Annotated in this window: 208 protein-coding genes, 3 pseudogenes and 1 riboswitch (2 of these 212 only partly in view); of the genes and pseudogenes, 117 read left to right on the top strand and 94 right to left on the bottom strand. The window is 72.5% G+C overall.

All coding sequences use genetic code 11. From position 1 onward, the window contains the following. Positions 1-528, top strand: partial view of an alpha/beta hydrolase gene (locus ACNHYB_RS11115; RefSeq protein WP_418275409.1) — the 3' portion only. 318 nt of this gene lie to the left of the window's left edge; the window shows 528 of its 846 coding nt (coding positions 319-846); its start codon lies off the left edge, out of view; the stop codon is at positions 526-528. 153 nt (positions 529-681) lie between these two features. Here the strand turns inward: ACNHYB_RS11115 and ACNHYB_RS11110 are convergent, their stop codons facing one another. Both ACNHYB_RS11110 and chrA read right to left on the bottom strand, forming a co-directional pair. Then, entirely contained in the window at positions 682-1,947 is a 1,266-nt protein-coding gene (locus tag ACNHYB_RS11110; protein ID WP_418275408.1) for an alkaline phosphatase family protein, read from the bottom strand. A 41-nt stretch (positions 1,948-1,988) separates the two neighbouring features. Then, on the bottom strand, positions 1,989-3,152 hold the full coding sequence (gene chrA, locus ACNHYB_RS11105) for a chromate efflux transporter (RefSeq protein WP_418278031.1): 1,164 nt from the start codon (positions 3,150-3,152) through the stop codon (positions 1,989-1,991). A 179-nt stretch (positions 3,153-3,331) separates the two neighbouring features. On the opposite strand from chrA, the gene ACNHYB_RS11100 reads away from it, so the two are divergent. From ACNHYB_RS11100 to ACNHYB_RS11090, 3 genes are read left to right on the top strand one after another with little or no spacing between them, the layout of a single operon-like run. After that, the gene (locus tag ACNHYB_RS11100; RefSeq protein WP_418275407.1) at positions 3,332-3,964 is read left to right on the top strand and encodes an NAD(P)-dependent oxidoreductase; all 633 of its coding nucleotides are present in this window, start codon (positions 3,332-3,334) and stop codon (positions 3,962-3,964) included. Further along, on the top strand, positions 3,961-4,419 hold the full coding sequence (locus tag ACNHYB_RS11095) for a MarR family winged helix-turn-helix transcriptional regulator (protein WP_418275406.1): 459 nt from the start codon (positions 3,961-3,963) through the stop codon (positions 4,417-4,419). The genes ACNHYB_RS11100 and ACNHYB_RS11095 overlap by 4 nt, the downstream gene beginning before the upstream one ends. Then, positions 4,416-5,273 (top strand): SDR family oxidoreductase, encoded by an 858-nt coding sequence (locus ACNHYB_RS11090; RefSeq protein WP_418275405.1) that lies wholly within the window; start codon positions 4,416-4,418, stop codon positions 5,271-5,273. Before ACNHYB_RS11095 ends, ACNHYB_RS11090 begins: the two co-directional genes overlap by 4 nt. A gap of 125 nt (positions 5,274-5,398) precedes the next feature. On the opposite strand, the gene ACNHYB_RS11085 is transcribed toward ACNHYB_RS11090, so the two are convergent. Then, positions 5,399-6,796: a polysaccharide deacetylase family protein gene (locus ACNHYB_RS11085; RefSeq protein ID WP_418275404.1), complete on the bottom strand. Its 1,398-nt coding sequence runs from the start codon at positions 6,794-6,796 to the stop codon at positions 5,399-5,401. 166 nt (positions 6,797-6,962) lie between these two features. Here ACNHYB_RS11085 and ACNHYB_RS11080 point away from each other — a divergent pair, with 166 nt between their 5' ends. Beyond that, positions 6,963-8,015, top strand: a complete 1,053-nt coding sequence (locus ACNHYB_RS11080; protein WP_418275403.1) for an alpha/beta hydrolase — start codon at positions 6,963-6,965, stop codon at positions 8,013-8,015. Between the two features lie 7 nt (positions 8,016-8,022). Here the strand turns inward: ACNHYB_RS11080 and ACNHYB_RS11075 are convergent, their stop codons facing one another. After that, positions 8,023-8,718: a GPR1/FUN34/YaaH family transporter gene (locus ACNHYB_RS11075; RefSeq protein ID WP_418275402.1), complete on the bottom strand. Its 696-nt coding sequence runs from the start codon at positions 8,716-8,718 to the stop codon at positions 8,023-8,025. 96 nt (positions 8,719-8,814) lie between these two features. On the opposite strand from ACNHYB_RS11075, the gene ACNHYB_RS11070 reads away from it, so the two are divergent. The 3 genes from ACNHYB_RS11070 (at position 8,815) to ACNHYB_RS11060 (ending at position 11,449) form a co-directional block, all read left to right on the top strand. Beyond that, complete coding sequence (locus ACNHYB_RS11070) at positions 8,815-9,936, top strand: RDD family protein (protein ID WP_418275401.1); 1,122 nt, start codon at positions 8,815-8,817, stop codon at positions 9,934-9,936. Positions 9,937-10,043: 107 nt separating this feature from the next. After that, positions 10,044-10,736 (top strand): phosphatase PAP2 family protein, encoded by a 693-nt coding sequence (locus tag ACNHYB_RS11065; protein WP_418275400.1) that lies wholly within the window; start codon positions 10,044-10,046, stop codon positions 10,734-10,736. Beyond that, the gene (locus ACNHYB_RS11060) at positions 10,733-11,449 is read left to right on the top strand and encodes a phosphatase PAP2 family protein (protein WP_418275399.1); all 717 of its coding nucleotides are present in this window, start codon (positions 10,733-10,735) and stop codon (positions 11,447-11,449) included. The genes ACNHYB_RS11065 and ACNHYB_RS11060 overlap by 4 nt, the downstream gene beginning before the upstream one ends. A gap of 15 nt (positions 11,450-11,464) precedes the next feature. On the opposite strand, the gene ACNHYB_RS11055 is transcribed toward ACNHYB_RS11060, so the two are convergent. Next, entirely contained in the window at positions 11,465-11,677 is a 213-nt protein-coding gene (locus ACNHYB_RS11055) for a PspC domain-containing protein (RefSeq protein WP_418275398.1), read from the bottom strand. A gap of 117 nt (positions 11,678-11,794) precedes the next feature. Next, the gene (locus ACNHYB_RS11050; RefSeq protein WP_418275397.1) at positions 11,795-12,511 is read right to left on the bottom strand and encodes a DedA family protein; all 717 of its coding nucleotides are present in this window, start codon (positions 12,509-12,511) and stop codon (positions 11,795-11,797) included. Between the two features lie 171 nt (positions 12,512-12,682). Here ACNHYB_RS11050 and ACNHYB_RS11045 point away from each other — a divergent pair, with 171 nt between their 5' ends. The 4 genes from ACNHYB_RS11045 to ACNHYB_RS11030 all read left to right on the top strand — a co-directional run bounded on the left by ACNHYB_RS11045 (position 12,683) and on the right by ACNHYB_RS11030 (position 14,555). Then, positions 12,683-13,336 (top strand): GyrI-like domain-containing protein, encoded by a 654-nt coding sequence (locus ACNHYB_RS11045; protein WP_418275396.1) that lies wholly within the window; start codon positions 12,683-12,685, stop codon positions 13,334-13,336. Between the two features lie 114 nt (positions 13,337-13,450). Further along, positions 13,451-13,517, top strand: a riboswitch (guanidine-III (ykkC-III) riboswitch). Between the two features lie 16 nt (positions 13,518-13,533). Further along, positions 13,534-13,848 carry a DMT family transporter gene (locus ACNHYB_RS11040; protein WP_418275395.1) on the top strand — a complete coding sequence of 105 codons (315 nt, stop codon included), beginning with the start codon at positions 13,534-13,536 and terminating at the stop codon, positions 13,846-13,848. A 2-nt stretch (positions 13,849-13,850) separates the two neighbouring features. Next, a complete protein-coding gene (locus ACNHYB_RS11035; protein WP_418275394.1) occupies positions 13,851-14,225 on the top strand; it encodes a DMT family transporter in 375 nt (124 codons plus the stop codon). A gap of 9 nt (positions 14,226-14,234) precedes the next feature. Beyond that, positions 14,235-14,555, top strand: coding sequence for a DUF4235 domain-containing protein (locus tag ACNHYB_RS11030; RefSeq protein ID WP_418275393.1), 321 nt, complete (start codon positions 14,235-14,237; stop codon positions 14,553-14,555). A gap of 33 nt (positions 14,556-14,588) precedes the next feature. On the opposite strand, the gene ACNHYB_RS11025 is transcribed toward ACNHYB_RS11030, so the two are convergent. The 3 genes from ACNHYB_RS11025 to arfB all read right to left on the bottom strand — a co-directional run bounded on the left by ACNHYB_RS11025 (position 14,589) and on the right by arfB (position 16,388). Then, positions 14,589-14,849 (bottom strand): hypothetical protein, encoded by a 261-nt coding sequence (locus ACNHYB_RS11025; protein ID WP_418275392.1) that lies wholly within the window; start codon positions 14,847-14,849, stop codon positions 14,589-14,591. 79 nt (positions 14,850-14,928) lie between these two features. Beyond that, positions 14,929-15,852, bottom strand: coding sequence for a GNAT family N-acetyltransferase (locus ACNHYB_RS11020; protein WP_418275391.1), 924 nt, complete (start codon positions 15,850-15,852; stop codon positions 14,929-14,931). Positions 15,853-15,941: 89 nt separating this feature from the next. After that, positions 15,942-16,388, bottom strand: coding sequence for an alternative ribosome rescue aminoacyl-tRNA hydrolase ArfB (arfB, locus tag ACNHYB_RS11015; protein WP_418275390.1), 447 nt, complete (start codon positions 16,386-16,388; stop codon positions 15,942-15,944). A gap of 229 nt (positions 16,389-16,617) precedes the next feature. Here arfB and ACNHYB_RS11010 point away from each other — a divergent pair, with 229 nt between their 5' ends. Together ACNHYB_RS11010 and glmS are read left to right on the top strand one after the other, a co-directional pair. Beyond that, positions 16,618-16,878 (top strand): hypothetical protein, encoded by a 261-nt coding sequence (locus ACNHYB_RS11010; protein ID WP_418275389.1) that lies wholly within the window; start codon positions 16,618-16,620, stop codon positions 16,876-16,878. A 76-nt stretch (positions 16,879-16,954) separates the two neighbouring features. Then, positions 16,955-18,793, top strand: coding sequence for a glutamine--fructose-6-phosphate transaminase (isomerizing) (glmS, locus tag ACNHYB_RS11005; protein ID WP_418275388.1), 1,839 nt, complete (start codon positions 16,955-16,957; stop codon positions 18,791-18,793). Between the two features lie 23 nt (positions 18,794-18,816). Here glmS and ACNHYB_RS11000 read toward each other — a convergent pair whose 3' ends face one another. The 6 genes from ACNHYB_RS11000 to ACNHYB_RS10975 all read right to left on the bottom strand — a co-directional run bounded on the left by ACNHYB_RS11000 (position 18,817) and on the right by ACNHYB_RS10975 (position 23,760). After that, positions 18,817-19,836: an NADP-dependent oxidoreductase gene (locus tag ACNHYB_RS11000; protein WP_418275387.1), complete on the bottom strand. Its 1,020-nt coding sequence runs from the start codon at positions 19,834-19,836 to the stop codon at positions 18,817-18,819. A 352-nt stretch (positions 19,837-20,188) separates the two neighbouring features. Further along, positions 20,189-20,572 (bottom strand): DUF1304 domain-containing protein, encoded by a 384-nt coding sequence (locus tag ACNHYB_RS10995; protein ID WP_418275386.1) that lies wholly within the window; start codon positions 20,570-20,572, stop codon positions 20,189-20,191. A gap of 80 nt (positions 20,573-20,652) precedes the next feature. Continuing rightward, entirely contained in the window at positions 20,653-21,705 is a 1,053-nt protein-coding gene (locus ACNHYB_RS10990; RefSeq protein ID WP_418275385.1) for a sulfate/molybdate ABC transporter ATP-binding protein, read from the bottom strand. After that, positions 21,702-22,523: an ABC transporter permease gene (locus ACNHYB_RS10985; RefSeq protein ID WP_418275384.1), complete on the bottom strand. Its 822-nt coding sequence runs from the start codon at positions 22,521-22,523 to the stop codon at positions 21,702-21,704. Before ACNHYB_RS10985 ends, ACNHYB_RS10990 begins: the two co-directional genes overlap by 4 nt. A 20-nt stretch (positions 22,524-22,543) precedes the next feature. Continuing rightward, a complete protein-coding gene (modA, locus tag ACNHYB_RS10980; RefSeq protein WP_418275383.1) occupies positions 22,544-23,359 on the bottom strand; it encodes a molybdate ABC transporter substrate-binding protein in 816 nt (271 codons plus the stop codon). Next, a complete protein-coding gene (locus ACNHYB_RS10975) occupies positions 23,356-23,760 on the bottom strand; it encodes a TOBE domain-containing protein (RefSeq protein WP_418275382.1) in 405 nt (134 codons plus the stop codon). The genes modA and ACNHYB_RS10975 overlap by 4 nt, the downstream gene beginning before the upstream one ends. Positions 23,761-23,875: 115 nt before the next feature. On the opposite strand from ACNHYB_RS10975, the gene ACNHYB_RS10970 reads away from it, so the two are divergent. From ACNHYB_RS10970 to ACNHYB_RS10960, 3 genes and pseudogenes are all read left to right on the top strand, one after another. Next, the gene (locus ACNHYB_RS10970; RefSeq protein WP_418275381.1) at positions 23,876-24,511 is read left to right on the top strand and encodes a TetR/AcrR family transcriptional regulator; all 636 of its coding nucleotides are present in this window, start codon (positions 23,876-23,878) and stop codon (positions 24,509-24,511) included. Next, on the top strand, positions 24,508-25,794 hold the full coding sequence (locus tag ACNHYB_RS10965) for an MFS transporter (protein ID WP_418275380.1): 1,287 nt from the start codon (positions 24,508-24,510) through the stop codon (positions 25,792-25,794). The genes ACNHYB_RS10970 and ACNHYB_RS10965 overlap by 4 nt, the downstream gene beginning before the upstream one ends. Then, positions 25,791-26,779 (top strand): annotated as a pseudogene (locus ACNHYB_RS10960) (adenosine deaminase). The gene ACNHYB_RS10965 and the pseudogene ACNHYB_RS10960 overlap by 4 nt, the downstream one beginning before the upstream one ends. A 50-nt stretch (positions 26,780-26,829) precedes the next feature. Here ACNHYB_RS10960 and ACNHYB_RS10955 read toward each other — a convergent pair. From ACNHYB_RS10955 to ACNHYB_RS10935, 5 genes are all read right to left on the bottom strand, one after another. Further along, positions 26,830-27,597, bottom strand: coding sequence for a polysaccharide lyase family 7 protein (locus tag ACNHYB_RS10955; protein ID WP_418275379.1), 768 nt, complete (start codon positions 27,595-27,597; stop codon positions 26,830-26,832). 444 nt (positions 27,598-28,041) lie between these two features. Beyond that, positions 28,042-29,988, bottom strand: a complete 1,947-nt coding sequence (locus ACNHYB_RS10950) for a right-handed parallel beta-helix repeat-containing protein (protein WP_418275378.1) — start codon at positions 29,986-29,988, stop codon at positions 28,042-28,044. Between the two features lie 252 nt (positions 29,989-30,240). Continuing rightward, the gene (locus ACNHYB_RS10945; RefSeq protein ID WP_418275377.1) at positions 30,241-30,699 is read right to left on the bottom strand and encodes a nitroreductase/quinone reductase family protein; all 459 of its coding nucleotides are present in this window, start codon (positions 30,697-30,699) and stop codon (positions 30,241-30,243) included. 83 nt (positions 30,700-30,782) lie between these two features. Next, positions 30,783-32,426, bottom strand: a complete 1,644-nt coding sequence (locus ACNHYB_RS10940; RefSeq protein ID WP_418275376.1) for a polysaccharide lyase family 7 protein — start codon at positions 32,424-32,426, stop codon at positions 30,783-30,785. A 449-nt stretch (positions 32,427-32,875) separates the two neighbouring features. Beyond that, entirely contained in the window at positions 32,876-33,439 is a 564-nt protein-coding gene (locus ACNHYB_RS10935) for a carboxymuconolactone decarboxylase family protein (RefSeq protein ID WP_418275375.1), read from the bottom strand. A 121-nt stretch (positions 33,440-33,560) separates the two neighbouring features. On the opposite strand from ACNHYB_RS10935, the gene ACNHYB_RS10930 reads away from it, so the two are divergent. Next, positions 33,561-34,166, top strand: a complete 606-nt coding sequence (locus ACNHYB_RS10930) for a TetR/AcrR family transcriptional regulator (protein ID WP_418275374.1) — start codon at positions 33,561-33,563, stop codon at positions 34,164-34,166. A gap of 67 nt (positions 34,167-34,233) precedes the next feature. On the opposite strand, the gene ACNHYB_RS10925 is transcribed toward ACNHYB_RS10930, so the two are convergent. Genes ACNHYB_RS10925 through ACNHYB_RS10915 form a run of 3 tightly spaced genes read right to left on the bottom strand, consistent with a single transcriptional unit; the run spans position 34,234 to position 37,165 of the window. Next, on the bottom strand, positions 34,234-35,190 hold the full coding sequence (locus ACNHYB_RS10925) for a sugar kinase (RefSeq protein WP_418275373.1): 957 nt from the start codon (positions 35,188-35,190) through the stop codon (positions 34,234-34,236). Then, positions 35,187-36,044 carry a fumarylacetoacetate hydrolase family protein gene (locus ACNHYB_RS10920; RefSeq protein WP_418275372.1) on the bottom strand — a complete coding sequence of 286 codons (858 nt, stop codon included), beginning with the start codon at positions 36,042-36,044 and terminating at the stop codon, positions 35,187-35,189. The genes ACNHYB_RS10925 and ACNHYB_RS10920 overlap by 4 nt, the downstream gene beginning before the upstream one ends. After that, positions 36,041-37,165, bottom strand: a complete 1,125-nt coding sequence (locus tag ACNHYB_RS10915) for a LacI family DNA-binding transcriptional regulator (protein ID WP_418275371.1) — start codon at positions 37,163-37,165, stop codon at positions 36,041-36,043. The genes ACNHYB_RS10920 and ACNHYB_RS10915 overlap by 4 nt, the downstream gene beginning before the upstream one ends. Before the next feature lie 245 nt (positions 37,166-37,410). Here ACNHYB_RS10915 and ACNHYB_RS10910 point away from each other — a divergent pair, with 245 nt between their 5' ends. The 9 genes from ACNHYB_RS10910 (at position 37,411) to ACNHYB_RS10870 (ending at position 47,447) form a co-directional block, all read left to right on the top strand. Next, positions 37,411-38,715: an ABC transporter substrate-binding protein gene (locus ACNHYB_RS10910; RefSeq protein ID WP_418275370.1), complete on the top strand. Its 1,305-nt coding sequence runs from the start codon at positions 37,411-37,413 to the stop codon at positions 38,713-38,715. A gap of 65 nt (positions 38,716-38,780) precedes the next feature. Further along, positions 38,781-39,722, top strand: coding sequence for a carbohydrate ABC transporter permease (locus tag ACNHYB_RS10905; protein WP_418275369.1), 942 nt, complete (start codon positions 38,781-38,783; stop codon positions 39,720-39,722). After that, complete coding sequence (locus tag ACNHYB_RS10900; protein WP_418275368.1) at positions 39,722-40,663, top strand: carbohydrate ABC transporter permease; 942 nt, start codon at positions 39,722-39,724, stop codon at positions 40,661-40,663. The genes ACNHYB_RS10905 and ACNHYB_RS10900 overlap by 1 nt, the downstream gene beginning before the upstream one ends. 32 nt (positions 40,664-40,695) lie before the next feature. Continuing rightward, complete coding sequence (gene fabG / locus ACNHYB_RS10895) at positions 40,696-41,460, top strand: 3-oxoacyl-ACP reductase FabG (protein ID WP_418275367.1); 765 nt, start codon at positions 40,696-40,698, stop codon at positions 41,458-41,460. Then, positions 41,457-43,238 (top strand): heparinase II/III domain-containing protein, encoded by a 1,782-nt coding sequence (locus tag ACNHYB_RS10890; RefSeq protein WP_418275366.1) that lies wholly within the window; start codon positions 41,457-41,459, stop codon positions 43,236-43,238. The genes fabG and ACNHYB_RS10890 overlap by 4 nt, the downstream gene beginning before the upstream one ends. After that, positions 43,235-45,220, top strand: coding sequence for a DUF4962 domain-containing protein (locus tag ACNHYB_RS10885; protein ID WP_418275365.1), 1,986 nt, complete (start codon positions 43,235-43,237; stop codon positions 45,218-45,220). Before ACNHYB_RS10890 ends, ACNHYB_RS10885 begins: the two co-directional genes overlap by 4 nt. Beyond that, a complete protein-coding gene (locus ACNHYB_RS10880; RefSeq protein WP_418275364.1) occupies positions 45,217-45,870 on the top strand; it encodes a hypothetical protein in 654 nt (217 codons plus the stop codon). Before ACNHYB_RS10885 ends, ACNHYB_RS10880 begins: the two co-directional genes overlap by 4 nt. Beyond that, positions 45,867-47,063 (top strand): MFS transporter, encoded by a 1,197-nt coding sequence (locus ACNHYB_RS10875; RefSeq protein WP_418275363.1) that lies wholly within the window; start codon positions 45,867-45,869, stop codon positions 47,061-47,063. Before ACNHYB_RS10880 ends, ACNHYB_RS10875 begins: the two co-directional genes overlap by 4 nt. A gap of 72 nt (positions 47,064-47,135) precedes the next feature. Then, positions 47,136-47,447 carry a DUF5808 domain-containing protein gene (locus tag ACNHYB_RS10870; RefSeq protein WP_418275362.1) on the top strand — a complete coding sequence of 104 codons (312 nt, stop codon included), beginning with the start codon at positions 47,136-47,138 and terminating at the stop codon, positions 47,445-47,447. A gap of 19 nt (positions 47,448-47,466) precedes the next feature. Here ACNHYB_RS10870 and ACNHYB_RS10865 read toward each other — a convergent pair whose 3' ends face one another. The 3 genes from ACNHYB_RS10865 to ACNHYB_RS10855 are packed head-to-tail and all read right to left on the bottom strand — an operon-like array spanning position 47,467 to position 49,655. Then, on the bottom strand, positions 47,467-47,631 hold the full coding sequence (locus tag ACNHYB_RS10865) for a hypothetical protein (RefSeq protein WP_418275361.1): 165 nt from the start codon (positions 47,629-47,631) through the stop codon (positions 47,467-47,469). A 24-nt stretch (positions 47,632-47,655) separates the two neighbouring features. Further along, positions 47,656-47,934, bottom strand: a complete 279-nt coding sequence (locus ACNHYB_RS10860; RefSeq protein WP_418275360.1) for a metal-sensitive transcriptional regulator — start codon at positions 47,932-47,934, stop codon at positions 47,656-47,658. Between the two features lie 23 nt (positions 47,935-47,957). Beyond that, positions 47,958-49,655, bottom strand: coding sequence for an FAD-dependent oxidoreductase (locus ACNHYB_RS10855; RefSeq protein ID WP_418275359.1), 1,698 nt, complete (start codon positions 49,653-49,655; stop codon positions 47,958-47,960). Positions 49,656-49,781: 126 nt separating this feature from the next. Here ACNHYB_RS10855 and ACNHYB_RS10850 point away from each other — a divergent pair, with 126 nt between their 5' ends. Further along, positions 49,782-51,431 (top strand): MFS transporter, encoded by a 1,650-nt coding sequence (locus ACNHYB_RS10850; RefSeq protein ID WP_418275358.1) that lies wholly within the window; start codon positions 49,782-49,784, stop codon positions 51,429-51,431. Positions 51,432-51,459: 28 nt separating this feature from the next. On the opposite strand, the gene ACNHYB_RS10845 is transcribed toward ACNHYB_RS10850, so the two are convergent. Together ACNHYB_RS10845 and ACNHYB_RS10840 are read right to left on the bottom strand one after the other, a co-directional pair. Continuing rightward, positions 51,460-52,287: an aldo/keto reductase gene (locus ACNHYB_RS10845; protein WP_418275357.1), complete on the bottom strand. Its 828-nt coding sequence runs from the start codon at positions 52,285-52,287 to the stop codon at positions 51,460-51,462. 79 nt (positions 52,288-52,366) lie between these two features. Continuing rightward, on the bottom strand, positions 52,367-53,194 hold the full coding sequence (locus tag ACNHYB_RS10840; protein ID WP_418275356.1) for an aldo/keto reductase: 828 nt from the start codon (positions 53,192-53,194) through the stop codon (positions 52,367-52,369). Between the two features lie 74 nt (positions 53,195-53,268). Between ACNHYB_RS10840 and ACNHYB_RS10835 the strand changes: the two genes are divergently transcribed. After that, complete coding sequence (locus ACNHYB_RS10835) at positions 53,269-53,922, top strand: LysE family translocator (RefSeq protein WP_418275355.1); 654 nt, start codon at positions 53,269-53,271, stop codon at positions 53,920-53,922. A gap of 15 nt (positions 53,923-53,937) precedes the next feature. Here the strand turns inward: ACNHYB_RS10835 and ACNHYB_RS10830 are convergent, their stop codons facing one another. The 6 genes from ACNHYB_RS10830 to ACNHYB_RS10805 form a co-directional block, all read right to left on the bottom strand. Further along, a complete protein-coding gene (locus tag ACNHYB_RS10830; protein WP_418275354.1) occupies positions 53,938-54,711 on the bottom strand; it encodes a thioesterase family protein in 774 nt (257 codons plus the stop codon). Between the two features lie 61 nt (positions 54,712-54,772). Beyond that, positions 54,773-56,902: an alpha-galactosidase gene (locus tag ACNHYB_RS10825; RefSeq protein ID WP_418275353.1), complete on the bottom strand. Its 2,130-nt coding sequence runs from the start codon at positions 56,900-56,902 to the stop codon at positions 54,773-54,775. 10 nt (positions 56,903-56,912) lie between these two features. Beyond that, positions 56,913-58,250, bottom strand: a complete 1,338-nt coding sequence (locus tag ACNHYB_RS10820) for an ABC transporter substrate-binding protein (RefSeq protein ID WP_418275352.1) — start codon at positions 58,248-58,250, stop codon at positions 56,913-56,915. 39 nt (positions 58,251-58,289) lie between these two features. Beyond that, positions 58,290-59,192 carry a carbohydrate ABC transporter permease gene (locus tag ACNHYB_RS10815; RefSeq protein WP_418275351.1) on the bottom strand — a complete coding sequence of 301 codons (903 nt, stop codon included), beginning with the start codon at positions 59,190-59,192 and terminating at the stop codon, positions 58,290-58,292. After that, positions 59,189-60,115 (bottom strand): carbohydrate ABC transporter permease, encoded by a 927-nt coding sequence (locus ACNHYB_RS10810; protein ID WP_418275350.1) that lies wholly within the window; start codon positions 60,113-60,115, stop codon positions 59,189-59,191. Before ACNHYB_RS10810 ends, ACNHYB_RS10815 begins: the two co-directional genes overlap by 4 nt. Beyond that, entirely contained in the window at positions 60,112-62,157 is a 2,046-nt protein-coding gene (locus ACNHYB_RS10805) for a beta-galactosidase (RefSeq protein ID WP_418275349.1), read from the bottom strand. Before ACNHYB_RS10805 ends, ACNHYB_RS10810 begins: the two co-directional genes overlap by 4 nt. 118 nt (positions 62,158-62,275) lie before the next feature. Between ACNHYB_RS10805 and ACNHYB_RS10800 the strand changes: the two genes are divergently transcribed. Then, positions 62,276-63,286 (top strand): LacI family DNA-binding transcriptional regulator, encoded by a 1,011-nt coding sequence (locus tag ACNHYB_RS10800; RefSeq protein WP_418275348.1) that lies wholly within the window; start codon positions 62,276-62,278, stop codon positions 63,284-63,286. Between the two features lie 247 nt (positions 63,287-63,533). After that, entirely contained in the window at positions 63,534-64,508 is a 975-nt protein-coding gene (locus ACNHYB_RS10795; RefSeq protein WP_418275347.1) for a bile acid:sodium symporter family protein, read from the top strand. 65 nt (positions 64,509-64,573) lie between these two features. On the opposite strand, the gene ACNHYB_RS10790 is transcribed toward ACNHYB_RS10795, so the two are convergent. Further along, positions 64,574-65,623: a LacI family DNA-binding transcriptional regulator gene (locus ACNHYB_RS10790; protein WP_418275346.1), complete on the bottom strand. Its 1,050-nt coding sequence runs from the start codon at positions 65,621-65,623 to the stop codon at positions 64,574-64,576. A 161-nt stretch (positions 65,624-65,784) separates the two neighbouring features. Between ACNHYB_RS10790 and ACNHYB_RS10785 the strand changes: the two genes are divergently transcribed. The 6 genes from ACNHYB_RS10785 to ACNHYB_RS10760 all read left to right on the top strand — a co-directional run bounded on the left by ACNHYB_RS10785 (position 65,785) and on the right by ACNHYB_RS10760 (position 75,046). Next, the gene (locus tag ACNHYB_RS10785) at positions 65,785-67,038 is read left to right on the top strand and encodes an amino acid ABC transporter substrate-binding protein (RefSeq protein ID WP_418275345.1); all 1,254 of its coding nucleotides are present in this window, start codon (positions 65,785-65,787) and stop codon (positions 67,036-67,038) included. Positions 67,039-67,042: 4 nt separating this feature from the next. Continuing rightward, positions 67,043-67,927, top strand: a complete 885-nt coding sequence (locus ACNHYB_RS10780; protein WP_418275344.1) for a branched-chain amino acid ABC transporter permease — start codon at positions 67,043-67,045, stop codon at positions 67,925-67,927. Positions 67,928-67,946: 19 nt separating this feature from the next. Beyond that, the gene (locus tag ACNHYB_RS10775; RefSeq protein ID WP_418275343.1) at positions 67,947-69,122 is read left to right on the top strand and encodes a branched-chain amino acid ABC transporter permease; all 1,176 of its coding nucleotides are present in this window, start codon (positions 67,947-67,949) and stop codon (positions 69,120-69,122) included. Next, entirely contained in the window at positions 69,119-69,874 is a 756-nt protein-coding gene (locus ACNHYB_RS10770) for an ABC transporter ATP-binding protein (protein ID WP_418275342.1), read from the top strand. Before ACNHYB_RS10775 ends, ACNHYB_RS10770 begins: the two co-directional genes overlap by 4 nt. Next, complete coding sequence (locus ACNHYB_RS10765; protein WP_418275341.1) at positions 69,864-70,634, top strand: ABC transporter ATP-binding protein; 771 nt, start codon at positions 69,864-69,866, stop codon at positions 70,632-70,634. The genes ACNHYB_RS10770 and ACNHYB_RS10765 overlap by 11 nt, the downstream gene beginning before the upstream one ends. A 209-nt stretch (positions 70,635-70,843) precedes the next feature. Beyond that, positions 70,844-75,046, top strand: a complete 4,203-nt coding sequence (locus tag ACNHYB_RS10760; protein WP_418275340.1) for a PQQ-dependent sugar dehydrogenase — start codon at positions 70,844-70,846, stop codon at positions 75,044-75,046. A gap of 58 nt (positions 75,047-75,104) precedes the next feature. Here ACNHYB_RS10760 and ACNHYB_RS10755 read toward each other — a convergent pair whose 3' ends face one another. Continuing rightward, the gene (locus ACNHYB_RS10755) at positions 75,105-75,233 is read right to left on the bottom strand and encodes a hypothetical protein (protein ID WP_418275339.1); all 129 of its coding nucleotides are present in this window, start codon (positions 75,231-75,233) and stop codon (positions 75,105-75,107) included. 221 nt (positions 75,234-75,454) lie between these two features. Between ACNHYB_RS10755 and ACNHYB_RS10750 the strand changes: the two genes are divergently transcribed. Further along, complete coding sequence (locus ACNHYB_RS10750) at positions 75,455-75,775, top strand: STAS domain-containing protein (RefSeq protein ID WP_418275338.1); 321 nt, start codon at positions 75,455-75,457, stop codon at positions 75,773-75,775. A gap of 15 nt (positions 75,776-75,790) precedes the next feature. Further along, entirely contained in the window at positions 75,791-76,231 is a 441-nt protein-coding gene (locus ACNHYB_RS10745; protein ID WP_418275337.1) for an ATP-binding protein, read from the top strand. Between the two features lie 11 nt (positions 76,232-76,242). Here ACNHYB_RS10745 and ACNHYB_RS10740 read toward each other — a convergent pair whose 3' ends face one another. Then, the gene (locus ACNHYB_RS10740; RefSeq protein ID WP_418275336.1) at positions 76,243-78,498 is read right to left on the bottom strand and encodes a SpoIIE family protein phosphatase; all 2,256 of its coding nucleotides are present in this window, start codon (positions 78,496-78,498) and stop codon (positions 76,243-76,245) included. Between the two features lie 289 nt (positions 78,499-78,787). Between ACNHYB_RS10740 and ACNHYB_RS10735 the strand changes: the two genes are divergently transcribed. After that, positions 78,788-80,380 carry a catalase gene (locus ACNHYB_RS10735; RefSeq protein ID WP_418275335.1) on the top strand — a complete coding sequence of 531 codons (1,593 nt, stop codon included), beginning with the start codon at positions 78,788-78,790 and terminating at the stop codon, positions 80,378-80,380. Between the two features lie 28 nt (positions 80,381-80,408). Beyond that, positions 80,409-80,534: a hypothetical protein gene (locus ACNHYB_RS10730; RefSeq protein WP_418275334.1), complete on the top strand. Its 126-nt coding sequence runs from the start codon at positions 80,409-80,411 to the stop codon at positions 80,532-80,534. Positions 80,535-80,537: 3 nt separating this feature from the next. On the opposite strand, the gene ACNHYB_RS10725 is transcribed toward ACNHYB_RS10730, so the two are convergent. Continuing rightward, positions 80,538-80,906, bottom strand: coding sequence for a GTP-binding protein (locus ACNHYB_RS10725; protein ID WP_418275333.1), 369 nt, complete (start codon positions 80,904-80,906; stop codon positions 80,538-80,540). Here ACNHYB_RS10725 and ACNHYB_RS10720 point away from each other — a divergent pair. From ACNHYB_RS10720 to ACNHYB_RS10710, 3 genes are all read left to right on the top strand, one after another. Next, a complete protein-coding gene (locus ACNHYB_RS10720) occupies positions 80,889-81,167 on the top strand; it encodes a type B 50S ribosomal protein L31 (RefSeq protein ID WP_418275332.1) in 279 nt (92 codons plus the stop codon). The genes ACNHYB_RS10725 and ACNHYB_RS10720 overlap by 18 nt on opposite strands. A 134-nt stretch (positions 81,168-81,301) precedes the next feature. After that, the gene (locus tag ACNHYB_RS10715; RefSeq protein ID WP_418275331.1) at positions 81,302-82,930 is read left to right on the top strand and encodes an Ig-like domain repeat protein; all 1,629 of its coding nucleotides are present in this window, start codon (positions 81,302-81,304) and stop codon (positions 82,928-82,930) included. 306 nt (positions 82,931-83,236) lie between these two features. Further along, positions 83,237-84,799 carry an L-lactate permease gene (locus ACNHYB_RS10710; RefSeq protein WP_418275330.1) on the top strand — a complete coding sequence of 521 codons (1,563 nt, stop codon included), beginning with the start codon at positions 83,237-83,239 and terminating at the stop codon, positions 84,797-84,799. A gap of 15 nt (positions 84,800-84,814) precedes the next feature. Here the strand turns inward: ACNHYB_RS10710 and ACNHYB_RS10705 are convergent, their stop codons facing one another. Beyond that, positions 84,815-85,438 (bottom strand): vitamin K epoxide reductase family protein, encoded by a 624-nt coding sequence (locus ACNHYB_RS10705; RefSeq protein WP_418275329.1) that lies wholly within the window; start codon positions 85,436-85,438, stop codon positions 84,815-84,817. Between the two features lie 148 nt (positions 85,439-85,586). On the opposite strand from ACNHYB_RS10705, the gene ACNHYB_RS10700 reads away from it, so the two are divergent. The 3 genes from ACNHYB_RS10700 to ACNHYB_RS10690 all read left to right on the top strand — a co-directional run bounded on the left by ACNHYB_RS10700 (position 85,587) and on the right by ACNHYB_RS10690 (position 88,265). After that, positions 85,587-86,057, top strand: coding sequence for a DUF2255 family protein (locus tag ACNHYB_RS10700; protein ID WP_418275328.1), 471 nt, complete (start codon positions 85,587-85,589; stop codon positions 86,055-86,057). Positions 86,058-86,140: 83 nt separating this feature from the next. Continuing rightward, entirely contained in the window at positions 86,141-86,914 is a 774-nt protein-coding gene (locus ACNHYB_RS10695) for a DUF4396 domain-containing protein (RefSeq protein WP_418275327.1), read from the top strand. A gap of 73 nt (positions 86,915-86,987) precedes the next feature. Next, complete coding sequence (locus ACNHYB_RS10690; RefSeq protein WP_418275326.1) at positions 86,988-88,265, top strand: arginine deiminase; 1,278 nt, start codon at positions 86,988-86,990, stop codon at positions 88,263-88,265. A gap of 99 nt (positions 88,266-88,364) precedes the next feature. Here ACNHYB_RS10690 and nhaA read toward each other — a convergent pair whose 3' ends face one another. Next, positions 88,365-90,269 carry a Na+/H+ antiporter NhaA gene (gene nhaA / locus ACNHYB_RS10685; RefSeq protein WP_418278030.1) on the bottom strand — a complete coding sequence of 635 codons (1,905 nt, stop codon included), beginning with the start codon at positions 90,267-90,269 and terminating at the stop codon, positions 88,365-88,367. A gap of 215 nt (positions 90,270-90,484) precedes the next feature. Between nhaA and ACNHYB_RS10680 the strand changes: the two genes are divergently transcribed. Together ACNHYB_RS10680 and ACNHYB_RS10675 are read left to right on the top strand one after the other, a co-directional pair. After that, the gene (locus tag ACNHYB_RS10680) at positions 90,485-94,237 is read left to right on the top strand and encodes a hypothetical protein (protein ID WP_418275325.1); all 3,753 of its coding nucleotides are present in this window, start codon (positions 90,485-90,487) and stop codon (positions 94,235-94,237) included. A gap of 206 nt (positions 94,238-94,443) precedes the next feature. Then, positions 94,444-94,947, top strand: coding sequence for an FBP domain-containing protein (locus ACNHYB_RS10675; RefSeq protein ID WP_418275324.1), 504 nt, complete (start codon positions 94,444-94,446; stop codon positions 94,945-94,947). 6 nt (positions 94,948-94,953) lie between these two features. Here the strand turns inward: ACNHYB_RS10675 and ACNHYB_RS10670 are convergent, their stop codons facing one another. After that, entirely contained in the window at positions 94,954-95,790 is an 837-nt protein-coding gene (locus ACNHYB_RS10670) for a Cof-type HAD-IIB family hydrolase (RefSeq protein ID WP_418275323.1), read from the bottom strand. A gap of 105 nt (positions 95,791-95,895) precedes the next feature. On the opposite strand from ACNHYB_RS10670, the gene ACNHYB_RS10665 reads away from it, so the two are divergent. The 5 genes from ACNHYB_RS10665 to ACNHYB_RS10645 all read left to right on the top strand — a co-directional run bounded on the left by ACNHYB_RS10665 (position 95,896) and on the right by ACNHYB_RS10645 (position 102,276). Beyond that, a complete protein-coding gene (locus ACNHYB_RS10665; RefSeq protein ID WP_418275322.1) occupies positions 95,896-98,364 on the top strand; it encodes a beta-L-arabinofuranosidase domain-containing protein in 2,469 nt (822 codons plus the stop codon). Between the two features lie 9 nt (positions 98,365-98,373). Beyond that, on the top strand, positions 98,374-99,033 hold the full coding sequence (locus tag ACNHYB_RS10660) for a pentapeptide repeat-containing protein (RefSeq protein WP_418275321.1): 660 nt from the start codon (positions 98,374-98,376) through the stop codon (positions 99,031-99,033). Between the two features lie 249 nt (positions 99,034-99,282). Then, positions 99,283-99,960 carry a response regulator transcription factor gene (locus tag ACNHYB_RS10655; RefSeq protein WP_418275320.1) on the top strand — a complete coding sequence of 226 codons (678 nt, stop codon included), beginning with the start codon at positions 99,283-99,285 and terminating at the stop codon, positions 99,958-99,960. A gap of 16 nt (positions 99,961-99,976) precedes the next feature. Continuing rightward, entirely contained in the window at positions 99,977-101,317 is a 1,341-nt protein-coding gene (locus ACNHYB_RS10650) for an ATP-binding protein (RefSeq protein ID WP_418275319.1), read from the top strand. Next, entirely contained in the window at positions 101,314-102,276 is a 963-nt protein-coding gene (locus ACNHYB_RS10645; RefSeq protein WP_418275318.1) for a TAXI family TRAP transporter solute-binding subunit, read from the top strand. Before ACNHYB_RS10650 ends, ACNHYB_RS10645 begins: the two co-directional genes overlap by 4 nt. A 9-nt stretch (positions 102,277-102,285) precedes the next feature. On the opposite strand, the gene galE is transcribed toward ACNHYB_RS10645, so the two are convergent. Beyond that, a complete protein-coding gene (gene galE, locus ACNHYB_RS10640) occupies positions 102,286-103,383 on the bottom strand; it encodes a UDP-glucose 4-epimerase GalE (RefSeq protein WP_418275317.1) in 1,098 nt (365 codons plus the stop codon). A 120-nt stretch (positions 103,384-103,503) separates the two neighbouring features. Here galE and ACNHYB_RS10635 point away from each other — a divergent pair, with 120 nt between their 5' ends. Together ACNHYB_RS10635 and ACNHYB_RS10630 are read left to right on the top strand one after the other, a co-directional pair. Beyond that, on the top strand, positions 103,504-103,938 hold the full coding sequence (locus ACNHYB_RS10635; protein WP_418275315.1) for a hypothetical protein: 435 nt from the start codon (positions 103,504-103,506) through the stop codon (positions 103,936-103,938). Between the two features lie 53 nt (positions 103,939-103,991). Further along, positions 103,992-105,002, top strand: coding sequence for a LacI family DNA-binding transcriptional regulator (locus tag ACNHYB_RS10630; RefSeq protein WP_418275314.1), 1,011 nt, complete (start codon positions 103,992-103,994; stop codon positions 105,000-105,002). A gap of 22 nt (positions 105,003-105,024) precedes the next feature. Here ACNHYB_RS10630 and ACNHYB_RS10625 read toward each other — a convergent pair whose 3' ends face one another. The 4 genes from ACNHYB_RS10625 to ACNHYB_RS10610 all read right to left on the bottom strand — a co-directional run bounded on the left by ACNHYB_RS10625 (position 105,025) and on the right by ACNHYB_RS10610 (position 109,019). Continuing rightward, positions 105,025-105,945, bottom strand: a complete 921-nt coding sequence (locus ACNHYB_RS10625; protein ID WP_418275313.1) for a cation diffusion facilitator family transporter — start codon at positions 105,943-105,945, stop codon at positions 105,025-105,027. Between the two features lie 264 nt (positions 105,946-106,209). Continuing rightward, positions 106,210-107,343 (bottom strand): sigma factor-like helix-turn-helix DNA-binding protein, encoded by a 1,134-nt coding sequence (locus tag ACNHYB_RS10620; protein WP_418275312.1) that lies wholly within the window; start codon positions 107,341-107,343, stop codon positions 106,210-106,212. 104 nt (positions 107,344-107,447) lie between these two features. Beyond that, on the bottom strand, positions 107,448-108,047 hold the full coding sequence (locus ACNHYB_RS10615) for a TetR family transcriptional regulator (protein ID WP_418275311.1): 600 nt from the start codon (positions 108,045-108,047) through the stop codon (positions 107,448-107,450). A 189-nt stretch (positions 108,048-108,236) separates the two neighbouring features. After that, complete coding sequence (locus tag ACNHYB_RS10610; protein ID WP_418275310.1) at positions 108,237-109,019, bottom strand: hypothetical protein; 783 nt, start codon at positions 109,017-109,019, stop codon at positions 108,237-108,239. Positions 109,020-109,200: 181 nt separating this feature from the next. Here ACNHYB_RS10610 and ACNHYB_RS10605 point away from each other — a divergent pair. The 6 genes and pseudogenes from ACNHYB_RS10605 to ACNHYB_RS10580 all read left to right on the top strand — a co-directional run bounded on the left by ACNHYB_RS10605 (position 109,201) and on the right by ACNHYB_RS10580 (position 115,290). Continuing rightward, positions 109,201-110,450 (top strand): annotated as a pseudogene (locus ACNHYB_RS10605) (D-arabinono-1,4-lactone oxidase). 165 nt (positions 110,451-110,615) lie between these two features. After that, positions 110,616-112,190, top strand: coding sequence for a sodium-dependent transporter (locus ACNHYB_RS10600; protein ID WP_418275309.1), 1,575 nt, complete (start codon positions 110,616-110,618; stop codon positions 112,188-112,190). After that, positions 112,187-112,354, top strand: coding sequence for a methionine/alanine import family NSS transporter small subunit (locus ACNHYB_RS10595; protein WP_418275308.1), 168 nt, complete (start codon positions 112,187-112,189; stop codon positions 112,352-112,354). The genes ACNHYB_RS10600 and ACNHYB_RS10595 overlap by 4 nt, the downstream gene beginning before the upstream one ends. Positions 112,355-112,551: 197 nt before the next feature. After that, complete coding sequence (locus ACNHYB_RS10590; RefSeq protein WP_418275307.1) at positions 112,552-113,478, top strand: transporter substrate-binding domain-containing protein; 927 nt, start codon at positions 112,552-112,554, stop codon at positions 113,476-113,478. A gap of 1 nt (position 113,479) precedes the next feature. After that, positions 113,480-114,475, top strand: a complete 996-nt coding sequence (locus ACNHYB_RS10585; RefSeq protein ID WP_418275306.1) for an amino acid ABC transporter permease — start codon at positions 113,480-113,482, stop codon at positions 114,473-114,475. Positions 114,476-114,522: 47 nt separating this feature from the next. Then, entirely contained in the window at positions 114,523-115,290 is a 768-nt protein-coding gene (locus ACNHYB_RS10580; protein ID WP_418278029.1) for an amino acid ABC transporter ATP-binding protein, read from the top strand. A 105-nt stretch (positions 115,291-115,395) separates the two neighbouring features. On the opposite strand, the gene ACNHYB_RS10575 is transcribed toward ACNHYB_RS10580, so the two are convergent. Next, positions 115,396-116,142, bottom strand: coding sequence for a hypothetical protein (locus ACNHYB_RS10575; protein WP_418275305.1), 747 nt, complete (start codon positions 116,140-116,142; stop codon positions 115,396-115,398). A gap of 159 nt (positions 116,143-116,301) precedes the next feature. On the opposite strand from ACNHYB_RS10575, the gene ACNHYB_RS10570 reads away from it, so the two are divergent. The 3 genes from ACNHYB_RS10570 (at position 116,302) to ACNHYB_RS10560 (ending at position 118,315) form a co-directional block, all read left to right on the top strand. Beyond that, complete coding sequence (locus tag ACNHYB_RS10570) at positions 116,302-116,835, top strand: RNA polymerase sigma factor (protein WP_418275304.1); 534 nt, start codon at positions 116,302-116,304, stop codon at positions 116,833-116,835. Beyond that, the gene (locus ACNHYB_RS10565; RefSeq protein WP_418275302.1) at positions 116,835-117,614 is read left to right on the top strand and encodes a hypothetical protein; all 780 of its coding nucleotides are present in this window, start codon (positions 116,835-116,837) and stop codon (positions 117,612-117,614) included. The genes ACNHYB_RS10570 and ACNHYB_RS10565 overlap by 1 nt, the downstream gene beginning before the upstream one ends. A 185-nt stretch (positions 117,615-117,799) precedes the next feature. Further along, a complete protein-coding gene (locus ACNHYB_RS10560) occupies positions 117,800-118,315 on the top strand; it encodes a hypothetical protein (protein ID WP_418275301.1) in 516 nt (171 codons plus the stop codon). A 66-nt stretch (positions 118,316-118,381) separates the two neighbouring features. Here the strand turns inward: ACNHYB_RS10560 and ACNHYB_RS10555 are convergent, their stop codons facing one another. Continuing rightward, the gene (locus ACNHYB_RS10555) at positions 118,382-119,506 is read right to left on the bottom strand and encodes an excalibur calcium-binding domain-containing protein (RefSeq protein ID WP_418275300.1); all 1,125 of its coding nucleotides are present in this window, start codon (positions 119,504-119,506) and stop codon (positions 118,382-118,384) included. An 86-nt stretch (positions 119,507-119,592) separates the two neighbouring features. Between ACNHYB_RS10555 and ACNHYB_RS10550 the strand changes: the two genes are divergently transcribed. Then, positions 119,593-123,363, top strand: coding sequence for a TM0106 family RecB-like putative nuclease (locus ACNHYB_RS10550; RefSeq protein WP_418275299.1), 3,771 nt, complete (start codon positions 119,593-119,595; stop codon positions 123,361-123,363). A gap of 7 nt (positions 123,364-123,370) precedes the next feature. On the opposite strand, the gene ACNHYB_RS10545 is transcribed toward ACNHYB_RS10550, so the two are convergent. Together ACNHYB_RS10545 and ACNHYB_RS10540 are read right to left on the bottom strand one after the other, a co-directional pair. After that, positions 123,371-124,204 (bottom strand): hypothetical protein, encoded by an 834-nt coding sequence (locus ACNHYB_RS10545; RefSeq protein WP_418275298.1) that lies wholly within the window; start codon positions 124,202-124,204, stop codon positions 123,371-123,373. Between the two features lie 163 nt (positions 124,205-124,367). Continuing rightward, a complete protein-coding gene (locus ACNHYB_RS10540) occupies positions 124,368-124,571 on the bottom strand; it encodes a cold-shock protein (RefSeq protein WP_068203301.1) in 204 nt (67 codons plus the stop codon). Between the two features lie 737 nt (positions 124,572-125,308). Between ACNHYB_RS10540 and ACNHYB_RS10535 the strand changes: the two genes are divergently transcribed. After that, positions 125,309-126,595, top strand: coding sequence for an ABC transporter substrate-binding protein (locus ACNHYB_RS10535; protein ID WP_418275297.1), 1,287 nt, complete (start codon positions 125,309-125,311; stop codon positions 126,593-126,595). Positions 126,596-127,039: 444 nt separating this feature from the next. On the opposite strand, the gene ACNHYB_RS10530 is transcribed toward ACNHYB_RS10535, so the two are convergent. From ACNHYB_RS10530 to ACNHYB_RS10515, 4 genes are read right to left on the bottom strand one after another with little or no spacing between them, the layout of a single operon-like run. Beyond that, a complete protein-coding gene (locus ACNHYB_RS10530; protein ID WP_418275296.1) occupies positions 127,040-127,924 on the bottom strand; it encodes an ABC transporter ATP-binding protein in 885 nt (294 codons plus the stop codon). Further along, positions 127,921-128,850, bottom strand: a complete 930-nt coding sequence (locus ACNHYB_RS10525; RefSeq protein WP_418275295.1) for an ABC transporter ATP-binding protein — start codon at positions 128,848-128,850, stop codon at positions 127,921-127,923. Before ACNHYB_RS10525 ends, ACNHYB_RS10530 begins: the two co-directional genes overlap by 4 nt. Continuing rightward, a complete protein-coding gene (locus ACNHYB_RS10520; RefSeq protein ID WP_418275294.1) occupies positions 128,840-129,841 on the bottom strand; it encodes a branched-chain amino acid ABC transporter permease in 1,002 nt (333 codons plus the stop codon). Before ACNHYB_RS10520 ends, ACNHYB_RS10525 begins: the two co-directional genes overlap by 11 nt. Positions 129,842-129,854: 13 nt before the next feature. Then, on the bottom strand, positions 129,855-131,294 hold the full coding sequence (locus ACNHYB_RS10515) for a branched-chain amino acid ABC transporter permease (RefSeq protein WP_418275293.1): 1,440 nt from the start codon (positions 131,292-131,294) through the stop codon (positions 129,855-129,857). A gap of 481 nt (positions 131,295-131,775) precedes the next feature. Here ACNHYB_RS10515 and ACNHYB_RS10510 point away from each other — a divergent pair, with 481 nt between their 5' ends. Beyond that, a complete protein-coding gene (locus tag ACNHYB_RS10510; protein WP_418278028.1) occupies positions 131,776-133,935 on the top strand; it encodes a S9 family peptidase in 2,160 nt (719 codons plus the stop codon). A 15-nt stretch (positions 133,936-133,950) separates the two neighbouring features. Here ACNHYB_RS10510 and ACNHYB_RS10505 read toward each other — a convergent pair whose 3' ends face one another. Together ACNHYB_RS10505 and ACNHYB_RS10500 are read right to left on the bottom strand one after the other, a co-directional pair. Continuing rightward, the gene (locus ACNHYB_RS10505) at positions 133,951-134,874 is read right to left on the bottom strand and encodes a hypothetical protein (RefSeq protein WP_418275292.1); all 924 of its coding nucleotides are present in this window, start codon (positions 134,872-134,874) and stop codon (positions 133,951-133,953) included. A 1-nt stretch (position 134,875) separates the two neighbouring features. Continuing rightward, on the bottom strand, positions 134,876-135,904 hold the full coding sequence (locus tag ACNHYB_RS10500) for an SPFH domain-containing protein (RefSeq protein WP_418275291.1): 1,029 nt from the start codon (positions 135,902-135,904) through the stop codon (positions 134,876-134,878). Positions 135,905-136,011: 107 nt separating this feature from the next. Between ACNHYB_RS10500 and ACNHYB_RS10495 the strand changes: the two genes are divergently transcribed. The 3 genes from ACNHYB_RS10495 (at position 136,012) to ACNHYB_RS10485 (ending at position 138,488) form a co-directional block, all read left to right on the top strand. After that, entirely contained in the window at positions 136,012-136,827 is an 816-nt protein-coding gene (locus tag ACNHYB_RS10495; protein WP_418275290.1) for an NUDIX hydrolase, read from the top strand. A gap of 132 nt (positions 136,828-136,959) precedes the next feature. Next, complete coding sequence (locus ACNHYB_RS10490) at positions 136,960-138,216, top strand: inorganic phosphate transporter (RefSeq protein ID WP_418275289.1); 1,257 nt, start codon at positions 136,960-136,962, stop codon at positions 138,214-138,216. Further along, on the top strand, positions 138,213-138,488 hold the full coding sequence (locus tag ACNHYB_RS10485; protein WP_418275288.1) for a hypothetical protein: 276 nt from the start codon (positions 138,213-138,215) through the stop codon (positions 138,486-138,488). The genes ACNHYB_RS10490 and ACNHYB_RS10485 overlap by 4 nt, the downstream gene beginning before the upstream one ends. 24 nt (positions 138,489-138,512) lie before the next feature. On the opposite strand, the gene ACNHYB_RS10480 is transcribed toward ACNHYB_RS10485, so the two are convergent. Then, positions 138,513-139,865: a sensor histidine kinase gene (locus ACNHYB_RS10480; RefSeq protein WP_418275287.1), complete on the bottom strand. Its 1,353-nt coding sequence runs from the start codon at positions 139,863-139,865 to the stop codon at positions 138,513-138,515. A gap of 63 nt (positions 139,866-139,928) precedes the next feature. Here ACNHYB_RS10480 and ACNHYB_RS10475 point away from each other — a divergent pair, with 63 nt between their 5' ends. Further along, positions 139,929-140,402, top strand: a complete 474-nt coding sequence (locus ACNHYB_RS10475) for a nitroreductase family deazaflavin-dependent oxidoreductase (RefSeq protein WP_418275286.1) — start codon at positions 139,929-139,931, stop codon at positions 140,400-140,402. Positions 140,403-140,437: 35 nt separating this feature from the next. Here the strand turns inward: ACNHYB_RS10475 and ACNHYB_RS10470 are convergent, their stop codons facing one another. From ACNHYB_RS10470 to ACNHYB_RS10455, 4 genes are all read right to left on the bottom strand, one after another. Continuing rightward, positions 140,438-141,304 carry a hypothetical protein gene (locus tag ACNHYB_RS10470; protein WP_418275285.1) on the bottom strand — a complete coding sequence of 289 codons (867 nt, stop codon included), beginning with the start codon at positions 141,302-141,304 and terminating at the stop codon, positions 140,438-140,440. Then, positions 141,301-143,367: a hypothetical protein gene (locus ACNHYB_RS10465; protein ID WP_418275284.1), complete on the bottom strand. Its 2,067-nt coding sequence runs from the start codon at positions 143,365-143,367 to the stop codon at positions 141,301-141,303. Before ACNHYB_RS10465 ends, ACNHYB_RS10470 begins: the two co-directional genes overlap by 4 nt. Continuing rightward, positions 143,364-143,681, bottom strand: a complete 318-nt coding sequence (locus ACNHYB_RS10460; protein WP_418275283.1) for a hypothetical protein — start codon at positions 143,679-143,681, stop codon at positions 143,364-143,366. The genes ACNHYB_RS10465 and ACNHYB_RS10460 overlap by 4 nt, the downstream gene beginning before the upstream one ends. Before the next feature lie 85 nt (positions 143,682-143,766). Further along, positions 143,767-144,378 (bottom strand): hypothetical protein, encoded by a 612-nt coding sequence (locus tag ACNHYB_RS10455; RefSeq protein WP_418275282.1) that lies wholly within the window; start codon positions 144,376-144,378, stop codon positions 143,767-143,769. Between the two features lie 254 nt (positions 144,379-144,632). On the opposite strand from ACNHYB_RS10455, the gene ACNHYB_RS10450 reads away from it, so the two are divergent. From ACNHYB_RS10450 to ACNHYB_RS10440, 3 genes are all read left to right on the top strand, one after another. Next, entirely contained in the window at positions 144,633-145,127 is a 495-nt protein-coding gene (locus ACNHYB_RS10450; protein ID WP_418275281.1) for a hypothetical protein, read from the top strand. Between the two features lie 44 nt (positions 145,128-145,171). Continuing rightward, positions 145,172-146,047, top strand: coding sequence for an alpha/beta fold hydrolase (locus ACNHYB_RS10445; protein ID WP_418275280.1), 876 nt, complete (start codon positions 145,172-145,174; stop codon positions 146,045-146,047). Between the two features lie 183 nt (positions 146,048-146,230). Next, positions 146,231-147,061 (top strand): ribokinase, encoded by an 831-nt coding sequence (locus ACNHYB_RS10440; RefSeq protein WP_418275279.1) that lies wholly within the window; start codon positions 146,231-146,233, stop codon positions 147,059-147,061. A 54-nt stretch (positions 147,062-147,115) separates the two neighbouring features. Here the strand turns inward: ACNHYB_RS10440 and ACNHYB_RS10435 are convergent, their stop codons facing one another. Beyond that, complete coding sequence (locus tag ACNHYB_RS10435; protein ID WP_418275278.1) at positions 147,116-147,784, bottom strand: PepSY domain-containing protein; 669 nt, start codon at positions 147,782-147,784, stop codon at positions 147,116-147,118. Beyond that, on the bottom strand, positions 147,781-149,202 hold the full coding sequence (locus ACNHYB_RS10430) for an NAD(P)-binding protein (protein WP_418275277.1): 1,422 nt from the start codon (positions 149,200-149,202) through the stop codon (positions 147,781-147,783). Before ACNHYB_RS10430 ends, ACNHYB_RS10435 begins: the two co-directional genes overlap by 4 nt. 192 nt (positions 149,203-149,394) lie before the next feature. Between ACNHYB_RS10430 and ACNHYB_RS10425 the strand changes: the two genes are divergently transcribed. The 3 genes from ACNHYB_RS10425 to ACNHYB_RS10415 are packed head-to-tail and all read left to right on the top strand — an operon-like array spanning position 149,395 to position 151,149. After that, positions 149,395-149,865: a DUF402 domain-containing protein gene (locus ACNHYB_RS10425; RefSeq protein WP_418275276.1), complete on the top strand. Its 471-nt coding sequence runs from the start codon at positions 149,395-149,397 to the stop codon at positions 149,863-149,865. Between the two features lie 56 nt (positions 149,866-149,921). Next, positions 149,922-150,680 (top strand): MerR family transcriptional regulator, encoded by a 759-nt coding sequence (locus ACNHYB_RS10420; RefSeq protein WP_418275275.1) that lies wholly within the window; start codon positions 149,922-149,924, stop codon positions 150,678-150,680. Between the two features lie 43 nt (positions 150,681-150,723). Next, on the top strand, positions 150,724-151,149 hold the full coding sequence (locus ACNHYB_RS10415) for a hypothetical protein (RefSeq protein WP_418275274.1): 426 nt from the start codon (positions 150,724-150,726) through the stop codon (positions 151,147-151,149). 70 nt (positions 151,150-151,219) lie between these two features. On the opposite strand, the gene ACNHYB_RS10410 is transcribed toward ACNHYB_RS10415, so the two are convergent. The 4 genes from ACNHYB_RS10410 to ACNHYB_RS10395 form a co-directional block, all read right to left on the bottom strand. Further along, complete coding sequence (locus ACNHYB_RS10410) at positions 151,220-152,272, bottom strand: hypothetical protein (protein WP_418275273.1); 1,053 nt, start codon at positions 152,270-152,272, stop codon at positions 151,220-151,222. A gap of 289 nt (positions 152,273-152,561) precedes the next feature. Further along, complete coding sequence (locus ACNHYB_RS10405; RefSeq protein ID WP_418275272.1) at positions 152,562-153,353, bottom strand: amino acid ABC transporter ATP-binding protein; 792 nt, start codon at positions 153,351-153,353, stop codon at positions 152,562-152,564. Continuing rightward, positions 153,346-153,999 carry an amino acid ABC transporter permease gene (locus ACNHYB_RS10400; protein ID WP_418275271.1) on the bottom strand — a complete coding sequence of 218 codons (654 nt, stop codon included), beginning with the start codon at positions 153,997-153,999 and terminating at the stop codon, positions 153,346-153,348. Before ACNHYB_RS10400 ends, ACNHYB_RS10405 begins: the two co-directional genes overlap by 8 nt. A gap of 24 nt (positions 154,000-154,023) precedes the next feature. Next, positions 154,024-154,824, bottom strand: coding sequence for an amino acid ABC transporter substrate-binding protein (locus tag ACNHYB_RS10395; protein WP_418275270.1), 801 nt, complete (start codon positions 154,822-154,824; stop codon positions 154,024-154,026). A gap of 193 nt (positions 154,825-155,017) precedes the next feature. On the opposite strand from ACNHYB_RS10395, the gene ACNHYB_RS10390 reads away from it, so the two are divergent. The 3 genes from ACNHYB_RS10390 to ACNHYB_RS10380 are packed head-to-tail and all read left to right on the top strand — an operon-like array spanning position 155,018 to position 157,446. Next, a complete protein-coding gene (locus ACNHYB_RS10390; RefSeq protein ID WP_418275269.1) occupies positions 155,018-155,500 on the top strand; it encodes a heme-degrading domain-containing protein in 483 nt (160 codons plus the stop codon). Positions 155,501-155,529: 29 nt separating this feature from the next. Beyond that, entirely contained in the window at positions 155,530-157,095 is a 1,566-nt protein-coding gene (locus ACNHYB_RS10385; protein WP_418275268.1) for an amidohydrolase, read from the top strand. Between the two features lie 18 nt (positions 157,096-157,113). Next, a complete protein-coding gene (locus ACNHYB_RS10380; RefSeq protein ID WP_418275267.1) occupies positions 157,114-157,446 on the top strand; it encodes a TraR/DksA family transcriptional regulator in 333 nt (110 codons plus the stop codon). A 58-nt stretch (positions 157,447-157,504) separates the two neighbouring features. Here the strand turns inward: ACNHYB_RS10380 and ACNHYB_RS10375 are convergent, their stop codons facing one another. From ACNHYB_RS10375 to ACNHYB_RS10330, 10 genes are all read right to left on the bottom strand, one after another. Further along, on the bottom strand, positions 157,505-158,170 hold the full coding sequence (locus ACNHYB_RS10375; protein ID WP_418275266.1) for a TetR/AcrR family transcriptional regulator: 666 nt from the start codon (positions 158,168-158,170) through the stop codon (positions 157,505-157,507). Further along, on the bottom strand, positions 158,167-159,054 hold the full coding sequence (locus ACNHYB_RS10370) for a tyrosine-protein phosphatase (protein WP_418275265.1): 888 nt from the start codon (positions 159,052-159,054) through the stop codon (positions 158,167-158,169). Before ACNHYB_RS10370 ends, ACNHYB_RS10375 begins: the two co-directional genes overlap by 4 nt. Then, positions 159,051-159,944, bottom strand: coding sequence for a phosphonate ABC transporter, permease protein PhnE (phnE, locus tag ACNHYB_RS10365; protein ID WP_418275264.1), 894 nt, complete (start codon positions 159,942-159,944; stop codon positions 159,051-159,053). Before phnE ends, ACNHYB_RS10370 begins: the two co-directional genes overlap by 4 nt. Beyond that, complete coding sequence (locus ACNHYB_RS10360) at positions 159,931-160,755, bottom strand: phosphonate ABC transporter ATP-binding protein (RefSeq protein ID WP_418275263.1); 825 nt, start codon at positions 160,753-160,755, stop codon at positions 159,931-159,933. The genes phnE and ACNHYB_RS10360 overlap by 14 nt, the downstream gene beginning before the upstream one ends. 3 nt (positions 160,756-160,758) lie before the next feature. Beyond that, positions 160,759-161,688, bottom strand: a complete 930-nt coding sequence (gene phnD / locus ACNHYB_RS10355) for a phosphate/phosphite/phosphonate ABC transporter substrate-binding protein (protein ID WP_418275262.1) — start codon at positions 161,686-161,688, stop codon at positions 160,759-160,761. 246 nt (positions 161,689-161,934) lie between these two features. Continuing rightward, positions 161,935-162,444 (bottom strand): hypothetical protein, encoded by a 510-nt coding sequence (locus tag ACNHYB_RS10350; RefSeq protein ID WP_418275261.1) that lies wholly within the window; start codon positions 162,442-162,444, stop codon positions 161,935-161,937. Between the two features lie 19 nt (positions 162,445-162,463). After that, entirely contained in the window at positions 162,464-162,730 is a 267-nt protein-coding gene (locus ACNHYB_RS10345) for a hypothetical protein (RefSeq protein WP_418275260.1), read from the bottom strand. Then, positions 162,711-164,237, bottom strand: a complete 1,527-nt coding sequence (locus ACNHYB_RS10340) for a hypothetical protein (protein ID WP_418275259.1) — start codon at positions 164,235-164,237, stop codon at positions 162,711-162,713. Before ACNHYB_RS10340 ends, ACNHYB_RS10345 begins: the two co-directional genes overlap by 20 nt. Continuing rightward, positions 164,237-164,956: an ATP-binding cassette domain-containing protein gene (locus ACNHYB_RS10335; protein WP_418275258.1), complete on the bottom strand. Its 720-nt coding sequence runs from the start codon at positions 164,954-164,956 to the stop codon at positions 164,237-164,239. Before ACNHYB_RS10335 ends, ACNHYB_RS10340 begins: the two co-directional genes overlap by 1 nt. 132 nt (positions 164,957-165,088) lie before the next feature. Further along, complete coding sequence (locus tag ACNHYB_RS10330) at positions 165,089-165,358, bottom strand: hypothetical protein (RefSeq protein ID WP_418275257.1); 270 nt, start codon at positions 165,356-165,358, stop codon at positions 165,089-165,091. Positions 165,359-165,830: 472 nt separating this feature from the next. On the opposite strand from ACNHYB_RS10330, the gene ACNHYB_RS10325 reads away from it, so the two are divergent. Both ACNHYB_RS10325 and ACNHYB_RS10320 read left to right on the top strand, forming a co-directional pair. Beyond that, the gene (locus ACNHYB_RS10325; RefSeq protein WP_418275256.1) at positions 165,831-166,172 is read left to right on the top strand and encodes a response regulator transcription factor; all 342 of its coding nucleotides are present in this window, start codon (positions 165,831-165,833) and stop codon (positions 166,170-166,172) included. Between the two features lie 103 nt (positions 166,173-166,275). Then, on the top strand, positions 166,276-166,890 hold the full coding sequence (locus ACNHYB_RS10320) for a uridine kinase (RefSeq protein ID WP_418275255.1): 615 nt from the start codon (positions 166,276-166,278) through the stop codon (positions 166,888-166,890). Between the two features lie 57 nt (positions 166,891-166,947). Here ACNHYB_RS10320 and ACNHYB_RS10315 read toward each other — a convergent pair whose 3' ends face one another. Beyond that, a complete protein-coding gene (locus ACNHYB_RS10315) occupies positions 166,948-167,685 on the bottom strand; it encodes a VOC family protein (protein ID WP_418278027.1) in 738 nt (245 codons plus the stop codon). A gap of 165 nt (positions 167,686-167,850) precedes the next feature. On the opposite strand from ACNHYB_RS10315, the gene ACNHYB_RS10310 reads away from it, so the two are divergent. After that, on the top strand, positions 167,851-169,248 hold the full coding sequence (locus tag ACNHYB_RS10310) for a class-II fumarase/aspartase family protein (protein ID WP_418275254.1): 1,398 nt from the start codon (positions 167,851-167,853) through the stop codon (positions 169,246-169,248). 403 nt (positions 169,249-169,651) lie between these two features. On the opposite strand, the gene ACNHYB_RS10305 is transcribed toward ACNHYB_RS10310, so the two are convergent. Then, the gene (locus ACNHYB_RS10305) at positions 169,652-169,861 is read right to left on the bottom strand and encodes a hypothetical protein (protein WP_418275253.1); all 210 of its coding nucleotides are present in this window, start codon (positions 169,859-169,861) and stop codon (positions 169,652-169,654) included. 159 nt (positions 169,862-170,020) lie between these two features. On the opposite strand from ACNHYB_RS10305, the gene ACNHYB_RS10300 reads away from it, so the two are divergent. Genes ACNHYB_RS10300 through ACNHYB_RS10285 form a run of 4 tightly spaced genes read left to right on the top strand, consistent with a single transcriptional unit; the run spans position 170,021 to position 173,618 of the window. After that, positions 170,021-170,923 (top strand): amidohydrolase family protein, encoded by a 903-nt coding sequence (locus ACNHYB_RS10300; protein WP_418275252.1) that lies wholly within the window; start codon positions 170,021-170,023, stop codon positions 170,921-170,923. Beyond that, entirely contained in the window at positions 170,920-171,696 is a 777-nt protein-coding gene (locus ACNHYB_RS10295; RefSeq protein WP_418275251.1) for an SDR family NAD(P)-dependent oxidoreductase, read from the top strand. The genes ACNHYB_RS10300 and ACNHYB_RS10295 overlap by 4 nt, the downstream gene beginning before the upstream one ends. Before the next feature lie 20 nt (positions 171,697-171,716). Further along, complete coding sequence (locus tag ACNHYB_RS10290; RefSeq protein ID WP_418275250.1) at positions 171,717-172,727, top strand: aldo/keto reductase; 1,011 nt, start codon at positions 171,717-171,719, stop codon at positions 172,725-172,727. A 42-nt stretch (positions 172,728-172,769) separates the two neighbouring features. After that, positions 172,770-173,618: a fumarylacetoacetate hydrolase family protein gene (locus ACNHYB_RS10285; RefSeq protein ID WP_418275249.1), complete on the top strand. Its 849-nt coding sequence runs from the start codon at positions 172,770-172,772 to the stop codon at positions 173,616-173,618. A gap of 55 nt (positions 173,619-173,673) precedes the next feature. Here ACNHYB_RS10285 and ACNHYB_RS10280 read toward each other — a convergent pair whose 3' ends face one another. Together ACNHYB_RS10280 and ACNHYB_RS10275 are read right to left on the bottom strand one after the other, a co-directional pair. Then, a complete protein-coding gene (locus ACNHYB_RS10280; protein WP_418275248.1) occupies positions 173,674-174,372 on the bottom strand; it encodes a FadR/GntR family transcriptional regulator in 699 nt (232 codons plus the stop codon). Between the two features lie 14 nt (positions 174,373-174,386). Continuing rightward, entirely contained in the window at positions 174,387-175,721 is a 1,335-nt protein-coding gene (locus tag ACNHYB_RS10275) for an enolase C-terminal domain-like protein (protein WP_418275247.1), read from the bottom strand. A gap of 223 nt (positions 175,722-175,944) precedes the next feature. Here ACNHYB_RS10275 and ACNHYB_RS10270 point away from each other — a divergent pair, with 223 nt between their 5' ends. From ACNHYB_RS10270 to ACNHYB_RS10245, 6 genes are all read left to right on the top strand, one after another. Continuing rightward, positions 175,945-176,373, top strand: a complete 429-nt coding sequence (locus tag ACNHYB_RS10270) for a glycoside hydrolase N-terminal domain-containing protein (RefSeq protein WP_418275246.1) — start codon at positions 175,945-175,947, stop codon at positions 176,371-176,373. 256 nt (positions 176,374-176,629) lie between these two features. Continuing rightward, positions 176,630-178,171, top strand: coding sequence for a sugar ABC transporter ATP-binding protein (locus ACNHYB_RS10265; protein WP_418275245.1), 1,542 nt, complete (start codon positions 176,630-176,632; stop codon positions 178,169-178,171). After that, entirely contained in the window at positions 178,168-179,193 is a 1,026-nt protein-coding gene (locus tag ACNHYB_RS10260; RefSeq protein ID WP_418275244.1) for an ABC transporter permease, read from the top strand. The genes ACNHYB_RS10265 and ACNHYB_RS10260 overlap by 4 nt, the downstream gene beginning before the upstream one ends. A gap of 55 nt (positions 179,194-179,248) precedes the next feature. Further along, on the top strand, positions 179,249-180,244 hold the full coding sequence (locus tag ACNHYB_RS10255) for an ABC transporter substrate-binding protein (RefSeq protein WP_418275243.1): 996 nt from the start codon (positions 179,249-179,251) through the stop codon (positions 180,242-180,244). A gap of 680 nt (positions 180,245-180,924) precedes the next feature. Beyond that, positions 180,925-184,572, top strand: coding sequence for a glycosyl hydrolase family 95 catalytic domain-containing protein (locus ACNHYB_RS10250; protein ID WP_418275242.1), 3,648 nt, complete (start codon positions 180,925-180,927; stop codon positions 184,570-184,572). Between the two features lie 213 nt (positions 184,573-184,785). Further along, a complete protein-coding gene (locus ACNHYB_RS10245; RefSeq protein WP_418275241.1) occupies positions 184,786-188,223 on the top strand; it encodes a hypothetical protein in 3,438 nt (1,145 codons plus the stop codon). A 299-nt stretch (positions 188,224-188,522) separates the two neighbouring features. On the opposite strand, the gene ACNHYB_RS10240 is transcribed toward ACNHYB_RS10245, so the two are convergent. Next, positions 188,523-189,224 carry a GH39 family glycosyl hydrolase gene (locus tag ACNHYB_RS10240; RefSeq protein WP_418275240.1) on the bottom strand — a complete coding sequence of 234 codons (702 nt, stop codon included), beginning with the start codon at positions 189,222-189,224 and terminating at the stop codon, positions 188,523-188,525. A 170-nt stretch (positions 189,225-189,394) separates the two neighbouring features. Here ACNHYB_RS10240 and ACNHYB_RS10235 point away from each other — a divergent pair, with 170 nt between their 5' ends. The 3 genes from ACNHYB_RS10235 to ACNHYB_RS10225 are packed head-to-tail and all read left to right on the top strand — an operon-like array spanning position 189,395 to position 190,897. Next, a complete protein-coding gene (locus tag ACNHYB_RS10235) occupies positions 189,395-189,784 on the top strand; it encodes a sulfatase-like hydrolase/transferase (RefSeq protein ID WP_418275239.1) in 390 nt (129 codons plus the stop codon). Positions 189,785-189,786: 2 nt separating this feature from the next. Further along, positions 189,787-190,518 (top strand): FadR/GntR family transcriptional regulator, encoded by a 732-nt coding sequence (locus ACNHYB_RS10230; protein ID WP_418275238.1) that lies wholly within the window; start codon positions 189,787-189,789, stop codon positions 190,516-190,518. After that, positions 190,511-190,897 carry an L-rhamnose mutarotase gene (locus ACNHYB_RS10225; protein ID WP_418275237.1) on the top strand — a complete coding sequence of 129 codons (387 nt, stop codon included), beginning with the start codon at positions 190,511-190,513 and terminating at the stop codon, positions 190,895-190,897. Before ACNHYB_RS10230 ends, ACNHYB_RS10225 begins: the two co-directional genes overlap by 8 nt. Positions 190,898-191,181: 284 nt before the next feature. Here ACNHYB_RS10225 and ACNHYB_RS10220 read toward each other — a convergent pair. Beyond that, positions 191,182-191,670, bottom strand: a pseudogene (locus tag ACNHYB_RS10220) (sulfatase-like hydrolase/transferase); the annotation flags it as partial. A gap of 75 nt (positions 191,671-191,745) precedes the next feature. On the opposite strand from ACNHYB_RS10220, the gene ACNHYB_RS10215 reads away from it, so the two are divergent. The 7 genes from ACNHYB_RS10215 (at position 191,746) to idi (ending at position 200,020) form a co-directional block, all read left to right on the top strand. After that, positions 191,746-192,471 (top strand): TetR family transcriptional regulator, encoded by a 726-nt coding sequence (locus tag ACNHYB_RS10215; RefSeq protein ID WP_418275236.1) that lies wholly within the window; start codon positions 191,746-191,748, stop codon positions 192,469-192,471. Continuing rightward, positions 192,468-193,451: an ATP-binding cassette domain-containing protein gene (locus tag ACNHYB_RS10210; RefSeq protein WP_418275235.1), complete on the top strand. Its 984-nt coding sequence runs from the start codon at positions 192,468-192,470 to the stop codon at positions 193,449-193,451. The genes ACNHYB_RS10215 and ACNHYB_RS10210 overlap by 4 nt, the downstream gene beginning before the upstream one ends. Then, positions 193,448-195,112 carry an ABC transporter permease gene (locus ACNHYB_RS10205; protein ID WP_418275234.1) on the top strand — a complete coding sequence of 555 codons (1,665 nt, stop codon included), beginning with the start codon at positions 193,448-193,450 and terminating at the stop codon, positions 195,110-195,112. Before ACNHYB_RS10210 ends, ACNHYB_RS10205 begins: the two co-directional genes overlap by 4 nt. A gap of 41 nt (positions 195,113-195,153) precedes the next feature. After that, on the top strand, positions 195,154-196,641 hold the full coding sequence (locus ACNHYB_RS10200) for an amino acid permease (RefSeq protein WP_418275233.1): 1,488 nt from the start codon (positions 195,154-195,156) through the stop codon (positions 196,639-196,641). A gap of 5 nt (positions 196,642-196,646) precedes the next feature. After that, positions 196,647-197,312: an MOSC domain-containing protein gene (locus tag ACNHYB_RS10195; protein ID WP_418275232.1), complete on the top strand. Its 666-nt coding sequence runs from the start codon at positions 196,647-196,649 to the stop codon at positions 197,310-197,312. Between the two features lie 517 nt (positions 197,313-197,829). Further along, complete coding sequence (locus ACNHYB_RS10190) at positions 197,830-199,383, top strand: HNH endonuclease (protein WP_418275231.1); 1,554 nt, start codon at positions 197,830-197,832, stop codon at positions 199,381-199,383. Between the two features lie 46 nt (positions 199,384-199,429). Continuing rightward, positions 199,430-200,020, top strand: a complete 591-nt coding sequence (gene idi / locus ACNHYB_RS10185; protein ID WP_418275230.1) for an isopentenyl-diphosphate Delta-isomerase — start codon at positions 199,430-199,432, stop codon at positions 200,018-200,020. A gap of 84 nt (positions 200,021-200,104) precedes the next feature. On the opposite strand, the gene ACNHYB_RS10180 is transcribed toward idi, so the two are convergent. Next, complete coding sequence (locus tag ACNHYB_RS10180) at positions 200,105-200,635, bottom strand: PH domain-containing protein (protein WP_418275229.1); 531 nt, start codon at positions 200,633-200,635, stop codon at positions 200,105-200,107. A gap of 89 nt (positions 200,636-200,724) precedes the next feature. Next, on the bottom strand, positions 200,725-201,375 hold the full coding sequence (locus ACNHYB_RS10175; protein ID WP_418275228.1) for a histidine phosphatase family protein: 651 nt from the start codon (positions 201,373-201,375) through the stop codon (positions 200,725-200,727). Between the two features lie 111 nt (positions 201,376-201,486). On the opposite strand from ACNHYB_RS10175, the gene ACNHYB_RS10170 reads away from it, so the two are divergent. Together ACNHYB_RS10170 and ACNHYB_RS10165 are read left to right on the top strand one after the other, a co-directional pair. Beyond that, on the top strand, positions 201,487-201,957 hold the full coding sequence (locus ACNHYB_RS10170) for an NfeD family protein (protein ID WP_418275227.1): 471 nt from the start codon (positions 201,487-201,489) through the stop codon (positions 201,955-201,957). A gap of 39 nt (positions 201,958-201,996) precedes the next feature. Then, positions 201,997-203,478, top strand: coding sequence for a flotillin family protein (locus tag ACNHYB_RS10165; protein WP_418275226.1), 1,482 nt, complete (start codon positions 201,997-201,999; stop codon positions 203,476-203,478). Between the two features lie 162 nt (positions 203,479-203,640). Here the strand turns inward: ACNHYB_RS10165 and ACNHYB_RS10160 are convergent, their stop codons facing one another. Continuing rightward, positions 203,641-204,222, bottom strand: coding sequence for an RNase H family protein (locus tag ACNHYB_RS10160; RefSeq protein WP_418275225.1), 582 nt, complete (start codon positions 204,220-204,222; stop codon positions 203,641-203,643). A 188-nt stretch (positions 204,223-204,410) separates the two neighbouring features. On the opposite strand from ACNHYB_RS10160, the gene ACNHYB_RS10155 reads away from it, so the two are divergent. The 3 genes from ACNHYB_RS10155 to ACNHYB_RS10145 all read left to right on the top strand — a co-directional run bounded on the left by ACNHYB_RS10155 (position 204,411) and on the right by ACNHYB_RS10145 (position 206,469). Further along, on the top strand, positions 204,411-205,577 hold the full coding sequence (locus tag ACNHYB_RS10155; protein WP_418275224.1) for a VIT1/CCC1 transporter family protein: 1,167 nt from the start codon (positions 204,411-204,413) through the stop codon (positions 205,575-205,577). A gap of 138 nt (positions 205,578-205,715) precedes the next feature. Beyond that, positions 205,716-206,030 (top strand): GNAT family N-acetyltransferase, encoded by a 315-nt coding sequence (locus tag ACNHYB_RS10150; protein ID WP_418275223.1) that lies wholly within the window; start codon positions 205,716-205,718, stop codon positions 206,028-206,030. A 136-nt stretch (positions 206,031-206,166) separates the two neighbouring features. Next, on the top strand, positions 206,167-206,469 hold the full coding sequence (locus tag ACNHYB_RS10145) for a GNAT family N-acetyltransferase (protein WP_418275222.1): 303 nt from the start codon (positions 206,167-206,169) through the stop codon (positions 206,467-206,469). A gap of 22 nt (positions 206,470-206,491) precedes the next feature. On the opposite strand, the gene pgm is transcribed toward ACNHYB_RS10145, so the two are convergent. Next, the gene (pgm, locus tag ACNHYB_RS10140) at positions 206,492-208,174 is read right to left on the bottom strand and encodes a phosphoglucomutase (alpha-D-glucose-1,6-bisphosphate-dependent) (protein ID WP_418275221.1); all 1,683 of its coding nucleotides are present in this window, start codon (positions 208,172-208,174) and stop codon (positions 206,492-206,494) included. A 126-nt stretch (positions 208,175-208,300) separates the two neighbouring features. Between pgm and ACNHYB_RS10135 the strand changes: the two genes are divergently transcribed. After that, entirely contained in the window at positions 208,301-209,137 is an 837-nt protein-coding gene (locus tag ACNHYB_RS10135; RefSeq protein WP_418275220.1) for a peptidoglycan-binding domain-containing protein, read from the top strand. Here the strand turns inward: ACNHYB_RS10135 and ACNHYB_RS10130 are convergent. After that, positions 209,115-210,713, bottom strand: a complete 1,599-nt coding sequence (locus ACNHYB_RS10130) for a Na+/H+ antiporter NhaC family protein (RefSeq protein ID WP_418275219.1) — start codon at positions 210,711-210,713, stop codon at positions 209,115-209,117. The genes ACNHYB_RS10135 and ACNHYB_RS10130 overlap by 23 nt on opposite strands. Before the next feature lie 172 nt (positions 210,714-210,885). Here ACNHYB_RS10130 and ACNHYB_RS10125 point away from each other — a divergent pair, with 172 nt between their 5' ends. Next, on the top strand, positions 210,886-212,097 hold the full coding sequence (locus ACNHYB_RS10125) for an SH3 domain-containing protein (RefSeq protein WP_418275218.1): 1,212 nt from the start codon (positions 210,886-210,888) through the stop codon (positions 212,095-212,097). Between the two features lie 82 nt (positions 212,098-212,179). Here the strand turns inward: ACNHYB_RS10125 and ACNHYB_RS10120 are convergent, their stop codons facing one another. Next, the gene (locus ACNHYB_RS10120; RefSeq protein WP_418275217.1) at positions 212,180-213,832 is read right to left on the bottom strand and encodes a glycoside hydrolase family 10 protein; all 1,653 of its coding nucleotides are present in this window, start codon (positions 213,830-213,832) and stop codon (positions 212,180-212,182) included. Positions 213,833-213,969: 137 nt separating this feature from the next. Then, complete coding sequence (purB, locus tag ACNHYB_RS10115) at positions 213,970-215,487, bottom strand: adenylosuccinate lyase (protein WP_418275216.1); 1,518 nt, start codon at positions 215,485-215,487, stop codon at positions 213,970-213,972. 149 nt (positions 215,488-215,636) lie between these two features. Between purB and ACNHYB_RS10110 the strand changes: the two genes are divergently transcribed. Then, positions 215,637-215,915, top strand: a complete 279-nt coding sequence (locus ACNHYB_RS10110; protein ID WP_418275215.1) for a hypothetical protein — start codon at positions 215,637-215,639, stop codon at positions 215,913-215,915. Continuing rightward, positions 215,912-217,516 (top strand): hypothetical protein, encoded by a 1,605-nt coding sequence (locus tag ACNHYB_RS10105; protein WP_418275214.1) that lies wholly within the window; start codon positions 215,912-215,914, stop codon positions 217,514-217,516. The genes ACNHYB_RS10110 and ACNHYB_RS10105 overlap by 4 nt, the downstream gene beginning before the upstream one ends. A gap of 1 nt (position 217,517) precedes the next feature. Here ACNHYB_RS10105 and ACNHYB_RS10100 read toward each other — a convergent pair whose 3' ends face one another. Further along, the gene (locus ACNHYB_RS10100; RefSeq protein ID WP_418275213.1) at positions 217,518-217,910 is read right to left on the bottom strand and encodes a phage holin family protein; all 393 of its coding nucleotides are present in this window, start codon (positions 217,908-217,910) and stop codon (positions 217,518-217,520) included. Between the two features lie 104 nt (positions 217,911-218,014). Here ACNHYB_RS10100 and hisC point away from each other — a divergent pair, with 104 nt between their 5' ends. After that, complete coding sequence (hisC, locus tag ACNHYB_RS10095; protein ID WP_418275212.1) at positions 218,015-219,118, top strand: histidinol-phosphate transaminase; 1,104 nt, start codon at positions 218,015-218,017, stop codon at positions 219,116-219,118. Beyond that, positions 219,115-219,351, top strand: coding sequence for a hypothetical protein (locus ACNHYB_RS10090; protein WP_418275211.1), 237 nt, complete (start codon positions 219,115-219,117; stop codon positions 219,349-219,351). Before hisC ends, ACNHYB_RS10090 begins: the two co-directional genes overlap by 4 nt. 7 nt (positions 219,352-219,358) lie before the next feature. Here ACNHYB_RS10090 and ACNHYB_RS10085 read toward each other — a convergent pair whose 3' ends face one another. From ACNHYB_RS10085 to soxR, 3 genes are all read right to left on the bottom strand, one after another. Continuing rightward, the gene (locus ACNHYB_RS10085; protein ID WP_418275210.1) at positions 219,359-221,098 is read right to left on the bottom strand and encodes a pyruvate dehydrogenase; all 1,740 of its coding nucleotides are present in this window, start codon (positions 221,096-221,098) and stop codon (positions 219,359-219,361) included. A 156-nt stretch (positions 221,099-221,254) separates the two neighbouring features. Further along, entirely contained in the window at positions 221,255-221,935 is a 681-nt protein-coding gene (locus ACNHYB_RS10080) for an SDR family oxidoreductase (RefSeq protein ID WP_418275209.1), read from the bottom strand. Positions 221,936-222,134: 199 nt separating this feature from the next. Further along, positions 222,135-222,605 (bottom strand): redox-sensitive transcriptional activator SoxR, encoded by a 471-nt coding sequence (gene soxR / locus ACNHYB_RS10075; protein ID WP_418275208.1) that lies wholly within the window; start codon positions 222,603-222,605, stop codon positions 222,135-222,137. Between the two features lie 54 nt (positions 222,606-222,659). Here soxR and ACNHYB_RS10070 point away from each other — a divergent pair, with 54 nt between their 5' ends. Together ACNHYB_RS10070 and ACNHYB_RS10065 are read left to right on the top strand one after the other, a co-directional pair. Beyond that, the gene (locus ACNHYB_RS10070) at positions 222,660-223,361 is read left to right on the top strand and encodes a thiamine pyrophosphate-dependent enzyme (RefSeq protein WP_418275207.1); all 702 of its coding nucleotides are present in this window, start codon (positions 222,660-222,662) and stop codon (positions 223,359-223,361) included. Beyond that, positions 223,358-223,806, top strand: partial view of a transketolase family protein gene (locus ACNHYB_RS10065; RefSeq protein ID WP_418275206.1) — the 5' end (the start) only. The gene runs 526 nt beyond the window's last position; the window shows 449 of its 975 coding nt (coding positions 1-449); the start codon lies at positions 223,358-223,360; its stop codon lies off the right edge, out of view. Before ACNHYB_RS10070 ends, ACNHYB_RS10065 begins: the two co-directional genes overlap by 4 nt.

The raw sequence follows: 223,806 nt of genomic DNA, 5'->3' as shown, positions 1-223,806 counted from the left end.
CTGGGCGCCGCCGGCGTGGTGATCGACTCCGCCCCGACCGAGGGGGTGCGCGTGAACCCGCTGTCGCAGGCGCGGTCGCTGTTCCCGGCGCTGAAGAATCCGGCGAACCGTCATCGCGCGGTCGCGTTCACCCCTGAGGAGTTCCACTACGCGTTCACGAACACGCTGTCCGCCGAGGAGTCCCTGGCAGTGTGGGAGCGGTACGCGATCGGCGCGCCCGGGTACTGGGTGTGGGAGTACGGCCTGTTCGCGAACTTCAAGCCCGGCCACCAGGACACGTGGGTGGACTACGCCACCGAGCGGGCCCCGTTGCTGTTCATCGCCGGCGAGCTCGACCACATCATGCCGCCGTCGGTGAACCGCTCCAACGCGAAGCACTGGGAGAGGTCGCCGTCACTCACGGAGTTCGTCGAGTTCCCCGGCCGGGACCACTGGACGTGCGCGGCGCCGGGCTGGGAGCAGGTCGCCGACCACGCGCTCACCTGGGCGCTGGAGCACGCGTCGAGCCCGGAGCCGGCCTCGGCCTGACCCGGGGGCTGGCGCCGGGCCCTCCGCGGCAGGGCTGCGACGTGGCTGTTTGCCACTCTCTTCGCCGGGGGCGCGGGGCTGGTCATGCTCGTGACGCGGGCCAGGGATGCTGGGGCTGACGCACCCGGCGCGGGCGTCGGCATCTGCAGGGTTTCAATCGTCCAGGTCCAGGTCCAGGTCCAGGTCCAGGTCCAGGTCCAGGTCCAGCGCCTCGGCCAGCACGCGCCCCTGGACGCCCGACGGCGGCGTGATGCCGAGCAGCGCGGCGATCGTCGGGGCGACGTCGACGTGCCGCGGGGACGACGGCGGCACGCCCGGGCGCACGCCCGCTCCGGCGAGCAGGAACGCGACGTCGAGCTCCGCGGTGGTGCCGTGCCGTCCCCGGGGGCGGCGCGGCACGAACCAGGGACCTGACCTGCCGGGCGTCCAGCCCGGCTGCGGCTCGACGACCAGCTCGCCCAGGCGCGGGCTCATGCGGCGATCGGCCTGTTCGGCCCGGCCCCAGACGGCCCGGACCTGGGGGAGTGCGGCGACGGCGTCGTGGATGCGGGGGAGGGCTGCCGGGTCGGTGCGCGCGGTGCCGAGCAGGTGCAGGCTCGCCACGCCGCCGACGACGATCGCGACGTCGGTGCGCCGGTGGGGTGTGCGGCCGGGCCGCAGGATCTCGGCCCGGTACCCGGCGCGGGCGAGGCGTCGTCGCAGCGGGCCGGCGAACCCGCGGTCGAACGCCGTCATCCCGTGGTCGCCGAGCAGCAGGAACGCGGTGCGGTCCGCGACGCCCACCTCCTCGGTGGTGGCGACGAGGCGTCCGAGCTGCGTGTCGATCTCCTGCAGGGCGGCCGGGATCCGCGGGTGGTCGGGGCCGCCCGCGTGCCCGAGGGCGTCGAGCACGTCGCTGTACACGGCGAGGAACCGGGGCGGTGCGGGTACGGTCACGGTGCGCCCGCCGCTGCGCACCGGCTCGCCGCGCAGGATCGCGACGGCGTCGTCGAAGCGCCGTGTACAACTGCCGCCCGGCTGGGTGTACAGGGCGTCGGGGTCGCCGAACCGGGTGCCGTGGTCCTGCACGATCGGCCACTGGACGGATGCCACCGTCCCGCCCGCGTCCCGTACGGACTCGGCGATCGTGGGGACGGCGAGGGCTCGCTGCTGGCCCTGCGCGGACCCGGCCGCCGGGTCGTGGAAGTACGCGGTGTTCAGGTGGGTGTCCGGCCACGCGCCCGTCGCGACCGACGACCACGACGGGTTGGTGACGCTCGGCAGCACCCCGGTGCCCGTCGTGAGGCTGCCCCGCGCCGCCAGGGCGTCCAGGTGGGGCAGGGGCAGGTCGGCGTGCGCGGCGAGGTATCCCGCGCCGAACCCGTCCAGCGCGACGAGCACCACGTGGTCGGCGGGCGGGGTGCGCGGTCCGGTGTCCATGCCCTCATGCTCGCCGAGGTGCGTGCCCGCGCCAGTCGGGATCAGAGGACCCCGAGCAGCACCCCACCGGCCGCCCCGACCAGCACGACTCCCCACGGCGGGGTGCGCCATGCCGTCAGCAGCACGAAGCACAGCAGCGCGAGACCGAAGGTCGCGCCGTCCGTCACCGCGGTGACGAACACGGGATCGTAGAGCGCCGCGGCCAGCACGCCGACGACGGCGGCGTTCGCGCCCCGCAGCCCGGACTGCGCCGCGGGCCGGGTCCGCACCGCGGCCCAGAACGGCAGCACCCCGACGAGCACGAGGAATCCCGGCAGGAAGACCGCCACCAGCGCCACCAGCGCACCGAGCAGACCGGCCGCGCCCGGCAGGGCGAGGGCGCCGAGGTAGGCGGCGAAGGCGAACAGCGGCCCGGGCAGCGCCTGCGCCGCGCCGTACCCGGCGAGGAACTGCTCCGCGCTCACCCATCCGCCGCCCACGGCCTCCGCCTGCAGCAGCGGCAGCACCACGTGCCCGCCACCGAACACCAGGGCGCCTGCCCGGTACACGCCGTCGGCGACGTCCAGCAGGCGGCTGCCGGTGAGCCCGGCGGCCAGGGGCAGCGCGACGAGCAGCCCGGTGAACAGCGCGAGCGCGAGCGCGCCGGTGCGCCGCGAGACCGTGATCCCCAGGGAGGGCGGCGGGGACGCGTCGTCGGACCGGCACCACAGCAGTCCGGCGAGGGCGCCGAGCACGATGGCGGACACCTGCGCCACGGGGCCGGGGACCAGCAGGACCAGCAGCGCGGCCGCGACGGCGATCGAGGCCCGCCGGGCGTCCGGCGTCAGCGTGCGCGCCATGCCCTGCACCGCGTGGGCGACCACCGCGACGGCCACCACCTTCAGGCCCGTGACGACGCCCGCACCCACCGTCGTCTGGACGGCTGCCGCGCCGTAGGCGAACGCGACCATGAGCAGCGCCGACGGCAGCGTGAACGCCACCCAGGCGGCCAGCGCCCCGCGCGAGCCCGCCCGGCCGAGACCCAGCGCGAACCCCACCTGGCTCGACGCCGGGCCGGGGAGGAACTGGCCGAGCGCGACCAGCTCGCCGTACGTGCGCTCGTCGACCCACCGCCGTCGGGCCACCAGGTCGTCGCGGAAGAACCCGAGGTGGGCCACGGGGCCGCCGAACGACGTCACCCCGAGGCGCAGGAACGCGCGGAACACCTCGCCCGGCGTGCCCGGGCCGGACGTCCCGGGACCGTCGGGCCGGCCGGGGGCGTGCGGCGGGGAGGGGACGTCGGGCGGGGGCGCGGCGCTCACACCGTGCATCGTGCCATCCCGCCGCCGCCGGGGCCGACAGGGAGGAGCGACGTCAGATGGTTTAGCTGCTAAAGTAGATGACCATGACGACGATCGCACTCCTCGGCGGCACCGGCAAGACCGGCCGTCGCGTCCTCGACCGCGCCCTCGCCCAGGGCCACCACGTGCAGGCGCTGGTCCGCGACCCCGCCAAGGTGACGTCGTCGTCGGACCACCTCACGGTGATCCGCGGCGACGTGCTCGACCCCGCGCCCGTCGCCGCCACCGTCGCCGGCGCCGACGTCGTCCTCAGCCTTTTCGGTCAGGGCAAGGGATCACCGCGCACCCTGCAGACCGACGGCACCCGCCACGTCGTCCAGGCCATGCAGGCCGCCGGCGTGCAGCGCGTCGTCACCCTGTCCGGCGGCGGCCTGCACGACGACGGCGACCGCCCCGGGCCGGCCGACAAGATCATCCGGTTCCTGCTCAAGACGCTGTCCGGACACGTCCTCGCCGACGCCGAAGGACACCTCGCGGTGCTCCGCGACTCCGGGCTCGACTGGACCGTGGTGCGCGGCCCCCGCCTGACCGAAGCACCCGGCACCGGGACCTACCGGGTCGGGCAGGTCGGCGTCGGGACGGGGACGCAGATCAGCCGCGACGACCTCGCGGACTTCGTCCTCACCCAGGTCGACGACCGCACGTTCATCCACCGGATGCCGTTCGTCAGCGCATGACCGGCACCGGCAGGCCACAGCTCGTCGCCGCCGTGCTCGAGTCCGTCGTGGGGCTGAGCCGCGAGCTCGCCTCGGCGCGCCGCTCACCCTTCGGCGACCAGCAGCTCAGCAGCTCCCAGCTCGACGCGCTGTTCCTGCTCGCCCACGCGCCGACGCCGCTCACCCCGGGTGCGCTCGCGGACCGGCTGGGCGTGACCCGCGGCGCCGTCACCCAGCTCGTCGACGGCCTGCGCTCGCTCGGGCTGGTCGACCAGGTGCCCCACCCCACCGACGCGCGATCCCGCCTCCTGGTCCTCACCCCGGACGCACGGGAGAAGGTCGCGGACTTCGAGTCCGCGACGGTGCGGCGCCTCGAGCCGCGCTTCGCAGCCCTCAGCACCGACGACCTCGACCAGCTCGCGCGCCTCCTGGGGCGCGCCACCGGCGACCCCACCCGACCCGAGGAGACACGATGAGCGCAGTCCTGGTCACCGGAGCCACCGGAACCGTCGGTTCCGCCGTCGTGCAGCACCTGCTCGAACGCGACCAGGACGTCGTGGCAGGCGTGCGGGCCGACGCCGACGCCGCGCGACTGCCCGACGGCGCCCGGCCGCGCCGGTTCGAGTTCGGCGCCCCGACCCACGAGCTGGAGGCGGCGTTCGACGGCGTCGACCGGCTCTTCCTGATGCGGCCGCCCCCCGTCGAGGACGTCGCCACCTACCTGTTCCCGGTGATCGACGCCGCCCGACGCCGCGGCGTGCACCAGATCGTCTTCCTGTCGCTGCAGGGGGTGCAGGCCAACCGCAGGGCCCCGCACCACGCCGTCGAGGCGTACCTGCGGCAGACCGGGGCACCGTTCACCTCGCTGCGGCCCAACTTCTTCATGCAGAACCTGTCAGGCACGTACGTCGACCAGATCCGGGACCACGACGAGATCTTCGTCCCCGCCGGGCGCTCGCACACGGCGTTCATCGATGCGCGGGACATCGGCCGCGTCGCCGCGACGGTCATGATCGAGCCCGGGCACGTCGGCGAGGCGTACACCCTGTCGGGGGAGCAGTCGCTCACCTACCGGCAGGTCGCGCAGACCCTGTCCGACGTGCTCGGGCGGACCATCACCTACCGGCGGCCCAGCGAGCAGGAGTACCTCGCGCGCCTCGTCGCCGAGGGATACCCCGCCGACTACGTCGCCGTGCAGAAGATGCTCTACCGGATCGTGCGCTACAACGTCTCGGCGCTGCCGAACCGCGCCGTGCGGCGACTCACCGGGCGTCCGGCGACGACGTTCCGGGAGTTCGCCGTCGACCACCGCGCCGTCTGGGAACGCTGACGCGGCCCCGGGGTGCGCGTGGGCGCGGGCATGGGCATCTGCGCGGCAGTCTGTGTTCAAAGCGGCAGCTGCGACTGCCGAAGAGATCGCAGAGTGCCGAGTAGATCAGGGACTGCCGCGTGCGCTCACCGGTCGACGAGCAGGTCGGCCGTGACCAGCACGTAGTCCTCCTCGCGCAGGTCACGGATGATCTTGCCGACGGCGTCCACGGTGGTCGGGTGGATGTCGTGCATCAGCACGATGCTGCCGTCGGTGACGCGGTCCATGACGTCGTCGTGGACCCGTTCGGCGTCCTTGGTGCGCCAGTCGTCGGAGTCGAGTGTCCACAGCATGACGTCGAGCCCGTTGCGGGTGGCGATGCCCCGGACCCGGTCGTCGACGTCGCCGTAGGGCGGGCGCAGCAGGAACGGCCGGAACCCGGTGGCGTCCGTGATCGCGTCGGTGGTGCTGCGCAGCTCGTCGCGGACGTCGGCGTCGTCGAGCGTCGTGAGCTGCGGGTGGTTCCACGAGTGGTTGGCCACCAGGTGCCCGGCCTCGACGACGTCGCGTGCGATCCCGGGGTTCTTCTCCACGTTGCTGCCCACCATGAAGAACGTCGCCGGTGCGTCGCGACGGTCCAGGATCTTCAGCAGCCGTTCGGTGTCGGCGACGGGGCCGTCGTCGAACGTCAGGGCGACGCACCTGTCCACCGAGCAGTCGACGCCGTCCGCCTTCGCGGCCGCCTGACGGGCCGTGACGATCCGGTCCAGGCGATCCGTCCACAGGGCGTCGGTGGCGTCCAGCAGGGACTGCGGCAGCGGTCCGGCCTCGTCGGGGTCGACGGCGTCCACCCCGGCGTCGAGGATCGCCTCCGCCCGCTCGGCCGCGGCACGCAGGGAGTCGCGTGCGGCGGCGTCGACGTCCTCGCCCTCCAGGTCGGTCAGCGCGTCGCGCGCCGCGGCGACGGCGGGCTCCAGCGCGTCGTAGGCCCACTGCCTGCGGGCTTCGACGACGGCGTCCGTCGCCTCGACGACGTCGGCGGCCGCGGCGTCCAGGTCGGCCGGAGCCGGGTCGGACGCCTCCACGAGCTCCACCTCGACGGCGGGCAGCGTCTCGGAGCGCAGCGGGTTCGGGCGGCTCACGGCCGCGACGGTGGACGTCGTCGCCGGATAGGAGACGGGCGCGTCCCGCAGGGCCTCGGCGTGTTCCAGGGCCTCCGCGAGAGTCTGCCGGACGGCGTCGTCGGCGACCTGCCCGTCGCTCTCGTCGAGCACCGGGGTGCCGGCCTCGACCGCGGTCGCCAGGTCGTCGTGGCTGGCGGTGTACGCCTCCTCCGCCTCGGCACGCGAGCCCTGCGCCTGTTCGGCCTGGGCGGCGACGTCGGCCTCGTACCGCGCGACCGTGTCCTCCCACGCACGATGCTCCAGCACACCGGCGACGACGCCTCCCGCGACGAGCAGCACCACCAGCGCCCCGAGCCACCACCAGCCGCGGTGCCGACGACGTGGCGTCGGAGGTGCGGGGGTGCTCGGCGTGGTGCTCACCCTCCGATCCTGCGACGCCACGGGCGCTGTGGCGAACCGGCGGGCCGGCGGCGCACCGGCGGGCGCGGTGGTCGGGGGGCGCGGTGGTCGGGCGGCGCGGCGTGCGGGTGACGTCGCGCCCGGTGCGCAGGTGTGAGGATGGCCCGCAGCAGGCAAGGAGAGCACGATGAGCGACGCCGCGACCAGCCCCGACCCGACGAGCCCCGACCCGACGAGCCCCGACCCGACGAGCCCCGACTCGACGACGTCGCGCCCCGGGCCCAGCGGCTCGACCGCCCCGACCGCCCGGACGACGTGGGCGCTGCGCGTCGTGGCGGTCGCCGGTCCGGTGGTCGTGGCGTGGGTGTGCCTCACCGCGTGGGGCGCGGTGGTGCACGGCCATCCGCTCTACGCCGTCCTGCTCGCGCTCACGGTGGTGGGCTGCGGGCTCGGTCTGTGGTGCAGCACCCGCCCGCGGGCCGCGCGCTCGCGCCGGCGCCGGGTCGCCGGCGTCGCTCTGGTGGTCGTCGCGACCGGGTGGGTCGCGGCGATGGCGTGGCTGCGCCCGTTCACCGCGGTCGAACCGGCGCTGACCGCGATGACGTCGGACGCCGACGTGACCGTCACCGAGTCCGCCACGCGGATCGTGCTCGAACCGGTGGGCGACGCCGGCGGGACGGCGGTGTTCTTCCAGCCGGGTGCCAAGGTCGAGGCGCGGGCGTACGCCGCGGTCCTGCGCCCGCTGGCCGAGGCCGGGCACACCGTCGTCGTCGCCAAGCAACCCGTGGGCATCGCGTTCCTCGCGACCGGGGCGTTCGACGCCGCGCGGGACGCGTACCCGGGGCCGGAGCGCTGGGTGGTCGGCGGGCACTCCCTCGGCGGTGTGGTGGCCTCGTCCGAGGCGGACGACGCGGACTCCGAGGTGGTCGCGCCCGTGGTGGGGCTGCTGCTGTACGCGTCCTACCCGGCGGGCGACGTGTCCACCACCCTCACCGCGCAGGTGGAGTCGATCTCGGCCACGCAGGACGGGCTGTCCACGCCCGCGAAGATCGACGCCGCTCGTGCGGACCTCCCGGCGGGCACGGGGTACACGGTGATCGACGGGGCGGTGCACGCCTTCTTCGCCGACTACGGCCCGCAGCCCGGCGACGGCACGCCGACGATCACGCACGACGACGCCCGCCGGCAGATCTCGCAGGCCTCGGTGCGGTTCGTCGACGGCCTGGACGCGTCCGCGTAGGGGACGCTCAGAGCTGCTGGCGCACGCCGGCCGCGCGGGCGATGCCCGTGACCTGCTCCTCCATGTCGTCACGCAGGGGCTTGAGGCCGTCGCCGCGCCGCAGCACGGGCAGCTGCAGCGGGTGGTCCACCTCTTCGAGCACGAACCCGAGGGCGGCGTACAGGGCCAGCAGCGCGAGGACGACGCCGAGGATCCCGGCGGTGGTCTCCCAGCCGCCCGAGCCGGTGATCTCCGCGATCCCGGTGACGGCGAACCGCACGCCGGAGCCGACCATGACCACCGCGGCGAGGACCTTGCCGTGCGCGGCCGTCGCCGGGATCAGCAGGGCGATCCCGGCGGTGACCAGCAGCACGCCCAGGGCAGGGCTGGACGTGCCCGGCGGGGAGGTCAGCGTCGCGACGGCGAGCATGGCCCACACCCCGGACACGAGCGCCATCCCGGTGCCCGCGATGGGGTCGCGGGCACCGAACCCGACGATCGCCGCGAAGAGCTGCAGCGGCACGGTGAGGACGAGCACCGCCAGGGCGACGGTGGACTCCTCGGCGGTGCCGACGACGCCGAGCTGGAGGCTGCTGAAGCCCACCGTGCCCATCGCCAGCGCCATGAAGCCGAGCGGGAGCGGGTTGCCGGTCGGGCGCAGCACGATCCGTGTCAGCCGGAGCTGTTCGCTGCGGCCGGGACGGTCGTCGGATGAGGTGTCCATCCCGCCACACAACAGCACCGGCGCACGATCGACAACAGCGTTGCGGCGCCCTCGAGGTCCTGGACACCGCGGCGGTGCCGCTGGGAGCATCGGGCCATGACGACGAGCGCGGGCGCCGCCGGTCCACCCGCGTCGGACGTCACGCCGTCGCCCCCGACCTCGTCACGGCGCATGCCGTCCCCCTTCACCGAGGGACGTCCTCGGGCGTCGTGGTGGCTGCGGGTCCTGGCGGTGCTGCTGGACTCCGGGATCGTGGCGCTGGTCGTCTGGTGCGCCACCGGTGCCGGGAGCGGTCTGGCCACCCTGCCGCTGCTCGGCACGGACGGATCGGCGTTCTCCCAGGACGTGCAGCGGTGGACGGCCGGATCGCTCCTGGTGCTGGGGTTGCTGCAGGCGTACACCGGGATGACGCCGGGCAAGCGGGTCGCAGGGATCGCGGTCGTCGACGCCGGGTCCCACCGCCCGATCGGGCTGCTGGGGACGGTGCTGCGCTGGCTGGCCCACTTCCTCGACGCGGTGTTCATGATCGGCTACCTGCGTGCCGGCGTGCACCCCGAGGGCCGCACGTTCGCGGACTCGCTGCTCGGCACCGTCGTCGTGGGGTCCACGCGCCCGGAACCTCACCGGTGGGTCGCAGTCCTGCAGCGCACATCCCCGTCGGGCGCGCCCCGCCCCCGGTGGCCGCGCCGCCTCACGGGCGGCCTCGCGCTGGTGCTCTGCGCGGCCGGGGCGGCCGCCTGGCTCGTCCAGGGATCCGTGGGCGCGACGGGCGCCGTCGCCTCGACGTCGTGCCGCAGCACCGGACCGCTCGACGCGGACGCCGTCGTGGAGACGTGGGCGTCCGTGGAGCACCGGTCGCGCCTCGGCATCGAGCGCGAGACCGACCGGAGCTGGTCCGTGGCGGCCGGGTGGAGCACCGGCCAGGGACTGCCCGACGACGGCACCACGGCGGAGGACCTGGAGCCGACCGTGAAGGTGACCTCGCCCGACGGAACGGCGTACTCGTCGGTCGACGAGTACGGGTTCGACGCGGGCGGGTACTGGCTGTCGCGCGACATCCCGGACGCCGTCGGGACCGTCACGGGGCTGGACGTCCCGCAGGACCCCGAGGGCTGGACCGTCGAGGTGATGCTGACCGACGTCGACGGCGCCATCCTCGCCGAGTGCTCCGCACCCCTTCCCGCCGCCCCGGCGCCCGACCCCGGATCCGTCCCCTGATCTGCCGTCCCCTGATCTGCCGTCCACCGATCCGGTGACCCGTGGCGATCGCCACGAAACGCCGTCTCGCCGCGCGCCCGTGCCCGGCTCGCGCTAGCGTGCCGGAAATGTCCAGACGCCCGCCGCGCACCCCCAGCCGCACCCGAGCCCTCACCCGGGCCCTCGTGTGGGGCCTGGTCGGGTTCGTGCCGTTCCTGGTGCTGGCCTGGCTCGTGCGCACCAACACCGCCCTGCACGACGCCGACCAGCGCGTCGTCGAGTCCGCCACCGCCGTCACCCGGGCCCACCCGGGGCTGGAGACGTTCTTCCTCACGTGGTCGGCCGTCACCCAACCGGGCTTCGTCGTCCTCGCGGGGGCGCTGCTCGCCCTGTGGACGTGGCGCCGCCACGGCATGACCGCCCGCTCCCTGTGGGCCGTGGCCACGCTGCTGGTGTCCTGGGGGCTCACGCAGGTGGCGAAGCTCGCCGTCGGGCGCGTCCGCCCGCTCGTCGAGGACGGGTTCGTCGACGCCCCCGGCTACAGCTTCCCGTCCGGGCACGTGACGTCCGCGGCCACGGCCGCCGTCACGCTCACGATCCTGGTGTGGCCGCTGCTGGCCGCGCGCGGACGCGTGCTCGTCGTCGTCGCGGCCACGCTGTTCGTGCTGATCACCGCCGCCGACCGGATCTTCCTCGGCGTGCACTTCCCGACCGACGTCGTCGCCGGGATCCTGCTCGGGACGGTCGTCTCCACGGCGTCCTACCTGGGCTACCGCGGGTGGGACCCCACCACCGGCACCACTGAACCGGAGGCCCGATGAACACGTTCGTCCATCGCTACGAGATCGACCAGGACGCACCCACGGGCAAGCAGGCCCTGCGCGACCTCGCGGTGCGGGCGCTCGCCCCCGCGCTGGCGCTGTGGTGCCTGATCGTCGGGATCGGGTTCCTCATCGTCGAACCGCTGGGCGACCTGCCCGCCGGCGACGGCCTCGAGGGCTGGTTCGCCGACCACCGCACCCCCACGATGAACACCGTCACCGAGTGGGTCGGCCACCTGGGGATGACGGAGGTCGTCATCGGTTCGACGATCCTGACCGTGCTCTACCTGTGGTGGCGCACCCGGCAGTGGTGGTTCGCCGTCGTGCCTGCGATCGCCGTGTCCCTGCAGGCCCTGATCTTCCTCACGTCGTCGCTGGTGGTGGGGCGCGAACGCCCCGACGTGGAGAAGCTCGACGACGCCCCGCCCACGTCGAGCTTCCCCAGCGGGCACACCGGTGCCGCCACCGCCCTGTGGTTCACGCTCGCGATGCTCGCGCAGCGGATCGAGAACCGTGCCCTGCGGTCCGTGGTGACGGTGCTGTGCCTGCTCGTGCCGTTCGCGGTGGGCACCTCACGCCTCTACCGCGGCATGCACGGGCCGGCCGACGTCGTGGTGGGCATCTTCAACGGTGCCGTCTGCGTCGTGCTGGCCTGGGCCTACCTGCGCCGCGACACCCGCCAGGGCGTCGCCCGCCTGAAGCGCAAGGGCTGACACGCTGGGCCGGCGTCAGGCGAGAGCCCGGCGCTGGTCCGGCATGAGGATCCAGAGCACGACGTAGGCCAGGACCTGCGGGCCGGGGATCAGCACGGACAGCGCGGTCAGGACCCGCACGGTGGTGCGGCTCCAGCCGAGGTGGTCCGCGATCCCGGCGCACACGCCACCGATGACGCGGCCCTGGCTCGGACGGAGAAGCTTGCGGTGCTGGGTCGTGGTGCTCATGCCTCGAACCTAGGCACGGACGGGCCCGGCCGGTATCCGGCAGACCCCCGACCCGACCCTGGTCGTCCCCCGAAGAGGCCGCCGCCCGTCGGGGCCGGTCCTACCGGGCCGCCGTCCCTACTGTGCCGAGTCCTGGGCCGGGTCCTGCCGCAGCGGGCCCCGCCGGCGCTCGCGGCGCCGTCGTCGCAGACGGACGACGACGAACCACAGCACCAGCAGCGCGCACCCGACCAGCACGGCGTTCGACAGGATGCCGCTCCACTGCTCGAGCACGGGCTTGATCGCCGGACCGAACGCGAACCCGAGGCCGACCCAGATCGCGTTCCACACCCCGGATCCGAGGGTCGTGTACAGCGTGAACGACCAGAACGGCATCCGTTCGATGCCCGCAGGGATGGAGACGAAGCTGCGCACCAGCGGGACGCAGCGGCCCAGGAGCACGGCGACGCGTCCCCACCGGGTGAAGAACGCCTCGGCCTTGTCGAAGTCGTCGCCGTCCATGAGCGGGATGCGTTCCACGAGCGCACGGGTGCGGTCGCGGCCGAGCAGCCGTCCGAGGTACCACCAGAGCCACGCGCCGACGACGGCGCCGAGCGTCGCCGCGACGATCGCCCACCACGCGCTCATCCGGCCCTCGTAGGCGAGGAACCCGGCGGCGGGCAGCACGGCCTCCGACGGGATCGGCGGGATGAAGGTCTCCAGGAGCACCGCGATGCCGACGCCCACCTCGCCGAGCGACTCCATCAGGCTGAGCACCCAGCCGATGAACCCGTCGTACCCCTCCTGGGGATGGGTCTCGGTCGCCAGTGCTGCGGTGATGGCCGTGAAGGTCATGGGTCTCCGGTCTCGTCGGTCGGTTCAAGCATCACATGGGTGCGCCCGCGCCCGGCCGCCGCTTCGCTCGGCAGTTCGAGCTTCGTTCGGCAGTTCGAACTGCCGAACGAAGCTCGAACTGCCGAACGAGTTCACCCCGGTGGTGGCGGCCGCGACGGATAGCCTCGACCCATGGCCGCCGACGCCCACCCCAAGGTCGACCTCAAGACGCTGCACCGCGCGTCGTACACCGCCCCGCGCGGGCGGTTCGTGGAGGTCGACGTCCCCACCCTGACCTACCTCGCCGTCGACGGTGAGGGCGACCCGAACACCTCGCCCGCCTACACCACCGCGGTCGAGGCGCTGTTCGGGCTGTCGTACGCGGTGAAGTTCGCAGCCCGGGCGCGGCTCGGCCGGGACCACGTCGTCGCACCGCTGGAAGGGCTGTGGACGGCGGACGACCCCGGCACGTTCGTGCGGCGCGAGAAGGACGCCTGGCGGTGGACGATGCTGATCCTCCAGCCGGACTGGGTCGACGCCGACCTCGTCGACGACGTCGCCCGGCAGGTCCGCACCACCAAGGACCTGCCGGGGCTCGACCGGGTGGAACGCCGCACGCTCACCGAGGGGCGCTGCGTGCAGACGCTGCACGTCGGGTCGTACGACGACGAGGGGCCGGTCCTGGCCGAGCTGCACGAGGAGTACCTGCCGACCCACGGGCTGACCTTCGCCGGACCGCACCACGAGATCTACCTCGGCGACCCGCGACGCACCGCCCCGGAACGGCTGCGCACGGTGCTGCGCCAGCCGGTGCGACCCGCCCCCGGCTCTTCGTTCGGCAGCTAGCGCTTCGTTCGGCAGGTCGAACTGCCGAACGAAGCGCCAGCTGCCGAACGAGTCCCGTGCGGGAGGGTGAGGCATCTGACCTTCACCTGCGCCACGGCCGCAGGTACCGTGGACGTGGGACCCGGCAACAGGGTCCGCGGACGAGGGAGCAGTACCCGCACCACGACAAGACTGCCGCGAAAGAGGTGCGTCTCGTCATGGCGTGGACCGTCCTGATCGTCGCGGGAGTGCTGGAGGCCGTGTGGGCCGCCGCGCTGTCCGCCTCCGAGGGTTTCCGCAAGCCCCGCCCCACCCTGCTGTTCGCCGTCGCGCTCGCCGCGTCCATGACCGGACTGGCCTGGGCGATGACCGACCTCCCCACCGGCACCGCGTACGCCGTCTGGGTCGGCATCGGCGCCACCCTCACCGTCGTGTGGGGCTTCGTCACCGGTCAGGAGCGGGCCGACCGCGCGCGCGTCCTGCTGCTGGTGCTGCTGGTCGGCTCCGTCGTCGGCCTCAAGGTGGTGAGCTGACCGTGGCCTGGCTGATCCTGCTGCTCAGCGCCGTCTGCGAAGCCGTGTGGGCCACCGCGCTCGGCGCGTCCGAGGGACTGTCCGTCCTGACGCCGTCGATCGTCTTCCTGGTGGCGCTCGCCGCCAGCATGGCCGGCCTCGGCTGGGCCGTCCGCCGCATCCCGCTGGGCACGGCCTACGCCGTGTGGGTCGGCGTCGGCGCGGCCCTGACCGTCACGTACGCGATGGCGACCGGCGAGGAGCCCGTCTCGGCGGCCAAGGTCGTGTTCCTGCTGGGCATCGTCGGCGCCGTCGTCGGCCTCAAGCTGGTGCCGCACACCGCAGGATCTCGAGACCCGCAGGACTCTCGGGGCGCGCACGACGCCGGAACGGCCTAGCGTCGTGGCATGACCGAGTACGAGATGAGCGGTGGCCGCGTCCAGAAGTCCGGGGGCAAGGCCGCGAAGATCCTGTACCAGCCCGTCGGCATCGCGAGCTCGATCGTCGCCGGCGTCGTCGCCGGGCAGGTGTTCAAGCAGGTGTACAAGCGCGTCGCACCGGGGCACCCCGACGACGCCCCGACGCCGCTGCAGTCGGAGTACCGGCTGCGCGAGATCCTCCTGGCGTCCCTGATCCAGGGCGTCATCTTCTCGGTGACGAAGGCGCTCGTGCAGCGCGGCGGTGCCCGGGCGTTCGAGAAGATGACGGGGGACTGGCCGGGCGACTGACGACGCCCCGGCTCGCCTGGGCCTGGCGGCGGCTCAGCGCGCGAGGAGCTCGTAGAACGGCGTGGCCGCGCCGTCGTCGTCCCGGTACCGCAGCGCCAGGTTCGAGTCGTCGAGCACCGCGAACCACTCCGCCCACGACACCTCGCGGGCGGCGGCGCTGGGCGTTCCCTGCGCGAAGACCAGGGCGGGCACGGGCCGCCCGTCCAGGCCGTCCGCGTCGGACAGGGCAGGGACCCCCGAGCGGCTCTCGGCCCAGGTGCGGATCTTGTCGTGGTCGGACGTCGTGATGGACATCTGGTCAGTCCAGCACCGGCGGGCGGGGTCCGCCACCGGTGCCGGACCCCGCCCGCCGATGCAGCGCGCGACGTCGCGGTCAGGCGGGGGCGAGCACCATCTCGGCGGTGTCGCCCACGGGTCGGAACCCGAGCCGCAGGTACAGGGCGTTGGACACGGCGTTGTCCAGGTCGGTGGTGAGGCAGACCCGGGCGTCACGGTCGAGGAGCTCGCGGGCGACGTGCGCGGTGAGCGCTCCGGCGTAGCCGTGGCCGCGCTGGTCGGCGGGGGTGAACACGGGCCCGACGCGTGCGGTGCCCAGCGCCGGACCCTGGAACCCGACCATCGACACGGCTCGCCCGTCGACCTCCCACAGCCAGACCCGCCGGCCGTCGAGACGTGCGAGGACGTCCTGGGGGTGCACGGTCGGGTGCACGGTCGGGTGCGTCGTGCCGTCGTCGGGCCGCCCAGCCTGGCGGTCGGCCTCGGGGTGGAACACGTCGAGCCAGGAGACCACGAGGTCGAGGTCGTCCCGGTCGGCGGGCCGTGCCTGCCCGGCGGGGAGCGGCGCGGGCGGCACGAGGGTGTCGAGCTCGTAGAGCCTGGTGGGCCGGTCCAGGTGGGCGACGCGGCCGGTGCGCTCCGCGACGCGGCGCATGAAGACGTCGACGGCGGGGGTCGATCCGTTGGCGGCGTCGACGTGCTCGTCGTGGGCGAGCAGGTGGTCGGCGAGCGAGGTGGCGACGTCGTCGGCCATGGGCAGCACGTACATCGGGTAGGGCTCGAACGGCGCGGTCCGCATCGCGACGCCGACGACGGCGTCCGCCGGGTCGGTGGCGACGGCGAACCAGCACGGGTGGTCGGGGCGCGGTTCGCCGGCGGCGGCGCGGTCGACCCACTGCTGGGCGGTCGTCGTGACGACGGTGGCGAGGATCGGGTCGGCCCGCAGGGTGTCGCCGGCGAGGGCGAGGAAGGCGGCCGGGTCGTCGACGAGCTGCCAGGTGGGGGCGGCTGTTGTCGTCATGCGGGCAATGTAGCCGTCGCAGGCCCGTCGGTTCACCCGAATTCGGGCCGACGACGGCTCACCCGGGGTCGGCGGGGACGGGCGTCCCGTCAGTCGTCCCGCGAGGGTCGCGACGAGCGCCCGCGCTTCGTCGCCGACCGCTGCTTCTTGGCGCTCAGGCGCCGCTCCTGGGAACCGCGGGTGCGCTTCGTGGCACGCCGGGCCGGGCCGGGCGGGGCGACGGCGTCGGCCACGAGCACGGCCAGCCTCCGGGCCGCGGCGTCCCGGTTGCGCCGCTGCTCCCGGTGCTCCGAGGCCACGACCGTCACGACGCCGTCGACCAGCCGGGCGCCGAGGTGCCGGGTGATGCGGTGCCGCTGGACGTCGCTCAGCACGACGGAGCCCGCCACGTCCCAGGAGAGCTCGACGCGGGAGTCGGTCGTGTTCACGCCCTGACCGCCGGGTCCCGACGACCGGGAGAACCGTTCGGTCAGCTCGGCCCGCGGGATGGTCAGGGCGGGGCTGACGACGAGTCCGGGTCGGGCGGGGGAGGGCATGCGGCCAGCCTCTCACCGCGGGGTCGGGATCTGTGCGGCAGTTCGTGATCTACGCGGCAGTCCGGACTGCCGCGTAGATCACGAACTGCCGCACAGATCGAGCCCGGTGGGGCCGATCCCACCTGGCGGGTCGCCCTCCTCCGCCGTGCCACCCGCAGGCGCCCGGCCAGATCTGCCCGAATCCGGGCAAGGATTGGACGTTCGTGGTCGCCGGGCGCATGCTGGCGTGATGATCGACGCCGAGCTGGTCGCCCGCGTGGCCACGACGACGGGACTTCCGCCGTCCGAGGCCGCACGCGTGGTCCAGGACGTCCTGGCCTGGTACGCAGAACCGGTCGAGGACTACGTCCGGCGTCGCCACGCCTCGCTGCGCACGCACGGTGCGCGCAACGAGGAGATCTACGCGCAGATCGCCGCCGAGCTCCGCGACCGCGTGGTCGCGGCGCCCGCCCTGACAGAGCGGCAGGTCCGTCGCGTCATCTACGGCTGAGCACCGCTCGCCGTCCCGTCCGTCCCGAACCCCGGATCCTCAGAACCCCGGATCCTCAGAACCTCAGGAGCACCCCATGTGCGGCATCGTCGGCTACATCGGCCCCCAGCAGGCAGCGCCCGTCCTCGTCGAGGGCCTGTCCCGGCTGGAGTACCGCGGCTACGACTCCGCCGGCGTCGCCGTGCTCAACCCCCGCTCGACGGCGAACCCGTCCCGCGTCGTCCGCGCCAAGGGGCGCGTCCGCGACCTGGAGGCGGCACTGCCGGCGCGCCTGGCCGGCACCGCCGGCATCGGCCACACCCGCTGGGCCACCCACGGCGAGCCGAGCGAGCGCAACGCCCACCCGCACACGTCGGCCGACGGCCGCGTGCACGTCGTCCACAACGGGATCATCGACAACTTCGCGGCGCTGCGCTCCCGGCTCGCCGCCGACGGCACCGAGCTCACCTCCGACACCGACACCGAGGTGATCGCCCACCTGGTGGCGCGCGAGCTCGACGCCGGTCTCGACTTCGAGGACGCGGTGCGCGCCGCCGTCGCGCACGTGGACGGCACCTACGCGCTGGCCGTCCTCGACACCAGGACGCCGGACCGCCTCGTCGTGGCCCGCAACGGCAGCCCGCTGCTGATCGGCGTGGGCGACGGCGAGATGTTCGTCGCCTCGGACCCGGCGGCCATCGTGCGACACACCAGCCAGGTCGTGCTGCTCGACGACGGCGACTTCGCGTCCGTGACGGCTGACGGGTTCCGCAGCTTCACCGCGAACGAGGAGGACACGGCCCGCTCCGCGGTGACGATCGACCTCACCGTCGAGGAGCTGGAGCTCGGCGGGCACGCCCACTTCATGCACAAGGAGATCCACGAGCAGCCCGAGTCGGTGGAGCGCATGCTCACCGGCCGCCTCGACGAGCGGTTCGGCACGGCCAAGCTCGACGGGCTGAACCTCGACCCGCGCGCGCTGCGCAGCTTCCGCCGGGTCAAGATCCTCGGCTGCGGCTCCGCCTACTACGTGGGCCAGCTCGGCGCGTCCATGATCGAGGACCTCGCGCGCGTCCCCGCCGACGCCGAACCGGCGTCCGAGTTCCGCTACCGCAACCCGATCATCGAGCCGGACACCCTGTACGTCGTCGTCAGCCAGTCCGGGGAGACGGCGGACACGCTGTTCGCGGTCCGTGAGGTGCAGCGCAAGGGCGGCACCGTCGTCGGGCTCGTCAACGCGGTCGGGTCGTCCATCGCGCGGGAGGTCGACGGCGGCATCTACCTGCACGCGGGCCCCGAGGTCGCGGTCGCCTCCACCAAGGCCCTGACGCACATGGGGATCGGGTTCGCGCTGCTGGCGCTGGCGCTCGGACGCGTGCACGACCTGTCGCACGCCGACGGCAAACGCATCATCGCGGGCCTGCGCGCGATCCCCGGGCAGATCGCCGAGATCCTCGCTCAGGAGGGCGACCTCGCCACCGCCGCCAAGGAGCTGTCCGAGGCGCCGAGCCTGTTCTTCATCGGGCGGGTGCGTGGCTACCCGGTGGCCCGCGAGGGTGCGCAGAAGTTCAAGGAGATCACCTACCGGCACGCCGAGGCGTACCCGACGAGCGAGCTCAAGCACGGCCCCCTCGCGCTCATCAGCCCCGAGCTGCCGACCGTCGCGATCATCCCCGACGACGACCTGCTGGAGCGCAACATCACCGCTGCCCAGGAGATCCGCGCCCGCGGGGGTGCCGTCGTCGCGATCACGCACCCGGGCGTCGAGCTCGGCACGGCGGCCACGGCGCGCATCGAGGTGCCGCGCAACGAGGTCGAGCTCGACCCGATCCTGCTGACCATCCCCACCCAGCTCCTCGGCTACCACGCCGCCGTCGCGCTCGGCGAGGACGTCGACCGGCCGCGCAACCTCGCCAAGTCCGTCACCGTGGAGTGACGGCGCGGGCCTGATCCCGGCCGTCAGCTCGCGCTGGTGCGGACCACCATCTTGCCGACGTTGCCGCCGCGCATCATGTCGAGGAACGCTTGCGGGGCGTTCTCGATACCGTCGACGACCGTCTCGTCGTAGGCGATCTTCCCGGCGCCGAACCACTCGGTCATCCGCGCCCGGAACTCCCCGGCGAGGTGCGTGTAGCTCGGCAGGGTGAACCCCTGGAGCGTCAGCCCCCGGGTGACGGCGTTGGCGAGGTTGTCCGGCCCCGGCGTGCGCTCGGTGGCGTTGTACAGGGAGATGGCGCCGCACAGGGCGAGGCGCCCGCCGTCGTTCATGCGGTCGAGCGCTGCCTCCAGGTGGTCGCCGCCGACGTTGTCGAAGAACACGTCGACGCCGTCCGGTGTGAGGTCGCGCAGCTGGCGGCGCACGGGCGCGTCCTTGTAGTTGAGGGCGGCGTCGTAGCCGTACCGCGAGGTGAGGAGCTCGACCTTCTCCGCGGTGCCGGCCGAGCCGACGACCCGTGACGCGCCGAGCAGGCGGGCGATCTGCCCGACGGCGGTCCCGACGGCACCCGCCGCGCCGGAGACGAACACGGTGTCACCCTCGCGCAGGCCGGCGATGGCGGTGAGGCCGACGTAGGCCGTCATCCCCGTCATCCCGAGGATGCCGAGGTGCAGCGAGAGCGGAGCGCCGGGGATCTCGGGCACCACCTGGACGTTCCGGGCGTCGGTCTGGGCGACGTCGCGCCAGCCGAGCTGGTGCAGGACGGCCGCGCCGACGGGGACGTCGTCGGAGGCGGACTCCACGACCCGCCCGACGGCGGCACCCGTCATGGCCTCGTCGAGGCGGTACGGCGGCACGTAGCTCTTGACGTCGTTCATGCGGCCGCGCATGTACGGGTCGACGGAGACGAACTCGTTGGCGATGCGGACCTCGCCCGGGGCGAGGTCGCCGTAGGTCACCTGCACGGTGCGGAACGTGTCGGCGGTCGGCCAGCCGGTGGGTCGTTGGGCGAGCTGGATCTGGGTGGAGACGACGTCGGACACGGGTGCCCTCCTGGTGGGTGCGTGGCTGGTGGGTGCGTGGCTGGTGGGTGACCGGCTGGTGGGCGGGTCGCGGGGGGTTCTTCATCGACCCTCGCATCCGAGACGCCCCGAGGGCCAGCGGAAGGCGTCTCAGCGTGTGCGCCCGTTTCGGGCTCGCGCGCCCGGGTGGTGGTGTCGTGTTTCGCGGGGTGTCAGCGTTCCTGGATCCGTGACTGCTGGACGGGGCCGAATCACGTTCAGCACGAGTTTCGCGCTCAGCGTGATCGCGGCACGCCGAGGTGTCGGGAATCCGGGCAGACGCACACCGGCGAAAACAACACCGTGTTCCCTGGAGGGAGGGGCCCGGCAGGCCTCAGAGCAGCAGACCCACGCCGAGCGCGACGACGGCGAGCAGCGGGAGGGTGCCCTGGCGGACCGCTGCGCCGCGCTTGTCGGACGAGGAGAGCAGCAGGACCAGGGCGGCGGCCAGCATCGACCCCGTCCCGGCGAGCACCAGCGCCACCCCGACGTCCGGGGACCCGGCCGCGTGCACCACGATCCCGACGGCGCTGACCACGGCGAGGAACAGGTTGTAGAAGCCCTGGTTGAACGCCATCTCCCGGGTCGCGGCGGCCTCTTGCTCGGTGGTCCCGAACACGGATCGCGCGGTCGTCGTCCAGGCGACGGACTCGAGCCAGAAGATGTAGACGTGCAGCACGGCGGCGAGGCCTGCCAGCACGAGGCCGACGACGATCATGGTTCCCCCTGGCGTTCGTGGCGCGGCCGGTGCGACGCCCTCCTGCGAGCGTAGGTCGAGGCGGGCCTCCTGCCGGGGCGTCACGCCGGGTAGACGTCCACCTCCGCGGCCTTGACCGAGAACCACACGTCGACGCCGGGAGCGAGGCCGAGCTCGGCCGCCGCCTGCGGGGTGACGTCCGCGGCGACGTGGTCCCCGCGCACCCGCAGCAGGTCACCGTGCGGTTCCACCGTGCGGACCCTGCCGTGCAGCAGGTTGCGGGGCGAGCCGGGCACGGGTGCCAGGAACACGGCGACGGCGGCGGGCCGGAAGGTCGCCACCGCCGGGGCTCCCTCGGCGACCTCCGGGTCGCCGTGGCCGTGCACCACGTCCCCGGCGTCCGTGCGCACCCCGTCGCCCGTCCACACGCCTGTCAGCAGGTTCAGGCCTGCCAGCGACGCGGCGAACGCGCTGCGCGGCCGGGCCAGGACCTGCGCCGTCGGCCCCTGCTCGACGACGCGCCCGGCGTCCACGACCGCCACCCGGTCCGCGAGCAGCAGCGCGTCCAGGACGTCGTGCGTGGTGATCACCGCCGTCTGCTCCGCCAGCACGTGCCGCAGCGTCTGCCGCAGCGCGGGGGCGACGTCGACGTCGAGCGCCGCCATCGGTTCGTCGAGGAGCAGCAGCCGCGGACGGGCGGCCAGCGCGCGGGCGACCGCGACACGCTGCGCCTGCCCCCCGGACAGTGCCGTCGGACGGCGGCCCGCCAGGTCGGCGGCCCCCACCCGGGCGAGCCACTCGGCCGCGCGCGCCGCCGCGTCCCGCCGGCGCGCCCCCTGGGAGCGCGGGCCGAACGCCACGTTGTCCGCCACGGACAGGTGCGGGAACAGCAGCGGCTCCTGCGCGAGCAGCGCGACGTGCCGGTCGTGCGGGGCCACCCAGGTGCGGGCCCGCCCTCCCTCGACGTGCGCGAGCGTGCGCCCACCGAGACGGACGACGCCGTCGTCGGGACGCAGCGTGCCCGCCACGACACCCAGCGTCGTCGACTTGCCCGCCCCGTTCGGGCCCAGCAGCGCCACCGTCTCACCGTCCCCGACCTGCAGCGCCACGTCGAGACCCCGGGCCGCCAGGCGGGCGTCGACCTCGAGCGTCACCACGCACCCCCGCGCCGGTGCGCCCCCAGGATGACGACCACCGCGACCACCACGAGCAGCAGCGACAACGCCACCGCCGCGTCCGGGTCCGTCTCCCGCGCCAGGTAGATCTCCAGCGGCAGCGTCCGGGTCGTGCCCTGCAGGCTGCCCGCGAACGTGATCGTCGCACCGAACTCACCCAGCGCCCGCGCGAACGACAGCACCGCCCCCGACACCAGTCCCGGCCACACCAGCGGCAGCGTCACCCGGCGCAGGACCGTCGTCGGGCGCGCACCCAGCGAGGCCGCCACGACGTCGTAGCGCGACCCCGCCGTGCGCAGCGCACCTTCCAGGCTCACCACCAGGAACGGCAGCGCCACGAACGTCTGCGCGATCACCACCGCCGCCGTCGAGAACGCCACCTGGACGCCCGCGACCTCCAGGGTCTCGCCCAGGAGCCCGCGCCGCCCGAACGTCGACAGCAGCGCGATGCCACCCACCACCGGCGGCAGCACCAGCGGGACCAGCACCAACGGCCGCAGCCAGCGCAGCACCCGCACCGTCGACCGCGCCAGGACCAACGCCATCGGCACGCCCAGCACCAGACACGCCACCGTGCTCGCGGCGGCCGTGCGCAGGCTCAGGCCGAGGGCGACCCGCGCCGGCTCGCTCGTCACCAGCGACCACCAGTCGCCCCAGTCCACGCGCGTCGACAACGCGACCAGCGGCAGCAGGATCAGCAGCCCGCCCAGCGCCGCCGGGACGTACGCCCAGCCGGGCAGCCCGACCGCGACCTCCGGCGCCCCCCGACGATCTGCCCTGGGCGGCGCAACCGGCATCGCGGCAGGACGCGGCGCCCTCATGACGACGGCGGCGCGAAGCCCAGGCCGTCGAGCACCGCCTGGCCCTCGGGGGACAGGACCGCGTCGACGAACTGCCCGGCGAGGTCGGCGTGCTCGGCGTCGGCGACCGGCGCGATCGGGTAGGTGTTGACGGCGCTCGCGGCCTCGGGCACCTCGATCCCCTCGACGGCGTCGCCGGCGCGGGCCACGTCGGTGACGTACACGAGCCCGGCGTCCGCCTCGCCCGCGACGACCTTGCCGAGGACGTCGGTGACGCTCTGCTCCTCGCTGTCGGGGGCGAGCTCGACGCCGGCCGCCCGGGAGACCGTCGCCGCGGTCGCGCCGCAGGGCACGGCGGGAGCGCAGGTCACGAGCGTGAGGTCCGGATCGGCCAGGTCGGCCAGGGACGCGACCCCGGCGGGGTTGCCCGCCGGGACGGCGATGGTGAGCGTGTTGGTGGCGAAGTCCCGCGGGTCGCCCACCAGGGCGTCGGCGGTGAGCCTGGCCATGGTGGCGGTGTCGGCCGAGGCGAACACGTCGGCCGGTGCGCCCTGCTGGATCTGCGCCACGAGGTCCGACGAGCCCGCGAACGACAGCTGGACGTCCACGCCCTCGTGGGTGGCCTCGAAGTCAGCGGCGACCTGCTCGAACGCCTCGGTCAGCGACGCGGCGGCGAACACCGTCAGCGTGGTCGGGGCGTCGTCGCCGGACGTCCCGGCCCCAGCGTCCGCGGCGCTGCTCGCGCCGCCGTCGGACGACGAGCAGGCGGCCAGGGTGAGCGCCAGCCCGGCGGCGAGCACGACGGACGCGCGGGCTGCGGTGCGGCGGGTCACGCCGATCCGCCGGCGGTCTCGACGACGACGTTCGTGGACTTGATGACGGCCACGGCGACGGAGCCGCGCTCCAGCCCGAGGTCGCGCACCGCCTCCGCGCTCATGAGGGAGACCACGCGGAACGGGCCGCACTGCAGCTCGACCTGTGCCATCACGGCATCGACGGTGAGGTCGGTGACGATCCCGACGAACCGGTTGCGCGCGGAGCTCTTCATGCCTGGCGGCAGGCCGGGCGGCGTGGCGTGCTCGCGCGCGACCACGGCGACGTCGTACCCGTCGACGACCTTGCGGCCCGCGTCGTCGGTGGTCGCGGCCAGCAGACCGCGGTCGATCCAGCGGCGGACCGTGTCATCGCTGACGCCCAGGTAGACGGCAGCCTCGCTCACCCTCATCGTCGGCACGATCAGCACACTAACCCCGCATCTGCGGAGCGGACAAGCCGTGGTCGATCTCAGGTGCGGTCCCTGGCGAAGCTCGGTGCGTACGATCGTCCGCATCGTGTGTACGATCGTCCGCATGACGACGTCCGGCCACCTCGCCGGCGGGCCCCGCGAGGTGACGGCCTCGCCGCCCGCGGGCCCGGCACGCCCGCGCCGCCACGACCCCCACCGCCGTGACCGCATCGTCGACGCGTGCCTGGACGTCGTCGCCGAGCACGGCGTGGCCGGGACGTCGCACCGCCGCGTCGCCGCCGCCGCGGACGTGCCGCTGGGCTCCATGACGTACCACTTCGCCGGGATGGACGAGCTGCTGCGGGCCGCCTTCAGCCGGTTCGCGGAGCAGCAGGCCGCCGCGTTCGAGCGCCGGCTCGGCCAGGCGACCGACGTCGAGCAGGCCGCGGACGCGGTCGTCGCCCTCATCACCACCGACGTGTTCGCCACCCAGCGCGACCTCGTGCTCAGCCACGAGCTGTACACGCTCGCCGCCCGTGACCCTGCGTTCCGCACCCTGACGAACGCGTGGATGAGCCGTAGCCGTGCCGCGCTCGCCCGGCACTTCGACCCCCTGACCTGCCGCCTGCTCGACGCGTTCGTCGAGGGCGTCACCATCCACCGCGCGCTCGACACCGAGCGCCCCGACGACGCCGTCGTCCGCAGCGGCGTCGCACGGATCCTCGCCCCGGTGACCTCGACGAAGGACCCCGCACCATGACCGTCAGCGACGAGCCGACCGCCGCCGGCCCGACCCGCGCCGACCGCCGGGCACGCGCCGCCGTGTCCGCCATGTTCCTCACCAACGGCGCGCTGTTCGCCAACCTGCTGCCGCGCTACCCGGAGATCAAGGGCGCCCTCGACCTGTCGAACACCGTGTACGGCCTCATGGTGGTCGCGTTCCCCGCGGGCGCGATGCTGTCCGGGCTCGCGGCCGCCGCGATCATCCGCCGGTTCGGGTCCGCCGGGGTCGCCGTCGGCGGCACGATCCTCACGGCGCTGGCGATGGTGGGCGTCGGGTTCGCCCCGTCGCTCGCCCTGGTCGCGCTGGCGCTGTTCCTCGGTGGGGCTTGCGACGCCGTGACCGACGTCGGGCAGAACGCCCACGGCCTGCGTGTGCAACGTCGGTACGGCCGGTCCGTCTTCAACTCGTTCCACGCCCTGTGGTCCGCCGGTGCCGTGATCGGCGGCGGCATGGCGGCCGCCGCCATCGCCCTCGACCTGCCGCTCGGCGTGCACCTGACGATCTCGGGGTCGGTCTTCTGCCTGGTCGCGCTGACCGCGTACCGGTTCCGGCTCCCCGGTCTCGATGCGGAGGTCCGCGCCTCCGACGACGCCGCCGCGTCGGCACGCGCCGCCGAGCGCACGGCGCCGGCGGACGGTGTCACGGACGGTGCCGTGACCGACGTTCCCGCACCAGGTCCGCGGCGCGGCCGCGTCGGTCTGCTGCTGGCGGCGTTCGCCGTCGTCGCGATCGCCGGCGCGATCATCGAGGACGGGGCGAACGCCTGGGCCGCCCTCTACCTGTCCGGGTCGCTCGGTGCCGCGGGGGCGGTCGCCGCCACCGGTTTCGTCGCCTTCATGGCCATGGAGTTCCTCGGTCGTGCCACGGGCGACCGGTTCGTCGACCGGTTCGGCCAGGCCGCGGTGGCGCGTGCGGGCGGTGTGCTCGTCACGGTCGCGATGGGTCTCGCGCTGGCGTTCCCGTCGGTGCCGACGACGATCGTCGGGTTCGCGCTGGCCGGGTTCGGCGTCGCCACCGTCATCCCCGCGGCGATGCACGCCGCCGACGAGCTGCCCGGCCTGCGCGCCGGCACCGGCCTGGCGGTGGTGTCGTGGCTGCTGCGGCTCGGGTTCCTGCTCATGCCGCCGGTGATCGGCATCGTCGCGGACGCGACGTCGCTGCGCGCCGCGCTGCTGGTGCTGCCCGTCGCCGGGATCGCCGTCGTCGTGGCCGGGGCGATGCTGCCGGGACGACGTCGGCCTGGCACGATCGACGCGTGAGAACCACGCTTCCCCACGCCGAGCTGCACCTGCACATCGAGGGGACCCTGGAGCCCGAGCTCGTGATGGAGCTGGCCGCGCGCAACGGCGTGCGGCTGCCGTATCCCGACGTCGCGTCGCTGCGCGCCGCCTACGACTTCACCGACCTGCAGTCGTTCCTCGACCTCTACTACGCGAACATGGCGGTGCTGTGCACGGCCGAGGACTTCGCGGACATGACGCGGGCCTACCTGCGCCGGGCTGCCGCCGCGGGGGTGCGGCACGCGGAGATCATGGTGGACCCGCAGGCCCACCTGGTCCGCGGGGTCCCGCTGGAGACCGTCGTCGAGGGGATCGGCCAGGTCCTGGCGGCCAGCGAGGAGGAGTTCGGCGTCTCGACGCTGCTGATCGCCGCGTTCCTGCGCGACCGGGACGAGGCGGAGGCGCTCGACGTCCTCGAGCGGCTGCTCGCGTCGGGTGCCCCGATCGTCGGCATCGGCCTGGACTCCGCGGAGGTGGGCAACCCGCCGGCGAAGTTCGAGCGGCTCTTTGCCAGGGCCCGTGAGGCCGGGTTGCGCCGCATCGCCCACGCGGGGAGGAGGGTCCGGCGTCGTACGTCGCCGACGCCCTCGACCTGCTCGGTGCGGAGCGCATCGACCACGGGATCCGCTGCCTCGACGACGACGCGCTGGTCGCGCGGCTCGTCGCCGACCAGGTGCCGTTGACGGTGTGTCCCCTGTCGAACGTCGCCCTGCGCGCGGTGGGATCGATCCACGAGCATCCCCTGCCGGAGATGCTGGGACGCGGACTGAACGTGTCGGTCCACTCCGACGACCCGGCCTACTTCGGTGGCCATCTGGACGACAACCTCGCCGCGCTCGACGACGCCCACCACCTGACGGCGGCGCAGCGGGCGACGCTCGCCGCGAACTCGGTGCGCTCGTCGTTCCTGGCCGCCGACCGCCGCGATGCGCTGCTGGCCGAGATCACCGCGGCCACGCACTGACCGCCGGGCGCCGGCTGATCGGCTGGCACCCGGCGGTCGGTGGCACGAGGTCAGGAGTGCGTGACCTGCAGCTTGTAGAGCGTGGTCTGGCCGTAGTTGGTCGTGTCGCACGGCGAGGAGTTGCTGCAGTTCGCCTGGGTGTAGGCGCCGGCCTTGAAGTAGTTGCCGGACGACGTGTGCGCGATCGTCGTCTGCAGGACTCCGTTGTAGTAGACCTTGATCTGACCGCCGCTGACGACGAACTTGCCCTCGAAGACGGTGTTCAGCTTGTAGTTGCTGGTGACGAGTTTGTGGTGGGTGTCGTCGCCCTTGGTGATGTAGAGGCTCGTGCCCTCCAGGCGGAACACCGTGACGTCGTCGTCGCCGTCGTGGATCTGGGCGCCGACCAGGTGCGACTTGTCCTCGGGCAGGTGGTTGAAGGCCTCGCGGAACACCATGGTGTGGGTACCGGAGGTCGCCGACCACGACGCCTTCTCGCTGCCGCCGTCGGTCATCTCGCGCAGCTCGGAGCGGGGGTAGCCCGACCCGGACGTGGTGACGCCGTTGACGGCGGCCCGGAACTGGATGCCGGTGCACTTGGAGTTGACCTGGAACCACGGCTTGGCCGCGAAGGTCTTGAGGCTGGGCTGCTCGATCTCGGTGGGCGAGGTGCCCGACCCGGTGGGCAGGGTGACCTTCCAGTTCGTCAGGTCGAGCTGCTGGGCGGGGTAGTCGCAGGGTGCCGCTGCGGTTGCGGTACCGACGCCCGCGGCCTGGCCGGCGAGGAGGACCGTGGCTGCGAGGAGCGCGGTGATGCCGTGCTTGGTGCGGAGTCTCATCGTGCGATTCCTTTCGAATGCCCTGAGTCTGATGTGGTGCCGAGCCGGGGACGTCCTGCGCTCGTCAGCGCGTGGTTCTGGTCGGCGGCGGTCCGGTGGGCAGGGGACCCGTGCCGGAGACGGCGGTGGAGCGGCGTCGGGGCCTCTGAGCGTGGTGCTCCCCTCAACGGTGAAGTCGAGGCCCTGACCTGGTGCAACGATGCACCGGAGATCTCAGAACTGAAACTAGTTGCCCGGAAGCAACCTGTCAACAGATGGGTGAAAAAAATCTGTTTGCGCAGGTCAGAGGCACAAAATGAGCCTCTCGACACAGGGAGGAGTTGGGATAGATCGTTGCACTAACCCGTGCACTCACCGTGCACTCACCGTGCACCAAGCCGTGCACGAACGACGGGCGACCGGCACTCCTCGTGCCGGCCGCCCGTCGCTCGGGAAGGTGAGGTGCTACTTGACCGTCACGTCGGCGGCGGCGTCGATCTGGGTGTTCGTGCCGTTGCCGCGGACGACGTTGTGCTGGAGCCGGACGTCCTGCCCGGCGTCCACCCGCACCCCACCGGTGTTGGCCGTCACGAGGTTCTTCGTGACCAGCGCGTCGGTGGGGACGCCGCTCGCGTGGCCGTCGTCACCGGGGTCCACCGCGAGGTGCACGCCCCAGAAGTCGTCGGCACGGTTCGCGAGGATCGTGTTGAGCCGGACGACGGTGCCCGGCGCGTTGCGGACCTCGATGCCGGACCGCACGTGGTCGCCACGCCCGCCGGTGACGAGGTTGCTCTCCACCACGGTGTCGGGCGTCCCCATGATGAGCAGGACCCCCTCACGGTTGTTCTTCAGGACGTTGTGGTGGATCCAGTTGCCCGGACCGGCGGCGTCGTGCTGGGTGGAGGTGCCGCCGGTGTTGCCGAGGGCGATCGCCGCGGCCTGTCCGTCGGTGACGACGTTGCCGCGGATCTCGTTGAGGTACTCGTCCTCGCCGTGCAGGTCGATCGCGTCCAGCACGCCGCCGCGGATGCGGTTGTCGGCCACGAGGTTGTTGTGCGTCCAGTACTGGAGCAGCACCGAGTGGCGCAGGTGGGTGCCGTCGAACTCGTTGTCGACCACCACGTTGTGCCGGGAGTCGTCGTCGTAGGCGAACCGGTCCTTGCCGGCGGTGCCCTGGATCGAGACGCCGTAGCCGTTGCCGCCGCCGCCGACGCTGGTCGCGTCGCGGAACGTCGAGTCGCGCACCGTCACGTCACGGCTCTTCTCGATCCGCACGCCCATCTTCTGGAAGCGCTCGACGACGACGTCCTCGACGAGAACCGTGGTGCTGGGCCGGGAGCCGAGGTTCGCGACGACGATGCCGTAGGCCGGCCCGCCCGCCGCGGTGTCGTCCTGGTGGTCGGTGGGCAGGGGGCCGTCGAAGGTGGAGGTCACGGTGAGGTCGGTGATCTGCACGTCCTGGATCCCGTAGCCGCGCAGGACCTTGCCGGACTGGGTGTCCGGGGTGAGGGCGGACACGAGCTGCGTCCGGGACCCCGCGCCCCGCAGGTCGACGCCGCTGCGCAGCGCCACGTTGGTGGTCGGGTCGGAGGGCTCCGTGGTGAGCAGGTCGTAGGTGCCCTTGGGCAGGTAGACCTCGTCGCCGGGCTCGGCGGCGGCGACCGCGGCGCGGATCGCCGCGGCGTCGTCCCCGGTCCCTGCGGCAGGGTCGGCGCCGTGGTCGCGGACGTCGATGGTGCGACCGGTGACGGCGTCGGGCTCGGCGGGCACGTACCGCTCACCGGTCGCGGTGACCAGGCCCGGCTCGGTCCAGGCGACGGCGTCAGGGTCCGGGACGGGCAGGAGGTCCGTCAGGTCGTCGACGACGGCGCCGCCCGCGAACGGCGGGTAGGCGCGGATCTCGGTGACGCTGTTCCAGCCGGACAGGTTGTTGCCGCGCCCGAGGTAGCGCACGTAGCGGGCGTCGGTGCCCGTGGTGGCGTCGCCGTCGAGCACGACCGGCTCGAGATTCGACGAGGTGCCGGAACCGGCCTGGTCGACGGCCGCGGGGTGCCAGGTGGTCCCGTCGGTCGACAGCTCGACGTCGAACAGCGACTGCCGCTCGTCGCCCTTGTGCCAGGCGATCCCGAGGTAGCCGACCGGGTGCACGGCACCCAGGTCGAGCACGAGCCACTGCGGCTCCTCGGGGCTCGCGGTGAGCGATGACCACCGGGTCGTCGGGTCGTCGTCGACGGCGAACTCGGGGAGGTTTCCGTCGCTGCTGAGGGCGCGGACGGCGTCGACGGGCCAGTGGTCGGGTCCCGGTTCCGCGGTGCTGGAGGCAGCTCCGGGCTGGACGGTGGCGGCCGGTGTGGCGGCCGCGGTGCCGGCACCGACGCCGCACAGGGCGACGACGAGTGCGACGGTGGACACGGTTGGTGCAACGATTCGCCATTGGATCATGGCAGGACTGTGGCACCTCAGGAGCGCGAGGTCAACGTTTCCGGCCGAACAAACGTGCGTTCGTGTCGAGGATGCCGCCCATCGACAGTGCATCGATTTACCGCAGAGCGGCGCGCGTCCGTCGTCGCGTGGTCGAGCCACGGTGCGGCGAAGAGGGCAGCGGTGAAGAGGCCGGCGGCGAAGAGGGGCTAGCGGGGGAGGGGGGCGAGGCGGGCCGGGGGATCAGTCCGTGCGGGCCGTCAGCCGGATCACCGGGATCACGCGGTCGGTCTTGGACTCGTAGCCGGCGAACTGCTTGGCCTCGGCCTTGATCCGTGACCAGGCGGCCTCGCGCTCCTCGCCGTGCAGCTCGGTGGCGGTGACGGGGATCGTCGTGCCGGCCCGTTCGATCGTCACCTGGTCCGGGTGCGCGGCGAGGTTGAGGTACCAGGCGGGATTCGTCGCGGCCCCACCCTTGGAGGCCACGATCAGCCAGCGTCCGTCGCCGTCGTCGAACCAGGCCACCGGTGCCGACCGCGCCTCTGCGGTCTTGCGCCCGATCGTCGTCAGGACGAGCGTGTCCATGCCCATGAAGGTCCCGGACGACCGCTTGATCCGACCCGCCACGAGCCGGTTCACGGTGCGGAAGAACCATCCGGGGATGCGCGCGCCGTGGGTGCCTTGCGAGTGGCTGAACGTCATGGCACCACGCTAGCGCGCCCCCCATGCGTCGAGCACGGTACGGACCGGAGGTCCGCACCGTGCTCGACGTGAGGGTCAGCCGGTCAGGAGTGCGTCACCTCGAGGTCGTAGACGGTGGTCTGGCCGTAGTTGGAGCTGTCGCACGGCGAGGAGTTGCCGCAGTTGGCCTGGGTGTAGGCGCCGGCCTTGAAGTAGTTGCCGGACGACGTGTGCGGGATCGTGGTCTGCAGCTCGCCGTTGTAGTACGCCTTGATCTCACCGTCGGCGACGACGAACTTGGCCTCGAACTCGGTGCCCAGCTGGTAGTCGTCGGTGATGAGGTGGTGGTGGGTGTCGTTGCCCTTCGTCACGTAGAGGCTCGTGCCCTCCAGGCGGAACACCGTGACGTCGTCGTCGCTGTCGTGGATCTGCGCACCGACGAGGTGCGGCTTGACCTCGGGCAGGTGGTCGAACGACTCACGCACGACGAGCGTGTGGGTGCCCGACGTCGCGTCCCAGGCGGCCTTCTCGCTGCCGCCGTCGGTCATCTCGCGCAGCTCGGAGCGGGGGTAGCCCGACCCGGAGGTGGTCACGCCGTTGACCGCGGCGCGGAACTGCACGCCGTCGCACTCGTCGTTCACCTGGAACCAGGTGTCCGTCGAGAAGGTCGCCAGGTCCGGCTGCAGGATCTCGGTGGGGGAGGTGCCCGACCCGGTCGGCAGGGTGATCTTCCAGTCCGTCAGGTCGAGCTGCTCGGCGGGGTAGTCGCAACCGGCTGCGGGCTCCGTGGGCTCCTCGGTCGGCTCGACGGGGGGCTCGGTCGGCTCCTCGGTGGGCTCCACGGGGGGCTCCGTGGGCTCCTCGGTGGGCTCGACCGGAGGCTCGGTCGGGGTGGTGCCGGTGCCGGTGTGGGTCACCTGGAGCTGGTAGAGGCTGGTCTGGCCGTAGTTGGAGCTGTCGCACGGCGAGGAGTTGTTGCAGTTGGCCTGCGTGTAGGCGCCGGCCTTGAAGTAGTTGCCCGAGGCGGTGTGCTTGATCGTGGTCTGGAGCTTGCCGTTGTAGTAGACCTTGATCTTGCCGTTCTTGACGACGAACTTGCCCTCGAAGACCGTGTGCAGCTTGTAGTTGTCCGTGACGAGCTTGTGGTGGGTGTCGTTGCCCTTGGTGATGTAGAGGCTCGTGCCCTCCAGGCGGAAGACGGTGACGTCGTCGTCGCCGTCGTGGATCTGCGCGCCGACCAGGTGCGGCTTGTCCTCGGGCAGGTGGTTGAAGGCCTCGCGGAACACCATGGTGTGCTTGCCCGTCGTCGCGTCCCAGGCCGCGCGCTCGGTGCCGTCGGCGGTCATCTCGCGCAGCTCGGAGCGGGGGTAGCCCGACCCGGAGGTCGTCACGCCGTTGACCGCGGAGCGGAACTGGATGCCGGTGCACTTGGAGTTGACCTGGAACCAGGGGTCGACGGAGAAGGTGTCGAGCTCAGGCTGGAGGATCTCGGTGGGGGAGGTGCCCGTCCCGGTGGGCAGGGTGACCTTCCAGTTCGTCAGGTCGATCTTCTGGGCGGGGTAGTCGCACGAATCTGCGGCGGTGGCGGCGGCTGCGGGAGCCGCGGCGGTCACGGCTGCGGGCTTGGCCTCGGCGACGGGCGTGGCCTCGGCCGTGACGCCCAGGCCGGGGATGTGCCCGCTGACGAACGTCGTCAGGGCCAGGACGGCGGCGGAGATGCCGCGTCTCTTGCGGTCGAATGTCAACATCCTGCGATTCCTCTCGGGTGGTCTTCCGGGGGAGCGGAGGCCGTCCGTCGCGGTCGGGCGGGGCGCTCGTCAGCGGTGCCCGCCGTCACGTGGGCGACGGTGGGAGCAAGTCCGCACCGTCGCCGACCTCTGCACTGCACTGCCGGGTCCCGCCCGTGCGCCGCCCTGGTTCCGGGTGGCGGGCTGGACCCGTCCTACGTGGCCACTCTCGCGGTGCATCGCTGCACCGGATCAATCTCCGCAAAAGTAGCCAGGGGCCACCCTGCTGTCAACCATCGCCAGCGATCCTCACCAGGAACGTTGAGATTTCGGGGCTCCTGACGCGGGCCACGCACCACTCGCTCCGCGCGCACATGGTAAATCGATGCACCGTCAAGCAAAGAAAGGTCCGGGTGTCCTGCCGCTCGGCAGGACACCCGGACCCGGGTGGTGCGTGGTGCGTGGTGTGCTCAGCTCGGCACGACGGTGCCGTTCCACTCGTACTTGCGGTTCGGCTCGTCGATCGGCGTCCGGGCGAGGTGGTTGGTGTAGTTCGACATCACCTTCTGGGCGATGCCGAGGACGACCTCGAGCACCTGGCGCTGGGTGAACCCGGCGTCGAGGAAAGCCTGCACGGTGGCGTCGTCGACGTCGCCGCGCTCGCGGACCATCGCCAGGGAGAACGTGCGCAGCGCCTCGAGCCGGGGCTCGTGCAGCGGGGTGCCGTCCCGGAGCGCGTCGATGATCTCGTCGTCGACGCCCATGCCCTTGGCGATCGCCGTGTGGGCGGGCACGCAGTAGTGGCAGGAGTGCTCGACGTTGATCGACTGCCAGACGACCGTGAGCTCCTCGGCGTCGAAGGTGGAGTCCTGGAACAGGCGGTGCAGCGTCTGGTAGCCCTCGAGCAGGCCGGGGGCCTCGGCCATCACCGCGTGCAGGCCGGGGATCCTGCCGAAGTTCTTCTTCGAGGCGGCCAGCAGCTCCTGGCTCTCCTGCGGGGCGGTGCTCTCGTCGTGCAGCGTGAAGTCGACCATGGGGTCCTCCCTCGTCGTCGCGGTACTTCGCGGGTACCCCTATTGTGTACCGAGTGGTACTGAACTAAGCAAGTCGACGGCGCGCACCCGGGCGTGTCGTCGGCGCTCGTACGATGGGGGGATGGGGATGCAGGGGAAGGCCCCGGTGGGACGCCCGCGGGCGTTCGAGGCGGACGAGGTACTCGACCGCCTGACAGCGCTGTTCTGGCGGCAGGGGTACGCGCGGACGTCGATGGCGGACCTCGTGGCGGCCAGCGGCGTGCACAAGCCGAGCCTGTACCGGACCTTCGGCGGCAAGGACGCCCTGTTCGCCGCCGTCCTGCGCCGCTACCTGGACGAGCGCATGGCGATGTTCACCGACCTGATCGACCGGTCGGGGTCCGGCGTCGAGGGCGTGCACCGCTTCCTCGAGCTCTTCGGCATCGACGCCGTCTCCGAGCGGGGCCGCGACGGGTGCCTCATGGTCATGGCCACCAACGAGCTGCGCGGGGAGCTCCCGGGCTACGACTTCGCCGCCGACCACCGTGCGCGCATGCGGGAGGTGCTCGCCACGCTCGTGCGGCGCACGCTCCCCGGTCGGCCCGACGACGCCACGGTGCTGCAGCACCGGACCGACCTGCTGATCACGTTCCTGCTGGGCCTGCACGTGATCATGCGCTCCGGCACGGGGGGCGAGGACGTGCAGCGCTCCCTGGACGCGATGCACCGCGTCGTCGACACGTGGTGACGACGGAGCAGCGGACGACCGGCTACCGGACGACCGGCTACCGGACGACCGGCTACCGGACGACCGGCTACCGGACGACGGGCTCGGTGCTCGTCAGGCGGGCGAGGTCGCCCCGGCGCGGCAGCACCTCCCAGTCCCCGTCGCCGGTGCAGGCGTAGGCGCCCACGGCGGTCGCGGTCGCCAGGCAGGTCGCCACGTCGCGCCCCGCCAGGTGGTCCGCGAGGAATCCGGCGACGAACGCGTCCCCGGCCCCGACGGTGTCCCGGACCTCGACGGGCACGCCCGGCGCGGAGAAGGTGCCCGACGCGGCTGCCGCGACAGCACCCTGCGGCCCGCGCTTGACGACGGCGGTGCCGGCGCCGAGGTCGCGGATCCGCCTGGCGGCGGTCTCGGCGTCCGGCCCGCCGCAGCCCAGGATCTCCGCCTCGTCCGTGCCCGCGAACACGAGCTCGCAGCGCGGGACGACCTGCAGGTAGAGGTCGCGCGCCGCCTGCGCGGTCCAGAGCGACGAGCGGTAGTTGAGGTCAAACGACACCGGGACGCCGAGCTGCGAGGCCCGGGCCACGACGTCGAGCGTCAGCGCCAGGGCCGAGGGCGACAGCGCCGGCGTGATGCCGGTCAGGTGGACCATCGACGCCGACCGCAGCGCGTCGTCGGGCACGTCCCCTGGCGCCAGGCGCGAGCCGGCGCTCCCGGCGCGGTAGTACCAGATGCGCGTCTCCATCGTGGAGCGGCGCTCCTTGAGCATGAGGCCGGTCGGGGCGCCGCCGTCGCGCAGGCAGGTGGTGGCGACGTCCTCCCCGCGCAGCAGGCGTTCCACGAGGTCTCCGGCGGAGTCCTCCCCGACCCGTCCGATCCAGGCGGCCGGGGTCCCCAGGCGGCGCAGACCGATCGCGACGTTGCTCTCCGCGCCACCCATGCCGAGCGACATCTGGGTGCTGTGCTGCAGGGGTTCCGGTCGGGTGCTGCCGACCAGGACCATGGTCTCCCCGACGGTGAGGACGGGTCCGGGGTGCGGTGTCATCGCGGCGCGACCACGCGCAGGCGCTGCTCGCCGAGCCCGTCGATGCCGAGGGTCATGACGTCGCCCGGCTGCAGCCAGGCGGGTTCGGCCATGCCGGCCGCGACGCCGGGCGGGGTCCCGGTGTTCACCAGGTCGCCCGGCTCCAGGACCATGTACTGGCTGAGGTGGAAGAGGATCTCGTAGGGGTCCAGCACCATCGTCGCCGTGGTGCCACGCTGCCGGGGCTCGCCGGACACGTCGAGCCAGAGGCCCAGGCCGCCCACGTCCTCGATCTCGTCCGGCGTGACCAGCCACGGGCCGCACGGGTTGAACGTCTCGGCGGACTTGCCCTTGAGGAGCTGGCCGCCGTGGTCGTTCTGGAAGGCGCGCTCGCTCATGTCGTTGCAGACCACGAAGCCGGCGACGTGGTCGCGGGCCTCCGCGGGCGAGGCGAGGTAGCTCGCACGGCGCCCGACGACGACCCCCAGCTCGACCTCCCAGTCCAGCTGGGTGAACCCGCGCGGTGCGCGCACGTCGTCGTACGGCCCGGACAGGGAGTTGGGGGCCTTGGTGAAGACGATCGGCAGGTCCGGGATGTCGGCGCCGATCTCCTCGGCGTGGTCGCGGTAGTTCAGGCCGACGCAGAGGATCTGGTGGGGGCGCGCGATCGGCGGGCCGACGCGCTGGTCACCGACGGGACGGTCCAGGCCGGCCGCGACCCGTTCGGCCACGACCGGCGCGAGCCGGCTCAGGTCGTCCGCCAGCGTGGACTCGTCCAGGTCGGCCACCAGGTCGCCCACGTCCACGTACCGGCCGTCCCCGACGACGACGCCGGGTCGTTCCGCGCCGGGCGCGCCGAGTCGGACCAGCTTCACCGGGCACCACCGTTCTGGCTCGGGGTCAGGGACGCGGAGGTGGCCGCGGCCGCGGCCGTGGGCGTCGTGGACCCGACGGCGAGGGCCGGCGGCGCGGTCGACTCGCGGACCGCGAGCTCGGGACGCAGGAGCACCGAGCGCCCGGCTTCGCGGGCCTCCTCGGCGAGGACCTCGTCCAGCGCCAGGGCGGCCATGCGGGCGATCGGCTGGCGGACGGTGGTGAGCGGCGGGTCGTAGAGGTCGGCGAGGATGATGTCGTCGAAGCCGACCACGGAGACGTCCCGGCCGACGCGCAGCCCCAGGTCCCGCAGCCCGCGGCAGAAGCCGAGCGCGGTCATGTCGTTGATGGCGACGACGCCGGTGGGGGGTTCCTCGTCCCCGGAGAACAGGGCGTGGGCCGCCTGGCGGCCGACGTCGGCCGCCTCGACGTCCCCGAACGGCGTGTCCTCGATGCCGGTCCACATCGGCATGGCGGAGGGGTCGAGGCCGGCCGCCTCGAGCGCGGTGCAGAAGCCGCGGAACCGACCGGTCCGGTTGACGGACGCCAGCGAGCCGGAGACGAACGTGAGGCGTTCGTGGCCCTGCGAGGTGAGGTGCTCGGCGGCGAGGAACCCGCCCACGTGGTTGTCGATGCTGACGCTGACCACGCTGTCGGGGTCCCCGGGCTGTGCCGGGCGGTCGAAGGTCACCAGGCGCAGGCCGCGGGAGACGACGTCGGCCAGGTGGTCCAGCGACGGCAGGGACGAGCAGAGCACGATGCCGCGCACACCGTCGTCCCACAGCTCCTCGACGTAGCGGCGCTCGCGCTCGGGGTTCCGCTCGCTGTTGCAGAGCAGGACGCTGCACCCGACCTCGAGCGCAGCGACCTCGAGCTCGCGCGCGAAGGATCCCCAGAACGGGTTGCCCACGGACGGGACGATGAGGCCGACGGTCTGGGCACGGCCGGTGCGCAGCTGCCGGGCGGCCCGGTTGGGGCGGTAGCCGAGGTCGGCGATGGCGCGGGTGATGCGGTCCCGGGTGGCGGGGACCATGCGTTCGGTCCTGCCGTTGAGGAGGTTCGAGACGGTACTGGGGGAGACCCCGGCGGCCTTGGCCACCTGCTGGATCGTCACGCGCGTCACGGTTGCTCCTTCGTCGTCAGCGGCAGGCACGGACACCGCAGCGACGGTGCATCGATATAACGACTATAGCGATCCTGGGTGTCTGACTCAAACATCGAGGACCGTGTCCAAACCGCAACATCCGCAGTTTTCCCAGCGTGTTGACGAACTCGATCGTCGGTGCATAGCCTGGTGCATCGTTACACCAACTCCGGAAGACCGGAGCCGGCACAGCCGCCACCCGCACAACACGTGAAGGATCAATGATGATCAGGAAGAGTCACGCCCGGCAAGGCCTCGCGGCCGCCGGTGCACTGACGGCCCTCACCCTGGGCCTCTCCGCCTGCAGCTCGGACACCGCTCCGGCCGAGAGCAGCGGTGACGGTTCGGTCTCCGGGGACATCACGCTGCTCACCCCCATCTTCGAGGGCACCGAAGGTCAGAAGCTCCTCGAGGACGAGCTGCTCCCGCAGTTCTACGAGGAGTACCCCGACGTCACCGTCGCCGTGGACTACACCACCTACGGCAACCTCAACGAGAAGCTCACCACGGCCGCCGTCTCCGGCGCCGTCCCCGACGTCATGATGATGGGCGTCGGCTGGATCGAGGGCTTCGCCGAGCGCGGCCTCCTGGCCGACCTCAGCGAGCTGGGGCTCACCGAGGACCAGCTCCTCGAGTCCTACACGCCCGCGATCGTCGACGCCGGCACCTGGAACGACGGCGTCTACGCGGTGCCGATCATGCTCGACACGCGTTACGGCGTGGCCCGCATGGACCTGCTGGAGGAGGCCGGCTACGACGCGCCCCCCTCGTCGTGGGAGGAGCTCGTCGAGATGGCGCAGGCCCTCACGGTCCGCGACGACAAGGGCACCCTGGAGCGTGCCGGGTTCGACATGCTCTCGCTCGACGCACGTCAGGCCTTCGAGACCATGCTGTTCTCCGCGGGCGCCGACCTGTTCGACGAGTCGGTCACCACCCCGACGTTCAACAGCCCGGAGGGCGTGTCCGCCCTGCAGCTCATGACCGACCTCATCAACGAGTACGAGGTCGAGGACATCGGCTTCTCCTCGACCGACGAGACGGTGAACCCGCTGCTCAACGGCCGTGCCGCCATGGGTATCGCGCACAACAACCTGTGGACCCAGGGCCTCGAGGCCGACCCGGAGATGCTCGACAACCTCGAGCCGTTCGTCATCCAGGGCGCTGCTCCGGGCATGTTCTTCGGCGGCACGCTCGCCACCCGTTCGGCCACCTCCGACCACCCGGAGGCGGCTCAGGCGCTGCTCGAGTTCCTCGCCAGCCCGGACGCCGCCCTCGCGGCCAACGAGCAGCGTGGCAACGTGCCGGCGCTGACCGAGCTCCTCGACAGCGACTACGTGCAGTCCAACCGCTTCGTGCAGTTCTCCATGGAGAACCTCGAGCTGGCCAAGCGTGAGGGTGGCCCGCCCGAGTGGCTCGAGGTCCGTGGTGACTTCGCGCCGGCCATCGAGTCCGCGCTGCTCGGTCAGGTGGAGCCCCAGCAGGCTCTGGACGACCTCGCGAACCTCGTCCAGACCGCGATGGATCGCTGACCACCATGCAGGTCGGAGCGTCGGGACGGGATCCGTCCCGACGCTCCCCGAACGAAGTGGGAACCATGTCACGCACCGAGACCCCGGTCGGACCCCGGACCGCGCAGCGCTCGCCAGCGCCCGTCCGGCGTCACCGGTACTCGCCCGCGGAGCGCAAGCTGCGGCGCACCGGCTGGCTGATGGTCACGCCGTCCCTGCTCCACATCGGGCTGTGGACGGCCATCCCGGTGATCGCCACCTTTGCCCTGGGCTTCACGGACTACAACGTCTTCTCCCCGCCCAAGTGGATCGGGATCGACAACTACATCGAGATCGTCCAGGACCCCGTCTTCCGCAAGGCGACGTGGAACACGATCGTCTACACCTTCTGGACGGTGCCCGTCTCCATGGCGGTCGCGCTCGTCATCGCGGTCGCGCTCAACCAGGGGCTGCGGCTGCAGAAGTGGTACCGCACGGCGTTCTTCCTGCCCCAGGTGACCGCCACCGTCGCCATCGCGATGGTCTGGCTGTGGATCTTCAACCCGCAGCAGGGTCTGCTCAACGCGTTCCTCGCGATGTTCGGCATCCCCGGGCAGGCGTGGCTCGCCGACCCTGACTGGGCCCTCTGGTCCGTCGTCCTCGTGGGTGCGTGGCAGGGCATCGGCATCAAGATGCTCATCTACATCGCGGCCCTGCAGAACGTCGACGAGAGCCTCTACGAGGCAGCTTCCGTCGACGGCGCCTCCACGGTGCGCAAGTTCTTCGCGATCACCGTCCCGATGCTCAAGCCGGCCACGTTCTTCGTGCTCGTCATCTCGATCATCAACGCGTTCCAGGTGTTCGACCAGGTCTACGTCCTCACCAACGGCGGACCGGCCAACGCCACGACGATGATGACCTACGAGGTCTACCGCTCCGCCTTCGAGGAGTTCCGCATGGGCATGGCCTCGGCGCAGTCCGTCGTCCTGTTCTTCTTCCTGCTCGTCATGACCCTGCTCGGGCGACGGGCCACCCGAGAGGACCACTGATGGCACTCCTCGCCCCCAAGCCCGAGACGGCGGACCCGGTGACCAGCACCCCGGCACCGACGCCGCGACGCACCAACCGAGGCGTGCGGCGTCGCAACAGCATCATCCTGCACGTGCTGCTCATGATCGGCGCGCTCACGATGCTCGTGCCCTTCGTGTGGATGATCTTCACCTCGGTGAAGTCACCGTCCGAGCTGGCGCAGTTCCCGCCCACGTTCTTCCCGCAGGAGTGGCACTGGTCGAACTACGCGGAGGCGCTGGACGCCGCCCCGTTCGACGTCTACTTCCGCAACAGCTTCATCATCGCCACGGGCCACACCCTCATCACGCTGGTGATCGGGTCGATGGCGGGGTACGCGTTGGCGCGCATCCGGTTCCGCGGTCGCGAGATCGTCTTCCTGTCGCTGGTCGCGATGCTGATGATCCCGACCTACACGAAGATCGTGCCGCAGTTCCTCATCGTGAAGTTCATGCCGCTGTTCGGCGGCAACGACATCCTCGGCCAGGGCGGCAGCGGATGGCTGAACACCTGGTGGGCGCTGATCATCCCCGGTGGCCTCAGCGCCACCTCCATCTTCCTGTTCCGGCAGTTCTACCTGTCGCTGCCCAAGGAGCTCGAAGAGGCTGCACGCATCGACGGCATGGGTGAGTTCCGCATCTTCGCGCAGATCTACACCCCGCTCATCAAGCCGGCGATCGCGACGGTCGGCCTGCTGACCTTCCAGGACAGCTGGAACAACTTCCTGTGGCCGCTGCTCGTCACCACCACCGACGAGCTGCGCGTCATCCAGGTCGGCCTCGCCGTCTTCCAGCAGCTCGACAACACCTCGTGGCACTACCTGATGGCCGGGACCACGCTGGCGACGGTGCCGATGGTCCTGCTGTTCATCATGACCCAGAAGTACTTCATCCAGGGATTCACGAACTCGGGCATCAAGTGACGGCCCGCAGTTCAGACAAGGAAAGAGGAACCATGCTGCACGACCTCACGGACCGCCGCGCACTCGTGACCGGCGCAGGGCACGGCATCGGTGCCGCGCTGGCGCTGGCGCTGGCCGAAGCCGGTGCGGACGTCGCGGTGCACTACGCGCACAGCGCCGACGCCGCCGCCAACGTGGTCGACAAGATCCAGGGCCTCGGACGGCGGTCGGTGGCGCTGCAGGGCGACCTGACCGACCCCGCCGCCGCGGCCGACGTCGTCGCCGGGGCCGTGGAGGCCTTCGGTGGCCTGGACATCGTGGTCAACAACGCCGGCCACCTCGTCGGGCGCTCCACCATCGCGGAGATGTCGGACGAGCACTGGGCGAAGGTGTGGGGCGTCAACGTCTCGAGCACCTTCTACGTCACGCGTGCCGCGGTGCCGCACCTGACGAGCAGCGGCTCCGGCCGTGTCGTGACCATGGCCTCCCTCGCCGCGGAGAACGGCGGCGGCGCGGGCTCGGTGGCGTACGCCGCCGCCAAGGCGGGCGTCGTGGGGTTCACCCGCGGTCTCGCCAAGGAGCTCGCGGGCGCCGGTGTCACCGTGAACGCGCTCGCGCCGGGCTTCATCGGCGACACCCCGTTCCACGACGCGTTCACCCCGCCGGAGGCGCAGGCCGGGATCGTGGCCGGCATCCCGCTGGGTCGCGCCGGCACGGTCGAGGACGTGGCGGCCGTCGCGACGTTCCTCGCGTCGGACGCCGCCGCCTACGTCACCGGCCAGGTCCTGGACATCAACGGAGGACTGAACTTCCGATGACGCGCATCCCCACCGCACCCGGTGGCTGGTGGCACGACTACGTGTGCCCCACGCACGGGACCGAGCTCGTCGGCCCTGACGGGGACGGGCACCGGTGCTCCCGAGGCTGCCTCGTCGTCGGCCCCCGGGCCGACGGCGCGCACCGGGTGCTGGAGCACCAGGCCTGCGCCCGTGAGCTCCGTCGGACGGCGCACCGGGCCGCCGCCACCGGTGCGGTGGAGGACCGTCGGACGGCGGTCGCGATGCTGGAGGAGTACGCCAAGGTCTACGCGGGCGCGGTCGGGCCGGGGTGGAACGAGGACGCGGAGCCGTGGATGCTGCGCGGCCGGCTGTTCGCCCAGGCCCTCACCGAGGCGCAGTGGGCCGTGCAGGTGGCGGACGCCGCGATCGTCCTCGGGCCGGGCGCGCTCGCGCCCTCCGTGGAGGAGATGTTCGAGGACCTGCTGGCCACCATCGAGCAGTCCTACGCCGTCCTGGTCGAGGAGCGTCAGGACGAGCGGAACAACTACACCGCGTGGCTCGGCGCGGCGGGCGCCCTGGTGGCCCGGGCGCTCGGCGCACCGGACGACATCCACGCCCAGTGGCGCCACCGGGTGCTGCGGCACGTCGAGCTCGCCGTCGGCGACGACGGATGGGAGTGGGAGGGCTCGACCTACTACCACCTGTTCGTGCTGCGGGCCTACCTGCTCGCGCTGCGCGATGCCGACCCCGCCGACCTCCCCGGCACCGCGGTCGAGAAGATCGCGGCGATGATCCGGGTGCTCGCGGAGGTCGCCGCCCCGGACGGGCGGATCCCCGCGCTGCACGACGGACCGTACGACCGGGTCCCGGCGCACCGTGAGGTGCTCGAGATCGCCACCCTCGCCCGCGGCCTCGTGACGCCGGTGGGCCTCGACACGGTCGAGCGGTTCGCCCGGGATCGGGTGGGGGACGCCGACGACGGACTGGAGGCGTCGTTGACCGACTGGTTCGCGGGCGGACCGGTCCAGGTCAGGGCGCCCTCGCGCGACAGCGTCCTGTTCGAGCAGGTCGGCTACGCCGTCCTGCGCGACGCGGACGACACGTTCCAGGTCGTGGTCGACGCCGGCCCGCACGGCGGTTCCCACGGGCACCACGACAAGCTGGCGGCCTACCTCTACGGGGCGGCGCCCTGGCAGCCCGCCCCCGGCGTGCCGCCGTACGCGAGCCCGCTGCGGCACGGTCACTACGCACGCACCGTCGCCCACCCGACGGTGCGGGTCGCCGGCGCGGACCAGGATCCCGTCACCGGCCGCGTCGAGCGGTGGGACCCGGCCGCCGGGTGCGTCGTGGTCTCCGCCGAGCCGTACCCGGGGGTGCGGATGCGTCGCACCCTGCAGCTCGGCACCGACTGCGTGGCCGACGTGACGGTGGTCGAGACCGACTCCCCGCGTGACCTGGCCCTGGCTCTGCGCCCGGCCGTCGAGCTCGCCGTCCGCACCCGCGGCGGCGGCGCCGAGACCATCTGGACCGCTCCGGACGGCGCGACCCTGCACGGGTTCCACGCCTCCACCACGTCCGCGGCACCCGCCGCGCTCGTCGTCGGCCCGGGTCGTGGACCCTCCGACGACCCGGCGGCGACGCGCGACGTCGCCGACTGGACCGTCGCCGCGGCCGAGCACGCCGTGCTCGCCTCCCTCTACCATCACGGTTCACGCCCTCCGCAGGCCGTGGACATCGAGATCGCGCCCGACGGCGGCGCGACGTTCCGACCGACCGGCCCCGACGGGGCAGCACACACGATCGAGGTAGCACCATGACCCGCCCCCTGCTCATCGCCGACCGCGAGGACGCGCTCCGGGCCGAGCTCGACGGCGTCCGCAGCCCCCAGTTCCGACGCCTGCTGGACGAGTGCGCCCGCTACCGGGAGCTCCCGCTCCCGGACGAGCACCCCCTCGCCTCCATCACCTACCTGGGTGCCGGAGCGGCGAACCTGGCGCTCGCGCACCGGCTGACCGGCCAGTCGCACTACCTGGACGAGCTGCGCCGCTGGCTCGCCCCGGCCCTGTCGTTCCCGCACTGGGGTCGGGCGAACATGCCGGACCACGACCTGGACGCCGGCTGGCTCCTGCACGGCCTCGGCCTCGCCTACTCGTGGGCCGGCGACGCGCTCGAGCCCGCGGAGCGCGAGGCGCTGCGCGACAAGCTGATCCTGCAGGGCACCCGGCTGTACGAGTTCGCCGTGGAGTCCGAGGGCGGCTGGTGGTCGTCGTCGTACTGGCAGAACCACAACTGGATCTGCTACGCCGGTCTGGCGACCGCGGGCTACGCCCTGCGCGACGACCACGCCCCCGCCCAGGAGTGGACCGAGCGCGCCAAGGAGAACTTCCGCACCGTCCTGGAGATGCTCCCCGAGGACGGCTCGAACAACGAGGGCGTCGTCTACTGGCGCTACGGCGTGCCGTGGCTGGTGACCTACCTCGACGTGCTGAAGTCCACCGAGGGGATCGACTGGTTCGCCACCAGCGACTACCTGCGCGAGACCTTCTGGTACCGGCTGTACCAGGCTGCCCCCGACCTGGAGCGGATCGTCGACCACGGCGACTGCCACGACCGTCGCAGCGGCCACCCGGTGGCCATGTACTACAAGCTCGCCGCGGAGTACCGCATCCCGCAGTGCCAGTGGCTGGCCGACAAGGTCGCCTCGGAGTTCTTCTGGCGGGAGGCCTACGAGTCGGGCGTCCGCCCGGGCGTGCGCGCCGAGGCGTACCAGGAGCTGCTGTGGTTCGACCCGACGGCTCCCGTCAGCGGGCCCGAGGACCTGCCGACGAGCCGGTGGTTCACCGACCTCGGCCTCGTCGTCGGCCGCACCTCGTGGGAGCCGGACGCCGTCATGGTGTCCTTCAAGGCCTCGCCCGGTGGCGGACACAAGGCCTGGGACACGTCGCACCGCATCAAGCGGGAGACGGGCTGGACGACCCTCAACGCCGGGCACCACCACCCCGACTCGGGCACGTTCACCCTTCTCGGGCACGGCGCCTACCTCGCTCTCGACGAGGGGTACTCCTCCCGCAAGCGCACCGAGCACCACAACGCGGTGCTGGTGGACGGCCAGGGCTTCGTCAACGAGGACCGGTACCACGTCTTCGAGAACCTGGCCGAGGAGCACGAGGCCCACATCGTGACCGCCACGCTCGCCGACGGCTGGGTGCACGCGGTGAGCGAGACCGCGGCGATGTACGACCCGTCGCTCGAGGTGACCCGCGCTCGCCGGCACCTCGTCCTGACGCCGGCGGGGAACGTCGTCGTGCTGGACGACCTGCGGGCGCAGACCCCCCGGACCTGGACGTTCCTGCTCCAGACGGAGAACCCGGCCGCCGCCCGCGGCGAGGGCCGGTGGGTCGCCGAGGCGGGCAGCGGGAACCTGCTGGTCACCGCGCTCGACGACGCCGACCACGTCGAGGTCGTGCCGACGCCGGTGCACGCCAACCCGACGTCGTCCACGCCGAGCCTCGCCATCGAGAAGGTCCAGCACACGCTGCGGCGCTCGACGGCTCCGACGACCCAGGGCCGGTTCCTCAGCGTCCTCGAGCCGAGGGCGTGGAACGACGAGTCGTCGGCCGAGGTCAGCGCGGAGCAGGACGGCGACACCGTCGTCGTGCGGATCGTGCGGGACGGTGTCAGCGAGACCGTCACCCTGCTGCTCGAGCCCGAGGTCCCCGAGGCCTCCGCGGGTGCCGTCACCGGGAAGGGCTTCGCCGGGCGCACCGAGGCGGTCGACCGCGCGGGGGCGCCGGCATGAGTACGACGAGCCCGCCGAGACGGACGGGAGGTTGGGAGGCGACGACGCTGCGCCTGCTGACCTACCCGGCCAACATCGTGCTCGGCGGGCTCGTCGCGTTCGTCCTCGCGGTGCCGCTGGTGACCCTCCTGCCGGTCGCCGTGGCGCTCGCCCGGGCCCTGTCCGTCTGGCACGTCCAGGGGGACGACGCCGTCGTCACCAGCCTGCTGCGCGAGCTGCGGGCGACGTGGCGGCGCACCTGGCGGGCCGGCCTGGTGGTCGGTGTCGCCGTGGCCCTCCTGGTGATCGACGTGCTGTTCCTCCTGAGCCGGTTCGCCACGTCGGGCGCCGGCCTCGCAGCCCTCCTCGTCGGCGCCGCCGTGCCCGTCGCGTGCGCGCTGCTCCTCATGCTCCTCCTGGTCCCGGTGTCCTCCTCCCGGGACCGGGAGGGTGATCTGCGGTCCTGGGCCGGGCACGCGGCGACGCTCGTCGTCGGCTCGCCGGGGCGCGCGCTCCTCGTCCTGGTCCTGGCGGCCGCCGTCGTCGGCATCTGCGTGGTGCTGCCGACCATCGGGCCGTTCGTGCTGCTGTCGCTGCCGCTGGACCTCGCCGTGCGGACCTGGCCCGCGCGCGAGGAGGAGCCCGGGGACCTCGTGGGCGACACGGAGTGAGGCGGCGGGAGTCCGGCCGACCGGGCAACGGTGCGCTGTGGGTCCTGTACGGCGACACCCTCACCATGGCGATCGGGTTCTACATGCTCGTCCCGCTGCTCGCCTACCACTTCCTGCAGGACCTCGGCCTCACCGTGGCGGTCGTCGGCGCGCTGACCGCGCTGCGGTCCGCGTCCCAGAACGGGATCATGCCCCTGTCGGGCTGGGTCGCCGACCGCATCGGCTACCGGCGTGCGATCGCCGGCGGGGTGCTGGTGCGGGCCGCCGGGTTCGCCGTCCTGGGGTCGGTGACCAGCACGCCGCTGCTCGTGGTCGGGTCGGTGCTGACCGGCCTCGGCGGGGCCCTGTTCCACCCGGCCAGCTATGCCGCGTACACGGCGCTCTCCGTCGGGCGTGACACGGTGCGCGTGTACTCCACGCGCGAGATGCTCTCCAACGTCGGGTTCGTCGTGGGGCCCGTCGTGGGCGGTCTGCTCGCCGGGCTGGAGTTCCGGTGGGTCGCGTTCGGCGCGGCCTCGCTGTTCCTCGTGGCGTTCGTGATCACCGTGGTGGGCCTCCCTGCCGGCCTGACCGTCGGGGACGGCGGACGTGCGCGGCTCGGTGCCGCCCTGCGCGACCGGGTCTTCGTGCGCTACTGCGTCCTGGCCGGGGCGCTGTGGTTCCTCGTCTCCCAGCTGTACCTGGTGGTCCCCGTCCGGGCGACCGCCGTCCTGCCGGGCGCGCTCGGCGTGGGGCTCGTCTACACCGTGGCCGCCGTGTTCATGGTGGCGGTGATGCTGCCCCTGACGGGCTTCGCGTCGCGGCACCTGGAGCGTCGCAAGATCCTCGCCCTGGGCGCCATGGCGCTGGGTGGCGGCATCGCGGTCATGGGGCTGTGGGGCACGGTGGCGGGGCTCGTCGCGGGCGTGCTGCTGTTCACGGTGGGTCAGATGCTCTCCCAGCCCGTGATGAACGCCGTCGTGTCGGACCTCGCCGACGGGTCCGCCGTCGCCTCCTACTTCGGGACGCTGGGACTGGCCCAGGCGGCCGGTGGGATCGCGGGCAACCTGGCCGGCGGTCTGCTGTACACCTGGGGCGGGACGTCGGGGGTCGGGTCCTGGGCGGCCTGGCTCGTCTTCGCCGTGGTGGGGCTGTGCGTCGCCTTCGCGTTCGTCCGGTGGGGTCCACGGACCGCCGATCCGCAGGCCCCGTAGACCGCACGCCGTTCTCGCGGCACGATGGGTCCAGGCGCACCAGCCGATCGCACCGACCGACGGAGGCATCCCATGACGTCGAGCAAGAAGAAGAGCGGGTTCCGTACCGCGATGAAGGTGGTGTCGCTGGCGCTCGTCGCCGCGGCCGTCGCCACCGAGCTCCGCAAGGACCCCGACGAGCGCACCTGGCACGGCACCGTGGCGGGGTTCGTGCCCTACGAGCTCCGGTTCCCCACGCTCGAACGCGTCAAGGAGCGTCTGTGGGCGCCCGAGAACCCCACGATCATCGGGCCGCGCGTGTGGGGCGTCGGGTGGACGGTGAACCTCGGCCGGGTGGTCGCCGTCGGCAAGCACTGGGTCGAGGAGCGCCAGACCGAGTCCTGAGCCGACCCGCCCGACGGCGTCAGCGCCCGCCGAGGAGGCGTGACAGGAAGCCGCCGCGGGCGGGCTCGTCGTGCCCGTCGCACCACTGCGCGGCGGGGACGGCGCGGCGCACGTCGTCGACGTGCATCCCGCAGCCCGTCCAGGTGGTCCTGCCGCAGGTGCGGCACGTGGTCGGCTGACACATGGGTGGGTCTCCTTCGGGGTGGGCTCAGGCGAGGCTGAGGAAGAGCTTCTCGAGCTCGGCGGTGGTGAGGCCGTCCTCGTCGGCGGCGGCCTGCTCGGGGTCGGCCACGCAGTCCTTCATCGCGGTGGCGATGATGGCGAAGCCGGCCCGGTCCAGCGCGCTGGAGACGGCGGACAGCTGGGTGACGACGTCGCGGCAGCGGCCGCCCTGCTCGACGGACGCGATGACGGCGTCGAGCTGTCCGCGGGCACGCTTGAGCCGGTTGAGCACCCGACGCTGGGCGTCGGGATCGTTGACGACCACGGAGGTCTCCTCTCGGACGGGGATCAGTGGACGAGGGCAGGCTCGGCGGCGACGAGGAGGCCGCCGAGGTCGCTGCCCCGGGTGGCGAGGACGGCCTGCAGGGTCAGCATGCCGCCGGACAGCGACGCGGAGTCGAGCCCGGCCTGGTCGAGGATGCGGTGCGCGAGGTGCGAACGCACCCCCGATCCGCACAGGACCCGCACCGGCCGGCCGGCTGCCGCCGCGACGACCTCGTCGAGACGTTCGCGCAGCTCCGTGTGCGGCACGTGCAGCGAGTCCGGCAGGTGTCGTTGCGCCACCTCGTCCGCGCTGCGGACGTCGAGCACGAGCGCGGTGCCCAGCACCTGGTCGACGTCCTCGGCGTACCAGAGGCGCAGGGTGCCGTCGAGGGTGTTGGCGGCCACCATCCCGGCGAGGTTGACAGGGTCCTTCGCGGCACCGAACGGTGGGGCGTAGGCGAGGTCGAGGTCGACGAGGTCGTCGGCGGTGAGCCCGGCGCGGATCGCGGTGGCGAGCACGTCGATGCGCTTGTCCACCCCGGAGCGTCCCACCGCCTGCGCCCCGAGCACGCGTCCGTCTCCCGTCCCGACGTGCACGACGAGGTGGATCTGCTCCGCGCCCGGGAACCAGCCCACGTGGTGAGCGGCGTGCAGGTGCACGGTGCGGTGGTCGATGCCCGCGCGGGTCAGCGCGGTCCGGTGGGCACCGGTGGTGGCGGCCGTGAGCTCACCGACCCGCACGACGGCGGTGCCCAGAGCGGTCGGCAGTGGTCGGGCGGTGGCGGGACGCAGGATCTGGTCGGCGACGATCCGGCCCGCCCGGGCTGCCGGCCCGGCGAGCGCGACGGGGCGGCGTGAGCCGGTGACGGCGTCGGTGGAGACGGTCGCGTCGCCGACGGCCCAGATGCCGTCGGCGCTGGTGCGGCCACGCTCGTCGACGACGATCGCGCCGCCTTCGACGACGATGCCGGCGTCGGCGAACACGTCCGTGTCGGGGCGGACCCCGACGGCGAGGACGACGACGTCGGCGTCGACCCGGGTACCGTCGCCGAGGTCGACGACGTCGTGGTCCGTGCCGTGCGTGACGGCGGTCGCGGCGACGCCGGTCCGGACGGTGACGCCGAGGTGGCGGAGCTCGTCGGCGACGAGCGTGCCGAGCTCGGGCTCCAGCGGTGGCAGCGGGTGGCCGGCCGTCTCGACGAGCGTCACGTCGACGCCCTGCGAGGCGAGCGCCTCCGCCGCCTCCAGGCCGATGAAACCGGCCCCGAGGACGACGGCGTGGCGGGCGCCGCCCTGGACGGCAGCGCGCAGCTCGCGGGCGTCGGCGATCGTGCGCAGGGTGCGTACGCGGGGGGAGTCGAGGCCGGGGACAGGTGGGCGCACGGCGCGGGCGCCGGGGGAGAGGAGCAGGGCGTCGTAGCCGATCTGCTCCTCGCCGTCGGGGGTGCGGACCGTGAGGCTGCGGTGCGCGGTGTCGAGGGCGACGACGTCGTGCCGGGTACGGACGTCGAGGGCGAGCGACGCCCGCAGCGACGCAGGGGTCTGGACGAGGAGGTCACCCTCGGGCACCTCCCCACCCACGTGGTAGGGCAGGCCGCAGCCCGCGAACGACACGTGCTCGCCGCGGTCGAGGACGACGATCTCGGCGTCCTCGGACAGTCGGCGGGCGCGCGCGGCGGCGCTCATGCCGCCGCCGACTCCACCCACGATCACGATCTTCATGGGTCGAAGGTATACCCCAGGGGGTATCTGGTCCAACTGCTCCGGCGCCAGTGCGGTGCCGACCCCGGCGAGCGGGCGTAAGGTGGTCGCTGAATTACTCAGCATGCTGTGTATCTAGGGGGCCTCATGCACGACCGCCGTCGTTGGCTCGCACTGGTGACCGTCTCGGTCGCCGTGTCGCTCATCATCGTCGACTCCACCATCGTCAACGTGGCGATCCCGTCCATCGTGGCCGACCTGGGGATCGACTCGACCCAGGTGCAGTGGGTGCAGGAGTCCTACACCCTGGTGTTCGCCTCCCTGCTGCTCGTCTGCGGCGTCTACGCCGACCGCTGGGGACGACGGCGCGTGATGATGATCGGCGTGGCGGTCTTCGCCGCGTCGTCGCTCCTGGCGGCGCTCGCACCCTCCGGGGCGGTCCTCATCGGGGCGCGCCTCGTGCAGGGCCTCGGCGGCGCGATGATCCTGCCCACCACGCTGTCGATCATCAACGCGACGTTCCGCGGCCGCGAACGCGGCATCGCGTTCGCCGTGTGGGGGTCCACGATCGGCGGGATGGCCGCGCTCGGCCCGCTCCTCGGCGGCTGGCTGACCACCTCGTACTCCTGGCGGTGGGCGTTCGGCATCAACATCCCCCTGGGGGTGCTCATCCTCGCCGCCGCCGCCGTGTTCGTCACCGAGTCCCGCGCACACGACGCCCGGCGCACCGACGTCGTGGCCGCAGGCCTGTCCGTCGTGACGTTCGGCGGGATCGTGTTCGGTCTCATCGAGGGCCGTTCGCTCGGCTGGTGGACCACGCTCGACGACGCGGCCGGATGGTGGCCCGCACCGGTGTCACCCGTCCCCGTCGCCATCGCCGTCGGGCTGCTCGCCGGGTTCTGGTTCGTCCGTCGCGGGATCGTCCGCGCCCGCCAGGGGCTCCCCACGCTCATCCCGTTCGACCTGTTCGCCATCGGGTCGTTCCGCAACGGCAACGTGGCCGCCCTCGTGGTCTCCCTCGGCGAGTTCGGCCTCCTGCTGTCGCTGCCCATCTGGCTGCAGAACGTGCTCGGCTACGACGCCCTGCAGACCGGCTGGATCCTCGTGGGTCTCGCCGGCGGTTCCTTCGTGGCCAGCGGCGCCGCCCAGCCGCTCACCCAGCGCTTCGGCGCGGTGGCCGTGGTCCGCACCGGCATCGTGGCGGAGATCGTCGGCGTCGTCGGCATCGGCGTGATCGCGTCGCCCGAGTCCACCTGGACCACGATCGTGCCGATGCTCGTCGTCTACGGCTTCGGCGTCGGCCTGGCGACCGCCCAGCTGACGGGCGTCGTGCTCGCCGACGTCCCCGTCGAGGTGTCCGGCGCGGCCTCCGGCACGCAGAGCACCGCCCGCCAGGTCGGTTCCGCGCTCGGCATCGCGATCCTCGGCACCGTCCTGTTCAGCACGACGGCCGCGGACCTCGACGCGCGCCTCGCCGACGCCGGGATTCCCGAGCAGCAGCGCACGAGCGTCGTGGACGCCGTCGTCGACAGCTCCGGCGGCGCGATCGCCGGCCTGGCGCAGGACCCCGGCACGGCCGAGGTCGCGGACGCCGCCGGCGCTGCGCTGACGCACGGCACCCGCTGGTCGGCGTGGACCGCGGGCGGGTTCCTGCTCCTGGGCCTGGCGGCGACGCTCTCGCTGGGACGACGACGGGACGACGACGGCCCGGACGACGCGGACGACGACGGCGCGGACGGCGCGGACGGCGGGCGGAGCGTGGACGACGTCGAGGCGGCGCGCTCCGACCGCGGCTGACCGCGGCCCGTCCCACCCCGTCGCCGGCTCACTCCTCGTAGACCGCCGGGTCCTGGTCGTTGTTCCGGCCGTCGGGCCGGGCCAGCGTTGCGATCGCCGCGACGTCGGCGTCGGTGAGCTCCACGCCCGCCGCGCCGAGGTTCGCCCGCTGGCGCTCGGGCGTGCTGGCCTTCGGCAGCGGCAGGACGCCGAGCCGGACGTGCCAGGACAGGATCACGCCCGCCACGCTCGTGCCGTGCGCGGCGGCGATCCGTGTCAGCACCGGGTCGGTGAGCACGTCACCGGCCCGCCCGATGGGGCTCCACGCCTCGGTGACGATGCCGTGGGCGGCGTCGTAGGCGCGCTGCTCGGCCTGCGGGAAGTACGGGTGCAGCTCGACCTGGTTGACCACCGGCGTCACGCCCGTCTCGGCCACGAGCCGGTCGATGTGCCCGGGCAGGAAGTTCGACACCCCGATGGCGCGGACCAGACCGCGCTCGCGCGCCTCGATCAGCGCCTGCCACGCCTCGACGTACAGGTCCTTCGACGGGTTCGGCCAGTGGATCAGGTACAGGTCCACGTGGTCCAGACCCGTGCGGTACACGCTCTCCTCGATCGCGGTGACCGCCTGGTCGTGGGCGTGGTGGCGGCCCGGGAGCTTGGAGGTGACGACGATCTCGTCGCGGGGCACGCCGCTGGCCCGCACGGCCGCGCCGACCGCGCCTTCGTTCTCGTACCTGACTGCCGAGTCGACCAGGCGGTACCCGGACTGCAGGGCGGAGGTGATCACGGCCGCGCCGTGGCGGCCCTTGAGGCCGCCCGTGCCGAACCCGATGTCGGGCAGGGTCAGGCCGTCGATGAGGGTGCGATGGGTCATGCACCGAACGTACGCCCCGCGAACCGGGTCGGCCCCTGGGTCGGCCCCTGCGCCCGGCGGCGGGGCGGGGGAAGGCCCCTCAGAGCTCCTCGTAGACGGCGGGGTCCTGGTTCGCGATGCGCCCGTCGGGTCGTGCGAGGTCGGTGATGGCCGCCACGTCGGCGTCCGACAGCGTGAGGTCGACGGCCGCCAGGTTGGCCCGCTGCCGCTCCGGCGAGCTCGCCTTGGGCAGCGGCACCACGCCGAGACGGGCGTGCCAGGCGAGGATCACCTCGCCCACGCCGACGTCGTAGGACTGGGCGATGCCGGTGAGCACCGGGTCCTGCAGCATCTCGTTGGCGCGACCCAGCGGGCTCCACGCCTCGGTGACGATCCCGTGGGCGGCGTCGTACGCGCGCTGCTCGGCCTGCGGGAAGTACGGGTGCAGCTCGACCTGGTTCACCGCCGGTGAGACCCCCGTCTCGACCACGAGACGATCCAGGTGCGCGGGCAGGAAGTTCGACACCCCGATGGACCGCACCAGGCCGCGCTCGCGGGCCTCGATCAGGGCCCGCCAGGCCTCGACGTACTGGTCGCGGCCCGGGTTCGGCCAGTGGATCAGGTACAGGTCGAGGTAGCCGAGGCCGCTGCGGTAGACGCTCTCCGTGACGGTCTCCAGCGCGTCGTCGTACCCCTGGTCGCGACCGGGCAGCTTGGAGGTCACCATCACCTCCTCGCGCGGGACGCCGCTGCGCCGCACCCCCTCGGCGACCGAGCCCTCGTTGCGGTAGGCGAACGCCGAGTCGATCAACCGGTAGCCGGTGCGCAGCGCGGAGGCCACGGTCTCGGCCCCGGCCTCGCCCCGCAGGGTGTAGGTGCCGAAGCCGATCGTGGGCAGGGTCGTGCCGTCGTCGGCGGTGTACGTCATGGATGTCCTCCTCGGGTCGTTCCTTCCGACCGTACGCCGGTTCCGGCGCGCGACGCGTCACAAGGGAGCCCTCCGTGCCCTCCCTGGAGGACATGGACCTGTACCTCCCGAGCCTGCCCCTGCTGCTGGGCTTCCTCGGCGCCTCCCTCGTCACGCTGGCCGTCCCGGGCCCGTCGGTCGCGTACGTCGTCGCGCGCAGCACCGCGCACGGACGGCGTGCCGGCCTGCTGTCCGTGCTCGGGCTGGAGACGGGCGCGACGGTGCACGTCCTCGTCGCGGCGGTCGGACTCGGAGCCCTGATCGCCCGCTCGCCGGTGCTGTTCGAGGCGGTGCGCTGGGCCGGTGTCGCCTACCTCGTGTGGCTCGGGACCCGTGAGCTGCTGCGGGTCCGGCAGGCGGCCGGCGACGACGCGGACCTGGTTCGGCCCCGCGGGTGGCGACTCTTCGCCGACGGCGTGCTCGTGGACGTCCTCAACCCCAAGACGGCGATCTTCTTCCTCGCGTTCCTGCCCCAGTTCGTCAGCGCCGACCGGGGCGGGGCCACCGGGCAGCTCGTCCTGCTCGGTCTGCTGTTCGTGCTGCTGGCCGCCGCGGTCGACGCGACCTTCGCGGTGCTGGCCGGAAGGTTCTCCCGGCGACTGCGGGCGTCGGCGCGCTCGCGCCGGCGCGTCAGCCGTGTCACGGGCGGGGTCTACCTCGCGCTCGCAGGGACCGCGATCGCGCTCTGAGCCGGGGCGCGGAGGTCAGCCCAGCGGGCGCACCACCAGCGCCTGGGCGAGCGACCCGAACGGACCCGCGACGTCGTGCAGGACGGCGCTCGTCAGCCCCGTCCCGCCCGCACCGAACGTGACCGTCGTGTCCAGGCCCAGCCAGCCGCCGTCGGGCAGGCGGTGCAGGTGCGCGGTGAGATCGAGGTTGGGGAACGCGACACGACGCGGGTCGGCACGCACCGACATCCCGTTGGCGACGTCGAGCAGGCCCGCCGTGCGGGCGAGCCCGGAGACGGCCTCGTCGTCGAGCAGCGGCACGCCGGTGCGCACCCACACGACGCCGCGACCCGGTTCGACCAGGCCGCGCCGCACCTCCAGGGACGCGACGAACCCGCCCGGCCAGTCCGACGTCGGGTCCCACGAGGGAACGTCCTGCGGGCCGGGGACCGGCGACGGCGTCCCCGCGGCGAGGTCCGCCGTGTCCCCGCGGGCCGCGAGCCACGCGCGCAGCGTCACGCTGCGGCGCCCGCCGCACGACATCTCCGCCTCCACGAGCTCCACGCCGCGCCCCGGCCGCAGCACCCGCACCGCCGTCGTCATCGTCGTCAGCGGGTAGGTGCCCCAGATGTCGTAGGAGAGCCGCACGACGGCGAGGTCGTCGCGTCCGCGCGCCACCCGGTCCGCCTCCACCAGGTGCGCCAGCAGGCCGAACGTCGGCGCGACGTGCTGCTCGGCGGTGCTCCAGGCACCCCCGACCTGCTCCGAGGGCTCGAACGTCGTGGCACCGGTGCGACGGAAGGACGGCATGGACCTCATCCTGGCAGCACCGCGCCGCGACACCTGCACGCCTCGACGGCACCGGCTGCAGCTAGGGCGTCGCTCGGACGCGCACCAGGGCGGCCTGCTCCGGCGCGAGGCACGGCAGCGGCAGGCCGACGCTGCTGAGGACGGCGCCGGGAACCTCGCACCCGCCGGCGGCCCACCAGGGCGGAGGCGCGTCCTCGACGGCGAGCACCTCTCCCAGCTCGACACGCTCGACCCGGAAGCGCCGTCGGGCGTCCAGCCCTGGCAGGACCATCGGCGCAGGTGTCGTCGCCGTGCTCGACGTCCTCGTCACCACGGCGAAGACGCCTTCGGAGCCGTCGGGTGACACCAGTCCGTGCACCCAGCACGTGTCGTCCGCCCGGTCGGCGCGCACGGTGCGACCCGTGGAGACCAGGCCGCTCAGCTCTCGCACCAGCGCGGCCCAGTCCCGCAGCGCCGACCGTGTGGCGGAGTCCGCCCCCGTCAGGTCCGCCTCGATCCCGGCATGACCGAACAGGGCGGTGACCAGGCGCAGCCCGAGACCATGGGTGCGTCCGGTGGTGTGCGAGCGTGCCGCGCCGACGTGGCTCCCCACCAGCTCGGGCGGGACGAGCACACCGGTCCAGCGCTGCACGGACTGCCGCTCCAGGGCGTCGTTCGTGTCGGACGCCCAGACGCGGTCGGTGCGGTCCAGGACGTCGAGGTCGACCCTGCCGCCGCCGGCAGAGCAGGACTCGATCTCCACGCCGGTGAAGCGCGAACGGAGCTCGGTCATCAGCTGCCGGGTCGCCAGCACCTGGGCGCGCGAGGGCCCGTCGAGGACGTCCCGGTTCTGGTCCCACTTGAGGTAGCTGACCGGGTACTCCTCCAGGAGTCGCACGAGCGCGTCACGCACGTGCGCGTACGCCCCGGGACAGGACAGGTCGAGGACCTGCTGGTTCCGGGACGCCAACGGCATCCGACCAGGAGCGCCGCGCAGCACCCAGTCGGGATGCGCCCGTGCCAGATCCGAGTCGAGGCTGACCATCTCGGGCTCCACCCAGAGCCCGAACTCCATGCCCAGGCTCTGCACGTGCGACACCAGCGGGTGGAGCCCGGCGGGCCACACGTCGGGATCGACGGTCCAGTCACCCAGCGCAGCGGTGTCGTCGCGCCGGCCGCGAAACCAGCCGTCGTCGAGCACGAACCGTTCCACGCCGACGTCGGCAGCGGCGTCGGCGAGACTGCGCAGGCGGTCCAGGTCGTGCTCGAAGTAGACGGCCTCCCAGGTGTTCAGCGTCAAGGGGCGCGGGCGCCGTGCACGCCCCGGCCGGCCCCGGACCCACGCGTGGAAACGGTCGGAGATCCCGTCCAGCCCCGCTGCGGACCACGCGGCCAGGGTGCGCGGTGACGTGTGCGTCTCCCCGGGAGCCAGGACGACCTCGCCCGGACCCCACAGCTCACCCGCACCGATCAGCGCAGGACCGCCCGGATGACGCTCGACCCGGACGTCCGAGTCGCCGCTCCAGGCATGGTGCAGGGCCCACACCTCACCGTGCCGAAAAGCGAACCCCGGTGTGCCCACCACGGTCACGAAGGGTGCGTCGTGCCCGGGGCGGCCGTGACGCGCGGACCGTGACCACAGCCCGTCGCCCAGCCGGTGACGCTGGGGGCGACGTTCGGCACCCCATCGGCCGGTCATGTCGAGCACCTCGGTGGCCTGCGCCGGGAGCGGCAGGTGTGTCCGCAGGGCGTCGAGGACGTACGGACCCGGCCCCCGGTTGGTCACGGACAGCGTCACCTCCAGGACACCGTGCGCGTCCAGGACGAGACGGGCGGCGACCTCGAGCCGTGCCGCCGCGTCACCGAGGGTCACGACGACGGCGGCGCCTTCCGGACCGGTCGTCCCCGTCGACGGCGCGACCTGCCGCAGGGCGGGCCGTGCTGCGCTCGCGGTCGGGTCCTGCGGCCGCCAACCCACCAGACCGGGGGACCCGGGCCAGCCGTCCGCAGGCGTCGGGACGAGCCGGACGCGCAGCGGCAGGTCGACCGAGCTGGGCGTCACGGCGGGAACCTGGCTGTCGGCGAGAGCACCGAGCTCCGCCTCGTCGAGGGGGCCGAGGTCCTGGCCCCAGTGCAGGACGACGGGGACCGCGTCGCCGCGGGCGTCGAGCACGAGGCTCGAGCCCGCGGCGCGCAGGTGGTGCACCGTCACGGTGCGACGCTCACTCGGCGACCGGGATCGACTGCGAGCGCAGGGTGGAGACGGTGGCCTCCTCGCCCTGGGAGAGCGCATCGGCGAGCGTCCCGTCGCCGTCGAGCGCGGCCCCGAAGCCGTCGGCGACGTCGTTGTACGTCTGGGCCATGGTCGGACCCCACACGAAGTCCGGGTCCGTGGCGGCCGCAGCCTCGGCGAACACGTCGAAGACCGGCTGGTCACCGTAGAACTCCAGCCCCTCGGACAGGGCGGGCAGGTCCAGGCCTGCCGTCGTGGCCGGGTACAGGCCGCCGCCCTGGTTGAGCGCCGTCAGCGCCTCGTCGGAGGTGTTCAGCCACAGGGCGAACTGCGCCGCCTCGTACGGGTGCTCCGAGCCCTTGAAGACGGCGACGGACGAACCGCCCCAGTTGCCGGCGGCGTTCGCGCCCTCCTCCCACTGCGGCATCGGGGCGACGGCCCACAGGCCGGACGTGTCCGGTGCGCCCGAGGAGATGGAGTTCGACCCCCACACGGCGCTCACCCACGTCCACAGCTCGCCGGTGTTGAGCTCGTTGTTCCACTCGTCGGAGAACCCTGCGGTGTCCTTCACGAGCCCGTCGTCGATCATGCCCTGCCAGTAGTCCGCCACCTGCGTGGACGCCGGGCTGGTCAGCTCCACCGACCAGGCGTCGCCGTCGTTCGCGAACCACTGACCGCCGGCCTGCCACACCAGCCCTGCGAACCAGTTGACGTCCGTGCGCGGGAAGTGCGTGATGTAGGCGCCCTCGTCGCGGATCTTCGCGGCAGCCTCCGCGTACTGCTCCCAGGTGGTCGGCACGTCGATGCCCGCCTGCTCGAACAGGTCCTTGCGGTAGAACATCGCCATCGGACCGGTGTCCTGCGGGATCGCGTAGACCGAACCCTCCTCGCCGAACGTGACCTGCTCCCACGTCCAGTCGATGAACTGGTCCCCGGCCTCGGCCACGCCCGCGCACGCGCCGATGTCGACCAGGCCGTCCTGGACGCGGAAGTTCGGCAGGGTGTCGAACTCGATCTGACCGAGGTCCGGCGCCTCCCCGGCCTCGAGCTGGTTGAAGAAGTCCTGGTAGGTGCCCGCGTTCCCCGACGGCCCGGTGCTGTACGAGACCTGGACGTCCGGGTTCGCCTCGTTCCACAGGGCGACGGCGTCCTCCATCCCGGGGACCCAGCCGGTGTAGCTGAGCTCGACGGGGCCCTCGGACGGTTCGCAGGCAGTCGTCTCCGCCGTGCCGCCGGTGGCTCCGTCGTCGCCTCCGGAGCAGCCGGTGAGCGCCACGGCGCTCACCAGCGCCGCCGCGCCGGAACGCATCAGAACGGTCCTTCGCATGGTGTTCCTCCTTGAACAGGTTGGTCGATCAGGTCTGGGTCAGGCCTTCACCCCGCCCGCCGCCAGCCCGCCGCGCCAGAAGCGCTGCAGCCCGAGGAAGGCGAGGATCAGGGGGACGATGGCCACGAACGCTCCGACGACGACGGCGGTGCGGAGCTCGGGCACGGCGTTCGTCTGGGAGTTCCAGGCGTAGAGGCCGAGGGTGACGGGGTAGAGCCTGTCGTCCGACAGCATCACCAGCGGCAGGAAGAAGTTGTTCCAGATCGTCACGAACTGGAACAGGAACACGGTGACGAGTGCGGGAGCCATCAGCCGTACCGACACCGTGAAGAACGTGCGGACCTCGCCCGCGCCGTCCAGCCGGGCGGCCTCCAGCAGCTCGGCCGGCACCGCGGCCGCCGCGTAGATGCGCGCCAGGTACACGCCGAACGGGCTCACGAGGCTCGGCAGGAAGACCGACCAGTACGTGTTGGTCTGGTCGACGGCGCTGAAGATGAGGAAGAGCGGCAGCGCCAGGGCCGTCACCGGGACCAGCACGCCGCCGAGGATGACGTTGAACAGCAGGCCGCGGCCACGGAAGGTGTACTTCGCCAGGGCGTAGCCGCACATGGACGCCAGCAGCGTCCCGGCCAGCGCCCCCACGCCGGCGTACAGCAGCGCGTTGCCCAGCCACCGCAGGTACACCCCGCCGTCGTAGGTGAACAGCAACGTCAGGTTGTCCCACAGGTGCCAGTCGGCGAACCACAGGCCTGCCGTGGAGGCGAACTGGCCGCGCGACTTCGTCGAGGCGACGAAGAGCCACCAGATCGGCACCAGGAAGTACAGGGTGAACACGCCCATGACGACGGACGCCACCAGGCGCGACATCGGTCGCTCGCGCACACCGCGGCGCTCGCGGTCGTCCGTCGGGCCGTAGCCGGCGGTGCGGGTCAGGACGCTCATGCGAGGGCTCTCCGGTTCGTCAGGCGCAGGAAGACGAAGGACAGGACGAACGTCAGCAGGGCGAGCACCACCGAGAAGGCTGCCGCCAGGTTGAAGTTCGGGACGGTCGACGTCGTGTAGACCACGAGGTTCGGGGTGTACGTCGAGCTGATGGACGTGGTGAACGTGCGGAACACCTGCGGCTCGGTCAGCAGCTGGAGCGTGCCGATGATGGAGAACACGCCCGTGAGCACCAGGGCCGGGACCACCAGGGGGATCTTCACCGACCAGGCGATGCGCGCCTGGCTCGCCCCGTCGATCCGTGCCGCCTCGTAGATCTCGCCCGGGATCGCCTGGAGCGCCGAGTAGATGATGAGCATGTTGTACCCGGCGTAGATCCAGGTCACGACGTTCGCGATCGACCACAGGACCAGGCCGCCGCCCAGCAGGTCGACGTTGCCCGTCACGGCGCTGAACGGGGAGAGGCTGGGGGAGTACAGGAAGCCCCACATGATCGCCGCGATCACGCCCGGCACCGCGTAGGGGGCGAAGAACGCCAGGCGGTAGAAGCGTCGGCCGCGCACGAGCGGGGAGTCGAGCAGCAGGGCGAGGGTCAGCGCCAGGCCGAGCATGACCGGGACCTGGACGACGCCGAACAGCAGCACCCGCCCGATGGAGGTCCAGAACGCCTCGGAGGCGAAGACCTGCTGGTACTGGACGAAGCCGCCCCACACGTCCACCGCGGGGCCGAAGGTGCCCTCGCGCTCGACCGTGCGGAACGACCGGAAGAGCGCGTAGCCGATCGGCAGGAGGTAGAACAGCGCGAAGAGGGCGACGAACGGCCCGACGAACACGGCCAGGGCGCCCCGGTGGTGAGTCCTCCGGGGCTGCCTCGGCGACGCGTCCCGGGCGTCGCCCGGACGCCTCGGCTCGGTGGTGGTCATGCGGCGTCCTCCTTGTCGTCGGTGGGCAGGGGCTCCTGGCGGACGACGGCCAGGCCGCCGGCTGCGACCCGGTGCAGACGTGCCCGGCGACCGCGGGTGAGCTCGGTGCCGGCCACCGGGGCCAGGTAGTCGGACGTGCCGTGGTTGACGACGAACACGTAGCTCGCTTCGTCGGCGACGCGGCGGACGACGTCGACCGTCCGGGGCGCGTCGGGCAGGATCGGCGCCACCCCGGCGTCCGCGAGGACCTCGCCCACGAGACGGTCGCGGCCGGGCTCGTCGAACCGGGTGGCCACGTACCAGGCCGCACCCCGGCCGTGCCGGTGGCGCGTGACGGCGGCGCCGCCGTCCGACGGACCGCCGGTGAAGCGGGCGTGGACCCGCGCGCCGCGCGGGCGGACCCGCTCGGTCCACAGGGTCGCCACCGTGCCGTCGTCGAGCCGGACCTCCTCCCCGGCGTCGAGGGGGAGGAACTCGTCGACGTGGACGCCGAGCAGCGTGCGGAAGGCACCGGGGTAGCCGCCCGTGCGCACGTGGTCGTGCTCGTCCACGATGCCGGAGAGATAGGTGATCAGCGCTCGGCCTCCCGCGGCGACGTGAGCCTCCACGGCGGACGCCGTCGTGTCGTCGACGAGGAAGAGCGTCGGGACGACGACGAGCCGGTAGGCCGAGAGGTCTGCCCCGGGCCGGACGACGTCGACGACGACGCCCTGGCGTCGCAGGGCCGCGTGCATCGCGTGCACCTCGTCGAGGTAGCGGACGTCGGAGGACGGGTGCCCGTCCTCGTCGCAGGCCCACCAGGCCTGCCAGTCGAAGAGCAGGGCGACCTCGGCCTCGACGCGGGTGCCCGCGACCTCGTCGAGGGCGTCGAGGAGCCGGCCGACCCGCAGGGTCGTCTCCCAGCCGGTCGAGTCCGTCCCCGCGTGCGGGAGCAGGGCCGAGTGGAAGCGTTCGGCCCCTGCGCGCGAGGCGCGCCACTGGAAGAAGCAGACGGCGTCAGCCCCCCGTGCGACGTGGGTGACGAGGGTGCGCTCCAGCTCGCCCGGCGCCTTCGCGAGGTTGCGGTGCTGCCAGTTGACCGCTCCGGTGGAGGTCTCCATGAGCATCCAGGGGTTGCCTGCGGCGAGCCCGCGGGTGACGTCGGCCGCGAACGCGACCTCGGCGTGCGGGTCGGCGAGCCGGTGGTCGACGTAGTGGTCGTTGGCCACGACGTCCATGTGGCCCGCCCAGGTCCAGTAGTCCTGGGTGCGGATGTGCGCGGTCACCATGAAGTTCGTGGTGACCGGCACGTCGGAGCGCTCGCGCAGGACGGCGGCCTCGGCGTCGTACCAGGAGAGCAGCTCGTCAGAGCTGAAGCGCCGGAAGTCGAGCTCCTGCGTCGGGTTGGTGGCCGAGGCGTTGCGTCGCGGCGGCAGCACCTCGTCGAAGCTGCCGTAGCGCTGGCTCCAGAAGGCCGTGCCCCACGCGGTGTTGAGGGCCTCGACGGTCTCGTACCGGTCGGCGAGCCAGCGGCGGAAGGCCTGGGCCGAGACGTCGCAGAAGCAGAGGGCGTTGTGGCACCCGAGCTCGTTGGACACGTGCCACAGGGCGAGCGCGGGGTGGTCCGCGTAGTGACGGGCGACCTCGCCGGTCAGCCGGAGCGCGTGCTCACGCATCACCGGTGAGCTGGGGCACCACGCCTGGCGGCCGCCCGGGCTGATCACTCCGCCGTCGCGGGCGACCGGGAGCGTCTCCGGGTGGGCGGCGGTGAGCCAGGGGGGCGGGGTCGACGTCCCGGTACCGAGGTTCGCGTGCACGCCGTGGGCGTGCAGGAGGTCCATGACCTCGTCGAGGTCCGCGAAGTCGTAGTCGCCCGGGGACCGCTCGATCTCGGCCCAGCCGAACACGTTGACGGCGACGAGGTCGACGCCGGCCTCCTGCATGAGGCGGACGTCCTCGGCCCAGGTCTGCCGGGGCCACTGCTCGGGGTTGTAGTCGCCGCCGAAGGCGATGCCCCGGTGCGGCAGCGGCAGCCGGTGGCGCGCGGGGTGCCGTTCGTCCACGTCGTCGTGCTCCTCGTCGTCGAAGATGTGTGCACGTGCACACAGTGGTGGAGGTTACAACAGATCTCGCGATGTGTACACGTGCACATCCAGGCGGTGCCGGCACTACCCTCGGGGTATGACCGCGAACGGACGTCCACGTGCGACCGTGCACGACGTCGCAGAACGAGCGTCCGTGTCGCGGGGCACGGTGTCGCGGTACCTCAACAGCTCCGGCTACGTGTCGGACGAGGCCAGGGCCCGGATCACCGCCGCCATCGCCGAGGTGGGGTACGTCCGGAACAACGCCGCCCGCAACCTGGTCACGCGCCGGTCCCAGGCGATCGGCTTCGTGGTGCACGAACCGCACCTGATCTTCTCGGAGGACCCGAACATCGGGTCCATCATGCTCGGGACCAACGACGTCGTCGCCGCCGGCGGCTGTCAGCTCGTCGTCCTGGTGGTCGACACCGAGGCCGACGCCGCCCGGGTCGCCGACTACCTGCGCGGTGCCTTCGTCGACGGTGTCGTCCTGGTCTCGGCCCGCTCGCACGACCGCATCACCGACGCGATCGAGTCGATCGGCCTCCCGGCGGCGTTCGTCGGGCGGACCGACCCCGCGGTCAAGGTGCCCCACGTCGGCATCGACAACCGGCAGGCGGCGGCCGAGATCACCCGGCGGCTCGCCAGGTCCGGGCGAGCCAGGATCGGCATGCTGGCCAGCGCCCTCGACCGCGACTCGGGCGCCGACCGCTGGGAGGGTTTCGCCGAGGCGCTCGGCGCGCGGTACGACGAACGGCTCGTCGTGCCGCTCCCGCTCTACTCCTACTCGGCCGGCGTCCAGGGCATGACCGAGCTGCTGGAGCGGGAGCCCGACGTCGACGGGGTGGTCGCCGCCTCCGACGCCGTCGCCGCAGGCGCCCTCGAGGTGCTGCGCGCGCACGGCCGGGACGTCCCCGGCGACGTCGGCCTCGTCGGGTTCGACGACAGCGCCTGGGCCCAGCGCTGCAACCCGCACCTGTCCACCGTCCGGCAGCCCGCGCGCGACATGGGCCGTGCCGCCGCGCGGCTCGTGCTCGACCAGCTGGCCGGTCGCGACGTCGCCAGCGTCACCCTCCCCACCGAGGTGGTCTGGCGGGGCTCCGCCTGACCGGGGGCCGTCGGCGCGCGAGCGGCTGATTGCTGATTGCTGGTGGCTGGTGGCTGATGGCTGGCGGCCCGCGACTGTGGACCGGGGCCGGCCTGCGCCGACCGTGCCGGTGGTCGCGGACACACGGCCGACACGCGACCCGCGTACCCTGACCGGCGCGCCACCCGGAGACCGGACCGGGCCGGCGAGGACCGAGAGGACACCCATGACGCGACGACCCGGCCGCCCGGCCAGCTGGTGGCGACACGTGAAGACCTGGGTCGACCCGTTCGTCGTCGCGATCCTCCTCGCCCTGCTGGTCGGCATCGTCGTCCCGATCCCCGACGGCGTGCGCGGCACCCTCGACGTCGTCGCCGACGTCGCGGTCGCGCTGCTGTTCCTGCTCTACGGGGCACGGCTGCCGACCCGGGAGATCCTGCGCTCGCTGACGAACTGGCGCCTCCAGGGCGCCCTGCTCGTCGCGACGTTCGTGATCTTCCCGCTCGTCGGCCTCGGGCTGTCGGCCGTCGTCGGCCCCCTCGTGGGCCAGAGCGTCGCCGTCGGGCTGCTGTGCGTGTCCCTGCTGCCGTCCACGGTGAACTCGGCCGTGGCGTTCACGTCGGTCGCGCGCGGCGACGTCCCCGGGGCGATCTGCGGCGCGACGCTGTCGAACGTCGTCGGGCTGGTCGCCACCCCGCTGCTCGTCATCGGGCTCATGAGCGGAGCCGCCACGACCGGCGGCGCCGTCGGGGTGGGCGGCATCGAGAAGGTGCTGCTGCAGCTTCTCGTGCCGCTCGTCGTCGGGCAGGTCCTGCAGCCGTGGGTGGGCGATCTCGTGCGGCGGCACAAGGGCGTCACCCAGGCGGTGGACCGCGGCACGATCCTGCTCATCGTGCTGACCGCGATCAGCGGCGCCACCGCCGAGGGCATCTGGGACGAGATGACGGGATGGGCGGTGCTCGTGATCGTCGGGTCCGCGGCGCTGCTGCTCGCCATCATGCTCGCCGTGACCTGGTGGGGCGGGCGGGCCATCGGCCTGCCGCGCGACCAGAACATCACGTTCCTGCTGATCGGGTCGATGAAGTCGCTGGCCACGGGTCTGCCGATGGCCTCCGCGCTGCTGCCCGCGGCGACCCTCGGAGTCGTCGTCGTGCCGCTGGTCGTGTTCCACCAGATCCAGCTCGTGGTGTGCTCCGTGCTGGCGCGGCGGCTCGGTCAGGAGCCGGCACCGGTCGACGCCTGAGCGGCGGCGCGGCTCGTCACGTCACGGGTCGGGCCGGGTCGACCTGCCGGCGGGGTCGACCTCGTTCAGCGGCGCGGCGCGGCGGTCGAGTCACGCACCACGAGCTCGCTCCCGAGGCGTCGTCTCCGCGGGCGGGCCGCGGGCGGGCGCAGCGCCAGCTCGAGCGCGGCCGAACCCATCTCGCTCATCGGCAGTCGAACCGTGGTGAGCGCAGGTGCGAGGTCCTGGGCGACCTGGATGTCGTCGAACCCGGTGACCGAGACGTCCTGCGGCACGGAGATCCCGCGCTCGCGCAGGGCCGAGACGACGCCGGTGGCCATGGCGTCGTTGAGAGCCAGGATCGCCGTCGTGGCGGGATGCTCGGCAAGGATCCGCCGCACGGCGTCGCGGCCGCCCTCGCGCGTGAACGACGCGTGGACGACGGCCAGGCCGGCCGGGTCGAGACCCGCCGCCGCGAGGGCGGCGCGGATGCCGCTGAGCCGGTCGTCGGTGGTCGTGAGGTGCTCCGGGCCGGCGGCGACGGCGAGGTGGCGGTGCCCGAGGTCGAGCAGGTGCTCCGCGACGGCCTGGCCGCCGCCCACGTTGTCCGGCAGGACGGCGTCGGCCGGCAGGTGGTGGCGCCCGACGACGACGACGCGCCCTCCGCCCTCCTCGTACGTCCTCAGCTCGCGGGCGGTCTCGGCCTCCATCGCGGGGTCGACGTAGCCGGAACCGGCCATGACGATCACGCCGACCCGCTGGGCTCGCATGAGTCGGATCTGGACGGCCTCGGCGCTCGCCCGGCGTTCGGTGTGCCCGACCTGCACGCTCCATCCGTGCTTGGCCGCGACGCCCACGACGCCGTTGGCGATCTCGGCGAAGTAGGGGTCGCCCACCTCGTAGACCAGCAGACCGGCGACCGACGTCGTCCCGCCGGCGAGGGTGCGGGCGTGGGGGTTCGCCACGTATCCCATCTCCTCGGCCACGGACCGGACGTGCTCGGCCAGCACCTGGGACACGCCCTCGCTGCCGGACAGGGCCCGCGACGCGGTGGCCAGCGACACGCCCGCCCGCTCGGCGACGTCGAGCAGCCGCGGCGCCACGCGCCTGCGCTGGTCCTGCGCTTCTCGTCCCACGATGCTCCGCTCGTCCGGTGTCGATCTGGAGTATCCACCCGATCTGCCCCTTGCCACATCCACCGTCTCGTCGTACGGTAACGGAAGCGCTTACGAAAGCGCTTTCGTGCACCGACGTACGAAACCGGTACTCACTACGACGAAGTAGGGAGAGTCAGTTCATGTCTCCACGGACGACCCAGCGCCCGCGTTCAGCCCGCACCCTCGCCACGGTCGCCGGCCTGTCGGCCGCCGCACTGGTCCTCACCGCATGCTCCGGCGACGCCGACGAGGCGAGCGGAGGCGGTGAAGGGGCCGACGACCCGATCGTCGTCGGCATCTCGCTACCGCTCACCGGCGACTTCTCCGAACCCGGCAAGGGCGTGCAGCGCGGCTACGAGGCGTGGGCCCAGTTCGTCAACGAGGACGGAGGCCTCCTCGGTCGACAGGTCGAGCTGAAGATCCTCGACGACCAGTCCAACGCCGACCGCGTCGTGCAGGACTACGAGGCACTCATCGCCCAGGACGAGGTCGACCTCGTGTTCGGCCCCTTCTCCACCCGCCTCGTCGTGCCCAGCGCCCGCGTCGCGCAGGAGTACGGGATGCTGTTCGTCGAGCCTGCCGGCGCCGCGGCCGAGGTCTTCGAGCAGGGCTTCGACAACCTTTTCTACGCCGCGCCCGCCGTCGCCGACGACCACTACAACTACCTCGCCGAGGAGATCCTCGCGATGCCCGAGGGGGAGCGCCCCCAGACCGTCGCCGTCGCCTCCATGGACGACCCGTTCGCCCAGGGCACCGCCTACGGTCTGCGCGACAAGCTCGCCGAGGGTGGTCTCGACGTCGTCGTCGACGAGGTCTACCCGCCCAACACCACCGACTTCTCGTCCATCGCGGCGAAGATCAGCGACTCCGACGCCGACATGGTCATCGGCGGCACCCAGTACCAGGACGCCGTGAACCTCATCGTGGCGCTGCAGCAGCTGAACTACCAGCCGGACCTCGCCGCCTTCTCGACCGCCCCCACCAACCCGGAGTTCGCCGCCGCGATCGGCGACAAGACCGAGGGCATCCTCTCGCCCACGGGTTATACGGAGACCGCGAGCTGGCCGTCGAACGTCGACTTCGTCGAGCGGTACACCGAGGTGCACGGCAACCCCCCGGGCGAGGACGAGGCCAACGCCTACACGACCGGCCAGGTGGTCGCCGCCGCGGTCGAGGCCGCCGGCTGCGCCGAGCAGGGCGAGTGCCAGCAGCAGCTCATCGACTGGCTGCGCACCAACGAGGTCGACACCGTCGTCGGACCGCTGACCTGGGACGAGACCGGAAAGCCTCAGGGCGCCCACCTCATCCAGCAGTACGTCGACGGCGAGATCCAGATCGTCCTGCCCGAGGACGCCAAGGAAGCCGACCTCATCTACCCGAAGCCCGAGTGGTGAGCACGTGACCACCACGCTCCTCTTCCAGAGCCTCGTGCTCGGCGTGCTGCTGGGAGGGCTCTACGCCCTCCTGGCCGCAGGCCTCACCCTGTACTTCGGCGTCATGCGGGTCGTGATGATCGCCCACTCGGCGTTCCTCATCCTCGCCGCCTACCTCGCCTGGTACTTCAACCAGCAGACGGGCATGGACCCGCTGCTCTCCCTCGTCGTCACGGTGCCCCTCTTCTTCTTCGTCGGCGTGGGGATGCAGAGACTTCTCATCACCCGGCTCCGGCCGGCCACGCTGACCATGATGTCGGTGCTCCTGACGTTCGCGATCGCCCTCTTCATCGAGGGGATGATCGGGTTCGTCTGGAGCGGTACCCAGCGCCGCATCCAGCTCCCCTACTCCGGGGAGAGCCTGAACTTCTTCGGTGCACAGGTCGCCGTCGTCAAGCTCATCGCCTTCGGCCTCGCCGCGCTGTCGCTCGGGCTGCTCTACCTGCTGCTCAAGCACAGCCGGTTCGGGCTGGCGCTGCGGGCCACGATCCAGCACCAGGAGGCTGCGCAGCTCGTCGGCATCAAGACGGACCGGGTCGCCGGGTTCGGCTTCGGCCTCGGCCTCGCGACCGCTGCCATCGGCGGCACGGCGCTCTCCCTCGACGCGACGATCTACCCGTCGCTGCACTGGCACTGGATCGGCCCGCTCATGGCGATCATCGTCGTCGGTGGCCTGGGCTCCATCCCGGGTGCCGCCGTCGCCGCCATGGTGCTCGGCATCGGCCAGAGCCTGCTCCAGGTGCCGCTGGGCACCACGTGGGCGCAGACCATCTTCTACGTCGCCCTGTTCGCGACGCTGATGCTGCGGCCCCAGGGATTCTTCGGAGGTCGCCTTGCCCAACGTTTCTGACACCAGGCCGGTCCAGGACGTGTCCGCCGGATCGCCGTCCTCCGGGACGCCGTCCGACGGCGCCACCACCGCCCGCAGGACCGCACCGCGCGGGGGGCGCACCGGGTGGATCGTCCGCCTCGTCGCGCTCGTCGTCGGCGTCGCCCTCGTCCTGTCGTTCCCGACCATCGCACCCAACCCGTACATCCTGTCCGCAGGTGTCGTCGTCCTCAGCTACGCCTGCACCGCCACCGCCTGGAACTTCATGGGTGGCTTCACCGGCTACGTCTCGCTCGGTCACGCGGCGTTCTTCGGGCTCGGGGCGTACGCCACCGGCCTGCTGATCCGTGACGTCGGCCTGCCCAGCTTCGTCGCCCTCGCGGTCGGCGGCCTCATCGTGCTGCTCGTCACCGTGCCCGTCGGCATCGCCGCCCTGCGGGTGCGGGGTGCCTCGTTCGTGATCGTGTCCATCTCGTTCGTGCTGATCCTCCTGCTGGTCTTCCAGGCGTGGGGTTCGTTCACCGGAGGCTCCGACGGCCTCGTCGTGCCGCGGCCGTTCCCCGACCTCATGCGCCCCGAGCACCACCAGGTGTTCTTCTACCTGTTCGCGGCGCTGCTCGCCGTCATGCTCGTGTGCTGGTGGGTGATCGACCGCTCGCGGTTCGGCACCGGACTCAAGGCCGTGCGGGAGGACGAGGACAAGGCGCAGGCCCTCGGCGTGCCGACACGCAACTACAAGCTCATCGCCTACGTCGTCTCGGCCACCTTCACCGGGCTCGCCGGCGGGCTGTACGCGCTGTGGTTCGGTGACCTGGACCCGATCTTCCAGTTCTCCATCATGCTCGGCACGTACATGGTGCTCATGGCGCTGCTCGGCGGCGTCCGGCACCTGTTCGGGCCCGTCCTCGGTGCCGTCATCGTCGGCATCGGGCTGGAGTACTTCAAGCTCGAGTTCGGCGACACCCAGCTCCACCTCGTCGCCACCGCCCTGCTGCTCGGCGTGGTCGTGCTGTTCATGCCCGACGGGATCATCCCCGCGGTGAAGAGCCTCGTGCAGAGGTTCGGCCCGCAGGACTCCTCGATCCGCGAGATCACCGCCGCCGAGCTGCTCGAACGCAACCGTGCTGCCGCGAGCGCCTCGGCGGCCTCGGGCGACACCCCCGCTCCCGGCGGCAAGCACGCCAGGACCACCCCGACCGAGGAGGAGGGACGATGACCGCCGTCGCACCGCCCACCACACGCAACCTCGAGACGGTGGGGCTCACCAAGTCCTTCGGCGGGGTGCACGCCGTGCGGGACGCCACCGTGACGTTCCACCACGGCAAGATCAATGCCCTGATCGGCCCCAACGGGTCCGGCAAGACGACGTTCTTCAACTGCGTCACCGGGATGATCAAGCCGGACTCGGGGACGGTCACGTTCAAGGGTGAGGACATCACCGGCAAGGCGCCCCACCGGATCGCGCGGGCGGGCATCGGTCGCAGCTTCCAGCTGTGCCGGATCTTTCCCCGCATGACCGTGCTGGAGAACATGCTGGTCGCGGTCCGGAGCACCAGGATCGGCGAGCTCCTGCGCGGTGCGCGCAACGCGGAGGAGATCGACAAGGCCCGCGCCCTGCTGGTGCGGGTCGGCATCGACCACCTGGAGAACGTGGAGGCGCGCAACCTGTCCTACGGGCAGCAGAAGCTCCTCGAGCTCGCCGGGGTGCTCATGGGCGACCCGGACACGATCATGCTCGACGAGCCGGCCGGTGGTGTGAACCCGGCCCTCATCGGGCGGATCGGGACGCTCGTCCAGGAGCTCAACGCCGAGGGGCGCACGTTCCTCGTCGTGGAGCACAACATGGACATGGTGATGAGCCTGTCCCACCACGTCATCGTGTTCGACCGTGGCGCCCCCATCGCCGAGGGCACCCCCGCCGTCGTGCAGTCCGACCCGCGAGTCCTGGAGGCCTACCTTGGCGTCTGACCAGAACCCCGCGCAGGGGTCCGAGTACCTGTTGGAGCTGGACGACGTCCAGGCCGGGTACGGCCGGGCGGCGATGGTGCTGCGGGGCCTGACGATCAAGGTCCCGGCCTCCACGGTCGTGTGCCTCGTGGGCCCGAACGGTGCCGGGAAGTCCACCGTGCTCAAGGTGGCGAGCGGCCTGCTGAAGCCACGGTCGGGGCGTGTCCTCGTCGGTGGGCAGGACGTCACCGGGCAGGGGCCGCAGGAGATGCTCTCCTCCGGCCTGGCGCACGTCCTGCAGGGGCACAGCGTGTTCCGTGAGATGACGGTCGCGGAGAACGTGCTGCTCGGTGCGTACACGATCGGCGACAAGGAGAAGGTCGCGGAGCGGGTCGCGTTCGTGCAGGAGCTGTTCCCGATCGTCGGCGAACGGTGGAAGCAGCTCGCGGGTCTGCTGTCCGGCGGTCAGCAGAAGCAGGTCGAGTTCGCGCGCTCGCTCATGGTGAGCCCGCGGGTCGTGCTGCTCGACGAGCCGTCGATGGGACTCGACCCGAAGACGACGGGCACCGTGTTCGAGCAGGTCGTGCGGATGCGCGATGCGGGTGTGGCGGTCCTGCTCGTCGAGCAGAACGCCCGGCGGGCGCTCGAGACGGCGGACATCGGCTGCGTCCTGGACCTCGGGCGGGTGCACATCACCGGTCCGGCGCCCGAGCTGCTCGCCGATCCGCAGCTGTCCGAGCTGTACCTGGGTGGGCGTCCGTCGGGCAAGGCGGTCGGATGACCGCAGCCCGGCGGGTGCCTCCGCCCGCCTGACCTGTCCCGTCACCTCCCACGACCCTCACCGGTGTCCGTGACCTCACCGGGCACCGGTGAGCGGCTGCGCCCGAGCGCGGCCTCCCAGACTCCCACCGGCGCAGTGCCGCACCGGTGGGTGGCAGTACCGACGAAGCGGCACGAACCCGATCGACAACGACGTTGAGAGGTCTTCGCATGCACTGGCCACACTCCCTCCAGCAGACGACAGGTCTGCGCCCTTCTCCCCGCGACGCCGCACCCCCGGGCGCCGCACGACTCGTGGCCGCGATCGCGACCACGGCACTCGTCGGGACCGTCCTTGCGACCGTCCCGGCGACGGCCGCCGAACCATCGGCGGGGTTCACCGAGCTGCTCGACTTCGAGCAGTACGAGCGCACGGCGCTGAACGGGCAGGACGGGTGGACCGCCACGGCGGCCACCCGGGTCGTCGCCGGCCCGCTCAACGCCAACAACCAGGTCCTGGAGTCGGTCGGGGGCAGGGAGCGCGCCTACCGGGCCATCCCGCCGATCGCCGACGGTGACACCGGCACGCTGTTCTTCCGGTTCTTCCGCAGCGGGAGCGTCGACGCCTCGTTCGGGGTCACCGACGTGGACGCCCCGGCGGAGTTCGCCGACAGCCGGGCGTACGTCAACAACCAGAACGACGACGTCCTGAACGTCCGTGACGGCAACGTCTTCGAGCCCGCGGGAGTGTGGTCCCGGGACACGTGGCAGTGCGTCTGGATGGTCGCGGACAACGCCGCCGACGAGGTCACGGTGTACAGCCAGGGCGGGCCCTACGAGGAGATCACCCGGCTTCCGGAGGGCACCGAGCGGCAGTTCGGCTTCCGCGAGAGCGTGAGCGGCGACCTCGACCGGTTCTTCTGGATCCACGGGGCGAACAGCACCGGACGCCTTCTCCTCGACGACGTCGCCGTGGACACGACGGGGGAGAACCTCGCCGTCGCGACCGGCAACCCGGGTGACTGCGCGGCCGGTGGCACCGAGCCCGACGCCCCGCTCGTCAACCCGCTGCCCGACCCTGCACTGTCGACCCTCGGCATCGAGGTGACCGAGCTCGCCCAGCTCCCGGAGTCGCAGACGACGCCGGAGACGGGCGACCAGAGGCTGGTGCGGCACAACCGCATCACGCACCTCGACGAGGTTCCCGACGACTCGGGACGGCTGGCCGTGCCGGACATGAACGAGAGCATCTTCCTGGTGGACGAGGACACCGGGGAGTACGTCGACTACCTCAACGTCCGTGACCGGTTCGTGGACAACTTCCACAACCACGCGGGTCTCGGGACGGGTCTCGGGTTCGTGGAGTTCCACCCCGAGTTCGCCGACAACGGGCTCTTCTACACGGTGCACACCGAGTCCGGCAGCGCCCTGACCGAGGACACACCGGACTTCCCCGGCTTCGGCGCCACCAACTACCACAGCGTCATCACCGAGTGGACGGCGACCGACCCGGCCGCTGAGGCGTTCGAGGGCACGAGTCGTGAGCTCATGCGCGTTCCGTTCGCGGGCCGGGCGCACACGGTGCAGCAGATCGCCTTCAACCCGACGGTGACCGCGGGCGACGCCGACTACGGGATGCTGTACGTCCTCGTCGGTGACGGTGCCAACGGCGTCGCGAACGGCAACCCGCAGGACCTGTCGACGCCGCAGGGCAAGATCTTCCGGATCGACCCGTTGGGTGACGACAGCGCGAACGGGCAGTACGGCATCCCCCAGGACAACCCGTTCGTCGGGACCCCGGACGCGCTCGGCGAGATCTACGCCGTCGGCATGCGGGACCCGCACCGGATCAGCTGGGATCCGGCGGGCGACCACACGATGTATCTCGGCCACATCGGCGAGTGGCAGGTGGAGTCGATCTACGCCGTCGAGCCGGGCGACAACTTCGGTTGGTCCGAGCGCGAGGGCTCGTTCCGGGCCGACAACCGGCAGATCTACCCCCTGCCCGCCGACGACGCGCAGTACGGCTACACCTACCCGGTGGCGGCCTACGACCACAACCGTGACCCGGGCCAGACAGGTGACGCGGGAGTGGCCGTGAACGGCGGCTTCGTGTACCGCGGGGACATCCCCGAGCTGCGCGGCAAGTACCTGTTCACCGACCTGGTGCGCGGATGGGTGCTGTCCACCGAGGCGGACGAGATGGTCCGCAACGACGGCGACATCGAGGACCTCGCCACGATCGACCAGCTCCGCGTCTTCGAGGACGGTGAGGAGACCACGTTCCAGGAGCTCGTCGGTGACCAGCGCGTCGACCTGCGGTTCGGCTCCGACGCCGACGGGGAGCTGTACCTCGTCGCCAAGGCGAACGGGAAGATCTGGAAGGTCACGGGTGCCCGGAACGTCGGCGCGAAGTCGCCGTTCGCCCTGCCCGAGCTCGCGCAGAACCTGGTGGCGCACTACGACTTCGACCACCCCGTGGCCGGGTCGCCCACGACGGAGGCCGACCAGGGCTGGTCGGGCACGAACATCTCCCTCGTCAACGGCGGTGTCGAGCAGCGCGTCGCGGACCGGGCCTACCCGGGTGCGGGCGAGGCGCTCCAGACGCAGCAGATGAACCCGCGCACCGCGTCGAACGACGACTGGAAGGCAGGTGTCCACGACGCGACCGGCATCGACACGCTGGACGCGTTCGCGGGGACGGACGAGGCCGCCGTCATGGGTTGGTTCAAGCCCACCGGCGACCACCCGGCCCTCAACTCCGGCACGTCGGACCCGGACGACCGCTACAACGCGATCGGCCTCGCGGGCGTCCTCACCGGCACGTCCGACGGCCACGCCGTGCGTGCGCTGCTCGAGGTCATCACCGTGGACGGCGAGCTGAAGGTCGTCGCGCTGGGCCGACGGGTCGACGGCGCCGGGTCGTGGACGTACGCCGCGGACCTGCCCTGGCAGGACATCCTCCAGAAGGGCAAGTGGGTCCACCTCGCCGCGACGTTCGACTTCGCCGACGGTGAGATGAAGCTCTTCATGAACGGCGAGGAGCTCGACGGCACGTACACGGCGTCGAACACCTGGGGCTCCGGGGCGACGTCGGACACCGCGCCCACCGGGATCAAGATCGGCGGCAGCTACCCGCAGAACACGCAGGAGGCCAACCCGTTCAACGGTCGCTCGGACGACCTGATGTTCCTCGACGTCGCCCCGACACCCGAGCAGGTCGCCGCGCAGTACGCGCTGTTCGGCGCCGAGGAGCCCGTCGAGCCCGAGGCGCCGTCGTGCACCCCGGACGGCCAGGAGACCACCGACGTCATGTCGGCGGACGACTGGGCACCGCGCACACCGGCCAAGTGGGCGTTCCCCGGCGACGAGGTCGTCCTCACCGAGCCCGGCACCAACCCGAACGACGGCATCCGCCGCCCGTTCGAGTACGCCGTCCTCGCCGAGGGGCCGGAGCTCGGGTCGTTCGAGCTGACCGGCCAGGTCCGGCTCGACGCCCCGGCGTCGGTCAACAACCGTGACGTCATCGTCGTCTTCGGCTGGCAGTCGGACACCGAGTACTACTACGCCCACCTCTCGCAGGACAACACGATCTACGCCCACAACGGCATCTTCAAGGTGGACGACGTGGACCGGGAACGGATCGACGACCAGTGGGACGGCGCCGTCGGCGCACCCCCGGCGGTCACCGACGAGGAGTGGCACGACGTGCGCGTCGTGCGATGCGTGGACAGCGGCGACATCGCCGTGTACGTCGACGGGCTCGACACCCCGCTGCTCACGGCGAACGACACCACGTTCGACGAGGGCCGCGTCGGCTTCGGCTCGTTCGACAACACCGGACGCCTGCGCGACCTCACCGTCACCGCGGCCGCCCCGGCGGACACCACCGCACCGACGGTGACCGTCAAGACGGGGACGGAGTTCACCACCGGCGTCGAGGGCGCCTACGGCAAGGTGTCGTTCAAGCTCCACGACGAGGGCAAGATCGACAAGGTCGTCCTCAACGGGGTCGAGAAGGACCTGACGGACGCCGTCTGGTCCGACCTCAACTTCGTCAAGCCGGGCGCCTTCGGCGCGGTGGCGGGCCAGAACACCCTCGTGGTGCACGACGTCGCGGGGAACGAGACCACGGTCGAGTTCTTCCTCGACGCCGTCCCGCCGAAGGTCACGGTCAAGGACGGCGCCGACTTCACCGTCGGCACGGACGGGACCTACGCCAAGGTGTCGTTCAAGCTGTTCGACGCCCACAGGGTCGACCGGCTGACCCTCAACGGGGTGGAGAAGAACCTGACGGACAACGTCTGGTCCGACCTCAACGCCGTCAAGCCCGGTGCGTTCGGCGCGGTGGCGGGGGAGAACACCCTGGTCGTGAAGGATGTCGCGGGGAACGCCACCACGGTGACGTTCGTCCTCGACGCCGCAGCGTCGTAGGACGCCGCTCGCCGGACGAGCCCCCGGCCTGCCTGTGCAGGTCGGGGGCTCGTCGTGGTCAGGGACGCACCGGCACCTTCAGCGCCTCGCGGGAGTCCATGAGCCGGTAGCCCTCGGCGTCGAACACGAGACCGGGCTGGATGGTGCCGTCGAGCACCTGGACGACGGCGTCCTCGAGCTCGACCACGAGGCCCTCGAGCTGCCCGGCGACCCCTGCAGCTCAACGTGCACACCGCCGCGCCCGGGTCGCCGTCGGACGACGGCCTGCGGCTGCTGGCGACCTGGGTGGCCACGACGCTCGCCTTCGTCGAGTGACGATCAGCGGCCCGGATTCGCGGTTCCTCCCCGATGTCGGGCACCATGTTGCCGTCGTGAAGCAGCAGCGACCGACGACTTCGAGCTGTGAAGGTGACTGTGAACACTGAGGACTTCCACGGCGGGGTCTCCATCGACCCCGATCGTGTCCGCTGGGCCATGTGGGGCGAGGTCGACGCCGCCGTGCAGTCGCGCGTGGAGGCCGACCTGGGCGAACACCTGCGCGCCACGGCCGACGAGCCGTTGACGGTGGACCTCTCGGAGGTCACGTTCATCGACTCCGGCGGCCTGCGCCTGCTGTACGACGCGGCCGAGGCGAAGCCGACTCCTCCGGTGCTGGTGGGGACCCCTGGGAAGGTTCTCGACTTGCTGCGCCTCAGTGGTGTGGAGACGATGTTCGTTCTGCAGGACTGAGAGGAGACGATCGTCATGAAGCTCAGCATTCCTGCTGCGCCGGTGCCCGAAGGGTTCCAGGAGATCGGTTCGTGGCCTCTGCTGTCGATGGACGAGCTCACCGCGGTGCGCGGTCAGATCGGTGGTTCCCTGCCGTCGTGCGGCACCACCCTGGAGGACATCCCCGAGTCGATCCTGCTCGTGGCGAGCGAGCTCGCCACCAACGCGCTGCGGCACGGCCAGGGGCCGGCACTGGTCCGGCTGTCCGTGCGTGGCGGCACCTACCTGCTCGACGTCGTGGACCGCGCGCCCGGTGTGACGCCGGAGATCGCCGCGGGCCGCCCGACCGGTCAGGGCGGGTTCGGGCTGCGGCTCGCGTCCCGCCTCGCCGACGAGGTCGGCTGGTCCTGCACCGAGGGTGCGAAGCACGTGTGGGCGACCTTCACCGCCAGGATCGGCGAACCCAGCCTGGTGTGAGCCAGCCCGGGTCAGGCGCGCCGCACGACGACGACGGTCGCGTCGTCGTCGGACGCGCCGTCCCGCACGCGCGTGACCAGGTCCGCCGGGTCGACGCCGCCGGTCGCCGCGGCGCGGAGCCGCTCGACGCCGTCGAGGATCGACTCGTCGCGGCGTTCCACCAGGCCGTCGCTGTAGAGCACGACGGCACCGCCGGGCGCGACGTGCGCCCGGCCTGAGCGACCCTGCCGCTTGCCGACGCCGAGCGGCGGTTCCCCGAGCGTCTCGACGACGGTGGCGCCGTCCGGCCCGACGACGACCGGCGGCAGGTGCCCGGCCTTGACGTACTCCAGGTCCCCGGTGCCCGGGGAGACGAGCACCAGGACGAGGGTGGCGACCTGTCCGGGCAAGGTGGTGCGCATGAGCCGGTCGATCTGGCAGATCGCCTCGACGGGGGTGCTCCCGGCGACCAGGAGGGCGCGCAGCGCGTTGCGGAGCTGACCCATCGTGGCGGCGGCCGCCAGACCGTGCCCGGACACGTCCCCGACGGCGACGGCGATGCGGCCGTCGTCCAGCACGAGCGCGTCGTACCAGTCGCCCCCGGCCAGCCCGCCGCCGGACGGCTCGTAGAGCGCCTCGACCCGCCAGCCGTCCACCTCGGGCAGCGTGGTCGGCAGGAGGCTGCGCTGCAGCGTCGTGGCGGCACGGATGTCGCGTCGGCCCCGCAGCAGCAGGCCTTCACCGAGGTAGCCGCGCAGCGACGAGGCGACGTCGACCTCGTCGCTGGTCCACGGTTCACCGGTGCCGCGCACGACCTCGCGCCAGCGCGCGAAGGACTGCCGCGGGGACAGGCGCACGGTGTCGCCCTCACGGCGCGCGATCGCCTTGTTGTACGGGTCGCCGCCCCAGTCGACGGTCTTCTCGATCTCGCCGCGCAGCCAGACCACCACGCCGCCGCCCGGCACCACGAGCGCGAGCACGCCGGCGACGTCGGGCACGATCTCGGCGAGGTCGCCGAACTCCTGGCCGAGGCGGTGGGTGACGAGCAGCTCGTCGCTGTGCTCCGCCAGCGCCGTCGCGAGCCGGGTGCAGACGGCCTCGTCGGGGGCGTCGCCCAGCGTGGCGACGCGGCCCTCGGCGACGACGAACGCGCCGTCGGCGGGCACCAGGTCGAGCAGCCCGGGGGAGCCGGTCAGGGCGCTCGTCAGGGTGACGTCGTCGTCCCGGGTGGCGGCCACGAGGTGGGCGAGCACGTCGGCGGAACGGCGGGCCGCGGCGGAACGGTCGTCCTCGGCCTGCGTGACGAGCCGGGCGGACAGCGTCGAGCCGAGGAACTCGGCGGCCGCGCGTGCCGCGTACGACGGGGCGTGCGCGCCCGAGTAGTGGTGGCAGGCGATGAGGCCCCAGAGCCTGCCCTCACGCAGCAGAGAGATCGACATGGAGGCGCCGACGCCCATGTTCTGCAGGTACTCGACGTGGATGGGCGAGACGCTGCGCAGCGTGCCGTACGTGAGGTCCAGGGGGTGACCCGTGACCGGGTCGTCGGTGGGGACGATCGGCACCGGCGTGTAGTCGATGTCGGAGATCAGGCGGATCCAGTTCTTCTCGTACAGGGCTCGCGCCTGCGGCGGGATGTCCGACGCCGGGTAGTGCAGCCCGAGGAACGAGTTGAGGTCCGCGCGCATCGCCTCGGCGACGACCTCGCCGTTGTGGTCGGCGTCGAACCGGTACAGCATGACCCGGTCGAACCCGGTGAGCTCGCGCACCCGCGTGACGGAGATGTCGTACAGCTCGCGCAGGGAACCGGCGCGGTCCAGCTCGGTCAGGGCGTCGCGCACCGGCTGGAAGGTCGTGGCGTAGGTGAGGGCGCCCTGCCCGGACGAGAACGGTTCGAGCTCGACGACGAGCACGGCGGGACGCCCGGGCACCGTGGACTCCGGCGCGTGGTGCAGCACGGCCTCGAAGCGGCGCGGCGCACCGTCCACGAGGATCTCCAGGTCCAGCGGGTTGCGCAGGCGGGGGTCGTCGACGTCCGCGACGTGGTCGAGGACGATCCGTGCGGGGCCGTCGCCGAGGGTTCGTGCGAGCGGGGCGCCGAGCACGGCGGCGACGTCGTGGCCCAGCACGGCGGCCACGTTGTCCGAGCACTGGGTGACGACGGCGTCGTCCGTGCGCAGCGCCAGCAGGACGCCGCGGGGCTGCACCAACCCGGGGATGTGGATCGGTTCGCGCGCGCAGTTGTCCAGGTCGACGGCGTCGCCGGGCGCGAGGAATGCGCTCTCGGCCATCGGTCCTCCAGGTGTGCGGTCGCAGGGTGCGGTCGGTGTCCCCGCAGGATACGGGCCGCGCCGCCTGCGGCACGACGCGGCACGACGCCGGTTCGTCGCGGCACGATGCCGGTCCGTCGCGGCACGATGCCGGTTCGGCACGGCTCGAGGGATCGCGCGACGCCGTGCGCGCCTTCGCACACCCTTCACAGATGCCGAGCGGGCCGAGCAGTAGCAGACTGCGAAGGGAATCGAGACGAGGGTCGAGACCCCCGCGGACCCTTGCGACGACGAAGGAGAGTGACCGACCATGCCCGACACCCCCCAGCCCCACGACGGTACGTCCGTGCAGGCGGAGCCGACGGACGAGGCACGCCTCGGCTCCACCACGGACACCGGTGCACCGGCCGAGAGCGACCGCAACAGCCTCACGATCGGACCCGACGGCCCGATCGTCCTGCACGACGTGCACTTCCTCAACCAGATGGCGCACTTCAACCGGGAACGCATCCCGGAGCGCAACGTGCACGCCAAGGGGTCGGGTGCGTTCGGCGTCTTCGAGACCACGCAGGACGTCTCCGCCTACACCAAGGCCGGTCTGTTCCAGCCCGGGGTCCGCACCGAGATGCTCGCGCGGTTCTCCACCGTCGCGGGCGAGCAGGGCTCGCCGGACACGTGGCGCGACCCGCGCGGCTTCGCCCTGAAGTTCTACACCGACGAGGGCAACTACGACCTCGTCGGCAACAACACGCCGGTCTTCTTCATCCGGGACACGATGAAGTTCCCGCACTTCATCCGCAGCCAGAAGCGCCGCGGCGGCAACGGCCTGCGCGACAACAACATGCAGTGGGACTTCTGGTCGCTCAACCCCGAGTCCGCCCACCAGGTCACCTACCTCATGGGCGACCGCGGCATCCCGCGGACCTACCGCCACATGAACGGCTACGGCTCTCACACCTACCTGTGGGTGAACGCCGCCGGCGAGAAGCACTGGGTCAAGTACCACTTCCACTCGAACCAGGGCGTCGAGGGCCTCACCGACGACGACGCCACCCGGATCGCGGGCGAGGACTCCGACTTCCACCGCCGGGACCTGTCCGAGGCGATCGACCGCGGCGACTTCCCGTCCTGGACGCTGTCCGTGCAGGTGATGCCCTACGAGGACGCCAAGACCTACCACACCAACCCGTTCGACCTGACGAAGATCTGGCCGCACAGCGACTACCCGCTGATCGAGGTCGGCACGATGACGCTGAACAAGAACCCGGACAACTTCTTCGCGCAGATCGAGCAGGCCGCGTTCGAACCGTCCGCCCTCGTGCCCGGCATCGGTTTCAGCCCGGACAAGATGCTGCTCGGGCGGGCCTTCGCCTACTCGGACACCCACCGTCACCGCATCGGCGCCAACTACCTGCAGCTTCCCGTCAACCGCCCGCACGTGGAGGTCAACACCTACACGCAGGACGGTCCGATGGCGTACGAGCACCGCGGCGACGACCCCGTGTACGCGCCCAACTCGTTCGGTCGCGGGTACGCCGACACCACCGGCGTGGTCGACACGTCCTGGGAGTCCGACGGCGACATGGTCCGCCAGGCCTACACGCTGCGGGAACGCGACGACGACTTCTCCCAGCCCGGCGCCCTGGTCCGTGACGTCTGGGACGACACCCAGCGTGCCGCCTTCGTCAAGACCGTCGCCGGGCACCTGCTCGGCGGGGTCGAGGGCGACGTGCTGGAGCGGGCCTTCGCCTACTGGAAGCACGTCGACGCCGACACGGGACGCCAGATCGAGGAGCTGGTGCGTGCCGGGGCCGACCTCGGGGCGCCCGGTGCGCAGCCGGGGGAGGCCAAGGAGGACGCCGCCGACCCGATCGTGGAGCCCGACACCCACGCCGGGTCCTGAGGTCGACGACCCCGCGACGTGCGCCCTCGTGCAGCTCGAGGAGGCGAGCGGCGCGCGTGGCGGGGTCGTCGCAGCGGTCGACGTCGGCACGCACGAGCGCACGCCACCGCTCGTCGCACAGGGTCGGGTGGACCGCGACGAGCCGGGCGCCTGATCCTCAGGAGTGCCGCAGGCCCAGCCACGGCGCGAGCGCGTCCTCGTTGCCCGACCACGCGAGCCCGCCGTCGGCGAGCTCCCCGTCCGTCGCCAGCGCGGCCCGGAACGCCGCGGTGAGCCGTGCGCGCGCCGACTCGCCCTCGGCGATCGTGCCCGCCCCGACGACGACGATGCGGGTGTGCGGCTCGCAGCCCGCGGCGACCTCGTCCCAGGTGCCGAGGTCGGCGATGCACAGCTGCCCACCGGCGCCGTCCCACAGGCACGGCGAGCCGGGGCGGGTGGCCACCCAGAAGGCTCCGCGAGCGCGCATCTCACCGGTGCCGAGTGCCTCGACCTGGTGAGCGGACCGCTCATGAAGAAGGACGTCCACCCCACCTACGGCCCCGTCGTGTTCCGCGACGTCGCCGCCGGCTTCTCGTTCCTGACCCGCTCCACGCTCGCCGGGCACACCCCCGCGGGTCCCGGGCGGCCCACCGCCACGGTCGCGTGGAGCGACGGCCACACCTACCCCGTCATCGACGTCGAGGTCTCGAGCGCGTCCCACCCGTTCTGGACGGGCAGCTCCCGGGTGGTCGACACCGCCGGTCGCGTCGAGAAGGTCCGCCGCCGCTACGGCAAGGCAGGTGCGTGATGAAGGTCCGTTCCCCGGCCGTGACCCGGAGGGGATGATCGAGAAGTGACCAGTCCCTGAACATCCCCTGGACAGATGCTCGAGACGGTCGCTACTGTCGCGGTCATCGACGACGGCAGTGGGAGATCACTTCGATGACCAGCGGTTTCACCGCCCTCACCCGCACCGTGGCGATGGCGGTCGCCACCGCGCTCGGCCTCCTCACGCTGCTCGTGGCGCCCGCCTCCGCAGCCGACGGGGACGACCCCGTCGAGACGACTCTCCAGGTCGTCCAGGTCGGGACGTGGCGGCCCGGCGGGCCCCTGGTGCTCGACATCTCGGCCACCGGGCCCGACGGTGAACCTGTCGGGCGCGGTGGTCTCCAGGCAGCGGTCGACCGGGCCGGAGTCGTCGGAGGGCGGGAGTTCACCGGCGAGAGCTCGACGGTCCGCTGGGACGTCCCGACGCCTCCGGTCTCGGCCGGCCCGCACGAGGTGGCGATCACCTACCGGGGTCCTCGCGAGTACGCCACGCAGCGTTGGGTCGGCACCCTGCACGTCGAGGAGGGCAGCGGGTCGGGGGCCAGCATGTCCGTCGACCACCCGGAGCGGGTCGAGTACTCCGAGACCGCAGTCTTCTCGGTCGACGTCACCACGCCGTCCGACCTGCCCGTCGACGGCCGCGACCAGCCGAACGGCCAGGTGCGGATCACGTGGGACGACCCGGCCATGGGGGCCCAGACCGCCCGGCTGATCGAAGGGTCGGCACGTGCCCGGGTGCCGGCCGCAGCAGCGGGCGTGCACACCTACGAGGTGACGTACTACAGCTCGGGCGATCTCCGGACCTCCACGGTGAGCGGGACGTTCACCGTGGACAAGGCACGGCTCCCCCTGAGCGTCTGGTCCAACGACGTCCAGCAGGGCGTCATGAACACCGCCGGCGGGACCTGGGAGGTGGCCGCGTACCTGGACTCCTCATGGCGGATCGACGGGAGGATGTCGCTGTACGACGGTGACAGGAGACTGGCGACCCGGGACGTGACGAGCACGGCATCCCGTGCCGTCGTGTTCTCGCTCGCCCCCGACGCGGTCCCCGCCGGCCGGCAGAGGTTGACGGTCCGGCTGACCGACTCACCGTACGTGGCGGACACCAGCGCCTCCCTCGACCTCGAGGTCGTGAAGAACCCGGCGTCGATCAGGGTGGAGCGGGCCACAGCTCGGACGCTGCAGTGGGGCAGGCCGCACAGGCTGCGCGTCGACGTCCGCAGCGCGGAGCAGTACTGGCCCGATCAGACACCGACGGGCACGGTGAGGGTCTATCGGGGGACGACGAGGGTCGGCACGGCGACGCTGGACCGTTCCGGCGATGTCGTCGTCCTGATCAAGGGCAGGAAGCTTCCCGTCGGGCGGACGAAGCTCCGCTTCGTGTACTCCGGCGACACCGTCTACGAAGCCAGGACGACGTACCGCACGGTCACGGTGCACAAGGCCACGACGAAGGTGCGGGCCGAGATCCTCGACAAGACGGTGCACCGACCCCAGCGCGTCAAGGTCCGGTTCCACCTGCGCTCGCCCTCGGACGTCGCTCTGACCGGCAAGGTCGACCTGAAGGTGGACGGCAGGACGGTCAAGACGGTGCGGCTGAAGAAGAAGCACGACGGCTCGCGCACGGTCTCGCTGCCGCGCTCCGTGGGACCGACGCACCACTACCTCAAGGTCGTCTACCGTGCGACCTCCACCAAGAAGAAGTCGGTCAAGGTGCCGCTGTACTTCAGGGTGTTCTGACGCGTCCGCGACCTGGAGCGTCGCGTCGCGGAACGGCGTCCGGTGCTCACGTCGTCTCGCGCTGGAACTCCGGGCGCACCAGGTGGGACAGCTCGAACCGCACCGAGTGTCTGATCCTGTCTCCGGCAATCCGCTCAGGAGCTCCGGTGTCTCGGGCACGGCAGGCCGAGCCTCCCTCGCGCCGGGACGCGGTGCTGCGCGAACGCTCCACCGGGGGCGTGGCCGAGGTGCGCAGCATCCGCTGATCCGGCACGCTGGAGCCATGACCTGGGCCTCCACCCCGATCATCATCACTCCGGTCCCGCCGTGCTGACGCTCCTGGCGGCGCTGCCCATCGTGGCGATCCTCGTGCTGATGGTCGCGTTCAAGTGGTCCGCGGTGGCAGCGGGCACCACGGCCGCCGTGGGGGCGATGATCCTCGCCCTCACGGCGTTCGGGTTCGGCGGTGACGGGTTCGACTTCGGGCCCGTGCAGGGCGTCGTCGGCGTGCTGGCCAGCGCGGCCTGGGTGGCCCTGACGGTCATGCTCATCATCGGGCCCGCCCTCGGCATCCACCACCTCCAGCAGCGCACCGGCGCCACCCGGGCGCTGGAGGCCGGGCTCGCCCGGATCACCCCCGACCCGCGCGTCGCCGCACTGCTCATCGTGTGGTTCTTCTGCCTGCTCATCGAGGGTGCCGCCGGGTTCGGCACCCCGGTGGCGCTCGCCGCGCCGTTCCTCGTCGCGGCCGGGTTCAAGCCCGTGACCGCGGTCGTCGCGGCGATGGTCGGGCACGCCTCGGCCGTCCCGTTCGCCGCCGTCGGCACCCCCACGCTCGCCCAGCTCGCCATCGTCGACTACGCGCCGCGGGACCTGTCGTGGGCGGTCGCGCCGTACATGGCCCTCACGGGGCTGGTGCTCGCGTTCGTCGTCGCACGCCTCGTCGGCACCCTCGTGCCGACGTCGGGCCCGCCGTGGGGTTGGATGGCGGTCGCCTACGTCGGGTTCTTCGTCCCCAACCTGCTCATCGCACGGTTCGTCGGCCCCGAGCTGCCGTCCCTGGTGGGCTCCATCGTGGGGGCGGTCGTCTTCGTCGTGGCGGTGCGGCTGGTGCTGCGTCGTCGCGCCCGGAGCGTCGTCGCGCCCGACGTCGTCGCGCCCGACGGCGTAGCACCCGTCGGCGCCACGTCCGCGGACGACGAGCCCGCCCCCTCCCTGAGCTTCCTCGCCGCGACCGCCCCCTACCTGGTGCTCGTCCTGCTGGTACTGCTCACCCGGCTGGTGCCGCCCGTGCGGGACGCCGCCCGCTCCGTGCTGTGGGAGTGGGAGCTGTTCGGCCACTTCAGCGAGTCCATCGAACCGCTGTACCACCCGGGGCTGCTGCTCGCGCTGTCGTTCCTCGCCGGTGCGCTCTGGCAGCGCGCGGCCCTGGCGGACATGGGCGCGGCGTTCCGCCGCGCGACGCTGCAGGTCGTGCCCGTGTTCGCCGCCCTGGTGGCGATGGTGACCGTGGCGTTCACCATGTCCGAGGCGGGCATGACGACGCAGCTGGCCGTCGCCGCCGCGGGAGCGGGCGCGCTGTGGCCCGTGCTGTCACCGTTCGTCGGCGCGCTCGGTACCTTCATGACCGGCTCCGCGACGGCGTCGAACATCCTGTTCACCGAGTTCCAGGACCAGACCGCGCTCGCCGCGGACCTCGACCCCGTGCCCCTGCTGGGGGCGCAGGGCGCCGGTGCCGCGATCGGCAACATCGTGTGCCCGCACAACGTGGTCGCCGCCGCGGCGACCGTCGGCCTGGGCGGCCGGGAGGGCGAGGTCCTCACCCGCGCGCTGCCCGTCGCCGGGGTCTGCCTGGTCCTCATCGGGGCGATGGCCTGGCTGATCGTCTGAGCCCCCCGGCGGGGATCAGGCGAACAGGGCGGCGCCGTAGCGCAGCAGGACCGCGGCGGCCAGCAGGATCAGCCACGCGAGGGTGAGGTAGACGTCCGCGTCGATCCGCACCAGGCCGAGCGCCCACCGCTGCACCCGCCGAGGCAGGTACAGGTTGTCCTCCATGACGTTCCAGTGCAGCAGCGTCACCCACACCACCGTGGTCGAGACGGTGACGAGCAGGCACCACGGGCACAGGGCGTGGATGACGAGGTACGACTGCGCGAACAGCCAGTACGCGAACAGCAGCCCGATCGTGTACACCGCCTGCGCGCCTGCCATGAACCAGCGGGGGAAGCGCACCCCGCCCAGGCTCGCCACCGCGATCGTGATGACCACGGGCTCGGCCATCAGGCCGAGGAACGCGTTGGGGAAGCCGAGGAGCTGCGCCTGCCACGATTCCGCCACGCTCCCGCACGAGATCACCGCGTTGATGTCGCAGGCCAGCTCGGTCCCGGCGTCGGCGGCGAGCACGACCGCGTCGATCGAGAGCACCAGCGACGCCGTCAGGCTGACCAGCGCGGACAGGAGCATGCTGCCGAACACCCACGCCCGGGTGTGCCGACGCCCGGGCAGGAACGACTCCTCGCGCACGTCCATGCGCCCAGCGTACGAGCCCCGGTGCAGCCCGCCGCGGGAATGGCCGGACCGGCGCGCGGGTTGCACCGACCAGCCCGCCACCCCGGAACGAGGAACCTGTATCCACCCCACCCCGACCGCGCCCGTGCACCATCGCGAGGAGACGCCCATGCCCACCGCCCCCGTCCTGCGAGACCTCGTGACGTCCCCGACGGCCCGCCTGCTCACCGGGGAGGGTCCCGGCGTCACCGCCTGGGTGGTCGAGCTCGGCCGTGACCTGTACCTGCGGACCGTGCCCGGTGCCGCCGTCGGCGGGGGCCGGGCACGCGTCCTCGTCTCCGGCGTCGAGCACCTCGTCACCCTCGCCGACGTCGCCCCGGAGGTGCACGGCCCGCTCGACGACGCGTACCGCGCCAAGTACGGACGGTGCACCCCCGAGAAGCTGTCGGCCCTCGTGTCCGACGCGGCCGCGGCCACGACGTTCCGGGTCGGCGTCCGCCGCCCCACCCTGGCCGAGCGCCTGGGCGTGGTGCGCGCCGTTGTCCGCGAGCGCGCCCGCGGCGCCCGGGCCGCCGGAGCCCGCACTGCCGGTGCCCGCACTGCCGGTGCCCGTGCCGACGTGCCCTGCGTCTCCTGCTGATCCCGCCGGGAGCCGCAGCGCCCGCGTGACCTCGCCCACCGTCTGCGCTTGCGCCGTCGGGGCAGGCCTTGCACCGTGGTCGGATGACCGAGCTGGCGACGTCGGACTTCCCGCCCTGGGCCGTGACCCTCACGACGATCATGGTCGCCCTCGGCATCCTGGTGGCGGTGGTGGTGGCGATCGACGTCGTCCGCCGTCCTCAGCCGATGGGCGTCATGAACGTGGTGTGGCCCGTCACGGCGCTGTTCGGCTCGGTGCTGTGGGGGGCCGCGTACCTGCGGTGGGGGCGAGCGCCCCGCCCGGAGGACGGCTCCCACGACGCACCCGCCGGCCACGGTGCCGGACAGAGTGCCGGACAGGGCGCCGGCCACGCCACCCCCATGCCGGTCGCGGTGTTCAAGGGCACCTCGCACTGCGGTGCGGGCTGCATGCTCGGCGACCTGCTCGTCGAGTGGCTCGTGGTCCTCACCCCGGCGCTCGCGGTGCTGGGCGGCTACGACTGGCTGTTCGCGGACCGGATCTACGCCGTCTGGGTGCTGGACTACGTGGCGGCCTTCGCGATCGGCATCGCGTTCCAGTACTTCGCCATCGCGCCGATGCGGGGGCTCGGGCTGCGCGCGGGCGTCCGGGCGGCGGTGAAGGCCGACGCCCTGTCGATCACCGCGTGGCAGGTGGGCATGTACGGCACCATGGCCCTCGTCCAGCTCTGGTGGCTGCCCGAGGTGCTGGGTGGCCGCGCCGCGGTGACCACGCCGGTCTTCTGGGCCGCCATGCAGGTGGCGATGGTCGTCGGGTTCGCCACCAGCTATCCGGTGAACTGGTGGCTCGTGCGGTCCGGGGTCAAGGAGCGCATGTAGCGCGCGCAGGTCCTGGCCGGGCGTGCCAGCATCGACGAGGAGACGGGCGCGAGGTCGACCGGACGGAGCCGTGGTGACGCACGAGAGCACGAGGACCAGCACGACGGCGGCCGGCCGGTCGCCGCTCGGGGTGCACTCCGAGGTGGGACGCCTGCGCAAGGTGCTGGTGTGCTCCCCGGGTCTGGCGCACGAGCGGCTCACCCCCAGCAACTCCGACGACCTGCTGTTCGACGACGTCCTGTGGGTGGAGGCGGCGCAGCGCGACCACCAGGACTTCGTCGACGGCCTGACCGCGCGAGGGGTCGAGGTCGTGGAGCTGCACGACCTGCTCGCCGAGACGCTCGCGACGGACGCCGCCCGCAGCTGGCTCCTGGACCGCAAGGTGGTGCCGAACCAGGTCGGTCTCGGGCTGGTGGAGGGCACGCGGGCCTACCTCGACGCCCTCACCCCGCACGAGCTCGCCCGCTACCTGATCGGCGGGCTGTCCACCGAGGACCTGCCCGCGGACTACCGCACCGGGTACGTCTCCCTGGCCCGCGAGGCGCCCGATGCCCGCGAGTACCTGCTGCCGCCGCTGCCCAACACCCTGTACACGCGGGACACCACCTGCTGGATCTACGGCGGGCTCACCCTCAACCCGCTGTACTGGCCGGCGCGCAAGGAGGAGACGCTGCTCATGAAGGCCGTCTACTCCTTCCATCCCGACTACGCGGGCTCGACCGTCTGGTGGGGCGACCCGGAGCAGGACTGGGGCCAGGCCACCCTGGAGGGCGGCGACGTCATGCCGGTGGGTGGCGGTGTCGTGCTGGTCGGGATGAGCGAGCGCACCTCCCGGCAGGCCATCAGCCAGCTCGCCAAGGCGTTGTTCGACGCCGGTGCCGCCGAGCAGGTGGTCGTGGCCGGGATGCCCCGCCTGCGCGCGGCGATGCACCTGGACACGGTGTTCACGTTCGCCGACCGCGACCTCGTGACCGTGCACCCGCGCATCGTCGACGGCATCAACCCGTACGTGCTGCGCCCGTCGGACCGTGCGCCGGGCATCGAGGTGAGCGACTGCTCCGGGGTGCCGTTCGTCGACGTCGTCGCGCGGGCCATGGGGCTGGCGGAGCTGCGCGTGGTCGAGACCGCCGGGGACGTCTACGCCTCGGAACGTCAGCAGTGGGACTCCGGCAACAACGCCGTCGCCGTCGAACCGGGCGTGGTGTTCACCTACGACCGCAACACCCTGACGAACGCCGCCCTGCGCCGGGCGGGCGTCGAGGTCGTCACCATCGTGGGGGCCGAGCTGGGCCGCGGGCGCGGGGGAGGGCACTGCATGACGTGCCCGCTGGAGCGTGACCCGGTCGACTGACCGGAGGCGGACACCCTCCTTGCGCGAGCGTCTCTGAGCGTCCCTGTCCGACGGCGGGACGAGTGACGCGCAGAGACGCTCGCGAGGGTGGAGCGTGCGTCAGGACCGACGACGTCGGGTCGGGTCGCCCGCGGCCTCCTCCTCGGACGCCTCCAGCGCGCGGACCAGGCTGCCGGCGTCGTGCGGCCCCCGGTGCCGGACGCCGTCGAGGAAGAACGTCGGCGTGCCGCGGGCACCGCTGCCGTGGGCGCTCTGCGCGTGCGCGGCCACCACGGCGTGCAGCGACTCGTCGACGAGGTCGGCGTCGAACCGGTCCAGGTCGAGCCCCACCGCGGCGGCGTGCTCGCGCAGGTCGTCCGCCGTGAGGTGCGCCTGGTGGGCGAACAGCCGGTCGTGCATCTCCCAGAACCGCCCCTGACGGTGCGCGGCCTCCGCGGCGACGGCGGCGAGCCACGCGTGCGGGTGCACGTCGTCGAGCGGCAGGTGCCGCACCACGTAGCGCACCCGGTCGCCGAAGTGCTCGTGCAGGTCCGTCCACATGCCCGTCGCCCGTGCGCAGAACGGGCACTCGAAGTCCAGGTACTCCACCACGGTGTGCGCGGCGTCGTCGTCCCCGCGCACGTGGTCGGCCGCCGGGTCGACGGGCGGGTCGAGCTGCACGGGCAGGTCCGCGCTGGTCTCACCCCACCGCACCCGCGCGAACGCGAAGATCGCCCAGCCGAGCAGACTCGACAGCACCAGCGCGATGAGCACCCCCACCGTGGCCGCCTCGGTGTCGGCAGGGTCGTCGAACGCGAGCCCCGCCACCAGCAGCGACACCGTGAACCCGATGCCCGACAGTGCCGCACCGCCCAGCACGCTGCCGGGGCGCACGCCGTCGGGCAGCGTGCCCAGGCCCAGACGCAGCGCGATCCAGGTACCCGCCCCCACCCCGACGAGCTTGCCCACCACGAGCCCGGCCACGACGCCCCACGTCACCGCGGAGGCGAGCGCGGCCGCCAGCGCCCCGCCGCGCAGGTCGATCCCGGCGTTCGCCAGCACGAACACGGGCACGACGACCAGGGAGACGGGCGCGCGCAGCACCTCGTGCAACCGCTGGTTGACGGAGATGGACCGCGAGAGCCCGATGTGGACGTCGCGCGCCATGCCCGCGTCCGGGGACTGCCAGTAGGCACGGAACAGGCTCTTGGCGGCGACGACGTCGTCACGTCGGGTGGCCACCGCCGGCACGAGGAGGCCGGCGAGCATCCCCGCGATGGACGGGTGGATGCCGGCCTGCACCGTCGCGCCCCACAGCACGACGACCACCACCACGTACGGCGCGCTGCGCCACTGCCGCATCCGGCCCAGCAGCCACAGCACTCCCAGGCACCCGACCGCCAGCAGCAGCGGCCCCGGCCGGACACCCTCGGAGTAGAAGACACCGATGACGGTGACGGCGAGGAAGTCGTCCACGACCGACAGGGTCAGCAGGAACACGCGGAGCTGGTTCGACATCGTCGGCCCCACCAGCGCGAGCACCCCCATCAGGAACGCGGTGTCCGTGCCCACCACCACGCCCCACCCCTCGGGCGCGACCCGCCCCGCCACCGCCAGGTAGATCCCGGCGGGCACCAGCACGCCCACCGTCCCGGCCACCACCGGCAGGAGCCGCTGGCTGCGCAGACGCAACGAGCCCAGCGCCAGCTCCTGACGCACCTCCAGGCCCACGACGAAGAAGAACACCACCATGAGGCCGTCGTTGACCCAGTGGTGCAGGTCCATGTCGAACGTGAGGTCGCCGATCTCCACGAGCACCGGCGTCTCCCAGAGGTGCTCGTACGCGTCGGACCACGGCGAGTTCGCCCAGACCAGCGCGAGCACCGCGACGGCGAGCAGCAGCAGCGCCGCGCCCGACTCGCTGCGCAACCGGACCAGGAGCGTGCGTGCCACGGACCCTCCTGACCTCGGCGAGGGCACCAGGTTCGCCGCTACCGGTCGCCACGGCCAGCCGGAGCCGCACATCCGCACCCGGGACACGGACCAATCCACCCCAGGGTGACTCTTCGGTGCATCTCGCGCCGGAACGGCACGACGGTGCGAGAGTGGCGACAGAGGCGGGTGCAGGGGCCCGGGACGGAGCGGATGTCGTGGCGAAGGGCGAGGCGACGCAGGGCACGACCGGCAGGACGTCGAGAAGCCGCCGGTCGACAGGTGCGCCACCCCTGCCCGGACGGGCCGTGGCCGCGGCGACGGCCCTGACCCTGGCGCTCGCGGGCGCGCTCGTGACGACAGGTCTGACGGTCGCGTCGTCGCCGACGGCCGCCGCGGCGCCGGGGTCGCCACGCGTCCCGCAGCCGCCCCTGCTGCTCTTCGGGGAGGACTACGAGAACGCCGGAGACGGCTCGAACGTCCTCGTCACGGACTACGTGGGGGCGTCGTCGTCGTACACCGCGGACCCGGAGTGGGCGAACCGGCCGTACTGCAACGGGTTCGTCATCGACTTCACCAGCGCCCAGCAGGCCGACGACTGCTCGGCCGCGAACCCGGTGGTGGAGACGCCGCTGGAGAGCTTCGACCACCTGCAGGGACTGACGTACGCGCTGGGGGAGTACGCGGGGCAGGCCTCCCCGGAGACGAACGCCGCCCTGTCCAGCTACACCGCCAACCAGACACCGTTCGGCGACGGGCTCGTCGTCGGGCGGTCGGACCCGGTCCTGACCGTCCCCGACGAGGGCGGCTACCTGCAGCTCTCGGCGGACTTCGCGACGATGAACTGCTCGGCCGGGCAGGCGATCCTGCAGTTCGTGGTGGTGCAGGCCGACGGCACCGAGCACCCGATCCTCGGCGCCGACTTCAGCCCGTTCTTCTCCCCGTGCAGCGGCACCACGGTCCTGGACGTGACGACGCCGGGCGGGGAGGGCATCGAGGCCGTCGTCAGCACGTTCACGTCCGGTCTGGTGGGCGGCCTGCCCGCCGGTGAGCCGCTGTCGCTCGTCATGCGCAACCGGACGGGCGTCGGCACCGGCAACGACGTGGTGATCGACAACGTGTCGGCGGTGGAGCTCTCGCCCCAGCTGGACAAGGAGTTCGACCCGGCCGTCACGCCGGTCGGGACGTCCTCCACCCTGACGTTCACGGTCACGAACACCTCGGACCTCGGCGCCAAGCCGGCGTTCTCGTTCACGGACACCCTGCCGTCCGGGCTGGTGGTGGCGAGCCCCGCGAACGCCGTCGCCGACCCCGCCTGCGGGTTGTTCTTCTGGGGACCGCAGCCGGGTGCGAGCGTGCTCACCGTCGCCTCCGGCGGGATCTCCCAGGGGGTCGAGTACTGCACGTTCTCCGTCGACGTCACGTCGTCCACCGCGGACGTCTACACGAACGGACCGGACGACATCACCGACCTGACAGGGCTGTCACCGCCCGCCGACGCGACGGTCGAGTTCACCGACGGCACCCCGCAGGCCGGACTGACGATCACCAAGGCCGCGGGCGTCGACAGCGCAGCTCCCGGTGAGGACGTGGAGTACACGGTGACGGTGGCGAACACCGGCCAGGTGGCCTACACGGCGGCCGGCCCGGCGACGTTCGGCGACGACCTGTCGGGCGTGCTCGACGACGCCACGTTCGTCTCCGCGGACGCCGACGCCGGGACGGTGGACACCTCGGCCCTGCCGACGCTCACCTGGTCCGGCCCCCTGGGCGTCGGGGAGGAGGCGACGGTCACGTACTCGGTGACGGTGGGGGATCCGCCGGGTGGTGACGGGGTGCTGGAGAACGTGGTGACGGGTCCGGCGGAGTCGGGGTGCGCGGACGGCGCGGGGTCGGGGTGCTCGACGTCGACGCCGGTGCGGGGGCTGTCGGTCGTGAAGTCGGCGAGCCCGGAGGCGTTGGTGCCGGGAGAGGTGGTGACGTACTCGGTGGTGGTGGAGAACACGGGGGCGTCCGACTACACGGAGGACGATCCGGCGGTGGTGTCCGACGACATGTCGGGGCTGGAGGACGACGCGTCGTACAACGGTGACGCGGTGGCGGACGTGGGTGCGGTGGACGACTCGGCGTTGCCGAGCCTGACGTGGTCGGGTGCGTTGGCGGTGGGGGAGTCGGCGACGATCACGTACTCGGTGACCGTGGGGGAGGCGGGCTCCGGCGACGGCGTGGCGGTCAACCGTGTCACCGGCCCGGAGGAGTCGAACTGCCTCGACGGCACCGAGGACGGCTGCTTCGTCGTCATCCCGCCGGCGGGCCTGGCGATCACGAAGACGGCGGACGCGAGCGTCGTCGTCCCGGGGGGCTCGGTGACGTACGTGGTCGAGGTGACGAACACCGGGGACGTGCCGTACACGGCGGGCAGCCCGGCCTCGTTCACCGACGACCTGTCGGGCGTGCTCGACGACGCGACCTACGCCGGTGACGCCTCGGCGGACGTGGGGACGATGGACGACTCGGCGCTGCCGACCCTCTCGTGGAGCGGCGCCCTGGCACCGGGGGACACGGCGACGATCACGTACTCCGTGGCGGTGGACGACCCGGTCGAGGGCGACGGTGTGCTCCGGAACGCGGTGACCGGCCCGACGGAGTCGAGCTGTGCGGACGCCACGGCGGACGGCTGCACGGTCGAGACGCGGGTGCGTTCGCTCGAGATCGTCAAGGAGGCGGCACCCGCCGACGCCGCTCCCGGTGACCAGGTCGGCTACACCGTCACGGTGGAGAACACGGGCGCGGCGCCGTACACCGTCGTCGATCCGGCCGTCTTCGCGGACGACCTGTCGGGCGTGCTCGACGACGCGACCTACGCCGGTGACGCCACCGCCGACGTCGGCGACGTGGACGACTCGGCGCTGCCGACCCTGTCGTGGAACGGCCCCCTCGCCCCCGGCGAGATCGCGACGGTCACGTACTCGGTGACGGTGGACCACGCCGTCGCCGGCGACCACCTGCTCGACGACGTCGTCGTCGGCCCGCCGGGGTCGACCTGCGTGGACGGCACCGAGCAGGGCTGTGCGACGTCCACCCCGGTGCGGGAGCTGACGATCCTCAGGTCCGCGACCCCCGACGAGGACCTGGTGCCCGGGCAGGACATCGTCTACACGGTCACGGTGACGAACTCCGGGGAGGTCGCCTACCCGGTCGCCGACCCGGCGCGGGTCGGCGACGACCTGTCGGGCGTGCTCGACGACGCGACCTACCAGGGGGACGCGAGCGCCGACGTCGGCGACGTGGACGACTCGTCGCCGCCGCAGCTCACCTGGTCCGGTCCGCTCGCGATCGGCGAGACCGCGACGCTCACGTACACGGTCACGGTGGACGACCCGGGCACCGGTGACGGCACGGCCCTGAACGTCGTGACCGGGCCTGGCGAGTCGAACTGCCCGGGCGGCACCGAGGACGGCTGCACGGTGACGATCCCGCCGCGGGCGGTGCAGATCGGCAAGTCGGCCGACGTCGACGAGGTCACCCCGGGCGGGACGGTCGTGTACACCGTCACGGTGGAGAACACCGGCGACGTGCCCTACACGGCGGCGGAGCCCGTCACGGTGACGGACGACTCCTCGGGCGTCGTCGACGACGCGACCTACGGCCAGGACGCCACGGCCGACGTCGGCACGGTGGACGACGGCGCGTTCCCGACCCTGGTGTGGAGCGGCGCGCTCGCCCCTGGCGAGACGGCGACGATCACCTACTCGGTGACGGTGGACGACCCGCTCGGCGGGGACGGGCTGCTGGTCAACTCGGTGTCGGGCCCCGCCGAGGGGACCTGCGTCGACGACGCCGGCTGCACCGCCGAGACCGTCGTCACGCCGACGCCGACGCCGGGTTCGACGCCGGGTTCGACACAGGGTTCGACGCCGGGTTCGACACAGGGTTCGACCTCGGGCTCCGGCCCGTTGGCGATGACGGGCACCGACCTCGCCGTCGCCGTCGTGCTGACGGTGCTGCTGCTGGTCACCGGGGTGTTCATGGTGTCGGTGGTCCGCCGGCTGCGTCGGTGACCATCGCCCGGGCGTACGATCGATGGCGGTGGCCCTGTCCGGGAGTCCACCCGAGGATCGGGAACGAGGAGCGGATGCGCAGCATCGCGGGAGGCGGGGTGGCCGTCACGGCCTGCTCGGTCGACGCCTGCCCTCGCACCGCCTGACCGCTCCGGTCGGGCGGAGCGTGCCTGTGCCCGCCCACACCCCACTCCCGGAGAACTCCCATGAATCCCCTGACCGAGAAGCAGATCCGCGCGTCGTTCGTCAACGCGTCCCAGCGTGAGGCCAAGCAGGCCACCCTCCCCGACCTCGACACCGTGGCCTGGGACAAGATCGACTACCTGGGGTGGACGGACCGCAAGGCGCCCCTGTCCGCGTACGTCGTGGTCGAGGTCGACGGCGATCCGACCGGCGTCGTGCTGCGCGCCGCCGACGCGAAGTCGGGCCGGGGCCGCAAGGGCATGTGCGCCTGGTGCGAGGACGTCGTCGACGACGCGGACGTGTCCCTGTACGTGGCCCGTCGCGGCGGCGCCGCCGGGAAGGCCGGCAACTCGATCGGCACCCTGGTCTGCACCGACTTCGGCTGCTCGCGCAACGTGCGCCGCCGTCCGATGGCGTTCGAGGTGGGCAGCGACCCGGCGCGTCGCGAGGCGTTCGTGGCCGGCCGGATCGCGGGCCTGCGCGAGCGGTGCGTGCGCTTCGTCACCGAGGTGGCCAGCACCCGGTAGCGGCCCCTACCGGCCGAGGAGCTGCTGGAGGACCTGGACGACACCGTGCTCGGCGTTGCTCGGCGCGGTGAAGCGGGCGTGGGCGGCGGCCTGCGGGTGGGCGCCCGCCATCGCGTAGGACCAGTGGGCCGCCTGGAGCATCTCGACGTCGTTGAGGTAGTCGCCGAACGCGACGGTCTCGTCCGGCGTGATCCCCAGGTCCGCCTGCAGGCGGCGCAGCGCCACGCCCTTGTTCACCCCGGGGGTCATGACGTCGATCCAGTGCCCGCTGGAGACGACGACCTGGTGGGTGGCCCGCAGGTGGACCAGCGCGGGCAGGGTGGTCTCCTCGGCGTGGCCGTCGTCGTACACGGCGACCTTGAGGACGTCGTCGTCCACGGCCGTGAGGTCGTCGACGATCTCGAGCCGGTGGTAGTAGGTGCTCACGTGCTCGACGAACGCGGCGTCGGAGCGCTCGACGTAGGCGCTCCGTGCGCCGGCGACGACGGCGCCGCCGCTCGTGGCGTCCGCGAGCCCGCGCACCGCCTGCACGGCGTCGACGAGCACGCGGGGCTCGAGGGTGTCGGAGGAGACGACCTGCTCGCCCCGGGTCACGAGCGCCCCGTTCTCCGCGATGATGACGAGGTCGTCGTGGCCGGGGGTTCGCCCGGCGGGGAACGAGGAGGCGATGGTCGCGTGCTGGCGGCCGCTGGCGGGCACGAAGGCGATCCCGGCGTCGTGCATCGTGGTGAGCAGCGGCCACAGGCCCTCGGGGACGGTGTTGTCGGGGGTCAGCAGGGTCCCGTCCATGTCGGTGACGACGAGGCGGACGGAGTCGGGGCGGGGCAGGTCGGACGACGGCATGGGGACCAGGATCGGGCATCCGGGGGCCGGGACGCACGTCGTGAGCGCACGGTGTGAGCGTTAACATGCTCCTCCGGGAACCCGACCCCGTGCGAAGGAGCAACCATGGCCGCCGTCCTGCGGACGCCCGACCCCGCCTCGGTCCGCCTCGACGACCCCCTGCTGACCGCAGCGACGCAACGAGGCCGGGACTACCTGCTCGGCCTGAGCGCGGAGCGGCTGCTGTTCGAGTTCTACCGCGTCGCCGGCCTGCCGCCGACGACGGCCGAGGGCTACGGCGGCTGGGAACGCAGCGACGCCGTGAACTTCCGCGGTCACACCCTCGGTCACCACCTGTCGGCGCTGGCCGCGTCGGCGGCGTCCTGCCGGGACGATTCGACCCGGCGCGCGCTGCTGGCCGAGCTCCGGGCGGGCGTCGTGGGCCTGGAGAGGTGCCAGGACGCTTACGCGGCGGCGCACCCGGCCTCCGCGGGGTACGTGTCCGCGTTCCGCGAGTCGGTGCTCGACCAGGTGCAGGGCACCGGCTCCTCGGACGAGAACGTGCTGGTGCCCTGGTACGACCTGCACAAGGTGCTCGCGGGGCTCCTGGACACCCACGAGCACGTCGGCGGCAGGCTCGGGGCGCGTGCTCTGCGGGTGGCGACCCGGTTCGGGCTCGCCGTGCACCGTCGTGTCGCCGCCCTCGACTCCTGCGAGGTGCTGCTGCGCACCGAGTACGGCGGCATGAACGAGGCGCTGTACCGGCTGCTCGCCGTCACCGGTGACGTCCGCTTCCGGCAGGCCGCCGAGGCGTTCGACGAGGTCGACCTCTTCCGCGACCTCGCGGCCGGCTACGACGTGCTGCCCGGGCGCCACGCGAACACCACGATCCCGAAGCTGATCGGCGCCCTCGCGCGGTACCGCGTCCTGACCCAGGTGCCGCAGGCGCGTCCCGCGATGGGCGACGTACATCATGACGACCTGTCGATGTACAGGACGGCGGCCGAGCAGTTCTTCGACATCGTGCTGCGCGACCACACCTACGTGACCGGCGCGAACAGCCAGGCCGAGCACTTCCACGCCCCCGGGACGCTCCACGAACGAGCCTTCCGCCAGGGGGTCCGCGGCAACGCCGAGACCGCGGAGACCTGCAACACGTACAACATGCGCCGCCTCGCCCGGGCCCTGTACGAGCTGACCGGCGACGAGAGGTACGCGCGCTACGACGAGCTCGCGCTGCGCAACCACGTCCTCGCCTCCCAGCACCCCGAGCGCGGCACGACCACCTACTTCAACGCGATGGCCCCCGGCTACCACAAGGTCGTCCACACCCCCGAGACGGAGTTCTGGTGCTGCACCGGGACGGGCATGGAGAGCTTCGCCTCCCTCGGCGCCACCCTCTACGCGCTCGACGCCGACGGCGTGCGCGTCGACGGCTTCCACCCGTCCGCCCTCGACCTGCCCGACCGCGGGCTGCGCGTGGTGCAGGACGGCGTCGTCCCGGCGTCGGACACGGTCACGATCCGCGTCGAGGGCCTCGCCGGCGCCGCGGACCGCGACGGCGGGCCGGGTGCGGCGACCGACCCCACGACCGACCCCACGACCGGGCTCACGACCGGGCTCACCCTGCGGCTGCGCGTCCCGGACTGGGCCGACCGACCCCGCCTGACCGTGGACGGCGTCGACGTCCCGGTCCCGCCGACCGGCGGCCACGTCGTCGTCCCCGGGCTCGTGGCGGGCGCCACCGTCACCTACCGCCTGCCCGCCCGCGTGACGGCGCACCCGCTGCCCGACGAGCCGTCGGCCGTCGCGTTCCGGTTCGGCCCCGACGTGCTCTCGGCGGGGCTCGGACCCGCCGACACCGACGCGAGCGAACCCACCGGCATCCTCGTGAGGATCTCCGACCACGACCCGGCGGCCCGCAGCGCCGTCACCCTGGCGGCCGGGACCACGGTGGCCGACACCCTCGCCGCCGGACCGCTCGAACGCCTCGCCGACGCCCCCGACGACACCGTGCGCTTCCGGCTGCGCGGCACGCTCGACGGCGACGACCTCGTCTACGCCCCGCACCGCACCCGCTGGGACGAGCGGTACGCGATCTACCTGCACCTCGAGCCCGAGGGGTCGCCCGCAGCCCGGGACCGCGCCGAGCAGGTGGCGGCGGCGCGTGCCCACGCCGTCGCCACGGTGGACGAGCTGACCACCTTCGACGCCAACAACTTCGAGAACGCCAAGGACCTGCGCGCCCGGCGTTCCGTCGTCGGCACCTTCGCCGGGCGCACCTTCCGGGCGGCCGAGCCCGGCGGGCGCTTCTCCTACCGGCTGGCCGCGGCAGGCGCCGCCGCCCTGGAGGTCGTCGTGCGGCCCGACGACCCGCCGGTCGCCGTCCGCCTCGACGGCGCCGCCCCGATCACCGTGCGCGACGGCGCCGCCCCGGTCGACGCCGACGGGTTCGTCACCGTCCGGGTCGCGATCCCCGACGACGCCGGGCAGGACGTCGAGGTGGCCGTCGCCCCGGCCGCCGAGACCGCCGGCTGCCGCGTGTTCGGGCTGCGGACCGTCGCAGGCCGACCGCGCGCACCCGAGGGCTCGTAGGCTGCAGGCATGGCCACGCACCGGACCACCGCGCCCGTCGTCGACGCCGTCGTGCTCGAGAACCTCACCGACGCGGACGCGGCGGACCTCGTCGCGGGGGCCGAGCTCGACGGGGTGCGTCACGCCGACGTCGACACCGATCACCTGGTGCTCCGCGGTGCACGGATCGACGAGTCCCGGCTCGACGGGCTGCGTGCCCCCGAGGCCGACCTGCGCCAGCTCCGGCTCACCGAGGTCGTCATGGCGCGTGTCGACGTCCCCGTGGTGCAGGGCGTGCGCGGCCGGTGGCACGGCGTGGAGCTCCGCGACGCGCGGATCGGCTCCGCGGAGCTGTACGAGTCCGTGTGGGAGTCGGTGCGCCTGGTCGGCTGCAAGCTCGGGTTCGTCAACCTGCGCGGAGCCCGGCTGCGCGACGTCATCTTCCAGGACTGCACGGTCGACGAGCTGGACCTCGTGCAGGCGACCGCGACCCGCGTGTCGTTCGAGGACTGCCGGATCGGCCGCCTCGACGTGCAGGCCTCCACCCTGCAGGACGTCGACCTGCGCGGTGCCGAGCTGGCCGGCGTCGCCGGCACCGACGCGCTGCGCGGCACCGTCGTCAGCAGCACGCAGCTCGCCGACCTGGCGCCGCTGCTGGCGGCCAACCTGGGCATCACCGTCACCGACTGAGCCGGGCCCGGGCACCTCGCGCGTGTGGAGCTGAGCGGTCGGTGGCGGTCCTCCGTGACCGCTACGTGGCGTGCCGGCCGCCGCGCGGTGCTTCGGCCGGAGGCGCAGCTGCCGGCAGCACCGTGCCGGTGTCCTCGACGGCTGGCAGGGCGTGTCGGTGGATGGTGGATCGGGACGCTCCCCGCGGGTGCGCGTCCGTGCCTCGGTCCGGCCCTATCGGAGACGGCCCGGCTCGGCTACGGTCGGTCCGTGCAGCTGCTGGTCGTGGAGGACAACGAGCACGTCGCGGGCGCGCTCGTCTCCGTCCTCGGCAAGCACGGGTACGAGGTGATCCACGCCGGCGACGGAGCGAGCGCCCTCGAGGCCCTGAGCCAGCACACCGACCTCGTGCTCCTCGACCTCGCCCTGCCCGACATGGACGGCTTCGAGGTCTGCCAGCGCATCCGCAAGGTCTCGGCCACCCCGATCATCATGGTCACCGCCCGCACCCAGCTCGAGGCGAGGGTGCGCGGCCTGGAGCTCGGTGCCGACGACTACGTCACCAAGCCCTACGACATCCGCGAGGTCCTCGCGCGCATCGACGCGGTCATGCGCCGCGGACGGGCCCGCGAGTGGGACGGGCGCTCCGACGCCGCCCAGATCGACCTCGGCCTCGTCCAGGTCGACCTCGCGGCGCGTCTCGTGCAGCGCCACGGCGTGCCCGTCTCCCTGACCCGCAAGGAGTACGACCTGCTCGCCCTGCTGGTGCGTCACCGCGGCACGGCCCTCGCCCGTGAACGGATCCTGCGCGAGGTGTGGGGCTCCAGCTGGAAGGGCCTCGGCCGCACCCTCGAGGTCCACGTCGCCTCCCTGCGGCGCAAGCTCGGCACCCCGAACGTCGTCGAGACGGTGCGCGGCGTCGGCTACCGCGTCCCCGGACAGGGGTGACGTGCGGGCACGACTCATGGCGCTGGTCTACGTGCCGATCGCCCTCGTCCTGGTGCTGCTCGGCATGTTCCTCGTGGCCTCCATCACCCGAGCCCAGCAGCAGGAGGTCTTCATCGACCGCCAGCGCGACGCCGCCTACCTCGTGATCACGGCACGCCAGGCCATCCTCGCCGGCGACCCGAGCATCGTCCAGGCCGACCTGGAGCGCTATCGCGCCGTCTACGGGATCCGCTCCGCCGTCGTGGACCAGGCGGGCGCACCCGTCGCCGGCGCAGGGCTGGACACGACCGGCATGGCCGAACGCAGCACCGCGCTCGCCGGCGGTCACACGGCGCCGGACGAGACCTTCTGGCCCTGGGGCGCCGACCGCATCGTCGTGGCGGAGCCCGTGTTCAACGGTGCCGACGTCATCGGCGCCGTCGTGACGTCGTCGGACACCGCCGACGTGCAGCGCGGCATCTGGTACTCGTGGAGCATCCTGGCCGCGGGCGGCGTGGTGCTGGGGCTGCTGGCGCTCCTCGTCGCGGACCGCACGGCGGGCTGGGTGCTGCGCCCCGTCCAGGCCGTCGACCACGCCATGGAGAAGATGGGCACGGGCCGTCTCGACGAACGGATCCCGCCCTCGGCCGGCCCGCCGGAGCTGCAGGCCGTCATCGCCCGCTTCAACGACATGGCGCAGCGCGTCGAGCACCTCATGCGCCGCCAGCAGGAGTTCGTCGCGAACGCCTCCCACGAGCTGCGCAACCCCCTCAACGCCCTCATGCTGCGCATCGAGGTGCTCGCGATGAGCGTGCAGGACGACCAGGCGGACGAGGTCGAGCACGTGCGCCGCGAGGCCGAGCGCATGGCGCAGATCCTCGACGCCCTCCTCCTGCTCGCCGACGACGCCGCGACCGGGCCGCTCCAGCCCGTCGACGTCTCCGACATCGTCGTCCAGCACGCCGACTCCTGGCGTCTGCTCGACCCGGGGCGCACCTTCGTCGTCGAGGGCACCGGCACGGAACGGTGGAGCGCCGTCGACCCGACCGCGTTCGGCTCCGCCCTGGACACCATCGTGGACAACGCCCTGAAGTTCTCGCCGAGCTCCGCCGACGTGGAGGTGGAGGTCCTCCAGACGGACCGCACGGTCGAGGTGCTCGTGCGCGACCACGGTCCCGGCGTCCCCGAGGACCAGCTCGACCGGCTGACGGAACGGTTCTGGCGCAGCCCCGGGCACAGCGCCGTGCGCGGATCGGGTCTCGGGCTGTCGATCGCCTCCGAGCTGCTCGCCTCCGCCGGGGGCGGCCTGCGGCTCGAGCTGCCCGACGACGGCGGGCTGCGGGCCCGGCTCCAGGTGCCCCGCTGGGCGGACGCATGAGACGCCTGTGGTGGTCCCTGCTGGTGGCGGTCGTGGCGACCGGGCTGCTCGCCGGCTGCTTCGCGAGCGACGGCGAGCCGTGGGCGGAGCAGCTCCCGGACAGGATCACGATCGCGACGGGCGGCACCACGGGCGTCTACCACGCCTACGGCACCTCCCTGGCCGAGCTGCTCCGGGACCGGTACGGCGTCGACGCGGAGGTCGTGACGACCGCGGGATCGTTGGAGAACCTGGAGCTCGTGGCCGACGGCGAGGCACAGGTCGCGTTCAGCGCGGCCGACGCCGTGGGGGACGCCGTCGCCGGGACGGGGGACTTCGTCGAACCGGCCGACCTGCGCGCCCTGGCACGCCTCTACGACGACTTCGGGCACCTGGTGGTGCGTGCCGACTCCGACGTGCACGAGATCGCGGACCTGCGCGGGCGGCGGGTCTCGCTCGGTGCCGAGGACTCCGGCACGGCGCTGATCGCCGGACGGGTGCTCGCGGCGGCCGAGATCGACCCGCGGGACCTGGAGGTGTCCCAGCGGGGCATCACCGAGTCGATCCACGCCATGCGGACCGGCCGTGTCGACGCGTTCTTCTGGTCGGGCGGGCTGAAGACCCCCGGGCTCGTCGAGCTGGCCGAGGAGATGCCCATCCGTCTCATCGCCCTCGACGAGGTCGTCGACGAGATGCGGGACGCGTACGGTCACGGCTACCGCCACGGGGTGGTGCCCCAGGGCACGTACGGGGTGCGGGAGCCGGTCCAGACGCTCGCCGTGCCGAACGTCCTGGTGGTGTCGGGCGATCTCCCGGACGACGTCGCCTACGCCCTGGTGGCGCTGCTGTTCGCCCACCAGTCCGAGCTCGCGGCGGACACGGCCGCCGTGTCCTACCTGGACCCGCACCGGGCGATCTACACCGCACCCGCGCCGCTGCACGACGGTGCGATGCGCTACTACCGCGACACCAAGACCTGACGCCGCCGGTCAGCTGGTGCGCGGCAGCGGCGGCAGGACCCGCAGCCGGTGCCCGATGCCGCCGCGCCACGGGGCCTCCGGGGCGACGGTCGAGGGATAGCCGCGCGGGTTCTGCTGCTGCCAGTGCCAGTGGTCGCGGCAGATGTCCGCCAGGGTGCGGGCGGCCGTCCAGCCGAGATCGGCGGCGGCGCGACCGGTGTCGGCGACGAGCCGGGCGGCGCTGGCCCGTCGGCCACCGACCACCTGGACCGGGACGCGACGGCCGGAGACCTCCTCGAAGGTGCGCACGACGTCGAGCACGCTGCTGGGGCGCCCTGTGCCCAGGTTCCAGGTGGAGACGCCCGCCGGGCGGTGCGCGAGGCTCTCGAGCGCGGCGACGTGCCCGGCGGCCACGTCGTCGGGGTGGACGTAGTCGCGCACCGCTGTCCCGTCCGGGGTGGCGTGCGCGTCGCCGTGCACCTCCAGCCGGTCGCGTCGTCCGGCGGCGACCTGCCCGATCCGGGCGAGCAGCGCCGTCGCGGACCTGCCGCAGTACTGCCCGATCCGTCCCGACGGGTGCGCCCCGGCCGTGGTGAAGCAGCGCACGACCGCGAACCGGAAGTGGGAGGCCCCGTGCGCCAGGTCGTCGAGCAGGTGCTCGTTCGACGCGAGGCTGCGGCCCAGCGGGGACAGGGGGGCCAGCGGAGCCGTCTCGAGGAGGGGTTCGTCCGTGGCGGGCGCCCCGTACACCGAGGACGACGACGAGAGCACCAGCTTGTCGACGCCGTACCAGGACATGCAGCGCAGCAGGGTGAAGGTCGTGGTCAGGTTGGTCTCGTAGGTGTCGAGCACGCGGTCGACGGAGGTGGCCGTGGACCGCAGCCCGGCCAGGTGGACGACGGCGTCGAAGCTGGACACGGCGAAGACCCGCTCGAGGGCGTCGATGTCGGCGACGTCCGCGGCGTGGGTCGTGACGTGGCGTCCGGTCAACGCCTCGGCGCGGCCGAGGGACGCCGGAGTTCCCCGCGTGAAGTCGTCGACGACGTCGACGACGTGACCGGCCTGGAGGAGGGCGAGGACCACGTGGGCGCCCAGATAGCCGGCGCCGCCTGTCACCAGCACATGCATCGGAGCTCCCGAGGATCGCTTGGCGGCCAGCATGGTCCGGTGCGCGCGTCGCGGGAACCGCTTTGAGCAGTTTCAGAGCATCTCAGGCGTGATGGTGTGACCTGTGCCACGCTTCGTCACATGATTCGTCTTCTTGCGCGCACGGCAATCTTCCTGCTGGCGGCGGCGATCGGGATCGTGCTCACCGAGCTGCTGTTCGGGGCGTTCGACTGGCAGACGTTCGACGTCCACTGGAGCAACCCCCTGGGCTTCGTCCTGGCGGTGGTGATCTTCGCGCTGGCGCAGGCGATCCTCTCGCCGTTCCTCTCCCAGGTCGCCCGGCGCAACGCGCCGACCCTGCTGGGAGCGGTCGGGCTGATCAGCACCTACGTGGCACTCCTCATCGCCAACCTCGTGGCCTCCGACGGGCTGGAGATCTCCGGCTGGCAGGGCTGGGTGCTCGGCCCGATCATCGTCTGGCTCGTCACCATGCTGGCCACCTTCCTGCTGCCCGCGGTCATGCTGAAGAACGCGCTCCAGGACGGCGACCGGGGACGGGACCGCGGCGACGACTGACGGGCCCGACCGGCGGCCGCACCACGCTGGTAGCGTCCCGCTGGTGATGACCCATGGCTGAGGCACCCGTGACGATCCACGACGTCGCGCGGCACCTCGGCATCTCCGCGGCGACGGTGTCCAACTACTTCAACTGGCCGGACAAGCTCTCCGCCCGGATGAAGGAACGCGTCGGCGGTGCGGTCGAGGAGCTCGGCTTCGTGCCGAGCATGCCGGCACGGCAGCTCCGCCGGCAGCACAGCGGCATCGTCGGGCTCAGCGTCGTCAACGCCTCCAACCCCTTCTTCGCCGGGATCGCCACGGCCGTCGAGCAGGTCGCCGAGGACGCCGGGCTGTCGGTGGTCGTCGGCTCCTCGCACGAGTCCGCGGTCCGCCAGGAGAAGTTCCTCACGCTGTTCGAGCAGCTCCGCTTCGACGGCGTCGTCGTCGCGCCCTCCGACGACGAGCTCGAACCGTTGCGCCGACGGCGCGACCGCGGCACCCCCGTCGTCCTGGTCGACCACGAGGACCCGGACGGACGGCTGTCCTCGGTCTCCCTGGACCACCACGAGGGCGGGCGTCTCGCCGCCCGGCACCTGATCGACGTCGGCCGGCGCCGGCTGCTGTTCGCGGCCGGGGCCGAGGGCGTCCGGCAGGTCGAACGGCGCCTGGAGGGGTGCCGGGAGATCGTCCGGGCGACGCCCGACGCCCACCTCGACGTGGTGCGCTCCGACGACCTCGACATCGCCGTCGGCGAGGAGACGGGCGCCTGGATCGCGGGGCTCGACCCGGCGGACCGGCCCGACGCCGTCTTCGCCGGCAACGACCTGCACGCCATCGGCCTGGTCGACGCGCTGCTCGCCGCGGGCCTGCGGGTGCCCGACGACGTCGCCGTCGTCGGGTACGACGACATCCCGTTCGCGGCGCTCGCGGCCGTGCCCCTGACCACGGTCCGCCAGCCGATCTCCGAGATGGGTCGGGCCGCGGCCCGGCTGCTCCTGGACGAGATCGCCGAACCGGGCCGCCCGCCCCGGGACGTCGTGTTCCCGCCCGAGCTGGTGGTGCGGGCCTCGACCCGCCCCTGACCGCTGCCCGTGCCCGGCGCCGTCAGGCGTGGGTGGGGTGCTCGTGCTCGGGATGGGTGTCGGGCTCGACCTGGAAGGTCGTGTGCTCGACGTCGAAGTGCGCGGCGACGCACTCCTGGAGCTCGTCGAGGATCCGCGCGGCGTGCCCGTCCGAGAAGCAGCCGGCGTCGACGACGACGTGCGCGGAGAGCTGCGGCAGGCCGGTGGCGATGAGTGACGCGTGCACGTCGTGGATCTCGCGGACGTGCTCGACGCGCAGCAGGTGGCGGCGCACGTCGTCCAGGTCGAGACCGGGCGGGGTGGACTCCAGCAGCACGGCGGACGCGTCCCGCAGCAGGCGGACGGCGCGCGGCAGGACGAGCGCCCCGATGACGAGCGCGGCGACGGTGTCGGCGCCCTGGCGGCCCGTGGTGGTGATGACGACGGCAGCGACGATCACCGCCAGCGACCCGAGCGCGTCGTTGAGCACCTCGAGGTAGGCGGCCCGCAGGTTGAGGTTCGCCCGGCGGCGCCCGGCCAGGACGGCGAGCGCGGCGAGGTTGCCGACGAGGCCGACGACACCGAACACGACGAGCTCGGTGCCGGGGATCTGCGGCGGGTCGCTCAGTCGCTGCACGGCCTCGACGAGGACGAACACGCCCACGCCGAGCAGCAGGGCCGCCTGGGCGAGCGCGGCGAGCACCTCGGCGCGCCGGAACCCCCAGGTGCGGCGCACCGTCGGCGGGCGGAGCGCCAGGTGGGCCGCGAAGAGCGCGAGCGCGAGCCCGGAGGCGTCGACCAGCAGGTGCGCGGTGTCCACGAGCAGGGCGAGGCTGCCGGTGACGACGGCGCCGACCACCTGCGCGGCGACCACGGCGAGCGTGATCCCGAACGCCACGGCGAGGCGTCCGCGATGGGTGCTGGCGTCGGCGTGCGTGTGCGGATGATCGTGTCCCGCTGACATGCCCCGAGCGTATGTCGGGGGACTCGAAGACCTGCTGGAGCCAGTCGACGGTGGGGACGGTCAGCTCGGCGTCGAAGCGGGGGCCGCCGTGGCCGGCACCGTCCAGCCACGTCACCCAGGGCGTCGTGCCGGCGTCGTGCAGAGCCTCGACGAGCCGCGCGGGCTGCGCCGGCGTGACGACGCGGTCGTCGGTGCCGTGCGCGATCGCGAAGTGCGGCACGGTGCCGGCTCCCGCCGTGGACAGGTGCGTCGGCGGCCCGGCGGTCACGGGTCCGTACCAGTGGACGACGGCGGTGGGCCGCGGCAGGAGTGTGGACCCGGCGGGCGCCCAGGGCGCGGGCCGGCCGCCGAGCGCGCCGAGGAGGCCAGCGACGGTGGCGCCGGTGTCCTCGCCCCAGAGCGCGACGCGGTTCGCGTCGATCCCGTCGTGCGCGGCCACGTGGCGGATCGCGCCGGCGAGGTCGTCGACGGCACCGGGGAACGGGTCGTCACCGGCGAGGGACGGGGTGAACGCGGCGACCGCGAGCCCGGCGTCGAGGAGCGCCCGGAGCTTGCCCGGTACGCCCGCGCCCACGAGCACCACCAGCCCGCCGGGGCGGTCGTCGTCCGGCATCCACAGGTCGAGCGCCGGTGGTGGGCCGGGGGTGCCGACGACGTCGGGTCGCGCCGGGACGTGCGCGGGACCGACGTGCGCGGGTCCGAGGTGCCCTGGTCCGAGGTGCCCTGGTTCGACGGCCTCGGCCGGGACGAGCCCCGAGGGGGAGCCTCGGGCGGGACGGGTCCCGGCGTCGCGGTGCCGGGCGTGCCGGCGACGTCCGTGCGGGTGGGCCGCCCGCGGACGGGCGCGGCCGCGTCGGGGCCGAGGTGCAGGCGGAGCTGGCGGCGGGCGCGGTGGAGGCGCGACTTCACGGTGCCGACGGGGACGTCCAGGCGGGCCGCGACCTGGGCGTCGGAGAGGTCGTGGACGATGGACAGCTCGGCGACGGCGGCCTCGGCGCTCCCGAGCCGGGAGAGCGCGGTCGTGAGCGCGACGCGCAGGGCGACGTCGGCGGCGTGGTCGGGCTCCACGAGGTCGGCGGGACCGGTGTGCTGCGCGCGGGCGGAGAGCCGGTCCTGGCGCAGGCAGCGGCGGCGCTCGTTGGCGCACAACCGGGTGGTGACGGCCCGCAGCCAGGGCCACACGGACGTGGTGACCTCGACGCCGGAGCGTCGCTGCCACGCCGTGTGGAAGACCTCGGCGGCGACGGCGTGGACGTCCGCGGAGGGCACGTCGCTCAGGGCGCGGGCGACGGTGTGCTGCACCCGCAGGTGGTACCGGTCGAACACGACGGCGAAGGCGCCCTCGTCGTCGGCGCGGACCTGCACCCAGAGCGCGGCATCGCTCGCCTCAGGGTGCATGACGGATCCTCCCGACGTGCCCCCTGGGGCCGCACGGTGCGCCCCGGTGACAAGAGTGCAGGTCGGGGCGTCGTGGCGCAACCTCCCACTGACCTACCAGAAGGTCAGTGGGTCCGCACCAGGCCGACGAGCGTCGTCTCCCACGCGTCCTCGACCTGCTCGGCGAGCGAGCCGTCCGTCGGCGCCCGCTGGGTGATCTCCTGCAGCCCCAGGAACAGCGCGACGAGGTGGCGGGCGAGCGCGTCGACGTCCGTCCCGGGCCGGAGCTGCCCGGCGCCCACCGCCTGGTCGAGATACCGGCGCAGCACGCCCGCCCACACGCCGAGCGCCTCGGGGAGCCGGTCGCGCACCGGCGACTCCTCGCGCATGAGGCGCAGCGCGGCCCGCAGCGAGGCGTCGTCGGTGTAGCGCTGCGCGAGGTCGACCAGGAGCCGCCGGACGGCATCGAGGCCGCTCAGCGCGTGGTCGTCGACGGACCGCACGAGCGGGTCCCACACGTCGAACGAGACACGGACGACCTCGGCGGCCAGGAGCGCCTTGGAGGCGAAGTGGAAGTAGACCGACCCCTTGGTCATCTGCAGGTTCTCGGCGACGCGCGCGACGGAGGTCGCCGCGTACCCGTGCAGGTCGAACTCGTCAGAGGCGATGCGCAGTATTGCCGCGCGCGTCGTGGCCTTCTGCTCTTGTCTCGATGTCGTGGCCACCGGAAGTCCTTCGCTGCCAGAAGTGCGCGAGACCCTCCGTCGCAGGGCCTCTCCGGGGCGGACCGTAGCGTGATCGCAATTGCCGGCGACAATCGCCGCGCGGGCTGAAGCGAATAAAGCCGCAAAGCATTCCGGGGCATCACAAACGTCAAGAAGCGGGGCGAAGGTGCTTATTGACCGTCCAGAAGGTCAACGAACCGGCGCGAGCCGCACGACGCACCGGGCGGCGACCGTCCTGTTCTGCAGGACCGACACCTCGACCTCGTCGGTGGCGGCCGTCGCGTAGACCGTCGGACGCGGTGACCCGTCGACGAACCGTTCCACCGTCAACGACACCCCTGCCACGGTGCGCGTCGGCCTCAGCAGGTGCGCCGCCCGCACCGAGGCGTTGATCAGCGCCAGCCCCGGGAGCTCGCCCGCCCGTGCGTCGAGCAGCGGGTCCGCCGAGTCCCAGCCGACGGTCGCCAGCAGCCGGTCCGCGCGCCGCCGCACGTCCGACAGCGGGTCGACGTCGAAACGGCGCTCGACCCTCGCGACGCCACGGCGCAGCGCGGAGTACGTCGTCGGGTCGATGCAGCGGGCTGCGCCGCTGGCGTGCGCGATCTCGTGGGAACCGACCCGCAGTACGGCGGACGCCTCGAACGCGCTGGTGTGCCCGTGGCGCTCGCGGTGGGCGTGCACGTGCACGAACGCGCTCGCCCCGATCGTCCCGGCGGGAGGAAGGCGCAGCGGGCGGCCGGACCAGCGGAACGCGATCCGCCGGATGCTCAGGTGGTGCGCGGGCGGGACGTCGAAGCAGTCGAACGCCAGGACCTCGCCGAGCCGTCGCACGAGGTCCACGCCGTGCAGGATCGGCAGCCCGTCCTCCCGGGGAAGGTCCGCCATCGCCGGGATCCTGACCGGGACGAGCCAGGTGTCGGTGCCGGACGCGGTCGCGCGCCCCACCTCGACCCGGTCCTGGTAGTCCCTCACGGTCGCGCTCCCTGTGGACATCGTCTGGCTCACGCATGCCTCCTTCGCCGTTGACGGGGCAGTCACAGGTCAGATGTCCGGCCGGACCCGGTCGGTTCACGCCGCGCGGTCAGCGATCTCCCAGCCGGGCGCACCGCCGTCCTGCACCGGCCCGGGCCGTGGGACGTGACAGGGTGGCCCCGTGCGCAACTGGGCAGGCAACCTCGACTACGCGGCGCAGGTCTGCGCCCGACCGGCGACCCTCGACGAGCTGGCCGGGGTCCTCGCGACGCCCGGGCCGGTGCGGCCGCTCGGATCACGGCACTCGTTCAACGACGTCGCCGACACGCCCGGCGTCCACGTCCAGGTGGACGGGCTCGACGACGGCCGTCCCGGCATCGACCTCGACCCGCTGACCGGTGTGGTGTCGGTCAACGCGGGCCTGCGCTACGGCGAGGTCGCCCAGGCCCTCCAGGGCCGGGGAGGGCCCTGGGGAACATGGCCTCCCTGCCGCACATCTCCGTGGCGGGCGCCGTCGCGACGGCGACCCACGGCTCCGGCGACACCAACCGCTCGCTGGCGAGCGCCGTCGTCGCCCTGGAGCTGATGACGACGGCCGGCGAGCTGCGGCGGGTCGCGCGCGACGACGACCCGGACGCCTTCGCCGGGATGGTCGTGTCCCTCGGGGCGCTGGGCGTCGTCACGCGCGTCGAGCTGGCGACGTCGCCCACCTTCGACGTGCGCCAGGACGTCGCGCTGGAGGTCCCGTGGGACGACGTGCTGGCGGACCTCGACGCGGTGACGCGTGCGGCGTACTCGGTCAGCCTGTTCACCGGCTGGGCGGGCCCGTCGGTGGACCAGGTGTGGTTCAAGTCGGTCGCGGACCCGTCGGTGGGCCGCCCGGAGCCGGTGCGCGCGCTGCGCTGGGCGTCGGAGGACGTCCACCCGCTGCCGGGCGTCGACCCGGTGGCGTGCACCCCGCAGCGGGGGGTGCCCGGGCCGTGGCACGAGCGGCTGAGCCACTTCCGGCTGGAGTTCACGCCGTCGGCGGGGGCGGAGCTGCAGTCGGAGTACCTGCTGCCGCGGCGGCACGCGGTCGCCGCGATCGAGGCCGTGCGGGGGATCGCCGGTCAGGTGGCGCCGCTCCTGCAGGTCTCCGAGGTGCGGACGGTCGCGGCGGACGACCTCTGGCTGAGCCCGTTCGCCGAGGACTCGGTGGGCCTGCACTTCACGTGGCGCCCGCTCCTCGACGAGGTCGCCGCCCTGCTGCCGCTGCTGGAGGACCGGCTGCTGCCCCTGGGTGCGAGGCCGCACTGGGGCAAGCTCTTCGCGCTGGACCCGGTCGACCTGCGGGACCTCTACCCGCGGTTCGCGGACTTCCGCGCCCTGGCGGAGCGTCTCGACCCCGAGGGGCGGCTGCGCGGGGGCTACGTGGCCGAGCTCCTCGCCTGAGGGTGTCCACCTGGTGAGACGCCGGAGGGGCCCCGGAAGCCCGTCCGACGGGCGGCGCAGGCCCCTGACGTGCGCTTCGACGTGCCAGTGTGACGCGTGACACGCATGATCGAGGGCAGGACTCAGCTTGACGGACGACGACCCGGCACGAAAGGTGTGTGACCCGTGAGTGCTGAAACACAGGCCGCCCCGCGCGAGCAGTTCACCGGACAGGTGGGATTCATCCTGTCGGCGATCGGCTCGGCCGTGGGCCTCGGCAACATCTGGCGGTTCCCCGGCGTCGCGTACGAGAACGGTGGCGGCGCCTTCATGGTGCCGTACCTCGTCGCTCTGCTGACGGCCGGCATCCCGATCCTCTTCCTCGACTACGCGCTGGGCCACCGGTTCCGCGGCGGCGCCCCGCAGGCGTTCCGCCGGGTGAAGGGCTGGCTGGAGAGCCTGGGCTGGTTCCAGGTCATGATCTGCATCCTCATCGCCGTGTACTACGCGGCCGTCATCGCGTGGGCGGGGAGCTTCTTCGTCTACTCGTTCGGCGAGCAGTGGGGCGACGACGCGGCGTCCTTCTTCGTCGGGGACCACCTGCAGCTCGCCGACGTCGGCGGCGCGGACCCCTGGTTCACCTTCGACTTCGTCGCCGCCGTCCTCATCCCGCTGGCGCTCGTCTGGGTCGCGGTGACCGTCGTGCTGGCCGCCGGCGTCGTCAAGGGCGTGCAGCGCGCCAACGTCATCTTCATCCCGCTGCTGATCGTCGCCTTCGGCATCCTCGTCATCCGCTCGCTGTTCCTCGAAGGCGCGATCGACGGGCTGAACGTCCTGTTCACGCCGGACTGGGGCGCGCTCGGCGACCCGGACGTGTGGATCGCGGCCTACGGGCAGATCTTCTTCTCCCTGTCCGTGGCCTTCGGCATCATGATCACCTACGCGTCCTACCGCCGTCGCCGGTCGAACATGACCGGCCCGGGCCTGGTGGTGGCGTTCTCGAACTCCGGCTTCGAGCTGTTCGCCGGCCTCGGGGTGTTCTCCGCGCTCGGGTTCCTGGCCGCCCAGGAGGGCGTGACCGTCGCCGACCTGGACTTCCAGGGCGTGATGCTGGCGTTCGTCACCTTCCCGACGATCGTGTCCCAGATGCCCGCCGGGGCGTTCTTCGGTGCGCTGTTCTTCGGCTCGCTGGTGATGGCCGGGTTCACCTCGCTGGTGTCGATCCTGCAGGTCGTCTCCGCCGCGCTGCAGGAGAAGTTCGCGCTGTCGCGCCGGGCGGCCACGCTCGGCATGGGCACCGTCCTGGGCGTCGTGTCCGTGGTCGGCTTCGGCACGACGACGGGGCTGATCCTGCTCGACACCGTCGACGCGTTCGTCAACAACATCGGCATCGTGGCCTCGGCGATCTTCATGTGCGTGTTCGTCGTCTGGGTCTACCGCCGCGGACCCGAGCTGCGCTACCACCTCAACGCCGTGTCCACGGCGCAGATCGGCCGCTGGTGGTACGCCTGCGTGGGCCTCGTCGTGCCGGTGATGCTCGTCGTGATGCTCGTGCAGTACGTCATCCAGCGCATCGACGAGCCCTACGGCGAGTACGACGAGACGTACCTGCTGTACGCGGGCTGGGGCTCGGTGCTGCTGCTGTTCGTCGGCGCGATCGTGTTCACGCTGCCGCGCTGGCGCGGTCCTGACGCGTTCACCGCCTGGCCCGACTATCCCCCCACCCAGGACGCCGCCGTCATGAAGGAGGCCACCCGATGACCACCGAGGCCATCCTGATGCTGATCGTCGCTCTCGTCATCGTGTGGGGAGGGCTCGTGCTGAGCATCCTGGCCCTGCGCGCCCGCCCCGAGCGGGCTGACTACCCCGCGGGCGGGTACGACGACGCCGGCGAGGAGGACGCGATCGTCCGGCACGACACGTAACCGACGGGCACGGCGGGGGTCGGGAGAACTCCGGACCCCCGCCGTCGTCTCACGGTCGTCCCACGGACGTGACGGATGCCACGGCGGCCGGGTTTGGCCCGCGTCGAATATCTATTCATACTGCTGCATAGGCGCGCCGCGGTGTCCCTACCCGGGACCCGCGGCGCACACCCCACAGAACCCCCTGGGAGAACGCCATGCGCATCCGCACCGCCCTGCCCCTGTCCGCGCTCGCCGTCGTCGGCCTGCTGACGGGCTGCACCACCGCCTCGCAGGACCTCGGCTCCACCTCCACCTCCACCTCCACCGACGGTGCAGAGGCCGAGGCCTTCGACCCCGCCGCCGTCGCCGAGGACCCCGAGCTCGCCGCGATGGTGCCGGACGCCGTCGCCGAGGACGGCGTGCTCACCGTCGGTGCCGAGCTCTCCTACGCGCCGGCCGAGTTCCTCGACGCCGACGGCGTCACCCCGGTCGGGTTCGACGTCGACATCGCCGCGGCCGTCGCCGCCACCCTCGGCCTGGAGTCGAAGGTCGAGCCGTCGACGTTCGACGCGATCATCCCCGCCGTCGGCACCAAGTACGAGGTCGGCATCTCCGGCTTCACCATCGACGCCGAGCGCCTGCAGGTCGCGCACATGGTCAGCTACTTCGACGCCGGCTCGCAGTTCGCCGTGCAGAGCGGCAACCCCGACGGCATCGACGCCGCGGACCTGTGCGGCACCGCCGTGGGCGTGCAGACCGGCACCGTGCAGCAGGGCGAGCTCGACGAGCTCTCCGCGCAGTGCGAGACCGACGGCGCCGAGCCGATCGAGGTCCTGCCGTACGACTCCCAGGCCGACGTCACCACCAACCTCGTCGGCGGCAAGGTCCAGGGCATGTACGCCGACTCCCCGGTGACGGCCTACGCCGTCGAGCAGGCGGACGGCGCCATCGAGACCCTCGGGGCCATCACCGACGCCGCCCCGTACGGCGTCGTCGTGGCTCAGGACGACGACGAGCTCGCCGCCGCCGTGCAGGCCGCCCTCCAGCAGCTCATGGACGACGGCACCCTGACGCAGATCCTCGACGGGTGGGGCAACGCCGAGGGCGCGCTCACCACCGCCGAGCTCGACCCGAGCCTCTGACATGAGCACCGAGGCCGCCGGGCAGCCGCTGCCCGAGCCCCTGCACGCCCGGCCGGTTCCCCGGCCGGGCCGCTGGGTCTCGGGCGCGGTCGTCGCCGTGCTCGCCGCCATGGTGGTGCACGCGCTGATCACCAACCCGAACTTCCGCTGGGACACCGTCTGGCTGTACCTGCGCGACGTCAACGTCGTGCGGGGCGTCGGCTGGACCCTCGTGCTCACGTTCGGCTCGATGGCGATCGCGATCGTCCTGGCCGTGCTGCTCGCCGTCATGCGGCGCAGCGACAACCCGGTCATGCGCTGGGTGGCGTGGGTCTACATCTGGTTCTTCCGCGGCACGCCGATCTACACCCAGCTCGTCTTCTGGGGCCTGATCTCCGTGCTGTACCCCCGGCTCAGCCTCGGTGTCCCGTTCGGGCCGGAGTTCTTCACGTTCGACACCCGCGACGTGATCACGGCGTTCTGGGCCGCACTCATCGGTCTCGCCCTCAACGAGGCGGCCTACCTGGCCGAGATCGTGCGCGCCGGCCTCGGCTCCGTGGACCCCGGCCAGTCCGAGGCGGCCCGCGCGCTGGGCATGAAGGAGTCCAAGATCCTGCGCCGCATCGTGCTGCCGCAGGCCATGCGCGTCATCGTGCCGCCCACGGGCAACGAGACCATCTCCATGCTGAAGACCACCTCCCTGGTGGTCGCGGTGCCGTTCACCCTCGAGCTCACCTACGCCACGAGCGCCATCGGCACCCGCACCTTCCAGCCGATCCCCCTGCTCATCGTCGCGGCCCTGTGGTACCTGCTCATCACCTCGGTCCTCATGGTGGGCCAGCACCACCTCGAGCAGCACTACGGTCGCGGGTTCGACGGCGGTCGCACGGGTCGGGGACGACGGCGCGATCCTGGACGCCCCGGCGGGCCCGGCGGTGACGGCCGGCTCGGCCGCCAGGAGGCGATCCGGGCGGCCGGCACCACCCAGGACGACCCCTTCGTGGAGGTGACCCCGTGAGCGAGACCCCCGCGACTCCCGCGACGCCGTCGGGCGCCGACGTGGCGATGGTCGAGGCGCGCGACGTGCACAAGGTGTTCGGCCACGGGGAGGACGCCCTGCACGTGCTGCGCGGCGTCGACCTCGTGGTGCCGCGCGGCAGTGTCACCGTGATCCTCGGGCCGTCCGGGTCCGGCAAGTCCACCCTGCTGCGCTGCCTCAACGAGCTGGAGCAGATCACGGCGGGCTCCGTGCGGATCGACGGCGAGCTCCTCGGCTACCGGTACGACGACCAGGGCGTGCTGCACCGGCTGCACCCGAGGAAGATCGCCGCCCAGCGGTCCCGCATCGGCATGGTGTTCCAGCGGTTCCACCTGTTCGGCCACCTCACCGCGCTGGAGAACGTCGCCGAGGCGCCCGTCCAGGTCCGCGGGCTGTCCCGGGCCGAGGCCCGCGAGCGCGCCGGCGAGCTGCTGGCCCGCGTCGGCCTGACCGACCGCGCCGACCACTACCCGGCGCAGCTCTCCGGTGGTCAGCAGCAGCGGGTCGCGATCGCGCGCGCGCTCGCGATGGACCCCGAGCTCATGCTGTTCGACGAACCGACGTCGGCGCTGGACCCCGAGCTGGTGGGCGAGGTGCTGCACGTCATGCAGGACCTGGCCGCGTCCGGCATGACGATGGTCGTGGTGACGCACGAGATCGGGTTCGCCCGGGAGGTCGCCGACCACGTCGTCTTCATGGACGACGGCGTCGTGGTCGAGGAGGGTCCGCCCGCCACCGTGCTGGACTCGCCGTCCGAGCCCCGGCTGCAGGAGTTCCTCTCGCACGTGCTGTGACTCGCCGGCGCCGACCATGCCCTCTGCACGGTCGAACATGCCCTGGCGGCCCGTCCGGTCGACCGGACGGGCCGCCAGGGCATGTTCGGCGCAGGGGGGTGGGGGTCAGAGCTTGGCGCAGGCACGACCCCAGTCGGTGTGGCCGATGGTGACCTTCTTCCAGATGTGCGCCGAGTAGCCCGAGTAGCCCGCCCGGGTCTTGCCGATCGAGCGCGTCATCCCCGAGCTCCACGTCATGTCGCTGCCCGTGAGCCAGGTGGACCCGCGGTAGCAGCTCGACGACGACGTCGGGATCTTGTAGATGCGCAGGAACCCGCTGACCGAACCGGAACCGTCGTAGCGCCACGAGTTGTAGACGATGCCCGAGCTCTTGGAGATGCAGATGGTCCCCGGGCCGTGGGTGGTGGCGCACGTCGATCCGCTGCCGATGGCCGTGGTGCTCACGTCGGTGGCGAGGAGCCCGTTCGCGCCCGCCTTCTTCGCGAGGGACTCGGCGGTCGGGTTGTCGCAGTCCTCGACCATGTCGGCGCGGGCCGTCGCCAGGTCGGCGGGAGCGCCCACGGACGCGTTGTAGGCCGCGTCGACCTCGGTGACGATCTCCAGCTCCACGAGCTCGCAGCCGCGTCCCGCGGACGCCGCGGCCCAGTCCGTCGCCTCGATGGTGGCGCGGTCCTCGGCGGCCCACGCCTCCCACCGGGCGTCGCTGCTCCCCGGCGCGGGCAGATCCCCCTGATCCGTGGAGGCCTCGGTTCCCTGGGCGGCGGCAGGCGTCATCGCCGCCACCGAGAAGGTGGCCGTCAGGGCTGCGGCCCCGATGCCGGCAGCGACCTTCCGGACGAGGTTCTTGCGCATGCTGAGCTCCTCTTGTCGTCGTCGACGATCCGCGCACGACAGGGAGCGGACCGTGCACGAGCGTAGCGGGTGTATGGATCGGGGCAACGGACTTCATTACGGTATGTAGCACCGGGCCCTCTGCCGGCAATGAACCAGGAGAAGGACGAGAGGACGAGAGTGGACGACGATCAGGCGCGTCGACGGTTGACGCACCTGTGGGTCCACCATCACGAGGACGTCGTGCGGTTCGTGACCCGCCGCGCGTCGCCGGAGCTCGTGGACGACGTCGTCTCGGAGACGTTCCTGGTCGCCTGGCGAAGGGTGGACGACGTGCCGGTGGAAGCTCGACCGTGGCTCTACGGCGTCGCGCGCAACGTGCTCTCGACGCACGTCCGCACGCACGGACGCTGGCGGGCGCTCGGGGTCCGGCTGGAGCAGGAGCCGACGACGGCGGTGCACGGCACCGACGACGTCGCGATCGACCGCGCGGACCTGCGGCGCGCCTGGGAGCTGCTCAGCGACGGCGACCGGGAGGTCATCGCCCTGGTGGCCTGGGACGGGCTCAGCACCATCGAGGCGGCGTCGGTGCTCGGCTGCCGGCCCACCACGTTCTCCGTGCGCCTGACCCGGGCGCGCAAGCGTCTGCTCGCCTACACCGAGGTGCCGCGGCAGACGGCCGACGTGCTGCGGAACCTGCAGAGGGAGGCATGATGCGGTCGCCGCTGATGGACGAGCTGTCCGACCTCGACCCGGCACGCCACCTACGGGCGCCGGGGACGCCGCAGGACGAGGCGCTGCACGAGATCCTCGGTGCGGACCGCGCCGTCCCCGTCCGGCGGCACCGGCCCGCGGGCGTCTGGGCCGGGGCGGCCGCGGTCGCCGCCGTCGCGGTGGCCGTGGGTGTGACGTGGGCGTCGACGTTCGGTGCGCCGTCGGCGTACGCCACCTGGACGGCGGTACCGACGGCGCCCGCACCGGCCGAGCGGGCGACCGCGCAGGAGCTCTGCCCGACGGCGGTGCCGCGCATCGTCTCCGGCGCCGACGGGTCCGCGGCCCCGGAGCTCGTGCCGACCGCCCCGGTGCTGACGGAGGTCCGCGGCGACTACACGTACGTGCTGCAGGCCGGTGACGGGGCTGTCGGCGACTGCTTCGTGTCGGCCGCGGACGGCGACCCGGTCGTCTACACCTCCGGCGAGGCGGACGGGACGGTACCGGACCCCGGGCCCGGCGACGTCGTCACCATGCAGAGCGGGGTGGCGAGCTGGTCGCAGACGGACGCCGGCGAGGGCGCCGTCACGTCGGCGTACGGGCGGGCCGGCGAGGACGTCGTCGCGCTCACCGTCACGCTCGACTCCGGCGAACGCGTCGAGGCCACCGTCGACGACGGCTGGTGGATGGTGTGGGCCCCGGGGGAGGACGCCTTCACGGGCCCGGCCGAGGTCACGCTCGACGACGGGACGACGGAGCAGGCCGCGCTCACCGTGGGGTGACCGGCTGTCCCGGCCGGGTCGGCTGTGTCAACGGGGTCGGCTGGGCACCGCCTCGCAGCGCCTCGGGTGTGACCCTGCAGGTCACCGCGGGTGCTCCGACCTGACGGATGTCATGCCTGGCCCGTGCGTGGCGCACGGAATCTCGTGGGTCACGACACTGCCGGTCGGGGGCGGCCCGCCACAGGATGGAGACGTCGTCCGATCCCGATCCTGGAGAGTCCGCCGTGCTGGAGAACCTGCAAGAGCTCACCGAGTCCCTGCCGACCCTGCTGCAGTGGGTCGGGGTGATGCTGGCCGGCGCGATCCCGTTCGTGGAGTCGTACTTCGGGTCGTTCCTCGGCATCGTCGCCGGTGTGCCGCCGGTCGTGGCCGTGCTGGCCGCGGTGGTCGGCAACGCGCTGTCGATGGTGGGCTTCGTGCTCGTGGCGTCCCGCGTCCGGACGGCGGCGGGGAACCGTCGTCGCAAGCCGGACTCCCCGCGCCGGGTCAAGCTGCGCCAGCGGTTCGACCGGTACGGCGTCGCCGGGGTCAGCCTGCTCGGGCAGACGATCCTGCCCAGCCAGATCACCTCGGCGATCATGGTGTCGTTCGGTGCGTCCGTCCGGGCCGTCATCGCCTGGCAGCTCGTCTCGATCACGCTCTGGGGCGTGCTCTTCGGCGTCCTGACCGTCCTGGGGATCGACGTGCTCGCGTTCGCCTGACCCGCCGCCCGCCTTCGTCTCGCCGGGCCCGGCCGCTCCTCGATCTCGGGTGCTCCCCGGGCCCGGCTACTCCCCGGGCTCGCAGGCGACGCCGTTGTTGTTGCCGTCCAGGCCCCCGCGGTACCCGGGCTGGCCCTGGTTGATGGGCGCGACACCGGCGTTGCGGGCGTCGTCGCAGCTCCAGTAGAACCACTGACCGTTGCCCTGGTCGCCGCCCTGGTTCTGCTGCTGCTGTTGTTGTTGTTGCTGCTCGGCCTCCTTGGCCTGCTCGTCGATCTCGTTCTGGCGGGAGGTGAGCTCCGCCTCCTTCTCGTTGACCTCGGCCTCGCGCTCCTTGAGCGAGCTCTCGCGCTCGTCGAGGTCGGAGGCGCGCTCATCGAGGGCGGCGTCCTTCTCGGCCACCTCCGCCTCGAGGTCGGCCGCGGCCGCGACCTGGCGCTCGGAGTCGATGACGGCCTGACGGGCGTCGGACGTCTGCATCATCGAGAACAGGACCCCCACGATGACGCCGAGCGCGAGGCAGGCGACGGCCACGCTGGGGATGAACCACGGCGGCTGCCGGCGCCGGACCGGTCGCGCCTCCGAGCCGCCGCCGCCCGGGCTGCCGGCTGATCTCGTGGCGGCGCGCGCCGGAGGTGGCACCGGCGTCGTGGCGCGCTCGGTCGGGTGCGGGTCGTGGATCGGGACGGCCGGACCGTTCCCGGAGCGCGTCCGGGACCGGGTGCCGGCGGCCGGGGCCGACGCCGCCGACGGCGCCGTGGGGGAGAGCAGCGCCGTCGCCTCGGCCGCGGGGGTGGGTCCCGGCGCCGAGGAGACCGACGTCGCCGACACGGGCGAGGCAGATCTGGACGACACCGACCTGGACGACATCGACCTGGACGATGCCGACCTGGTGGCCGCGGGCGCCGAGGAGACGGAGGTCGCCGACACTGGCGGCGCGGGCGGCGGCGGGGGAGCGGCGGAACGGACCGGCGCGAGGATCGCGGTCGCGGACGGGTCGGCGTGCCGGGACGGCGGCATCGAGCCCGGCACCGTGGCGGGCATCGGCGTGTGCGCGGGGGTCTCGTCGGTGACCCAGTACTCCCAGCCGGGCGGCGCGGGGGGCCAGGAGGGGTCCGGTGACCAGCCCGCGTCAGGACGGAACCCGGGCGGCACCTGCCAGCCGGGCGGGGGGTTGAATCGCGCGGTCATCATTCTCCTTCGGCGTCGTGCGCGCCCCACTATGGCGGAAACCTCCCCCCGAGGTCCATGTCGGGGGGCGCTGGTAGACCTGGGGCATGTTCCTCCTGGGCGCCGCCGGCACGCTCGACAGCACTCCCGACCGTGCGTCTGACCATGCGTCTGACCATGCGTCCGACAGTGCGCCCGACGACCGGCTCGGCGGGCGTGGCCCCCGCATCGTGCACTCGCCGAGCGACCTCGTGGTCGCGGCCGAGTGCGAGCACGCCCTGCTGCGCCGGCTGGACGAGCTGCTGGGCCGTGCCCCTGCCCGCCCCCGGGAGCAGGACGAGATGCTCCGCCGCACGGCAGAGCTCGGGGACGCGCACGAGCGCACCGTGCTCGACGCGCTCGTCGACCGCTTCGGGTCGCCGCCCGCTGACGGCGGTCCCGGCGGCGTCGTCGAGCTCCCTGCCCCGGCCTCGACGTCGGTCGACGATCTGATGGCGGCCCACGCGCGCACCCTCGCCGCCGTGGAGGCGGGGGCCGACGTCGTCTACCAGGCGTCCTTCTTCGACGGGACGTTCCACGGCCGGGCCGACTTCCTGGTCCGGGACGTGGCCGGTGCCGGACCGCGGTACGCCGTGTGGGACACCAAGCTCGCGCGGCGGCAGAAGGTGCGGGCCGTGCTGCAGGTCGCCGCCTACGCGGACCAGCTGCTGGCCGCGGGCGTGGACCCCACCCCCAGCGCACACCTCGTGCTCGGCACCGGGGAACGCACGTCGCACCTGCTCGACGAGATCCTGCCGGTCTTCCGGGCACGGCGTGACCGCCTGCTCGAGGTCGTCGCGGGGCACCTGGGAGACGACGGACCGGCGCGGTGGGGTGAGCCGGGGCACACGGCGTGCCGTCGCCTCGGGTCGTGCCCGGACTGCGCCGAGGGCGCCACGGCCCGGTCGGACGTGCTCCTGGTGGCGGGCGTCCACGGCCCGCAGCGCGCCCGTCTCGTCGAGGCCGGGATCACCACCATGACGGAGCTCGCGACGGCGACCCACCGGCCCCGGGGCATGTCGCCCGAGCGTTTCGACGGGCTGCGGCGGCAGGCCGGGCTGCAGCTCGGCACCGACCCAGGACACGGGGCGGTGCAGGTCGGCACGCCGGAGGAGCCGGCCGAGCTGCGCTGGCTGCTCACCGACCCGGGGGCCGTGGAACGGCTCCCGCCGGACAGCGACGGCGACGTGTTCTTCGACTTCGAGGGCGACCCCCTGTGGACGGAGCGAGCGTCGGCGGGCCCCGCCGCGGCCGGCGTCGACTACCTGTTCGGCTGGATGACACGGGATCTCGACGCCCAGGGCCGTCCGTCGTTCCACGCGCTGTGGGCCGACTCCCTGGCCGAGGAGGCCCAGGCTCTGGTCCGCTTCGTCGACGACGTCAACGCGCGGCGCCGACGCTGGCCCGACATGCACGTCTACCACTACGCCTCCTACGAGCGCACGCACCTGCTGTCGATCGCGGCGCGTCACGGCGTGTACGAGGACGAGGTGGACGAGCTCCTGAGCTCCGGGGTGCTCGTCGACCTGTACGCGACGGTGCGGTCGGCGCTGCGCATCTCGCACCGATCGAGGTCGATCAAGAAGCTCGAACCCCTCTACATGGGGGACGAGGCCGCCCGCGCGGGGGTGACGGACGCCGCGACGTCGGTCGTCGAGTACGCGGAGTACTGCGAGCTGCTGGCCGCCGGCGCGTACGACGAGGCCGCCCGGCGGCGCGCGGAGATCCTCGACTACAACCGGTACGACTGCCTCTCCACGCTGCGGCTCCTGGACTGGCTGCGGTGGGCGCACGACGAGGTGGTCGGTCCGGTCGAGCGGGTGGTGGCCGCCCCGCTCGAGCTCGGTGAGGACGAGCCCGTCGACGAGGCGCGGGCGGCACGCGAGGAGCTCGAGTCCGAGCTGCGGGACGTGGTCGAGCACGCGCACCCCCACGAGCACGCCGACCGTGCGGCGGTGCGCGCCCTGAGCCTGCTCGGCGCGGCCGTGGGCTACCACCGCCGGGAGAGCAAGCAGTTCTGGCAGTCGCACTTCCAACGGATGCAGTCACCACCCGACGAATGGCCCGGGCGGCGCGCCGCCGCTGTCGTCGAACGGTGCCGGGTGCTCACCGACTGGGAGACGGAGCCCGGCAAGCGGGCGCCGTCGCGCCGCCTCGCGCTGACGTGCCAGGCGGTGGAGGGCAGCGAGCTGCGCGAGGGCGTGAGCGCGTTCCTGCTGTACGACGTGCCCTGCCCGCCGGTCGTCGGCGAGGCGGGCCCGCTGGCCCAACGCTGGTTCCACGGCAAGGTGGCGATCACCGGCGTCGAGCGTGTCCTCGAGGCGGGGCGCGAGCTCGACGTCTTCACCGTGCGCGAGCACGTCGCCGCCGGCCAGGGCACCCACGACGACGTGCCGTGCGCGCTGAGCGTCAACAGCCACGTGCCCGCCGGCACCCTGGAGTCGGCGACGAGCGAGGCGGGCCGGGCGGCGTCGGACGCCTGGCGTGCCGGTGCGGCCTCGGGCACCGCGATGGCGGACCGTCTGCCGGCCGGGCCGATGACGGACCTGCTGCAGCGGCGGGCGCCGCGGGTCCCCGGCGGCCTGCCCGTCCCCGCGGTCGGGGCCGACGGCGAGCCCGACGTGGTCGCCGCCGTCGAGGAGGCCGTGCGCCGCCTCGACCGGTCCTACCTGGCGGTGCAGGGACCGCCCGGGACGGGCAAGACGTACCTCGCGTCGCACGTGATCGTCGCCCTGGTGGAGGCCGGGTGGCGGGTCGGGGTCGTGGCGCAGTCGCACGCCGTCGTGGAGAACCTGCTCGGCGGTGTGCTGCGTGCCGGGGCGTCGGCCGACCAGGTCGCGAAGAAGCTGCCGTCCGGGGCCGCGGTCTCCCGGGCGGGCAACCCCTGGCAGGACGTCGACGCCGACGGCCTGCAGAAGTTCGCGGCGCAGGCCGCCGACGCGGGGCACGGGTGCGTCGTCGGCGGCACCGCCTGGGACTTCGCGCACGAACGCTGGGCCCCCGGGGGCCTCGACCTGCTGGTCGTCGACGAGGCCGGGCAGTTCTCGGTGGCCAACACGATCGCCGTCGCGCGCGCCACCAGCCGCCTGCTGCTCCTCGGCGACCCGCAGCAGCTGCCGCAGGTCTCCCAGGGCACGCACCCGGACCCGGCCGTGGCAGGGTCCGCGCTCGGCTGGCTCGCCGACGGGCACGAGACCCTGCCCGAGTCGCTCGGGTACTTCCTGCCCGCGTCGCGGCGCATGCACCCCCGGCTCTGCACGGCGGTGTCCCGCCTCGCGTACTCCGGGCGCCTGCACGCCCACCCGACGGCGGGTGACCGGTCGCTCGAGGGTCTGGCGGCCGGCGTGCACGAGGTGCTCGTCGACCACGAGGGCCGTGCCGTGTCGTCCGTCGAGGAGGCTCAGGAGGTGGTCCGGCAGGTGCAGGGAGTGCTGGGTCGCGCCTGGGTGCCGTCGGCCGGGGCGCCGTCACGGCCGATCGCGCCGGACGACGTCATCGTCGTCGCCGCCTACAACGCGCAGGTGTGGGCCGTGCGGCGGGCCCTCGCCGAGGCCGGTCTGGACGCCGTGCCCGTCGGCACGGTGGACAGGTTCCAGGGGCAGGAGGCCGCGGTGGCCGTCCTGTCGATGGCGGCGTCGTCACCGGACGAGGTGCCGCGAGGGATGGGGTTCCTCCTCAGCCGCAACCGGATCAACGTGGCGGTGTCGCGGGGCAAGTGGTGCGCGATCGTCGTGCGTTCCCCGCGCCTGACCGACTACCTGCCTCGCTCCGTGGAGGATCTCGAACAGCTCGGCGCGTTCCTCGCGCTGGTGGGCCCGGCACGGACCCACCAGCGCTGAGTCCCGCTCAGAACTCGAAGCCGCCGCCGTCCCCGCCGAAGAAGTCGCCGCCACCCTCGCCGCCGCCGAAGAACCCGCCGAACAGGCCGCCGTCCGCCCCGGCGTCGCCGCCGCCGTCCGCCATGACGTCGCCACCGCCGTCAGCCGCGCCACCGTCGGCACCGGGGTCGCCGCCGGTCTCCCCGGCGGCCTCGCCCCCGTCGCCCTCGCCGGACGCCGCGGCGTCCTCGGCGACGGGTGTGCCCGGGTCGCCGAACGCCGGCCCGAAGAGCATGTTCGCGACGGCTGAGCCGATCACCACGCCGGCGACGGTGCCCAGCAGGCTGGACCCGACCATGGAGCCGAAGCTCGGTCCGCCCGTGCCGCCGGGTCCGCCTCGGAAGGTCTTCTCCAGGGTGCCGGGGTTGCGCATCTCCGCCCGTGTGGCCATCCGTGCCAGGGCCTGCGGGTCGTCGGAGGTCGCACGTTCGGCAGCCGGCACGGTGGCGCCCACCTCGGTGAGGACCTGGCGTCGCTGCTCAGGCGTCAGCTGGGCGAACGCCTCCGCGTGCGCCTGCTCGACGGCGTCCGGGGGAGCGGTGCGCAGCAGGTACCGGTAGCGGTCGACGGCCACGTCGTCGGCGCTGCGGGCGGACGTGCCGGCGCCGGGCGCCTGCGCCGACGTCGGCTGCTGGTACTGCTGCTGGTAGGGCTGCTGGTGCTGCTGACGGCCGGGGGACGAGGACACCCCGGGCGGCGGCGTGGGCGAGGAGTAGCCCCGCGGCGTCGCCCCGCCGGTCATGCCGGGGATGGAGGAACGCTGGTCGTCGGACCTGCCGAGCAGTCGGTCGAGGAATCCCATACGTGCAGAACGGCCCGCGGCACCCCGCGGTTCCCGAGGGCGCACCCCGGCCGCGCACGCACCACCGGGAACGACGACGGCCCGCACCTGCTGCCGTCAAGCGGCAGGTGCGGGCCGTCAAACCGAGCGTGCCCCGCCGTCAGGCGGAGCGCTCACGGTGAGCTCAGAGCGGGCGAACGTTCTCCGCCTGCGGGCCCTTGGGGCCCTGCGTGACGTCGAACTCGACCTTCTGCTCCTCCTCCAGGCTGCGGTAGCCCTGGGACTGGATGGCGGAGAAGTGGACGAACACGTCAGCGGTGCCGTCCTCGGGGGCGATGAAGCCGTAGCCCTTCTCGCTGTTGAACCACTTCACGGTTCCGGTGGCCATGGGTACTCCTTCAAGAGGTGGCGTCCCCGACTGTCGGGGGCGCGCATCACGGTGTTCGTCGTCAACTCTTGAGGGTCCAAGGTCCGTCGCCGAGCCACGTCAATCCTGACGACGCGGCCCGTCCGACGCAGGACGGGGGTCCGTCCGGTACGAGCAACACACTGCAACGACCACAACGGTACGCGAGCGCGCGACATCGCACCAGCACAGTGACCAGACTGGTGCCCCCAGTGTTCCCAGTATCACCCTGGACGACGGGGTTTCCGTGCCCCGGGTCGGTCTCGGCGTCCCGGCGGCCCCGACGGCGGCCGACGTACCGTCGTCGGGAGGGCGCCCGACCCGGGTCGAGACCACGTCGCCCTCCCCTCCGCCGTCCCGTGCCCGGCAGGGACCCCGACGTCGGGTCGAGGAGGGCCTCACCACGCCCCGTTCGCCCTGGGGAGCGGCGCGGGCCTCGCGTGCCGCGTGACGGATCCGGTCGTCCGGAGGGGTGGGCGTCGCGGGGCGCGTCGGAGCCGATCCCGCGACGGCGTCGTCCACCCGCTTCCGGCCTGATCGCGGTGGACGAGGTCGACCGCCGTGACCTCCGGCAGGGGGTGTGATCTGAGTAACAGGTTCGTCACGATCCCGGCGGAGTGACCGATCTGACACATCCACGTCACACAATCGGGTTAGTTTCAGCGCCACTACGAGCGGCACGAGTGCCGCCGGCACGTCACGACCCCGAAGGGGAGAACATGATTCGACGCATGACGGCCGCGAGGGGAATCGCCCTCGCCGCGGTCCTCGGCCTGAGCCTCACAGCCTGCGCAGCCGACGAACCGACCGACGAGTCGACCGGCGCTTCGGAGGAGATGGACGCCGAGCCTCTGACGATCGGCACCATCCTGCCGGTGACCGGCACCCTCGCCTTCCTCGGCCCGCCCGAGATCTCGGGCGTGGGCCTGGCGGTCCAGGACATCAACGAGGCGGGTGGCGTGCTCGGCAACGACGTCTCCGTCGAGTGGGGCGACTCGGGTGACACCACCGACTACACGGTGGCCACCGGCACCGCGACCGACCTGATCGGCAAGGGCGTCTCGGCCGTCATCGGTGCGGCGTCCTCCGGCGTCTCCCTCGCCGTGGTCGACACCTTCGCCGAGGCTCAGGTCATGCAGATCTCGCCGGCGAACACCGCGGCGGACCTGTCCGGCTACGGCGACTACTTCGCCCGCACCGCCCCGCCGGACACCGTCCAGGGTGCGGCGCTCGGTTCGCTCATCCTCGACGGCGGCCACATGGACGTCGCGATGCTGGTGCAGAACGAGGCGTACGGCAACGGTCTGCGCGACTACACGCAGGAGGCCATCGAGAGCGGTGGCGGGACCGTCGTGTACGGCGCCACGGGCGAGGGTCAGGAGTTCCCTCCCGGTGAGACGAACTTCGGTGCCCAGGTGACGGCCGCGCTCGCCACCGAGCCCGACGCGCTCGTCATCATCGCGTTCGAGGAGACCGTCGCGATCGTCAACGAGCTCGTCGCCCAGGGCTGGGAGTTCGACGGGACGACGTACTTCTGCGACGGCAACCTGTCGAACTACGGCGACCAGTTCGACGCGGACACGCTGACCGGCGTCCAGGGCACGCTCCCCGGCGCCCAGGCGAGCGACGACCTCAAGCAGCGTCTGACCGACTGGTACGCGGAGAACGAGGACGGCGAGCTGACCGACTTCTCGTACTCGGCCGAGTCGTACGACGCCACGGTCCTCGCCGCGCTCGCCGCGGTGAAGGGCGGCGCGACCGACGGCGCCACGATCGCGGAGAACATCAAGGCGGTCTCCGGGGCGAACGGCGGTACGGAGGTCACCTCCTTCGCCGACGGCGTCGCGGCGCTCGACGCGGGCGAGGAGATCAACTACACCGGCCCGTCCGGGACCGGCCCGCTCAACGAGATGAACGACCCCTCGTCGGCCTTCATCGGCATCTACGAGTACGGCGACGACAACACGTACACCTGGGTCCGTGAGATCGAAGGGGCGACCGAGTGATCTTCTGATCACCCCCGCGGAGCACCGCTCCGCATCGTCCTGACGACGGCCTGGTCACCGGTTCCCGGTGGCCAGGCCGTCGTCGTGCATCCGCCCGCTGCCGACCACCCACCACCCACCACCCACCGCCCGCTGCCCGCCGTCCACCGCCCGACGAGCCACCCGCCACGCCCAGGGGTGCTCCGCGCCGTCGCGGGGCTCCGGGAGGGGGGCGACGACGGACCAGGGGCAGCCCCCGTGTGCGTCGGCGCCAGGCGCGGCGCCGACGCCACCTGCAGTCCTCCGGCCGGGGACCGTCGTACGCGCTGCAGGGCGACGTCGATGGCCGCCGCGACGCTGCCCGGCCTCCGTGACCGACACTGGGCGCACGACGACGGCGGCCCCGGAATCCCGGGGCCGCCGTCGTCGCTGGTGGTCGGTCGGCGCAGCCGACCGTGCGAGCGGCTAGCTCGGCGTGTCCTTGCCCGGTGCGGTGCTCGCCGCGCGAGCCTCGTCCTCGCGGGCGACCTCCTCGGCAGCCTCGACCCGCTCGGCCTCGGCGTCGGCCTCGTCGACGTCCTCGGCGAGGGTGCCGAGGTACAGCGAGATGACCTTCGGGTCCGCCTGCAGCTCACGGCCGGTGCCGGTGTAGGCATCGCGGCCCTGGTCGAGCACGTAGCCGCGGTCGCAGATCTGCAGGCAGCGGCGGGCGTTCTGCTCGACCATGATGACCGAGACACCGGCCTTGTTGATCATGCGGGTGCGCAGGAACGTCTCGTCCTGCCGTACCGGGGAGAGCCCCGCGGACGGTTCGTCGAGGAGCAGCACGGACGGGTTCATCATGAGCGCCCGGGCCATCGCGACCATCTGCCGCTCTCCGCCGGACATCGCACCGGCCCGCTGGGTCCGCCGGTCGTGCAGCACCGGGAAGAGGTCCCCGATGAACTTCCAGCGTTCGGTGAACGTCTTCGGCCGCAGGTAGGTGCCCATCCGCATGTTCTCCTCGACGGTCAGCGAGGGGAACACGTTGTTGGTCTGGGGCACGAAGCCGACGCCGCGCGCGACGAGCTGGTTGGCCTTGCGGTTGGTGATGTCCTCGCCCTCGAGCGTGACCGTGCCGGAGTGGATCTTCACCAGGCCGAACAGGGCCTTGAGCAGGGTCGACTTCCCGGCGCCGTTGGGGCCGATGATGCCGACGAGCTCGCCCTTGGCGACCTCGAGGGAGCAGCCGTCCAGGATGTTCACCCCGGGCAGGTAGCCGGCCACGAGGTTGTCCGCGTGCAGCAGGAGGTCCTTGCGGGGCACTCCCGCGGCGGACAGCTCCTCGGGTGCGGTGGTCGTCTGGCTCATCGCTTCTCCTCCTCGGCCTCGAGCCGGGCCAGCACCTCGGGATCGAGCAGGGAGTCGTCCCCGAGGTCGGTGTCGTGGTGCGCGCCGAGGTAGGCGTCGACCACGGCCTGGTCCTTCATGACGGTCGTGGGCGGTCCCTCGGCGACGATGCGCCCCTCGGCCATGACGACGACCCAGTCGGAGATGTGCCGGACGGCGTGCATGTCGTGCTCGACGAACAGCACGGTCATGCCCTCGTCGCGCAGCGCCTGGACGTGGCCCAGCAGCGACTGCACGAGCGCGGGGTTCACGCCCGCCATCGGCTCGTCGAGCATGATGATGGTCGGGTCGGTCATGAGGGCGCGCGCCATCTCCAGCAGCTTGCGCTGGCCTCCCGACAGCGAGCCCGCGTAGTCCTGGGCCTTGTCGGCGAGCTTGAACCGGGCCAGGATCTCCATGGCCTTCTCGGTGGACGCCGCCTCGTGCTTCGTCCACAGGAACGGCAGCCACGAGAGCCCGAGCTTCTCGCCCGGGTTCGACGGCGACGCGAGCAGCATGTTCTGCAGCACGGTGAGGCGCGAGAGCGCCTTGGTGAGCTGGAACGTGCGGACCATGCCGGACTTGGCGACGGCGGCTGCGCTCTTGCCGGACAGCGACCGTCCCTGGAAGCTCCACTCGCCGCTGTTGGGCGTGTCGAAGCCGGTGAGCAGGTTGAAGAACGTCGTCTTGCCGGCGCCGTTCGGCCCGATGAGGGCCGTGATGACCCCCTTCTGCACCTCGAGGTGGTCGACGTCGACGGCGGTCATGCCGCCGAAGCGGCGCACGACGTGGTCGGCCACGAGGATGGGTTCGGGCTTGGGGGCGCCGGGGGTCCGGGCGACGTCCCGCAGGTCGTGCGCCGCGGGCACGGTGGGTGCGGGCGCGGCGGTGGTGGTGTCATCGGACATTGAACGCCAGCTCCTTCTTGTTCCCGAGGATGCCCTGCGGACGGAAGATCACCAGCACCATGAGCGTGACACCGACGAGCATGCCGCCGATCTGCTCGACGTTGGTGGTGGTGATGACGTCGCCGATGGCGGTGTTCTCCGCCAGGGCCCGCATGCCGGTGCGCATCAGCATGTACGCGCTGAAGAAGATCATCGACCCGAGCACCGGGCCGAAGACCGTGGCCGCGCCACCGAGCAGGAGGATGGTCCACACGAAGAACGTCATCGTGCGTCCCATCGCGTCGGGGGCGATGGCGAGCGGCAGGGCGTAGATCACGCCACCCAGCGCACCGATCGCGCCACCGATGACGAGCGCCTGCAGCTTGTAGGAGTAGACGTTCTTGCCGAGGGCGCGCACCGCGTCCTCGTCCTCGCGGATGCCCTTGAGGACGCGTCCCCACGGGCTGCGGGTGATGAGCCACACGAACACCAGCACGAGCGCGACGACGCTCCAGGCGAAGATGCGCGTCCACCAGGAGTCGGAGCCGGTGTTGATGTACTCGAACGGACCCAGCGCGAAGCGGCCGTCCGGCAGCGGCGAGAGGTCGTGGAACGGCTGCTTGTAGTCACGGCCCTGGAGCCCGGAGGCGCCACCGGTCCACTCCTGCCAGACCGTGGAGCGGCCGAACCAGCGGATGATCTCCGCCGCGGAGATGGTGACGATGGCCAGGTAGTCGCCGCGCAGCTGCAGCGTCGGCATGCCGAGCACGAGCGCGAACAGCACGCCCGCCCCGATCGCGACGAGGAGGGCGAGCCAGAACGGTCCGCCGGTGACGAGCGTGATGCCGAAGCCGTAGGCGCCGAGGAGCATGAAGCCCGCCTGGCCCATGTTGAGCAGTCCGGTGTACCCGAAGTGCAGGTTGAGGCCGATGGCGGCGACCGCGTACGCCGCCGTGGTCGGGGCGAGCAGCTCGCCGGCCGACTGGATCAGGATGCGGAGGAATTCTTCCATGATGCGACTCCTTTCAGCCGACCCGCTCGCGGCGGCCGAGGATGCCCTGAGGTCGGAACAGGAGCACGAGGATGAGGATCACCAGGGCTGACGCGTAGCGCAGGTCGCTGGGGATCACGAGGTTGGACAGCTCGACGACGAGCCCGATGAGGATGGAGCCGACGAGCGCCCCGAAGGCGGTCCCGAGACCGCCGAGCGTGACCGCGGCGAACATCAGCAGCAGGAGCTGCACGCCGAGCTGCCAGTTGAAGGCCCCGAACGAGATGCCCCACATGAGCCCGGCGAGGGCCGCGAAGCCGGTCGCCATGACCCACACGATGCGGACGATCTTGTCGGGGTCGATGCCGGTGGCCGACGCGAGCGCCGGGTTGTCCGAGACGGCACGGGTCGCCCGGCCGATGCGGGTCCGGGTGAGGAACCAGGCGATCCCGACGATGCAGACGAGGGCGACGGCCATGGAGATCCACGAGGCCGTGCTCAGCGTGATGCCGGCGAGGGTGAGCGGCTGCGGGTTGCGGGTGAGGATGCGTTCCGAGCCGCCGCCGATGAACATCTGGATGACGTACTGCAGGGTGATCGACAGGCCGATCGAGACGATCATCAGCTGCATGACGGGCACGCCGCGGCGGCGCAGCGGCCGCCAGATCCCGGCGTCCTGCGCCAGGCCGGTGAGCGAGCAGATGAAGATCGTCAGGATCCCCCCGAGCCAGATCGGCATCCCCATCTGGTTGATGGTGATGAACCCGACCGCGGCACCGAGCGCGAACTGCTCGCCGTGGGCGAAGTTCGACAGCCCGGTGGTGCCGAAGATGAGGTTCAGCCCGATCGACGCCAGGGCGAGCAGGAGGCCGAACCGCAGGCCCGAGCCGATCTGCTGCCAGACCTGCCCGAGGGAGAAGGCTCGTTCGGAGGCGTCACCCTCGGGTGCGGCGCCCACGCCCTCGCCGTCGGCGGCGCCGGTGTCGGTCGCGCCGGGGTCGGTGGTGGCTCCGTCGGTTGCCTCGGCGCCCTGGGCGGGCGAGGACTCGACCTCGGCGCCGGCGCCGACCCGGAAGACCGCGCGGGCGTTGCCGCCGGTCTGCGCCCTGACCTGGACCTCGTCCGAGGCGCCGTCGGGCAGGGGCTGGTCGTCGGGCAGCGTCGCCGGGTCGATGGTCACGGTGTAGGTGCCCGTCCCGGGGACGGCGACGGAGACGGGGTCGTCGGCGTTCGTGACCAGGTCGGCGGTGAAGTCGCCCCCGGTCACGGTGAGCGCGACGTCCCCGACCGGGTCGTTGTCCTCGGTCAGCACCATCGCGAGGACGCAGGCGGTCTCGCTGTCGGGTTCGCAGGGCGTGTCGGTGGTGCTCGCCGTCGCTGGTGGTGCGACGAGCATCGCCGGGAGCAGCGCGAGGGCGATCGCCGCCAAGGTGCGGCGCAGCCTGCTCGCGGTGGTGGGTCGGTCCGCTGTCATCGGACGTGGTCCTCCGTCGGTTCAAGGTCAGGCGACCGGTTCGGACCGGTCGACGTCGCCACCGCTCATGGGTCAGAGGTGCTTAACGCCCCCTTGACGACACGGCGGTGTCGACGTGCCGGGCAGTGTATCCAGGTGATGTGACGTGGATGACACCGACGGGTCACACTCGCCGTGTCGATGCCGAATCGACGCCTGGGCGACGGGCCTACCGGCCAGATCGTCGTCGGGCCGGTGTCAAACCGTTGCCAAGCCGTGACCTCGGCGCCGCCGTGGGGGAGGGGACGACGTCGTCCCCGCGCCCCGACGGCGTTGCCCGTACGCTGGCCGGGTGCACGACGCCGCCACACCTCCCGAGACCGCTGCCGCACCCGAGACCGCACCCGAGACCGCACCCGAGACCGCACCCGAGACCGCACCCGAGACCGCACCCGAGGCTGCGCCCGGGGCTGCGCCCGGGGCAGCTCGCCCGAGCACGGCCGTGACCGCGCCGGTCGCGCCGAAGCGCCCGACGGAGCGCACGCACCACGGCCACACGTTCGTGGACGACTACGAGTGGTTGCGCGCCAAGGAGTCGCCCGACGTCCTGGCGCACCTGGAGGCGGAGAACGCGTGGACGCAGGCGCAGGTCGCCCACCTCGCGCCGCTGCGCCGCCAGGTGTTCACCGAGATCAAGCAGCGCACGCTGGAGACCGACCTGTCGGTCCCGACGCGGCACGACGACCACTGGTACTACTCCCGCACCGAGGAGGGCAAGCAGTACCCGCTGCACGCCCGCGTCCCGGTGACGGACCCGGACGACTGGACCCCGCCGACGATCGAGCCCGGCGAGACGCCGCCCGGCGAGCAGGTGCTCCTGGACGAGAACGTCGAGGCGCAGGGGCACGAGTTCTTCTCCCTCGGGTCGTTCGCCGTGACGCCGGGCGACGGCCGGCTCCTCGTCCACGCCGTCGACACCACGGGTGACGAGCGGTACACGCTGCGCGTGCGCGACCTCACGACGGGCGAGGACCTGCCCGACGAGGTGGAGAACACGTTCCCCGGCGCGACCGTCACGCCGGACGGCCGCTACGTCTTCTACCCGACCGTGGACGACGCGTGGCGTCCGTACCGCGTGTGGCGCCACGAGATCGGCACCCCCGCCTCCGCCGACGTCCTCGTCCTCGAGGAGCCGGACGAGCGGTTCTGGGTGGGTGTCGGGCTGTCGCGCTCGCAGCGGTTCGTGCAGATCGAGCTGGGGTCGAAGACGACCAGCGAGTCGTGGCTCCTCGAGGCGGACGACCCCACCGGTGAGCTGCGGTGCGTGTGGACCCGGCGCGAGGGCGTCGAGTACACCGTCGAGCCCGCCGTGCTCCCCGGCGTCGGCGAGGTGCTGCTGGCGCTGCACAACGACGGCGCGCAGAACTTCGAGCTCGTCACCCTGGACGTGCCGGCCCCGGGTGCCGGGCCCGCCGACCCCGCGGACGCCCGCGTCGTCGTCCCGCACGACCCGCAGGTCCGTCTGGAGAGCGTCGACGCGTTCGCCACGCACGTCGTGCTGGGCCTGCGCCGGGACGCCACGCCGCGCGTCGCCGTCGTCGGGCTGGCGGACCTCACCCCGGGCGAGGCGTGGACGCCGCAGGAGATGGTGTTCGACGAGCCGCTGCACAGCGCCGCGCTCGGGGCGAACCCCGTGTTCGAGGCGCCGTCGGTGCGGGTCACCGGCACGTCGTTCGTGACGCCGCCCGCGGTGTTCGACGTCGATCTGGCCTCGGGGGAGCGGACCCTGCGCCGCCAGCAGCCCGTCCTGGGCGGGTTCGACCCGGCCGACTACGTGCAGCGGCGCGAGTGGGCGACGGCGTCGGACGGCACCCGGGTGCCGATATCCCTGGTGTGGCGACGTGACGCGGTCACGCTCGACGCCCACGGGACGGGGGCCGACCCGGCCCCGCTGCTGCTCTACGGCTACGGCGCCTACGAGGTCAGCATGGACCCGTACTTCTCGGTGCCGCGGCTGTCGCTGCTGGACCGCGGGGTCGTGTTCGCCGTCGCGCACGTGCGGGGAGGCGGCGAGATGGGCCGCACCTGGTACGAGCAGGGCCGGATGGAGCACAAGCGCAACACGTTCACCGACTTCGTCGCGTGCGCGCACCACCTGGTCGACGCCGGGTGGACGAGCCCGCAGCGCATGGTGGCCGACGGCGGCAGCGCGGGCGGGCTGCTCATGGGCGCGGTGGCGAACCTCGCGCCGGAGATGTTCGCCGGCGTGCTGGCCGGGGTGCCCTTCGTGGACGCGCTGACGTCGATCCTCGACCCGTCGCTGCCCCTGACGGTGGTCGAGTGGGAGGAGTGGGGCAACCCGCTCGCGGACCCCGCGGTGTACGAGTACATGCGGTCGTACACGCCGTACGAGAACGTGCCCGACGACGCGGCCCACTATCCGCGGATCCTCGCGGTGACGTCGTTGAACGACACCCGGGTGCTGTACGTGGAGCCCGCGAAGTGGGTGGCCCGCCTGCGGGCCGCGGGCGCCCCGGCGCTGCTGAAGATCGAGATGTCCGCCGGCCACGGCGGGGTGTCCGGGCGGTACGCCCGCTGGGAGGAGATCGCCTTCGAGCACGCCTGGATCCTCGACGTGCTCGGCCTGTCGGCCACGGACTGACGGGCCGTCGCGGGGTCAGGGCCGCACGAGCCGCAGCGGCTCCTCCCCGCGGCGCACGGTGACGCGCTGGCCCCACCGGGCGACGAGCCGGTCGTCCTCCATGCCGTCGCCGAACACCACGAGCCCGTCGGACGCGACGGTCACCTCGACGTCGTCGCCCGCCTCCACGGTGCCCTCGGTGAGCCGCGCGCCGGTGGCCGGCGAGGGCCACGCCTCGCGGACGAACCAGCCCAGGCGGTCCTCGTCGCGGCGGGGGGCCGCACGCCCGCCGCGGTCGTGGGCCAGCGACGCCCACCAGCCGGTGGCGCCCGTGCCCGTGGCGACGATCAACCCCGACGACGACTGCCGCTCCGTGCCCGCCGCGCACCGCAGCGTGTAGCGGGCGCTCTGGTGCGACGGGTGCCCGACGAACACCTCGTTGAGGGCGGTGAGGTGCTGGCCGTCGTCGAGGTCGGCGCGCACGGTCGTGAGCGCGTCGAGGGGCAGCATCGCCGCCCGGTCGGGGGCCGCGGCGCCGTCGGGGACCGGACCGTCGAGCCCGCGCAGCAGCGCGGTGGCCGCCGTCACCGAGTGCCGCACGAGCACGCCCGCGTTCACGCCCGGCTCCGGGTCCACGCCCACCACCGGCTGGCCGTGCAGGTACTTCGCGACGTTCGCCACGAGGCCGTCCTGGCCCACGACCACCACGACGTCCTCCGGCGCGACGAGGAACCGCGGCAGGTCCGCCCGCTCGACGTCGGCCCGCGCCCAGTCGGCCGGCAGCGCCGCGGCCACGGCGTCACGCGCCGCGGCGAGGCCGTCGTGCCGGTCCTGGACGTCGTCCAGCGTCCGCCCGCGCGAGCGCAGGAAGAACTCGGCCTGCCCGCGCGTCCCGTGCCGGTCGAGGAGCTCGTCCAGCTCGGTGCGCCGGTGCACGACGACGGCTCGGCGGCGCAGCATCTCAGCGCTCCGTCCGGGCGCTCGCGGCACCCGTCGCCCCGCCGACCAGCGTGCCCAGCACGCCCGACACCAGGTCGGGGGTGACGGTGAGGTTCTGCACGCTCGGCAGCGACCGGGCGGCGTCCCGCAGGGCGAGCGCCCGCAGCGTCTCCTGCCCGGCCCGGGCGTACACCTCCATGCGGGCCTGCTCGGCGGCCGCCTCCGCCGCACCGATCTCGCGGACCTGCGCGGCCTTCGCCTCGCTGGTCAGGCGCGACCGCTCGACGCTGGAGCGCGTGTCGACCAGGGCGGCGGCGGCCTTCTCCTCCGCCTCCCGGCGCGCGTTGGCGCCCTGCTGCTCCACGAGGCGCTCGCGGCGGGTGGCGAGCTCGATCTCGCTGGCGAGCTCGTTCTCGGCGATGGTGCGTTCCCGCTCGACGGCGAGGGCCCGCCGTTCGTAGGTGGCACGGTCGGCCTCGGCCTGCACGTGCTCGCGGGCCGGGGTCTGGAGGGCTCGCTCGACGTCCTTCTCGGGGCGGACGGCGAGCACCTGGACGCCGAGCACGGCGATCCCGGTGGCGGCCAGGCGGGGGTCGGCCGGCAGGGCCTCGACGAGCAGCGCCCGGACCCGGGCGATGCCGGCGGTCATCGACTCGGCCAGCGTCATGGTGGCGAGCAGGTCGGTGGCGTGGCTCTGCGCGAGCCGGCCGACGATCGTCGTGACCTGGTCGCGGCCGGTCGCCGAGGTGCTGCCGTCGTGCGGGTCCACGGCGAAGTCGAGCCGTTGCGACACGACGACGGGGTCGACGTACCGGTAGGTGACGCCCGCCTGGACGGTGACGTCCTGGTGGTCGGCCGTGGCCGCGTGGAAGAAGACGGGCAGCTCCTGGTCGTCGACGGGGACCTCGCTGAGCACGGAGGTGGTGGGCCGGAACCAGAACGCCTGGCCGACGCCCTCGTGGGCGACCCGGCCGCGGCGCAGGTGCACGACGTGGCCGGTGGGGGTTCCCAGGAAGTGGCGGACCCAGGGGTAGGTGCGGACGGTGGCCATGACGTGCTCCTCTTTTTGTCGAAGTGACGATTAGTTGTCGTCGTGACGACGATAAGCCGTACCGGTTGTTATCGTCAACCTGACATCAAAGAAGTAGGGTGGGTGGCATGAGCCGCGTCCCGCCCACCGTCCCGCCCGCCGCCGCGTCACTGCCCGTCACGGTCGACGTCGTGGCGCTCACCGTCCGCGACGACGCCCTCCAGGTGCTGCTCGTCGAGCGCGCCGTCGAGCCGTTCCGCGGCGCGCTCGCGCTGCCCGGCGGGTTCGTGCTGCCGGGGGAGGGGCTGGTGGACGCGGCGACCCGCGAGCTCGCCGAGGAGACGGGCGTGACACCCCCCGGCCACCTGGAGCAGCTCCGCACCTACGGCCCGCTCGACCGCGACCCGCGCGGGCCCGTGCTGTCGGTGGCGTACCTGCTGGCCGCGCCGCACTTCGGCGTCGTCGAGGCCGGGTCGGACGCCGCGGCCGCCGCCTGGCGGCCCGTGGCCGAGGTGCTGCCGAGGAAGAGCGCGGACGGGGGCGTGGGGTCGGGGCAGGGCGCAGCGCGGGCGGTGCTCGCCTTCGACCATGCGCGGATCCTGGCCGACGGCGTGGAGCGCACCCGCTCCAAGCTCGAGTACTCGGCGCTCGGCACCGCGTTCTGCGCCGACGAGTTCACCGTCACCGACCTGCGCCGCGTGTACGAGGCCGTGTGGGGCGTCCGGCTCGACCCCCGCAACTTCTCGCGCAAGGCCACCGGGACGCCGGGGCTGCTCGAGGAGACCGGCCGGACGACGGCCGGAGGGACCGGCCGCCCCGCCGCGCTCTACCGCGCCGCGCGCCCGGTCGTCCGTCCTGCGGGCGCTCTCGGCGACGGCGGCGGCCCCGTGCCGGCGCTCATCGACCCGCCGCTGCTCCGGCCCGCCGCGCGACCGCCGGAGTGACCCGCCCGCAGCGATCTCGTCAGCATGAGTCGGGCATGCCGGGCAGGCAAGATGAACAACAGGTGAACAGCACTGGAATAATTGTCCCCGACCTCGGCATACGTCTATCCGGTGTTTCCCGAAGGGCTCACCATGGTCGACGTGACCGAGACGCTTCTCCTGGTGCTCGTCGTCGTGACCGCACTCGCCTTCGACTTCACGAACGGGTTCCACGACACGGGCAACGCGATGGCTACATCCATCGCGACGCGCGCACTCAAGCCCAAGGTGGCTGTCCTGCTGTCCGCCGTGCTCAACATGGCGGGCGCCTTCCTGTCGTTGGCCGTGGCGGCGACCATCGCCAAGGGCCTGGTCGACGCGGGCGCCATCACCCTGGAGGTCGTCTTCGCCGGCCTCGTGGGAGGCATCGTGTGGAACCTGCTGACCTGGTTGCTGGGCCTGCCGTCCAGCTCGTCGCACGCGCTCGTCGGCGGTGTGATCGGCGCGGTCCTGGCAGCGGTCGGCACCGACGGGGTCATCTGGTCCGGCGTGGTGTCCAAGGTGCTCGCGCCGGCACTGCTCGCCCCCGTCATCGCGATCGGCGTCGCCGCCGTCGGCACGTTCCTCGTCGCCCGCCTCACCAAGGGCGTCGCGCAGGACGTCACGACCCGCGGGTTCCGCTGGGGCCAGGTCGGCTCCGCGTCGCTGGTCTCCCTCGCGCACGGCACCAACGACGCCCAGAAGTCGATGGGCATCATCCTGCTCGCCCTGATCACGGCGGGCGCCGTCCCCGCCGACTCCAGCGTGCCGTTCTGGGTGATCATCTCCTGCGCGTTCTTCATGGCGCTCGGCACCTACCTGGGCGGATGGCGCATCATCCGCACCCTCGGCAAGGGCCTGGTGGAGATCGACTCGCGGCAGGGCATGGCCGCGGAGACGTCGTCGGCCGCCGTCATCCTGCTCTCCAGCCACTTCGGCTTCTCGCTGTCGACGACGCACGTCGCCACCGGCTCGATCCTCGGTTCCGGGGTGGGCATGCCCGGCGCGACGGTGCGCTGGGGCGTCGCGGGACGCATGCTGGCCGCCTGGGGTCTGACGCTCCCGGCCGCGGGCATCGTCGGTGCGGTCTGCTTCTGGATCCAGCACGGCGTCGGCGGTGCGCTCGGCACCCTGATCGTGCTCGCGCTGCTGGTCGGTGTGGCCTTCACGATCTGGATGGCCTCGCGCCGCAAGCCCGTCGACCACAGCAACGTCAACGAGGAGTGGGACGAGGCCAAGGGCGCCCGTCTCAAGGTCGAGGTGCCCACCACCGGCGAAGCCGGTGAGCCGCAGGTCGGCCCCGTCGTCGAGGAGCGCCGCGCCGCCGTCGTCTCCGCCATCTCCGGACCCTCCCAGGGAGACGCCAAGTGAGCATCGACTGGACCGCTCTCGGACAGGTCGTCGTGGCCGGCCTGATCGTCGGTGCGGGCATCCCCGCGCTGTTCGCCCTCGGCCTGCGCCTCGTGGCCGGCACCTCGCAGGACGCCGCACGGCCGGCGGACGCCGGCCCGGGCGAGCCGAAGGGGCCCGTCGTCATCGCCCGCCCGTCCCCGCTGCGGATCATCGGTGCGCTGCTCTGCTTCGGCACCGTCGTCGGTGCCGTCGCGGCCGGGATCGTGTTCCTCGCCGCCGGCGGGCACTGACCCGTCGGCCTCCCCCGCGACGTCCTACCGGCGGTCCGAGGTCGGGAACGGTCGCGCGACCGCCGGCTCGGGCTCGCCGAGCCGGGTCGGGAGGTCCGCGACGACGGCGAACCCGCCGTCCACGCGAGCCTGGGCGACGAGCGAGCCACCCAGGAGGGTGGCGCGCTGCCGGACGGCGGCGATCCCGGGCCCGTCCGGAGCGCCGGGTGGAGCTCCCCGGCCGTCGTCGGACACCGTGACCCGCAGCCGCCCGTCGGCGACGACGAGCCGCACGACGGCGTGGCCCGCGCCCGCGTGCCGCACCACGTTGGACAACGACTCCTGCACGATCCGGTAGGCTGCCGCGTCGACGACGGCGTCGATGCTCCCCGCGGGGACGTCCACCCAGGTGTTCACCTCGACGCCTGCGCTGCGGGCGGGCTCCACCAGCATCGACAGCCCCACCGGTCCGGTGATCGCCGGCAGGGTGTCCCGCCCGCCGACCGCGTGGCCGGCCGGTTCCGGCTCGCGCAGCACCCGGACGGTGGCGCGCAGCTCGTGCAGGGTGCCCGACGTCGCCTCCCGGACGTGACGGAGCGCCGTCCGGGCGGCGTCGTCGTCCCGCCCGACCGCCTCGGCCGCCACGCCGGTGTGCAGGGCCGCCACGGCCAGGTTGTGGGCGACGACGTCGTGCAGGTCGCGTGCGATGCGCAGCTGTTCGGCGAGCAGCAGGTCGGCACGGTGCCGGTCGACGGCGGAGGCTGCGTCGTCGGCGTGCAGCGATCGCAGTCGCGCCGTGCGCCGCCGCTCGTCGCCGGTGAGGCGGATCGCGACGCCCAGCGCGACGGCGGCGGTCGCGAGCGCGACGTTGGCCACCAGCAGGTCGACGGAGAAGGCGGCGCCGCCCGCCCCGCGTTCGGCCTCCGGACCCACCCAGCCGCCCGCCCAGCCGCCTGCCCAGCCACCCGCAGGGCTTCCCGCGCGGAAACCCGCCGCGGTCGCCGCGGTCACCAGCAGCGCGGCGGTGCCGATCGCCCACCGGGTCCGGCCCTGGGCGGCCGCCGCGCACAGCGCCGTGGTGGCCGGCAGCACGGACCCTGCCGGCGGATGGCCGAGCAGGAGGTGCGCCCCCAGTGCCAGCGCGGTCAGGGCGAGCATCGTCCGCGGCGCGCGACGACGCAGCAGGACCAGGGCACCGAACCCGGCCGCGAACAGGAAGGCCCCGACGTCCGAGCCGGCGGGCCCGACGTCCGATCGGGCCGGGGCCACCAGCACGACCAGGGCGAGGACGAGCGCCGTGCCGAGCGCCAGGACGACGTCCGTCACCCAGGGGCTCGGGCGCACGGACCTGTCCGGTGTGCCGACGACGTCGTCGGCCGATGGATCGTGCACAGGCACGACGCCATCGTAGGACCGTGCTCCGCCGCCTGCCGGGTTCGCCCGCGCACTACCGTGGGCGGCATGGATCTCGTCTCGCGGCTGCTGCGCGTCCGCTGGTTCGTGCGTGCCCCCATCGGCTTCTACCGGGCAGGTCTCGGTGCCCTGCTGGGCGAGCGGATGGTGCTGGTGCAGCATCGGGGCCGGACGTCGGGCCAGCTGCGCCAGGTCGTGCTCGAGGTGTCCGGACGGCCCGCGCCCGACCATCTCGTGGTGGTCTCGGGCCTCGGCCCGCGGTCCCAGTGGTACCGCAACGTCCTGGCCGAGCCCCGGGTGCTCGTCTCGACCGGACGACGCCGGGACGTGCGCGCGATCGCCACGGTGCGCTCCCCGGACGACGCCGCGGCGTTCCTGACGACCTACGCCCGCGAGCACGCGTCGAGCTGGGAGATGCTGCGATCCGCCGTCGAGGAGTGGGCGGCGCCGCTCGCCGCCGAGCACGGCGAGGACGACTGGCTCCGCGTGGTACCGGTGCTGGACCTGCGCCTGCTCGACTGAGCCGGGCCCTGGAGAGCCGGGCCCGGGAAGTCCGGTCACCACGGCAGCCGGTCGCCGTCGGGGTCGGCCTCCATCTTGGCGTCGACCACCGCGACGACCCGGTCGAGCTCGGCCTCCCAGGCGATGTCGGCCGTGGTCGGGGCCGAGAGCCCGATCCCGATCAGGTAGCCGTCCCGCAGGTACTGGGCGACCGCCACCCGGCGCGGCTCCCCGGTGACGACGTCCGTCGTCGTGCCGAGGACGCCGACGTACCCGTGCGGCCCGTCGTCGATGTCGACGTGGAAGCCGTCCAGGCTCCGGGTCGTCGTCGTGCGGTCGCCGAGCGGGACGGCGTCCTGGAGCTCGGGGTCGGTGAACAGGGGTTCGCCGACCGTGACCCCCAACGGCACGGGGCGTACGCCGGTCTGTGCGTAGACGGTGTACTCGTGGTCGAGGATCCGCCAGGCCAGACGGTCGGCCAGCACCTCGTCCACGGGGCCCTCGTGGTGCTCGTCCGGCTCGAGGACGGCCGTGAACACGTCGAGCTCACCGACCCGCACCCCGGAGGGTCCGTGACCGGGCACCAGGTCGCAGCAAACCCAGTCCAGGTGCCGCAGCCCGGGCAGCCGGTCGATGCCGGGGTCTCGTGCGGGATCCGCGAAGTACGCGTCGGACAGCCACGCCTCCTTCACGGCCAGGGTGGTCGCCTCCCCGGCGGGGAAGTCGTGGGCGGTGGGAACCCAGGCGCCGGGGTCCCAGCGCAGGTCCATCCAGGTCCGGACCGGCCCGGCGTTGGTCGACAGGATGAGGTGCAGGACGATGACGAGGGAGATGACCGGCCCGGCGGCCGGCCCCAGCAACCTGCGGCGGGAGCTCGTGGCCTTCGTGACCCTCGTGGATCGTGGGGGGCGTCTGGTCGTCATGCGTCGTCCTCCGGCTCGGCGATGGTGGTGGAACGCTGGGAGGCGCTCCGGAAGACGTCGCGGACGGCGGCGTCGGTGGGCAGCCGCGACGAGTCGTCGGCCGGGTAGCCGGCGGCCACGTCGGCCTCGTGGGCCGTCTCGACGAGAGGGGTCAGGTACCGGTCGAGCGCTGCCTCCTCGGCGAGGGCCAGGTGCGCCTGCGACTCGCTGACGAAGTCGATCCCGAACGCCCTGGTGGCCACCGGCACGCTCGACGTCAGCGCCGTCGCCCCGATGGAGACGGCGGTGGACGCCCCGGCGGTGGCGAAGCTGACCGCGGTGGTCCCGCCCACGACGGCGGCGTCGAACAGCCGCTGCCTCCCCTCGGCCTCGAGCAGGGCCGTCGACTGGACGGCTCCCGCGACGACCACGGCGTCCGTGGCCGCTCCGGAGATGGCGTGCATCCGCGGCCCGGAGTCGACCGACGGTGCGGCGAGGGTGTCCGCGAACTCGGCCCTGTAGTCGTCGGTGGTGCCCAACCAGACGCCGGCGCCGTGCGCGCTCCGCGACGTGGCACCGATGACGGCGCACAGGGTGGAGGGGTCGAGGTCCGGTTCGACGTAGTCCGGCTCCGCGGCGAGGCCCGTCGGTTTCTCCTCCGGGCTGACCGCGTCGCCGAACGACGGGATGTACGGCTCGTAGGCCCGCACGACGTTCGTCTCGACCTGGTGGTGCAGCGGTCCCGGGCCGGTCAGCAGGCCGGTGCTCCGGACGAGCTCCGGGGTCGCCGTACCGATCACCGTGGCCGCGTCGGCGCGGCGTGCGGGCGTCGCGGTCGGTGAGCTTCCCGCGGCCACAGCAGCGGTGAGCAGTCCCGCGACGGCGACGCCGCCGTCGGACCAGCCGGCGCCGGGGCGCTCCCCGAACCAGAACCGTGCACGGTGCGCGGCGACCTCCGGGCTGTCGCCGACGAGGTGCTCCAGGGCGCGCTCCGGGTCGGCCGCCAGGCCGTCCGCGACCGCCTGGGCCACGGAGGCGAGGACCGTCGCGTCGAGCTCCCGGGCGGTCCCGAGCTGCGAGCGCCGTTCGACGAGCGCGTCGGCGGCGCCGGCGTGCACCGTGGCGGGCAGCGCCCCGCCCAGCATCCCGGCCAGCAGCGCCGCCCGGGCCCCGCCGTCGGCGCCCGGGGTGCCGTAGCCCTCGACGAGGAACCGCCCGAACGCCTCCTGCTCGGCCGCCGTCTGCCCGGTGGCGGCGGCCTCGACACCCTCGCGCAGCGCGACCGCCCCGGCCGATCCGGGCGGCGCCCCGGCGAACGCCCGGTAGACGTCCTCCGCCTCGACGTGCTCCCAGAACGCCTGCCAGGCGACCGGGTCGTCGCCGAGCGTGCGCAGCGAGGTCAACAGCTCGGGGCGCGGAGCCCGGGACTGGTCCCGCAGCGGCGTGCCCTGGAGTGAGGTGGCGAGGGACCGACCCACCTGCCACGAGGTCGCGAACGCGACGGCCCCGACGCCCTCGGCGGCGGCGAGCTGCACGGCGCGCACCTGCACCAGGGCGCGGATCCGCGCGGCGACCCAGCGCGAGCCGCTCTCCTTGGCGTCGCGGGCCCGCCGCCAGTCCGACTCCGCCGCGGCGACGTCGGCGCGGGCGGCCGCGGCGCGGTCGCGGGCCTGCCACAGCAGCAGGGTCGGGCCGGCGGGGAAGCCGTCGGCCGCGAGGCGGTGCCAGGCGTCGGCCTCGTCGGCCTCCGCCCGGGCCAGCCGGGCCAGCGCGGCGTCCCGGCGGGCCAGTGCCGCCGCGGCGTCCTGCTGCTCCTGGGCGAGCGCCGCGGCGCGGCCGGACAGTGCCGCGGCGAGGGTGCGCAGCACGTCGTCGCTGAGGGCGACGGCGGTGTGCAGGTCCTCGACGACCGTCCGGGCGGCGTCCACCGAGGCCGCTCGTTGTGGACCCAGCGCGTCGCCGATCCGGCGCAGGTCGGTGCCGGTGGCGTCCAGTGCGGCGGCGCTGCGCGCGGACGCTGCGGCGAGACCGTCGAGCCGGACGGGTGAACCGGTCAACGGGAGGAACTCGGTGTCGGTCCTCATCGTGGTTCCCCCGTCCGCGGGATCGCCCGGGCGAGCTGTGCGGCCGTCAGCCGTTCGGCGCTCTCGAACGTGGACCCGGCCTCGGCGAGCCCGTCGGCGAGCCGCTGCATCGTCCGCACCAGCTCGCGATGCGTCGGCGCCCAGGCGGTGAGCACGGCGTCGACGGCGTCGGCGAGCGCCGCGTCGCCGGTCGCGGCCAGGGTGGCGGGAGCGTCGGGGCCCGAGGTGGCGGCACCGACGAGCAGGCCCACGGTGTCGCGTGCGCGTCGGGAGGTGTCGAGCAGGTCGGTGGTGTCGAGGTCGAGGTGAGCCATGGCGCGGGACGGTACCGAGGTGTGCCGGGCCATCGCGGTCGCCGTCCACAGCCCTGTGGACAAGTCGGCGCCCTGTGGACAGCTCTCAGTCCCACCACAGCCGGTACCAGTGCTCCGCCACCCCGGCCGGCGGCCCTTGCGGACCGGCGGTGCGGGTGACCTCGTGCGCCGGGACGAGGGCGTCGTCGACCCCGCACGCGGCAGCGAGGCGGCCCAGCACGTCGCACTGGCACCACGGGGAGCAGTGCGACGCCACGACGAGGTCGTCGTCGGAGCGCAGCAGCACGCCCTCGACGGTGACGCGCTCGTCGCACCTCAGCGGGCCCACGACGTACCCGTGGGCGAGCACCCGTCCGGGGTGGGCGACGACCGCGCGCAGCACGGCGCCGATCGTGGGCCCGTCGTTCTGCCGGTGCGCGGCGAGGTAGTCCGGCGGCAGACGTCGGAGCAGGTCCCGCGCCGTCCTTGGCCCGAGGTGGTCGAACCGGGAGAACCCGGCGGAGGAGTCGGCGTCGGGCAGCAGGACGGGTGCGAGCGTGCGGTCGAGACCGGCGCGCAGCATCCAGCCGTGCTCGCCGTCGCACCAGTGGTGCACCGCCCCGGGGGCGGTGGCCAGTCGCTGCCCGTGCTCCCACGCCGCGCGCAGGTCGGCCGGTCCTGGTGCGCGGGCGGGGCCGACGGTGGGGGAGCGGGTCACGGGGCCTCCTCGGCCAGAGACGGGCGGGTGGACGGACGGGTGGACGGACGGGCGGCGGGTGGACGGACGGACCGGCGGTGCGGGAGTGCGGAGGGGCCCACCCTGGTCCCGCCGCGCCGGAGCGTGGGCGGGGGAACCGAGGCGCCTGTGGACGACGCCGGCCTGTGGACGGACCTGCGGGGATGCCCGCAGGAGGTTGCGCCGTGTGTGAACGGTCGTGACAAACGGCCGCTGAAGGCGCATCCTCGATACTGATGAGCGACACCACCACGCGACCCGAACCGCGTACCTACCCGCAGACCCCGACGAGCGAACCGGTCAGCGACGAGCTCCTGGTGGTCCACCTCAAGGGCCGGGACACCGAGTACTTCCGTCGACCACAGCTGGAGGGGCACACCGTCACGAACGGTGTGCTCACCGTGACGCTCGCCGCCGACGACGACGCCGAGGGCGGTGCGACACCGCGCCGCACCCGCAGCTTCCCGCTGGGCGAGGTCGTCGAGTTCGTCCTGGAGTCCCCGAGCGCCGCCTACGAGGAGGCGTTCGACGCCTGGACGCGCACCGAGTACGGCGTCGACGGCGAGACGTACCGGTCGATGCGCGAGACGTCCCAGGGCGTGACCATGGCCGAACGGATGCGCCAGCAGATCGCCGAGGGCCTCGGCGTCGACCCCGGGTCGGTCCACTTCGGCGGCTCGTTCACGATCGACGACGGTGAGGACTGGGAGAGCTCTCCCGACGAGGCGTAGCCGCGCGGGCGATGAGTCGGCCGGCCGGGCGGCGTCTACCCGCCATGACCACCGACACGCGCACCCTCGAGGTCCCCGGCGCCACGCTCACCTACGACGTCCACGCACCGGCCCGCGACGACGGGCACCGGCCCCTCGTGGTGATGGGCAACCCGATGGACGCCGGCGGATTCGGCCAGCTCGTCGCCGCCCTGGACGACCGCGTCGTGGTGACGTACGACCCGCGCGGCACGGCCCGGTCCGCCCTGCACGACGGCGGCACCGACGTCCCCGACCACGCCGCGGACCTGCATGCGGTCGTCGAGGCGGTCGGGGCGGGACCCGTCGACGTGCTCGGGTCCTCGGGCGGCGGCGTGACCGGACTCGCCTGGGCGGCGACGCATCCCGACGACGTGCGCTGCCTGGTCGCGCACGAACCGCCCCTGACGTCGATGCTCCCCGACCGGGAGGTGGCCGTGCGGGCGCAGGCCGACGTCGTCGCCACCTACGAGGCCGCGGGGTTCGGGCCCGCCATGGCGAAGTTCCTGCGGCTGGTGCTCGCCACCGAACCGTTCACGGAGGACTTCCTCGCCCTGCCCGACCCCGACCCGGCCGAGATGGGGCTGCCCACCCAGGACGACGGTCGGCGCGACGACCTGCTGCTCGGACGCTCGCTCGCGTCCATGCCGCTGTGGGAGCCGCCCGTGGAGCGGTTGCGGGAGCTGGTGCGCGACGACGTGGTGCGCCTCGTGCCGGCGGTCGGTGCAGCGTCTCCGCCCGGGTCGTTCGCCTACCGGGGTGCGGTCGCGCTGGCCGAGGCGCTGGGCCGCGGGCCGGTCCCGTTCCCGGGCGATCACGGTGGTTTCGCGCGCAGCGAGTGGTCGCCGGGCAACGACCCGGTGGCGTTCGCGGCACGGTTGCGCGAGGTGCTCGCCTGCTGACCTCGCGGCGCGGTGCGGGCCCCGCGTAACAATCGTGCGGGATCATGGGCGGGCCGCACCCGCGGCAGTCCTTGCGCCCTGCCCTTTGGAGGTGGACCGAGCCATGACCTCGATCGTGGTCGTCGGCTCCGTCAACGCCGATCTCGTCGCCCGCGTCCCTGCTCAGCCGGGACGGGGGAGACCGTGCTCGCCGAGTCGATGTCCGTCCTGCCCGGTGGCAAGGGCGCCAACCAGGCGGTCGCCGCCGCCCGGCTCGGTGGTGACGTCGCCCTGGTGGGCGCCATCGGCGACGGCCCCTTCTCCGAGACGGCGATCTCCGGGCTGCGCGACACAGGGGTGGGGCTCGACGCCGTCTCCACCGTCCACGGCCACTCGGGCGTCGCGCTCGTGACCGTCTCCGACGACGGCGAGAACTCCATCGTCGTCGTGCCCGGCGCGAACCACTCGGTGGACGCGGACCTCGTGGGCCGGCACGCCGGGCTCGTGGCGGGTGCCGCCGTCGTCGTCCTGCAGGCCGAGATCCCCGTGTCGGGGATCGAGGCGGCGGCGCGGACCGCGACCGGGCGGGTGCTCCTCAACCTGGCTCCCGTGGTCCCGCTCGGCACGGACGTGCTCGCGCTCGCCGACCCCCTGGTGGTCAACGCGGGCGAGGCGTGGCGGCTGCTGCACGACGCGGGACGGCCGATCCCGGAGGACTCGCCGTTCGCCGTCGTCGACGCCCTGCTGGACCTCGGCCCCCGCTCGGTGGTCCTCACGATGGGCGCTGCCGGCGCCGTCGTCTGCGAGCCCGCGCACGACGGCGGCACGCCCGTCGTCGTGCCCGCGCCGCACGTCCGCGTCGAGGACACCACGGGCGCCGGGGACGCGTTCATCGGCGCGATGGCCTGGCGGCTGGCCGAGGGCGACACCATCGCCGACGCGGCCCGCACGGCCGTGCGGGCGGGCGCCTACTCGGTGACGACCGCGGGCGCCCAGCCCTCGTTCCCGAACGCCCAGGACGTCCTGCCCCGCTGACCGCCCGCCCCGGGGCGGCGAGGCAGCCGGGCCGACCGGTCGGGGCGGCCGGTGTCAGTCGTCGGTGTCGAGGCCGGTCTCGCCCGTGGCGGTGTCGACGAGGTGGTCCTGCTCGACGCCGTCGTCACCGACCACCGTGACGCTCCAGCGTGCGGTGCCGTCCTCGACGTCGAGCTCGGCGTCGTCCAGGGTCCCGCCGGACTCCCCGACGACGCGCTGGATCGCCTCGGACAGGCCGACCTTCGCGGCGTCGAGGGCGTCCCGGTCCTCGGGGTCCAGGTCGTCGTTCTCGGTGCGCTGCACCTCGTCGGCGGTCGAGTCGACCGTGACCTCGACCGACCCGCCGTCCACCGCGACGTCGACCTCCCACACGTCGCCCGTGTCGTCCAGGTCCACGGCGTAGGCGGTGCCGCCCGCCTCGGCCTCGGCCGTGGCGACGGCCTGCAGGGCGTGGGTCGTCGGGTCGCCCATCGCGCCCGCCCCGTCGTCGGCCGCGTCCGGGCTCGACCCGGCGGACGGGTCGTCGGAGGCCCCGTCCATCGCGCCCGCCCCGTCGTCGTCGGCGTCCGCGGACGCCTCGGGCGACGCCGGGTCGGACGGGGTGACCTCGACGCCGGCGGTGGCCTCGGGCTCCTCCGCGGAGTCCGAGCACGCGGTGAGCGTGACGCCGAGGGTGAGGACGAGGGCGGTGGCGCCGGCGAGCCGGGCAGTTCGGTGCGTCATCCCTCCATCCTGGCCCGGACGTCCGCGGGACGCACCGTCGCCGACCGGGCGAGTCGGTCCAGCCCGGCCAGACCGGCGGGCCGCAGCTCGGCGACCCGCTCCAGCGCGGCCTGCACCTCGGGCCGGGCGGCGTCCTGCGGGCTGACCCGTGCCGGGTCGAGCGCGACGGTCCGGGTCCAGGCCGCGATGTCGGGCTCGGCCATGAACGACGCCGTCGCCCGCGCCCCGGCCGCCTGCATCGCCACCCACTCGTGCGGCGTCGAGGAGTACGGCGTCGCCGGGCACAGCGCGTTGAGGGCGTCGTCGCCGGCCGTGGGCCGCGTGGCCTCCACGTAGCCGGCGAGCGCCGCCCCGAAGCAGGGGAACCCGGCACGCACCGGCTGCAGCGTCATGCGCCCCGGCGACCAGACGGGTGTCGTGGTGCGGCGCCGCAGCCCCTCGGCCGCGCAGTGGACGACGACGGCGTCGGGCCGCACGGCCACGTCACCACCGGTGAGGGCGAGCCGCCCGGGCGACACCCGGCGCACGTGGCCGAGCCGCACCACGTCGCGCACCGTCCGCAGCAGGTCCAGCTCCCAGCGCCCGAGGGTCGGCACGCGCGCCATCGTGGGCGTCACCGCCGTGTCGATCCGCAGCATGACGCCGTCGTCCTCGAGACGGCGGAACAGCTCGTCCACCGTGCCGCTCGCCGCTCCCGCGGCCAGGAGGGAGGCGGTCATCCGCGCGAACACGGCCGGATCGGGCTGGATGACGGCCCGGTCCAGCATCCAGGGGTCGCGGGGACGCACCCAGCAGATCGCGTCCGGGTCGACGCCGCGACCCAGCAGCCACACCACCGCGTCCGTGGCGGTCTTGCCCGCACCGACCACGACGAACGCCGGCGCGTCCGCCACCTGCGGCAGCTCGCCCACCGGGACGCAGGCGACGCCGCCGTCCACCTCGAAGGGGGCCGCCGCGAGCGCGGGGATCGTGGGGGACAGGTGACGGGCGTCCACGACGCGCCGTCGGACGTGCACCTCGCGGGCGTCGCCCGAACCGTCCAGCGCGACCACCCGGGAGTCGTCCGTCACCTCGTGACCGCCCAGGAACCGCAGGCGGCCCGTCGGTTCCAGGCGGTCGTGGAGCACGCGTTCGAAGTACTCGCAGACCTCTGCGCCCGTGGCGCGCTCCAGGAGGCCCGCCTCCGGGCCGGAGGTCTGCCGCTCCCCGCCGAGCGGTGTCGAGGCGACGCCGTAGAACGGGGACGCCTGGTGGAGGCGGACGAACGGGTAGGCGTCGCGCCAGTGCCCGCCGACGGCGTCGCGGCGGTCGACGAGGGTGACGTGGGCGTCGCTGTGGTCCAGGACGGCGTCGGCGAACGCCATCCCGGCGGCACCGGCGCCGATGACGAGGTAGTCGGTCTCCAGCGTGGCTGACATGAATACATCCTCTCCCGGTCGGCGGGTGCGCCGGCCCGTACACCTGGCGTTCACCGGGATGTCGTCCGATGGTCGCTCGCCGAGGCTTGCCTGCGCGGTCCTGCGAGGAGAAGGATCGGCAGGAACCGGGCACCCGTCCGGAGCCGCGTCGGCAGCGTCGACGTCGGTGCAGCCGAGCCGAGAGGTGGAGCCGTGGTCCCGGTCCGCGTCGAGAAGCGCAAGCCCTGCGGGCGTGTGCGTGCCGCCTGGGGTGCGACGCCGCTCGGCTCCGACGTCTGGGGCGACTGGTTCAGCGTGCCCGAGGACGGCGGGGTGCTCCTGATGCCCGTCGCGGACCCGTGGGTCGCCTGGTTCCGTGCCGACGGCTCCGTGCGCGTCGACATCGCCACCCAGGTGCTCGTGGCCGCACCGGTCAGCTCGTTCGTCGACCTGGACGTCGACGTCGAGCGCGACCCCGACGGCACCGTGCGCATGCTCGACGCCGACGACCTCCTCGACCGCGCCCCCGGCTACCCGCGGGCCTGGGTCGAGCTCGCGTGGGCCGCCTGGCACGACGTCGAGCAGGACGTGACCCTCCGGGCCGAACCCTTCGGGACGGTGCCCGCGCTGTGGCTGCGCCGGGCCGCCCGCACCGTGCACCACCTCGGGGCGATCTCCGCCTGACGCCGGCCACGGCCCCCCTTGCGCTTGACGCGACGTCAACCTCTACCGTCGTGGACATGAGCCGTTCCATCCAGGACGTCACCCGTCTCGCGGGGATCTCGAGCCGCACGCTGCGCCACTACGACCAGATCGGCCTGCTACCGCCGTCGAGCATCGGGCACGGCGGGCTGCGCCACTACGACGACGCCGCCGTCCGGCGCCTGCAGCGCATCCTGCTGCTGCGCGAGCTCGGACTGCCGCTGACCGAGATCGCCGACGTCCTGGACGCCCAGTCCGACGAGGCCGCCGCCCTGCGCGGACACCTCGACGTGCTGCACGACGAGCGAGGCCGGATCGACCGGCAGATCGCCTCGGTGGAACGCACGCTCACCGCACTGGACGAAGGGAGGCCGATCATGGCCGAGGAGATGCTGGACGGGTTCGACCACACGCAGCACCAGGACGAGGTGACGAAGCGGTGGGGCGCCGACGCGTACGCCACGAGCGACGCCTGGTGGCGCGGCCTCGGCGTCGACGGGCAGGCCGACTTCAAGGCCCGCACCGACGCGCTGGGGCGCGCCTGGGCCGACGCCGCCGAGCGCGGCGTCGACCCGACGTCCGACGAGGCGCAGGCGCTCGCGGCACGGCACGCCGAGTGGCTGGGGTCCGTCCCCGGTACGCCCGGGTCCGACGTCGGACGCCCGCCGAAGGAGTACGTCGTCGGGCTCGCGGAGATGTACGTCGCCGACGAGCGGTTCGCCGCGAACTACGGCGGCGTCGAGGGGGCGACGTTCGTGCGGGACGCGCTGGTCGCCTACGCCGAGCGCGAGCTGTAGCACCGCCGTCCGGCGGGTGCGGGCGCAGTGGCAGACTGCTGGGGTGAGCAACGACTGGGCTGCGCAGCGCACCGAGGCCGCACGGGTGCAGGCCGAACGCCTCCAGGCACGCCAGGACGCCGAGCACGCCGCAGCGTCGGCGATGCTCGTGACGTTCGCCGCCGCGGCGGCACGGGGCGGCCTCGCCCCGGAGCCCCTGCAGGTCAAGGGGTACGGCGGCCGGGGCACGGCCCGCACCCCGCTGGAGGGCTGGTACCTGCGCAACGACCGGACGGCCGCCGTCGGCGTCGACGGCTCGTTCTACCTGCTCATCGCGCCGCTCGGCGTGCTGGACCGTCTGCGCGGACTGACCCCCACGCCGGTGCCGCCGCCCCTGGTGCTGGGCGCGGGCGGCAAGGACGGCGACTCGATCGACCTGCCGGACGCCCTGGAACGGGTGCTGCCGGGCTGGAACGCCTCGACGGCGTAGCCCCCCGGCCACGAGCGCTCGCCGTCGTCGCGGGTGAGCGCTCTGCGGGTGTCCGGCCGGCTCGGAGATGTCACGGCGCGAGCGCCGCGTCGAGCAGGCTGCCGACCTCCGGAGTCGCCGCGTACCCGGCCGTCACGCCGTCGGCCTGCGCCGCTGCCGCATGATGGCCCGGCACAGGGTTGTCGACGCGGGTGTTCTCGACGCCGGGGCCGGGCGGCTCCAGCGGGAAGGTGCGCGGCGTCAGGTCGTGCAGGCTGAGCAGGTCGCGCGGGTCGCGGACGGCGACCCAACGGTCCACGGGCGCGGGCCAGCCGGGTGGGGCGATGGCGGTGACGGCCTCGCGCACCGCGCGGATCGCCAGCGGGGAGCCGAGGGTGACGAGCAGCGGCACGTCGAGCCCGCCGGCTTCCTGCGAGCGCAGCACCTGGTAGGCGATCACCGAGCCGAGCGAGTGCGCGACGACGACGGCGGGCTCGTCGGTCGCCAGTGCGGCGAGGACGCCGGCGTCCACGGCGGCGCGAGCCTCGTCGTCGTGCAGGTAGGTGTAGACGTCACGGAGCGCGAGGAGGACGACGGCGCCGCTGAGGCCCGGCACGTACCGGTCCAGCGCGGCCAGCGCCCGGGCGAGCGCGACGGCCAGCGCCGAACCGTCCAGCGCCGAACCGTCCAGCGCCGAACCGTCCAGGGCCGCGCTCGGGCGGGCTGCGGTCGCGGGCGCCGGGTCAGTGGGGGCCGGGTCAGTGGGGGCTGGGCCCGCCGGTGGCGCGTGGACGTCGTCGGCCTGCGCGTCGGGGGAGATCTCCGCCGCGATGAGGATCTCGTGCACGACGGCGAGCGCGAACCGGGCCTCGTCGGCCAGGAGCCGATGCGTCGTCGGGGACCCGGCGTCGAAGGCGTGCACCGTCACCGGTGGTGCGGGGTCGACGGCGCCGGTGTCGCTGCCGTCGTCGAGCGCGGCGAGGGTGTCGCCGTAGTAGACGAACGTGGCATCGTCGTCGGTGAGGCGCAGCGTCGACCCGCTCGCGGCCAGCCCGGCGTTCAGGGCGTCGATCCACCGGTCCTCGATGCCGTCGGGCTCGAGTCCGCCCTGGTCGCGGCCGTGGATCAGCACGAGGCGGGTCATGCGGCGGAGTCTTCCAGAACCCCGCTCCCGCCGCCCGGCCGCCGCGCCAGCGCAGCCCAGTCGGGCCCAGTCCACCCCAGCCCAGTCGGGCCCAGTCCACCCCAGCCCAGCCCTGCCGACCATGCCCTCTGGACGATCGACCATGCCGTCTGAGCCCGTCAGGTCACCCGGACGGGCCGCCAGGGCATGTTCGGCGAGACGGTGGGGGCGAGACGGTGGGGGCGAGACGGTGGGGGCGAGACGGTGGGGGCGAGACGGGGGGGCGGTCGGGTCGGTCGGGTCGGTCGGGTCAGTCGAGGGGGTGGAGCAGGCGGTGCAGGAACCGTCGGGTGCGCTCCTCGCGCGGGGCGGTGAACATCGTGGCGGGTGCACCCTGCTCGACGACGACGCCGCCGTCCAGGAACAGCACCTCGTCGGCGACGGCGCGGGCGAACTCCAGCTCGTGGGTCACCACGACCATCGTCCACCCCTCGTCGGCGAGCTCCTTCATGACGCCGAGGACCTCACCGACGAGCTCGGGGTCCAGGGACGAGGTCGGCTCGTCGAAGAGCAGCAGGTCGGGGCGCAGGGCGAGGGCCCGGACGATCCCGACGCGCTGCTGCTGCCCGCCGGACAGCTCGCGGGGGTAGGCGTGGCGCTTGTCGGCGAGGCCCACCCGGTCGAGCAGCGCGAGGGCCCGTGCCTCGGCGTCGGCGCGCGGCTCGCCCTGGACCTGCACCGGCCCCTCGGTGACGTTCTGCAGCACGGTGCGGTGCGGGAACAGGTTGTGCTGCTGGAACACCATGGCCGAGCGGTCGCGCGCGGCGTCGGCCTCGGCCCGGGCCGCCCGGGCGGCCCGGCCACGCAGCCCGGCCCGGGCAGCGAGGTCGAGGACGGGCCCGCCGTCGAACGTGAGCGTGCCCGCGTCGGGCCACGCCAGCCCGTTGAGCGACCGCAGCAGGGTGGTCTTGCCGGAGCCGGACGGGCCGATGAGCGCCACGACCTGGCCGCGCCGCACCTCCAGGTCGATGCCGCGCAGCACGTGGTTGTCGCCGAACGACTTGTGCAGTCCGGTGGCGGTCAGCAGCGGGGTCTCAGACATACTGCTCCAGCTTCCTCTCCAGGCGGGTCTGACCGAACGACAGCACCGTGCAGATGATCCAGTAGATCAGCGCCGCCTCCAGGTAGACGAGCATGAACTCGGAGGTGAACGACGCGATCTCCTGCGCCTTGCGGAACAGCTCGGTGACGAGGATCAGGGACGCGAGCGAGCTGTCCTTGACCAGGGAGATGAACGTGTTGGACAGCGGCGGCACGGAGACGCGGGCCGCCTGCGGCAGGATGATGCGCCGCAGCGCCCGCCCCCGGGACATGCCGACCATGTACCCGGCCTCCCACTGGCCGGTCGGCACGGACAGGATCGCGGCGCGGATCACCTCGGCGGCGTAGCCGCCCACGTTCAGCGAGAACGCGATGACGGCGCTGGGCCACGGGTCGATCGTCAGCCCCAGCGACGGCAGGCCGTAGAAGATGACGAAGAGCTGCACCAGCAGCGGGGTGCCGCGGATGACCGACACGTAGGCCTGGCCGATCCACGACAGCACCCGGTGCGAGGAGAGCCGCAGCAGGGCGACGCCGAGGGCGAGGACGAGCCCGATCGCGAACGAGCACAGGGCGAGCGGGATCGTCCCCGTCAGCGCCCCGCCGACGAGCGGCCACCACGAGTCGAGGAAGAGCTGGGTGTCCATCGGTTCAGCGTTCCACGGGGAAGGTCACCGGCTGACGTCCTCGCCGAAGTACTTCTGGGACAGCTCGGTGAGGGTGCCGTCCGCGGCGAGGGTGTCGAGCGCGCCGTCGATCGCCGTGGCGAGGGCCTCGCGCTGGGGGGTGACGGCGAACGCCGACTCGGAGGTGTCCTCGGTCTCGGCTGCGATCTCGATCGGCGCGTCCGGGTGCTCCTGGAGGTAGTCCAGGACGGTGAGGGAGTCGTTGATCGTGGTCTGCACGCGGCCCTGCTCCAGCAGCGCGACGGCCTGCGCCCAGCCCTCGACGGGTTCGACGGCGGCGCCGGACTCCTCAGCCAGGGTGCGCCAGTTGCTCGTGAGCGACTGGGCGGACGTCTTGCCGTCCAGGTCGGCGAAGCTGCTCACGGAGGTGTCCCCGGCGGGCACGACGACGACGCCGCGCGAGACGGTGTACGGCTCGGAGAAGGCGTACTTCTCCTCGCGCTCCGGGGTGATCGACACCTGGTTGGCGATGGTGTCGAAGCGGCCCGCGTCGAGCCCGGCGAAGATCGCGTCCCACTGGGTCTCGGCGAACTCGATCTCCAGACCGAGCTCGTCGGCGACGGCCTCGGCGACCTCGACGTCGTAGCCGACCAGCTCGCCGGAGTCGTCGTGGAACGTGAACGGCCGGTAGGTGCCCTCGGTCGCGACGGTGAGGGTGCCGTCGGAGACGAGACCCAGGTCCTCGCCGGCGTCGGAGGTCGCGGCGTCGTCGGAACCGCAGGCGGTCAGGGCCAGGGTGGTGACGGTGGCCGTGAGGGTCGCGAGCAGTGCGCGCTGGTGTCGCATGGTGTCTCCTGTGTCGGGGCCGACGGCGGGTCTCGCCGTGGACGTCGCGGGCCGGTCGTATCGGCCCGGTGCATGGATGTCATCGATGGTCTCGATGACACACGGGTGCCAACAGGGCCGCCCGCCACGAGCATTCCCGCTGTGATCGACGACACCGGATGAGCGCGTCCGGTCCCCGTGCGACGCTGGGCCCATGAGCACCGACGACGTCGCAGCCCTGGTCGCCGAGATCGAAGGAGCCGAGCGCGAGCTCGTCCTGCGCCGGTTCACGCACGACGACGCCTGGCGGCTCGGCTGCCTGCTCGTCGAGCTCGCCACCGAACGCGCGCTGCCCGTGACCATCGACGTGCGCAAGGCGGGCCAGCAGGTCTTCCACGCCGCCCGCGAGGGCACGACGGCGGACAACGACTCCTGGGTGGAGCGCAAGGTGCGGGTCGTCGAACGCTTCGGGGCGTCGTCGTACCTGGTGGGGCTCCGGGCCCGGGCGAAGGGTCACGACTTCAACGCCCTCCACCAGCTGCCGCTGCAGGAGTACGCCGCGCACGGCGGCGCCGTCCCGGTGCGGGTCGACGGCGTCGGCGCGGTCGGCGTCGTCACCGTCTCGGGGCTCGCCCAGGGTGACGACCACGCCCTCGTCGTGGAGGCGCTGCGCACGTTCGCCGCCACTCTCGCCTGAGGCTGCCCCGGGACGATTACGGTGTGCGGGTGGCAGTCCTCCTCGCGAACGCACGCCCCGCCGGGCGGCCCGACCACCTCGTCGACGTCCTCCTCGCCGGCGGAAGGATCGCCGTCGTCGTCCCCGCGGGGACCGGGTACGACGCCGTCGCGCGCGCCGCGTCCGGCTGGGGCGACGGCACGGCCCTGGAACGTCTCGACGTCGAGGGGCGCACCGTCATGCCGGGCCTCTGGGACGCCCACACCCACCTGACGCAGTGGGCGATGGTGCGCCGCCGCCTCGACGTGTCCGCCGCGACCAGCCCCGCGCACGCCGCCGCCGTCGTCGGGGCCGCCCTCATGGACACCTCCCGCCACCCCGCACCCGGACGCCCCTTCGTCGGGTACGGGTTCCGCTGGGCGACCTGGAGCGACGAGCCCACCGCGGCCGTGCTCGACGCCGTCGCCGGCGACGTGCCGGTCATCCTGCTGTCCGGCGACCTGCACTCCGCCTGGGCGTCCACCGCCGGGCTGCGCTACCTCGGCATCGAGCACTCCACCGGCCTGCTGGTCGAGGAGGAGTGGATGCCCGCCTCCCCGGCGATCGTCACCGTGACCGACGACGTCGCCGACACCTACGTCGCCGAGGCCGCCCACGCCGCCGCAGAACGCGGCGTCGTCGGCGTCGTCGACCTCGAGGTCGCCGACAACCTCACCGCCTGGCGCCGCCGCGTCGAGCACGGCTGGGACCGTCTGCGCGTGCGCGCCGGCGTGTGGGAGCACCACCTCGACGCCGTGCTCGACGCCGGCCTGCGCGACGGCGACGCCCTCGCCCCGGCCGCCGGGCCGACGTCCGGACTCGTCACCCAGGGGCCGCTCAAGGTGATCTCCGACGGGTCCCTCAACACGCTCACCGCCTACTGCTACGACGACTACGCCGGGCACGCCGGCCCCGACGCGCACGGCGTCCTCAACGTCGCCACCGACCACCTCGTGCCCCTCATGCGCCGCGCGCACCAGGCGGGCCTGCGGTGCGCCATCCACGCCATCGGCGACCACGCGAACTCGCTCGCCCTGGACGCCTTCGCCGCGTCCGGGGCGCGCGGCTCCGTCGAGCACGCGCAGCTCCTGCGGGCCGACGACGTCGCCCGGTTCGCCGCGCTCGGCGTCACCGCCAGCGTGCAGCCCGAGCACGCCATGGACGACCGCGACGCCACCGACTCGCTGTGGGCCGGTCGCGGCGAGCGCGCGTTCCCCCTGGCCGACCTCACCGCAGCCGGCGTCACCCTCACCTTCGGCTCCGACGCGCCCGTCGCGCCCCTCGACCCGTGGCTGGCGATCGCGTCCGCCGTGACCCGCTCCCGCGACGGACGCGACCCCTGGCACCCCGAGCAGCGCATCGACCTCGCCGTGGCGCTCGCCGCCTCCACGGACGGGCGGGGCGTCGCCCTGCGGGTCGGCGACCCGGCCGACGTCGTCGTGCTCGACACCGACCCGCTCGCCGCGAGCCCGTCGGGCGACACGGCGGACGACGTCACCGCGCTTGCCCGGCGCCTGCGGGAGCAGCCCGTCGCGGCCACCCTCGTCGCAGGGCGCTGGACCCACCGCACGATCTGACCCGAGGAGGACGCCGACATGGGCGTCGAGGACGACCTGCTGGCCCGGCTCGCGGCCGCGGACGAACGGATCGCGCGGCACCGGGCGACGGTGGAGGGCATCGTCGCGTCCGTGCGCTCGGAGAACGTCGACGACGAGCACGACCCCGAGGGCGCGACGCTCGCCTGGGAACGCCAGCAGGCGGCCGCGCTGCTCGCCGACGCCGAGGCGGACCGCCGCGCCACCCTGGCGGCGCTGGAACGGGTGGGCGCGGGGACCTACGGCGTGTGCGAGGTCTGCGGGCGCACGATCCCCGCCGAACGCCTCGCGGCGCGGCCGTCCACCACGCGCTGCGTCGAGCACGCGCGGTGAGAAGTTTCGACCGGCCGGGCGGCCCCGGAGCGACGACGACCACCCCGTGCACGCTCCGTCACGGTTGTCTGAGCATCCCCTGCCAGGCGACCCGGATCGCCTCCCGGCAGCGGGCCACCACGGCGGGGTCGGCGAGCGAGGCGCCGCGCACCACGTACTGGTAGTAGACGACGCCCGTGATGAGGTCCATGCAGGCGTCCAGGTCGAGGTCCTCGCGCAGCTCGCCCCGCGCGATCCCGGCACGCAGCACGGCCACGAGCCCGGGACGACGGCGCGCCACGTGCGAGCGCCAGTACGCCTGCGCGAGCGTGCGGTCCGACAGGGCGAGACGCAGCCGGAGCCGGAACCGCTCCTCGGAGTAGGCCGGGCCCGCCGCCCCCGGGACGAACACGGCGAGCAGGTTCTCCAGCAGGTCGCCCTCCAGGGAGATCCGGTACGGCTCGCGCCCGTGGTCCAGCGCGGCCGCCACCAGGTCGGTCATGCTCGACCACCGCCGGTAGATGGCGGCCCGGCTGACCCCGCTGCGCTCGACGACACGCCCCACGGTCACCGGCTCGCCCGCCTCGACCAGCGCGACCGCCGCGGCGAGGATCCGCTCGTCGTGGCCCTCCGCCCGCGGCCGGCCCGGACGGCGCCGTGCCGGCTCGACGGGGACGACGACGCCGGTGCCGGCCCGCTCGTGGCGGGCCGGCACCGGCAGCGCCGGGGGGCCCGGCGGCGTCACGCGGCCTCCGTGGCGCCGCTGGTCGTGGCGCCGCTGTCCGTGCCGGCGTCGGGCACGTCGAGCAGGCGCTCGCGGAGGCGGGCGACCAGCCCGTCGGTGAGTCCCGCGGCGCGCAGGGGGCCCAGCGGGTCGCCGTGGCGCTCGGTGAGGGTGGCGATCACCCAGCGCATCGGGACGTCGGAGAACTCGGTGCGCACCGCCGCACGTGCAGCGGCGTCCAGGTCGATGCCGAGGCGCTCCATCAGCGGCACCAGGGTGGGGACGAGCCGCTGCTGGATCGCCGCCGAGTTGGCGCCGGTGCGCGCGTAGTCGGCCACGACGTCCTCCGTCTGCGCGCCGAGCGCGAGCAGCAGCGCGGCGGCGAGCACTCCGGTGCGGTCCTGGCCCGCGGCGCAGTGGAACGCGACGGTCCCCGGGGCGTGGGCGATGATCGCGAGCGCGGTGACGACCTGGGGGGCGGCGTCCTCGACCATGCGCAGGTACATCGGCCCGAACGTGCTCTGGTCCCAGCTGTCGCCCGGCTCCGCCCGCAGGTCGGCGTCCTGGGCGACGTCCGCGAGGAACGGCACGTGGTGGTAGGTCACCAGGGCCTCACGGCCCAGCGGGCCCCGCCCGGTGAGGGTCACCTCGAAGGTGGAGCGCAGGTCGACGACGGCGCGCAGGCCGCCCGCGACGAGGTGGTCGGCGGACGCCTGGTCCACGGTGGACAGGTCGTCGGCGCGCAGCACGACGCCGGGGCGGGTGCTGCCGCCCTCGACGGGGATGCCACCGAGGTCGCGCAGGTTGACGGGGGCCGTCAGCGGGAACGGCGCGGCGGGGGCGGCGTCGGGGCCCGCGTCGGTGCCGGTGCCGGCGTCGGTGGTGCGGATGTCGAGCGTGGTCACGTGATCTTCCTCCGGATGACGGCGCTGAGCTGGTCGATGACGGTGACCAGCACGATGATGCAGATGACGATCGCGGACAGGTGCCCGTAGTCGTACATCTTCATGGCGGTGGTGAGCTCGAGGCCGATGCCGCCCGCGCCGACCATCCCCAGGATGGTGGCGCCACGGACGTTGCCCTCGAACAGCAGGAGCGAGTAGGAGACGAGCAGCGGGCCGGCCTGCGGCAGGATCCCGTACTGCACGACCTGTCGCCGGGACGCGCCGACGGCCTGCATCGCGACGATTGGGCCGTCGTCCACGGACTCCATGGCCTCGGCGAACACCTTGCCGATCGACCCGATCGACCCGACGGTCATGGCGAGGATGCCGGCGAACGGCCCGAGGCCGACGGCGGAGACGAACATGAGCGCGAACACCAGGTCGGGCAGCGACCGGATGACGTTCATGACCCACCGGCACGGGTAGTAGACCCACCGGGGTGCGATGTTGGACGCGGCGCCGAACGCCATGAACAGGCTCAGCCCGGCGCCCAGCACGGTGCCGACGACGGCCATCTGGAGCGTCTCGATCAGCTGGTCGACGATGACGTCCAGCTCGTCCCACGACGGCGGGAACAGCCGGGCGAGGAACTCGCCCATGTTGGCGGCTCCCTCACCGAGCTTCGCGAAGTCGAACTCCGCGCCGACCATCGACCAGTACAGGATCGCGACAGCGACGGGCACACCCAGCAGGAAGCGGGCGCGCGGCACGTTGAACGCGCGCTCCAGGCGGGCGCGCTCGTCCGGGTCGAGGCGCGGTCGCTCGGGCGCCCGACGCCGGTCGGTCGTGGTCCGGGTCCGGGCTCCGGTCTCGGTGCTCTCGGTGCGCTCGGTGCGTTCAGTGGCCTGCATCGTCGGCCTCCTGGTCCGCGTCCGAGACGTCGTAGACGACGGCGAGACGCTCGGCGTCCAGCTCGGCGGTGGGGGAGCTGACCAGCACCTCGCCGTGGCGCAGCCCGACGACACGGTCGGAGTGGTCCAGCGCCAGGTGCAGCACGTGCAGGCTGACCAGCACCGGGATGCCGTCGGCGCGGGCGATCTCCTGGAGCAGGTCGAGCACCTGGTGGGACATCGTCGGGTCGAGCGACGCGACGGGCTCGTCCGCGAGGATGAGCCGCGGGCGCTGCATGAGCGCCCGCGCGATGGCGACCCGCTGCTGCTGGCCGCCGGACAGGGTGCGGGCCTGGTCCTTCGCCTTGTGCGCGATGCCCACCCGGTCCAGCAGCGCCATGGCACGCTGCCGGTCGGCGCTGGAGAACCCGCCGACGGCGTTGACCGGGCCGGCCCCGTGCAGCGCGCCGGTGAGCACGTTGGTCAGCACGGAGAGGCGGCCCACGAGGTTGAACTGCTGGAACACCTGGCCGACGTCGGCACGCAGGTTCCGGAGCCTGCCGCGGCGCAGCGTGCCGACGTCGTGCCCGGCGACCTGCGCCGACCCGCCGGTGATCGGGGCGAAGCCGGTGAGGCTCTTCATCAGGGTGGACTTGCCGGACCCGGACGAGCCGAGCAGCGCGACGGTCTCGCCGGGGAACAGGTCGAGGTCGACGCCGTCGAGCACGAGGGGGCCGTCGCCGTAGGCGACCTGCAGGCCCCGCACCGACACGAGCGGGGCGGGCGTCGCGGTCCGGGCCGCCGGTGGCGGGGGAGCGGTGACGGTGGTCATCGCTCAGCCCAGGTCCGAGATGTCGACGTCGGCGATCGCGGCGATGTCCACGAACGGCTGGAAGATCTCGTCCTCCGGTTCGAGGATCGGTTCGGTGCCCTGCACGGCCTCGAGCATCGCGCCGAGCTGGTCGGCGTTGTCCTGCGTGAACACCTGCGGCAGCGCCTCGAGGAGCTCGGCGCGCTTGTCCCCGGCGAGCTCCTGGTCGGCGAGCACGGTGACGGCGACCGGCATGGAGCCGGACTCGCCGATCGAGCGGGTCTCGCCCTCGGCGAAGGGGAAGTAGTCGGTGCCGACCATCGCGGTGAGCGTCGTGGAGGTGCAGGCCACGTCGACCTGACCCTCCTTCAGCGCGACGAACGACATGTCGTGGCCGCCGGCGAACATCGACGTGTAGTCCACGTCCTTCTCCAGCCCGGCCTCGTGCAGCATCGCCACCGGCATGAAGTAGCCGGAGCTGGACGCCGGGTCGGCGAACGCGACGACGGTGTCGGGAGTGATGTCCTCCAGCGTCTGCAGCGCCGAGCCGTCCAGGACCAGGCACGTCGAGACCGGTTCGTCGTTGCCGGGCCAGGCCACCAACGAGTCGACCTCGCCGGTGTTGACGGCCAGGGCGGAGGGGAACCCGCTCATGAAGCCGATGTCGACGTGGTGGTTGCGCAGCGCCTCCACGACGGCGGTGTAGTCGGGCACGTCGACGATCTCGACCTCGCGGCCGGTCTCGGCGGTGACCAGGTCGGCGAAGGCCTCGATCGGGTTCTCGGCGCCGGGGTCGTCGCCCAACGGGGTGGTCGCGAACGTGATCGGGGCGTCGGGGTCCGACGCCGCAGGTGTCGGGCTGCCGGCTGCTTCGGCGTCGCCGGAGCAGCCGGACAGCAGGAGGGCGGCTCCGAGGCCGAGGACACCGAGGGAGGGCAGGGCGCGGGTGCGCATGGCGGTCCTTTCACAGGGCTGTGGATATCGCGACGGGCGATACCGGAACTACAGCCGGGCGAGGTGACCGCCAATTACGAGACCGCTGGACCTGGAACGAAACCCTCGGTGAACAGTCGGTGCCCGGACGCCGGAGGGCGCAGGTGGCCGTCGCCTCCACGAGGACCGCCCCGCGTGCGGACCCGTCCGGGCGGCCGGCGCGGAGGTGGGCGTGCGTCGAGCCGGCCGGGGCGGGCGCGCCTCACCTCAGGCCGGGTCACGGCGTCGACCCGTCGCGTCCACGTCCGACGAGGGACGTCGTGACCGGTGCGCAGCTCGCATGCTGCGCACGAGGGCCATGCCGTCGCCGAACGGCGGCAGCAGGAACACGCCGTGCATCAGGTACCAGGGGGCCAGCGTGGCGTCAGCCGTGGCCCACAGCGAGAAGCCGACCAGAACGCACGACCCAGGGCCTGCAACGGCGGTCAGTGCCGCCTGCCGCGGTGTCAGCACGCCCGTCGGAGCCACCGAGACCCGGAGGGCCGTGCGCTCCAGAGTGATCGACGTGACCCCCGGGCAGCGTCGTAGGAACGCCACGTGCGCCGATTCGTGAAGCGCGAACGAACCGATCAGTCCGAGGACGGTCGCCTTCCAGAACGGCAAGGTGAGCAGCACGAGCCCGTGGTCGCCGGTGACGGCCCACCACCAGGCAGCGCCGATCGTCGCCGCGCCGAGCAGGACCAGCAGCGGCCAGACGGACAGGACGACGGCGACCACCACTTCACGGAGGCGAAGGTCAGGAGTGAGGAAGCCCCTTCGTCGCGAGGGCACGTTCCTCCTCGAGCAGCTCCTGACGACGCTTCATGAGCACCGGGAGGATGAGCTGGAACAGCAGGATCACCGCGCACAGCGCCACGAAGATCACGACCAGCGCCGTCGGGTTGGCCACGCCGAGGCTCAGGTCCACGGCACCGCTCGCCTGCTCCGTCGCCTGGAACCTGAGTGACCCGAACAGCCCGGTCCGATCCACGTCGCCGCTGTTGTCACCCGAGAACATCAGCATCAAGATCCCCACCACTGCGATCACGAGCGTCGCCACCGCGGCGCCGACGACGGAGTTGATGACCAAGAGTGCCTTTTTCATGTCGCTTCCCAGATTCTGCGAGGTGGATGAAGTGGATGGCATAGACGGCGAACAGCACGGTCGCCAGCACGAAGATCATGACGACGACCGTGAGCGGCAGGCGGAGGATCCCGAGACCGATGGCGATCAGACCGGCGGCCGTCGCGAACGAGGCGAGTCCGATGAAGACGGACAGCGGGTTGTCCTTCTCGGCGGGAAAGATCACGCCGATCGACGCCGTGACGACGGCTCCGGCCGCTGCGGCCAGGAGGGGCTGCCACGCGCCGGCACCCCACCCGAGGTCTGCGACCGAGGTCACCAGACCCAGGGGCACGGCGAAGGCGAGGATCACGACGAGCTGGGCCCGAAGGAGGCGCCAGAAGATGCGCCACGCGGGAACCTCTGCGCCGGGGACCGCACGCAGCACCGCGGTCGAGCTGAACTGGTACAGACCCCCGACGGTGAGCAGGCAGATCGACCAGAGCGGGCTGAGCTCCCCGTCGGACAGCGCCCGGGACAGCAGCAGGTACCCGAACACCGCGACCGTGAGCACACCGCTCAGCACCGTGTGCGAGCTGCGGAGCAGGGAGAGGTCGTAAGGGGCGAGCCATGACCACCGACGGGACGCGGCGATCCTCAGGTACCGCGCCTGCGCGACGTAGCGGTCGGGCGAGAGGACGACCGTCAGGGCGGCCAGTCCGGCGGCCAGCACCAGCACGAGCACCAGGACGAGCAGGTGGCCCTGCTCGCCGGCCGTGCGCGCGATCACCGTCGCAGGGGTGCCGGCCACCTCGTCGTCGAGGTACGCGCCGGTGATGGTGGCGACCATCGGAGTCGTCGCGGAGGCATAGGCGACGATCAGTCCGAAGATCACGAGGATGCTGAGGATGCCCCCGATGCGGTCGAGCCGCACCGCCGTCCACAGGCGTGCCAGGAGCTGGTGGATCACCGAGAGCAGGAGATAGGCGATGACGGCAGGCAGGACGACGGAGAACGCCAGAGGAGCCAGTGCGGCCGGCCCCTGGAGCAGCAGCGCGCTGACCGTGAGCGCGAAGACGCCCGCGCCGGTCAGGACGGCGACCATGGCCGCCTCGTACATCAGGAAGGCCAGCGATCGCTCCCGGTTCGTCACGGGGAGCTGGTAGGTCAGGGCGAGCATGCCTTCGGCGTTGATGAACAGCACCTTCACCGCCAGGAAGGCGATCTGCACCCACAGCAGGACGGAGACCGTCGTGGTGTCGAACAGCAGGTCCCAGACCCCTCTGCGGTCGGTCAGGTCCCGCAGGAACAGGTACGCGGCGGAGGTGAGCACAGCCCCGAACACCAGTGCTGAGGTCAGGATGGCGATCCTGACCGGGACGGATCGCAGGACCCCGGACGTCAGGACCCGCCTCCAGAAGAACAGCAGGAGCATCCGGGCGATCGCTGCCGACTGCCGGAGGCGCATCAGTCGGTCGCCTCGTGGCCGAGATGGTGGAAGACCATCGCGGACAGGGAGCCGTGCTCGGCCAGCAGGTCGCTCGTGGGACTGTCGTGGACCACCTGTCCGAGATCGAGCAGGACGACGCGGTCGGCGAGGCGTTCGAGCACGGCGAAGTCGTGGGTGCACAGCAGGATCGAGCGGCCCTCGTCGCGGAGGCGTCGGAACTCGGTCTCGGCGATCTGGAGAGCCTCCAGATCGATACCGTTGAGCGTCTCGTCGATCACCGTCAGCGGCCTGCGCATGACGAGCGCCGACACGAGCTGGGTCTTCTTCCGCATGCCGTGCGAGAAGTCCTCGACGAGGTGGTCGTAGCGTCCCGGCATCGCGAACCTCCGGAACAGCTCCTGCGCCTGCTCATGATCGACGGCGATGCCGTACAGGCTGCTCATGGTGCGCAGGTACTCGCGCGGGGTGAGGAACTCGGGCAGGTAGTCGTTGCTCGACAGGTAGGTGGCCCGGGTCTTCGCCGCGGGAGTCCGATGGGGCACCCCGTCGATCGTCACGGTGCCGGCCTGGAGGCGCAGCAGATCGAACACGTTCTTGATGAGTGTCGACTTTCCCGAGCCGTTGGGACCGATGAGTCCGACGACGGCCCCCTCCTCGACGTCGAACGAGACGTGGTCGAGGACATTGACGACGCCGTCGTACGAGTAGGACACGTCGTCGATCTTGAGGAGGTGCATAGCGATCCTGCCGTTCTGAGTGCGAGTTCTCGGCGACTGGTGACGGCTCGAAGGCCGCGGGAAGTAGATCAACCTGGCGGACCACCACCAGTCGCCGGCGACGCTAGGTCGGCGCCGCCCCATCCGGGGAGGCTAGACGCATTCGACGTTGATGGAGACGCCGGTCCAGCTCCAGCTCCACCTGCTCGTGAATCGCCTGTCCTTGTAGACGACGCACCAGATGGCGAGACCGGCCGAGATCACCACGGCGAGCGCGAGGATCACTGCAAGGAGAACCACGTACCAGGCGTCGTAGCGGACCAGGGCGGCATCGACCTTCCGCTTTGTCGTCTCGACGACCTGTGCGGCCCCGACCTGCGCCTTGACCAGAGGGACGAGGGTAACGTTCGAGAGAGTAGTCATGTGTTTTTCACCTCCTTCTGTTGTCATGCCGACCAGAATTCCGTCCCGGGCGCCATCAAGAAAGTGGCGGTTGCGCCACCAGGGCTCCGGCATGGCAGCCCGGCGGGCGCAGCAGGCATCACCAGGCGGCGGAGCGTGGCCATGACGCGGGAGGGCTGAGCCGTTGACCAGGCAAAAGACCTCTACCGCGCACCGAGCGCCCCGGGTCGAGGTGCGACCCGGAGGGGCCTGAAATCGATCTACTGATGAGGAGTTTAGAAAGATCTTTCGACGAGGGAAGATTCGTCGTTCGAAGGACTGCTAGCCTCGTCGAGCCCGATCGTGGTCACGGAAATGCGGAGCATTTGTCGGGCGTGGAGGAAGGTTCATGCGCCGCGCGGTCGTGAAGGCGATCGCGCTGCACCACTATCGAGACACAGTTCCTGCCCGCCGTGCCGGGTGCACACACGCGAGCTCATGATTCGGAGAGCACATGCCAGTGGGCAGCGAAATGATCCACGCGGACCGGACCGGACCGCATCTCGCGCCGGTTGCGGTACCCGAGTGGGCGCGGCGGGTCGACGTGTCGTCGCTGACATTTCGTGAGCGCGAGGTGCTCCTGGCGCTGGGAGAGTGTCGCACCAACTCGCAGATAGCGTCACGCCTTGTCATCACCGAACGTACTGTCCGCAAGCACATCGAGAGCATCTTCGGCAAGCTGAGCATCGCCTCGCGGTCGCATGCCGCGATCGTCGCGCTGGTGAGATGCCCGGAGATCGAAGAGGCCCCGAGCTGTACCGAGCAGGGCGCGTCTCCTGAAGATGTGGCCGGGTGACGCAGAGCGAGAGCACGACGCCGGTGCCGACGCCGACGACGTCCCCCTGCCGACCGAGGTGTACCCGGCGTCCGGGACGGCACGCGTGTGTCAGCATGACCGGGTGCGTGCCAGGCCGGTGACCCTCGACGGCGCGGTCGCGCACGTCGTCGAACGGGTCGTCGCCACGGCGGGGACGGTGCGGGTGCTCGTCGACGGTCACCCGTCGACCGGGACCGACCGGTTCGCCGACGCGCTGGCCGTGCCGCTGCGCGCCGCCGGCAGGCCCGTCGGCCGGGTCGCCGTCCGTGACTTCCTGCGCGCCCGCTCCCTGCGCCTCGAGACGGGCCGCCGCGACCCCGACGCGCTGCTGGACGGCTGGGTCGACGTCGAGGCGCTGAACCGGGAGGTGCTGCGGTCGGCCGTCGACCGGGGCCGGTTCCTGCCGAGCCTGCGCGACCCGGACACCGGACGGTCCACCCGGGCGGACTACGCGGACGCGCCGGCCGGTACCGTCGTCGTCCTCGACGGCACGCTCACCGTCGCGCGCGGGCTCGACGTCGACCTGACCGTGCACCTCGCGCTGACCGCGGCGACCGAGACCCGTGCGACGTCGCTCGACGACGCCTGGCAGCTCGCCGCCTACAGCCGCTACCGCCGCGAGGTGCAGCCCGAACGCCGCGCCGACGTCGTGGTGCGGGTCGACCACCCGGACCGGCCGGCGCTCGTGCTGCCCTGAGCTCGTGCTGCCCAGATCCCGGCGGGGCGGACGCCCTGCCCCGGCAGTGCCGGACGCTCAGCCCCGGCAGAGACAGAACGGGTGGCCGGCCGGGTCGGCGAACACCCGGAACGACTCGCCCCCGCCGGGCAGCCGGGTGGCCCCCGCCGCGAGCGCCGCCGCCTCGCCGGCATCCATGCCGGTCTCGCCGACCGTGAGGTCGAGGTGTCCCTGCTGCGGTGCGGCCGGGTCCGGCCACCGCGGCGGACGGTAGCCGTCGACCTGCTGGAAGAGCAGCGGACGGTCCCCGCCGACCATCGCCATCCCGTCGCCGTCGTGGGTGACGTCCACGCCGAGGACCCGCGCCCAGAAGGCGGCAGCCGCCGACGCGTCGGGCACGTCGAACGTCACGCCGAACACCTCCAGCGGCCCCGGCCCGACGTCGGACACGCACAGGTCGAACGGGTGCCCGGCGGGATCGGCGAGCGTGGTCCACCGGTCGCTCTCGCGCAGCACCGTGGCGCCCAGCTCGACCGCCCTGGCCGTGTAGGCGGGCACGTCACCGACGAGCAGGTCGAGGTGCACCTGCTGCGGGTGCTCCTGACCTGGCCACTGCGGCGGCACCAGGTCCGGCGCAGGCTGGAACGCGAGGCTCCACCCGCCGGGCAGGTCGAGGGTGACCCAGGTGTCGTCGTCGTCGGTGGGTTCGATCGTGGCGTCCGTCAGGTCCCGCCAGAACTCGGCGGTCGCCTGCGGGTCCGGCACGTCCAGCACGAAGGCGTCCACGGCGCCGGCCGGGGTCACGGGATCGGTCATCGTCCTGCTCCTTCGTCGTCGTCGGCCCGGGCGTCCCGCCGCGGGCCCACCCGCCAGTCTGGCCCGATCCGGGCCGCAGGGCCACGGCGGAGACCCGCGCAAAACACGCCTGCAACATGGCTGGGGCAGAATCGAGAGGGCTGGAGCACCACCAGGGAGGCCGCCATGATCGTCGCACCGTTCGGACGCTTCACCGAGGGACGGGTCCCGGACCCCGGGGTGGCGAGCCTCTTCACGCGGGAGAACAGGTGGCAGGCGCGGCTCGACGTCGAGGCGGCGCTGGCGCTCGCGGAGGCCGACGCCGGGCTCATCCCCAAGGAGTCGGCCCGTGCCATCGCGCTGACGGCGCGCATCGAGAAGCTCGACATCAAGCGGGTGCTGGCGGCGACGGCGTCGGCGAGCCATCCGCTGGTGCCGCTCATCGAGGAGTTCGCCCGCACCGTCGGGTCCAAGCACGGCGGGTGGGTGCACTGGGGTGCCACGACCCAGAACATCACCCAGACGGCGGACGTGCTGGTGCTGCGCGACGCGCACCGGGCGATCCTGCGTCAGCTCGGCCGGGTGCTGCGGTCGGCGGCGACGCTGGCGGAGGCGTCGTCGGGTCTGCCGATGGCGGGTCGCACGCACTCCCAGCACGCCGTGCCGGTGACCTTCGGGTTCAAGGTCGCGGTGTGGATCGACCAGATCGTGGCGCACACCCAGCGTCTCGAACGGCTCGACGACCGGCTGTTCTGCGTGCTCATGGGAGGGGCTGCGGGCACGTTCGCGTCGTTCGGCGGGGCGGGTCGCGTCATCGAGGCGGGGGTGGCCCACCGGCTGGGCCTGCATCCGATGCGGGTGCCGTCCCGGGCGATCAACGACGGCATCGTCGAGCTGGTGCTGGTCCTCGCCCAGCTCGCGGGCACGATCGGCAAGATCGGCAAGGACGTGTACGCGCTGATGCAGCCGGAGTTCGCGGAGGCGTTCGAGCCGGTCCCGGAGGGCACGATCGGATCCTCGACGATGCCGCACAAGCGCAACCCCCAGCTCGCGCTGGACCTGCTGACCATGTCCGCCGAGCTGCGGGCGCTGGCTGCGCCGGCGCTGGAGTCGATGCTCCACGACCAGGAGGCCAACGGTGCGATGACGGCGCTGCTGGAGGACGTGTCGGCGTCGGCGGCGGTGCTGGCGGGGGACATGCTGGCCCGGCTGGAGGTCATCATGGACGGCCTGGAGCTCGACCCCGACCGGATGCGCGCGAACATCGCGCTGTCGGCCGGGATGATCGGCTCGGAGTCGTTGATGCTGGCGCTGGGGGAGAAGATCGGTCGCCAGCGCGCGCACGACATCGTGTTCGAGGTGGCCCAGGACGCCGCACGCCGTGACGTCCCGTTCCTCGACCTGCTGCGGGCGGACCCGCTCGTGGGGGGCGTGTTCGACGAGGCCGAGCTGCGCGGCCTCATCGACCCGGCGGCCTACCTCGGTCTGAGCCAGCAGATCGCCCTGGAGCTCGCGGACTGCGCCCGCGAGACGTCGGAGCGCATCGCGGCGGTCCCGGACCGTGTACCCGTCATGACCCGCTGACCTCGGGTCGGTCGATGCGGTGTCGGCCGAGCTCGCGCAGCGATCCGGCCAGACTGTCGAGCGCACCGGGTACGGGGCGTAGCAGGACCAGCGGCTGCGCTGGGTGCGGGTGAGCAGCCCGGCCTCGACGAGGATCTTCAGGTGGTGGCCGACGGTCGGCTGGATCAGCCCCACCGGTGCCGTCAGGTCGCAGACGCAGGCCTCACCGTCGGACGCCGCGGTGACGACGGACAGCAGGTGGACCCGGGACCCGGGACCGGTCCCCGGCCGTCGAGCATCGCCCCGCCGAACCGCGCGAGGGCGTCCGGTGTCGGGCGGAAGCGTGAACGGTCTCCCGCCTCCCAGCCGGGCGAGCAGCCGTGCGTCGACCAGGGCGTCGAGGTGCTCGCGGACGTGGCCCGGGTCACCTGAGCGCGTCGGTGAGGTCGGCCACCCGGACGCGGCCGTCGGGCGACGCGCCGATCAGGCTGAGGATCTGCAGGCGCGTCGGGTCGGAGACGACACGCAGGATCGCGGCTGTGGACTCGGCGGAGTCACGGCTCAGTGCGAGACGCAGCCGGGGGACCGGTGCCGAGGGCGAGCCGTGCGCTCGATCTGCGGGTTCCGGGCCCATGCCGTCACCACAGCCGTTCATCGATCGGTTCGGACGTGTGATCCCATGACCCGAGCCGATCCGCCGAGGATTCGCCGAGAAGTGGGACGTTGTTCGCACCTCCCGACGACTATAGGTAGGATGTATCGAGCGAACTCGTCGAAGAGGAGGAGGTCACCCGTGCCGGGACACGATGTCGTGGACGCCCACCACCACCTGTGGGTGCGGGCACGCACACCGCAGGAGTGGATCGACCCGGTGACCATGGCGGCGATCGACGCCGACTTCGAACCGTCCGACCTCCCCGCCGTCGAGCACGGCGTCTCCGCGACCGTGGTGGTCCAGACCGCCAGCCGCTGGGCGGAGTCCGAGGAGCTGCTGGGACTCTGCGCCTCCGCCGAGGGCCGCGCCGCGGGTCTGGCCGGCGCCGTCGTCTGGGCGGACCTGCTCGCCCCGGACCTGACCGAACGGCTCACCGCACTACGGAGCGGGCCCGGCGGAGCCTTCCTCGTCGGGGTGCGGACGATGGTCCAGGCCGAGACCGACCCCGGCCACCTCGACCGCGCCGACGTGCGGCAGGGCATCGCGACCGTCGGAGCGGCGGGTCTGCCCTTCGACCTGGTCGTCCACGACAAGCAGCTTCCCGCCGCGGCCCGACTGGCCGCCGCGCTGCCGGAGGTGACCTTCGTGCTCGACCACCTCGGCAAGCCGCGCCTCGACCGGTACGCCGCCGGGACGGGCGACGGGCTGGCCGCCTGGCGCAGGGACCTGACGGACCTGGCCGCGTGCCCGAACGTCATCGCCAAGCTGTCCGGCCTCGTGACCGAGGCGCACCGGGACACCTGGACGGTGGACGACCTGCGTCCTGCCGTCGATCACGCCCTCGCCACGTTCGGCCCCGAACGGCTGATGTTCGGCTCCGACTGGCCCGTCTGTCTCCTGGCCAGCACGTACGGACGCTGGCTCGACACCGCTCGCGACCTGCTGACAGCCCTTGACGCGGACGAGCAGCACGCCGTCTGGTCCGGTACGGCCCGCCGCGTCTACTCCCTTGCCCCCACCACGAAGGAGAACCCGTCGTGACCACCAGCACTCCGGCCCCCGAGCTCGACGGCGTGCGCGCCGTCGTCACGGGTGGCGCCTCCGGCATCGGCGCCGCGATCGCGGCGGCGATGCTCGCCCGCGGCGCGAGCGTCACGTCCCTCGACCGGTCGGCAGACGGCGTCCCCGAGGGCGCCCACGCCGAGATCGCCGACGTCACCGACGACACGGCGGTCCGCCGGGCGGTCGACGGCGCTGCCGCGGCGATGGGCGGCATCGACGTCGTCGTCAACAACGCCGGGATCGGCGCCCAGGGCACCGTCGCGGACAACGACGACGCCGAATGGCTGCGCGTGCTCGACGTCAACGTGGTCGGCATCGTCCGCGTCACCCGTGCCGCCCTGCCGTACCTCCAGGCATCGGACCGGGCCGCCGTCGTCAACACCTGCTCGATCGCCGCCTGGACGGGCCTCCCGGCTCGGGCGCTCTACTCCGCCTCCAAGGGGGCGGTGCAGTCGCTCACCCTCGCCATGGCCGCCGACCACGTCCGCGAGGGCATCCGGGTCAACTGCGTGAACCCGGGAACGGTCGACACGCCGTGGATCGGCCGCCTGCTCGACCAGGCCGACGACCCGGCCGCGGAGCGGGCAGCGCTCGAGGCGCGCCAGCCCACCGGACGGCTCGTCAGCCCGGAGGCCGTGGCGCACGCCGTCTGCTATCTCGCGAGCCCGCTCGCCGTCGCGACCACCGGCGAGGCGCTGGCGGTCGACGGCGGGATGCACGGACTGCGGGTCCGCCCGCCGAGCGCCTCCTGACCGGAGAGAGGGAACCACCGATGAACGCCGACACGCACGACCCGCTGCCCCTGCACCCGGTGGGCGACACCCCCGTCCGGCTGACCACCCTCGGCTACGGAGCCGCTCAGGCGGGCAACCTCTACCGGACCAGCACCGATGCGGAGACCGCCGAGGCGTTCGACACCGCGTGGGACCTCGGCCTGCGGTACTTCGACACCGCGCCGCACTACGGGCTCGGCCTCTCGGAGCGCCGGCTCGGAGCCGCCCTGCGGGTCCGCCCGCGCGAGGAGTACGTCGTCTCCACCAAGGTGGGGCGGATCCTCGAGCCGTCGCCCGGCACGGCGCACCGCAGGGACACCGAGGGCTTCGACGTCCCGGCCGAGACCCGACGGGTGTGGGACTTCTCCCGCGACGGTGTGCTGCGGTCGCTCGAGGCCAGCCTGGAACGCACCGGCCTGGACCGCATCGACGTCGTCTACCTGCACGACCCCGACGAGCACTGGGAGTCCGCGTCCCGCGAAGCCGTGCCCGCGCTCGTCGAGCTGCGCGACCAGGGCGTGATCGGCGCCATCGGGGCAGGGATGAACCAGTCCGCCATGCTCACCCGGTTCGTCCGCGAGACCGACGTCGACGTCGTCATGTGCGCCGGTCGGTTCACGCTGCTGGAGCAGCCGGCGCTCGCCGACCTGCTCCCGGCCGCGGCGGAGCGCGACGTCGCCGTCGTCGTCGCCGGTGTCTACAACTCCGGGCTGCTCGCCCGTGAGGTCCCGCCCGACGACGCCACCTACGACTACACCCAGGCACCTGCCGAGCTGATCGAGCGCACCCGGCGCATCGCCGCCGTGTGCGCCGAGCACGGCGTCACCCTGCCCGAGGCGGCGCTGGCCTACGTGCGGACTCACCCGGCGGTGGCCAGCACCGTCATCGGTGTGCGCAACCCCGACCAGGTACGGCAGGCCTACGAACGGCACGCGGCCTCGGTCCCCGGAGAGCTCTGGGAGGCGCTCGTGCGTGCCGACCTGCTCGACGAGGTCGCCGCACCGGCCTGACCTGAACCGACCACCACGAACCGAGACCGACGAAGGATTGAGATGCACCTGCTCCGACTGGGCCCCGCCGGCCAGGAGATTCCCGCCGTCGACGACGGCGGTACCGTCCACGACCTGCGCCCGCTGACCGCCGACATCGACGGCGCCTTCCTCGCCGCCGACGGCACGGCCGCCGTGCGGACCGCCCTGGCCGCCGGGACCCTGCCGGTCCTCGACGACGCCGACACCCTCCGCCGGGGGGCGCCCGTCGCACGCCCGACCGCGGTGATCTGCATCGGACAGAACTACGCCGCACACGCCGCGGAGTCGGGGGCTCAGCCGCCGTCCGCCCCGATCGTGTTCTTCAAGCACCCCAACACCGTGGTCGGTCCCGACGACACCGTCCCGGTCCCGCCCGGCGCCGAGAAGCTGGACTACGAGGTCGAGCTCGGCGTCGTGATCGGACGACGTGCCAGCCGCCTCGCCTCGCGGGAGGAGGCACTGGCGCACATCGCCGGCTACACCGTGGTCGACGACGTCAGCGAGCGCTCGTGGCAGATCGACGAGTCGCTGGGCCAGTGGTCCAAGGGCAAGTGCGGGCCGGCGTTCGCCCCGACCGGGCCTGCCCTGGTGCCGGCCGACGAGCTCGATGCCGGCGGGCTTCGGCTGAGGTCCTGGGTCAACGGCGAACCGCGCCAGGACTCGACGACCGCTGACATGATCTTCGACGTGGCCACCATCGTCCAGGACCTGTCGCAGTACATGGACCTGGAGCCGGGCGACCTGATCTGCACCGGCACGCCGGAGGGCGTCGCCTTCTCCGGCCGGTTCCCCTACCTGCGCGACGGCGACGTCGTGGAGGTCGAGATCGACGGCATCGGCCGGCAGCGGCACGCGGTCCGCGACGCCTGAGCCCCGAGCGCGCGGCGCCCGACCCCTGCGGGGCGACGGCGCCGGGCCCTCGGGGTCAGGCGCCGTCGGTGGGCAGCTCCGGCAGGGACTCCTCCACGCCGAGCAGATGGTTGGCCATCCGGATCCGGGCGGCATCCGGGTCGCCGGCTGCCAGCGCCCGCCAGATCGCACGGTGCTCGCCGTGGGTGCGTTCCTCGGCGCCCTCCTCGTGCAGGCCGCGCCAGAGCCGTTCGCGCACCGTGCGCGTCGCCAGGGACTCGATGAGGGCGGCCATCACCGGGTTGCCCGTGTGCGCGGCGATGATGCGGTGGAAGGCGATGTCGGCCTCGATGAATCCCTCGTGGTCGACGTCCGGCTGGCGCAGGATGTGCTCCACCTGGTCCAGGACGTCGCGCGCCTCGGCGAGCGCCTGGGGGGTGATGCGGGTGGCGGCCAGGGCCGCGGCCTCCGTCTCGAGCACGCGGCGCACGCCGTGGAAGGGCCGGGCGCTGCCGTCGCCCTGCAGGTCGACGACGAACCCCATGGGGGAGAGCAGACGGGCCGGGTCCAGGCTCGTGACATAGGTGCCGTCGCCCTGGCGGGTGTCGACGATGCCCAGGATCGACAGCGCACGGACTCCCTCGCGCAGGGACCCGCGCGAGACGTCGAGGGTCTCGGCGAGCTCCTTCTCCACGGGGAGGCGGTCGCCGGGACCCAGCTCCCCGTCGAGAATCATGCGTTTGATGCCGTCGACGACCTGATCCGTGCGGGACATGCCTGCAGTATTCCTCACCGGGGTGCGGCGGATGCCCAGTACTCCCCGTCGGGGAACCGGAACCGCGCGACCGAGTCCTCGTACATCTGCGTGGAGTAGCCGGGTCGCGAGGGCAGGACGTACCCGCTGCCGGCGCCGGTGTCGGTGACGACGCAGGGGTCGGTGAAGTGCTCGTGGAGGTGGTCCACGAACTCCGTCACACGACCGTCGAGGTCGCCGGCGATCGCGACGTAGTCGAGCACCGAGACGTGCTGGACCATCTCGCACAGGCCGACGCCGCCGGCGTGCGGGCACACCGGCACCCCGAACTTCGCCGCGAGGAGCAGGACCGCCACGATCTCGTTGATGCTGGCGAGCCGGCCGGTGTCCAGCTGGCAGTAGTCCATCGCCTCGGCCTGGAGGAACTGCTTGAACATGACCCGGTTGTGGCAGTGCTCGCCCGTGGCGACACCGGTCGGCGCGACGGCGCGCCGGATCGTCGCGTGGCCGAGCACGTCGTCGGGTGACGTCGGCTCCTCGATCCACAGGGGGTCGAACGGCTTGAGCGCGTCCATCCACGTGATCGCCTCGGGGACGTCCCAGACCTGGTTGGCGTCGATCATGAGCTTGCGGTCGGGGCCGATGACGCGGCGAGCGATCGACAGTCGGCGGACGTCGTCGTCGAGGTCGGCGCCGACCTTGAGCTTGATGTGTCCGTAGCCGTGGTCGACGGCCTCCTGGCACAGCCGCTCCAGCTTGTCGTCGTCGTAGCCGAGCCATCCGGCCGACGTCGTGTACACGGGGTACCCGGTGCGTTCCAGGTGGGCGATGCGCTCAGCCTTGGTGGCCGCCTTGGCCTCCAGGATCGCGACGGCCTCGTCCGCGGTGAGCGCGTCCGAGAGGTAGCGCAGGTCGGCGATCGCGACGAGCTCGGCGGGTTCCATGTCGGCGAGCAGCCGCCACAGCGGCTTGCCGGCGCGACGCGCGACGAGATCCCAGGCGGCGTTGAGCACCGCGGCGAGCGACAGGTGGACGACGCCCTTCTCGGGGCCCAGCCAGCGCATCTGGGAGTCCGCGGTCAGGCTGCGGTAGAGGCCGCCCATGTCCGCGGCGATCTCGTCGACGTCGCGGCCCACGAGCACGGCGGCCTGCTGTCGGGCCGCCTCGGCCACGATGTCGTTGCCGCGCCCGATGGTGAAGGTCAGGCCGTAGCCGGCCAGGGGGTCGCTCGAGGCGTCGGTCGCGTCGGTGCGGAGCACGACGTAGGCGGCGGAGTAGTCCGCGTCCTTGTTCATCGCGTCCGAGCCGTCTCCGCTGAGAGACGTCGGGAAGCGGACGTCCTCGATCTCGACGCTGGTGATCCTGGCCATGGTTTCCTCGCCGTCCCCGCGATCCGTCGCGAAATACATATGATGACTGGGTTAAGTTACGACAGAATCGGCCACGCATCAAGCGCCTAGATCCCCTGATGCGGGATGTCCACCCTCGTCGTCGCTGGAGATGGCGGGGGGCGCCTGCGCGCCCTTGACGGCGAAAGATTGGATGATTTCCGTCGGGTTGGTGCCGAAGACGTCCGTCTCGAAGGAGAGCCCCGTGCCGCACGCCCGCCATGTCATCACCCTCGACCGGCCGGGATCATGGTTCGCGGACTCCTACCTGCTCGGCGACCGCAGGCTCGGCGCGAGCACCTCGGGAGGGCTGCCGCCCGAGACCTTCGACCTCAACGTCGACACGCTCTGGTCCGGCGGTCCGGTCCCGGCTCCACGGCGAGCGATGGAGCGCGAGCTACCAGCCCGCCGGTACCGTGCGCTGGAGCTGGGCGGTGCCGGAGGTCCTCAGCCCCCACCCTCTTACCTCGGACGTTCGGTGGTGGTGGACGGTGTCGAGGTCGCGCTGGCGGCCGGACGTGTGCCGGACGTCGTGATCCCGAACTACGTCCAGGACGACGACCCGGTGCGCTACGCCATCGATGCGCCCGACGAGGACGGCGCCACCGCTACGGCGCTGCCCTCCGCTCCCTGATCCGGAGGCGGAGGGCGGCGCCGTTCTTGCGTGCACTGGTGTTCCGGGGGTGTGAGGCGCCGCGCGCGATCCGGGCAACATCCCACCTATATGGGTGAACGAGCGGGATTACGCGCTACAGATGGATAACGATCCAGCGGTCCGCCATCAAAGATCCCATCAATGGCTTGACACTCCCCGGGGCCGCTTGTAGGTTCAGGAACCGGTCGCTCCTCGGAGTCGGTCGATGCAGACGTCACTCGATGCGGAGTACTTGATGCCCCACGAAGCAACAGCGCTTCCACCGGTCACCGACCGGCCCAGTCCGCTGCTCAGCATCCACCGTGCCAGCAAGGGGTTCCCTGGAGTACAGGCTCTCAGCGACGTCGACCTCGAGCTCAACTACGGCACGGTGCTTGCCCTGGTCGGTGAGAACGGTGCCGGCAAATCCACGTTGATGAAGCTGCTCTCCGGCATCTACACCCCGGACGCCGGTGAGTTCTTCCTCCGAGGTGAGCCGTTCCGCCCCGAGTCTCCGCGGCACGCGCAGGAGCTGGGGATCAGCATCATCCATCAGGAGCTCAACCTGATGCCCGACCTCACCGTCGCCCAGAACATCTTCATCGGTCGCGAGCCACGACGCGGCGGAGTCCTCTTCGACCGCCGGCTGCGCCGCGACACCCAGGACCTGCTGGACCGCCTCGAGCTGGACCTCGACCCCGACGCGCGGGTCGGCGACCTCCCGGTGGCGCGCCAGCAGATGGTGGAGATCGCCAAGGCGCTCAGCTTCGACGCCCGAGTGCTCATCATGGATGAGCCGACGGCGGCACTGAACGAGGCCGAGGTCGCCACGCTGTTCACCATGATCCGGCGGTTCGTGACCTCAGAGACCGGGGTCATCTACATCTCGCACCGGATGCAGGAACTCGCACAGGTCGCCGACGACGTCAGCGTGCTCCGCGACGGGGAGAACGCCGGCCATCGGAAGATCGCGGAGACGTCCGACCGCGAGATCATCTCCCTCATGGTCGGCCGGACCATCGACCTCGAGCAGCGCCCGCAGGCGTCCGACCCCGGCCAGACCCTGCTGGCCGTGCAGAACCTCAGCACGCAGCACCTCCTGCACGACATCTCCTTCGAGGCCCGCGCCGGCGAGATCCTCGGGTTCTCCGGACTCATGGGCGCAGGTCGCACCGAGCTGGCCCGGGCCATCATCGGTGCCGACCCGATCGCCGCCGGCACCGTCGAGCTCCATGGCACGGCAGTGCGAGCCACCTCACCCGCCGCCACGTCGAAGCGGGGCCTCGGCTACCTGTCCGAGGACCGCAAGAAGCTCGGGGTGCTGGTGGGCCGTGACGTGCGCGAGAACATCGCTCTACCGTCGTTGCCGTCGTTCCTCAAGGGGCCCGTCGTCGACGTCAAGAAGATGGACGCCGTCGCCCGGGACCACATCAGCGCACTGCGGATCAAGACACCCTCCACCACGCAGGAGGTCGGCAACCTCTCCGGTGGGAACCAGCAGAAGGTCGGCATCGCGAAATGGCTCCAGCGTGACTGCGACGTCCTGATCTTCGACGAACCCACCCGCGGAATCGACGTCGGAGCCAAGGAGGAGATCTATGCGCTCCTCAACCGGCTGGCGCTCGAGGGCAAAGCCATCATCGTCATCTCCTCGGACCTCCCAGAGGTGCTCCGGGTGGCGCACCGCATCGCCGTGATGTGCGAAGGCCGCCTGACCGCCGTCGTCCCCAACGAAGAGGCGACCCAGGAGAACCTCATGGCGTACGCCACCGACACCACCACAGGGGTGAACCAGTGACCGACACGAAGACCGCATCCACACCGCCGCCCAGCGGGACGCTCGCCGCGCAGCACGACGGCGGACTGCGGACCCGGCTGCGCGGATCGATTCAGCAGCTGCTCGCCTTCGCCAGCCTGATCATCATCATGCTCGTGTTCTCCCTGATGAGCCCGCACTTCTTCACGGTCAACAACATGGTCAGCATCCTCACGGCCGCGACCGTCACGGGAATCCTGGCACTGGGCACGACGTTCGTGATCATCACCGGCGGGATCGACCTGTCGATCGGTACGGGCATGATCCTCTGCGGCGTCATGACCGGTGTGTTCCTCACCAACTGGGGCTGGCCGCTCTGGGCGGGGATCCTCGGAGCGATCGCGTTCGGTGCGCTGATCGGCCTCATCAACGGGTTCAACGTGGCCATCCTGGGTATCCCACCCTTCATCGCCACGCTGGGCATGATGCTCATCGCGTCGGGCCTGTCGCTGGTCGTCTCGGGGACCAGCCCCATCTACTTCCCCGACACGCCCGCGTTCGGCGACATCATGAACCTGCCGATCATCCCCGGGACACGGTTCCCGCTCGGCGTCGCCATCTTCATCGCCACGATGCTCATCGCCGGGTTCGTCCTCTCCAAGACCATCGTCGGCCGCTACGCCTTCTCCATCGGCAGCAACGAGGATGCGACCTCCCTGTCCGGCGTGAACGTCAAGCGCTGGAAGATCCTCATCTACACGATGTCCGGCCTGTTCGTCGGCCTCGCCGGTGTGCTCTCCGCCTCCCGGCTCAGCTCCGCGCAACCCACCGGTGGGCTGGGCCTGGAGCTCGAGGCGATCGCCGCGGTCATCATCGGCGGTACCTCGCTGGCCGGCGGCAAGGGCTCCATCGTCGGAACCGTCATCGGCGCCCTCATCATGGCGGTGCTCACCAACGGGTTGCGCATCATCTCGGTCCCGCAGGAGTGGCAGTCCATCGCCGTCGGCGTCGTCATCCTCGTGGCCGTGTACCTCGACATGCTGCGACGTCGAGCGGCCACGTAGAGCCTCACCCGACCACTCGAACCTCATCCATCCACGAATCACGACGGAGTGCCTCATGCGAAACAAGCGATTCTTCAGCGCGGCGGCCGGCTTCGCCGCCACAGCCCTCCTGGTCGCCGGCTGCGCCGGTGACACCGAGAGCGACGACGCCGCAGGTAGCGAGAGCGACAGCGGCGAACGGCCGTACGTCGCCCTCATCTCGAAGGGCTTCCAGCACCAGTTCTGGCAGGCCGTCAAGGATGGGGCCGACCAGGCCGGCGAGGAGTTCGACGTCGAGGTGACCTTCGAGGGCCCCGACACCGAGTCCGACGTCGACCAGCAGGTCCAGATGCTGCAGGTCGCGCTCGACAAGAGCCCGGACGCCATCGGCGTCGCCGCCCTGGACAGCCAAGCCGTCGCGCCGCTCCTCGACCAGGCGCAGTCGCAGGGCATCCCGGTCATCGCGTTCGACTCCGGCGTGGACAGCGACATCCCCGAAGCCACGGCCGCGACCGACAACCTTGCGGCCGCGGGAGAGGCCGCGAAGCAGATGGCCGACGCGATCGGCAACAGCGGGAAGGTCGCGATGGTCGTCCACGACCAGACCTCGCTGACGGGTCAGCAGCGCCGCGACGGCTTCGTCGAGTACATGGAGTCGAACGAGCCCGACATCGAGATCGTCGACATCCAGTACGGCGGTGGCGACCAGGCGCAGTCCGCCGACCTCGCCAAGGCCATGATCTCGGCCAACCCGGACCTCGCCGGGATCTACGGATCCAACGAAGGTTCCGCGATCGGTATCGTCCAGGCGGTCGACGAGCTGGGCCTGTCCAGTGACGACCTGACCATCGTCGGTTTCGACTCCGGAGCGGCGCAGATCGAAGCCATCACCGACGGATCGATGCTCGGTGCGATCACCCAGAACCCCGTCGGCATCGGCTACGAGACAGTGAAGGCTGCTGTCGAGGCCATGGAGGGCGAGGAGCTCCCCGAGACCATCGACACCGGCTACTACTGGTACACCGCCGACAACATCGACGACGAAGAGATCCAGGCCGTCCTCTACGAGTGATCCTGGACGGTGCGGGGCCCGGACCGGGCCCCGCACCGTCGCGTTCGCACGCCAGCGCCCCGAGGCAACAAGTTCCTGACCTTGTCCAACGACGTCACAAGGGAGAAGAAGCCTTGCTGGTTCGTCAGAAGAGTGCGGGCGCCGGAGGTCTGCGGCGCCGCCACGACTCGCCGCGACGATCCCTCGCCTTCGGGCTCGCAGCGATCATGACCGTCAGGGAGCGAATGTCCTGACGGTCTACGACGTCGCGGGTAACACCTCCACCACGGAGTTCACCCTGAACTGACCTGACCGCCACCGCCACCCCACCGCCACCGCCACCGCCACCGCCACGGCGCTGCCCACCGCTCCCTGATCCGGGGGCGGAGGGCAGCGCCGTGTCGTCTCCTTAGAGCCTCACTACGAAAAGCATGGGATGACTGCCACGGCAGACATCAGATGTTGACCTCCAGGCTTCCTCGGCGGGAAGTCGCTGACGAGCCCGAAGACCTTGACAGGCGCCGATCGCATGGATCTACTGGGGGTTAGACATCCTATGTATCGACGCTGACGTCGGATCTTTCACAGCTCAAGGAGGAACTGTGCTAGTCAAAGTTCAGAGCGCACTGGCGCTCGGCGTGGCGCTTGCTACCGCAGCTGCCGGCTTGTCGTTCGCTCCGGCCCCACCGGGGCCGGAGCCGGTGAGGCTCGTCGCCGACTCGGCGGAGGGCGCGACCGAGTTGCGGCTCTGGTACGACGAGCCTGCCCCCGACACCGACGACGGCTGGGCCGACCGGTCTCTTGCCATGGGCAACGGGTACATGGGTGTCAACCTCTTCGGCGGCACCGAGACGGAGCGCCTGCAGATCACGGAGAACAGCCTCTACGACTCGATCGAGGGCGGTGGACAGAGGCCCGGTGGTCTCAACAGCTTCGCGGAGGTCTACCTGGACTTCGGCCATGAAGGGACCAGCGACTACGAGCGTGAACTCGTCCTGGACGAGGGCGTCTCCCGCGTTCAGTACACGCACGATGGCGTCGACTTCTCGCGGGAGTACTTCACCAGCTATCCCGACAAGGTGCTGGCGATGCGCCTCAGCGCGTCCGAAGCAGGCGAGCTCTCCTTCACGCTCCGTCCCACCATCCCGTTCCTGAGGGAGTACCGCAACGAACCCGGTGACAACCGGGGCAAGAGCGGAACGGTGGTGGCTGCCGACGACACCATCACGATGTCCGGTGTGATGGAGTACTACGGCGTCGAGTTCGAAGGGCAGTTCAAGGTCATCCCCGACGGCGGAACCCTGGAAGCAAACAATGACGGGGCCGGCGACAACGGAACGATCTCCGTCACCGACGCGGACAGTGCCATCGTTCTCTTCGCCGCCGGGACGAACTACGAGTCCGATCCCCAGGTAGTCCTCGAGGAGGACCGGCTCGACAAGCTCGAGGGCTTCCCCCACCCGCACGACAAGGTGACGGAGTACCTCGCCGAGGCGGCGTCGAAGAGCTATGAGGAACTCCTCGCGGCACACCAGGACGACTACACCGAGCTCTACGACCGGATGAGCCTCGACCTCGGCAGCGAACAACCCGCCATGCCCACGGACGACCTGGTCGATGCCTACCGCGAAGGCACGCCCAGTACGTACCTCGAAGAGCTGGCCTTCCAGTTCGGGCGGTACATGCTGATCTCCTCGTCGAGGGCGGGTACGTTGCCGCCGACGCTCCAGGGAATCTGGAACGTCTACGAGAACCCGCCGTGGGGATCGCGCTACTTGCACGATCTCAATCTTGAGATGGCGTACTCGCCGGCTTTCCCCACCAACATGCCTGAGCTGTTCGAGTCCTACACCGGCTTCTTCGAGGCGTTCGAGCCGAGGCAGCAGGAGTACGCCACGGAGTATATCGACCAGTACAACCCGGATCAGCTGGACCCGGGCGGCGACAACGGCTGGTCGGGGCCCTTCTGGGCAGCGCCGTACGACGTCCCGGGCAAGTCGGCCGTGGCCGGGTTCGGAACGGGCGGCTGGATCAGCCTGATGTTCTGGGACTACTACGACTACACGCAGGACGAACAGATCCTCGAAGACATCGTCTACCCGACGCTCTACGGTCAGGCCAACTTCATGTCGAGGTTCGTCCAGGAGCACGACGGATACTTGCTGGCGAACCCGTCGTCGTCCCCGGAGCAGCTTCCCCGGAACACGATCGGGACGACGTTCGATCAGCAGATGATCTACGAGACACACCTCAACACGCTGAAGGCGGCCGAGATCCTCGGCCGGTCCGACAGTCGCCTGAGCACGCTGGACGACCAGCTCCCGCTCCTCGACCCGATCCAGGTCGGCGCGTCGGGCCAGATCAAGGAGTTTCGCGAGGAGGAGTACTACGGCGAGTTCGGGGATCCTGAGCACCGCCACATCTCGCACCTCCTCGGTATGTCGCCGGGCCAGCTGATCTCGAGCGACACACCCGCCTGGCTGGACGCAGCCGAGGTGAGCCTGGAAGGTCGCGGTGCCGACAGCGGCATCGGGTGGGCACAGGCGAAGCGGATCAGCCTCTGGGCGAAGGTCCAGGACGGGAACGAGGCCTACAGCTACTACCAGGACCTCCTCCAGAACCACTTCATGCACAACCTGTTCAACAACCACCGGTTGAGCGGCGTGCTGTTCCAGGCCGACGGGAACTACGGTGCGACGGCCGGCGTGGCCGACATGCTGCTGCAGAGCCACGATGACGTCGTGTCACCGTTGCCCGCGCTTCCCGACGAATGGTCGGAGGGCAGGTTCGAGGGCATGCTTGCGCGCGGCAACTTCGAGGTGTCGGCGGAATGGTCGGCAGGTCATGCCGACCAGTTCGACGTTCTTGCCAAATCTGGTGGGACGCTCACGCTGGACTACCCCAACATCGCAGATGCTGTGGTGCAGACCGCCGATGGACATCCCGTGGAGGTCGTGGCCGACGGAGATGACCTCATCCAGGTCGAGACCGTTTCGGGCCAGACCCTCACCGTCACCGACATCCCCCCGGCGTCCCACGTCACGGCGCCCGCCGGCCTGACGGTCGTGGACGACCAGCGGGACGAGGTCGAACTGTCCTGGACGTCCAGCCCGGAAGCGGAGTCCTACACGCTCTACCGTGCCGTCGGTAGCGCGCCGGACTACGAGACAGTCGCCACCGACATCACGCAGACCGCCTTCACCTATGCGGCCGCCGATCTCGACGAGATCGACCAGATGACGTTGCGGGTCGTCGCGGTGTCGCCGGACGGGCGTCAGAGCGACGGTGCGACGACGGTGCGACTGCTGCCCGAGGAGGAGGCCGTGGACGACCGTCCGATCTTTACGGGAACCGCGTCCCAGTCTTCGACGCGGTTCGGTGGGGTCCCTGAGCTCGCGCTCGACGGTGACACCAGCGAGGACACGCACAGCCACACGGACTTCGAGGATCAGCCGTGGTGGCAGGTGGACCTGGGCGAGGTGCGACAGATCGATGAGATCAAGATCTGGAACCGTACCAAGCCCGTCCCGGCGCAGCGTACGAAGGAGTTCTACGTGCTCGTCTCGGACGAGCCGTTCGTCTCGGGATCGTTGGACGACGTGTTGGATCAGCCGGGTGTCGACGCCACGTACTACGAGGAGGTGCCCGATCCGACGGCGTCGTTCGACATCGACCGTGACGCTCGGTACGTGCGGGTCCAGTTGACCGGAGTCAACGAGGGCACCAGCGTCGCGCTCCACCTGGCCGAGGTGCAGATCTTCGGCTCGACGGACGACGAGGCGCCGCAGGATGTGGTGCGTCCGGTGGTGGAGTTGGTGTCGCCGGGGTCGGTGGGTCCGTTTGCGGAGCTGTCGGTGCAGGTGGATGCCACGGACGACGTCGGGTTGGAGCGGATCGTGGCGAACGTCTACCAGGACGGCGAGCTCGTCAGGAGCACGCAGTCGGCGGTGGCTGACGGTGCCACGTCGGGTTCGCACACGGCGCAGGTGTCGTTGCCGGACGGGGACTACGTGGTGAGGTTCAACGCTCATGATCTGGCCGGCAACGTCTCGCGGACGGGGTCGAGGGAGTTCTCGGTCGATGGCACGGCTCCGCGGGTGACGGTCAAGTCTGGTGACCGGTTCACGGTCGGTGCCGGTCCGTACGAGATGGTCAGCTTCAAGTTGTTCGATGCCGGGCTGGTCGATCGGGTCGAGGTCAACGGCGCGGTCAAGGATCTGTCGGACGACCGGTGGTCGGACGTGAACTTCCTGACGCCGGGCACGTTCGGTGCCGTGCAGGGCGAGAACGTCCTGAGGGTGTTCGACGTGGCGGGCAACTCCTCCACCGTGGAGTTCACCCTGGACTGACCCCACGGCCCGTGAGCCGCTCGACGATGACCGAAGAAAGTCGATTCAGAAACGAACAAGGGAGTTCGCACGATGATTACGTCAGCTTCATCCATGCGGGGAAACCCCGTGCCCAGACGGCGCCTCTGGCGATCCACCGCCGGTGGGGCCCTCGCCGCGCTGGCACTGTCGTCCTTCACCGCAGTTCCTGCGCAGGCCGACGACGCAGTCACGGTGCACGTCTCGCCGGATGGTGACGACTCCGCCGACGGAGGGTCCGCCACGGAGTCGGTACGGACACTCGGCCGAGCGAAAGAACTCGTGCGTGAGGCCCTACCGGGTGGCGTACCCGTCACGGTGGAGCTCGCGGAGGGTGACTACTACCTCGACGAGACGCTCACGTTCAGCAACGCTGACTCGGGAAGCGCGGACGCCCCGGTGCGCTGGGTAGGCGCAGGCGAGGGCGCCACGATCAACGGAGGTCGGCAGCTGACAGGGACGTGGGCCCCGAGTGCCGACGATCCCGACGTCATGGTGACCGACGTGCCGGCAGGGATCGACTTCGACGAGCTCTTCGTCGACGAGTCCCGACAGGTGATGGCGCGTTTCCCGAACTTCGACGAGGCGGCGAACCGCCTCGAGGGAACGACGACGATGGCGACACTCAACTCCCGAGCAGAGGACTGGGCGGACCCGACGACGGGATACGTCCGGGCGATGCACTGCCGAGACTGGGGAAGTGTGTCGTTCACGATCGAGGGGCGCAGCAGTGACGGGCTGCAGCTCGACTTCGTGGGGGACAACAACCGTCCCCAGAACTGCGACGAAGAGCGTCCCATGGACTCCAACGCCGTGTTGGTCGAGAACATCCGTGAGGAGCTCGACGTCACGAACGAGTGGTACCTCGATCGTGACGCGGGCAGGCTCTACCTCCGGCCGGCCGCGGATGTCGACCTCAACGAGGCGACCGTGGAGGTCGGCGAGCTCGACGAGATCATCGTCCTGGAGGGGGCGTCCGCGGAGGATCCCCTCCACGACATCTCGTTCGAGAACCTGGCCTTCGAGCGGACGCACCGCACTCTGTTCAACAGCACCTTCGAGGGGCTCTCGCGCGGTGACTGGTCGGTGGTCCGCAAGGGGGCGCTCACGATCAAGAACACCCGAGACGTTTCCGTCTCTGAATCCGAGTTCACTGCGCTCGGAGGTAATGCCGTCTTCCTGGACGGTCACAACGATCGCACCGAGATCCTGGCGAACACCTTCGTGGACAACGGTGCCACCGATGTGCACGTCGTCGGCTCTCCCGACGCGGTTCGTGACTATGCGGGCAACTACTTCATCACCCCGGACATCACCGATCTGGAAGCCGGGCCGCAGACCGAGGACTACCCTCGCGACGTTCTCATCGAGGGCAACGTCATGAGCAACCACGGTCGCTACGAGAAGCAGACCTCGTCGGTCAACATCTCGATGGCGCTCGACATCACGGTTCGCGGCAACTCGATGTCTGACAGCCCGAGGGCTTGCCTCAACTTCTCGGACACGACCTGGGGTGGTCACCTCATCCAGGACAACGACATCTTCGACTGCGTCAACGAGACCGGGGACAACGGTTCGATCAATGCTTGGGGGCGCAGTCGATTCTGGCAGACGGGCGCAAGGAACGACTCGTTCGCGAGCCTGGCCGATGGTGTGACGTTCATGGGCAACACCGGTGGGGAGTTGACGGCGGAGCAGGCGCGAGAGATGGCGAAACTCGACACCATCGAGCCCATCGTCATCGACCACAACAGGTTCTGGCACGACGGCGACTGGGCTATCGACCTCGATGACGGATCGTCGAACTTCGTTATGACGAACAACGTGCTGCTGAAGGGAGGGGTCAAGCTCCGTGACGGCTTCGACCGGACGTTGCAGAATAACTTGATCCTTGACGGGACGACGTTCGAACAGGTCAGCTATCAGCCGAACGGCGACGAGATCCGTCACAACGTCACCCTCGGAGAGCAGCCCTATCATAATGTGAACACTGTTCCGGATCTTGCTGCGTACGAGATTGACAGAAATCTCTTCTGGAATGCGGGATCGGAGATCAACATCAGGCCGCGCCCGGGTGTGAATGAGCAACTCTCAACAGATGGGGAGACGCTCAACACCGCGACAACCTGGTATGCCGACGGCATGGACCGCAACTCCGTCGTGGCTGCCCCGGAGTTCACGAGCCCCGACCCTGCCGGCGACTACGACTTCACGGTCTCCGAGACGTCGCCCGCGATCGGACTGGGATACCAGAACATTCCGATGACAGGATTCGGGGTGCCAGGTGCCCCGTTGCTCCCGGCCGCCGTCCTGCCTTCGGGGTCGAATGAGGTCGATCCCATCGAGGTGCAGCGTCGCCAGTTCGTCGGGAAGCTCTGGGGCGCCGACATCGACAACATCACCACCCTCGCGGAACAGTCGTCCTACGCCATCTCCGACTCGAAGGGTGTTCGGTTTGTCGCGGTCCCGGACGGCAGTGTCGCTGCGGACGCGGGACTGCAGGTCGACGACCTCGTCCGGACGATCAACGGGATCGAGATCACCGAGGAGCGCAACTCGTTCTGGCAGGAGTACAACACCCTCCCCGCCGGCGGAGCGATCACTCTTGACGTGCGCAGAGGGTCTACCGACGTGACTGTTTCGCTGACCAAGCCGACCGAGCCGGAGCTGCTGAACAACACGTCGGGTGTGGTCTACGAGACGGCGGCGCCAGCGACCGAAGAGACCTGGCTCTGGCGCAACCTGACGAGCGGCGGCAAGGGTGCTTGGCTCCAAGACATCGACGCGACCCAGAACCATGGCGACTCGTGGGAGCTGACCTTCCACGGCACGGGGATCGACGTGGTCTCGCAGATCAACAGGGATCTCGGCGATGTCGACATCAGCATCGACGGCGAACTTCACACGACGCAGTCGTTCCACAACCCGACTCGCGTGCACCAGCAGACGGTGCTCTCGGTCAGCGACCTGGCTCCCGGGGTGCACACCATCAGAGGAGTCATGAAGTCGGGCAGCTACATGATCGTCGACGGGTTCCGAACGCACCCGGAGTCGGAGACGCAGGCGCCGCAGGATGTGGTGCGTCCGGTGGTGGAGTTGGTGTCGCCGGGGTCGGTGGGTCCGTTTGCGGAGCTGTCGGTGCAGGTGGATGCCACGGACGACGTCGGGTTGGAGCGGATCGTGGCGAACATCTACCAGGACGGCGAGCTCGTCAGGAGCACGCAGTCGGCGGTGGCTGACGGTGCCACGTCGGGTTCGCACACGGCGCAGGTGTCGTTGCCGGACGGGGACTACGTGGTGAGGTTCAACGCTCATGATCTGGCCGGCAACGTCTCGCGGACGGGGTCGAGGGAGTTCTCGGTCGATGGCACGGCTCCGCGGGTGACGGTCAAGTCTGGTGACCGGTTCACGGTCGGTGCCGGTCCGTACGAGATGGTCAGCTTCAAGTTGTTCGATGCCGGGCTGGTCGATCGGGTCGAGGTCAACGGCGCGGTCAAGGATCTGTCGGACGACCGGTGGTCGGACGTGAACTTCCTGACGCCGGGCACGTTCGGTGCCGTGCAGGGCGAGAACGTCCTGAGGGTGTTCGACGTGGCGGGCAACTCCTCCACCGTGGAGTTCACCCTGAACTGACCTGACCGTCCCGTCGGGCGTCCTCGGTTCCCGGACTCACGAGTCCGGGAACCGAGGACGCCCGACCTCTGTGGAAGACATCGAGTGAAGACGTAGGTCGCGCCCCGGGGGTAGTCGTGGGTCCGGTCGCGCGAGCTCGACGACGACGACCACTCGGTCAGGTGGATCTCGGCGTTCGGGAACGGACCGGCGTCGACGATCTTGCGGAGCAACCGGAGGTCTGTGGGAGTGGCGTCCACGCCGCGGGTCAGGCGTGCTCCCTGCCCGTGCTCGTCGAAGGCCCAGTCGGTGGGGTAGGGCTAGGAGGAGACGAAGTCGACGGGGAGCAGGTCCCGGTGCGCGACGTCGAGGAACTCCTGGAGCCAGACCGGCTGCCGGTCGAGGGTGTCCAGATCGTCGGCGGAGAGCGTGTCGGCCTGTGCAGACGTGTCCTCGGTCTCGCCGTCGAACCGGGTGTCCGGCACGAAGTTGCTGGTGGCGGGGCCTGCGACGCGCAGGTGGGGGTCGACGGCCTTCACGGCCCGCACGGCCCGTGCGTACATGTCCGGGTACTGCGTCTTGGTGCCGGAGAAGAACGGGCGCAGGTCGGGCTCGTTCCAGACCTCGTAGTACCAGGTGCGGATCTCGTCGATGCCGTAGCGGTCGCGCCAGTGCTCGACGGTGCGAGCGGCCAGCTGCTCCCACTTGTCGAAGTCCGTGGGCGGGGACCCGTGGGCTCCCCACCAGAACGCGGTCGCGGTCTGGGTCGCGATCTCGCGCGGCATGAAGCCGAGCTCGACGAACGGGCGGATTGCGGCGTCCAGGAGGGCGTCGAACAGCAGGTCGACGTACTGGAAGGACGGTTCGACGGCGCCGTCGGCGTTCTCGCGGTAGACGAACATGTCGTCGTGGAAGAGCCCGTGGAAGCGCACGTAGCGGAATCCCTGGACCTCGACGACCTCGCGGAGCTGGGACTGCCAGTCGGCGCGGAGCCCCTCGTTGGCGCGGCCCGCCCCGACCACGCGGGTTCAGTGGTGGGAGAAGTGCTCGCCAGGTCCGTCCGCGGTGGCGCGGAGATCGACCATGATCAGATGTCCTATCTTTGACGGGCGGGGGCCGGCGCATCGAGACCCGCATCCGGGGGCGACGGGGAACTTTGCTCGATGAGACATCCCATGTCTATCATGCGCCCATGAGCACCGCCGTGCAACGCAGCGCGCGACCGAACGTCGTCCTGATCCTGTTCGACGACATGGGCTGGGGAGACCGGGGTTGCTACGAGGCCACCGCGATCCCCACGCCGCGCATGGACGCGATGGCACGGGACGGGGTGCGGTTCGACGACGCGCGCTCCTCCAGCTACCTCCCGTCACGCCGGACGCAGGCGGACGTGGAGACGGTGCTGGACCAGGTGCCCGCGGTCGGCGTCGAGGTGGCGGTGCGGGTCGACGACGTGGCGCCGCGTCGGGTGCGCACGCTCGCGGGTGCCGATCTCCCCTTCGAGGTCGCGGACGGCTATGTTCGCAGCACCGTGTCGTTCGACGCCGGGCACTGCCTCGTCGTCGTGGAGGGGGAACAGTGACCATGTCCCAGACCGACAACGCGATCGGCGCCATCAAGCGGATGATCCAGTTCGGCGAGCTGCGTCCGGGGGACCGGCTGCCCCCGGAGCGCGAGCTCGGCGAGCGGCTGGGCGTGTCCCGCAACTCGCTGCGCGAGGCCGTGAAGTCGCTCGAGACCATCAACGTGCTGGCCGTGCGGCGGGGCGACGGCACCTACGTCACGAGCCTCGAGCCGAGCCTGTTGCTGGAGGGGATCGGCTTCCTCGTGGACATCCACGACGACGCCACCCTGCTGGAGATGTTCGGGGTCCGGCGCATCCTGGAGTCGGCTGCGGCGCGGTCAGCGGCCACCCGCGCCACCCCGGAGCTGATCGAGCGTCTCGAGGCGATCGCGGAGAGCTCGAAGGACGCCTCCAGCGTCGACAACCTGGTCGACCACGACACGGAGTTCCACCGGGAGATCGCCTCGGCGGCGTCCAACCGCTACCTGTCCGGGATGCTCGACACGCTCTCGAGCAGCACGGTCCGGGCGCGGGTGTGGCGCGGGCTGTCGCAGGGCGGTTCGGTGGAACGGACCCTGGCCGAGCACCGCGCGATCCTCGACGCCGTGCGGGCCGGTGACCCGGATCTCGCCGCGGCACTGATGACGGCGCACATCGCCGGTGTCGAGTCGTGGTTGCGCGGTGCCTCCCGGTGGCACCCGGACCAGGACGACGGCGACGACGACAAGGAGAGCGCAGACGACGATGCCTGAGATCCCGCACCAGGAGGTTCCGTCCGCGACGAGCGAGCAGGAGGACGGCGCGAACGTCCGGCGTGTCGCGTCCGTGATCGGGCTGCCGCCGGAGAACCGCGAGGCCTACGAGCGCTACCACGGTGAGGCATGGCCGGGCGTGCTCGCCGCGCTGCGCCGTCACCAGGTGCGCAACTACTCCATCTACCGGTACGGCGACCTGCTCTTCTCCTACCTCGAGTACGTCGGGGACGACTACGAGGCGGACATGGCCGGGATCGCCGCCGACCCGGTGACGCAGGAGTGGTGGTCCGTGGTGAATCCGTTGCAGCGCCCTCTGGACGACCGTGCCGAGGGCGAGTGGTGGCACGAGGTCCCGGAGATCTTCCACGCGGACTGAGTCCGACGGTTCCGGGGGCGCGGGCGCCGCACGGCGGGACCCGCCCCCGGGACCCCGGGCCCCGCTACCTCGCGGCGCCGGCGTGCCGGGACCGTTCGACGTCCTCGAACCACACGCTGACCGCGTCGCTCATCGTCCGTCACGCATCGCGCAGTTTGACTCCCTCTCGGGGACGTAGCGGGTCCACTGCCAGAACCGTGCTCCCGGGCCCGCTCCCTCGCCGCGCAGCCGTGACCAGGCGTCGGAACCGTCGAGCTGTCGGTCGCCGGCGTCACCCCGGCCGCTGCGGCGAGGGTGGGCCGCCAGTCCACGAAGTGCACGAGGTCGGAGGACTCGCCGGTGGTCGGGAGGCCGTCGGGCCGGCGCATGATCAGCGGGACCCGGATGCCGCCCTCGAAGACGTGGGTCTTGGAGCCCCGCATCCCGGCGTTGAACCGGTGGGTGGCGTCCTCGCCGGTGCCGTTGGCCTCGGGACCGTTGTCGCTGGTGAACATCACGATCGTGTGGTCGGTCAGGCCCAGCCGGTCCACCTCGGCCAGGAGGCGTTCCACTCCCTCGTCGACCATGGCGAGCATCGCGTGGATGGTGGCGACGGCGCGCGTGCGACCGGGGGTGCGGAACCGTTCGACGAGGCGTTCGGGGGCCTGGAGCGGATAGTGCGGCGCGTTGTCGGCCAGATGGAGGAAGAAGGGTTCCTGGCGGTGGCGCCGCACGAAGTCGACGGCCTCGGTGGTGAAGACCTCCGTGAGGTGGCGGCCGTCGGCGTCGACCATGGAGCCGCCGCGTTCGATGCACCAGTCCTTCCCGGATGCTTGCGGGACGCTGAACACCTGTTTAGCCTGTTGAACATGAGTTCAGCCCAGCGCGACGAACCGTCGGTCGAGCCGGCCGCGCGGCCGGCGTCGGACGGCAGCACGCGGGAGCGCATCCGCGACGCCGCGGTGCTGCGCTTCGCACGTTCGGGATTCTCGGCATCGGTCCGCGCCGTCGCCGCGGACGCGGGCGTGAGCCCGGCCCTCGTGATCCACCACTTCGGCTCCAAGGACGCCCTGCACCGCGTCTGCGACGAGCACGTGCTCGCCTGGATCGTCGAGTCCAAGCGCCAGAACATGGGGCGGGCCACCGGCGGACAGCTCCTGCAGGTCCTGGCGGAGGTCGACGAGTACGCACCACTCCTGGGATACGTCGTGCGCTCCCTGCAGGCCGGGGGTGAGGTCGCCCGCGCGTTCGTGCAGCACATGGTCGACGACGCGCAGGTCTACACGGCCGAGGCAGTCGCCGCGGGCATCGCCCGTCCGAGCGTCGACGAGGAGGCGCGGGTCCGCTACCTCGTGCTGTCCTCCCTCGGTGCGCTGTCGCTCGCCATGACGCTCGACCCGCCGGGTGACGACATCAACGCGGCCGTGCGCACCTACCTGGCCGACCAGCGGCTGCCCACGATCGAGCTCTTCACCCAGGGCTTCCTCACCGACCGTCGCATGCTCGACGACTACCTGCTCTACGTCGGCGACCCGCCCGCGGCCGGCGGACCCGACCCCGAGCACACCACCCGGACCACGAACGAGGAGCCATGACCACCACGTCGACCACCGGGCCGGACACGCCCGCACCCGCCATCGAGATCCACGACCTGCACAAGCACTTCGGCCCCACCCGCGCGCTCGACGGCCTCGACCTGACGGTGCCCCGCGGGGAGGTCGCCGGGTTCCTCGGCCCCAACGGGGCGGGCAAGTCCACCACCATACGTGTCCTGCTCGGGCTGCTGCGCCCGACGTCCGGGGTGGCCCACCTGCTGGGCGGAGACCCCTGGAGAGACGCCGTCGCCCTGCACCGGCACCTCGCGTACGTGCCCGGCGACGTCACCCTGTGGCCGAACCTGACCGGCGGCGAGGCCATCGACTTCCTCTCCCGGCTGCGCGGCAAGCCCGACACGAAGCGCAAGCGGGAGCTGCTGGAGGCGTTCGAGCTCGACCCCACCAAGAAGGCCCGCACCTACTCCAAGGGCAACCGGCAGAAGGTCGCCCTCGTCGCCGCCTTCGCCACCGAGGTCCCGCTGCTCATCCTCGACGAGCCCACCTCCGGGCTCGACCCCCTCATGGAGGCCGTGTTCACCGAGCAGGTGCGCCAGGCCAAGGAGCGCGGCACGTCCGTGCTGCTCAGCAGCCACATCCTGTCCGAGGTCGAGAAGGTCTGCGACACCGTGACGATCATCCGCGCGGGCCGGGCCGTCGAGTCCGGCACGCTCGACGAGCTGCGGCACCTCACCCGCACCAACGTGACGGCCGTCGTCGACGGCGACCCCGCCGCCGTCGGACGCATCACCGGCGTGCACGACGTCGTCACCCACCCCGACGCCACCGGCACGCGCGTCACGTTCGACGTCGACGGCGCCCGGATGGGCGAGGTGCTCACCGTGCTCTCCGGCCTCGGCGTGCACGCCTTCACCGCCGCGCCCCCGTCGCTCGAGGAGCTCTTCATGCGCCACTACGGCGACGACCTCGCCGAGACCTCCCACGACGGCGCCGCCCCGGCGAGCGAGGCCGGTGCACGATGACCGCCGCCGCCGCCGCGCCCGCCGCACCCCGGACCGACCTCGCCCGGGGGAGCACCCTCACCGGTACCGGGGCGCTCGTGCGGTTCATGCTGCGTCGCGACCGCGTGCGCCTCACCGTCTGGTCGGCCTCGATGGTCGCCTTCTACGCCTACTTCACCTTCGCCCTCGACACCGTGTTCGCCGACGAGGCCGCCCAGCAGGCCCGCGCCACGGTCATGGAGACCCCTGCCGGCATCGTCATGGGCGGGCCCGGCTACGGGATCGACCACTACACGACCGGGGTGGCCATGGCGAACGAGGGCATCACCTGGGTGGTGCTGGCCCTCGCCGTCCTGTCGATCCTGCACGTCGTGCGGCACACCCGCACCGAGGAGGAGTCGAACCGTTCCGAGCTCGTGCGCGCCGCCGTCGTCGGACGCCACGCCCACGCCGTGGCCGCCGTGCTCACCCTCCTGCTCGCCCAGACCGTCATCGCCGTGCTGTCCGCCCTGTCGATGGTCGCCGTGGGCGACCTGGCCGTCACCGACTCGTTCGCCATGACGGTCGGCTCCGGGCTCAGCGCCATGGTGTTCGGCGCGGTCGCCCTCGTGGCCTGCCAGGTCACCGAGCACGCGCGGGGCGCCCTGGGGATCAGCCTGGCCGTGTTCGGCGCCGCGTTCGTCGTGCGGGCCGCCGGTGACATGCGCGAGCTCGGCGGGTCGACGCTGTCGTGGTTCTCGCCGATCGCGTGGGCCCAGCAGATGCGGGCCTTCGTCGACCTGCGCTGGTGGCCGGCCGCCCTGAGCGTCGTCGCGATCGTCGCGCTGCTCTGGATCGCCGCCGTCCTCGCCTCGCACCGGGACTTCGGCGGCGCCCTGCTGCGCTCCCGGCCCGGCCGCCCCGAGGCCCGCGCGAGCCTGCGCGGCCCCTTCGCCCTCACCTGGTTGCAGCAGCGCGGCGCGCTGCTGTGGAGCTGCCTCGGTCTGGGTCTGATGTGGTTCGCCACCGGCACCCTCATGCCCGAGATCGGCACCATGATCGACGACCTCGTCGCCGACAACGCCGCCGCCCAGCAGATCTTCGGCGCCGACCCCTCCCAGCTCTCCGTCTCGTTCCTGGCCGTGATGATCATGTTCGCGGCGCTCTGCTGCGCCGGGTACGCCGTCGTCATGACCCAGCGGCCCAAGGCCGAGGAGACCTCCGGCCGCGGCGAGATCATGTTCTCCCACCCCGTCGGGCGCACCCGCTGGCTCGGCGCGCAGGTCGCCGTCGCCGCGATCGGCACCACCGTGCTCCTCGCCGTCAGCGTCTACGCCACCTGGCTGGGCGCCGTCGTCGTCGGCTGGGACGACCAGTCGTTCGGGGACTACACCGTCGTGGTGTGGACGTACCTGGCGGCGCTCGCCGTGTTCGTCGGGCTCGTGGTGGCGCTGTACGGGTGGGCGCCGCGCCTGACCGGCCTCGGCTGGGCCCTGGTGGCGTACGCGCTGATCGTCGGGATGTTCGGCGGGCTCTTCGACCTCCCGGACTGGGCGTACAGGATCTCGCCGTTCGACTGGGTGCCCGACGCCTTCTCCGGCGACTTCTCGGCCGGTGACGTGGCCCTGCTGTGGGGTGTGGCGGCCGTCCTGGTGGTGCTCGGCTTCGTCGGCTTCCGTCGACGCGACCTGCAGACGGGATGAGCCGCCGGGGCCCGGGCTCCGGGTCGGGCTAGCGTGGGGCGGTGACGAACTCACCTGAACCCGGCGCCGGCACCGAACCCGGCACCGGCACCGAACCCGGCACCGAGCCGGCCGGCCCCCCGACCGGCGGCGCACCGCTCACGCACGGGCTGCAGACCCGGCACCTGACGATGATGGGCCTCGGCTCCGCGATCGGTGCGGGGCTGTTCCTCGGCTCCGGCGTCGGCATCGCCACCGCCGGCCCGGCCGTGCTCGTCAGCTACGCCATCGCGGGCGCCCTCGTGGTGCTGGTGATGCGGATGCTCGCCGAGATGGCCGCCGCGCTGCCCGCCTCGGGCTCGTTCTCCGTGTACGCCGAGACCGCGCTCGGGCGCTGGGCCGGGTTCCTGCTCGGCTGGCTCTACTGGTTCATGCTCATCATGGTGCTGGGCGTCGAGATCACCGGCGTCGCCGAGATCGTGCACGGCTGGTGGCCGGGCGTGCCGCAGTGGGCGGCGGCCGCCGTCGTGGTCGCCGTGTTCGGGGCGATCAACCTCGTCGGGGTGCGTCACTTCGGCGAGGCGGAGTTCTGGTTCGCGCTCATCAAGGTCGCCGCGATCGTGGGGTTCCTCGTCGTGGGCGTGCTCGTCGTGGTGGGCGTCGTCCCGGTCGAGGGTTCGGTGCTCGGCCACTGGGACGAGCACGGCGGGTTCGCCCCCGCCGGCTGGGCGGGGATCGCGGCAGGCCTGCTGACGGTGGTCTTCGCGTTCGGCGGCATCGAGATCGTCACCATCGCCGCCGCGGAGGCGCGTGACCCCGCCACCGCCGTCGTGCGCGCCACCCGCACCATCCTGTGGCGCATCCTGGCCTTCTACATCGGGTCCGTCGCGATCATGGTCGCCCTCATCCCGTGGGACGACGCCGACGACCTCGCCTCCCCGTTCGTCACCGTCCTGCAGATGGCCGGGTTCGACGGCGCGGCGCGGCTCATGGAGGTCGTCGTCGTCATCGCGCTGCTCAGCGCGTTCAACGCCAACATCTACGGCACGTCCCGGATGCTCTTCTCCCTCGCCGGGCGCGGCGACGCGCCCGCGGCTGCCGCGCGCGTGTCCCGCCGGGGCGTCCCCGCGGTGGCCGTCTGGGTGTCCGTGGCGTTCGGCGTCGTCGCCGTCCTGCTCAACTGGCTGCTGCCCGAGACCCTGCTCGCCATCCTGCTCAACGCCGTCGGCGCGGTGCTGCTCGTGGTGTGGGTGCTGGTGGCCGTGTCCCAGCTCCGGCTGCGCCCGCGCCTGGAGGCGGCGGCGCGCGAGCGAGGGGAACCGATGGCGCTGCGCGCCTGGGGGTACCCGTGGCTCACCTGGACGGTGCTGGCCGCGCTCGCGGCGCTGGTGGTGCTCATGCTGTCCGACGACGCCGCGCGCGCCCAGCTCGTCGCGACCGCCGGCGTCGTCGCCGTCATCCTCGCGGCGTACCTGGTGCGTCGGAGGGTGCGCGCACGGCGCGGCCGGGGTACAACCGGCCGGGACGCCCCGCGCGATGTGCCAGCATGACGCCCATGGGTGAGATCCTCGCGGTCTGTCGTGTCCACCAGCTGCTGCCCGACGGCGGCCCCGTCGGGATCACCGCCATCGACAAGCGTCCCGTCGGGGGCCGGGTGCGGGCCGGTCGCCTCGGCCTGTACGCCGACGTGCAGGCCGACCGGGCGAACCACGGCGGCGAGGACCAGGCCGTGTACGCCTACGCGGGCGAGGACGCGGCGTTCTTCGCTCCCGAGCTGGGGCGCGACGTGCCTCCGGGGCTCTTCGGGGAGAACCTGCGCACGCAGGGCGTCGACGTGAACGGCGCGGTCATCGGGGAGCGGTGGCGCATCGGCTCCGCCCAGCTGGAGGTCAGCCAGCCCCGCACGCCCTGCGCGACGTTCGCGCGCCGGCTCGGCTCGCCGCCCCGCTGGGTCCGACGCTTCACCGAGGCGAACCGCACCGGCGCCTACCTGCGCGTCGTCGAGCCCGGCGAGCTGGGCGCGGGCGATGCCGTGGAGGTCGTCTCGACGCCCGGCCACGGCGTCACCGTGGCCGCCTGGTTCGGCGCCTGGAACGCCGGCGCCCCCGGGTTCGCCGAGTCGGCGCGGCTCGCACGGGCGCTCCGACGCGCCGCCGACGACGGCGAGATCCGGTTGAGCGCGGACCTGGACTCGCGCACCGCCAAGGCGCTCGCGCGCTGAAGGGCTTCGCAGACCGCAGCACCTCGTGCCTGCCGGGCCGCGGGCGATACCGGGTACCGGGTACCGGGTGCGGGGTGCGGGGTGCGGGGTGCGGGGTACCGGGTGCGGGGTCGGCCGGCACGGGCGAGCTGGTGGAACGTGGAGCATCCCAATCCCTTGCGCGGCGCCGTCGACCCTGGTTAGGATCGAACACATGTTCGAACATGGCACTTCCTCCCCGGCGGACGACGCCGCCGGGTCTTGTCATGGGCGAACCGGTGGTCCCGGTGCGGTCAGTGCCCCGATCGCACCGGGACCGACATCTGCTGCCCGCGGCCCGGTGGAACGCGTGGCGCTCCTGTCGGGGCCACGGCCCAGCGCGCCGTGCGCTGGTGCGCCGGACGGTTGCAACTCGACGCTCGAGCAGGAGTTCGCCGCGCTGGTCGCCGACCTGGCGCCACGCGAGCCCGGGAAAGTCCGGACGCGCCCGGAGGCCGGTGCGAACGACGTCGGGACGGACGCGGCGTCAGGCGGCCCGGTGGCCGATGAACCCGCAGCGGGTGGTCCGGGGTCGGGTCGCGCCTCCCGGCCCGGTCCCTCGCTCCTCGACCTTCTCGATGCTGCGCCGTCCCCCGGGGTCGCCGCGGGCCTGCTGGCCTACGACGTCGCCGACCTGCGCGACCACGACCTGGTCGAGGTGCTGGCCGCGTGGGAACGCCTCGGCGCCTGGGCTCAGGGCCGTGCCGCACGGGCACTGGGCGAGCTGCTCGACCGGACCCGCGGCTCCGCGCAGCACGAGTTCGTGGTCGACGAGGTCGCCGCGCGGCTGGCGCTCGGTCGTCGTGCGGCTGAGCAGCACGTCACCGTGGCGCACGGTGCTGCGCACCTGCCCGAGATCGCCGACGCGATGGCCGACGGTGTCATCGATCGGCGCAAGGCCGAGGTGCTCGCCGCGACCGGTCGCCTGGACGACGACCAGCGCCGTGCCGTGATCCGGGAGATGCGCCCCGATCTCGAGCACCTCACCGTGCGCCAGATCAGGGACCGTATCCGGCGCGCGGAGATCACGGTCGACCCTGAGGGCGCCGCCGATCGCCATGCCGCGAGCCGGCGTGACCGTTTCGTCGTGCTCGAACCCGTCGACGACGCCATGGCCTACCTGACCGCGTACCTGCCCGCCGACGACGCGGTCCGCGCCTTCGCCGCGATCGACGGACTCGCCGTCGCCATGCACCGCGCCCCGGCGGAGCAGCGTCGTCTCGGCGAGTGCCGGGCCGACGCGCTCGTCGCCCTCGTCGCCGGGGCTGTCGCCTCCACGGACAGTGACGGTGCTCCCGTGCCCGTGCCCGTGCCCGTGCCCGTGCCCGTGCCCGTGCGCGCCGGAACGCCTGCTGGGGCACCGGCCGGCCGATCCGCCCCCGCACCATCAGGCCTCATGACGCCGCTGCCGGCTGGACAGCTCGCGCCTGCACCGTCCGGGGAGTTCGCGCCGGCACCGTCCGCGCCGTCCAGGCTTCCACGTGCCACGTCGTTCGCGCCGGCGACGGTGCGGGTGACGATCGCGGCGTCGACCCTCCTCGGCGTCGACGACCTGCCCGCCGTCCTCGACGGCTACGGGCCCGTCCCGGCGGGGATGGCGCGCGCGATCGCCGCCGACCCGGACGCCGTCTGGCAGCGGATCCTCACAGATCCCGCGACGGGGGTGCTCACCGACCTCTCGTCGCGCGCCTACCGTCCGAGCCGCGCGTTGCGGGCGGCCGTGATCGCCCGCGACACGACGTGCACCTTCCCCGGATGCCACGTTCCTGCCGCGCGAGGGGACCTCGACCACCTGGTCCCCTACGACCCCGGGCGGGACGGCCCGCAGACTCACGGGGGCAACCTGCACGCCGTGTGCCGGACGCACCACCGTGCCCGCACGATGGGCGGGTGGTCCGTGGCGCGGGACGCCAGGACTGGCGTGACCACCTGGCGGTCGCCGACCCGTCACCGCTACCGGGTGGCCCCGCACCGCCCGGAACCCACCGCCGACCTCGCGGTGGACTTCAGCGCAGACCCCGCTGTGGATCCCGCCGCAGAGCCGGGCCCCTGAGCTCGGGTGCGCCCTGACCCGAACCGCACCGTGTGAGGATGGCTGGATGGAGCACACCCCTGCCGTCGCCGATCACGTCGTCACCTGTGACGACGCCGGGAACCGCACCGGTACCGTCCCCCGGGCCGACGTGCACACGACCGACACGCCGTTGCACCTGGCGTTCTCCTGCTACCTGCTCGACGCGGACGACAACCTGCTCGTCACACGGCGTGCGCTGGTCAAGCGCACCTGGCCGGGAGTCTGGACCAACTCGTTCTGCGGGCACCTGCGCTGGACGGAGAGCGTCGAGGACTCCCTCGTACGGCACGCGGCGCACGAGCTGGGCGGCAGGGTGACGGACATCGACGTCGCCCTGCCGGAGTTCAGGTACCGGGCCGTCGACGCGTCCGGCGTGGTCGAGAACGAGATCTGCCCGGTGTACGTGGCACGCGTCGTCGGCGACGTCGAGCCCAACCCGGACGAGGTCGCCGAGGAGGCGTGGTCCCCGGCGCGAGACGTGCTGACCGCCGTCCGGGCGACCCCCTGGGCCTTCAGCCCCTGGATGGTGGAACAGGTCGAGGCGCTCGCCGCGGTGCCGCCCGCGGACCGGACCCCCGGCGCCCGCACCCTGGCGGACGCGCTCGGCCTGCGCTGAGACCACCCGCCCGATCAGTCGCGACAGGTCGACGCCGTCCACTCGACGCCGTCCACTCGACGCCGTCCACTCAACGCCGTCCACTCAACGCCGTCGGCGCGGCGGCTCGGTCGGCGGCCACTCGCCGTCGTCGGAGCCGTCGTCCGCACGGAAGAGCAGTTCCTGCAGCTCCCGGTGGACACTCTCGACGTCGGGCACGTCGGGGAGCTTCATCCCGGCCTTCTCGGTGGCGTCCGACACGACGAGGGTGCCGCACCCGAACATGCGGTCGATGAGTCCCATCTCCATCGAGACATCGTTGATGCGGTACAGCGGGATGTCGCGACCGATCCGCGTGAACACCCCCGAACGCATGGCGATGCGCTGCGTGGTCACCGAGAACGAGGTGCTGCGCCACCGCAGCCACGGCACGAACACCCACACCACGGCGACGACGGCGAGCACCACCCAGGCGACCCACCGGCCAGGCCCCTCGGGAATCAGCATGCCCGCCACCACGGCCGTGATCAGCACGGCGATGAGCACCACGATCGGCCACACGAGGGCCTTCGGGTGCTCGCGCAGCTCCATGACGACCCGTTCGCCGTCGGTGAGGTTCTTCTCGTTCAGCGCCATGGCAGCATCTTTGCACCGGTGACCGACCCGCGGACAGATGCCGCAGCCCGCGTGCGGGGCAGGCGGCCCGGCAGGTGGCGCGGCAGTGTTCACCGGCCGCCCGTCAGTGGTCCGCCAGGTTCCACGTCGATCGTGGGCAGGTCGTGGGACGTGCCGAGCACGCTGATCGCGGCGCACCCCAGCTCCAGGTGGGCCCCGAAGGTGGGTTCGACGGCGAGCCACGCCGTCGCGAGGACGCGCAGCAGGTGCCCGTGCGCGACGACGAGCACCGGCCCGGCGTCGTCGAGCGTCGGCCGCACCCTGGCGAGGAACCGCTCGGTGCGGGCACGGACGTCGGCGAGCGTCTCGCCCGCCGAACCGCCGTCGGGCACCGGCAGGACCTGCACGCCGTCCCGGAAGATCTCGTAGGGGCGGCCGGTCGCGTCGGCGACCTCGGCCGACGTGCGGCCCTCGACGGGCCCGTAGTCCCACTCGGCCAGGTCGTCGTCGACGACGGCGGTCCCGAACCCGGCGAGCTCGGCGGTGCGCCGTGCGCGCACCAGCGGCGACACGTGGACGGCGCGGGGCGTGAGCCCGGCGAGACGACGTCCGGCGGCCTCGGCCTGGGCCTCGCCGTCGGCCGTGAGCGGGACGTCGGTGCGCCCGGTGTGGCGGCCGGCGAGCGCCCACTCGGTGTCGCCGTGACGCAGCAGCACGAGCGCAGGGCCGTCGGAGGTGAGGGCGAGCGGTGGCCTGTTCATCCGTCGATCGTCCCGCATGACGGAGCCACTGACATGCGGGACCGGACATATGGCATTCTTCACACTCTTGTCACATTGCGCGCGGCGCCATCACCCACGTTCGGAGTTCTCGTGCTCGTCTTCGCCCTCATCGGCACCATCGGCCTCGTCCTGCTGGTGGTCTCGCTCGTCGTCGGTGACCTCGTCGACCTCGGTGACGGCGCGCTCTCCGGCACGTCGCTCGGAGTGGGTGCCGTCGTGTTCGGCGCGGTCGGGGCGATCGTCACGGCCAACGGCCTCGACCTGTGGATCGCCTACGTCTCCTCCGCGGTCGTGGGCCTGGCCGCCGTCCTCGTGGCCCAGCTCATGATCCGGCGGATCTCCGCCTCCGACGACAACGCCCACGTCGACCTCGTCGGCGTGCAGGGCACGGCCGTCACCGACATCACGCAGTCGGCCGGCGAGGTGTCCCTCGACGCGGTCACGGAGCTCGAGCGCCGCCTCGCCTGGTCCCTCGAGCCGATCACCGCCGGGACCCGCGTCGTCGTGCTCGAGCACAAGCCCAACAGCGTCCGGGTCGGTCCGTACCGGCCCGAGGCCTGACGTCCGCACCACGAGAGAGGACGCGCACCCGCGCACCCCATGACCGACTCATCCTTCGTGACCACCCTCGCGGTGGCCGCCATCGTCGTCGCCTTCCTGGCGATCGGCATCTTCGTCGCCCAGCGCATCCGGCGCGTCCCCCCGAACCAGGCCCTCGTCATCGTCGGCCGTGGGGCCGGCCGCAAGGACGAGACCGGCCAGAAGGTCGTCATCGGCGGCCGCACGTTCGTCTGGCCGATCCTCCAGCAGGGCTTTGCCATCTCGCTCGAGCAGCGTCAGATCGGCATCACCGTCGAGGGCGTGGACTCCAAGCGCATCAAGATCGCCATCAAGGCGTCGATCAACTTCAAGGTCCGTGGCGACGAGGAGGGCGTGCGGCGCGCCGCACAGCGCTTCCTGTCCCAGCAGGAGCTCCTGACCGAGATCATCGCGGAGTCCCTGGAGGGATCGCTGCGCTCCATCGTCGGGGACATGACGATCGAGGAGATCATCTCCGACCGCAAGGGTCTGTCCGACCGTGTCGTGGAGTCCACCAAGCGGGACCTCGCCGAGCAGGGTCTGCAGGTCGACATCCTCAACATCTCCGACATCTCCACGCCGGGATCGGACTACCTCGCCAACCTCGGTCGCGCCGAGTCCGCCCGCGCCCGCCAGGTCGCCGAGGTGTCCGAGGCGGAGGCCCGCCGGGCGTCCGAGTTCGCCGTCATCGAGGCCGCCGAGCAGATCGCCGAGCGGCAGAAGGCCCTCGACCTGCGCAAGTCGTCCATCAAGGCCGAGACCGACCGTGCCCAGGCGGAGGCGGAGGCCGCCGGCCAGCTCGCCCGCGCCGAGCAGGACCGCCTCGTGGCGCAGCAGGAGCGCGAAGCCCTCTCCGAGAAGGCCCGCGTGGAGCAGGAGCGCCTCGACATCGAGGTCCGCAAGCCCGCCGAGGCCAAGGCCTACGCCGAGGTGCAGGACGCCAACGCCCGCCGCGACTCGCAGAACGCCGCGACGGAGGCCGACGCCTTCAAGCGCACCACGATCGCCGAGGCCAACAAGCGGGCCGCCATCCAGGACGCCGAGGCGTCCGCCGAGGCCGTCCGCCGCGCCGGTGAGGCCGAGCGCGACCGCCAGGTGGCCCACGCCGCCGGTATCCGTGCCGAGGGCGAGGCGCGTGCCGCCGCGACCGAGGCAGAGGGTCGCGCCGAGGCCGTCGCCACCGACCTCAAGGCGGAGGCGCTCAAGAAGTACGGCGAGGCCGCGCTCGTGCAGGAGCTCATCGAGCGTCTGCCCGACATCGTGCGCGCCGCCGCCGAGCCCATCGCCTCCATCCAGGGCATGACGGTCGTCTCGACCGACGGAGCGTCCGCCATCACCAAGAACGTCTCCAGCGTCCTCGGCGAGGGGCAGGCCGTCATCAAGGAGCTGACCGGCATGGACATCAACCAGCTCATCTCCGGGCTGGCCGCCAAGGAGGTGCCCGCCGCGGTGCCCACGAGCACCTCGAACGGTTCCGCCTCGAACGGCGCGTCCTCCCACTGACGCACCGCCCGGGCCCGGCGGTCGGCGGCCGGTCCCGCCCGTCCGGCGGTCGCACCGGGCCGGTCGTGGCGGGGGGCAGCGCGTCGCGCGGGTCGCCTCGCGGGACGGGGAGCCTCAGGGATCAGGCTCAGGCCACGACGCCTCAGGGGTCCAGCGGCTCAGTCAGTCGAAGAGCGTGCCGAGCTCCCAGTTCGGGCCGGACGTCGGCGGGTCCGCCCGGCCCGCACGGGCCCCGACCGCCTCGCGCGTCCGGTCGTCCTGCGTGCCACCGTCGTCGGCGGCGAGCAGAGTCCCCTCGAGGTCGCCGCGACCGGCGGCCCAGTCCTGGGCGGCGAGACCGGCGAGCTCACGGGCACGTTGGGTGAACGGGCTGTCCACGTGGCCCCGCACCCAGCGGAACCGCACCGGTCCGCTCCGGTCGGCGATGGCGGCGTCCAGGGCCTGCAGCTCGGCGAGGTGCTGCACGGCCCCGCCCGACGGCGTCCGCCAGCCGTTGTCCTTCCAGGTCTCCAACCACTCGGAGGCGCAGCGGATCGCGTACTGGGAGGTGGACTCGACGAAGAGCGGCTCGTCGCCGGGGTGGGCCTCGACGGCCTCACGCAGCGCGACGAGCTCGGCGACCTGAGCCGTGCCCAGGGTCGCGCCGCCCGAGTCGATACGGCCGGAGCCGTGGGCGACCCAGGCCCATCCGATCGCGTCGCCGGTGTCGTGCAGGCCGGTGCCGTCGGTGCTGACAATGATCACGCCGGTGTCCCTCGGAGTCCGCGGAGTCCATCGCCTGGTCGGGCGACGGCCCCATTGTGCACCGTGACGGTGACATCGGGATGAACTGTCTGCCTACGGACGACCGAAATCTCGGCTGGGACTGCGCGCAACCCGGCTGGTCGCGCCCCGGAACCCGCAGACCCGCCGATCCGGCCAGGATGGAGGCCATGGACGCGACACACGGCCACGAGGGCGGCACGCCCGCGCCCACCGGCGCCGAGATCCGCCGGTGGCGACGCTACCTCGCGGCCGAACGGGCCGAGGCGGCCGTCTACCGTGACCTCGCCTCACGCCGCACGGGGGAGGAACGCGAGATCCTGCTGGCGCTCGCAGCCGCGGAGAAGCGGCACGAGCAGCACTGGCTCGACCTGCTCGGCGACGACGTCGGGATGCCGCTGCGCGGCGACCTGCGGACCCGGTTCCTGGCCTACCTGGCACGGCGGTTCGGCGGGGTGTTCGTCCTCGCGCTCGTCCAGCGGGCGGAGTCGCGCTCCGTCTACGGCGACGACGAGCACGCGACCGCGCGGATGGCGGCGGACGAGCAGATCCACGAGGAGGTCGTCCGGAGCCTGGCCACGCGGGGACGCAACCGGATGTCCGGCACGTTCCGCGCCGCCGTCTTCGGGGCGAACGACGGCCTGGTGTCCAACCTGGCGCTCGTGCTCGGCATCGGCGCGTCCGGGGTCGCCTCGGGGACGATCCTGCTCACCGGCCTGGCCGGTCTGCTGTCCGGCGCCCTGTCGATGGGCGCCGGCGAGTTCGTGTCCGTGCGTTCCCAGCGGGAGCTGCTGCAGGCGTCGACACCCGACCCGGCGACGGACCGTGCGCTGCCGGACCTCGACGTGGACGCGAACGAGCTCGCGCTCGTCTACCGGGCGCGCGGCATGGCCGCGGCGGAGGCGGAGGAACGTGCCGACCAGGTCCTGCAGCGCCTCGCCGCCACCGGTGTGGTGGAGGTGGGCGACCTGGGCTCGGCCGTCCACGACCCCGAGGCGGGGACGGGTGCGCCCGACGCCGACGGCGACGTCGACGGCGCCGTCGACGACCTGGAGACCCACGGCACGGCGTGGGGCGCGGCGGTCTCCAGCTTCTGCTTCTTCGGCTCGGGCGCGCTCGTGCCGGTGCTGCCCTACCTGTTCGGGATGAGCGGCACGGGCGCGGTGGTGCTCGCCTGCGTCCTGGTGGGCCTCTGCCTCGCCGTGACCGGCGCCGTGACGGGCCTGCTGTCGGGTACGTCGCCCGTCACGCGGGCGGCTCGCCAGCTCGCCATCGGGTTCGGCGCCGCCGCCGCCACGTACGTCCTGGGGCTTCTGCTCGGTACAACGGTGGCGTGACGGCGTCTGGCTCCCGGGTGAAATCCTCCCGCAACGCTTGCGTCGCCCTGTGCGGTCGGAGAGCGTGGAGGAGCACGAGGCGGCAGGGCGCAGGGGGCTCGGCGGCCGAGTGCACGATGTCGGGGTAGATTGCCTGAGATGACTGGTCCCTTCGACGTCGAGATCCGCCACGTGCCCGACCGTGGCCGCTACGAAGCGGTCGCGCCCGGGACGGACGACGTCGGGGCGGTCGTCGGCTTCCTTCGCTACGACCGCCACGACCGGACCGTCACGATCACCAACACGGTGGTCCTGCCGGAGTTCCGCGGGCACGGGGTGGCCGACGCCCTCACGCACCGTGCCGTGGACGACGCTCGCGCCGAAGGATCCAGCGTCCGACCCGAGTGCTGGTACGTCGAGCAGTGGATCCACCGGCGCCCCGAGTACCACGACGTGCTCGCCACGACGCCGTAGCGCCCCAGCACGACCCCGCCGTACCCCCGTGCAGCGCCCCGCAGCACCCGTGCAGGGCCCCGCAGCACCCGGCACGACGGCGTCCCGCGGCAGCGCTGTGCTGGCCGCCTGGGCCCGGAGCGGGCACGATGGGTAGATGACCGACTCACGCCCCGCGGTGACCGTCCGCGACGACCAGGAACGCCACGCCTTCCTCGCCCTGCTCGACGACGGCACCGAGGCCGGGGGCGCGTACTACCAGCGCAGCGACGGCGTCGTCACGTTCACGCACACCGAGGTCTCGCCCGACCTCGAGGGCCAGGGCATCGGCTCGGCGCTCGCCGAGGGAGCGCTCGGTGCCGTGCGGGACGCCGGCGAGCAGGTCGTGGCGCAGTGCAGCTTCATCGCGGCCTACCTCGACCGCCACCCGGAGCACCAGGACCTGCTCGCCGGTCGCTGACCGGCCCGGACGAGCCCGCCGATCAGGCGAGCGCGTCGCCGACGACCTGCTTGGCCTCGTCCTGCACCTGCGCCAGGTGGTCGGCGGACACGAACGACTCGGCGTAGATCTTGTACACGTCCTCGGTGCCGGACGGCCGCGCCGCGAACCACGCGTCCGACGTCGTCACCTTCAGCCCGCCGACCTTGGCGCCGTTGCCGGGCGCCTCGGTGAGCCGCGCCGTGATCTCCGCGCCGGCCAGGGTCGTGGAGGTGACCTGGTCGGGCGACAGGGCCGCGAGCTTCGCCTTCTCGTCGCGCGACGCCGGCGCGTCCACGCGGGCGTACCAGGACTCGCCGTGACGCTCCACCAGCTCGGCGTGGTGCTGCGACGGGGTCTTGCCCGTGGTGGCGATGATCTCGGAGGCGAGGAGCGCCAGGAGCAGGCCGTCCTTGTCGGTGGACCACACGCGCCCGTCGAGACGCAGGAACGAGGCGCCCGCGGACTCCTCGCCGCCGAAGCCGATCGCACCGTTCAGCAGGCCGGGCACGAACCACTTGAACCCGACGGGCACCTCGGTGAGGGTCCGCCCGAGCCCCGCGGCGACCCGGTCGATGAGCGCCGAGGACACGAGCGTCTTGCCGATCGCCGCACCCGCGGGCCAGTCGGGACGCGCGCCGCCGAACAGGTACTGGATCGCCACGGCCAGGTAGTGGTTCGGGTTCATCAGCCCGGCGTCCGGCGTGACGATGCCGTGCCGGTCGGAGTCCGCGTCGTTGCCGGTGGCGACGTCGTAGGGCGCGGTGCCGCCGTCGGGCCGCATCTGCTGCACCAGGGACGCCATCGCGTTCGGCGACGAGCAGTCCATGCGGATCTTGCCGTCGGTGTCCAGCGTCATGAACGCCCAGCGCGGGTCCACCTGGGGGTTCACCACGGTGAGGTCCAGCCCGTAGCGCTCGCCGATCGCGCCCCAGTACTCCACGGCGGCCCCGCCGAGGGGGTCGGCGCCGATGCGCACGCCCGCCGTGCGGATCGCCTCCAGGTCGAGCACGTTGGCCAGGTCGTCCACGTAGGTGGTCAGGAAGTCGTGGCGGTGCGTCGTGTCGGCGGCCAGCGCCTCGTCGAGGGAGACGCGGCGCACCGACGCGAGCCCGCCGCCACGCAGGATCTCGTTCGCGCGGTCGGCGATCCAGCCGGTCGCCTCGGAGCCGGCGGGGCCGCCGTGCGGCGGGTTGTACTTGAAGCCGCCGTCGCGGGGCGGGTTGTGCGACGGCGTGACGACGATCCCGTCGGCCAGGCCCGGCCCGGTGGTGCGGACGCCCTCGTCGGTGGCGGCCCCGTTGTGCACGAGGATCGACTGCGACACGGCGGGGGTCGGGGTGTACGAGTCGCGGGCGTCGATCATGACGGTGACGCCGGCGGCGGTGAGGACCTCCAGGGCCGTCTGCCAGGCCGGCAGCGACAGGGCGTGGGTGTCGCGGCCGATGAACAGCGGACCGTCGGTGCCCTGGGAGGCCCGGTACTCGACGATGGCCTGGGTGATGGCGGCGATGTGCGCCTCGTTGAAGGCACCGTCCAAGGACGACCCGCGGTGCCCGGACGTGCCGAAGACGACCTGCTGGGCGGGGTCGTCGACGTCGGGGGTGCGGTCGTAGTACGCGCCGACCACCTGGTCGACGTCGATGAGGTCTTCGGGGAGGGCTACCTGACCGGCGCGAGGGTGCATGGTTCGATCCTGCCAGCCCCGGGCGGGTGTGTCGCCCCCTCGTCCACCGGCGCCCGGTATCAGCGACCGGTCGCGGCCGCTCCCTGTCTGCGAGACGTCGGATCCAGGTCCGTCGGAGGGGGAGCCATGAACGTCGAACCGTGGTCCACGGTCGGGACCGGGGACGAGGGCCCCGCGGTGGCGGGGCTGCAGCACCTGCTGCGCCGGCACGGGCACACGGTGTCCGTGGACGGGGTGTTCGGGCCGCAGACCCGTGCCGCGGTGCGGACGTGGCAGGAGTCGAACGGCCTGGACGTCGACGGCGTGGTGGGTCCGCGCACCTGGCCGGGCGTGGTGGTGCCGGCACGGCAGGGCGACACCGGGGAGGCGGTCCGCGCCGTGCAGCAGTTCGGGCTGGTCCGGTCGCCGGGCGACCCCGAGCTCGTCGTGGACGGGCACTTCGGTGCGCGTACGGCGCAGCGGGTGCGGTTCTTCCAGGAGTCGTGGGGTCTGACGATCGACGGGGTCGCCGGTCGGGAGACCTGGTCGTTCCTCAGCACGCTGGTGCCGGGTCCGCGCCCGTGGCCGCTGGTCAAGGTGGGCTCCCGCCAGGAGGACAACTGGCGGGTCCGTCCGGCGCAGCACCTGCTGCGCGCGCACGGTGCGGACATCGTCGTGGACGGCGTGTTCGGTCCGGCGAGCGGCGAGGCCGTGCGGCTGTTCCAGCAGGGCCTGCGGGCCCGGTTCGTCAGCACCACGGTGGGCCAGCTCGACTGGCCGGAGCTGATCGTCACCGTGCGGCGCGGTGACGACGGTCAGGCGGTCCGTGCCGTGCAGGTGCTGCTCGGCGTCACGGTCGACGGCGTGTTCGGCCCGGCGACGGAGTCGGCCGTGCGGGGCTTCCAGTCGACGTTCGCCCCGCCGTCGGACGGCGTGGTGGGGCCGATCACCTGGTTCACCCTCACGCAGCGGCTGTTCGACTGACGTCCGCCTCGACGGGCCCGCGCAGGGCGCGGGCCACGAGGACGATCGCGACGAGCACCCCGAGCGTGACGAGCAGCCCGACGGCGGTGCCCGCCCCGAGGGCGAGCGCGACGTAGCCGCACAGGGCCGCCAGGGCGGCGGCGCCCGCGTACGGCAGCTGGGTGAGGACGTGCACGATGACGTCGCAGCCGGCACCGGTGGACGACAGGATCGTGGTGTCGCTGATGGGGGAGACGTGGTCGCCGAGCACGGCGCCCGCGAGGACCGCACCCAGCGCCGGGAGCAGCAGGTCGGGTTCGCCGACGGCGTTCATGATGCCGCCCACGAGGGGCAGCAGCAGCGCGAACGACCCCCACGAGGTGCCCGTGGCGAACGCCATCGCACCGGCGAGCAGGAAGATCACGGGGATCAGCCAGGCGGGGGAGAGGGAGGCGTCCTCGACGAGCCCGCCGAGGTACTCCCCGGTGCCGAGCTGCTCGATGAGCCCGGTGAGCATCCAGGCGAGCACGAGGATGCTCACGGCGGGCCACATCGCCCGGAAGCCCTCGACCCAGCCCTGGCCGAAGTGGCGTGCCGAGAACTCCGGGTTCGGCGTCGTGTACCGCAGGTAGTAGTAGATCGCGGCCGCCAGGCCGAGGATCCCGCCGACCATGAGCGCGGCGCTGGTGTCGGTCTCGGTGAGGATGTCCACCACCGACCAGGACCGGGCGACGTCGTAGCCCGTCCACACGATGCCGGCGAAGACGCCGACGACCAGCAGGGCGAACGGCACGAACAGTGCGCGCTTGGCGCCCGGCTCGTGCACCGGCAGGTCCTCGGAGAGCTGGCCGGGCACGGTGGCGTCGTCGCTGAACGTCCGTCCGTGCTCGACGGCGCGCCGCTCCTCGCGGCGCATCGGACCGACGTCGAGCCGCAGCGCGACCACCAGCCACACCGTCACCGCCGCCGCGATCGCGTAGAAGTTGTTGGCGGCCGCGCCGAGGAACGCCTGCACGCTGGACGTGCCCAGCGTGGAGGCGGCGATGATGGGCGCGAGGATGCCCATGATGTACGCGCCCCAGCTGGAGAAGGGTGCGAGGACGGCGACGGGCGCCGACGTGGAGTCGATGATGTAGGCGAGCTTCGCGCGCGCCACCCGGTGCCGGTCCGTCACGGGCTTGGCGACCTGCCCGACGGCGAGGGCGTTGAAGTAGTCGTCGATGAAGATGACGATGCCCATGATGGCGGGCAGGAGCTGTGCGCCGCGGCGGGTGCGGATGCGGTGCACCGCCCAGTCGGCGAACGCTGCCGTGCCGCCCGACATCATGATGAACGCCGCGATGACCCCCAGCATCAGCGTGAACGCCAGGATGTAGACGTACCAGGTGTTGACCGCCCCCGCCTCGAAGTCCCAGAAGATCCCCGCGAACGCCTCCCACACGAGGCGCAGCGTCTCGACCGGGGCGAGGTCCGCGATGAGCAGCGCCGCGGCCAGCACCCCCGCACCGAGGCTGACGAGCACCTTCTTCGTGACGATGACCAGGGCGATCGCGAGCACGGGCGGCACGAGGGTGAGGATCGGGTAGCTCTCGATCATGGACGGCCTCCGCAGGTCACGTTGGGCACGACGCTAGGGGGCGACGCGGCTCCCGGCATCCCGACGACCTGCGGCGCGACCGTTCACCGCGCGCTGTTGTGCGAGGCGACTTACCGTGCTGGGGGCGGACGCCGCGGTCCGCACCCACCGTGAGCACACGAGAGGCCGCATCATGGGACGGATCCGAGCAGGAGCAGGCCGGGCGTTCGTCGCCGCGCTGACGACGGCGGCACTCACCGTGGGCGGAGGTGTCGCGGCCGTGGTCGCGGCAGCGCCCGCCCAGGCGGCGACCGTCGTCACCCCACCCCTCGCCGACGACACCTACGTGCTGTCCTCGTACTACGGACCGCGGTGCATGCCGGTGCGGTCCTCGTCCACGTTCCACCTCGGCCAGGACATGGGTGCCGGCAGCGGGACGGACGTGCGGGCGATCGCCAAGGGGAAGGTCACCAAGGCGGGTGCCGTGCGCGGGTTCGGGCAGTGGGTCGTCATCGACCACACGATCGGCGGGACCACCTACTCCTCGCTGTACGCCCACGTCCTCGACGGGGACAAGCGCGTCAAGGTCGGCCAGACGGTCAAGAAGGGCCAGCACATCGCCGACGTCGGCTCGACGGGCACCTCGTCGTCCCCGCACCTGCACCTGGAGATCTGGAAGGGCGGGTACGGCAAGGGTTCCACCGTCGACCCGCTGTCGTTCCTCAAGGGGCAGGGCGTCGACCTGACCAAGCGGTCGGTGCGCAACTACACGCGGTCCACGCCGTCGTCGTGCTCGTACTACACGGCCGGCAAGGTGCGGCTGCGCTCCGGCCCGGGCACCGGGTACGCGACCCTGCGGACCCTGCAGTCGAACGTGAGGATCACGGGCAAGCCGGGAGCCGGGTCGGGCGAGTGGCGCAAGGTGACCCGCTCCGGGAAGACCGGCTGGGTGCACCGCGACTACGTCTCGCCGTCGTACACCTCCCAGGGGACGCGCTACACGCTGACGACGCTGAACATGCGGTCCAAGGCGACGACGTCGTCCCGCGTGGTGCGCAGGCTGCCCGCCGACGCGCGCCTCACCATGCTGCGCGAGATCAAGGGCAGCTGGCAGCGCGTGCGGTACGGCAGCACCAACGGGTGGGTGCACGCCCGCTACATCTCGGACACCAAGGACGGCGCGCAGGTGGTGCGCAACTCCTCCGGCAGCACGTACTCGTGGGTCGACGTCTCCAAGCTGCAGCTGCGCAAGGGGCCGTCGACGTCGTCCGACAAGATCCGCACCCTGGAGCGCGACATGCGCGTCAAGCACCTCGCCACCATGTCGAACGGCTGGATCAAGGTGCAGCGGGGGTCGAAGGTCGGCTACGTCGCGTCCAGGTACCTGACGTCCGACAAGCCCTGACGAGCGAACAGCCCTGACGAGCGAACAGCCCTGACGAGCGACGGCGCGACGCCGGGCGGGCGCCGCGCCGTCGCCGAACGTGTCAGGCGTGCCGCACGTGGCTGGGGTCGGACTCGTTCCACACCCTGTCCAGTGCGGTGACGACGTAGGTGTAGTCGGTGCCGGGCTCCGCCGTGGTGTCGACGAGCTCCTGCACCACCCCGCCTCGGGTCCGGGCCGTGGCGACGAGATGCGTGGCGTCGTCGACGTCGACGTGCTTGCGGTGGCCGTCGGTCCGGTAGACGGCGAACGACGTCGCGCGAGCTCGTAGCGGCGCGGCGTCGAGCCAGCGCAGGGCGACGCCGTCACCCGTGTGCGTGGCGCGGGCCAGGACCGGCGGCCGCACGGCGGTGCCGGGCAGGCCGGGGACCACGGGCACGAGGGCGGGCCGGGAGTAGTGGTCGGCGAGGACCTGCGACATCGCGCCGCCCACGTCCTGCGGGAGGTGCTTGGCGGAGTACCAGGCGTTGCCGTGCACGGGCGTGCCCTGCGCGGTGACGTCGTGGCAGAGGTCGAGGTGGTTCGACAGCTCCGCGGGGTCGGTGAACACCCCGGAGGTGACCTTGTACAGGGCCTCCCCGATGTACAGGTGCGTGTTCGAGCGGGACGCGACGTCCGCCCACCACGGCACGAGCGCGGCGTAGTCCGCGACGGCGAGCCCGATCTGCCAGTAGATCTGCGGGTTGACGTAGTCGAGCCAGCCCTCGAGCACCCAGCGCCGGGTGTCGGCGTACTGGGCGTCGTAGCTCTGGGTGCCCGCGGTGTCGGAGCCGCGCGGGTCGGTGGACGCGTTGCGCCAGATGCCGAACGGGCTGATGCCGAACTTGACCCACGGCTTGATCTGCTTGATGCGCACGGACATCTCGCGGACGAACGTGTCGACGTTGTGGCGGCGCCAGTCCTCGATGCCGGCGAACCCGGCGCCGTAGGTGGCGTAGGTGTCGGCGTCGGGGATCTCCTGCCCGGACACGGGGTAGGGGTAGAAGTAGTCGTCGAAGTGCACGCCGTCGAGGTCGTAGTGCCCGACGCTGTGGAGGATCGCGAGGTAGATGTGCTCGCGGGCCTCGGGCTTGCCGGGGTCGAAGTAGAGCTTGCCGCCGTACTCCCACCCCCAGTCGGGGTGCCGGCGGGCGGGGTGCTCGGCCACGAGGCGGGTCGGGTCGGACTGCATGGAGACGCGGTAGGGGTTGTACCAGGCGTGCAGCTCGAGGTTGCGGGCGTGGGTCTCGGCGACCATGAACTCGAGCGGGTCGAAGCCGGGGTCCTGGCCCTGGGTGCCGGTGAGGTACTCGGACCAGGGCTCGTAGGGGCTGGGCCAGAACGCGTCGGCGGTGGGCCGCACCTGCACGAAGACGGCGTTGAGACGGAACCGGACGGCGACGTCGAGCCAGTGGCGGTACTCGTCCTTGAGCTCGTCGGCGCTGAGGCCGGTGCGTGACGGCCAGTCGATGTTCACCACGGACGCGATCCACATGGCGCGCAGCTCGCGCTTGCGGGGGCCCGACGCGGCGTCGGCGTCGGTGCCGGTGCCGGTGGCTGTGGCGGCGGCCGCGGGGGCCATGGATCCGACGGTGACCGTCAGTGCGGAGCCGGCGACGCCGGCGGTGGCGAGGGTGAGGAATCCGCGCCGGCCGAGGCCCTGGACGTCGGGTGGAGCGGCCGGTTCGATGCCGGACGGGGCGACAGGGAGCGTCATTGCGTGTCCTTCGTCAGACGGTAGGTGTGGAACAGAATTTCACAAACCATGCTGACAAGGAAGAGATTCTTCACACCTGGGCGCGGACGAGGCCCCTCGGCAGGGTGGGACGCCCGCCGCGCCCGGTCAGGGGACGGTCAGGCCAGGTGGTCCTCGACGAGGCTCGCCGCGACGCCGGTGTAGGTGGCGGGCGTGAGGTCGGCGAGGCGCGCGGCGACGTCGTCGGGCAGGCCCAGGCCGGCGACGAACTCCCGCATCCGGGCGGCGTCGACGCGCTGACCCCGGGTCAGCTCCTTGAGACGCTCGTACGGGTTCTCCATGCCCTCGACCCCCGCCACGGAGGCGGCGCGCATCGCGGACTGCACCGGCTCGCCCAGCACCTCCCAGTTGGCGTCGAGGTCGGCGGCCATGAGGTCGGCGTCCACCGCGAGGGCGTTCAGGCCGCGGCGCACGTTGTCGATCGCGAGCAGCGAGTGGCCGAACGCGGGGCCGATGTTGCGCTGCGTGGTGGAGTCGGTGAGGTCGCGCTGCAGGCGGCTGGTCACGAGCGTCGCCGACAGCGTGTCCAGCAGCGAGCAGGAGATCTCGAGGTTCGCCTCGGCGTTCTCGAACCGGATCGGGTTGACCTTGTGCGGCATCGTCGAGGAGCCGGTGGCGCCCGGCACGGGGATCTGCCGGAAGAAGCCCAGCGAGATGTACGTCCACACGTCGGTCGCGAGGTTGTGCAGGATCCGGTTGAAGCGCGCGACGTCCGCGTAGACCTCCGCCTGCCAGTCGTGGGACTCGATCTGCGTGGTCAACGGGTTCCACGTGAGGCCCAGGTGCTCCACGAACGCGCGGGAGACGGCCGGCCAGTCGGTGCCCGGCACGGCCACGCTGTGCGCGCCGTACGTCCCCGTGGCGCCGTTCAGCTTGCCGAGGAACTCCGCCCCGGCGACGCGGCGCAGCTGGCGGCGCAGGCGGTGGGCGAGCACCGCGAGCTCCTTGCCCATCGTGGTGGGCGTGGCCGGCTGGCCGTGGGTGCGGCTCAGCATCGGCACCGCGGCGTGCTCGCGCGCCATGTCGGCGACCTGGTCGCCCAGCGCGGTCGCGGCGGGCAGCCACACGTCGACGACGGCGCCGCGCACCATCAGCGCGTAGCTGAGGTTGTTGATGTCCTCCGACGTGCAGGCGAAGTGCACGAGCTCGCTCGCGGCGGGCAGCGACGTCCCGCCCAGCGCGGCGCTCGCGACGTCGGCGGCCAGGCGACGCTTGATGAAGTACTCCACGGCCTTGACGTCGTGCACCGTCTCGCTCTCGATCGCGGCCAGCTCGGCGATCTCGTCCGCGCCGAAGGTCGCGGGGATCCGGCGCAGGTAGGCGATCTCGGCGTCGGTGAGCATCGGGGCGCCCGGGACCACGGGGCCGGCGACGTCGCCGGTGCCGTTGCACAGCACGATCAGCCACTCGACCTCGACCTGGATGCGGGCCCGGTTCAGCGCGGCCTCGCTGAGGTGGTCGACCAGCGGGGCGACCGCGCCGCGGTAGCGGCCGTCGAGCGGGCCGAGCGCGATCGGCGGGGTGACGTCGGCGAGGTTCACCCGGGGCTGGTCGGCTGCGGGTGCGGCGGGCACGGCGGACGAGGGCTGCGGCGAGGTGGAGGTCACGTGCGGCATTCTCCCACGCGACACCACGGAGGCACGAGGCCGTCCGGGGGCGGGGGCGCACGACGACCGCGCTCCCGGGCGACCCCAGGGCCCGCTCGTCCACAGGTCGTCGCCGCTCCACGACGACGCCGGGGCGGCCGCGCCTAGCGTCCCCGGTCATGAGCATGCCCACCACGTCCACCACGCCGCCCGGTGCGGGTCCGCAGGTGCCCGCGCTGGCGACCACCGAGACCGCCGTCGCCGCCGCGCACCTCGTCTCCGCGCGCCGAGAGCTGGACGCCGCCACCGACACCCTGCGCCTCGCGACCCGCCTCGGGTGGGAGTCGAGCGCCGCCGACGCCTGCCGCGCCGAGATCTCCCGGCTGCTCGGCGGGCTCGACGCCGACAGCGCCGCCCTGGACCAGGCGCTCCTCGTGACGCGGTCGTGCGAGTCGTGAGCGCGGCGGTGAGCGGGCGCGACCCCCGCGACACGCTCGTCGTCGTCGGGGGACCGGCGGTGTCCCGGGTGGACGGCGACCAGGTGCGGTCCGCGGCGCTCCGGCTCGCCGCCGCCGCCACCGCGCTGGGGGTGGCGACCGGGGCCTGCCTGGCCGCACGCGGAGCACTGGACCGGGCGGTGTGGGCCCCAGCGCCCTGGGGCGACGTCGACCCCGGCAGGGTCGGCCGGCTGCGGTGGGCACGCACGCTCGCCGCCGAGTCCGCCGACGCCCTCGGTCGGCACGCCCGCCACTGCACGACGCTGTCCGAGCGGCTGCTCCTCGCCGCCGGCCTCCACCAGCACGCCGAGTCGACGGCCGAGACGATCGTCGGCGGAGTCGTGACCGTGGCCACCGGCACGCTGGCGTTCGCCGTCACCACCGTGGTCGACCATCCCGCCGTCGGGCACCTGCCCCGGCTGTACGGCAAGGCTGCGCTCACCCTGCTGGTGACCGGCGAGGACGACCCTGACGTCGGAGGGCGGGCGACCGCTGGTACTGCGACCGCTGGTACTGCGACCGCTGCGCCGGCGCCCACCGGGTCCGCCGTCGCGGAGGAGCCCGGGCCCCTGGGCGGTCTGCTGCGCACGGTGGCGCCGTACGCGGACGAGGCGATCGCGGGCGCCGGGGTCGGGGTGGCGCTCGGGGCGTCGGCGGCCGCGGGCGGGGACGTGTCCGTCACCGGAGGGGCCAGGGTGCTGTCCACCGCCGTCGAGAGCGTGCTGCCCGACTCCGTCGTCGAGATCGAACCGGTCGCCCCCGGCGAGTTCACCGCCGCGGCACCCCGCTGGTCGGACCGGCCCGCCCAGGAGGTGGCCGAGGCGGTCGCCCGGACCGCCGACCTCTACCCGGCCGGCAACGGCGTCCCGGGTCGTGAGGTGCCCGGCGCGCCGGAAGGCACCGTCGCCGTGCAGAAGACCGTCGACGCCGACGGGTCCGTGTCGTGGCTCGTCGTCGTCCCCGGGACCCAGGACCTGCTGTCGCTGAGCCACCCGTTCGACGTCGACACCGACCTCGACCTGATGGCCCGGGAGATCGGCGACGTCGCCACCGGGGTGGCGCAGGCGCTCGCGGACGCCGGCGCCGAACCGGACGAGCCGGTGGTGCTGGTGGGGCACTCCCTGGGCGGTCTCGCGGCGACGTCGCTCGCGTCGTCGCCGTGGTTCCGGCGTCGGCACCGGCTCGGCGGCGTCGTGACCGCCGGTTCGCCGACGGCGACGTTCCGCACCCCGCCCGGCGTGCCGGTGCTGCACCTGGAGAACACCGAGGAGCTGGTCTCACCGCTCGACGGACGCTCCAGCGCCGAGAACCCGGCCACGGTGGACCGGGTGACCGTCGGGCGGCGCCTCGCCGGCTCGGGGGTGCCCGCCGACGTCGCGGCGTCGGGCAGCGTCAGCGCCGCCCACCAGGTCGCCACCCACCTGCGCACGCTGCAGGCGGCCCGCGGTGCCGGCAGCGTGCAGGTCGCCGCCGTCACCGCCCGGATCGAGGAGCACCTGGACGGCGAACGCGCCGAGACCCGGTACTACCGGATCCGGCGCGTTCACCAGGACGACGGGTGAGTCAGGCCTTCTTGTCGGGGATGACGAGGCCGACGAGCGCCTGCAGGATCGCCAGGATGAGGGCGACCCACAGGTACCACCAGAAGTCGCCGTCGATCTGCAGGCCCCACTGACCCAGCCAGTCCTGACCGGTCAGCCACGTGGTGATCCACAGCATGAAGGCGTTGATGAGCAGGTAGAACAGCCCGAGCGTGAGCACCAGGAGCGGGATCGACAGGACCGTGACGATCGGCTTCACGATCATGCTGACCAGCGCGAAGATCAAGGAGACGCCGAGCAGGCCGAGGATGTAGGAGAGGACGTCGTCAGTGGGGTAGATGACGACGCTGTCGAAGATCAGGTCACACAGCCACAGTGCGAGCCCTGTGGCCACGACACGCAGGATGAAGTTCATGCGCCACATCGTGGCACGGGCGGACCTCCGAGGACACCGGAAACGCGCGGTTCGTCCCGTTCGACGACGTGGCGGACGCCAGGATCACGCCGCCCGGGCGGTCGATGGCATCCTTGACGGCTGTGAGCACCACTGAGCCTGCGTCGTCGTCCACCGTCCCGCTGCGCGCCGCCGTCGCGGCGCTGCCCGCCTACGTGCCGGGGGCTCGCCCGGACGGTCAGGCGTGGAAGCTGTCGTCGAACGAGAACCCGTACCCGCCGCTGACGTCGGTGCTCGCCGCGATCCAGTCCGCGGCCGCCGACGCGAACCGCTACCCGGACATGTACGCCACCGAGCTGGTGGAGACGATCGCCGGGTTCGTCGGGGTGGACCCCGCGCAGGTCGTCGTCGGCAACGGCTCGGTCGCCGTGCTCCAGCACGTCCTGGAGGCCGTCGTGGAGCCGGGCGACGAGGTGCTGTTCCCGTGGCGCTCCTTCGAGGCGTACCCGATCATCACCGCCGTCGCGGGCGGCACCGCGGTCACGGTGCCCGTGGGCGCCGACGGCCGCCTCGACCTGCCCGGCATGGCCGCCGCCGTCACCGAGCGCACCCGCGTCGTGCTCGTCTGCACGCCGAACAACCCGACCGGGCCCGTCGTCCACGCCGACGAGCTCGACGTGTTCCTCGCCGCCGTGCCGCACGACGTCCTCGTCGTCGTCGACGAGGCCTACCTGGAGTTCGTCCGCGACCCGCAGGCGCCCGACGCGCTCGCCGTGCTGCGCGACCACCCGAACGTCGTCGTGCTGCGCACCCTGTCGAAGGCGTACGGGCTGGCGGGGCTGCGCGTCGGGTACGCGCTCGCGGAGCCGCGGCTCGCCGCCGGGATCCGGGCCACGTCCACCCCGTTCGGCGTCAACCACCTCGCCCAGCGGGCAGCCGTCGCCGCCCTGCAGCCGCCCGCCCAGGCCGAGATGACCCAGCACGTCGACGCGCTCGTCGCCGAGCGCACCCGTGTGCGGGACGTGCTGCGCGAGCAGGGCTGGGACGTGCCCGCCACGCACGCCAACTTCGTGTGGCTGGCCACCGGGGAGCGGACGACGGAGCTCGCCGCCGCCGCGGCCGCCGCCGGGGTGCTCGTGCGGCCCTTCGCGGGCGAGGGCGTCCGCGTCAGCATCGGCGAGGTCGCCGCGAACGACGCGTTCCTCGACCTCGCCCGGACCTGGCGGTGACCGTCCGCCCTCCGGCCGGCTCGCGTGCGAACGCCCGCGCCGACGTGCCGACCCGCATGGTCAGCGGCGTCGCCCCGGCTGAGCGGCGACGACTGCGTCCTGGGCGACGAACCACCCGAGGTGCTCGACGCCAGATCGGCTCGCTCGACGAGGAGGACTTCGCCGCGATGGACGCCCAGGACCCCGCCGACGCCCTGGTCGCCGCGATGGCGGCCTCGACCGAGCCCGACTGACGGCGGCTCAGCGCGGCAGGTTGCGCAGGTTGGAGCGCGCCATCGACATGACCTCGCCCATGCCGCCGCCCAGGATCTCCTTCGTCATCGCGGTCGCGAACCCCCGCACCTGGCCGGTCGTGATCGACGGCGGGATGGACAGCGCCCGCGGGTCGGTCATGACCTCCACCAGTGCGGGGCCGTCGGCCGCGAACGCGCTCGTGAACGCCCTGGCGAGGTCCTTCGGCTTGGTGACCCGCGTGGACGGGATGCCGACGGCGGACCCGATCGCCGCGTAGTCCACCTCCGGGGAGTCCGTGCCGTAGGACGGCAGCCCCTCGACCAGCATCTCCAGCTTCACCATGCCGAGGGTCGCGTTGTTGAACACGACGATCTTCACCGGCAGGTCGTAGGCGCGCACCGTGATGAGCTCGCCGAGCAGCATGGACAACCCGCCGTCCCCGGCGAGCGCCACCACCTGGCGGCCCGGCTGCGCCATCGACGCGCCGATCGCGTGCGGCAGGGCGTTCGCCATCGAGCCGTGGATGAACGACCCGATGACGCGTCGCTGCCCGTTGGGGGTGAGGTAGCGGGCGGCCCACACGTTGTTCATGCCGGTGTCCACGGTGAACACGGCGTCGTGCGCGGCCGCCTCGTCGAGCTGCACCGCGGCGTACTCGGGGTGGACGGGCGTGTGCTTCTCCACGTTGCGGGTGTACGCGCCGACCACCTTGGTCATCGACCTGGCGTGCTTGGTGACCATGGAGCGCAGGTACTTGCGGTCGTCCTTGCGCTCGATGCGCGGGTTCAGCAGCCGCAGCGTCTCGCCGACGTCGCCGTGCACGGGGATGTCGAGGCGGGTGCGGCGGCCCAGGTGCGAGGCGTCGATGTCGATCTGCGCGGTGGGGACGTCGGCGGGCAGGAACGAGTCGTACGGGAAGTCCGTGCCGACCAGGATCAGCAGGTCCGCGGAGTGGATCGCCTCGTGGCAGGAGCCGTACCCGAGCAGTCCCGACATGCCGACGTCGTGGGGGTTGTCGTACTGGATGATCTCCTTGCCGCGCAGCGAGTGGCCGACGGGCGCGGCCGCGAGGTCGGCGAGCTGGAGCACCTCGTCGCGGGCGCCGCGGGCACCGGCGCCGACGAACAGGGCGACCTTGCGGGCGGCGTTGACGGCCTCGGCCAGGGCGGCGACGTCCGCGTCGTGCGGGACGACCCGCGCCGGGCAGGCGCCGGGGATGAGGACGGGTGCGTCGTCGTCGGGCACCTCCTGGTCGGCGACGTCCCCGGGCAGGGTGAGGACGGCGACGCCCGGTGCGGCCAGCGCGTGCTGGATCGCCGAACGGGTGACGCGCGGGAGCTGCGCGGCCGTGGAGATCATCTCGGAGAACACGGACGCCTCGTTGAACAGGCGGTCCGGGTGAGTCTCCTGGAAGAACTTGGTGCCGATCTGCGGGCTGGGGATGTGCGAGGCGATCGCCAGGACCGGCAGGCCGGAGCGGTTCGCGTCGTACAGGCCGTTGATGAGGTGCAGGTTGCCGGGGCCGCACGACCCGGCGCAGACCGCCAACCTGCCCGTCACCTCCGCCTCGGCCGCGGCGGCGAACGCTGCGGCCTCCTCGTGGCGCACGTGCACCCAGTCGATGCCGTCGGTGCGACGCACGGCGTCCACGACGGGGTTCAGCGAGTCCCCGACGATGCCGTAGATGCGTTCGACGCCGGCGGCGACGAGCTGGTCGACGAGGTGTTCGGCGACGGTGCGGGCCATGGCGGGGACCTCCAGGGGGTGGGGACGTCGGTCCTTCCACCCTGCCCCCGGATCGCGCCGGGCGCGCGCGCTGCGGCGGTGGTGCCGGTCACGCCGCCGAGTACGCCGCATCGTTCGGGACGATGGAGGCGCCGGCCGCCGACGACGGACCGCTCGCTAGGACAGGTCGCGCAGCGCCGCCGGGATCGGCTCGTCTCCCGTGGTGAACCGGACGAACTCCCCGACCGTCTCCGGGATCCGCAGCACGGCGGCCGCGACCTGGGCGACGTCGGCGCGCGGCACCTCCGAGGGTCCGCCGCGCTCGAGGCGCTCGTCGGGGCCCAGGACGCGGATCCGTCCGGTGGGCGGCCCGTCGGTGAGCGTGCCGGGGCCGAGGATCGTCCAGTCCAGCGCGGTGCCGCGCAGGTGGTCGTCGGCGGCGAGCTTGGCCTCCGCGTACGGGAAGAAGCTGGAGTCCTCCGGGACGCCGTGGTCCGGGACGGCGCCGACGAAGGACACCATGACGTACCGGCGCACCCCCGCCTGGGCGGCGGCGTCCATGGAGCGGATCGCGGCGTCGCGGTCGACGGCGTAGGTCCGTTCGGGCGAACCGCCGCCGGCCCCGGCCGTCCAGACGACGGCGTCGGCGCCGTCGAGCGCGGCGGCGATCTCGTCGGTGGTGGCGTGCTCGACGTCGAGCAGCAGCGGTTCGCCGCCGAGGTCGGCGACACGGTCGAGCTGTTCGGACTTGCGCACGGCGCCGACGACCTCGACCGCGGGGCCGCTGCCCCCGTCGGCCAGGAGCGGGACGAGAAGCTGCGCGACCTTGCCGAGCGCGCCGATGACGACGACCTTCATGACGGACCTCCGTGACGTCGGGACTGCTCCTCCCACCGTCGCGCACCCGGGGCGCGGGCGCCAGCCGGTCGTCCACCGGTTCGACGGGCGCCGTGGGCAGGACACCTACTCGGCCACGCTGGCCAGCACCTGTGAACGGTGCGACGGGGCGTGGCGCCTGTTGGTCCACCAGCACACCCTGGCCCGAATCCCACCCCGCTCAGCCCGAGGCTACGACGTCGGACGGCGTGTTCCCCTCCAGGTAGCGGGCGCCGGGCCCGAGCGTGGCCGCACGGTCGCCGGGGTTCTGCAGCACGCAGCGGTCCAGGGACAGGCAGCCGCAGCCGATGCAGGAGTCGAGGTGGTCGCGCAGGTCCTCGAGGCGGGCGATGCGCTCGTCGAGCAGGCCGCGCCACGACCGGGAGATGCGCCCCCAGTCCACCGCGGTCGGGGTGCGGCCGTCCGGCAGGGTGGCGAGCGCGGCCCCGATCTCGTCGAGGGAGACGCCCAGCCGCGACGCCGTGCGGATGAAGGCGACGCGGCGCAGCACGGTGCGTTCGTAGCGGCGCTGGTTGCCCGCCGACCGGGTCGCCTCGATGAGGCCGAGCGACTCGTAGTACCGCAGGCCCGACGTCGCCACCCCGCTGCGGCGCGACACGTCGCCGATGGTCAGGTAGCGCTCGACCGACATCCGCTCTCCCTGCGTGCTTGACCTCAAGTTCACTTCAACTTACAGGCTGGGGTCATGATCCTCACACCGCCCCACCGAACCGACGTCACCGAGCTCGTCGCCCGCGTCACCGGCGACGAGAAGCACGACCCCAGCGCCCATTCCACCCTCGACGTCGTCCGGGTCCTGTTCGAGCGCGTCCTGCACGTCGAACCCGACCGCCCCGACGACCCCGACCGAGACCGGTTCGTCCTGTCCAAGGGTCACGGCCCGGCCTCCACGTACGCCGTCCTGGCCGCGCACGGGTTCATCCCCGCCACCTGGCTCGACGACGTCGCCTCCTGGGACTCACGGCTCGGCCACCACCCCGACCGGACGCTCGTGCCCGGCATCGAGATCGGCAGCGGCTCCCTCGGGCACGGCCTGCCGATCGCCGTCGGGATGGCCCTCGGCCTCCGCGACCGTCCCGCAGCGCGCGTCGTCGTCCTCGTCGGGGACGCCGAGCTGAACGAAGGCAGCAACGCCGAGGCGATCCAGGTCGCCGGACGGTACGGCCTCGGCAACCTCACCTGCGTCGTCGTGGACAACCACAGCGACGAGCTCGGCTGGCCCGGTGGCATCGCCGCACGCTTCGCCGTCGAGGGCTGGGCCACGTCGGAGGCCGACACCCGGTCCGACGACGAGCTCGCCACAGCGCTCGGTCGCACCGCACCCGACCGGCCCACCGTCGTCGTCGTCGACCCGACCCGGCGGCGCACCGAGGAGGAGGCGGCATGACCCCGACGACCCCGATCACGTCGATGACCTCGATGCGCGAGAGCTTCTACGCCGAGCTCGACCCGCTGCTCACCGCGGCCGATGACGCCGTCGTCGTGCTCGCCGCCATCGGTGCCGGCCAGACGGCCCCCACCGCCGCGCGCCACCCGGGCCGCGTGATCGACGTCGGCATCCGCGAGCAGGCGCTCATCGGCGTCGCGGGCGGTCTCGCCCTCACCGGGCGGCGCCCGATCCTGCACTCCTACGCGCCCTTCCTGGTGGAACGCCCCTACGAACAGCTCAAGATCTCCCTCGGGCACCAGGACGTCGGGGCGATCCTCGTCAGCATCGGCGCCTCCTACGACGCCAGCTCCGAAGGACGCACGCACCAGGCGCCCGCCGACGTCGCGCTGCTCGGAGCGCTGCCCGGCTGGACCGTCCACGTGCCCGGCCACCCGGACGAGGT

Source organism: Isoptericola jiangsuensis, assembly GCF_048320105.1.
Lineage (GTDB): Bacteria > Actinomycetota > Actinomycetes > Actinomycetales > Cellulomonadaceae > Isoptericola > Isoptericola jiangsuensis_A.
Note: the sequence above shows the minus strand (reverse complement) of the source record. Positions and strands in the feature narration are given on the sequence as shown.

What these genes read in the sequence shown, in the direction of transcription:
- ACNHYB_RS11110 (WP_418275408.1), bottom strand. Translation starts at nt 1,947, where the DNA reads ATGGACACCGGACCGCGCACCCCGCCCGCCGACCACGTGGTGCTCGTC.
- ACNHYB_RS11100 (WP_418275407.1), top strand. Translation starts at nt 3,332, where the DNA reads ATGACGACGATCGCACTCCTCGGCGGCACCGGCAAGACCGGCCGTCGC.
- ACNHYB_RS11095 (WP_418275406.1), top strand. Translation starts at nt 3,961, where the DNA reads ATGACCGGCACCGGCAGGCCACAGCTCGTCGCCGCCGTGCTCGAGTCC.
- ACNHYB_RS11090 (WP_418275405.1), top strand. Translation starts at nt 4,416, where the DNA reads ATGAGCGCAGTCCTGGTCACCGGAGCCACCGGAACCGTCGGTTCCGCC.
- ACNHYB_RS11080 (WP_418275403.1), top strand. Translation starts at nt 6,963, where the DNA reads ATGAGCGACGCCGCGACCAGCCCCGACCCGACGAGCCCCGACCCGACG.
- ACNHYB_RS11075 (WP_418275402.1), bottom strand. Translation starts at nt 8,718, where the DNA reads ATGGACACCTCATCCGACGACCGTCCCGGCCGCAGCGAACAGCTCCGG.
- ACNHYB_RS11070 (WP_418275401.1), top strand. Translation starts at nt 8,815, where the DNA reads ATGACGACGAGCGCGGGCGCCGCCGGTCCACCCGCGTCGGACGTCACG.
- ACNHYB_RS11065 (WP_418275400.1), top strand. Translation starts at nt 10,044, where the DNA reads ATGTCCAGACGCCCGCCGCGCACCCCCAGCCGCACCCGAGCCCTCACC.
- ACNHYB_RS11060 (WP_418275399.1), top strand. Translation starts at nt 10,733, where the DNA reads ATGAACACGTTCGTCCATCGCTACGAGATCGACCAGGACGCACCCACG.
- ACNHYB_RS11055 (WP_418275398.1), bottom strand. Translation starts at nt 11,677, where the DNA reads ATGAGCACCACGACCCAGCACCGCAAGCTTCTCCGTCCGAGCCAGGGC.
- ACNHYB_RS11050 (WP_418275397.1), bottom strand. Translation starts at nt 12,511, where the DNA reads ATGACCTTCACGGCCATCACCGCAGCACTGGCGACCGAGACCCATCCC.
- ACNHYB_RS11045 (WP_418275396.1), top strand. Translation starts at nt 12,683, where the DNA reads ATGGCCGCCGACGCCCACCCCAAGGTCGACCTCAAGACGCTGCACCGC.
- ACNHYB_RS11040 (WP_418275395.1), top strand. Translation starts at nt 13,534, where the DNA reads ATGGCGTGGACCGTCCTGATCGTCGCGGGAGTGCTGGAGGCCGTGTGG.
- ACNHYB_RS11030 (WP_418275393.1), top strand. Translation starts at nt 14,235, where the DNA reads ATGACCGAGTACGAGATGAGCGGTGGCCGCGTCCAGAAGTCCGGGGGC.
- ACNHYB_RS11025 (WP_418275392.1), bottom strand. Translation starts at nt 14,849, where the DNA reads ATGTCCATCACGACGTCCGACCACGACAAGATCCGCACCTGGGCCGAG.
- ACNHYB_RS11020 (WP_418275391.1), bottom strand. Translation starts at nt 15,852, where the DNA reads ATGACGACAACAGCCGCCCCCACCTGGCAGCTCGTCGACGACCCGGCC.
- arfB (WP_418275390.1), bottom strand. Translation starts at nt 16,388, where the DNA reads ATGCCCTCCCCCGCCCGACCCGGACTCGTCGTCAGCCCCGCCCTGACC.
- ACNHYB_RS11010 (WP_418275389.1), top strand. Translation starts at nt 16,618, where the DNA reads ATGATCGACGCCGAGCTGGTCGCCCGCGTGGCCACGACGACGGGACTT.
- glmS (WP_418275388.1), top strand. Translation starts at nt 16,955, where the DNA reads ATGTGCGGCATCGTCGGCTACATCGGCCCCCAGCAGGCAGCGCCCGTC.
- ACNHYB_RS10995 (WP_418275386.1), bottom strand. Translation starts at nt 20,572, where the DNA reads ATGATCGTCGTCGGCCTCGTGCTGGCAGGCCTCGCCGCCGTGCTGCAC.
- ACNHYB_RS10985 (WP_418275384.1), bottom strand. Translation starts at nt 22,523, where the DNA reads ATGCCGGTTGCGCCGCCCAGGGCAGATCGTCGGGGGGCGCCGGAGGTC.
- ACNHYB_RS10970 (WP_418275381.1), top strand. Translation starts at nt 23,876, where the DNA reads ATGACGACGTCCGGCCACCTCGCCGGCGGGCCCCGCGAGGTGACGGCC.
- ACNHYB_RS10965 (WP_418275380.1), top strand. Translation starts at nt 24,508, where the DNA reads ATGACCGTCAGCGACGAGCCGACCGCCGCCGGCCCGACCCGCGCCGAC.
- ACNHYB_RS10955 (WP_418275379.1), bottom strand. Translation starts at nt 27,597, where the DNA reads ATGAGACTCCGCACCAAGCACGGCATCACCGCGCTCCTCGCAGCCACG.
- ACNHYB_RS10945 (WP_418275377.1), bottom strand. Translation starts at nt 30,699, where the DNA reads ATGACGTTCAGCCACTCGCAAGGCACCCACGGCGCGCGCATCCCCGGA.
- ACNHYB_RS10940 (WP_418275376.1), bottom strand. Translation starts at nt 32,426, where the DNA reads ATGTTGACATTCGACCGCAAGAGACGCGGCATCTCCGCCGCCGTCCTG.
- ACNHYB_RS10935 (WP_418275375.1), bottom strand. Translation starts at nt 33,439, where the DNA reads ATGGTCGACTTCACGCTGCACGACGAGAGCACCGCCCCGCAGGAGAGC.
- ACNHYB_RS10930 (WP_418275374.1), top strand. Translation starts at nt 33,561, where the DNA reads ATGGGGATGCAGGGGAAGGCCCCGGTGGGACGCCCGCGGGCGTTCGAG.
- ACNHYB_RS10925 (WP_418275373.1), bottom strand. Translation starts at nt 35,190, where the DNA reads ATGACACCGCACCCCGGACCCGTCCTCACCGTCGGGGAGACCATGGTC.
- ACNHYB_RS10910 (WP_418275370.1), top strand. Translation starts at nt 37,411, where the DNA reads ATGATCAGGAAGAGTCACGCCCGGCAAGGCCTCGCGGCCGCCGGTGCA.
- ACNHYB_RS10905 (WP_418275369.1), top strand. Translation starts at nt 38,781, where the DNA reads ATGTCACGCACCGAGACCCCGGTCGGACCCCGGACCGCGCAGCGCTCG.
- ACNHYB_RS10900 (WP_418275368.1), top strand. Translation starts at nt 39,722, where the DNA reads ATGGCACTCCTCGCCCCCAAGCCCGAGACGGCGGACCCGGTGACCAGC.
- fabG (WP_418275367.1), top strand. Translation starts at nt 40,696, where the DNA reads ATGCTGCACGACCTCACGGACCGCCGCGCACTCGTGACCGGCGCAGGG.
- ACNHYB_RS10890 (WP_418275366.1), top strand. Translation starts at nt 41,457, where the DNA reads ATGACGCGCATCCCCACCGCACCCGGTGGCTGGTGGCACGACTACGTG.
- ACNHYB_RS10885 (WP_418275365.1), top strand. Translation starts at nt 43,235, where the DNA reads ATGACCCGCCCCCTGCTCATCGCCGACCGCGAGGACGCGCTCCGGGCC.
- ACNHYB_RS10880 (WP_418275364.1), top strand. Translation starts at nt 45,217, where the DNA reads ATGAGTACGACGAGCCCGCCGAGACGGACGGGAGGTTGGGAGGCGACG.
- ACNHYB_RS10870 (WP_418275362.1), top strand. Translation starts at nt 47,136, where the DNA reads ATGACGTCGAGCAAGAAGAAGAGCGGGTTCCGTACCGCGATGAAGGTG.
- ACNHYB_RS10865 (WP_418275361.1), bottom strand. Translation starts at nt 47,631, where the DNA reads ATGTGTCAGCCGACCACGTGCCGCACCTGCGGCAGGACCACCTGGACG.
- ACNHYB_RS10855 (WP_418275359.1), bottom strand. Translation starts at nt 49,655, where the DNA reads ATGAAGATCGTGATCGTGGGTGGAGTCGGCGGCGGCATGAGCGCCGCC.
- ACNHYB_RS10850 (WP_418275358.1), top strand. Translation starts at nt 49,782, where the DNA reads ATGCACGACCGCCGTCGTTGGCTCGCACTGGTGACCGTCTCGGTCGCC.
- ACNHYB_RS10845 (WP_418275357.1), bottom strand. Translation starts at nt 52,287, where the DNA reads ATGACCCATCGCACCCTCATCGACGGCCTGACCCTGCCCGACATCGGG.
- ACNHYB_RS10840 (WP_418275356.1), bottom strand. Translation starts at nt 53,194, where the DNA reads ATGACGTACACCGCCGACGACGGCACGACCCTGCCCACGATCGGCTTC.
- ACNHYB_RS10830 (WP_418275354.1), bottom strand. Translation starts at nt 54,711, where the DNA reads ATGCCGTCCTTCCGTCGCACCGGTGCCACGACGTTCGAGCCCTCGGAG.
- ACNHYB_RS10820 (WP_418275352.1), bottom strand. Translation starts at nt 58,250, where the DNA reads ATGCGAAGGACCGTTCTGATGCGTTCCGGCGCGGCGGCGCTGGTGAGC.
- ACNHYB_RS10815 (WP_418275351.1), bottom strand. Translation starts at nt 59,192, where the DNA reads ATGAGCGTCCTGACCCGCACCGCCGGCTACGGCCCGACGGACGACCGC.
- ACNHYB_RS10810 (WP_418275350.1), bottom strand. Translation starts at nt 60,115, where the DNA reads ATGACCACCACCGAGCCGAGGCGTCCGGGCGACGCCCGGGACGCGTCG.
- ACNHYB_RS10800 (WP_418275348.1), top strand. Translation starts at nt 62,276, where the DNA reads ATGACCGCGAACGGACGTCCACGTGCGACCGTGCACGACGTCGCAGAA.
- ACNHYB_RS10785 (WP_418275345.1), top strand. Translation starts at nt 65,785, where the DNA reads ATGTCTCCACGGACGACCCAGCGCCCGCGTTCAGCCCGCACCCTCGCC.
- ACNHYB_RS10770 (WP_418275342.1), top strand. Translation starts at nt 69,119, where the DNA reads ATGACCGCCGTCGCACCGCCCACCACACGCAACCTCGAGACGGTGGGG.
- ACNHYB_RS10760 (WP_418275340.1), top strand. Translation starts at nt 70,844, where the DNA reads ATGCACTGGCCACACTCCCTCCAGCAGACGACAGGTCTGCGCCCTTCT.
- ACNHYB_RS10745 (WP_418275337.1), top strand. Translation starts at nt 75,791, where the DNA reads ATGAAGCTCAGCATTCCTGCTGCGCCGGTGCCCGAAGGGTTCCAGGAG.
- ACNHYB_RS10740 (WP_418275336.1), bottom strand. Translation starts at nt 78,498, where the DNA reads ATGGCCGAGAGCGCATTCCTCGCGCCCGGCGACGCCGTCGACCTGGAC.
- ACNHYB_RS10735 (WP_418275335.1), top strand. Translation starts at nt 78,788, where the DNA reads ATGCCCGACACCCCCCAGCCCCACGACGGTACGTCCGTGCAGGCGGAG.
- ACNHYB_RS10720 (WP_418275332.1), top strand. Translation starts at nt 80,889, where the DNA reads ATGAAGAAGGACGTCCACCCCACCTACGGCCCCGTCGTGTTCCGCGAC.
- ACNHYB_RS10715 (WP_418275331.1), top strand. Translation starts at nt 81,302, where the DNA reads ATGACCAGCGGTTTCACCGCCCTCACCCGCACCGTGGCGATGGCGGTC.
- ACNHYB_RS10705 (WP_418275329.1), bottom strand. Translation starts at nt 85,438, where the DNA reads ATGGACGTGCGCGAGGAGTCGTTCCTGCCCGGGCGTCGGCACACCCGG.
- ACNHYB_RS10700 (WP_418275328.1), top strand. Translation starts at nt 85,587, where the DNA reads ATGCCCACCGCCCCCGTCCTGCGAGACCTCGTGACGTCCCCGACGGCC.
- ACNHYB_RS10695 (WP_418275327.1), top strand. Translation starts at nt 86,141, where the DNA reads ATGACCGAGCTGGCGACGTCGGACTTCCCGCCCTGGGCCGTGACCCTC.
- nhaA (WP_418278030.1), bottom strand. Translation starts at nt 90,269, where the DNA reads ATGTGCGGCTCCGGCTGGCCGTGGCGACCGGTAGCGGCGAACCTGGTG.
- ACNHYB_RS10675 (WP_418275324.1), top strand. Translation starts at nt 94,444, where the DNA reads ATGAATCCCCTGACCGAGAAGCAGATCCGCGCGTCGTTCGTCAACGCG.
- ACNHYB_RS10670 (WP_418275323.1), bottom strand. Translation starts at nt 95,790, where the DNA reads ATGCCGTCGTCCGACCTGCCCCGCCCCGACTCCGTCCGCCTCGTCGTC.
- ACNHYB_RS10665 (WP_418275322.1), top strand. Translation starts at nt 95,896, where the DNA reads ATGGCCGCCGTCCTGCGGACGCCCGACCCCGCCTCGGTCCGCCTCGAC.
- ACNHYB_RS10660 (WP_418275321.1), top strand. Translation starts at nt 98,374, where the DNA reads ATGGCCACGCACCGGACCACCGCGCCCGTCGTCGACGCCGTCGTGCTC.
- ACNHYB_RS10650 (WP_418275319.1), top strand. Translation starts at nt 99,977, where the DNA reads ATGGCGCTGGTCTACGTGCCGATCGCCCTCGTCCTGGTGCTGCTCGGC.
- ACNHYB_RS10645 (WP_418275318.1), top strand. Translation starts at nt 101,314, where the DNA reads ATGAGACGCCTGTGGTGGTCCCTGCTGGTGGCGGTCGTGGCGACCGGG.
- galE (WP_418275317.1), bottom strand. Translation starts at nt 103,383, where the DNA reads ATGCATGTGCTGGTGACAGGCGGCGCCGGCTATCTGGGCGCCCACGTG.
- ACNHYB_RS10635 (WP_418275315.1), top strand. Translation starts at nt 103,504, where the DNA reads ATGATTCGTCTTCTTGCGCGCACGGCAATCTTCCTGCTGGCGGCGGCG.
- ACNHYB_RS10630 (WP_418275314.1), top strand. Translation starts at nt 103,992, where the DNA reads ATGGCTGAGGCACCCGTGACGATCCACGACGTCGCGCGGCACCTCGGC.
- ACNHYB_RS10625 (WP_418275313.1), bottom strand. Translation starts at nt 105,945, where the DNA reads ATGTCAGCGGGACACGATCATCCGCACACGCACGCCGACGCCAGCACC.
- ACNHYB_RS10620 (WP_418275312.1), bottom strand. Translation starts at nt 107,343, where the DNA reads ATGCACCCTGAGGCGAGCGATGCCGCGCTCTGGGTGCAGGTCCGCGCC.
- ACNHYB_RS10595 (WP_418275308.1), top strand. Translation starts at nt 112,187, where the DNA reads ATGACCACCGAGGCCATCCTGATGCTGATCGTCGCTCTCGTCATCGTG.
- ACNHYB_RS10590 (WP_418275307.1), top strand. Translation starts at nt 112,552, where the DNA reads ATGCGCATCCGCACCGCCCTGCCCCTGTCCGCGCTCGCCGTCGTCGGC.
- ACNHYB_RS10585 (WP_418275306.1), top strand. Translation starts at nt 113,480, where the DNA reads ATGAGCACCGAGGCCGCCGGGCAGCCGCTGCCCGAGCCCCTGCACGCC.
- ACNHYB_RS10580 (WP_418278029.1), top strand. Translation starts at nt 114,523, where the DNA reads ATGGTCGAGGCGCGCGACGTGCACAAGGTGTTCGGCCACGGGGAGGAC.
- ACNHYB_RS10575 (WP_418275305.1), bottom strand. Translation starts at nt 116,142, where the DNA reads ATGCGCAAGAACCTCGTCCGGAAGGTCGCTGCCGGCATCGGGGCCGCA.
- ACNHYB_RS10565 (WP_418275302.1), top strand. Translation starts at nt 116,835, where the DNA reads ATGCGGTCGCCGCTGATGGACGAGCTGTCCGACCTCGACCCGGCACGC.
- ACNHYB_RS10560 (WP_418275301.1), top strand. Translation starts at nt 117,800, where the DNA reads ATGGAGACGTCGTCCGATCCCGATCCTGGAGAGTCCGCCGTGCTGGAG.
- ACNHYB_RS10555 (WP_418275300.1), bottom strand. Translation starts at nt 119,506, where the DNA reads ATGACCGCGCGATTCAACCCCCCGCCCGGCTGGCAGGTGCCGCCCGGG.
- ACNHYB_RS10550 (WP_418275299.1), top strand. Translation starts at nt 119,593, where the DNA reads ATGTTCCTCCTGGGCGCCGCCGGCACGCTCGACAGCACTCCCGACCGT.
- ACNHYB_RS10545 (WP_418275298.1), bottom strand. Translation starts at nt 124,204, where the DNA reads ATGGGATTCCTCGACCGACTGCTCGGCAGGTCCGACGACCAGCGTTCC.
- ACNHYB_RS10540 (WP_068203301.1), bottom strand. Translation starts at nt 124,571, where the DNA reads ATGGCCACCGGAACCGTGAAGTGGTTCAACAGCGAGAAGGGCTACGGC.
- ACNHYB_RS10535 (WP_418275297.1), top strand. Translation starts at nt 125,309, where the DNA reads ATGATTCGACGCATGACGGCCGCGAGGGGAATCGCCCTCGCCGCGGTC.
- ACNHYB_RS10530 (WP_418275296.1), bottom strand. Translation starts at nt 127,924, where the DNA reads ATGAGCCAGACGACCACCGCACCCGAGGAGCTGTCCGCCGCGGGAGTG.
- ACNHYB_RS10525 (WP_418275295.1), bottom strand. Translation starts at nt 128,850, where the DNA reads ATGTCCGATGACACCACCACCGCCGCGCCCGCACCCACCGTGCCCGCG.
- ACNHYB_RS10520 (WP_418275294.1), bottom strand. Translation starts at nt 129,841, where the DNA reads ATGGAAGAATTCCTCCGCATCCTGATCCAGTCGGCCGGCGAGCTGCTC.
- ACNHYB_RS10515 (WP_418275293.1), bottom strand. Translation starts at nt 131,294, where the DNA reads ATGACAGCGGACCGACCCACCACCGCGAGCAGGCTGCGCCGCACCTTG.
- ACNHYB_RS10505 (WP_418275292.1), bottom strand. Translation starts at nt 134,874, where the DNA reads ATGCTGCGCCGCCGAGCCGTCGTCGTGCACCGGCGCACCGAGCTGGAC.
- ACNHYB_RS10500 (WP_418275291.1), bottom strand. Translation starts at nt 135,904, where the DNA reads ATGGCCACCGTCCGCACCTACCCCTGGGTCCGCCACTTCCTGGGAACC.
- ACNHYB_RS10495 (WP_418275290.1), top strand. Translation starts at nt 136,012, where the DNA reads ATGAGCCGCGTCCCGCCCACCGTCCCGCCCGCCGCCGCGTCACTGCCC.
- ACNHYB_RS10490 (WP_418275289.1), top strand. Translation starts at nt 136,960, where the DNA reads ATGGTCGACGTGACCGAGACGCTTCTCCTGGTGCTCGTCGTCGTGACC.
- ACNHYB_RS10475 (WP_418275286.1), top strand. Translation starts at nt 139,929, where the DNA reads ATGGATCTCGTCTCGCGGCTGCTGCGCGTCCGCTGGTTCGTGCGTGCC.
- ACNHYB_RS10470 (WP_418275285.1), bottom strand. Translation starts at nt 141,304, where the DNA reads ATGACGACCAGACGCCCCCCACGATCCACGAGGGTCACGAAGGCCACG.
- ACNHYB_RS10465 (WP_418275284.1), bottom strand. Translation starts at nt 143,367, where the DNA reads ATGAGGACCGACACCGAGTTCCTCCCGTTGACCGGTTCACCCGTCCGG.
- ACNHYB_RS10460 (WP_418275283.1), bottom strand. Translation starts at nt 143,681, where the DNA reads ATGGCTCACCTCGACCTCGACACCACCGACCTGCTCGACACCTCCCGA.
- ACNHYB_RS10450 (WP_418275281.1), top strand. Translation starts at nt 144,633, where the DNA reads ATGAGCGACACCACCACGCGACCCGAACCGCGTACCTACCCGCAGACC.
- ACNHYB_RS10445 (WP_418275280.1), top strand. Translation starts at nt 145,172, where the DNA reads ATGACCACCGACACGCGCACCCTCGAGGTCCCCGGCGCCACGCTCACC.
- ACNHYB_RS10435 (WP_418275278.1), bottom strand. Translation starts at nt 147,784, where the DNA reads ATGACGCACCGAACTGCCCGGCTCGCCGGCGCCACCGCCCTCGTCCTC.
- ACNHYB_RS10430 (WP_418275277.1), bottom strand. Translation starts at nt 149,202, where the DNA reads ATGTCAGCCACGCTGGAGACCGACTACCTCGTCATCGGCGCCGGTGCC.
- ACNHYB_RS10420 (WP_418275275.1), top strand. Translation starts at nt 149,922, where the DNA reads ATGAGCCGTTCCATCCAGGACGTCACCCGTCTCGCGGGGATCTCGAGC.
- ACNHYB_RS10410 (WP_418275273.1), bottom strand. Translation starts at nt 152,272, where the DNA reads ATGACCCGCCTCGTGCTGATCCACGGCCGCGACCAGGGCGGACTCGAG.
- ACNHYB_RS10405 (WP_418275272.1), bottom strand. Translation starts at nt 153,353, where the DNA reads ATGTCTGAGACCCCGCTGCTGACCGCCACCGGACTGCACAAGTCGTTC.
- ACNHYB_RS10400 (WP_418275271.1), bottom strand. Translation starts at nt 153,999, where the DNA reads ATGGACACCCAGCTCTTCCTCGACTCGTGGTGGCCGCTCGTCGGCGGG.
- ACNHYB_RS10395 (WP_418275270.1), bottom strand. Translation starts at nt 154,824, where the DNA reads ATGCGACACCAGCGCGCACTGCTCGCGACCCTCACGGCCACCGTCACC.
- ACNHYB_RS10390 (WP_418275269.1), top strand. Translation starts at nt 155,018, where the DNA reads ATGAGCACCGACGACGTCGCAGCCCTGGTCGCCGAGATCGAAGGAGCC.
- ACNHYB_RS10380 (WP_418275267.1), top strand. Translation starts at nt 157,114, where the DNA reads ATGGGCGTCGAGGACGACCTGCTGGCCCGGCTCGCGGCCGCGGACGAA.
- phnE (WP_418275264.1), bottom strand. Translation starts at nt 159,944, where the DNA reads ATGCAGGCCACTGAACGCACCGAGCGCACCGAGAGCACCGAGACCGGA.
- ACNHYB_RS10360 (WP_418275263.1), bottom strand. Translation starts at nt 160,755, where the DNA reads ATGACCACCGTCACCGCTCCCCCGCCACCGGCGGCCCGGACCGCGACG.
- phnD (WP_418275262.1), bottom strand. Translation starts at nt 161,688, where the DNA reads ATGCGCACCCGCGCCCTGCCCTCCCTCGGTGTCCTCGGCCTCGGAGCC.
- ACNHYB_RS10345 (WP_418275260.1), bottom strand. Translation starts at nt 162,730, where the DNA reads ATGCTGATGTTCTCGGGTGACAACAGCGGCGACGTGGATCGGACCGGG.
- ACNHYB_RS10340 (WP_418275259.1), bottom strand. Translation starts at nt 164,237, where the DNA reads ATGCGCCTCCGGCAGTCGGCAGCGATCGCCCGGATGCTCCTGCTGTTC.
- ACNHYB_RS10335 (WP_418275258.1), bottom strand. Translation starts at nt 164,956, where the DNA reads ATGCACCTCCTCAAGATCGACGACGTGTCCTACTCGTACGACGGCGTC.
- ACNHYB_RS10330 (WP_418275257.1), bottom strand. Translation starts at nt 165,358, where the DNA reads ATGACTACTCTCTCGAACGTTACCCTCGTCCCTCTGGTCAAGGCGCAG.
- ACNHYB_RS10325 (WP_418275256.1), top strand. Translation starts at nt 165,831, where the DNA reads ATGCCAGTGGGCAGCGAAATGATCCACGCGGACCGGACCGGACCGCAT.
- ACNHYB_RS10315 (WP_418278027.1), bottom strand. Translation starts at nt 167,685, where the DNA reads ATGACCGATCCCGTGACCCCGGCCGGCGCCGTGGACGCCTTCGTGCTG.
- ACNHYB_RS10310 (WP_418275254.1), top strand. Translation starts at nt 167,851, where the DNA reads ATGATCGTCGCACCGTTCGGACGCTTCACCGAGGGACGGGTCCCGGAC.
- ACNHYB_RS10305 (WP_418275253.1), bottom strand. Translation starts at nt 169,861, where the DNA reads ATGGGCCCGGAACCCGCAGATCGAGCGCACGGCTCGCCCTCGGCACCG.
- ACNHYB_RS10290 (WP_418275250.1), top strand. Translation starts at nt 171,717, where the DNA reads ATGAACGCCGACACGCACGACCCGCTGCCCCTGCACCCGGTGGGCGAC.
- ACNHYB_RS10285 (WP_418275249.1), top strand. Translation starts at nt 172,770, where the DNA reads ATGCACCTGCTCCGACTGGGCCCCGCCGGCCAGGAGATTCCCGCCGTC.
- ACNHYB_RS10280 (WP_418275248.1), bottom strand. Translation starts at nt 174,372, where the DNA reads ATGTCCCGCACGGATCAGGTCGTCGACGGCATCAAACGCATGATTCTC.
- ACNHYB_RS10275 (WP_418275247.1), bottom strand. Translation starts at nt 175,721, where the DNA reads ATGGCCAGGATCACCAGCGTCGAGATCGAGGACGTCCGCTTCCCGACG.
- ACNHYB_RS10265 (WP_418275245.1), top strand. Translation starts at nt 176,630, where the DNA reads ATGCCCCACGAAGCAACAGCGCTTCCACCGGTCACCGACCGGCCCAGT.
- ACNHYB_RS10255 (WP_418275243.1), top strand. Translation starts at nt 179,249, where the DNA reads ATGCGAAACAAGCGATTCTTCAGCGCGGCGGCCGGCTTCGCCGCCACA.
- ACNHYB_RS10235 (WP_418275239.1), top strand. Translation starts at nt 189,395, where the DNA reads ATGAGCACCGCCGTGCAACGCAGCGCGCGACCGAACGTCGTCCTGATC.
- ACNHYB_RS10230 (WP_418275238.1), top strand. Translation starts at nt 189,787, where the DNA reads ATGTCCCAGACCGACAACGCGATCGGCGCCATCAAGCGGATGATCCAG.
- ACNHYB_RS10225 (WP_418275237.1), top strand. Translation starts at nt 190,511, where the DNA reads ATGCCTGAGATCCCGCACCAGGAGGTTCCGTCCGCGACGAGCGAGCAG.
- ACNHYB_RS10215 (WP_418275236.1), top strand. Translation starts at nt 191,746, where the DNA reads ATGAGTTCAGCCCAGCGCGACGAACCGTCGGTCGAGCCGGCCGCGCGG.
- ACNHYB_RS10210 (WP_418275235.1), top strand. Translation starts at nt 192,468, where the DNA reads ATGACCACCACGTCGACCACCGGGCCGGACACGCCCGCACCCGCCATC.
- ACNHYB_RS10205 (WP_418275234.1), top strand. Translation starts at nt 193,448, where the DNA reads ATGACCGCCGCCGCCGCCGCGCCCGCCGCACCCCGGACCGACCTCGCC.
- ACNHYB_RS10195 (WP_418275232.1), top strand. Translation starts at nt 196,647, where the DNA reads ATGGGTGAGATCCTCGCGGTCTGTCGTGTCCACCAGCTGCTGCCCGAC.
- idi (WP_418275230.1), top strand. Translation starts at nt 199,430, where the DNA reads ATGGAGCACACCCCTGCCGTCGCCGATCACGTCGTCACCTGTGACGAC.
- ACNHYB_RS10180 (WP_418275229.1), bottom strand. Translation starts at nt 200,635, where the DNA reads ATGGCGCTGAACGAGAAGAACCTCACCGACGGCGAACGGGTCGTCATG.
- ACNHYB_RS10175 (WP_418275228.1), bottom strand. Translation starts at nt 201,375, where the DNA reads ATGAACAGGCCACCGCTCGCCCTCACCTCCGACGGCCCTGCGCTCGTG.
- ACNHYB_RS10165 (WP_418275226.1), top strand. Translation starts at nt 201,997, where the DNA reads ATGACCGACTCATCCTTCGTGACCACCCTCGCGGTGGCCGCCATCGTC.
- ACNHYB_RS10155 (WP_418275224.1), top strand. Translation starts at nt 204,411, where the DNA reads ATGGACGCGACACACGGCCACGAGGGCGGCACGCCCGCGCCCACCGGC.
- ACNHYB_RS10150 (WP_418275223.1), top strand. Translation starts at nt 205,716, where the DNA reads ATGACTGGTCCCTTCGACGTCGAGATCCGCCACGTGCCCGACCGTGGC.
- ACNHYB_RS10145 (WP_418275222.1), top strand. Translation starts at nt 206,167, where the DNA reads ATGACCGACTCACGCCCCGCGGTGACCGTCCGCGACGACCAGGAACGC.
- pgm (WP_418275221.1), bottom strand. Translation starts at nt 208,174, where the DNA reads ATGCACCCTCGCGCCGGTCAGGTAGCCCTCCCCGAAGACCTCATCGAC.
- ACNHYB_RS10135 (WP_418275220.1), top strand. Translation starts at nt 208,301, where the DNA reads ATGAACGTCGAACCGTGGTCCACGGTCGGGACCGGGGACGAGGGCCCC.
- ACNHYB_RS10130 (WP_418275219.1), bottom strand. Translation starts at nt 210,713, where the DNA reads ATGATCGAGAGCTACCCGATCCTCACCCTCGTGCCGCCCGTGCTCGCG.
- ACNHYB_RS10125 (WP_418275218.1), top strand. Translation starts at nt 210,886, where the DNA reads ATGGGACGGATCCGAGCAGGAGCAGGCCGGGCGTTCGTCGCCGCGCTG.
- ACNHYB_RS10120 (WP_418275217.1), bottom strand. Translation starts at nt 213,832, where the DNA reads ATGACGCTCCCTGTCGCCCCGTCCGGCATCGAACCGGCCGCTCCACCC.
- purB (WP_418275216.1), bottom strand. Translation starts at nt 215,487, where the DNA reads ATGCCGCACGTGACCTCCACCTCGCCGCAGCCCTCGTCCGCCGTGCCC.
- ACNHYB_RS10110 (WP_418275215.1), top strand. Translation starts at nt 215,637, where the DNA reads ATGAGCATGCCCACCACGTCCACCACGCCGCCCGGTGCGGGTCCGCAG.
- ACNHYB_RS10100 (WP_418275213.1), bottom strand. Translation starts at nt 217,910, where the DNA reads ATGAACTTCATCCTGCGTGTCGTGGCCACAGGGCTCGCACTGTGGCTG.
- hisC (WP_418275212.1), top strand. Translation starts at nt 218,015, where the DNA reads ATGGCATCCTTGACGGCTGTGAGCACCACTGAGCCTGCGTCGTCGTCC.
- ACNHYB_RS10085 (WP_418275210.1), bottom strand. Translation starts at nt 221,098, where the DNA reads ATGGCCCGCACCGTCGCCGAACACCTCGTCGACCAGCTCGTCGCCGCC.
- ACNHYB_RS10080 (WP_418275209.1), bottom strand. Translation starts at nt 221,935, where the DNA reads ATGAAGGTCGTCGTCATCGGCGCGCTCGGCAAGGTCGCGCAGCTTCTC.
- soxR (WP_418275208.1), bottom strand. Translation starts at nt 222,605, where the DNA reads ATGTCGGTCGAGCGCTACCTGACCATCGGCGACGTGTCGCGCCGCAGC.
- ACNHYB_RS10070 (WP_418275207.1), top strand. Translation starts at nt 222,660, where the DNA reads ATGATCCTCACACCGCCCCACCGAACCGACGTCACCGAGCTCGTCGCC.